Origin of the sequence: Thalassospira australica (assembly GCF_000763295.1) — a bacterium.
Taxonomy (GTDB): Bacteria; Pseudomonadota; Alphaproteobacteria; order Rhodospirillales; family Thalassospiraceae; genus Thalassospira; species Thalassospira australica.
Genome location: NZ_JRJE01000031.1, coordinates 1 through 230686, shown reverse-complemented (window position 1 = coordinate 230686; position 230686 = coordinate 1). Strand labels below are relative to the sequence as shown.

Sequence of the window (230686 nt, the reverse complement as noted above, 5' to 3'; positions counted from 1 at the left end):
GAACGCTGAAACATCAATCCCCCAGTTTTCCAGAATGATAACGCCGCCAATAACGACTATCAGTGTCTTCACACCACGAATAAAGAACTGGCGCAGATCATCACCCAGTCCAGCGCCAAAACGGCCAACCAGACGGTTAAGCGATACACCCAACGGCTCAACGGCCCTAAATAGCGCCCAGAAAACACAAAAAGCTGCGGCTACAGAAATTGCCTCGACTGCAACAACTTCGAATTCTTGGGGCAGCGACAGAACTTCAGTCGCGAAATAAGCGCCAAGCAGCATAAACAGCGCTTGCAGCGGCAGCGCAAAGGCGTCCAGCACATTCGCCATCATGCTTTCCGAGCGCTGCTGTGCGATGCGGCGCAATACGCCAAGGGCGCCTCGCACCAAAACACGCTTGAAGATAAAGAAGACAAGCAACACCAAGAGTGCGCCGATCAGTCTTCCCATCTCCCCGCCACCAAGCATGTCGACCCACGAATTCATGTGGCCGATGACCTCATCATTCAGGTTGTCCAGTTCGGTCGTAATTTCATCCATGGCTAGTAAGCTGTTCTGATGTTAAGGTTATTAAGACTTAATGACTGGAACGGACGCGTAACACCTCGTTCACTGGCCTTTGTATAACAACTAAATTGGCTCAGGCATATGCCATCATTTACGTCAGGATACCTACACGTTATTGGCGGCGGTCTTGCCGGGGCGGCTCTTGCCACGCGCATGGCAGAAGACGGATATAACGTAACGCTCTATGACGAGGGCGAGCCATTCGAAAGCCGCTGGACGCGTGGCATGCAAACAGCGCCCGAAAGTCATAAGACTGCAGAACCCGAAATATTTTATGACCCATTGGGTCAGGTCGCGGATTATTTCGCGCGCTACCCTGAGGTTCCCCAAAAACTGATCAGACCAGCCCATTGCGTGATGGGGTTAAAACGCGGGCGCAGAAAACCGGCAATCGTTTCGCTTGATCACGGCATTTCCAGAACCCTGATATCACGCAGGATCGGCGTTATTGCACGTGCCTACACGGCCCTTTCTTTGTGGCAACAACGGTATGCCAGCGAGGAAAATCGTGTTGAAAGCACCTTGTCATCAAACGCATTCGACTCCGATGACAAAGCATATCAACCTGGCACCTATCACCGTGATGCCCTGTCGGTTTTGGCAGAAGTGCTTTTCTCCATGCCTGCACACCGCTGTTCCAAAGCATTGTTGGGACGCATACTTGTGCCCAAGTTACGCAGCATACTGGCCAAAAATCACGAACCCGTCTTTTCTGCCATTGATCCCATCATTCTAAACGACATCGCCTTACCCGCCCTGCGCGAGCGATTTGTCGCAGCGGGCGGCGTCATCAAAGCGCACACCAGACTGGGCGACATTGACAGCACTTCTGAATATGCGACCGACCTTTTGTTTGAAGATGACAGTCAAGTGATCCTGAAACCCAATGATGCGGTTGTACTGGCGTTGCACCCCAAACCCTTGTGTGATGCCGTTCCTGACTTGGGCATCATGCCTGCCCCGGCACGTCGGCGGACCATGGCATTTGAATTGCGCCGACCATTTGCAGAGCCGCGCGCCCTTCTCGTAAGCGATGATATTGTGCGTGCCATCTATTGTAACCGACGGCACCTGCAGGTCAGTCTCAATAATGGTTTACATGTCCCTGATGACAGGGAAGCAGATCAGTTCGCCCACCTAGTTTGGCAGCGTTGTGTCTGGCTCTGCGACCAATACCTGAACCTTGATCTTGAAGCGCGGGCCGAAAATGCAACTGCCACGCAGCACCCCAAACATCTGTTTGTCGATGCAGAAGCCCCGTTCCCGGAACTCACCCCGGGACAGGCAGCGATCCGTCAACATCTAAGTCCGCCCTGGAAAAACCTGTTTCTCTGTGGGGATTCTTTCCCGCAAGATCAGGCACCTGGGCCTGCGGCCTTGTTTTTAAGCGTGCAGGATACCCGCCGCCAACTGCACAGCTTTTTTACCTAGGTTCAGGCATCGTGAATGCGCGTCAGACCGCGATCATTGCGGCCGCAACACGCCGCGCCTCAGCGACCAAAACATTGTAGGTCCGGCAAGCTGCGCCCGTATCCATCGGTTCGATGACAATGCCATGCTCTTTCAGGGCCTGCCGCCATGCCAGAGGCACCGGCGTTAATTGCGACCCCATTCCCAGCAGAAGGATATCAATCTCTTCGGCATTCTCGATGATGCGGGAAAAAGATTGCGGGGTGATATCCTCGGTCGAGGTCACACCCCATGAATACACTGCTTCTGGAAACAACAGGATCGATCCGGTTACGGTTTCTTCGCCAAAGCGAAATAACCCATCGCCATAACTCGTAACCAGTTTGCGGCCTTCGGCAACAAGTGGGCTGACTTCTAGCGACATCTCGGACCTCGTATCGACTGAAATAAAAAAGGCCGGGGCGTTTTCGCACATCCCCGGCCTTCTTGCAATTTCTGTTCGCGATTAAGCCGCTCAGGCGTTGGCTTCCTGGCCTTCTTCGGCTTCGGGAATTTTACGCTTGAGACGCAATACAACCAGCAGCGGTGATGCAACACAGATCGACGAATACGTCCCGATCACGACACCAAAGATCAACGCCATGGTGAACCCGCGTATGGCTTCGCCACCAAATACGAACAAGGCGATCAAGGCCAGCAAAGTGGTCAAGGACGTCATGGTCGTACGCGAAAGGGTCGAATTGATCGACAGATCAAGCAAGTCCGGAATTTCCATCTTGCGGAACTTGCGCAGGTATTCTCGGATACGGTCAAAGACAACAACCGTGTCGTTGATTGAATAACCCGCAACTGTCAAAACGGCCGCCAAAGTCGCCAGATCAAACTGAACGCCCGTGATCACGAAGAAACCAATCGTAATCAGAACGTCATGGAGCAATGCGGCAACAGATGCCACGGCGAACTGCCATTCGAACCGAATCCAGATATAAACCATGATCAGGAACAACGAGATCACGACCGAATAGAACCCGGCTTCTTTCAGTTCTCCGCCAACTTTTGGCCCGACAAGCTCGCTACGACGGATCGTGACATTTTCACCGAGTGCCTCGGTTACAGTCGCCAATGCGGTCATCTGAGCCTGTTCATCGCCATCCTGACGTTGCAACTGGATCAGAACATCATCTGGTGCGCCAAATTCCTGGATGGAAACATCACCAAGACCAAGACTTCCCAGATTGTCACGCAAGACGTTGATATCCGCCGGACCATCGGTTTTGATTTCAACCAGAATCCCGCCACGAAAATCGATGCCGAAATTCAGGCCCTTGGTGAAGAACATGCCAACTGACGCCAGCACCATCACCAAGGAAATGATATAAAAGACTTTCCGGAATTTGAGGAACGGGACGTTCACGTCATCCGGGATAAGATGTAAAGGTTTCATATCTTCCCTGTTCCCTTCCTCAAAGTACCAGCTCAGTCGGACGACTGCGCTTGACCCAGGTTGCAATCAACAAACGGGTCAACCAGATCGCCGAGAACATCGACGTGATAATCCCGATTGCCAGTGTAACGGCAAAGCCCTTGATCGGGCCGGAGCCGAAGCTAAACAGCACAAGGGCTGCAATCAATGTCGTGATGTTGGCATCAAGAATGGTCGACATTGCACTGCGATACCCGGCATCAATCGCATTGATGATTGATCGCCCGTTCCGTCTTTCCTCGCGGATACGTTCAAAGATCAGCACGTTGGCATCGACGGCCATGCCAACCGTTAGAACGATACCGGCAATCCCCGGAAGCGTCAGCGTCGCCTGCAAGACAGACATCACCGCCAGAACGAGGATCAGGTTCATCATCAGCGCAACGTCGGCATATACGCCAAACCGCCCATAACTGATCGCCATAAAGGCAATAACAAAAACCAGGCCAAGGATGGCGGCAAATTCACCTGCCTCGACCGAGTCCTGTCCAAGACCGGGACCAACAGAACGTTCTTCAAGGATCTGCATCGGCGCGGGCAAGGCACCTGCACGCAGAAGCAGGGAAAGATCGTTGGCTTCCTGAACGCTGAACTGGCCGGTAATGATGCCATTACCACCAAGGATCGGTTCATTGATACGCGGGGCTGAAATCACCTCGCCATCAAGCACAATCGCAAGACCACGTCCGGCATTTTTACTGGTGATGTCGCCAAAACGTGCGCCCCCTGCCGCATCAAAGCGGAACGAAACGACTGGGCGACCGTCACTGAAGGTCGGCTGGGAATCAACAAGATTATCGCCCGACACCACAATGCGACGGTCGATCAGATATTCACGAATACCCGCAGCCTGATCTTCTGCATCAGCCGACGGCAGGATCATGGTTCCCGGCGGAAGGCCGGATGAACGTGCCTCGGCAGCCGTCTTTTCAGTGTTTACGAGGTGGAAATTCATCTTCGCGGTACGGCCAAGAATGGCACGCAAACGCGATGGATCATCAAGGCCCGGAACCTGAACAACAATACGGTTTTCACCCTGTCGCTGAATAGATGGTTCTGTTGTACCCAGTTCATCCACACGACGGCGAACAACTTCAAGGGACTGCGCAATGGCGCGGTCAATCAATTCTTTAAGAGCCAGTTCGTTATAGGAAACAACAATGTTGTTCCCCTCGCCGGCAAGCTCGGTATTCGGCTCAGCGGTGCGGGCGATTTCCCGGGCCTTTTCCAAGTCTTCTGCACGAAGGATGGTAATCTCGGCACCGTTCTCGGTTGCTTCGCGCGGGCGATTGCGGATCTGTTCCTGACGTAGTTCTGTACGGATCGCATCAGCCAGGGCGTCATAGCGTTCGCGCAAGACACTGTCGGTGTCGACTTCAAGCAACATGTGCGAGCCGCCGCGAAGGTCAAGGCCGAGGTTGATTTGCTTGCCCGGCAAATAGCTGGTTTCGTTCGGGAGCATGCCCGACGGCAGGAAGTTCGGCGTAGCGTAGATTACGCCCAAAGCACACACCAGAAGGACCAGTGCCGCTTTCCATTTGGTAAAATAAAGCATGTGTTTGTGACCGGATCTGTCAGGGTCAAACCTTGGTCTGGTTCCAAGGCTCTTGGAACAACGGGTATTTTGTACCGCTTCAGGCCACCGGCAAAAAACAAGAAGGCGGAGCCAATTGCCCCGCCTTGCTTGATACGAAGAGATTAGTCTTTCTTGGTCTCTTCAGCTTTTTCTTCTTTTTCTTCTTTGTCGTCGCCTTTGGCCGGTTCAGTTTTCGAAAGAACCGTCGAAACCATGCCACGTGCAACTTTGACTTTTACGCCATCAGCGATCTCGACTGACAGTTCATCGTCGCCAACAACCTTGGCAACGGTACCAATCAGGCCACCGGCGGTAACAATTTTATCGCCGCGACGGATGGCCCCGAGCATTGCTTTATGCTCTTTCTGCTTTTTCTGCTGAGGACGAATAAGCAGGAAATAGAAAACAACAAAAATCAGGATAAGCGGCGCGAATTGCATCAGTGCACCAGCACCACCTGCATCACCAGCGGCCTGAGCGTAAGCCGTCGAAATAAACATCAGGAACTCCTAATTCCTCAGAACAAAAAATATCAACTGCCGGAATATAACGGCGTGTTGCGCCAAAGCAAGGAAGAACCGGTTTTTAACCGGTAAAATCAGCACTTGTGTGGTTTTGTTCACCTTGCGTTGCCAGGAAATAGCCACACAAAAACTTCCATTACCGCGCTGATATGCTAGCTTGCCTGCCAACAATAAACGTCACCACATAAAGAAACACCCAAGAGGCCCCGATGAGTAGCGATTTCGACCAGCTTTTGCCGACCCTTGACAGAATTGCAACAGCGCTGGAGCGCTTGGCTCCCCCTGCACGATCCGAAAGCGACCTTAGTGCGGCCGATGCCTTCGTCTGGCAGGCGCAAAGCGGTTATCTGCAACCTGTGCGCAACGTGAACCGGGTCGATATCAAACTGCTTCAGGGCATCGGCCAGCAAAAAGAAATCCTTTATAACAACACCAAGCGGTTTGCTGATGGTTTGCCCGCCAATAATGCGCTGCTTTGGGGCGCACGCGGAACGGGGAAAAGCTCCATCGTTAAAGCAATGCATGCCCAAATCAACGCTGAAAATCCTGCATCACTTGCATTGGTTGAAATCCATCGTGAAGATATACCGACCCTGCCCGACCTGCTGCATATTCTGAAAAATAGCGGTCGTTACACTGTGCTGTTCTGTGATGACCTGTCCTTTGACATGCATGATGAAAGCTACAAATCGCTCAAGGCGGTTCTTGATGGCGGGATCGAAGGTCGTCCAAAGAATGTGATTTTTTATGCCACCTCCAACCGTCGTCATCTGATGGCGCGTGACATGATCGAGAACGAACGATCAACGGCGATCAACCCATCCGAAGCGGTTGAGGAAAAAGTATCACTGTCGGATCGCTTTGGCTTGTGGCTTGGCTTCCACAATATTTCGCAAGACGTCTACTTCGAAATCATCGAGGGATATGCCAAGGAATTCAATCTGGACATTCCACGTGACGAGCTTCACGCACGTGCCAAGGAATGGACAGTCACGCGCGGAAGTCGATCCGGTCGTGTGGCATGGCAATTCATTCAGGAAGTTGCTGGTGAACTTGGCAAGTCGATAGACTAACAACACAAAATTTGGCTGATCGCGCGCAGTACCCGGACAATTGTCTGGGTACTTTTTAGCGCGATACCATCACACTGGGCAGGAACTTCATCGGATCAGATGATTTCCGTCCGCGGCGCACTTCAAAATGAAGTTGCGGGAAGGTCACAGCCCCAGTGGTGCCGACACTCGAGATTTTTTGCCCCCGTGTCACGACATCGCCGCGCGCGACCAACGGATTTTCCGTATGGGCATAGGCTGTCACGAAGTTATCTGCATGCTTGATCAGGATAAGATTGCCAAACCCGCGCAGCTCATTGCCAACATAGGTTACAACACCATTTTCAGCGGCTAAAATAGGTGTCCCACGGTCGGCCTGAATGTTGATGCCATCATTAAACAGCCCACCTGTACTTGCACCGTATTTCAGAACCACCTTGCCCTGAACCGGCCATATAAAGCCTTTGCGCGCAGTAGGTTCTGACAGAACCACATCCTGGCGAACATTGCTGCCCTGCCCGGCAACCGGTGTTGATTTACTGTCGGATTTCCAACTGCGTGATGACGCCATTTTACGTTCAGCGGCCGCGGCGTAATCACGCGGCTTGATGCCCGGTGTCGGGATGGAGCCACCATTGCGTGGAATTACACGCGCGACCGTGGTGCTTGGGCGATTGGCCGAAGGCGTTGTTGTCTTTTGAATTGGAAGGCTTACAACCTGACGCTTGCCACCAATCGTGACGGATTTCGTCTTGGTCGATGTGCTAGCCGTTGCAACGGCATCTGGTGGCATGCTGTCGTAATTCGGGCTCCAGGGTGGTAAAACAAGCCGCTGCCCCGGATAAATCACATAGGGTTTACGAAGATCATTGCGCTTTGTGAACTCGGTGAAATCCATATGATAGCGCACTGCCAGTTGCGAGACGGTATCGCCCGGCGCAACCGTGATAACCCGTTCACCGTTTTTGAGCTTGGGCATACTGTACGGGCTGTAGCTTGCCCCGTCGCCATACACCACCGGCACCGGAACAGAATTAAGCAAACAGCCGCCAAGGACCGCACTTGCCGCGCAGACAACCAGCAGTCGTTTTCCTTGATAAACAGCGCGTTTGACACAATTTTCCATCATGATTTCGATTGTCAACGATCAGCCGTTAACAATCGGTAAGCGATCCGTCGCTTCTGATGGATTTTTTAGGTAGCCCGATGATCAGAATTCTTCGGTACCTGGCAGCATCGGCACAAAACGAACAGGCATCAATTCAGTCACTTCGACACCGCTTGGCGTACGCAGGACCCGCAGCAACAATTGCGTGTGAGACACTTCCCCCACAGGCACGACCATGATCCCGCCAACCGCAAGCTGATCGACAAGAACCGGTGGCACATCCTGTGCGGCAGCAGTAACGATGATGCGATCAAATGGTGCTTGCGCTTTCCACCCCAAGCCACCATCCCCATGCAGGGTTGAAATCGTATGCAGGCCAAGTTCGCGGAACTTTTCCTCGGCTTCACGTAGCAGTGGCTTGTGCCGCTCAAGCGTGTAAACACGACGCGCAAGCTTGGCCAGGATCGCCGCCTGATAACCAGATCCCGTACCAACTTCAAGGACCTTCATCCGGTCGTTGAGTTCCAGCGCCTGCGTCATAAGCGCCACGATGTAAGGCTGCGAAATCGTCTGCCCCTTACTAATGGGCAAGGCGACATTTTCCCATGCACGGTTAACAAACGGCTCGGCAACAAATGATTCCCGCGGAATATCTGCCAATGCACTCAGAACCGCCTCGTCATGAATACCATCATCACGAAGGATTTGAAGCAGATTGGCTATGTCGGTATCACGCGTAATCACCGGCTCGTTCACGGAAAGGCCTTCGTCAGTTTGTCAAACGTTTCGTAATGGGTGAAATCAAGGCTGATCGGCGTGACAGAGATATTCCCCTGCTCAATCACCCTAAGATCCGCCCGTTTATCATCAGGAAGTTCCGACAGGATCGCCCCAACCCAGTAATATGGTTCACCACGCAGATCAAGACGCTCTGCGACATGGTCGCCAATTTTGCGCTGTCCCTGTTTGGAGATTTGCACTTGCGCGCCGCCAGTGGCTTCATGATCAGGGAAATTGACGTTGATCAGAACCCCTTTGGGCCAGGTTGTCGTCACCAAAGTCGACAAGACATCCTTCAGGTATTTTTCAGCGATTGTCCAATCGATCATATCGCCGGAGAAATACTGAGAAAAGGCAACAGCAGGCACGTTAAGAAGCGTTGCTTCCATTGCCGCAGCGACGGTGCCTGAATAGGTAACATCTTCGCCAAGGTTGCCGCCACGGTTGATGCCCGACAAAACAATATCCGGCGGAGCGTCGCGCATAACTTGCTGCAGTCCCAGCAAGACACAGTCGGTTGGTGTACCATCGACTGCAAAATGACGTTCGTCACGTTTGTGGATGCGCAATGGCCGGCGCAGGGTCAATGAATGCCCTGCCCCGCTTTGTTCCATTGAAGGGGCAATGACCCAGACATCATCGGAAAACTCACGTGCAAGCTGCTCAAGCAACTTGATCCCCGGCGCGTCAATGCCGTCATCATTACTGATCAGGATGCGTGCGTTGGAGAGATCAATCATGCCTGTTCTTGGTCCTAGCGCGCCGAGATAACCTCAAGCCCACCCATATAGGGTTTGAGCACGTCCGGGACACGGATCGAACCATCAGCTTTCTGATAGTTTTCCATCACCGCAATCAGACAACGTCCAACGGCAAGGCCGGACCCGTTAAGAGTATGAACAAAATGGGTCTTTTTCTCGCCTGCGGCACGATATCGTGCATTCATCCGCCGTGCCTGGAAATCACGCGTGTTCGAGCAGGAAGAAATTTCACGATACTTGCCCTGACCCGGTAACCAGACCTCGATGTCATAGGTTTTTGCGGCCGAGAACCCGATATCACCAGTGCAAAGGATGACCGTACGATACGGCAAACCAAGACGTTCAAGGATGGTTTCAGCACAGCGGGTTTTGCGCGTTAGTTCCTCGTCAGATTTTTCGGCTTCAACGACCGAGACCATCTCAACCTTGGAAAACTGATGCTGACGGATCATGCCGCGTGTGTCGCGTCCGGCTGACCCCGCTTCTGATCGGAAGCATTGTGTCAGCGCGGTGTAGCGCAGCGGAAGCTTTGCCTGATCAACGATGTCGCCCGCAACCTGATTGGTCAGGGTTACTTCCGACGTCGGGATCAACCAGTAATCATTGGTGGTTTTAAACGAATCTTCGGCGAATTTCGGCAACTGGCCGGTACCGTACATGGCATCATCACGCACCAGCATCGGAGTGATGGTTTCTTCGTAGCCATGTTCATTGGTGTGGGTATCAAGCATGAACTGCGCAAGTGCGCGTTCAAGCTTTGCCAAACCACCACGCAGAACCACAAAACGCGACCCCGAAAGCTTGGCCGCCGTTTCAAAGTCCATCATGCCGAGCTTTTCACCGATCTCGAAATGTTCAAGCGGCGTAAAGTCATACTCGCCCGGTGTTCCCCAGCGATTAACTTCGACATTGTCGTTTTCGTCTTCGCCAACAGGGACTTCGGGATCAATAATATTCGGGAACGAAGACAACAACAGATCAAGCTGATCATTCAAGGATGCTTGACCGTCTTCAGCCTCCTTGATCTTGTCCTTGAGCTGGCCCATTTCGGCCATCAAGTCGTCTGCGTTTTCGCCGTTTTTGCGCAGTTTCCCGATTTCACCAGAAATCGTCTTGCGACGGGCAAGCATCTCCTGATGCTCCGTCATCAATTTCCGGCGTTCAACATCGATATCGATCAGACGCTGTGCGGTTACGTCCTGTTTGCGCGCAGTCATTGCTGCGTCAAAAGCCTCGGGATTATCCCGAATCCATTTAATGTCGTGCATCGAACAGCACCCTGTCAGTCTAACTATTTGTGGCTTTATACGATGGGGTGGACACAAGGTCCACCCCATCAAATCGGACGGTTTCAGTCAGGGATTTCAATCAACGGGCGTTGTTGAAATCATCCTCGCCATCATCGTTATTCGACGGTCCGGAAAGCTTCGGCGCGTCATCCTCATCCGTTGATCGCGTCAAAGACGTCTGACCATCATCGTAGGACGCAGCAGCGGCTCCCTGTTCGTCCACGTTGTCATCAGTTGTAGCAACGCTTGATCCGACTTCGGCTTCTTCATCTTCTGAATCATCTTCATCATCACTTTCAGCGGCCTGTTTTGCACGCTTGCGCTCAGACAGGCGCGCCATGATGATAGAAATTTCATAAAGAATGATGATTGGAATGCCCAAGCCAACCTGAGAAATCAAATCAGGCGGAGTCAGGACGGCGGCAAAGCCAAAGGCAATGACAATCGCGTACTTACGGCGACGGGCAAGACCATCTGCTGTGACAATACCCGCACGTGCCATTAGCGTCAGCAAAACCGGTAGCTGGAAACACAGACCGAAGGCAAAGATCAGCTTCATCACCAGCGACAGATACTCGCCAACCTTGGCTTCAAGCTGGATCGCCAGATTGGCTGCCCCGCCTGCCTGCTCAAAGCTCAGGAAAAACTTCCAGGCCAACGGCATGATCAGGTAGTAAACCAGCGCGCCCCCCATCAGAAACAGGATCGGGGTCGCACACAGGAACGGCATGAAGGCCGAACGTTCATTCTTGTAAAGACCCGGGGCGACGAACGCCCAAAGCTGTCCAAGGAACACCGGGGCTGACACAAAGCAGGCCGCAAAGAACGAAACCTTGACGTAGGTGAAGAATACCTCGGTCAAGGCGGTATAGATCATGCGGCGATCCGGTCCCATGATGTCGGCCAGCGGTCGCACGAGGAACCCATAGATATCCTCGACGAAATAATAACAGACAGCGAAAGTAATAAACAGAGCAAGAACCGCCCAGGTCAGGCGGTTTCTCAGCTCTATCAGATGCTCCATGATGGGCATCTGCCTGTCATGCGATTGCATGTTCACGCCTGGCTCTCCGGGTGGTCTTTCTTTTTGCTCTCAGCAGCGGATGCGCCAGTCTTTGCTTTTTCCGATTTCACCGTCTTTTCCGCCTTGTCTGCGGGCTTTTCGGTGCTCGGTTTGGGCTCGGCTTTTGCGTCGTCGCTTTTCGGGCTTGTGATCTTGTTTTCTACAAACTCGGTCGGGTTGCTGTGCGCACTGCTGACCTGCTTGCGCAAATCATTCAGTTCCGCTTCGCGGATGATGTCATCAATTCCGCTTTGGAACTCGCGCGCCATTCCGCGCACTTTTTTCCAATACCCCGCCAACTTGTAAAGCAGATGCGGCAACTCTTTGGGGCCGACGACAAAAAGTGCGACGACGGCCACAAGAGCCAATTCGGTCCAGCCGATATCAAACATATGACACGCCTATCTGAAGGAAATCCGACAGACGATCAGGATTTCACAGAATCCTTCTCATTGTCTTTGCTTTCGGAAGAAACCGATGCAGAGGTCGTGCTTTCGATGGTTTTGGCCGAAGCAGCTGCATCCTGTTCTTCTTTTTCGTTGATACCCGCTTTGAAGCTCTTGATGCCTTTGCCCATGTCACCCATCACTTTCGGCAGCTTACCTGCACCAAAGATGATCAGGACAATCGCAAGAATCAGAACGATTTGCCAAACGCCAATACCCATAACTTCAATCTCCAAAGATCCATTCTGCCTTCCGGCAACGTGCCCGGATAATGGCAGAAAGCCCCCTACTGTGCAATGCGACGTTGGTTAATACTCACCGCCTGCAAGACACCTGTTAATCATGCGTAGTTTGCAACGATAATCGCGACCGAAATCAGACTGTTGCACTACATTAGGATATAGGAAACACGAAGGTCATCTCGGGATCAAGCGTAATAGCAACTGATTGCCGATTATTCGCTGAAAAGCGCCGTGGTACACGTGCGTGGATATGAGAGCCCGACTCAAGCGTTAAATGAAGGAGGTTAACTTCGCCCAAAACGCGAACTGCATCGACATGGGCAAGAATATCATGTCCGTTAACGGCGTCACCAATATGAAGACCTTCCGGGCGAATCAAAACTTCAACCGCAGTCCCGTTTTCAAGCCCGGTCTCCTTGATATCGCCAACCGGGGTCACGACCCGGCCATTGTCAACCGTCCCCGAGAAACGGTTCACCTCACCAAAGAACGACGCTACAAATCGATTGTCCGGCTTGAAATAAAGGGTTTCCGGGGTGCCATCCTGCATGATCTGACCTTCATTCATGATGATGATCCGATCAGCCATATACATCGCTTCTTGCGGATCGTGCGTCACCATAACGGTTGCGATCCCTGCGTCCTTCAGCACATGCAACGTCGTATCGCGCAGATCAGCACGACGGGCCACATCAAGACCGGAAAACGGCTCGTCGAGCAACATGATCCGTGGCTTTGGCGCCAATGCACGCGCAAGTGCAATTCGTTGCTGCTGACCACCAGAAAGTTCATGCGGATACGCATTCAGGTACTCAAGCATCCCAACTTGTTTGAGTGCCGCCTTGATGGCGTCATCACGGTCACGTTCCTGAAAATGGCGCAGCCCGAACCCGATATTTTTCGCAACATTCAGATGCGGAAACAACGCATAGTCCTGAAAAACCATGCCAACGCCGCGCTTTTCCGGTTCGACATATCCCCCCGGCTGCGCGACGATCATGTCATTGACCGAAATTTCGCCAATCTGCAATTTTTCCAAGCCGGCTGCCAGACGCAGCGCAGTGGTCTTGCCACAACCCGATGGCCCCAACAAACACACCAGTTCACCCGGTGCGACATCGAAGCTGATATCGCACAAAACACGGTTTTCACCGAACATATGCGATACGTGCGACATCTTGAGGCCGTCGGTCATCGATAAACTCTTCTCACAACAGGGATCACGCACATGAAGGTGCGACTGATTGGCGATATCTTTCGTGGAACTTAAGGTCCCGGCAGCTCCGATGCAAGAAGATGGATCAACTCATTTGTTCATCGGCACTGGATGAATTGGCCTCTTGCGCGCCATCGGGGTTCTTGTCCTTGCCATCGTCAAGGTTGGGGTTGTCTGAATAGATGGTTTCGTCAAGATCTTCGAGGTTGCGCGTGGTTAATGCCTCTTCGACCACAGAATCGGCCACCTCGCCATCATCAACAAGATCAGGCAATGCTTCGTCATCTGAATTCGCGCCATAACGCCCCATGCCCGGACGGCTATCAAGTAGTCCAGCAGCTTTAAGGTCAGCAAGTCCCGGCAGGTCATCACGGCTTTCAAGGCCGAAATGATCAAGGAAGTCATCTGTGGTGGCCCAAAGAACAGGTCGCCCAGGTACCCGTTTGCGCCCGCGTGGCCTGATCCACTTGGCTTCCAGTAGGATATCAAGCGTTCCTTTTGAAAGCGCCACACCACGGATTTCCTCGACTTCCGAGCGCGTAACGGGCTCGTGGTAGGCAATGATGGCAAGCGTCTCAAGCGTTGCCTTGGTCAACTTCTTGGCTTTTTCGACTTCGATATGAAGATCACCAGCCAAATCAACGGCGGTTCTGAATGCCCATTTTTCGCCAACCCGGTTCAAGTTCACCCCGCGTGGCGCATAAGTTTCGGCAAGGGCAGCCATAATGGCGCCGATATCGGTGCCTTCGGGCAGGCGCGCGGCAATAACCCGTTCACTGACAGGCTCCGCAGAGGCAAACAGCACAGCTTCCACGATGCGAATATGCTGAAAATCGATATTCGGGGCGGATTCGACGCCTTCCATTTCAAGCTGCGAGTCTTTGCTCATTGGTTCCCCCTGCCCACCTTATTCATCGAACGAACCCGCGTCGTATGCTTGGTCGCGCGGTGTATCCCCGGTCCGCAGCGTTTGCGGCGACCGCAACATAATTGGTCCAAACGTTTCTTCCTGCGAGATTTCAAGTTCTCCGTCACGGCACATTTCAAGGCTTGCGACAAAATGTGCGGCCAAGGCGGATCGGGCCTTTAATGGTGTGCCAAGACCGCGCGGCATGAATTCAAGAAGCTTGGTCCATGTTGGAACAACGCGACGGCCAAACAGATCACGTAAACGCTGGATGGCATCGTCCATGGCGTACAGGTCAAATGCCTCGATCTCAAGCGTCTTGCTTTCAGATGTCAGCATGATCTGTGCGTATGATTTCAAAAGATCATAAAGTGATGCGTCGTAAACGGACGCGGTTGTCACCCGAACTTCTTCCGGATCCCCGCGACCAAAGAAATCGCGCCCCAGATTTGGCCGTTCAAGAAGCTTGTCGCCAGCTGCCTTCATCGCCTCAAGACGCTTAAGCTGGAAGGCAAGCATTTCTGCCATTTCCTCAGCGCTGAGCTCTTCTTCGTCGTTTTCCTGCTTGGGCAACAAGAGGCGCGACTTCAAATAGGCAAGCCACGCGGCCATCACCAAATAATCCGCGGCAAGCTCCAGACGCAAGCCCTGAGCGGTGCTAATAAATTCCAGGTACTGCTCAGACAGATCAAGAATGGATATCTTGATGATATCGACCTTTTGATCCCGCGCGAGTTCAAGCAGAACATCAAGCGGGCCTTCGAACCCGTCAAGATCCAGGATCAAACGTTCGGCAAGGCTCGGTTCGTCATCGACCGGCTTTTTGTCAAACACCTCGTCTGGAATCTCGAATTCGAATTGATCTGCCATCTATCCCTGACTTCCCCCATCGCCTGTCGACATTCAGGCAAAGATATCTGCCAGAAGCCGCACCAGTGCATTCGCCGGTTCAAGAACCAACCACTGGAAGATCGGCAAGTCTATTCCAAGTTGCGTCGTGACATATGGCAACAGAAAAACCAAACCGATCAATATGATCATGCCGGTTTTTTCCATACGCGCCAAGACCCGTGCAATCGGCAAAGGTGAAATAGCCGTCAGGACACGCCCACCATCAAGCGGCGGGATTGGCAGCATGTTAAACACCGCAAGAATGCAATTCAGCCAGATCGACTGATTAAGCATGGTTCCAAGCCAGTCATTCACCGCCGGCGAAAAGCTTGGCAGCCAGACAAAAAGCAGAATCGAAGCAATCGCGAGTGCAACATTTGTTGCAGGCCCGGCAACAGCAACGCCAATAACGCCAAGGCGCTGAGGATGCAATCGATGAAAGGCAACCGGAACCGGTTTTGCATAGCCAAACAGAAATGGCGCGCCCGTGACCAATAACAGCCCAGGGATCAGGACCGTCCCTACCGGATCAACATGACGGATCGGGTTCAAGCTCAGACGCCCAAGACGTTGAGCCGTGTCATCGCCAAACAGCTTGGCGGCAAAGCCATGTGCAGCTTCATGCAAGGTGACCGCCAACAGAACCGGAATGACCCAGGTCGATGCCGAAACAATCAGATCAAGGATGTCGCTCACTTCGGCGGTTCCTCCGCCGACCAAACCGGTGCAAGCAACTCGGAAAGGCGCGATTGCCAATCTGCCAACTGGCTGGCATTCGGCGCATCGGTCTTGAATGTCGCGATCTGGTTGCTGAAATTCTGGGACCGTAGCAAGGCACTTCCCGTCAGAAGGGGCGCCATTGAAACCACTTCTTCCATTTCGGTGCGTTTGCCGTTGCAATGCAGGGCGATATCGCACCCGGCATACAGGCATTCATGCGTTCGGCTGGCGATTGATCCCCCCAATGCTTCCATTGACAGATCGTCGCTAATCAAAAGGTTATCGAAACCGATTTCACCACGAATTATATCCTGAATGACGACAGGTGACACGGTACCGGGCCGCTGATCATCAATCGCAGTAAACAGCAAGTGTGCTGACATCGCCGCCAGAACATCTTTCATCTGTGCGAATGGTGCGAAATCAAGCTCGGACAGCTCTGCATGCGGCACGGTTACAACCGGCAAGTCCTTGTGGCTGTCAACCGTTGCACGACCATGGCCCGGAATATGCTTGATGATCGGTGCAATGCCGCCATCAAGAAAACCGGCAGCAACGGCACTGGCCAGCATCACAACCTTGCCAATCTCAGCGCCATAGGACCGGTCACCTATAACGTCGCTCATGCCCGGCATTCGCAAATCAAGAACCGGTGCGCACGTGGTGTTAAACCCGGCTTCACGCAGGTCCACGGCCATCAGACGGGCATTGGTATATGCTGCTTCACGGGCATCATCGGCGTTGCGGTCAAACAGATCGCCAAAGACACCAGCCGCAGGAATTTTTCGCCAATGCGGCGGTTTCAGGCGCATGACACGCCCACCTTCCTGATCAACCAGGATGGGAACATTGCTGTTGCCAACCGCGTCTCGCAACGAATTGGTCAGGGTACGCACCTGTTCGCGGTTTTCGACGTTGCGCGCAAACAAAATGAACCCAAACGGATCAGATTCCCGAAAGAACCCCTTTTCCCAATTGCTAAGTTCCGTACCGCCAACACCCAGAATACAGGCACGTGGCTTTTTAACTTCAAGGCCGGACAATGAGGCACCCCACACTGCGTTCTTTCAAATCGGCACAAAGCTTTTCTGCCACGCCCGCATCAGCAAGTGGCCCTGCCTGCAAGCGATAGAATATGCCTTTGCCGTCGATCTCGATACGCTGCACAAACATTTGAAGATTATCAAGCAAGTCTTTGTTTTTTGAAGATAACCTTTTCCATTCAGACGCCGCACCACTTTCGTCACGTACCGATGCGAGTTGAATCCGATAGTCATTTTGCGAAACGGTTTTGCTATCGCTCTTTACTGCGGGTGCAGTCTTGGTTTCTTCGGGACTCTGTTCAACCACGGTGTCATTGGCACGATTCTGTGCCGCCTCGACAGCCTTTTGGGCATCGGTTAGCTCAGGCGCGCTAATTTCGGGTGCCTCGACCGTGGCCTCTGGTTTTGGCGCCGGTGTCAGCGCAGTATCTGCATCCGTTTGTTTTTCTCCGGGCGCGATTTCTGCATCAGAATTCTGAGTTTCTGCTTGGTCCGCGGCAGGTTGTTCGCTTTCGGATATTACTGGCGCAGCAGTTACTTCAGGTGCCCGCGGCATATCGGGCAGTTCCTGAAGAACGACGTTGGCGTCCGGGTCAACGTCGCTTAGCTGGTCATAAACGGTTGTTTCGCGATGAGGGACTTCCATTCCACCGGGATCTTCCGGGCGGATTTTAATCGGTGACGGGTCCGGCAGCAGGATCGGCAAATTGCCATCGTCCTGAATTGGTTGTCCCTGATTATAAAACCAGTACCCCGCCCCGCCGAGTGCACCACCAATCACGGCAAGCCCGAAGAACACAGTGATAACCCCTTTGAACATGCTTTTGTTGGCGGGTTTTTCTGATCCGTAGTGGTCAGCACGCTCTGCATGAAGGTCGGAACCGTGTTCTTCGTTCATATTTTACATCTCCTCGACAGGCTCAACGCCCAGCACCTCAAGACCGGAAGCAATAACCGTTGCGACCGCGCGAATCATCGCAAGACGCGCCATTGTCGCAGCAAGATCATCGGCAATAATGAAACGCAGCGCGGTATTGTCACGTCCCTTGTTCCACAATGCATGGAATTCTGCGGCAATTTCTGTCAGGAAAAAGGCAATTCGATGAGGTTCATGCGCAGTTGCGGCCTGCTCGACAATACGTGGCCATTCCGCCATGCGACGCACCAGAAGCTTTTCTTCTTCCGTTCCAAGCAAGGACAAATCCGCATCGGCAAGCGCCTGTTGCGACAAGTCCTGATCCGGGAATGCTTCGGCAGCCTGACGGAACACGGAATTGACGCGTGCGTGGGCGTACTGAACGTAAAATACCGGATTGTCCTTGGACTGTTCGGTTACCTTGGCAAAATCGAACTCAAGCGACGCATCGTTTTTGCGCGTCAGCATGATGAAACGCACAACATCCTTGCCAACACGTTCGACCACGTCGCGCAGTGTTACAAACGTACCTGCCCGCTTGGACATCTTCACCGGTTCGCCGTTGTCAAACAGACTGACGAGCTGGCAAAGCTTAACGTCAAGGTCCCCTTCACCGCCGGTGATGGCCTTGGTCGCCGCTTTCATTCGCTTGACATAACCCCCGTGATCGGCACCAAAGATATCAATCATCAGATTGAATCCGCGCTCATACTTGTCAAAGTGATAGGCGATGTCGGATGCAAAATAAGTCCATGTGCCATCGGACTTTTTCAGCGGACGGTCAACATCATCGCCAAAATCGGTCGCCCGGAAAAGCGTCTGTGGCCGCGGCTCCCAATCATCGGGCTTTTTGCCTTTTGGCGGTTCCAGAACGCCAACATAGATATCACCCTTTTTCTCAAGGTGATCAAAGGCCGCCTGCACCTTACCTGCCTTGACCAAGCCATCTTCAGACGTAAACACATCGTGTGAAACGCCCAAAAGACGAAGATCTTCCTTGATCAGCGCCATCATTTCTACAATCGCAAAACCACGGAACTCCGAAAGCCATTCGTCTTCCGGGGCATTTTGCCATTTGTCCCCGTCCCGCTCGGCCATTTTTTTGCCCGGCTCAACAAGGTAGTCACCCGGATACAGGCCCTGGGGAATTTCACCAATATCTTCGCCAAGCGCTTCGCGATAACGCATGTGAAGCGACCGGGCAAGAACGTCAACCTGTGCACCGGCGTCGTTGGTGTAATATTCCTTGGTGACGGCGTAGCCTGCCTTTGCCAGCAGATTGGCTAGAACATCACCAACCACGGCACCACGGCAATGACCGACATGCATCGGGCCGGTTGGGTTCGCCGACACATATTCGACGTTGATGTTCGCACCTTTGCCAAGATCACTGTTGCCATAGTCGGTACCGACCTCAAGCACCTTGGCGACCTGTGACAACCAGAATTGATCTGCCATCCGCAGATTAATGAATCCGGGTCCGGCTATCTCGACATGTTCAATATGGTCAAGTTCGCGCAGTTTTTCGGCCAGTTTTTCGGCCAGATCGCGCGGTTTCATACCTGCGGCCTTTGAAAGCAACATGGCCGCATTGGTTGCAGCATCCCCATGAGACGAATCACGTGGCGGCTCAACCGTCACACGCGTCGTGTCACTTCCGGCAGGAAGAACACCATCTTTTTCAAGGGCGAGAATCTGGTTCTCGATATCGCTTTTCAACAGGCTGAAAACATTCATGACTTGGAACTTTGCATTTTCTGGTTCTGGCCGGGACGGCCAATAGACTGGCGCATGTTTTGAGCCATTTCACATCAAAACGCAAGTCACCCTTGATGGAGTTCGGCCCCTGGACTGATTACAGGTTTTGACATTTCAGCCATGCACGCTAAATAGTGACTTAAATACTGCGTTCCGAACATGCTATTATGCATTCATGGATCGTAACGACACCTGCCAGCCGTCTGGCAGGTTTGGGATCAAGGAGTGTTGGATGACCGAATCTTCTCGGCAAGTTCAAATGACTGAAAGTGCTGCGAAACGCATTCAGGAGCTAATCACAATCGAAGGTGCCGCAAACACGATGCTGCGTCTTCAGGTCTCTGGTGGCGGATGCAGCGGGTTCCAATACGAGTTCTCACTGGACTCAGACACCACAGACGAAGACCTGGTCTTTGAAAATCACGGTGCGAAAATGGTCATTGATGAAGTATCACTGGACCTTCTTGGCGGTGCCGAAATCGACTTCGTACGTGAAATGGTTGGTTCCGCGTTTCGCGTGAACAATCCGAATGCAACCTCTTCATGTGGTTGCGGGTCAAGTTTCTCAATTTGATCCGGATTGACAAACCGATTTATAAAACGGGGTTCGTAAAATGCGAACCCCGTTTTATTTTATCAATTATTCCCAAAAGCCGAGGCCTGAATGAAAATCGCCACCTGGAATGTCAACTCGATCAAGGCGCGTCTGCCAAACATTCTTGACTGGCTGCAGGAAGGGAAACCTGATGTGGTCCTTTTGCAAGAAACCAAAACGGTTGATGATGCGTTTCCAGCAATGGAAATCGAGGATCTTGGCTACAACATCGCCGTTCACGGACAAAAGACCTATAACGGTGTTGCGATCCTGTCGAAATTTCCCATTGAAGATGTTGAACGCGGCCTTCCGGGCAATGATGACGATGAACAGGCCCGTTACATCGAAGGCACCATCAGTTCCCCTCACCCGGTTCGCGTTGCTTCTATTTACGTTCCGATGGGCACGGCCGTCGGCGACCCGAAGTTTGACTACAAACTGAACTTCCTTGATCGCCTGATTACGCGCTTTGAAAAAATCCGTGCCCGTGGCGAGGCAGCGGTCATGGGCGGCGATTACAATATCGCGCCAGATGACATGGACGTTTACGACCCGGCTAAACTCCACGAAACCGTCCTGTGCACCACAACCGAACGTAAACGCCTGCGCACCATGATGAATATGGGCTACACCGATGCCTTCCGGACCTTTAACCCCAAGGGCCATCAATATAGCTGGTGGGACTATCGTGCAGGTGCATGGAACAAGGATAATGGGCTTCGCATCGACCATCTTTTGCTAACACCGGCAGCGGCAGATCGCCTTAGTGCTTCAGATACCGACCGCGATCCGCGCGGCAAGGAAAAGGCGTCTGACCATACTCCGGTGTGGTGCATGATTGACGATTGATCTGTTCTGGTCACGAAAATAGAAAAAGGGCCACATCCTGGCAGGTGTGGCCCTTTTTGTGTTCATAAGGCCGGCCGATGCTTATTCGGCCGCCTGCTGCATCGCGCTACGATAAGCGACGATATCCTCGATGCTGATCACAACCAGATCATGGGCGTGCGCATATTCGATCAGTTCCGGCAATCGTGCCATGGTGCCATCCGAATTTGTGACTTCGCACAGCACACCAGCAGGTTTGAAACCGGCAAGACGCATCAAATCCACCGTGCCTTCTGTATGGCCACGACGTTCAAGAACACCGCCCGGGCGGGCACGTAATGGGAACACATGACCAGGACGTGCCAGATCAGATGGCCTGGTTTCATCAGAAATGGCCGTTTTCACCGTGGTTACACGGTCTGCCGCAGACACGCCGGTCGTAACACCAACCTTTGCCTCAATCGTAACGGTAAAACCGGTTCCCATGCTTGATGAGTTGTCAGTCACCATCGGTGGCAGATCAAGCTCGTTGGCTTTTTCGTCAGTTAAACAAAGGCAGACAATTCCGCTACAATCGCGGATCAGCATTGCCATTTGTTCATTGGTCAGGTTTTCTGCGGAAAAGATCAGATCGCCTTCGTTTTCGCGATCTTCATCGTCAACAACCAGAACGCCTTTACCTTTGCGCAAATCGGCAAGTGCACGTTCCATACGCGCATGCGGATCGCCAAAGATCGACAGATCGGATTGTGGTTCAATACTCTGATTCATAACCGTCCTCTACGGATGGGGCTTACGAACCAGGGCAACAAAGAAAGGCCCGCTTGGTGACAAGTTTGTCACTTCGCGGTCGTAGGCAGACAGTAATACAGTCCCGCAATTGCGGCCCTGCCAATCCTGTCACGCTTTATCCTCTCCCATCCGGACTATTACCGTCGGCTCCGGATTTACACCGGATCTGCTGACCCCAAAAGACATAAGATAAACATATGGCTCTTGGGCGCTCGCGGGCTTTCCGAATTTCTCCGGATTACCGCCGGTCAGGAATTACACCCTGCCCTGAGAATAAGCGCCGTGTTTCAACGACAAACACTGATCACGATTGATCAGCCGGCGCACTTTAAAAAAGCGCATCTGCGTTGTCAAACACCTTAGCGGCCTGCCCCTAAAAGCACTGGAAGTTTACGGCTTAAATTTCGGCAAGAAGCTTGCCTGCACGAAAATGGAATTCACACCCATTTTTACGTGCCTCACGCGGTGCCCATTGGCAAACGGCACATCTTCTGTCTGATGAACGGCGCTTTGATTTGCATTCCCGGTGCAGATACGGCCCCATCATCGCGTCAATGTAGCTTCCTTCGAATATGTCGACACCCAGACTACGCCCCATCCGCAATGCCGTGCGACTGTCACACCGTGTCATGATCAGGCTATGGTCTGAAAACACGCTGGCAAATTCGCGTAAACGTTCTGCCACTTCAGAACGTCGTGATCCAATGATATTGGGATCCCAAACGACCTTGATGAAATCAACGTTCAGTTTACGTGGGGACAGGAATTGCAAGGCTGGCAACGTGATGCGGTCAAGGCCCGCCTTGATACCCAATGTATGGAGAAATTCGCACGCATCCTCAAACTCCCACCAATTGGCAATCGCGTTCTCCATCGAAAATTCAATAGCCATATTTTCAATCAGCTTGCCATCCAACTGCTCAACAAATTCACTAAACTTTTCGCTTTGAACTGTTTGGACCTGCATATTCAGATGCAGCTTGTCTGGCAGAAGTGAGGATCCGATTGACGCAGTGACCTCCATGACTTTCTCATCGAGGATACGTGACAAAATCTCGATCTCGCCGGGACCTTCAAGAAGGAAGCTCGCAAGATGGTTCTGGCGCAGGTAATCCAGTGAACAATAGATTTCATGACCGACAATCTCGCGACGGCTGTCGTCAAAACAGACCATGGCCTGGCGTCGGCAAGAATCAAAGATTGCATCGGTGGTGATGGCCCCTCGAAGCATCTCGGACATGTCAAAGCGTTCCCACACCTCACCGGACAGTCCATCGGTCAGTGAGATATCCAGCAAACGACCAAGTTTTTCCTGATCTTCAGGCCATTGAAACCGATGCCAAAGATCGTCCGGGATGTGCCCCAGGCCATTTCGGTCAATCACCTCGCTGAGGATTTCGCGGATATGTTCGACAAAGGTACTGTCATCATTGCTCCACGCACCACCACGGACAAAAGCAACCATGCCATTCTCAAGGCGATGAACTCGGGTGTTGTCCGGAAGGTTGTGAAACGCGTCACGCGTAATCGCCTGATAATCCTCAGCCCCCAGCCGAAGGTTGGCCGGAATGTTCAAAATGCCCAAGGAAGGCTTTTTCCCGTTCGCAGCGTTCTTGCGCAGGCTTTGGACAAATCGGTTTATGGTTAAGGCGGGTTTGGTGGTCTGGGCAGCCATGAGCATTCCTGTATGAAGTCAGCCGCCAACTATGCCAGAAATATCGTTAATTTACACTAAATACCTATACCATTGCATAGCGACAACTCCACCGTTTGAGCAAGTTTATTAAAGAAGGTTTTCGCCGGTACACCCACGACATAACCGTCAATCCGGTCAACCACGCGCAACCCTTGAAGCGCATTGGCGGTAAATACCGCGTCGAATTCTCTCAACTCTTCGGGAGTTTTGGGATCAACGCTGATCTCAAGTTCGGATTCTTCTGCCCATTGCAACACGCTGTCGCGCGCCAAACCGCAGAGTATCCCGGTATCCTCATCAGGTGTCCACAAGGTATCACCTTGAATGCCAAAGATGTTCGCGACACTGGTTTCGGCAACAGTTCCCTCTGCTGACAAGATGATCGCGTCATCTGCACCGATTTTCTGCACTTCCTGTTTAGCTGCAATATTATCAAGATAATTGGTGCTTTTAATCCCGCCAGCGACTGAATGCGGGTTGCGACGAACCTTCTGCGACGTCGCCAGTTTCAAGCCAATATTCGGATCAACAGGATCAAACGGGGCAGCCGTGATCAGGATGGTTGGGTCAGGCGTTTCAGGCGGCAGCAAACCCCGGTCGCCAGTGCCACGAGAAACTGTCAATCGCACAACGGCATCCTTGCGGTGCACCTGCTCAAACAGGGTTGCGACAACGCTTTCGACCTCTTCCGTCTCAGGCAACAGATCAAGCGGGAATTCGATCAGCTCTGCATGATAGTCAAGGCGTTCCATATGTGCATCAAGCCAGGCAATCTTGCCTTCATGGGCACGCATGGTTTCAAAAAAACCGTCGCCAAGAAGAAAACCACGATCCGTTACCGGAATGGATGCTTCGTCAAGATCACAAAACCTGCCATTCATCCAAACCTGCATAATCCCGTCCCTCTTAGGCTGTTTTGGCCTCCTGTGCAGAAGCCAGTTTTAGAAAATTCGCCAACAACGCGTGGCCTTGCTCTGTCAGAACAGCTTCCGGATGGAACTGTACCCCATAAATTGGCAGGTCCCTATGGGCGAATGCCATGACTTCGCCGTCCGGGCCGGTAGCTGTTTCAACCAAGCTGCCATCATTTGGCAAATCAACGATTAACGAGTGATAGCGCGTTACTTGCAAAGGATTGCTTAAACCGGCGAACACCCCTTTTTCGTTATGTCGGATCCGGGATGTCATGCCATGAACTGGCCTTGCCGCGCGTTTGACTGTCCCGCCAAACGCCTGCGCGATTGATTGATGACCAAGGCACACTCCAAGCATCGGGAATTCTGATTTCAATGCATCAATTGCCGCAAGACTGATACCCGCGTCATCGGGGCCGCATGGGCCTGGCGAAAACACAATTGCTTCAGGTGCAAGGTCGCGAATCTCATCAACAGAAATCCGGTCGTTACGAACAACCTTCACATCGCGGCCAAGTTCCTTAAGGTAACGCGCCAGGTTGAAGACAAACGAGTCATAGTTATCGATGAGCAGGATCATGCCAATTCCTCGACATCTATCCCGAAAAGCTCAAACATCTTGGCCGCCTTGACCAATGTTTCGTCATATTCCATGGCTGGATCGCTATCTGCGACAATACCGCCCCCCACATTAAAGGCCATTTTCCCCGCATTCACGCACAAGGTTCGGATCGCGATGTTTGTATCCATCGTCCCATCAAACCCGATATAGCCGATGGCACCGCAATATGCGCCGCGCGTGGTATTCTCCAGTTCGGTTATGATTTCCATGGCACGAATTTTGGGTGCACCTGTGATTGATCCGCCCGGGAAACACGCCCGCAAGGCATCAATCGGGGTTTTGCCGTCCATAAGTTCACCCGTCACAGTCGACACCAGGTGATGAACGTTGGCATAGCTTTCAAGCGCACAGATCGCGGGCGTCTGCACAGTGTGAGCTTTACTCACTTTTGAGATGTCATTTCGCAAAAGATCAACAATCATAATGTTTTCTGAGCGATCTTTTGCAGATAACATTAATTCTTGAGCCAGTTCGGCATCGCTTAATGGTGTCTCGCCGCGTGGTCTTGTACCTTTGATCGGTTTTGTCTCAATGTGAGAATTACTCACTTTCAGGAACCGTTCAGGCGAATTTGATAACACCGCGACGTTGCCAAAGTTCAGGAATGCCCCGAATGGTGCCGGGCTGATATCGCGCAAACGCCGATACAACCCAAAGCGTTCGGGTATTGAATCGTTTCGATATTCCGCCCGAAATCGCTGAGACAAATTGGCCTGAAAAATATCCCCGGCATAGATGTAGTCGATGACTTTCTGCACAGACTCTTCATAGCCCGCCCGATCAAAATTTGATTTCCATCCAGCCACCTCAGGCCGATGCGGCGCATTCGGAAAATCTGTAAGTGGACGCGCAAGGCGCAGGTATTTTTTAACCAGAGCAAGGCGATCTTGCGCACGCTGTTTACGTGCAGGTCCGGTTTTCTCAGGCAATCCCGTCGATACCAACCACATGCGTCGTTCTTGCTGATCAAAGGCAATCACCAGATCATAGATCCCCACAGCCATATCAGGCATCGACAACCAGTCGTTGTCTGCACGTGGTAATTCTTCGGTTTGATGCGCCAGCTCATAACCAAAATATCCCACTGCCCCGCCCTGAAATGGTGGCAGATCACTATGGGTTTCCTGCACATAACGCGCCATTAGATCGGCCAGAACAGCAAACGGATTTCCCGGCACGGCAAACCCGTCGAGTTCAACCTGACCATTTTTTGCTGTCAGCTTATGAAAAGGTGACACGACGATATAGGAAAACCGATCCCGATCACCGGAATCAAGAAAATGGCTGTCAGCAAATGACGCAAATGCACCATAGGCATCAACAGGTTCAATATAGGGGCATTCTTCGATCAACATTGGGCAGGCGCATTCTTGCGAGAAATTCGGGTCAGAGCCACCAAACAGGTTCGCTTTGCTTGCCCCGCATCAGCGGGCGTCGCCAATCTAAGCGATTCTGTTGTAATCTGGCGAAGGTTTTTATCGCTTATTTCTTATCCATCCTGCGAAAAAGAAAAGGCCAACCGAAAACGGTTGGCCTTTGGTTCGTGGCTTTATGAAAAGCGCAAATTACATCGCAGCGATGCGTTCGAACGCTTCATTAAGCTTTGAAAGCGTATCACGCGCTTCTTCAAGCTTTGCCTTCTCGGCGGTGACAATGTGTTCAGGTGCGCGGCTAACGAACTTTTCGTTCGAAAGCTTGCCTTCCTGTGCCTTGATATATTTGGTCTTGTCCTGAATTTCCTTTTCAAGACGCGCCTTTTCCGCCGCAACATCAATGAAGTCTGCAACAGAAACAAAGACCGTTACACCATCTACCACAGTCTGGATTGCACCTTTGGCGATCGCCTCAATGTCGGCCTGTTCCTTGAAGGCAACATCAGCGACACGAGCCAGACGTTTGACCTGTGCTTCCTGTGCGGAAACGGCCGCTTTCATTGCATCCGTAGCATCAACCAGATAGATCGGGACTTCAGCGCCCGGCGGCACATTCATTTCTGAACGCACACCACGGATATTGCCAATCAAACGAATAGCCAGATCAACCTCGGCCTCGGCGGCACGATCAATCAACGCTTCGTCAAATTTCGGGTAACCTTCTGAAATCAGCATTTTGGCGCGGCTGTCAGAAGTCTTTTCCCATAGTTCCTCGGTGATAAACGGCATCACCGGATGCAGGATCAGAAGAATCTGGTCGAGAACCCAAGCGGTTACAGCACGGATTTCAGCCTTTTCTTCTTCATCGTCCCCCATCAGAACCGGTTTGGCCAATTCCAGATACCAGTCGCAGAACGCCCCCCAAACGAATTGATAGGCGCTGCTTGCTGCCTCGTTAAAGCGATAGGATTCGATGCCATCGCCGACCGACTTGGCTGCTTCGACCGTCTTGCCAACGATCCAGCGGCCAAGCGTCGATTTAACATTCGCCGGATCAAAGCCATCGACAGGCTTGCATTCATTCATTTCTGCAAAGCGCGCCGCATTCCAAAGCTTGGTCGCAAAGTTGCGATAACCTTCGACGCGTGAGGCGGCAAGCTTGATATCGCGTCCCTGTGCCGCAAGTGCCGTCAGGGTGAAACGCAGTGCGTCACAGCCATACTCGTCAATGATTTCGAGCGGATCGATTACATTGCCTTTGGATTTCGACATTTTCTGGCCGTTTTCGTCACGCACCAGCGCATGGATATAGACATCCCTGAACGGTACTTTTCCGTCCATGAAATACATGCTCATCATAATCATCCGGGCAACCCAGAAGAAGATGATGTCAAAACCGGTGACCAGAACATCACCCGGATAATACTTATCAAGCTCCGGCGTTTTATCTGGCCAGCCAAGGGTGGAATACGGCCAAAGGCCCGACGAGAACCAGGTATCCAGAACATCGGTTTCCTGGGTTAGTTCAACATCCTTGCCGTAATGGGCCTTGGCTGCAGCTTTGGCTTCTTCTTCGGTTTCTTCGACAAAGAATTCACCGTCCGGGCCAAACCATGCCGGAATACGATGCCCCCACCAAAGTTGGCGAGAAATACACCACGGCTGGATGTTACGCATCCATTCAAAATAGGTGTTCTCCCAGTTTTTCGGCACAAACCGGATGCGACCATCTTCGACCGCCTCGGTAGCAGGTTTGGCAAGAACTTCTGCGTTCACGAACCACTGATCGGTCAGGTACGGTTCGATGACAACGTTCGATCGGTCGCCATAAGGCACCATATGAACGGTATCTTCGATCTTCTCGAGCAGACCCAGCTCGTCCATCTTGGCGACGATCTGCTTGCGGGCCTCAAAGCGGTCCAGACCACGATATTCCTCGGGTGCATTTTCATTAATGCATGCGTGGTCATCGATGATGTTGATTTTCTCAAGGCCTGCACGTTTGCCAACTTCAAAGTCATTGAAGTCATGTGCCGGTGTGATCTTGACGGCACCCGATCCTTTTTCCGGATCGGCATATTCATCCGCAACAATTTTAATGCGGCGTCCGACAATCGGCAGGATGCAATATTTGCCAACCAGGTCCTTATAGCGTTCATCATCGGGATGAACCGCAACACCTGTATCCCCCAGCATGGTTTCCGGACGTGTCGTTGCCACCGTGATGAATTCGCCATCACGGCCTTCGATCGGGTATTTGAAGTGCCAGTAATGGCCTTTAACTTCTTTTTGAACGACTTCAAGATCGGAAATCGCAGTCAGAAGTTTCGGATCCCAGTTTACCAGACGTTTGTCGCGATAAATCAGTCCATCCTTGTGCAACTTGACGAACACTTTGCGCACAGCAGCAGACAGACCGTCGTCCATGGTGAAACGTTCACGCGGCCAATCCGGCGACGCGCCAAGACGACGCAGTTGGTTGGTGATCGTACCGCCGGACTTTTCTTTCCATTCCCAAACCTTTTCGACGAACTTTTCGCGTCCAAGGTCATGGCGGGTCACATTCTGTTCGCCAAGCTGGCGTTCAACGACCATTTGGGTCGCGATGCCGGCATGGTCCGTACCGGGTTGCCACAGGGTGTCTTTACCCTGCATACGGTTATAGCGGACAAGGATGTCCTGAAGGGTAAAGGTCAGCGCATGCCCCATATGGAGGCTGCCGGTCACGTTGGGCGGCGGCATCATAATGACATAGGGGTCAGCACTTGATGCCGGATCAGCGGCAAATGTCCCTGACTTTTCCCATTTATCGTAAAGTCTGCCTTCAACATCGGCCGGGTTGTAGGTCTTCTCCAACATGGTCTTTTGATCCGCTGCGGGTTTCATCATTCATACAAAGAAAAAGCGGCGCACCGTTGGCGCGCCGCTCAAATGTCAATTTCGGCTCGCCTACAGGTCTTCGGCGCGGTCTACAATCCGCTCGATTTCCTTTTTCACAAGGCGTTCGATCATATAGGGAAGGTTTTCGTCAAGCCATTCCTTAAGCAACGGGCGCAGCATATCGCGCACCAAATCCTCAAGAGTGGCATGACCGGCATTCACACCAAGTGCAACTGCGCGTTTCTTTGCAACGGCTTGCGCCAATTCCGAGATGGTGCCCGTCGCTGTCGATTCCGTCATATTCGAAATCAGCGGCTCGTCATCTTCATCGTCGTCATATAGCGCAGGCATCGCCGGTTCTGGTTCCGGCTCGTCAAATTCTTCTTCAAGCGGTGCCGGATCTTCTTCGAGCGGGGTCTCGTCGAAGTCGAGCATATCGTCGAGATCAAGTTCTTCCGCTTCTTCCGGCTCGTCAAGTTCGAGCTCTTCTGGTTCTTCGTCGAATTCCAGTTCTTCCGGTTCTTCGTCGAGAACAAGTTCGTCGATTTCTTCTTCGGGTTCGGGTTCCGGCTCAGGTGCCGGTTCGGGCTCCGGCTCGGGTTCTGGCTCTGGTTCCGGCGTCGGTTCGGGTTCAGGAGCAGCTTCCTGTTTTTCTTCATCCCCCTCATCAGCAAGAATCTTGCGGATGGACTGGAGGATATCCTCCATGGAAGGTTCTTGTTGCCCGTCACTCATAATTAAACTTCCGCACTAGTGTCATCTAACCAGACCGATCCGAACCAAAGTCAAAGGCAGGGGTTTGCACCCTGCCCTGACGGTCAGCAAATCAATCCGTTCCCCACCACTGGTCCTTGACTTTGTTATAATTGGACTCAGTATCATAAACTTCGACTGGCAGACCAAGAACCTGCGCACTCAACGCACCCATGGCTGCCTTAACCTGGAATTCTGCAACGGCGGCATCACGACGCGACCCGACAAGATCCACACGTGCCTGCAGCAGTTCCTGTTCCTGATCAAGCACGTCAAGAACCGTACGCGACCCGACAGATGCTTCACGCTGCACACCATCAAGGGCAACCTCAGCTGAGGAAACCTGTGCTTGCTGCGATTCGATGCTTGCGCGCGCGGTTACAAGAGTTTCCCAAGCACTGGTCGCGTTTTCAATCACAGCACGACGGGCTTCATCAATTTGAATGCGGGCCTGTCCGGCGGTCTGTTTTGCAGAACGCACACCAGAGAACACCGCACCTTGCTGATAAAGCGGGATCGAAACAGATGCGATAATGTCGGCACTATCGGCGGTGAAATCCTCGGTCGAGGCTTCATGCGCCCGTTCAACACCGGCAGACAGATTTACTTCCGGATACAAGGAACCTTCGCTCAGACGGATGTCTGATTGCGCAGCTTCCTCAGTATAAACAGCCTGCAAAACGTCGGGATGTTGTCCCTGAGCAATCGACAAGACATCGGAAATGCTGGTTGGCAAACCGGCAAGCGGGTTTGGAATTTCAAGATCGCTGGGAGGATTACCAACAAGACGCTCGTACTGAGCACGCGTGTTGGCCAAGGCACCTTGTGCGGAAATCAGGTCTGCTTTTGAACCAGCAAGACGGGCTTCTGCCTGAGATACGTCCGTACGGGTGACTTCACCAACGGCAAAACGATCCCGGGTCGCTTCAAGCTGACGTTCAAGCACACGGACGTTGTTCTGATTAAGCTCCACAACCGCAGTATCTCGCAACACATTAAAATATGCGGTTGCGACCTGAAGCATGACATCTTGCTCTGTCGAACGCAGCGACGCACGTGCTGCCTTGATTCGCGCTTCGGCACGCTCCGTTTCTGCGGTGGTCCGACCACCACGATAAAGCGGCTGGGTCAAATCCAGACCAACTGTGTATGGCGTCAGGCTGCTGTCAGTCGTCGTTCCACTGACTTCACTTTCATAGTCACGAACGCCCGCACTTCCCGAGAGGCTGACACTTGGTCGCCAGTTGGACAGTGCAGTAGAAATTTCTTCATCTGTCGAGCGCAGCGATGCGCGCCCGGCTTCGAGTGTCGGGTTGCTCTGATATGCCTTGATGAGAGCGTCCTCAAGACTTTCTGCAGATGCTTCACCAGCGATGATACCGCCAGTGGCCAGAATACTGCAGGTCAGCAAGAACCGTTTTATCATTTATCTACCCTTGTAAAATCCTACACCAAGTCCCGACCCCGGCGCAGTTTCACGTATGGTAACGACGTAAAGAAAATTTTCCAAGAAAAGAGGCAGTTGGAATGAAAAAAAGTCTCTTGCCCCGTCTCCCCCGTCATTTACACCATCAATCGTAGCGGTTCATATCAGGCTGTATTTCTACCGCCCATACATCTATACCGCCGCGAACATTAAAAACCTCTTTAAATCCACGTTCCTCAAGGAACATGCCAGCATGGCGACTGCGCACACCATGATGGCATATGATCGCAAGCGGCATGTCGGGCGACAGTTCATCAACCCTGCCCGGCAATTCCGAAAGCGGAATATGCCAGGAGCCCGAGATCATGCAAATCTCAACTTCCCAATCTTCACGCACGTCAAGCAAAGCTAGCGCCTGCGGGCCCTCAAGGCGTTTTTGCAGTTCGTTGCAATTGATATCCTGCACTCTTAAACCTCGCCTGTTTGACGTGGCAAAAATTCCGATACCAACGGCAAATCAACCGCGCTGTCGCAGATCAAAAGACAAAGCTTTCGGCCGGCTCAAACCCCGGAAGATAAGGAATATTCGCATCAAACAGGTCACGGTGCCCAACAACGCCGTTTTCACGTTCATAAAGACGTGCGACACCAACTTTCCCGGGTTCACGCACAACCGCAAGCAAGCGACCGCCTTCGGACACCTGATCAAGAATTGCGCTCGGAACCTCGGCAACGGCACCATCGAAAACGATGACGTTATAAGGCGCCTGTTTGGCATATCCTGCTGCCAGGTCACCTTCGACGACGATGACGTTGTCATAGTTCTGTTGCTGGAAGGTGGCTTCTGCAGCAGCAGCCATATCCTTATCGCTTTCAACCGACACAACGGTTTCTGCAACCCGTGACATCAATGCACTTGAGTAGCCATAGCCCGCACCGATCACCAGTGCGATATCGGTTTCAGCGATTTCGGCACATTGCATAAGACGCGCAATGACCATCGGCTCCATCGCAAAACGACCGCCGCCAACTGCTATATCTTCATCGGTATAGGCAACACCACGCATGCCTTCTGGCAGGAACAGTTCACGCGGAACCCCCTCCATCGCAGCAATGACCAGCGGATCGGTAACCTTGTTGGTCCGAACCTGATTTTCAACCATGTTATGGCGCGCGACTTGGTAATCCATGATTATCTGACCTGAAAATTCTCGCGAGAAACAGACCGCAACCGGCTTTATTGTCCCCAAAACCGATTTCGGTATTTGCCTGTTTATAGTCAGCACATAAGCAACTGACAACATCGGATCAATGTATGGGCCTGATTTTAACGTGCTGAGCGCATTAAAAGTTTGATCGACGTGCCCCTCTTTACATTGCTGGTTCTGATATTGCCGAAGACTGCAAGGGAAGGACTTCAGCGAAAGTATTTCCGAACTCCCAAAAATCCTGTTCGGATCAAAACAGCTTAACAACGGACTCTTTTGCGTTATCGGATATAACATTCCACACATGCAGCAGCCGTTTTCGTAAGGCTTTTCGTTATAAAAACTCCGTCGTTCGAAAAATGTAAAATTGGGTGCTTGACGGGTTATGTTTGTTGAGGCTATACACCGCTCCAGCCAACGCGAAGGCGCGATGGCGGAGTGGTTACGCAGAGGACTGCAAATCCTTGCACGCCGGTTCGATTCCGGCTCGCGCCTCCACTGATCCGGCATAGCTCAGTTGGTAGAGCAAATGACTGTTAATCATTGGGTCGCAGGTTCGAGTCCTGCTGCCGGAGCCATAAACCCCTGGAACGCTGTTCCGGGGGTTTTTGCTTTTACGGCCCCTGTCCTGCGCCAGCCGAAGCAATTAGCAAATACCGATGATTTTTCCGTCAATTCAACCCCGTCGGGAGTTGCCTTCGCCCGGAGGCTACCCCTGCGGCAATCTGTGTTCGCGACTTTGAAAAAAGAGACATTTTTGGTCAAAATTTCGCAAAAAGGTCTTGCGGCACTCAGGCTGTTTGATTATACACCTGCCACGCGCATCGAAAGACGCGCCACGCCTGATCCGGCATAGCTCAGTTGGTAGAGCAAATGACTGTTAATCATTGGGTCGCAGGTTCGAGTCCTGCTGCCGGAGCCAATTAAAAAGGGGCCGAACGTAATGTTCGGTCCCTTTTGCTTTTGCGTCTCAAAAAATAGATGATAAAGCCATGAAAACAGTCAAAATAGATCTGCGTGAAGTCAACCTTGCAACGCTTTCCGGGTCAACCCGGGGATGGCTCATCATCGGTGAAGATGGCGCCATTCACGGAATGGTTCATCCGATTGATGGCGAGCTGTTTACAATCTCGTCAACGACCGACCCCCGCATTCAGGCCTTTGGCTGGTGCCCGATGTTTGACAGCCTTGCTCATGTTCAGGGCGATCTTGAAATTGCACTTGGAATGTCATCACAGGCAGAAGTCGAAGCATGGCTTGAAGAATCCGAGCGTTTTGACGATGGCAATGATCACGGACACTTACATTAACCCCCACCCTGGCCACCCTGTATTGGTGCGTCGACCCTGCCCTACAACGCCATGCCATAAAAAGTTCGTTCCCGCAGTGCTTTATTGATTCACAGCAAATCAATATACTGTTTCCGGTCATAGACTACCGCATCGCATCATCGACGATGTGTTGTCGGAACATTGCACGCTCCCGACACCCGGAATGACCCACAGCACAAGGCGAAACCTGGCGATGAGCACCATCAATCTCGATCATCTGTTCAAACCTAAATCGGTCGCTGTTATCGGTGCCTCCAACCGCCCGCACTCGGTCGGTAGTGTCCTGATGAAAAACCTGCTTGCCGGTGGTTTTGACGGACCGATTATGCCGGTTAACCCGCGCAGTCAGTCGATTGGCGGGGTTTTGGCCTATCCTGATGTCGAAAGCCTGCCTGTTGTTCCTGAACTCGCCGTGATCTGCGTCCCGCCCAAGGGGGTTGTCGCGGTAATGGAAAGCCTTGCCGAAAAAGGCTGCCTTGCGGCAATCGTTCTCACGGCAGGCCTGGGCTCCGAACAACATGATGAGAAACGCACAATCAAGCAGGCAATGCTTGACATCGCCGCGACGAAAAAAGTTCGCCTTCTTGGGCCGAATTGCCTTGGCCTGATGGTGCCGGGCATTGGCTTGAACGCCAGTTTCAGCCACCAAAGTATTGGCAGCGGCAAGATTGCCTTCGTTTCACAGTCCGGCGCCCTTTGCACCGCTGTTCTTGATTGGGCCGTCGCACGTGGCATCGGGTTTTCGCACTTTGTATCACTTGGCGAATGCGATGATGTCGATTTTGGCGATGTTATCGACTACCTCGGCTCTGATCCCGAAACGCGTGCGATCATGCTTTATATTGAATCTATCCATGAACGCAGAAGCTTTATTTCCGCCGCACGTGCCGCGTCACGCAACAAACCGATACTATGCATTAAATCGGGCCGTTTTGCCGAAGGTGCAGCAGCCGCAGCATCGCATACTGGTGCGCTTGCCGGGGCAGATGACGTCTTTGACGCCGCGATCAAACGTGCAGGCGTTTTGCGCGTCTATACCGTCAGCGAGATGTTCTCGGCAGCTGAGACGTTATCGCGGATGCGCCCCTTCCGCGGCGACAAGCTTGGAATCGTAACCAATGGTGGCGGGATCGGGGTTTTGGCGGTTGATGCCCTGATCGAACGCAAGGGACACCTCGCACAGCTTGAAGACACAACCATCACAGCACTGGATTCTGTCTTGCCGCCAACCTGGTCGCATGCCAACCCGGTCGACATTATCGGTGACGCGCCCGGTGAACGCTACGCCAAGACGATTGATGCCGTCCTTAAGGACAAAAACATCGACAGTCTCCTGGTGATGCACGCACCAACGGCGATTACCGATCCGGTCGAAGTCGCGCAAGGCGTGATCGATACCATCAAGGGCAGCAAGAAAAACATCCTGACCAACTGGGTTGGTGAAGCAACGGTGGCTGAAGCACGCAATATGTTCTATGCGGCAGGTATTCCCACCTATCGCACGCCGGAAAACGCCGTTGCAGCCTTTCAGCACATGGTGAATTTCCGCAAGCTGCAAGAACTTTTGATGGAAACCCCACCATCTGTTCCCCACGATTTCACACCCGATACAGACAAGGCACGTAGCATCATTCATGCCGCAATTCATGCCGGACGTGACATGCTGACCGAACCGGAAGCGAAATCCGTTCTCGAGTGTTTTGGCATCAATACGGTCAAAACCTTTGCCGCCCCCAATACCGAGGACGCGGTCACCAAAGCCGAGGAGATCGGACGTCCTGTGGCGTTAAAAATTCTGTCAGACGATATCAGCCACAAATCCGATGTCGGCGGCGTTGTCCTGAACCTTGAAAACGGTGTGGAGGTTCGGGCTGCTGCGGAAAAAATGCAGCGCATCATCAGCCAAAAGTTTCCGGATGCCCGCTTGCGGGGCTTTACCGTGCAGGAAATGGTCAAAAGAGCTGGTGCCAAAGAATTGATTGTTGGCATGACCACCGATCCGATCTTTGGGCCCGTTATTCTGTTTGGTCATGGCGGCGTTGAGGTCGAAGTCGTCCGTGATCGTGCGATGGCCTTGCCGCCCCTGAACATGAAGCTGGCGCGCGAACTGGTGGAAGGAACGCGCATTCACAAACTTCTGCAGGGCTATCGCGATGTGCCTGCAGTCAATCTTGAAGAGCTGTATATGACGCTTGTGCGTCTGTCGCAGTTGGTTGTGCAGTTGGGCGAAGTTGTCGAACTTGATATGAACCCGCTCCTGGCCGACCGTGAAGGCGTGATTGCGCTTGATGCCCGCATCAAGGTGACCCCAAAAGTCGCAAGCGACGAGAACCGCTTGGCCATTCATCCCTACCCGCGCCATCTGAAGCAGAACGTTACAATGGATGATGGCACAGTTTATCTGTTGCGTCCGATCAAGCCTGAAGACGAACCCGCACACTATGAGTTCATGTCACGCCTAACCCCGGAAGACATCCACTTCAGGTTCTTTGGTTCTGTACGCGAACTGCCTCATTCCGAGATGGCCCGTCAGACCCAACTTGATTACGACCGCGACATGGCATTTTTGGCAATTGTTCCTGACGGGGACGGCGAAGGTGAAATTCACGGCATTGTTCAGGTCGTGATTGACCCAAACAATGAAACCGCCGAATACGCCATTATGGTGCGCTCAGACATCAAGGGCCGCGGCCTTGGCCGTATCCTGATGGAACAAATGATCGAATTTTGCCGCCGCAAGGGCACTGAAACCTTTATTGGTCAGGTTCTGCCAAACAACCGCAGAATGCTTACGCTATGCGAGAACCTTGGTTTTAGCCGCAAGTTCATCGCCGAAGAGGAAGTATTTGAGGTCACCCTGCCCTTGCAGCGCCCCTCCGAATAACACAGACCACCAAAAAACGAACAAAAGCCCGGCACTTTGCTGGCCGGGCTTTTGATTGTTCTGGCAGTTAATCGCACATGCTTCAGGCAGTTTCGGCCATCAGCTTGGCCTTGATCTCTGCAACTGCCTTTTCCGGATCTATGCCCTTTTCACGCAAGCTATCAACCGCCTCATTTTCAATAACGCGAAGTTCCTGCAGCGTGGTTTGGACGTCTTCCAGTTGCTGTTCAAGTTCCTCAATCCGGCGACGCCCGACCAGCATCAAATGGGCAAGCTGCTCCGTGCGGCTACGATCTGCATCGTAAAGATCAATATATTCCTTAATGTCTTCGAGCGAAAATCCAAGACGCTTGCCACGTAGAACAAGCATCAGTCGGGCCCGGTCACGATAGTTATAAACACGGGTTGCCCCGGCGCGCTGAGGTGCGAGCAATTTTTTCGTTTCGTAAAAACGGATTGCACGCGGGGTAATGTCAAACTCTTCAGCCAGCTCGGTAATACTATAAAGCTTGTCGTTCATGATTTTTCTTGTTTGTTAAAAGCAATACGGCACCATCGCAACAATCTGACAAGCCAGTCAACATAATTACGCATACGTAATCAGAAAACACCGGGTGTGGTGCATTACGATGACGTCGCCTTAACCCTCGCCCTTCGCCTTGGGTATAGGCAATGATCGGATATAGGCAAGATCGACCGGAACATACTCAGGACCGGAAAACAGTTTTGTATCGGTCATTGCGCCGGGCCAGAAACCACCATCGCATAACCACGTATCGCCATCGGGCATCGGTATTTCAAACGGTGCCTCATAGCCGTCTTGATATTCTGCCCGAAGATCAAAGCATCCACCCAGTCCATCTTCGAACAAGGCATGATCGGCGGGGCGTGGGTCACTTAAAACCCCATCGTAAGGATCAAACACCGCCGGATATGTCGGGTGGTTTGCCAAATCACCGGAAAAGCTGACCGGCAACGGACCAACGCCTGAAAATGTCAGTTTGTCGGCCGGGCCAAAGAAGGTCTGATCCAATGGCATCAAATCAACAGGAAGCTTTGTCGGGTCCGCATGTTCAATGGCGTTTCGGGCATTAATCAAACCGCGGGTCGTTCCCTTTTTGATGTATTTCTGGCGCAGAAAGAAGCTGTTATGGAAACATGCCGAAACGTAATCGGGTTGCGCAACCGACCCGCCCTTGCCCAGCTTGAACACAGCGCCCCCATTGTTTTCGTCGCCCTCAGGTCCGGGCCGGCTGTCAAACCAGCAAATATTGCCGAAATAGTACCAGAACCCGCCGCGAACACCGTCCTGTGAAAACAGTTTGTGGCAATTGTAAAACCGGTTGCGACCAATCCACCAGCCAACAGCCGTGGCTTCCGGTTCGATCGGGTTATCGCGAATATATCTGAACTGATTATCAAAAATCCGAACATCGCGGTTGAATCTCCCGACAGGGGCATCAAGGTTCTCGTTCGAAACATCCATCCGAATGCCGTTGTAACAGTCACAGATATCGTTTCGGCTGATCTCAACGTCACCGGCAATATCATCGGCACCAAAGAAAGCCCCGTTCAGATAACGGTATGCGACCTCGATCACATTGCCGTTCGCATCCTTGCCGTCGTGAATTTCATCCCAGCGGATTTGCCGCCAGATGTCCGGGTCCTGCACCCAGCGACAATTCGTGATCGAAATCGCCTTGGTGTGCGGTCCATTGGCATAAAACGCATATGTACCATCGCAGATATCAAGACTGCGAAAGGCAAGGTTGTGACTGTTTTCGATATAGACCGTACTTGGCCAGGCCTCTTTTACGGTGAAAAGCTCCAAACGGATATGGGCGACCTCGATAAACTGAAAAACCGCATACCCTTCCCGACCGGGATTGCTGGCCGATACCGACCGGTCCGGGCACCTGCCGGCATTGATCACCGCACCGGGCTCGCCGCGGACAATGATTGGTTGTTTCGCCGTCCCGCTATGGGGAAAACGCAAGGGTTCGTTAAAGCAATAATCACCGGCAATCATCCGGATCAACTGCCCAGGCTGACTTTGCGCAATCGCCTGATCAAGGGTTATGGTCGGACGTAATTTCGCATCAATCCAATGGGTACATCCGTCATCTGATACATAAACAACCTGCATATCCCACCCCCATAAAAAAAGATTGCAAAACCATAATACAAAACAACCTTTGCTGAAATTAGTTGTTTTTCTCCTGAGATGCCAATGCGTTTGATGGGTGGGTAGATTTTGAAGTTCATACCTTTTGATTTTTTGTATGAATTGTTTTAAATCATAATGATGTCGCCGATCTTTCCGGCGGTTATTTAAACAATCACCCACCAAAGGACCATTTCATGTCCCTCGCTTCCGGCCTGTTTTCCAAGCTGTCCCTGTCATTGGTCATCGCATCTGCAAGCACTGGTGTGGCGCATGCGCACTTCCAGAAGATGATACCGTCAACCAATGTGGTTGATCAGGAAACCGGTCGCACGGTCACATTCGATCTGACCTTCACCCACCCGATGACCAACGGCCCCGCAATGGAAATGCAAAAGCCGCTGCAATTCGGGATGCAACTCAAGGGCAACAAGACCGATATGCGCGACAGCCTGACAGCAAAGAACGTGGATGGCATGACCGCCTTTGATGCTGAGGCCCAGATAAAAGCCCCGGGGGGATATGCCTTTTATCTTGAACCGGTTCCATATTACGAACCGGCCGAAGGCAAGTTCATTGTTCAGTATACAAAAACGATCATTGATGCCTATGACGCGGGCGAAGACTGGGACCAGATGGTCGGTTTTCCGGTCGAGATCGAACCACTGACCCGCCCCTATGGCATTTGGACCGGCAATGTCTTTTCCGGCATGGTTCGCCACAATGGCGAACCCGTCCCCTTTGCCGAGGTCGAAGTCGAATATGCCAATGATGGCAGTATCGATCTGCCCAACGCGACTTTCGCAACCCAGGTGATCAAGACCGATGCCAACGGCGTATTTCACTATGCCATGCCCAAAGATGGCTGGTGGGTGTTCGCCGCCCTGATCGAAGATGGTACCATGGCTGCCCCCGACAGCGACCAGCAGGTCCCGGTCGAACGTGGTGGCGTCCTTTGGGTCAAAACGGACGCAATGGATTGATTTTCTTCGGGCAGGTGACCTTCACCGTCACCTGCCAGTTTTCGTGAAACATCCCAACGTTTACATGGGTTTGAATATGACACTCCTTCGCCGCCTGTTCTTGTTGATCCTGTTTGCATTAGCTGTGCCGTTTGGCACTGCACAGGCACATAACCTGAATGTGTTTGCCATAAGCACCGGCGACACCATCGAAGGATATGTTTATTTTACCGGCGGCACACGCGCACAACAGGCCCAGATTGAACTGCGCGACGCGGCAAAGAACGTTCTGTTCACCACAACAACCGATCATGAAGGCAGTTTCGCCTTACAGGTCAGCCATCGCAGTGAGTACACGATTTTGACCAATACCGGTGACGGCCATGTCGCCACTTTTGATCTGTATGCCGATGAATTTGCGCAACATCTGCCTGTTGCCTCGGAAAAGGTCAATGTGATCGTGCGCAATATCCGCGCGTCTCTAACTGCTGACTCAGCGGACAAACGCGGTGATCCCGGGAACAAACCCGAATATGAGCAATCCTCACATTCTGCAGCATCCGGTCTGAGCGCCCTGTCCCATGATGAACTTGGCCTTCTGATCAATCAGGCAGTTGCCCGCCAGATCGGCCCGCTCCGCGCAGAGGTCAATGCCTATCGTAATGATGTGCGCCTGTCTGATATTCTGGGCGGCATTGGGGTGATTATCGGTATTTTCGGGGTATCGGCCTGGGGGATGGCACGTTACCAAACCCGAAAGTGAGGTTTCCTCATTTTCGGTGAAGTTCCGGCAAGGCCTAGACCCGATCGCCGCTTTCCATCGGCCATCTTGTATGATGGCTGTCGATTACAAAGCGATGTTTGTGCGTGACCGGCGGGTGATAGTGTCGATGGCGGTGCTTTTCGCCATCGGCGGCGGCATCATGAACATGGACGTGATGCGGATCGTTATGATCGTGCGGATGTTCATGCCAGAAACCGGGATGACTGTGGCGGATTTCCAGCCGGTCTTCCTTTGGCCACAGAAGGATCGCGGCAATGGTTGCGGAAAAGGCCAAGCCGCCAGAGGCCAGAAACGCGACAGACAGATCAGTCAAACTTCCAAGCCATCCAATGATGCCATAGGCAAACAGCCACCCGCCATGTGAAAGCGCGAAATTGGCAGCAAAGAACGCTGACCGATCCCCGTCAGCAGCGGACCGCTGGACCAACCGACCACCGGGTGTTTGCGCAAATGTAGTCCCGGCCCCGGCAATCCCCCACAAAACAGCAAACGCGATAACGTACGCACCACCGGCAATCATCAAAGCGCCACCAAGCAGCATTGCAATTGCCGCACCGACAATGCCTGAAAGCATCAAGCCACGTTCCCCCAGCCGCTCGATCAAACTGGGGATCAAAAAGGCCGCCATCATGGATCCGCCGCCGGCACAGGCAAGAAAACCAGTGGTAAGGATTTCGCTCCCGCCAAGGGCACCACGGGTTAGCACCACCGTATTGACGATGATCATCGCGCCGATTGATGAAACAGCAAAGTAAACCGCCAAGAGGCCGCGCAAACGCGGTGTTTTCAAATAGGCCGTAATCCCGAAAATCGTATTGGCGTAAATGCCGCCGGTCCGATCCGTTGCCGCGGCTTGTGGAATGTGGGTTGTCATGATCAACAATGCGGAGATCGCAAATGTCAGGCTATTGGCCATGAACAGGCTGTCAAAGGACCAGATCACCAAAAGTGCGGCGGCCAATGCCGGACTTGCCAGATTTTCAAGATCATAGGCCAGCCGGGCATAAGACAGCCCTTTGGTGTATGCCTTTTCATCGGGAAGGATTTCCGGAATGATGGCCTGAAACACCGGGGTAAAGGCGGCAGAAGCCGCATTGACCACAAACACCAGGACAAAAATCTGCCAGACCTGATCAACAAAGGGCAGACATAGCACAATCACCGCGCGCAGAATATCAAGCCCGACCAGCCAGTAGCGACGTGGCAACACGTGCGCCATCCCGCCCGCAATCGGGGCGATGACAAGATACGCCACCATCTTTAGAACCAAGATGGAACCAAGTACGCGCCCCGCATCATCCCCGGCAAGATCATAGGCCAACAGCGACAGCGCTACCGTCGTCAACCCCGTTCCGATCAGGGATGTAATCTGGGCGGCGAACAGATGACGAAAGGCCGGTTGGGAAAACGGGGATATACGTGACGTCATGGCAATCCTTTATTAGGGCGTCTTCAGGATGCGTTTTCTGCCTGTTGGGCGCGTTGACCGGCCGTGCATTTCTTTTCCGGCAGATTAAGCGAATTGCCGGTTCGCACATCGATAATCCGGGTGGCAAGTTTACGCCGGAAATGCGGATCATGCGATACAAGGATCATCGCTTGGGGCAGATCCAGCAGGATTTCTTCAAGCCGGCGCATGTTTTCTTCATCAAGCGCGTTGGTTGGTTCATCAAGGAGCAATACATCAGGCTTCATCGCCAACACCGCCGCCACCGATACCAGCCGCTTTTCCCCGCCGGAAAGCTCGTGGGTGATCCGTTCACGCAAGTGTTTAAGATGCAATTGGTCAAGGACTTCGTCGACGATCGCAAGGGCTTCGTCGCGGCTGGCACCAAGGTTTAGCGGACCAAAGGCGATATCCTCGATCACGGTGGGGCAAAAAAGCTGATCATCGGGGTCCTGAACGATAAAACCGACGCGGCAGCGCAAATCGTGGAATTCCCCATCGGTGACACGCGGGGTGCCAAAGGCGCGAATTTCGCCCCCGTGCGGTTTGATCAGCCCGACAAGGATACGCAACAGCGTGCTTTTACCTGCCCCGTTTGGTCCGGTAAGAAACAGACGCTCGCCCGCATCAAGGGTGAGGCTCACACGATCCAGAACGTTCTGGCCGGCACGGTAGCCAAAGGAAATATCGTTCAGTTCAATAAGCGAAGACATACATTCGATCCAAAAGCACCAAGGCGGAAATCATGACAAGGAACAAAACGGCAAATATGCCATCGCGCCGCCGAAACGCCATATCGTCAATCATCGGGAAATGACCACTAAACCCCCGACATTTCATGGCTTCAAGCACGCGTTCAGCCCGTTCGAGTGACCGCACCACCAACATGCCAAACAGATACCCGAAAGACCGGTATGTGTGGGCATTGTTACGGGCCTTGAACCCGCGCAATTTCATCGCCATCCGCAGACGGTGATATTCGTCATGCAAGACCGAGATATAGCGCACCGTGAACATCATCAGATGCACAAGCACCGGCGGGCATTTCAAACGATACAGCGTGTGGCCCAATGCGACCGGCGTCATGCCCGAGAGCAGGCTTAGCATCATCAAGACAACCGCATTGGCCCGAATTCCAACCAGGATGGCATGCATCAGGCCTTCTTTGCTGGCCTCGGCCCCAAGGACGGAGAACATCGGCGTTCCGGGCGTAGTGAAAGGCAACATCACCAACATGACAATGATGAAACCATCCATTGCTGCCATGCGTTTCAAGGTCACCCGCAAGGGCAAGTCGGTCAGGCCCATGGTGATGGCAGCAAGAGCCAGCGCGCCCAGCGCAAATTCGATCTGTTGCAGGGCAACAACGACAATCGCAAAAAGGCAGGCCGCGACCACCCGCACCCTCGGATCAAACATTCCAACGAATGAGGGTGTTTTCCCGCCATCCGCCTGAACGTTCAAGGGTTGGTCATGTCCGAAAAGGTGGCTCATGCTTTATGCTTTTGCCCTTAGTCGTCGCGCTGCGATGTAATAAATGATCCCGAAGGCACCGAATATATAGCCAATCCCTCCGAGAATCGATTGAAGATCGTTCTTTTCCTTATAAGCCGTGATTTCGCGGCGCAAGGGGCGCAACTCATCGCGCACGATGGTGGCGATAATCTGTTCCTGTTCCGGGGTAATTGCAGGCGTATCTGACCGTGAACCCACATCCACAGCAACAGGTTGTGACAAGGCTGCTCGCGTGTTCGCCTCCATCAACCCCGAAAGATCGGCAATATCAAATGTCGCTTCTGCGATATGCCCTGCGCCAAGGTCGGCTCTGAAACGCAAATCAACGTTTTTCTGCGGGGTATAGACGAAGAAACCATCAGCATCGGTTTTGATTTCGTCTATTTTCTCGCCCTGCAAATCAAAGACTTCAACGATGGTATCGGCTGCCATATCACCGTTGGAAAATCCGATTTCCCCTTCAATTTCCGATCCACTCGGAAAGACCGACGCGATCACCTTATGTGCATGCGCCGGTGAAAACATTGTAACGATCATTATAAATGTCGCGGCAAACAAGGTGACGCACCTACCCATTTTGCACCTCACGCGCCTGTTTGGTGCGCTGGGCAGCTACCTGCATACGAAGTGCCGTTTCTTCATGATCAGATTGCAGTAAAGCGGGCTTGACCTTGGAAATCAGGTACACGGCCGCAGCAGACACGAAGCCTTCAATCGCCATGATCGGAATATGGGCGAAGAAAACAAGCTTGGCCGCAGGGACAAAACCCTCGCCACTTAAGCCAAGCGAAATGGCGACAAATATCGTGGTCAGTGCAATGGACAACGCACCGGCAAATCCGCCCCAAATCGCGGCACCAACTGGATTACTGCGCGCGATGACAGCGCGGAACATCAGACCAGCCACCACAGCGGGAAACGCGATATTGACCGTATTTACACCCAGTACGGTAAGCCCGCCGAACCCAAAAAAGACTGCCTGGAGCAAAAGACCGACAAAAAGCGCAGGAAACGCGGTCCAGCCAAGAACAATCCCGGCAAGACCGCTCATGATCAGATGCACACTCGATGGGCCGACTGGCACATGAATAAGCGACGCAACAAAGAATGTTGCCGACAGCACCCCGGTCGCAGGAATTTTGTCGATTGGCAGTTTGCGCAAGCCAAGGGCAAGCCCCGACACGGCAAGAATGCCGCCACCAATCAAAACTTCAGGTGCCAACGCACCATCAACGATATGCATCTAATCTGTCCCCTCGCCTATTTCACATCATAGGCGCGAACCCACAGGACTGCATCCTGTGAAAGCTCTTTACCCTGAAATTCTTTTTCAGGACCACTGCCGAGTGCTGCAAAGCCCCAAAAACCGGACTTGGGAATTCCAAAGGTGAAGTACCCGTTTTCGTCAGAAATTGCCACGATTGCGCCACCAGGCATCGGTGATGCGGTTGGCGCCTTTGGCGAATTGGTCGCCATGTCCGGCTCTGCCGCCATATATTCGATTTCGACTTCAACGCCTGGAACCGGTTTGCCTTCGCTAAGAACCCGCCCGGTGAACGTCGAACCGGCCACGACATTGGTCGGGCGGTTAAGTGGCAGAATTTCCGTTGCCAGCCCTTGCGGCTCCGTCCAATCGGTTGGGATTTCATTACGGTTCACATAGGATTTTGTGAGCTGCTGAATATAGATGTCTTCGCTTTCTTCATAGTACGGCTCTGGCACCACAACCATGACGTAATCACCGCTGCGTTTAAGCAGGAGGGAACCATCATAGGCCACTGCAGAGTTCGCAGTCCCCGCGAAGGAAAACTCAGAAAGCGTTGATTTCAAATCAATATTCTCACCACGATGCATCACATAAAATTCGCGCGGTGTGCCCATATCCATTACATGGCCGTTCTCGAACGGATGCCAGAATATAAGCTTCACGGGAATTTCGCCCGCCTTGGTGATGTTTACATCAGGGGTATACACCAATTGAAAATGCGCCTGTGCCGGCATGGACGCGGCAACAAGGCAGGAACTTGCAAACGCAAGTTTACGGAGGGTCTTCAACATATAATCGTCTCTTTCGCAAACAATGCACGCAGGAAAAAAGCCCAACGCACAGGGTTAGGATAAAGAACGATAGGATGGCTGGAAGCAAGATTGCGGCATCATCAAGAGACCGTATGTACCCCTGCAACCTGACGCTCACCCCGGCGTCCAACAGTTTCAATACCAAGCAAAACGCACTTGGCAGTCAAAGGCAGGTCTCCTGGCTCGCGGTTTTAAAAGCACTACGCCTTCCCGGTTTTCACCAGTGGCATATGTAGTGCCCGGACCGCTTACAGTTGCGGGGGCAGCCGTGGCTTGATCGTACTTGACGCACCACGTTCCCTTTTAAGCCGATTCATTTAAATCGACACCCAAGACGACTTCATATTCCATGCGCCACCATTCCCTGTCAACTATTTGACCGGATGGCTGACGATTATCTTTTCGGGCGATTGCTTGACCTGCGCACAAAGCACAGCAAAGATGATCGGCAAGTTTACCGACAGGCAACAACACATCATTTCAGATGGGCGGAAACATTATGACACCAGAAACCGTACTTGTGTTTTGGTTTAAGGAACTCGAGCAAAAACAGTGGTTTATCAAAGATACCACCCTTGACCGGCACATTACCGAACGTTTTTCTGATTTCCATGCAGCAGCATCTGCGGGTGAACTTTATATGTGGCGTAAAACTGCCCACGGGCGCTTGGCCGAGATCATTGTTCTCGATCAGTTTTCCCGCAACATGTATCGCGATATGCCGCAGTCATTTGCAAGTGACACTATGGCCCTTGTACTTGCACAGGAAGCGGTGTCATTGGGTATGGACAAAAAACTGGTCACCCCCCAGGAACAAGCGTTTCTTTATATGCCCTACATGCATTCCGAGTCAGAGATCATCCACGAAATTGCCGTTGATCTGTTTGCTCAGCCCGGGCTTGATCATAACTACGAATTCGAACTCAAACACAAAAAGATCATAGACCGGTTTGGTCGCTACCCTCACCGCAATGATATTGTGGGTCGCCAATCCACACCCGACGAAATCGCGTTTCTCAAAGAACCCGGATCGTCATTTTAAACATAAAAAAAGGGACGAATTTGCGTCCCTTTTTAAATACATGATCACGATCAAATTGATGGCCTAACCGACATCACGGTCGCGATTTTCCCACCAACCTTCAACCAGACTTTCTGCCTCGTCGATATAATCGGCTTTGCCTGCAAGGAAGGCTGCCATGGCAGCGCTGCCCTTGATCTTGGCTTCGCCAAGCGCGTCTTCGGCCTCCCCGCGCCAAACGGCAAGGAAATGCTTAAGTGTCACTGGACTTTGGTCTTCAAGGTCCTTTTCGCCTTTGGACAACAGAGCCGGCCAACGAACATCATTAAGTTCCCCGTCATCAAGCATGCGTAAGTCCACATGTTTGAACGGGGTTCTTTCCGCTTCGCCGCCACCGCCCTTGATGACGCCAATACGCGGCAGTTCAAGCAATTTGCCGGTTTCTCGATGGACATCAAGAAACGCCGGATGAAATACACCCAAAAAGGCTGCCCGCGCCTGTAGCGGATTAAGCAAGCGCAGCAACGTATTAACCGGACTGCGCAATCCCAAAAGCGGACGCAAACCGATCAGTTCCTGAAGTTTGGGGTGCATATGCCGCAGCGGCAGATAGGCAAATCCCTTTGCCGCGATGTCGGATCTGGCTTCTTCTGCAGACATGGCGATTGGCAACTTTAGCGCCTTGATCGCTGTTTCAGTGCCAACACCGTTCACAAGATGGGAATTATAGCCATGCATCAAGACCGGCACGTCGTTCTGAGACAACAAAAGTGCAGACAGCACAAACCACGGCAACCCGCGTGTTCGACCTGCGGCATAGGATGGCCAGTCAAGCATCGGCCGCCCATCTGTTTCTGCCTCCGAATCCTCTTCAGGTTCAAGACGCGCTGCCTTGCGAACAGCCTCTATCATGCCAGCCAGTTCTTCCGGGGTTTCGGCCCGATAGCGCAACATCAGGAGGAAAGCCCCAAGTTGGATTGGCTCCACCTCATCGCGCAAGATCATGGAGAAGGCATCAAAAGCTTCTTCACGCGTCAAACTGCGCGAACGGCCCGGTCCACGAAAGAACGTGCGCAAATACCCCGAAAACGGATGCGCTTCGGGTAGGATATTCTCTTCCTCGAGCTGTTCAAGATGCTCGTCGGTCATAGAGTTCACCGAAATTGTTATCGTTACTGGTCGTGAACGCGAGTGAACACCCACTCGGTCTCGGTCGACAGGTCGCTCTGATAGTTGTACCCGTCGATATTGAATTTCTTGAGGTCTTGCGGGTCTTCGAGGCGATTGTCAATCATGTAACGTGCCATCATGCCACGTGCACGCTTCGCAGAAAAGCCAACAACCTTCGCCGCCCCGCCTTTGACTTCCTTAAAGATCGGTGTAACCACCGGGCCATCCAGCAGCTTGGTTTGTACCGATTTGAAATACTCGTTTGACGCAAGATTGATCAGGCTACGGTCTTTGTGGCCATCGGTGATTGTGTTGATTTCATTAGAGATTTTGTCACCCCAGAACGCATAAAGATCCTTGCCCCGCGGATTGGCAAGCCGGGTGCCCATTTCAAGACGATAAGGCTGCATCAGATCACGCGGTCTTAGCAACCCGTAAAGGCCCGACAACATCCGGAAATGATTTTCGGCCCAATCAATGTCATCTGCCTTCATGGTATCGGCATCAAGGCCGACATAGGTGTCGCCACGAAATGCAAAAACTGCAGGCTTGGCATTGGATCGGTCAAATGGCTGTGAGAAATGCTGAAAACGTTGGTAGTTCAAATCGGCCAGATTTTCACTGATCCCCATTAGCTTCATCAAATCGCTGCGGCTTTTTTTCCGCGCAACTTCAATAAGTTCTTTGGTGTCTTCCAGAAATGCAGGTTGAGAAACGGCCATTTCTGGCGCGTCCGTTTCAAAATCCAGTTTCTTGGCCGGGGACACAACAGCAAGCATCAATCTGCCTCTTCTCTTTCATCTCGGATCATTTTGTCGTAACAAGCCACAAGGCATGGACAATGTCTAGGGCCCAAGCCCATGTACAGGAGTATACGTCTGTACATGGGTTTGGACCCTTGGCGTTACCCATAAACTTCCAATCTTGCAGAAAATCCGTCACGCGCAAGTGCTGACGGAGGAAAGGACCAGTAATGAGTGAACAAGTTCGCGCATCGCACATTCTTCTGATGTATGCCGGTTCGGCACGTTCGACCGCCACCCGTACCAAAGAAGAAGCTTTGACTGAAATCAATGCCCTGAAAGAACAGGTCGCAAACGGTTCCGATTTCGCAGAACTGGCAAAAGCCAACTCTGATTGCCCGTCGGGCCAGCAGGGCGGCGATCTTGGATTCTTTGGCCGTGGCATGATGGTTCCGGAATTTGATGCTGCTGCGTTCAACATGGACGTCGGGGCGACCTCTGACGTGGTTGAGACCGATTTCGGTTACCACCTGCTGCAGCGCACCGCGTAATCTGACGCTCGCGCATACCGCAGACGATTAAAGGCTGGCACATTGTTGCCAGCCTTTTTCTTTGCGAGCGTTGTTATAAGAATCGTCTAAAAATCGACAACCGGTGCATCAAGCTCATACTGGGATTTATGGTCTTCGATCTCCAGTACCCAGACATCGGGATCAAACCCGACCTGTTTTCGCCAGTATTCATCACAGGCAAATTCGGTTTCCCGGCCGCCATCCGCCCCCCCTGCAACAAGCATCCAGCCAAGATCTCCATCAAGGGTCGTTACGCGGGAATAGACAAAACATCCCGCGCCAAACCGGTTGAGCTTCAATAGAACGGCCCCCGCATCTTCATTACCCTTGTGCGCGACCATTGCCGTGATCAGATTGGACTGGCAGATGGCAATCTGCCCACGCACCCACAGACCAGCTTTCAAGCGAGGTTGCATTCAGCCCCCTTTCCGACTTGCGGCGACATTTTCTGGCATTTGCAGGATCAGGTTCGGGTCAGGACAGATGCTTGTCCAGATATCCCACTCAGACGGTTTTGCTGCCCCGAAATAGTCCCCTTCTCTGCCCAGCATGTCGAAAATGATCTGGAAATGCAGATGCGGGATCCAATCACCGTTGATTGGGAAATCGCCAAACTGACACAGTAAATCACCGGCTTTGACCTCTTTGCCCTTATATAGGTTATCCAGCGACTGGCGGCTCAGATGACCATATAACGTGAAGAAGCGAATATTGGGTGCCGGATCATGCTGCAAAATGATCGTCGGTCCGTAATCCAGATGAAGGTTGTTGTCAGCAAAGCTATGAACCACACCGTCAAGCGGCGCAAATACCGGCGTATATGCCGGGGCAAACAGATCAATGCCAAGATGCTGGCTTCTGGCTTCACCATCATTCTTGAATTGATCAGACTGATAGCAAACACGGTCTTCGCGATATCGACCAACCCCGACCGGGGCATTAGCGTCTGCCAACTGCTGCCACATGATTTCCGTCTGTCGTGCCGGATCACTGGTGCCGCCAATAACGACATCGCCATCGGCTGAAAAGTCATAAACGATCTTTGGACATGTCTTTAGATCGCATTCCATAACCGATTTAAAGCTATCTGCATAATCAGTGAGCCATTGACGAAGAGCGATTGCCTGTTCCACCGGCTCAAGCCCCTGTTGATGGCGTTCATGGTAGGTCTGAAGTCGTTTGATCGCATTGGTTGGCATCATGGCAGTCACGGCGCTGGCTCCGAAACAGAAAAAGGCAGGGATCAATAACCCTGCCTTTTACCTAAATGATATTCTGCACGATCGGCAAGCTTTGGCTTACCAGTTGGTGACTTCGTACTCGCACGACACATCGTTATCATCGGTATCGGTCAATGCGACCGTAAGACGGCGCATCTGCGGGTTGAAGCGTTTGATGAAGTTCAAAAGCAGAAGCGCTTCTTCGGAAAGTTCGCCTGCATCGTCGTCATCTTCATCAAGTTCGCACAGCTCAACCAGCTCAAGGAACAGCGCGCCAAGTGCACGTTTGACGTCTTCGCCACCTTTGAGGCCGCCGGTCAGCTCGCCAAGTGGACCAAGATCAATTTCTATCTTGCGCAGGTTTGCGCTCATTTGGTCAATGGCGTCTTCATCCAGGACCATTTCGGCAGCAATCATGTGGGTGCCGACTTCATTGAGGTTCATGAAACCAATGAACTCGAACAGATCGTCTTTGGTCCGACCCTCCGCCAGTAGTTTTTCAGTGTGCGCTTCGAATTCTGCGAAATCGATATCTTCGCCGAGATCGTTCTCTAGATCGCTCATGTCGCTCTCCAATCAAAATTTGCGCTGCTGATACTCTGGATTTCGGGAAAACTCAACCCGGACTGCTAACATGGCCATCTGCTATGCATACACAACATCACCAAAACGCACCTAACCAAAGAAGATTGCGAAGCATAGTGCAATGTCACTAGGATTAGAAGAATACAGCACAACCGGCTTTGGATGGATCAGTTATGCCCGCCTTTTCGCTTCTTGATGTTACTGCAATTTGTTGGGCGTTTGCCTGGTGGGTTGGTTATACGCTGTTTGCCGATGCCAGTTCACGGCGGCGTAATTCCATTTCCGCCCATATGGCGCGCAATCGTCATCGCTGGATGGAACAGATGCTTAAACGTGACATTCGGATGGTCGATACTGCCATCGCCGGCAACCTGATTACCGGGATCAGTTTCTTTTCATCGACCACCATACTGGTGCTGATCGGTCTGGTGGCGCTTTTGGGATATACCGACAAGGCAATTGAAACCGTCGCAACCCTGCCCTTTGCCGCCGTGACCACAGCGGGTGTGTGGGAATGCAAGGTCGTATTGTTGATCGTGATCTTTATTTATGCGTTCTTTAAATTCACATGGGCCTTCAGGTTGTCAAATTATTGTTCGATCCTGATCGGTGCTGCACCAGAAGCAACTGCACCAGAGGCCGCCCGCGCAGCCGCCCGCGCGTCGCGTATGAGCATGATGTCGGCACATAATTTCAACCGCGGCATTCGGGCCTATTTCTTCGCGCTGTCAGCATTGGCATGGTTCTATCACCCGGTTGCATTCATCATCTGCGCAACCTGGGTGACGCTGGTTCTTTACAATCGGGAATTCAGATCACACGCTCTGGATATTCTGAGCGGTCATCATTGATCTGAATTAACTTCGAAACACAAAAAGGGCCGCAGAATCGGCCCTTTTTCGATATCAGTGCTACTGTGTACGATCAGGCGGCCAATGTTCTGCGGCGAATTGCGAACGTCGCAACAATCAGCAACACCAGGGCAACTGGTAATGCTGCACTGTAAAGCAATATCTCCCAGCCCGAGCCAGCATAGATCGTACCTGCCGAAAGTGACGCCATCGCAACCGTACCAAAGACCGCGAACTCATTAATCGCCTGCACGCGGGCCTGCTCGGAAGAACGGTAGTTTTCCGTCAGAAACGTCGTTGCGCCAACGAACATGAAGTTCCAGCCAACACCCAGCAAGACCAGCGACACCCAGAAGTTCCCCATAAGGTCCTGCCCGGATAGCCCAACAGCAAGGCAGACAAAGTTCAACAAGGCCCCTGCTTGAATGATTTTAAGAGCGCCAAAACGCTTGATCAGATTGCCGGTAAAGAACCCTGGCGCATACATGCCGACCACATGCCACTGGATGATGAAGGCAGCATCGCCAAACGCGTAATCACAATCAAGAATTGCCAAGGGGGTTGCCGTCATCACAAAGCTCATGACTGCATATCCAAGCGCCCCGGCAATGATTGCAACAATCACAGCAGGCTGACCCATTACTGTTTTTAGCGGGCGCGCGGGTTCTGCGTGTTTGTGCCCGCGCATGTCAGGCAAGCGGAGCTGACCAATTGCAATGATCAACAAGACCTGCAAGCCAATCAGCGCAACGAAGGTTCCAAGGAACGGCACCGTTTCAAACCAGTCACGGGCAAAACTTGCCAAATTGGGACCGATAAAGGCCGAGGCCAGACCACCAAGCATTGTGTAGGAAATCGCACGTGCACGAAATTCCGGTGGTGCAGCCTCTGCCGCAGCAAAGCGGTACTGCATGGCAATGGCATTGCCCGCCCCGATACAGGCGCAAGCAGCACACAGAAGCCAGAAATTGCTGTAATACACCGCACCCATGCCCGACACCGCCCCCATCATCGCGATGCAGGCACCCGTCCAGAATCCGAATTTCCGGCCCATTTTCGCCATGATAAGCGCCGAAGGTGCCGTCATCGCCATCATGGCAATCATCATGCAGGCAACAGGTAGTGTTGAGAGAGACTTATCAACTGCCAACGAATAGCCGATCACGGCGGCGACCGTAAAAATCAAGGACATAGCACTTGCAGAAAGTGCGACGCACAGGCTTAAGAACATTATGTTCCGGCGGACTTCCGGACTGGACATGTGGGGCTCCCGTAAGATGGCGGTGGTGGCGCCGAATTGATTTGGGCTTGTATCTTGCTCTACAAGTTTCTCTTGTTATATTGGTTGTTCACATATCGGGATAGTATCAATGCACGGCATTGCCGACAAAATGTTGAATATCACACAGGTCGCTGCGCGCTCGAACAGCAGCGCGGGCAAATGTGCTGTCCCGAAAGTCGCTTTTTTCAAAGAGCGAACTTGACCTCATCCTGAAATTCCTTTTCTTGTGCATTTACCCCGCGTAAACATGCGGGTCTTATATGTGCATTACCGAATTGTGCCCGCAGTTAAAGCAGAGTTGAACCAACCATGATTGCCCTGACCCTTCCCGATGGCGCCGTACGCGAATTCGACGGCCCCGTATCGGGTTTCGATGTCGCCAAAAGCATCAGTTCTTCGCTGGCAAAGAAATCCTTTGCCATCATCGTCAACGGTGAAGTGCGCGACCTTGCGCGTGAAATTGACACTGACGCGACTATCGAAATCGTGACAAAGGGCCATCAAGAGGTTCTGCCGCTGATCCGTCACGACTGCGCACACGTCATGGCAGAAGCCGTGCAAGAGCTTTATCCCGATACGCAGGTCACGATTGGCCCGTCGATCGAAAACGGCTTCTATTATGACTTTGCCCGTGAAACGCCGTTCACGCCGGACGATCTGGTCAAGATCGAAAAGCAGATGCACAAGATCATCGAACGCAACGAACCGATTGTGCGCGAAGTCTGGGATCGCAACGAAGCCATCAAGTTCTTCCTTGAGAAGGGCGAAAAATACAAAGCTGAGATCATCGAAGACCTGCCGGAAACGGAAACCATCACCTGCTATCGCCAGGGCGATTTCATTGACCTGTGCCGTGGCCCGCATGCGCCGTCCACCGGCAAGATTGGCAAGGCCTTTAAATTGATGAAGGTGGCTGGTGCCTATTGGCGCGGCAATTCCGACAATGAGATGCTGCAGCGGATTTATGGCACGTGCTGGGAGAACAAGGACGACCTTGATGCCTATCTGCATATGCTTGAAGAAGCAGAAAAGCGTGATCACCGTCGCCTCGGCCGTGAAATGGACCTGTTCCACATGCAGGAAGAGGCCCAAGGGTCGGTCTTCTGGCATGACAAGGGCCTGAAGCTGTATCGCAAGGTTGAGACCTATATCCGTGATCGTTTGGATGATGCCGGGTATCAGGAAGTCCGCACGCCACAGCTTGTGGACCGTGTACTTTGGGAAAAATCGGGTCACTGGGAAAAGTTCCGCGAGAACATGTTCACCACCACCCCGGATGACGACGATCCGGAAAAGGTTCTGGCCCTTAAGCCGATGAACTGTCCGTGTCACGTGCAGATTTTCCGTCTCGGCAGCAAATCATACCGTGATCTGCCGCTTCGTATGGCCGAATTTGGCTGCTGTCACCGCAATGAACCGTCGGGTGGTTTACATGGCATCATGCGTGTCCGTCAGTTCATTCAGGATGATGCGCATATCTTCTGCACCGAAGACCAGATCGTTTCGGAAACCAAGATTTTCTGCGATCTTTTGAAATCGGTTTATAAGGACTTTGGCTTCACCGACATCCTTGTCAAATTCTCCGACCGCCCGGAAGTCCGAGCCGGATCGGATGAGATTTGGGACAAAGCTGAAACCGCGCTTCGCGAAGCCGCCGAAGAAGCTGGTCTCGCACTGGAAGTCAATCCGGGTGAAGGGGCATTCTATGGCCCGAAACTTGAATTCGTTTTGCGTGACGCGATTGGCCGTGACTGGCAGTGTGGTACGCTTCAGGCCGACTTTGTTCTGCCGGAACGTCTGGATGCGTCCTATATGGGTGAAGACGGCGAAAAGCATCGCCCGGTTATGCTGCACCGTGCGATCCTTGGATCACTGGAACGTTTCATCGGCATTCTGATTGAAAACTATGCTGGCCGCCTGCCGCTTTGGCTGTCGCCTGTTCATGCGGTCGTCTGCACGATCACCAATGAGGCCGACGATTACGCCAAAGAGGTCAAGGCCGCGCTGGAAGCCAAAGGCCTGACGGTTGAGCTTGATACCCGTAACGAGAAAATCAACTACAAGGTCCGAGAACATAGCCACGCCAAGGTTCCGATGATCCTTGCCCTTGGCAAACGCGAAGCCGAAGAAAAAACCGCTTCTGTGCGCCGCATCGGCTTCAAGCATCAGAAAACCTTTGGCATCGAAGAACTCGGCGACGCAATGGTCACCGAGATCCGTGATCGGGTGATCGAAGCAGACTTCTGATCAATTCGACACCTCACCAAACGGCCAAAGCCCGCAAGTCAAATGCTTGCGGGCTTTGGCTTTTGTGCGTTTAACGCGGAGGCAACTTGGGATCACTTCCTGGCAAAGAGGATTGCTGATCCACCCCGCTTAAACTGATTTTGTCAGTATTGCTGCCCCGGGTCGGGTCATAACCCGCCCCTTGATAGGCTTTGGCCTGCCCATAGGCCGCCGCCGGATGACGGGCATTGCCAAACACCTGCCCGATAAAACGCCAGATTTTGGGCACCAGCCACACCAACAACAGAATAAAGAGCGCAAACAGCACGAAAAACACCACCGGATGAAACACGACAGTGTAAAGCGCACCAAAGACAGCCACATCCTCTGCCACGGAAGCAATGCTGTTGGTGACGGGTTCTGGTGATGTATTGATCGCAGCACGGCTTCCGGCCTTGGTGAAATGACTGCCCGCAGCAATTGTCCCTCCAACAAGCAATCCGATTGCCGTTTGAACTTCGTCGCCCAACCCGGCATCAAGGCCACCCATTGCGCCCGCTGCAAGCAATGCGCCTGCAGGAATGCGGATGAATGTGTGAATGCCATCCCAAATGCTGTCGACGATGGGAATTTTGTCCGCAACGAATTCGATCAAATACAAAAACATTGCCAGTGCAAGCACCCACCAACTGGTAAGTATTTGAAGTTCTGGTGGTAAATCCAGCAGGCCAAAATTGTCCATCATGCCAAGAATAACCACGGTACCATAAAGGTTTACCCCGCTGGCCCAGGCACCGCCCATCCCCAATGCAAGTGTCTCGATTACTCCCAAGGAAAATGCCCTTTCATTGACATGTTTTTCACCAACAAGTGACTAGGAAAACCTTTCAGTTGTGATAAATCACACATTCAGATTTTCCCAACGCACGTACTATTGGCATGTGACGATCAAGGAAAGGTACGACGATGACCCTCACTGGTGAAACCCCAAAATTGATCAAGGCTTTCGCAGTCCTGATGTTTCTTGCCAGCCCTATGGTTGCGACCAATGCGCTGGCAATGGGAAGTTCAGATACCTGGAGTTCCGATGGCACCGACCTTTCCGCCGTATCCGAACTGGTTGATACCGGCATGTATGACATGGCGATCGACAAGGTCGAAAACATGCTGAAAGACGATCCAGACAATGCGGATCTCTATAACTATCTTGCCTATAGCCAACGGAAACTTGGCGATTTTGACAGTGCCGCACAGAACTATGAACGCGCGTTGATGATCAATCCGGAACATTTGGGGGCGCTGGAGTATCAGGGTGAACTGTTCCTCCAAACCGGCAAACCGGAAATGGCCCGGGAAAATCTGGCGCGATTGGCGCAGGTATGTGGCACCGACTGTGACGAGTACAAAGAACTTTCAGGTAAAATCACCAACTGACTCCTCAGCGAACCAAACAGCATAGAAAAATATTCGTCAGAATAGGTTTTCAAATTCGCACAATAGCGCCATATGTCTGCGGCAGGTAATTTGGAACTGGGATGAGTTATGTCTGACGCGATCATGAAAAAGAGCTACACCGTGATGTGTGTACGCTCCACCGGTCAGCAAATGGAACTGGAAACGGTGTCGGACTATGCCGCCGCTGTTAATTCCGCGAAAGAGGCTCTTACCAACGCCAAGAACACCGAAATCCGGGTGATCGAAAACAAATATGATCAGGCAACCCGCAAAGACAAAAAGCAGGTTGTCAAAATCCTTACCCGTGAAAGCACGCAAGGCGCGTCTGGTAGCGGTAGCAGTGGTGCACGCCGTGGCCCCAAAAAACCGGCGGTGACACGTGAAGTTGCAAATCAGGCAACCAAAGGCATTATCAACATTGTTATTGCGATCACCGTGCTGGTTCTTCTGGCGGGGATTATGGTCCCGTTGATCATGCGCTAATCCCGGGTTGCGTCGCCCAAACGCCCGCCGTGCGAGTTCCGCCAAACAGTCCCCGGTTTGCTTATCTCTCTGATATTTGAGTGTGCTTGACAGTATCCCAACTGCTTGCAACAGTTGTTTTTGTGTCTTGGCGCAGATATAACTTCCGCTTAAATAACGATAATCAGGTGAAGCGTGAAAATCAGGTTTGCGACAACCAAAAGAAACCCCCGATCCAAACGGGTATGGTTAACTGCCGCAGCTATCCTGCCGCTTCTTACGGCCTGTAGCACGGATGATTTGTCGGGTCTCTGGTTTGGAAATTCATCAGGCGCGCAAGAACCCACTTCCGTTGCCAATACCGCACAAAGTGCCGCCGACAAGGCTAATTTTGACAAAGCAGCGTGTGGACTGTTTTTCGGACAACACAGCCAGTATTCAGAGGACAACAAACAGTCCGGCGATACACCTGTTGATGCGATTTCGTTAGAAGGAACGCCGCAGGAAAACTTACTTCAAGCCATTACGTATGACATGAACGGCGACTACGCTCATGCGCGCAAACTTTATGTATGGCTTACGGCAACACCACCGGACTTAAAGATTAACCTTGATTGCGGACAAGGTGTGAAATTATCGGGCAGTATCAATAGCTTGGCCCAACGCCGCCTTGTCGCGCTTGATACCGCCTCACCTGAATTTGCACGATCCGCCGAAATCGACAGCGTTGTCGCGTCAGCGACCGTCGCACCCGGTCCTGAATTACCAGACCCGCCGCAAGTTGAACGTGATCGTCGTTTTTATGAATCTGGCGGCGTGGTAGAGGCTGACCCTGAAGACAGTACAAGTCCAATTGTCCGCATGGAAATGGAAGTCAGCGAGAATACCGCAACACTCACAAGCGTTGATCGCCGCACGGTCGCTACCGGGACTGCTGCAACGGCTGCGGCATCGCAACCTTCTGCCCGCCAAAAAGACAACGCTCTGTTACCAAACACCGCTTCGGTGCCTGACGAAGCCCCTGCACCTGTCCCAGTCCCACACGCGGAGCCGACACGTCCGGCTCTGACGGCAGAAGTTGCGACCATTTCAGGTGATTCTGCCTCGTCTGAACATAGTGGTACGATTGTAGATGCAAACTCACGGCCCATTGAACAGGGCAACCTGGACATCAAGGACCCTGCCCCTACGCAGCCCATGATCGAGTTACCGATTACATCCACGTCGGGTGCTTCCAACCCGACCACACCTAAACCCGCAAATTCAATGCCAGCACCACCAGTTGCCGAGACGTCACCATCGGCCCAAACAGGCGCACCCTATTATGCGGTGCAACTTGCCGCATACCGCTCACGCGGACGCGCAGAAGGTGCATGGGGAAAGTTCCAGTCTGCTTCTGGCGGAATACTGGATTCCGCCTCTCACGAAGTGGTCAGCATTGCGATTGAAGGAAAGGGTCTGTTCTTCCGCCTACTGACGGGGAACTATGGTTCGTCTGCTGAGGCAACCCGGGCCTGCAATGCGCTGAAAGCGGCTGGCACAGATTGTTTGGTCCGACGCGTTACCCCTTAAGCCGGTTTCTGTTCGATGTCGCCATTTTGTGCGAACGCATCAATCCTTCCGGACGTGTTTTTTGCCCATGCCGGCGCACGAACCCGGGCATCTTTGCCAAAAGGTATTCTATTCTGGCGTTGTGACGATAATAGCGCCAACGCAGATGCTGAATGAAGCGCCGCGTTCTTTTTGATCCTGCCGCAAGCAGCGGGACGCCAATTGCGATAAACACCATTCCAAAGAATGGCGGCGGCAACGGCAAGAACATCAATCCAACGAGCAGACAGATTGCCCCTGACACCATCAGCATGATTGATTTCAAATGCCTTAGCTTGCGCAACGCCATGCCTATTGACCGGTTAAACCGAACTTTGATGCCAATTATCCGGTGTCCTTTCGGCGCTGCCAAAAGAATGTTCAAAGACATTTGATCAACACGGGAATTGATATTGTGCGTGTCTGGAGTACATTGCACTCAAGAACACAACATATCGCAGGAATTACCCATGTTCTCCGTGCTGAAATCCGACAAACCAAAGATGCCGACAGCAGACACCGCCCTCCCCGGACGGGATGAAGCGATTCCCGTTGCTGATGTCAATATCGTGACCGGTAATCCCATGACCGGCCCCTTCCCTGAAAATCTGGAAGTTGCCGTGTTTGGCATGGGATGTTTTTGGGGGGCAGAACGCCTGTTCTGGCAAGCAAACGGCGTCTACACCACTGCTGTTGGCTATGCTGGCGGACACACCAAGAACCCGACTTATCGTGAGGTTTGCAGTGGCATGACCGGCCATGCCGAAGTCGTTCTGGTCGTTTATGATCCGAAAGTAACTACCTATTCGGCACTATTGAAGCTGTTTTGGGAAAGTCACGACCCGACCCAGGGCATGCGTCAGGGCAATGATGTCGGCACTCAATACCGGTCGGCCATCTACACCTATGACACCCAGCAGCTTGAAACGGCGACCAAATCACGCGATGAATATAATGCCGCGCTGAAAGCCGCTGGTCAGGGTGACGTAACGACCACAATCACTGAAGCACCAACCTTCTTTTATGCTGAAGATTTCCATCAGCAGTATTTGCACAAAAATCCCGACGGATATTGTGGCTTGGGCGGTACTGGTGTTTCCTGCCCGGGAATGTAAGGCCTTTGTGATCAGCGTGACCAAGACACGCTGATCACCCGAATACCCGAGCACATTATCATACAGGCTTGCCGCCATATTCACGGCTAAGATCGGCACAGACCCGACGCACTTTTAGGCCAAGCTGTTCAATCTGATCATTTGGAATGCGTGCAGCCGGCCCCGAAAGGGACAAAGCCGCAATGGGCGCGCCTGTTTCATCACGCACAACACCCGCAACACATCGCAAACCAACGGCATGCTCTTCATCGTCAAGGGCATAACCGCGTTGGCGTGATCGTTCCAGATCCTTTGACAGTGCATTTTCGGTTGTCAGCGTACGATCCGTTATCTTTGGCAGTCCATGCTGCGTTACGACGGAATGCAATTCTTCTTCTGGCAAAAACGCCAGTAACGCCTTGCCAACACCGGAACAATGCATCAAGGCCCGACGTCCCGGTGTAACCAATGCACGCATCATCTTGCGGCATTCGACCTGTGACAGGAAAATCACTTCCCCGCCGTCTGCAACAGCCAGATTAACCGTTTCACCACTGTCTTCCATCAGTGCGCGCATATAGGGACGCGCAATCTGACTGAGGTTACGATTTTTGGTAAAGGCGTTTCCGACGCTAAATGCCTGCACACCGACGAACCAAAGAGTGCGTTCGCCGTCAAACGAGACATAGCGTTCATGTTGCATGGTGGTCAGCAACCTGTGCGCCGTCGATGGCGGCAATTTCACCTGTTGGGAAATTTCGGTCAGAGTCATCCCGTCGTCGCTTTCGGCGAGTGCGTTCAGAATGCTAAGAGCCCTGACCAGTGACTGGACTTGCTGCATGCAGCTACTTCTCCCTGAAGATGGTCAACGTGGTCGACCATTATGTTCTGTTGTAACTGAATGTTAGGAGATCAACCGTCTGCTTGCACGGACTTTTGGCGCATCCAGACCAAAGTGGAATAACTGACCAGATAAACAGTTGCGGCCCCAAAGGCACAAAGCGTCCCCCAACCAAGGCCAAGAACGGGATAACCAAGGGTCACTGCAAGTATGTAAACCCATAATGCCCCCATCCCGCGTGGAAAGTTTCTGATCAGGGTGTGAACAGGTTCTGCCCCGTAGGTGAAATGCAAGATCAGCATCATCGGATACAGCGTGACTGGGAAACCAGATAGCAGCCCCGACCAGCGTGGACCGATCCAGGCAGCCAAACCACTAATGACTAGAACAATGACCGCAGCAAGGGCAGCACGCAGCATTACCACCCACTTGGTCAGCCGCACACGGTTAAGAATGCGCACATTCTCGATTTTACGAAACAGAACAAGTGCTACAAAAATCGCGATCAACAAAACGACTGCTGCTATCGGCAAACTTAAGGCAGCCAGCTGGAACACCCAGGATACAGCCAAAAACCCGGTAAATGCGCCGCATGAGCTCAGAATGATTTGAACAAGAACCGGCAAACTGACGGATATTTTCGACACCAGAAAATAGACGTACAAAAATGTAAGCGTCGCGATCAATCCCGGAAGCGCGTATACCGCGCTCTCGCTGGCAAAGGTGATGCCCTGCTCGATCGCGATGAAATACAGCAAGATGGCGGTCCCCAGAGGATATCCCGACAACACCCCGGCTACACGTGGTCCTGCGCGCTCGGCCAAGACCGAAAGCCCCAACACTGTCGCGATAGAGACGGCAATCTTCGCGAGTATCAATTCCATCCAGCCAGCCTCCCCAAGCAAACGCCACACACAATGACATTTTACCAACAAAATGATTGCACAACTAAAGGGTTTACAATGAATGGACAAGCACGAACCACCTTGCAGTGGTTCACATAAGCAGAACGGGCACCGTTGCGGTGCCCGTTACGTTTGCGATCTTGTATTGTGTCTGAATACTATACAGCAACCCTTTGTCGCTGAAACAGGTCTTCGGCCCGCTGAACAGTCGCCCGATTGCCGACATTTGCAAGACGTGATGCAGGTTTTTGAATGATTACACCGCGCCAGCCTAGCCCGGCATATGTTTCGTAGCCAGGGGTGAGTGCATGGGCAACGATTGTCTCATCTTCCAGAAGATAAGCGCCCTTTTCCTCTTTGTCATGACGAAGCGCCATATATTCCCCCAAACGTACCATGCGATCCGATGAAGCAATAATCTTGAAGTCACGATCGACGATCATAATCGTTGTCCGTTCGCGCTCTTCGGGCGGCAGGCTGATGGAGTTAACCACGGACTCTGCCTGATCTTCCCAATCAAAGAAGATCCCCATCGCCCCGACGATCTCGCCGTCCTCTTCCCCACCGGCCCGTACCGCCGTGGCATAGGTCGCAACCGACTTTCCGCCCAAAGCATCATTGATTTCGATATCCGCGACGGCATATTCGCCACCGTTTCGAGTTGCCATTGCCTGACGGAACCATTCCTTTTGGCTGACATCTGAACCAATTGCGCTGTAACGGTCCGGACGGCCATTGGCAATAACTCGACCGTTCTTGTCAGCCACCCAAAGGTCGAGATAAACGGTGTAGGAATCAAGTATCACGCCAAGGCGTTTGCACGCAAAGTTACGTGCCGTTTCGTCAGCAAGCGCATCACAGCCCTGCACGACCGCACTATCTGTCGCCCACCAGCGAACATCACAACTTCGCTCATAGAGGTTACGGTCGATCAACTCGATGACATATAAAGCAAGATCAGAAAGCCTTGAGCCGCGTACAGTTTGTGCTGTTGTGCGAAGCTCGGCCACTTCATCAACAAACAGGTCCTGCAGTTCGTTGGCAATTGATGTGATTTTCTGGGAAATATTGGTGACTTCATTTGCAACGACGGCGAAACCCCGTCCTGCCTCCCCGGCGCGCGAGGCTTCAATCAAGGCGTTCATTGCAAGCATTTTGGCGGTTTTGGTAACATTCTGAATTTCGTTAACTTTGGCTGTCGTTAAGTCCGACATGTTCGTAGCAGCGTTCAGAATTCTCTCAGGCATGTTGGCTGTCCTCTTTTTTTATCCCTCAGCCAAATCGTGGTCGCCTGCCCGCCTTAAATCATTAGTTATTTTTAATGAACATACATATTAGTGTTATATTAAATGACAAAGAAACCAATACGTTAGGTTAGTTTATCGAAATAGAATAGGTATTATTCCAGAATAGAACAAATCTCTTAAGTAGAACAACTTACTACTTTAGTTCAGTTCGTCACACCCTTTTGTATATATACTGCGTATATTAGACGCCGACTTAAATCATTTCTTCTCGAAAATATTTTCTGGAAAACAGAATATTATGCGATTCGAAGCCGCAATTTCCGGGTCGCCGGTTCTGTTTTGTCGATTTTCGGCACGTATTTTGGCAGATTATTCGCCTGACCCCGAACACGCTGTTTGCGCATCAACCAGTGACAAACAATGTGACTGCATCAAACAACAGCTTAACCCCGGTTATAAATAGAAGCACATAACATACCCGGTAGAACCAGGCTTCACTGACCTTGTCATGGGCCCACAAACCAAGCCACGTGCCAAACAGCGCAAGCGGAACGAACAACAGCGATGTTCCAAGATTTGATGCATCAAACTGCCCAAGCATCGCATAAGGGATCAGTTTGACGTAATTTACGACAATGAAAAACATGACAGTCGTTCCAACAAAGATCGACTTGTCTAATTTCTGCGGCAGCAAATACACGGAAACCGGTGGCCCCCCGGCATGCGCCACAAAGCTGGTGAAACCTGCCAAAGCACCAAGCACTGTTCCCTTGCCTATTTTTCCCGGCCCAGGATCACCGGCCGCCTTTCGGCCACGCAGCCAATGGTCGAGGGTGAATATGATCGCGATCAAGGCAATGATCAGTTTCACGGCTGCTTCATTAAGGTAACTAAACGAAACCGTTCCCACCAGAATGCCAAGCAAGGCAGCAGGAACCAGGATTTTCATGTTTCGACGATCCCAGCGTTTGCGATACGCCCAAACATTTGCAATATCCATCAGGCAAAGGATCGGCAACATGATCGCCGCTGCCGCCTGCGGCGAAACGGCCAATGCCATCAACGGGACAGCAACGACACCTAGTCCGCCACCAAAACCGCTTTTTGATACCCCGGCAATCAGTACAGCCGGAATGGCAACAGCATAGAAAAACGGATCCGAAATAAACTCCATCGGATTTTCTTATCCTTTTAGACGAGGGACAGGGTTGGGCGGATCGAACCGGACGCGTGAAGTCAGGTTTCAAGAAGCCGTGGCATCAGTTCGACAAAATTGCACGGACGATGACGAATATCGAGTTGATATTGCAGGATTTCATCCCAGGCATCCTTGCACGCACCTGTCGAGCCGGGAAGCGCAAACATATAGGTTCCCTGACACACACCTGCTGTCGCACGTGACTGAACAGTAGATGTGCCGATTTTCTCATACGAGATCCACCGGAACAATTCCCCAAAACCGGGAATTTCCTTTTCATAAAGCATGCGGTGTGCCTCAACCGTCACGTCGCGCCCGGTGACACCTGTTCCGCCTGTGGTAATGATCACGTCGACATTTGGATCGGCACACCATGCCCCGAGCTGTTTGCGCAGGGCGGCCTGGTCATCAGGAAGGATTTGTCGTTCAAAAACCCGGTGGCCCTTCTCAACGATCCGTTCGGCAAGAACCTCACCAGAGGTATCATTATGCATATCACGGGTGTCACTTACGGTCAGGACCGCAATGTTGATTGCGACAAACGGCTTGCTTTCATCAATCCCCGCCAAGACGGCCTCCAGATCATTTCAAGGTGATGCAACAAACTAGTATGGCTTCAAGAAGGTGCAAGCGTTTAATATGTTTTGCGGTATTAACCACGGACAATCCGAATCATGAACAATCAAAAACTGGACCATTTTTGATATTTTATTAGCAGAAACCTCTAGCAACAGCCTTCACAAACCCAATAATTTTTTCTCATATCCGTTACCAATTTTATCACTATAAAACAGTATATTACATTTGTTATTTAAACTTATTTGGAAATAAATTTTGCTCAATTGGTATTACCAATAATGCACTTCACCGTCTCTTCACTTGCCGGTGTTTATTTTTGCCCTTAGAAAAATGGTAGAGAAATACCAAATTGGCACCCGCGCAAATGAGGTGCTGGCTCTGATCATTACATTTGGCAGGAAACGAAGGACCCATCATGAGCGACTTGCTTTGGCAACCGACGAAGGAACGTGTTGAAAATGCAAATGTCACCCGCTTTCGCGAGTGGGTAAACGCAAAGTACAGCCTGAACCTTCAGAGCTTTACGGCGCTCTATGACTGGTCTGTTTCAGACATTGAACGCTTTTGGCCAGCAATCATCGAATATACCGATCTGAAAGCAGAAACCTGGGGAGATCGCGTACTTGTCGATGGCACGAAAATGCCAGGTGCTCAGTTCTTTCCCGACGCCCGCCTGAACTTTGCGGAAAACCTGTTGGTTCGCGATGATGATTCTGATGCCCTCATCTTCTGGGGCGAGGACAAGGTCAAGAACCGTCTTTCGTGGGCAGAGCTAAACATCGCAGTTTCCAAGTTCTCGCAAGCGCTGCGCGCCGAAGGCGTTGGCAAAGGTGACCGGGTATGTGGCTACATGCCTAATATGAACGAAACCGTCATCGCGATGCTTGCCACGGCGGCAATTGGGGCGGCCTGGTCTTCCGCCTCCCCCGACTTTGGCGTTCAGGGCGTTGTCGATCGCTTTGGGCAGATTGAACCGTCGGTCATGATTACGGTCGACGGATATCACTACAATGGCAAACAACATGACATCCGTGAAAAAGTCCGTGATGTCGTTGAGCGTATCGATAGCCTCAAAAGGGTTGTGATCGTCAAATATGCCTTTGACGGGGCAAACACTACCGACATCAGAAACGCGGTAGGATATGACGATTTCCTTACCCCGTTCCGGACCGAAAAAATTGCCTTCGAGCAGGTCGAATTCAATCACCCGCTTTATGTGATGTTTTCGTCGGGAACGACTGGCAAACCGAAATGCATCGTTCACGGTACTGGCGGGACGTTACTTAAACAGGTTTCAGAGCACGTTCTGCATTGTGACGTCGCCCACGGCGATAGAGTATTTTACTTCACCACCTGTGGCTGGATGATGTGGAATTGGCTGATGGCCGGGTTGGCGACAGGCGCGACCCTGATGCTTTATGACGGATCCCCGTTCTATCCCAATGGCAACATCCTGTTTGATTACGCCGATGCCGAAGGCATGACCCTGTTTGGGACATCCGCAAAATATATCGATGCCTTGGCGAAAGCTGAACTCAAACCGCGCGAAACTCACAACCTGTCAACGGTCCGTGCGATGACCTCGACCGGATCACCATTGGCGCCGGAAAGCTTTGATTACGTCTATCGTGACATTAAGGAAGACATCCATCTGGCATCAATTTCCGGTGGGACCGATATCCTTGGGTGTTTTGTTTTGGCATCCCCTGTTCTGCCGGTTAAACGTGGCGTCATCCAGACCCGCGCCCTTGGCGTTGCTGTTGACGTTTTTGATGACGACGGCAACCCTGTGCGCAACGAGAAAGGCGAGCTGGTTTGCACCAAGCCCTTCCCGTCCATGCCTGTTGGGTTCTGGAATGACCCTGACGGATCCCGATACCACAGCGCCTACTTCGATCGGTTCGATAACATCTGGTGCCATGGTGATTATGTTGAGCTTGATGATGACGGCGGCATGGTGATCTATGGCCGATCAGACGCAACGCTTAACCCGGGTGGTGTGCGCATCGGCACGGCAGAGATTTACCGACAAGTTGAAAAACTGCCCGAAATTCAGGAATCGATTGTTATTGGTCAGGACTGGGATAATGACGTCCGGGTGATCCTGTTTGTTGTGCTACGCGAAAATTACACATTGGATACCGCGCTTGTCGACAAGATCAAGAAGCAGATCAGAAGCAACTGCACCCCGCGCCATGTGCCGGCAAAAGTCATTGCGGTTGCCGATATCCCACGCACCAAATCTGGTAAAATCACCGAACTCGCCGTCCGAGACGTTGTACATGACCGACCTGTTAAAAATCAGGAAGCACTTGCGAACCCGACGGCACTTGAACTCTTTTCCAACCTTGCCGAACTGAAAAGCTGATCTTTGAATACCCCGCCTGAACTGGCGGGGTATTTGTTTTGATGCGCGCCCATCACGATAGATTGCGATGAACCGATTCCGAACAGCGATTCCGATTCCGCATTGCAGCGATGATTGAATTTTGCACAGTGCAAACATATGCATATTTTTTCACCACACAGCCAGTTTAGGCGAAAAAAAGTTCGTGCAAACTCAAACCTCAAACCTGCTCGGCAAAGGAATACCGGTACCCAATTGAATATAAACAATAAAACTCACATTGTATAAAATATTTAAGTGCCGATTTGATGGCTATAAACTTAGAAAAAAGCTTAATTTTCTGCCGATTTGACCTGCACGGGCATTGCCCAAAATTTTTCACACTTGACACATGGTGGCCTAAAATTTCTTAATTTGACGGTCCGATCTCGGTTGGACGAAATAGATATGCGTGTGTGCATATCTAGGGTGGCACAAAAGCTAAAAACAATGCTTTGCTAATAAGGGAGCTCATCTTATGAAAATCCAAACGATCCTTGCCGCTGGCGCAATGACGGTTGCTGCCGTTGCCGCACAGAACGCACAGGCTGGTGCTGTGCTTGACGGCATCAAGGCCAAAGGTTTCGTTCAGTGTGGTGTGAACACCGGTCTTCCGGGTTTCTCTGCAGCCAATGCAGAAGGCCAGTGGGAAGGTATTGACGTTGATGTTTGCCGTGCGACTGCTGCTGCACTGCTCGGCGACGCAAACAGCGTTCAGTACACCCCGTTGACCGCCGCACAGCGCTTCACGGCCCTGCAGTCAGGTGAAATCGACATTCTGTCGCGTAACACCACTGCAACCACCACCCGTGACGCAAAACTCGGTCTGACTTTCGTTGGCATCAACTATTATGACGGTCAGGGCTTCCTGATCCCGAAAGCTTTGGGCGTTTCCAGCGCAACCGAGCTTGACGGTGCGACCGTTTGCGTTGAGCCGGGCACCACGACCGAGCTGAACCTTGCTGATTACTTCCGCGCCAAAGGCATGTCCTTCGAGCCGGTCGTTATCGAAAACATCAACGAAGCAACTGCCGCCTTCTTCTCTGGCCGTTGTGACGTGTACACCACCGATGCTTCGGGTCTTGCTTCCATCCGTACGCAGATGGCTGAAAACCCGGATGACTATGCAATTCTGCCGGAAATCATTTCCAAAGAGCCGCTTGGCCCGGTTGTCGCCCAGGGTGACGAGCAGTGGTCGGACGTTGTTCGTTGGGCTTTCACCGCGATGATTGAAGCAGAAGAGTATGGCGTCACCATGGAAAATGTTGACGACATGAAAGCAAACAGCACCAACCCGGGCATCCAGCGTTTGCTGGGCGTAACCCCGGGCATGGGCGAAGCGCTTGGTCTCGATGAAGCTTGGGCATACAACATCATCAAGCAGGTTGGTAACTATGGCGAAAGCTATGAGAAAAACGTTACCGCAAAGCTGGGCCTTGAGCGTGGTCTGAACGCTCTGTGGACCGATGGTGGCCTGCAGTATGCATGGCCGGTTCGCTAATCACTAGCTAGCCGATAGCCAAAACCTACGAAGCTCCGCCCCACTGCCTGAACGCATGGGCGGAGCTTTTCGTTAGGTGCTTGCTGATTTTGGATACAATCTACACCTGAGGGTCATATGAGTAAGCCTCAAAATGTCCCGGGGAATGTTCGTTCCAAGGGCCTCGTCGATTACCTGAATGACGAAAATGTTCGTGCGGTACTTTACCAAATTGTCGCGATCGGACTGATCATTCTTGCGGGCTGGTACCTGGTGTCCAACACCTTGTACAACCTTGAACAACAGAACATTTCTACCGGTTACGGTTTCCTCGATCTCGAAGCTTCTTTCGAGATTAGTGAAACCATGATCGACTACAGTGCCAAGAGCGATTACGCCACGGCACTTTTGGTTGGTCTCCTGAACACTGTGAAGGTGTCCTTCCTTGGTATCGTCCTTTGTACGATTATCGGGATCATTTTCGGCATCGCACGCCTGTCGTCGAACTGGATCGTTCGTAAACTGGCCACTGTTTATGTCGAAACCTTCCGTAACATTCCGGTTCTTCTGCAGCTATTCTTCTGGTACGCGCTGATTCCCGGAGCATTTCCGCATCCACGTGACGCGCTTGAACCGTTGCCTGGTGTATTGCTGACATCGCGCGGCATGTACCTTCCCGTTCCAATGGCTGATACTGCTTTCACCATGATGGGGATTGCTGCAGTCATCGCCTGCGTTGTAATCTATTTCGTCAAGAAATGGGCCAAGAAACGTCAGGATGCGACAGGCCAGCCTTTCCCGATGTTCCTTGCCGGGCTTGGCATTTTCGTTGGTTTGGTCTTGCTGGCGTATCTTGCTGGTGGCGCCCCGACCGACATGAGCATGCCGGAACTCAAGGGCTTCAACATTCGTGGTGGCTATAACATCTCGCCAGAGTTCATGGCCGTTCTTATCGGCCTTACGGTTTATACCTCGACCTATGTTGCCGAGGTTGTTCGTTCTGGTATTCAGGCTGTTCCAAATGGCCAGTGGGAAGCTGCAGACAGCCTTGGCATCCGGCGCACGGTTGCACTTCGCAAGGTTATCCTGCCGCAATCGATGCGCGTTGCAATTCCGCCACTCACCAACCAGTACCTTAATCTGACCAAAAACAGCTCGCTTGCAGTTGCGGTCGGCTATCCGGATCTGGTTTCTGTTTCCAACACAACCATGAACCAGACAGGTCAGGCGATTGAGGCGATCTCGATCTTCATGTCGATCTATCTTGGTTTGTCCTTGTTGACCTCGCTCTTTATGAATTGGTTCAACAAGAAAATGGCATTGGTGGAGAGGTAACATGTCAGAAAACGCAAAATCACCTCCTCTTCCAACCGGCACCTTTATGGAACGTGCCGTCACCTGGTCGAAAAAGAACCTGTTTGACGGATGGTTCAATACCATCCTGACGCTTGGTTCAATCGCGTTCATCCTTTGGCTGGTGCCGCCGCTGGTTGAATGGGGCATCGTGAATGCGACGCTTGCACCATCCATCGAAAGCTGTAAAGAGGCCACAGGCGCATGCTGGGGCTTTGTAAATGCCAATTTGCGGCTGATCCTGTTTGGGACCTATCCGTTTGATGAACAGTGGCGTCCGCTTCTGGCCATGATCATTCTGATGGGCATCATTTGCGGCAGTCTTGGCGGCGTTAAATACGCCGGCGTGCGTAAATGGATCATCCCGATGTGGGTCATCGGTGTTCCGATTATCTGTATCTTGATGTGGGGCGGTATTTTTGGTCTTACCTATGTGCAGAACAGCTATTGGGGCGGTCTTCCGCTGACGCTGATCCTGTCTTCTATCGGTGTGATCTTTGCCTTCCCGTTCGGGTTGCTTCTTGCCCTTGGTCGTCAGTCCAACATGCCGGCAATTAAAACCGTCTCGGTGGTTTACATCGAAGTTATCCGTGGTGTTCCGCTGATTACGGTTCTGTTCATGGCATCTGTGATGTTCCCGCTGTTCCTGCCGGATGGCGTGACCATTGATAAACTGTTGCGTGCACAGATCGGCATCATCCTGTTTACAGCTGCTTACCTTGCCGAGGTATTCCGTGGCGGTCTTCAGGCAGTACCACGTGGTCAGTTTGAAGCAGGCGACAGCCTTGCACTGTCTTATTGGCAGTCAATGCGGCTGATCGTTCTGCCACAAGCACTGCGCCTAGTGATTCCGCCAACTGTGAACAGCTTTATCTCCATGTTCAAGGACACCACGCTGGTCGTTATTATCGGCCTGTTTGACTTCCTTGGCACGGTGAAGCTGGCACTTCGTAGTGACCCGGCCTGGACCAAGTATTATGTCGAGGGCTATGCCTTCGCCGCGGCAATATTCTTCCTGATCTGTTTCTCGATGGCGAAATACTCCGCCTATCTGGAAAAAGAGCTTCGCAAAGGCGAACAAAGGTAAGGAGTGAGGATTTACAATGACTGTAGCAACTGAAACCACTACCGGCGCTGTGCCCTCTCCTTCCGAGGAAGACGTCATCGTCGTTAACAAGATGAACAAATGGTACGGCAATTTTCATGTCCTTCAGGACATTGATCTTACTGTACGCAAAGGTGAACGGATCGTGATTTGTGGCCCGTCAGGCTCTGGCAAATCGACCTTGATCCGTACGCTCAATCGCCTTGAAACCTATCAAAGTGGTGAAATCACCGTAAATGACATCCTGCTTGGCGATGATATTAAGAATATCGAAGCCGTTCGCCGCGATGTCTGCATGGTGTTCCAGCACTTTAACCTGTTCCCGCACATGACTGTGCTTGAAAACCTGACTTTGGCGCCGATCTGGGTTCGCAAGATGCCCAAGAAAGAAGCCAAGGATCTGGCTATGCACTATCTTGAACGTGTGCGGATTGCGGAACAGGCCCTCAAGTTCCCCGGCCAGCTTTCCGGTGGTCAGCAGCAGCGTGTGGCAATTGCCCGCTCGCTCTGCATGCAGCCGAAAATCATGCTGTTCGATGAGCCGACCTCGGCACTTGACCCGGAAATGGTCAAGGAAGTTCTCGACGTGATGGTCGAACTTGCCAAGGAAGGCATGACAATGCTTTGCGTAACCCACGAAATGGGCTTCGCCAAAGAGGTTGCTGACCGCGTGATCTTCATGGATGCAGGTCAGATCGTCGAGATGGCAGGTCCGCAGGAATTCTTTGATAACCCGAAAAGCGACCGTACAAAGCTGTTCCTCAGCCAGATTCTGTCGCACTAAACGATTATCAATCTATCAGACTTGTGCAAAACGGCCCCATTTACGGGGCCGTTTTCTTTTTTGTGAAAATGATCCTTGCCCCGGATCAATCAATTGCCGAAACTCAGCCAAACCCGCTTATAAACCGGAATGCAAATGACCGCGCCCTTATCCCGTTCTGATACCCACCCCGCCTTTATTTCTGTTGAGAACCTCAGCAAACGGTTTGGTGACAAATACGTCCTTGAGGACGTCAACCTGCACCTGCCCAAGGGTGAGACTATGGCAATTATCGGCCCCTCGGCCGCCGGGAAAAGTGTTCTGATGAAATGTCTGGTCGGGATTTATGGTGCGGATTCCGGGCACATATTCCTTGAGGGTGACGATGTCAGTCAAACCAACGCACCTAAAAGGTTCGAATGGGCCGAACGTATTGGCATGCTGTTTCAACATAATGCGCTGTTTGACAGCCTCAAGGTTTGGGAGAATATCTGTTTTCGCCAAATTGAGCTTGGCACCATGTCGCGTAAAGCAGCCAAGGAACACGCAATTGATTTACTCGGTCTTGTTGGATTAGCAACGGAAAGTGCCGACCTTACGCCCAATGACCTTTCTGGCGGGATGCAAAAACGCGTTGGGGTGGCACGGGCGATCTCGACCGATCCATCTGTTCTGTTGCTGGACAATCCAACAGCAGGCTTGGACCCGGTGCTTTCCAACCATATCGAACGCATAATCGGCAAAATTGCTGAGCAGCGCGGAACCACCGTCATTTCGATCACCAATGACATGCAGATCGCCAGAACCCGTTATCAAAATCTGATGATGATGCATGACGGCAAGGTATATTGGTCAGGAAAAACGGCAGATATTGATGAAACGCACAACGCACATCTGACGCAGATGCTAAATGGTTCTTCGCACGGTCCAATTACGATGCGAACCGGCAAACGCGAAGACCACGTCTATAGCTAGAACGCAGTCGGGTCACCCCCTGCCCCTATCCAATCTTGAGGCCGCTTAGTTGGCGGTATAGACCGAGACGTCCGCATCGCGAATAACATCTGACCATACCGGACCTGGATGACGATCGGTAAACAGGGCATCGATTTCAGAAAGATGACCAAGGCGCACCATCGCCCGGCGGCCGAATTTCGACGCATCCGTACACAGGAAGGTTTGGCGCGCATTGGAAATGATCGCGCGCGCAACACGGACTTCGCGATAATCGAAATCCATCAGACTGCCATCTTCATCCACCCCGGAAATCCCGACAATCGCATAATCAACCTTGAACTGGTTGATGAAATCGATGGTTGCTTCGCCAATCACGCCAAAGTCGCGCTGTCGGACGACACCCCCGGCAATGATGACTTCAAACCCCTGATTTGCGGCACAAATTTCGGCGACATGCAGGTTGTTTGTGATGATCTTCAGGCTTTTATGCCCCAACAGAGCGTGGGCAACTTCCTCATTGGTGGTGCCGATATTGATAAAAAGGGATGCGCCTTCGGGAATATGTTCTGCAACCAGTTTTGCGATCTCGCGCTTACTGCCAAGGTTTAAAACCTGACGGTCGGTATAGGCGGTGTTTTCAGTGGTCGAAACACTGGCTGCGCCACCGTGATAGCGGGCAATCAGCCCCTCTTCGGCCATTTCATTGATATCGCGTCGAATGGTTTGCGGCGTTACAGAAAAATGTTCGGCAAGGGTATCGATGGTCATAAAGCTGTTGGACGCCACAAGTTCCAAAATCTCGCGACGGCGTCGATCCAGTTTACCCATGCCTCTCTCCTTCTGCGGTCTATTTTCATCTTGTCTAAAAAATTTTCATTACCGATCAAAATGCTTTCTATTGGTTCGTTTGGCAACCCTTGTCCAAAGAAATAACCACCGTCATCATCACAATCATCAAGGTGGCCGTTTAAAAAGCAAAAAGCCGGGAAATCCCGGCTTTTTAGTTTAGTGACTGTTGGTGCATACGTGATCAGGCCTTACCTGCCACCACCCGTTCGCGAACGGCCGGCTCTGTTCCGGTTGGCTCAACATCGCCATCTCCAATCACAATGGCGTCGCGCAGCAAGGTGGTAACTTCGTCAAGTTGTGCCTGGTCGCGGGTATGGGCCATACAAAGCGGTGTTTCCGCCGAAACCGGCTGTCCCACCTTGATGAAATCAGTGAAGCCAACGGCAAAGTCGATCTTTTGATCGGCACGTGTACGCCCCCCCTTAAGCGAGACCAGCGCCAAGCCAACCTTACGAGCATCCATAGAAAGCACACGCCCCGTCTTTGCTGCCGAAACCGCGTTCGTCATTGGCGCCGCTTCAAGATAGTCCGCGTTCTTTTCTACGAAATCGCTCGGGCCACCAAGGCTTGAAACCATTTTGGCAAAGACTTCCGCAGCCTTGCCGCTATCAAGGGCCTCTGTTGCCATACGCAAACCATCCGAGACATCCGCAGCAACGCCGCTGACTGCGAGCATTTCAGCAGCCAGTGCCATGGTGACGTCATAGACTCGTTGTTCCTGATGTTTGCCTGCCAGGAAATCAATCGCTTCCTGCATCTCAAGCGCATTCCCGACCGTGTCGCCAAGAACCTGTTCCATATCCGTCAAAAGTGCGACAGTCGGCACGCCATTACGTGTTGCCACTTCTGTGATGCTTTCGGCAAGTTCGCGGGCGCGTTCATATTCGCTCATGAAGGCACCGGAACCGAATTTCACATCCATCACAAGTGAATCCAGCCCTGCTGCTAATTTCTTCGAAAGAATCGATGCCGTAATCAGTGGAATGCTTTCAACCGTCGCTGTGACATCACGAATGCCATAGAAACGCTTGTCCGCAGGAGCCAGGTCAGATGTTTGTCCAATGATTGCACATCCGACATCACGGGTGACTTTGGCAAATTCCTCAAGCGTCGGTGTGGTGCGATAGCCCGGAATAGAGTCAAATTTATCAAGCGTTCCGCCTGTATGACCAAGGCCGCGCCCAGAAATCATCGGCACGAATGCGCCACAAGCGCCAACAATCGGGCCCAGCATGAGGCTGACTTTATCGCCAACACCACCCGTAGAGTGTTTATCGACAATTGGTCCATCAAGGCCAAGCGCCTTCCAATCCAGAACAGTGCCGCTATCGCGCATATTGCGCGTCAAGGCCGCCCGCTCGTCCATTGTCATCCCATTGAAGAAGACAGACATCGCAAGGGCTGCGACCTGCCCCTCGCTGATGGTGTTATCAGTGATGCCCTTAACGAAAAAGGCAATCTCTGCATCGGTGAGTACTTCGCCTTCGCGTTTGCGGCGAATGATTTCTTGGGGCAGCATATGCTGTCTCCTGAGCGCTAGTCGTTTAACTTAATCTGGTGGAAATGGCTTTTCCGGCCTCAGGCAGAACCTGAAAAATACTGCAGCAATATCTTGATAAGATTGGCAGAACCGGTTTTTGACATTTCAAGTGTCTGTTCGTGGCTAAGCGGTGTTGCGCTCATCCCTGCAGCCAGATTGGTAATATTCGAAACGGCGGCAACCTTAAATCCAAGACGCCGCGCAAGAATGTTTTCCGGCACCGTTGACATCCCGACAGCATCAGCGCCCAAAGTCTTCAGTGCACGGATTTCCGCAGGTGTTTCAAAGCTCGGCCCGGTACACCAGCAATAGGTGCCCTCAAACAGTTTGATCCCGAGTTTGGCTGCCGTATCATGAAGTCCCGATCCAATATCAGGATCATATGGCACGTCCATGCCAACAAATCGGTCTTCGCCGTGATATCCGATCAAGGGGTTGGGACCAAACAGGCTCATGTGATCGGTAATCAGCATCAGGCTGCCGGGGACGGCATCTGGCATAAGCGATCCTGCCGCATTTGTCAGGATCAGGCGTTCGGCCCCCAACGCATGCAGAGTTTCCAATGGCTCTGCCATGAGATCGGAGCGGCCATGTTCATAATAATGCGCACGCCCCTGCATTACCGCGACCGATACACCACCGATGCGCCCAAGAACAAGCGTGCCGCCATGCCCGACCACGGTCGGCTTTGGGAACCCCGGCAGGTCTTCATAGGAAATGCTGATCGCGTCGCTAACAGCTTCAACCACACCTCCAAGACCGCTGCCCAAAACCATCGCGACTTCGGCCTTAAAGCCCGGTGCCTTGGCTTCAAGGATATCGAGCGCTGCTTTTACATTGCTCATTTCAAATTCTCCGGCCCAAAGGAATGCGGAATAAGTTCTTCACGCGACAAGGTCAGCAACGTTTCGCCGGACTCATTGATGATGTAGATGGTCGCGTCCGGCCCGGTAAATTCACGGATTTTCTGACGGCACCCACCACAAGGCGTGCAGGCCACATCCCCAAGTCCGACCACGGCAATCTCGTCAAACTTCGTTTCACCAGACAAAACCATAGATGATATTGCGCCTGCCTCGGCGCAAACACCTTCAGGATATGCCGCGTTTTCGACATTACACCCCGAAATGACCTTGCCCCCGGCCGTCCGCAGAGCCGCACCAACAAAGAAGTTCGAGTACGGCGCATACGCCTTGTCACGCGCCATCAATGCCGCATCAATGAGATCGCGCGGGGCTTGTTTACCAACAACCATATCTGGATCCTGTTTCGATTACCTATCGCGCCTGTTAACACACAGACGAGGGGAAATTTGTGGTTCGGGCCGGAGCAAATGATGCGCCCAAGACCCGAACCATCGATCAATCAGCGTTCCTTGACGTAGGCACGACCAAGCGCCTTTGGCGGGATCGCCCGACCAATAAATCCGGCAAGGAGAATGACTGTCAAAATATATGGCAATGCCTGAACCAATTGCACCGGCACTTCGCCAATACCAGGCAGAACAACGCCCTGCAACCGTGTGGCGGCAGCATCAAGGAAGCCAAACAAAAGACATGCGGCCAATGCCGGAAACGGACGCCATTTGCCAAACACCATCGCGGCAAGCGCGATATAGCCTTTGCCGGCCGTCATGTCCTGCAGGAATGATGCGCCCTGCGCTGTTGAAAGATATGCACCAGACATCCCGACAAGAACGCCGCTGCAGATCACGGCACGGTAACGCATGGCAACAACGCCAATCCCCGCCGTATCAACCGCACCCGGATTTTCCCCGACGGCACGCAAACGCAGGCCAAAGCGGGTCCGATACATCACCCACCATGCAGCCGGAACGGCAAGGAACGCGATATAGACCAGAATGTTATGGCCGCTCAGCAATTCGGAATAGATCGGGCCAAGCACCGGCACGTCGCGGAAAGATTCTGCGCCCGGAAAAGTAATCGGCTGGAAACGCGATGCCTTGTCAAGGGCGGGCGTTTTACCGCCCTGCGCAAACAGGGCAATACCAACGAGGGCAGTCAAGCCAGACATCAGGATATTAATCGCCATGCCCGAGACAACCTGATTGCCCTTATGGGTAATACAGGCAAAGCCGTGCAACAACGAAAGACCGATCGTGGTCGCAATTGCAGCCAAAAGGCCAACCCATGGGCTACCGACATAAAATGCAACCGCAGCGGCCGAAAACGCCCCGCCCAACATCATGCCTTCAAGTGCAAGGTTTATGGTGCCGGATCGCTCGGAAAACATACCCGCAAGGGCAGCAAGAATAAGCGGCGTTGAGGTCCGCAGCGTTGCATCAAGCAACAGAATGATCAGCTCAAAATTTTCCATCACACTGCCTCCTGCGCATCACGGCGCAAGCGCCAAGCGGTGTAAATCTTCGTCGCACGTGGTCGGAACATATGTTCCATCGCACCAGTAAACAAAATGACGAGGCCCTGAATAACCACAACCATATCATTTGAAATGGTTGGGATTTCAAAGGAAAGCTCTGCCCCACCCTGATACAGCATGCCAAACAGCAATGCAGCCAGGAATATCCCAAACGGATGATTGCGGCCCATCAGCGCCACAGCAATGCCGACAAAGCCATAACCTGCGGTGAAGTCAATCAACAGGCGGTGCTGAACACCCATGACTTCATTTAGCGCCATAAACGATGACAGCGCGCCGGAAATCATCATCGCAATAATGATGAACCTGCCTGGTTCAAGTCCTGCATATGTCGCGGCAACTGCATTGGCGCCAACCGTACGAATGGCGTAGCCCCAACGCGTATGCCAGATGAACAGCCAGATCATGACACTGATAACAATCGCATAGACGAACGAAAGATTAAGCGGGCTTGAAGCCATCTCAATCCCAAGTGCGCCTGCAATGTCATGGATGAAAGGCAAACGCAGATGTTCAGCGATCTGTTCACTTTCCGGGGTCATTGATCCTTGCGGGCGCAGAACATTCACCAGCAAATACACCATCAACGACGATGCAATAAAGTTGAACATGATCGTTGTAATCACGACGTGAGAGCCGCGACGCGCCTGCAGATAGGCCGGAATATATGCCCAAGCCGCACCAAAAATCATCGCCGCCAACATTGACACAACCAGCATGATCGGGAACGGCAGGAAGTCGAGGTAAAGTGCGGCCAGCGTTACGCCAAGGCCACCAACATAGGCCTGTCCCTCTGCGCCGATGTTAAACAGCCCGCAATGAAACGCCACGGCAAAGGCAAGACCGGTGAAAATGAAGTTGGTGGTGTAATAAAGCGTATAGCCCCACGCTTCTTCGTAGCCAAAAGCACCAAACAGCAGGATTTCAACAACTTCGACCGGGTTTTCCCCAATTGCCAGAACCAAAAGTGCTGAAACAACGAGCGCAAGCAACAGGTTCAAAAGCGGCAATACGCCGACATCAATCCAGCGAGGGAGTTCGACAGCCTTGCTCATGCTTGCCCCTCCACTGCCTTGGCTTCCTTCGGATCAACACCTGCCATCATCAGACCAAGTACACGTTCATTGGCCTCTGCAGCAGAAACTTCACCGATGATGGAACCATCGCACATCACAAGAATTCGGTCGGCAAGCGACATAATTTCGTCAAGCTCCACTGACACCAACAGGACAGCCTTACCAGCATCCCGCATGGCGACAATACGTTTATGAATGAACTCGATGGCACCGATATCGACGCCACGCGTTGGTTGACCGACCAGAAGCAGTTCCGGGTCACGCATGATTTCACGTGCCAATACAAGTTTCTGCTGGTTCCCGCCCGAAAAGTTTGCCGCTTTCAAATCAGGGTTATTCGGACGCACGTCGAATTCCGCCATCATATTGGCTGTGGCCTTTGAAATCGCGTCCCAGTCCAGAAGCGCGCCTTTCTGGTAGGTATTGTCATCCTCATACCCAAGGATCGCTGCCTCTTTTGCCGTAAAGGCAGTGACCATTGCCATGCGATGGCGGTCTTCCGGCACGTGTGCAACGCCCCGTCGGCGCAGTTCTGCGGCATCAACACCCTTGCCGGGCGTCACATCTTGTCCGCTCAGTTCAACCGACCCTTCGGCTGCGGATCGAATTCCACCCAGCGCTTCAAGCAATTCACTTTGGCCGTTGCCGGAAACACCGGCAACACCAACAATTTCACCCGCACGCACCGTGAATGTCGCATTCTTGACCTTACGCACACCCTGGGCGTTATCGACACAAAGGTTATCGACTTTCAAAACGGTGTCAGCCGGATTTGCTTTGCCTTTTTCCAGGCGCAACAACACTTTACGACCAACCATTAACTCGGAAAGTTCTTCCGGGCTGGTTTCGGCTGTTTTGCGATGCGCCACCATTTCGCCTTGGCGCATGACAGACACATTGTCCGTTGCAGCCATGATCTCGCGCAATTTGTGGGTAATCAGAACAACCGTTTTCCCCTGTTCCTTGAGCGTCTCAAGGATACGGAAAAGATGATCAGCCTCCTGCGGCGTCAAAACACCGGTTGGCTCATCCAGAATAAGGATTTCTGCACCACGATAGAGTGCTTTCAGGATTTCGACACGTTGTTGAAGTCCGACCGAAAGGTCGCCGACAATCGCATCCGGATCGATATTGAGCGAATATTCGCGCTCCAGACGTTCCAGTTCTTCGCGGGCTTTGGAAACCCCATCGCGCAGAACCGCTCCGCCTTCGACACCAAGGATAACGTTTTCAAGCACCGAGAATGTCTCAACCAGCATGAAGTGCTGATGCACCATACCAATGCCGACCGAGATCGCGTCGTCTGATCCTTTGATATCGCAGAGCTCGCCATCAACGTGGATGGTCCCCCCATCGGCTTGATAAAAGCCGTACAGGATGCTCATCAGGGTCGACTTACCAGCCCCATTCTCCCCCACGATCCCATGAATCGTGCCTTTGTCGACTTTTAGGTCGATTTCTTTGTTCGCGTGTACCGCTCCGAACCGCTTGTCAATTCCACGCAGTTCGATAGCGGGGTGCACGGCACCGTTTTCCCCGGTGCCGTGCATTTGATGCATCGTATCCGACACGACAAATCCCCGTTTTGCTAAACGACTGCCTTACATCGGGCAGGCGCTGTCGCTCATGTAATCGTGTACTTCAAGGTTGCCGGAAATGATTTCTTCCTTGGCCTTGGCAACGGCTGCTTTCATTTCTGCGGTGATCAGGCTTTCGTTGTTCTCGTCAAGAGCCCAATCAACACCGCCCTCGGCAAGACCAAGTACGGTCAGGCCCGGTGCCCAAGTGTCATTTGCAGCAGCATCGAATGCTTCGTAAACAGCAACGTCAACGCGCTTGAGCATGGAGGTCAGAACCGAGCCCGGGTGCATCCCGTTCTGGTTTGAGTCAACACCAATACCCAGTTTACCCGCATCAGCAGCGGCCTGAAGCACACCAACACCTGTACCACCAGCAGCGTGGTAGACAACATCGGCGCCACGGTCAAACTGCGATTTCGCAAGTTCACCGCCCTTGACCGGGTCATTCCATGCCGACGGCGTGGTACCCGTCATATTCTGGAAGATTTCCGCATCGCTGTTGGCATATTTAACGCCCTGTGCATAGCCACAGGAGAATTTGCTGATGAGCGGAATATCCATACCACCGATGAAGCCAACTTTGCCGGTTTCAGAAGCCATTGCCGCAAGGACACCAACCAGGAAAGAGCCTTCGTGCTCTTTAAACACGACCGACTGAACGTTCGGCAGGTCAACAACCATGTCAACAATGGTGAACTTGGTGTCGGGGAATTCTTTGGCAACTTTCTCAAGTGCGGACGCCTGGTTGAAACCAATTGCAACGATCGGGTTCATGCCACGGCGTGCAAAGTTGCGCATTGCCTGCTCACGCTGTGAGTCGTTCTGAATTTCGAAGTCACGATAGGAAGTACCGGTATCTTCCTTGTACTTCTCAGCGCCGGTATAAGCCGCCTGGTTAAAGGAACGGTCGAAACGCCCGCCCATATCATAAATTACTGCCGGTTTGATTTCTGCAGCCGAAGCAACACCTGCATAGCAGGCGACAGCCGCGACCACCGAGGTCAGAAGCTTTTTCATTCCGATGCCCTTCATTGTTTGAATTCTGATTATTCTACCCACCGATGCACTTTGTCGGCGGGGCTCCCTCATCGAAAACATGCGTTCCGCGTAATCTCATGCGTCCGGTCCCTCAACCGGAGAAGCAATTTGATCAGCGTGTGAACGTCAATGGTAACTACAAAATATAGTGCCCTGTAAATAGCCGAACACGCAAGGAGTTCTCTAAACCTGTCCATTCGGTCAGAAATACATCTGCGATCTGCAGATACCTTGAGGTGGATCAGACTTTGATTTCTCTTGGTTTGGCGGTGTTTTGCGGCGTATGCGTGCAAAACGCAATGCAAAAAACTTTCCAGATAAACTTGATAATGATTCAATTGGCATTTCAGGGTCGAGTTCCGCTTTTACGTATGCCAATGGACAACCCGATTCTTAAAACTGCATCAAAAATCACTTTAAACAGATGAAACCTCATCAACAGGTGGTCGCCATGGTCACCAACCGTAAGAGCCACGCTGGTGGCTTTCGATGCGAACATCTTTCAGGGGACATTTTTCCACGTCTGTGGGAACAGAATGGCGATGAAAACCGACCTGTTGGAAATTTAGGCCGCAAGAAGGAAGCATATCGGGCGACCGCACTTTTTGTTTTACTTGCCTTGCAATAGTAACGGGGATTATGAACCTCGTTTAACAAAGCGCTGCGCGCGACACCTTTAACGCCCCACCACAAAGAGCATTTATCCGTGATTACGCCCTCTGCGAACATTCTCTGCTTTGGCGCTGCCCATTTCGACCGGACCCTGCAATGCACCGAGGATTTCGTTCCCGCTGCATCCAATCCGGTTCGAACACTTCATCGCAAGCCCGGCGGAGTCAGCCGCAACATCGCTGTTCATCTGCGTCTGTTGGGCAACACTGTCGCGATGCTTGGTGCGGTTGGTGACGATGGTGATGGCGACCAGGTGATTGAGGCGCTATCAAACGTCGGGATTGATACGCGCCTCCTGATGAAACTTTCTGGCATGACCACTGCGGGATACACCGCCCTTCTTGATGAAACGGGCGAACTCGCACTGGGGATGATGAATGCCGAAGTTTATGACCAGTTGACCATTGCACGGCTTGAACCGGCATTGACCAGTCTTCAGGCATGGCCGTGGTGGCTGATTGATGCAAATTTGCCATCAGATACAATTTCATGGCTGGCTGAAAACAAGGGCCAAACCAAATTTTGTGCCGCAACCGTTTCGCCAAGCAAAGCGGCCCGATTTGCCCCTGCATTGGATAAAATTGATCTTTTAATCGCAAACCGCGCCGAGACCCGGGTTTTGACAGGTATTGAAGTCAACGAACTCGACCAGGCAAAAACCGCGATTGAAATTCTGCGGGCAAAAGGCATCCCCGACGTGGTTATTACGCTGGGTGCGCAAGGTGTTGTTTCCTCGTCGAAAACAGGCACAGCATTCTGGCAACCGCTTCCGACCCGCTTAAAAGACGTCAATGGTGCGGGTGATGCGTTCTATGCAGGTTTTCTTTCGACCTATTCACAGCCAGGAACAAGCTTTGACGATGCCATGGCATCGGGCCTTGCACTGGCAAGCCTGACGGCAGAAACCGACGGGACGACAGTTTGGGATTTAACGCAGAAAGCAGTTAATGACCGCGCTGCTCAAGCCAAGTCCAGCCTGCTTTAACATCCAGTGATGAGCGCAATCATGCTTGACGATTGCAAGCCTGATCCAAGGCAGGTAGCCTGTCATGAATTCAACTTCAAACCGGAGCCATTCCGATGCATCCATTTTTCATCTTTGTAAAATGTGAACTGGGCAAAGCCTACGACGTAGCAGCCGACCTCGTTGAAGAAGTCGAAGGTGTGTCGGAAGTGTACTCGATCTCAGGCCCGTTTGAGCTGCTAGTCAAGGTGTATGTCGAAGACGAACAGGATATCGGGCGCTATGTGAACGAACAGATTCACAAGTTGCCAAATATCAAGGACACACAGACCATCATTACATTCAACGCCTTCACCTGATCTGTATTACCAGTCAAAATGCAAAAACGCGGCCTTCAACAAGTGCCGCGTTTTTCTTTGTCATAGACTCCAAAAGAAAAAAGCACCCTTTTGGGGTGCTTTGATCAATGGCGGGCAAGGAGGGATTCGAACCCTCGATAGGGCTTGTCACCCTATACTCCCTTAGCAGGGGAGCGCCTTCAGCCACTCGGCCACTTGCCCTCTATGTCCTTGGTGTTCCCTGCGGAACGACGCCTTTCTTAAACATCGCCATGGCCCATGTCAATGCCCGAAACCGGCGTTAAGGAGGTTTTCTTTTTAACAGTCCTGCCAAATAAAACCAGCAGCTTTTTCTGTGCTTGCCTCATCACATTTTCCAGTTGAACGACAAAAGAGTCTTCAAACCATCACACAGCTGTCATCGCATCGAAAAAAACACCTGTCATAAAGCGATTGTCGATTGGTTTTTAACCGTCAAATGACGTAATTGCTGGTTGGAGAAAGATGCGTACGATCTATCAGAGCACCGACGATTTCGGTCACACCCTTCGCGCCCTGAAACTGACCAAGGAAGGTCATAACGACCCGGTTTATATGGGATTGGTTATTCAGGACCGCGAAGTCCTGTTTCGCACCCGTGAAAACAACTCACGCGATTTCGTGTTGCAAAAGATCAAGGAATTCGTCGCGGGTAACGCGACGGCGTTGGCATCCCAACCGGCCTGATGGCCGGTTTTTTTATTGCCCGAACATAAGTCCGGAAATCAGCGGACTTTATCTGGCAGGGAATATGGTTTTCAAAATCGCGCCGGGCGACACTCCCCGTTTCGCCCAGCAACTTCACCGCCGGTCAGACTGACCGGCGGTTTCTTTTATCATGCTTTGGCTTCGACCTGTGTTGCGACATATCCCCGCCACATCAAAAACATCGCGCCCATCACAACCGGCACCACCCCATAGTTCACCAAGTTCCACCCTGCCCCGGCGATCAGGACCCCGCTCAGCGCAGATGCCACAGCTGCGGTGATACTGTTGCCCAGTTCCATTAAACTTTGCGCATGGCCACGCTCGGCATCATCATGTCCTTCTCCCAGCAATGTCGTGCCTGCCAGCAACATCATATTCCAACCGATCCCCAGTAGAAATGAACTGACCAGAAATGCACTGATGGATATCCCGGTAACAGCAACACACACACTTGCGATCAAAATCACACCGCCAACCAGGGCGATACGTCGTGGACCAAAATGATCAATCAATGGACCAGCGACAAAAGCAGGTAAAAACATCCCAACCAGATGCCAGCGAATGACGTTGGCCGACACATCCACATCATACCCGCAATATTTCATGGCAAGTGGTGTTGCTGTCATTACCAGGATCATGATCCCCTGCCCAGCTGCACTGATGGCAACCGCCCCACGGATCGCTGGCCGGCGTAAAAGATTGACCATAACAGCCCGCCCCGTCTCACCACGGAGCGGAATGGTGCCATCTGGCAACATTGCCATCAAAAGTGCACCAACGGCTGCCAACCCGGCCAGCGCAATATAAGCTCCTCCAAACGGAACAGGTAGCATATCCCGGCTGGTGGATGCTATTTCCGGTGCGACCAATGCCGCGAGAACCCCACCACCAACAACCAATGCCGATGCCCGGCCCTTTTGCGTCGCATCAACCGCTTCAAGCGCGGCATAGCGATAATACATCGCCGATGCCTGATAGGAGCCAATCATTGCCGGTGCCACGACAACAAGCCAGAATTGTCCAATATAAATCCCCGCCGCCAAGCCCCCCCCACCGGCCACACCAAAAAGCGCACCGATAAACAGCCCGGCACGCCGGCCGCGCCGCTGCATCAACATTGCCAGTGGATGCACCGATATCAAATTGCCAAGCATCAAGACCCCTAGTGGCAAAGTTGCCAGTGCCGGTGTTGGCGCCAACGACACACCAATGATTGATGTCAGGGTGATCCCGATCAGTGAACAGGACCAATACAACGCTTGTGCGACAAATAGCAGACGCACTGATCCATTGGTCAGTAACAACATGTTCCCAACTCCGACATTTAAAAACTGTAATGAGGTATCTTGTTATGCGTCAGCCGACGCTTGCGGCACCTTTACGGCAAAACGTTCGGCATATTCCTGAGGACTAACTGACAGGTGGCGTTGAAAAGCACGCCGCAGTGTTTCCGGGTGACGAAATCCGCAAATCGCCGCCACACGAGAAATCGGAAGACTGTTATCCTGAAGCAGGGCGCGTGCTGCTTCGACCCGCACACGTTCGATGTAGCGTGCCGGGCTCATGCCAAGATCACGGGTAAACACACGTGAAAATGTGCGCGCAGACATGCCTGCACGGTCTGCAAGCCGTTCAAGCGAAAGATCAGCATCAAGGTTTTCTGGCAACCATTCCAGAAGACGCGACAGCCTTTCTGTCGAACCATATTCAGGGGTTAGATACGCACTAAATTGCGCCTGCCCGCCGGGACGCTTAAGAAACATCACCAAACGCCGCGCCACGGACAATGCCAAGGTTCGGCCAAGGTCCGCCTCGACAATCGCCAGTGCCAGATCAATGCCTGCAGTCACCCCGGCCGAGGTAAAAACACGCGGGTCTCCATCCTGCCCACTTGGGTCATAGCTGTGCAGGCGGTCACCCATCATATGAACTGCGGGAAACTCACGCTCCATCTGTGCGCAGCGTGACCAGTGGGTTGTTGCCATGCGCCCATCAAGGACCCCTGCCTCTGCCAGCAGCAGTGCGCCGGAGCATACAGAACCAAGGCGGGCGACATGTTGTTCAGCAGATTTGATCCAATTGATCAGTTTGGTGTTTTTACGTAACTCACAAATCCCATCTCCGCCGGGAACCAGCAAAGTATCAACGACACCAAAATCCAGATCACTTGCAGCAACATCTGCATATAACCGAACACCACAGGATGTCTGGATCGGTCCTTGCATTTCTGCAACGACAACCACGTCATAAGCTTTGGGGCGTCCCATTCTGACCAGTTCGTCATTGGCGGATGCAAAGACCTGCAGGGGGCCAACAATGTCGAGGCTCATCACCCCTTCATAGGCATAACAGGCGATCAATTTCTGATCTGGTACAAATTTGGACATGACAACGGCTCCTTGCGATTTCGACAGGATGCCGCAGTCGGGTTTTGGCTACAATGACAAACACCCCACGAATTTTGCCATATGGCTTCGCGGGGTGCATGCAATCTTCGAATGTTAAAAAGCTGGTCTTTAGAAACCGCTTCGCTGTAGCAGCGCATAAAAGTCGCGGATCGTACCTTCCTTGGTGGTCATGTCCTTAATGTCATCGACCAATTTGTCGGTAAAGTTCGGCTGTTTGAGGTAACCCACCACCCTTTTTCGGGCCATGGCCGCCGATTTTCCTTCGATCAGGACGCCGCTTGAGCAGAACTGAACAAGCATATAGGCGCGCTTGCGCAGATGGAGTGCCGGGTTATCGATCCGTTCAATGACTTTTTCGCGCACAAGATATTCCGCCAAACCGTCATCAAGCTTTTCAGCAATTTCGGCCTTTTCTTGTTCCGGCAATGAGGATTGACCAAGCATATCGCTCATCTGCTTAACCGTTGCCATCTTATCGCGTGGTTTTGATTCCGGATCACAGAACGCACGCAATGCACGCATGTCCTTAACCGCATCTCGCATCATATCGAGAAGCTCATCCTCGAAATCTTCGACGACGCCACTATTGGCAACGGCAATCAACCAGGTCAATTTTCGATAGTTTGGAATAAGACGGGCGTTGATTTCCGATACGCCTTCAATCAAGGCACGCGGTCCGCCAACATTACGTAAACGTGCGCCGCGTTCTGCGATGGCTTCCACCATCGGACGTCCATAAATCACCCCTTGTTCGGTAATCAGGCGTTCAAGAATTCCAACAAGCGGATCCGGATCACTTTCATGGCGGGTCAAACTGTTTGCGCTGCGCAATTCGCGGGTGATGTAATCGAACATCGCTTCCTGGCTGTTGGCCAGCAAACCAGATCCAAACAGCGGGTTCAGAAGCTCAAGGATATCATCGGCAGCACCACGGTTACCCTTTGCCCGGCCAAGCGCAAGATCAATATGCATTGTGACCGCTTCACCGAAGCTTCGCGAACTTCCCAAAAGTTCTTTCAAGGCAACCGGTGACCCAAGAATGTCGGCGATCACATCGTCAATCATCTTGCGGGCGGCTTCGTCTTTTTCATCCCCCTTGACCTTTAGCGCAAGGTCAAGTTTGCCGACCCAGTTGCGCGTTGAAGACAACACCCGCGTTAGCGCAACCATGGTCAGGAAGTCTGTGTCTTCGGCAAGATTGAGGCGGCGAATTTCGTCGCGCACTTCTGAAATTGTGGCGTCTTCAAATGCCGGGAGATCAACCTTTTCCACTTCGCGGGCGCGCGCAGACAATTGCTCAATTGCGCCATGAAGGTTGTTCATCGCCTCGATATGATCGCCTTCGGTAGCCTTGGCATGCAGCCCGGCAACCTTGTCGACAGCAGTCGGCATCAAGGTGTCATGAAACATCAGCTTGCGAAGGTTCTGGTAATTATACATTACCTCGCAAGGTGTCAGAATTTCCTGTTCAAAATATTTGCGCAGCAATCGGTTGATGGTCGCGCGGCTTTCCTTCTGCAAAAGATCATTGTCATTTTCGCACAACGGTGCGTCGTCGATGGCAGAAACGCGAACGTCTTCTTCCTCGTTATCGCCGGCACCTTCTTTTTCCAGAAGTACTTTTTCGATATGTCGACCGTCGCCGCGTTCCCAGTTGCGGACAACGCGTACGGCAGTGATTTTGGTTTTCACAAGCTTTTCAGCTTCTGAAACCGCTTCCTTTTCGACATCGAACGTCGAATGGATAATCCAGCGATCCCCACGCTGGACCATAACTTCAAATGTCGTATCCGACATAACGCGCTCTGGCTCCCTAACTTCCTGTTTGGGCGGCAAATGTTTGCCATCTACTCAGTCAGGCGCGTGTCCCAAATTTTATATTTATACTTCTTTATATGACCAAATGGGGCATGAAACAATAGCTGGATTGCCCTATTCATACAACTTTCGACTGTTCTTCAAGTTTCCTGCACCATTTTTCTCAGCTCAACTCTGCAGAGATTACCGGCCACCATGAATCAATCAAACGCAGAGTGCGGCGCATCCGCTCAGCGGACTTGGATCGCAATTTCAGACGTCAAATCCGCTAGCAAGGTGCTCATGGCGACAACCGTATTTTCAATCGTTCCATCAACCGGTGTGCTGACCTTGCTGTATTTGGCTGCTTTTGCAATTTTGCCACTTTCAAAAGAGACAAGTTTCCAGCGCGCCGTCAGAATGACTTTGCCATCGGCCTGGCGTTCAAAGCGGTCGATATCGAGAACAATTTGCCAATCAACCTGATCACGCGATGTCCACGGGAACACCTCAAGCCGGGACGCGATACCGGTCTGATCCAGATTATCCATCAGAACCCGATTGATATTCTCGCCCAATGGTTCCGCCCATCGATGCCCGGAATTGACGACGGGACGATTTGCACTGCTGCGTGTAACAATGGTGGAACGGTCGAGATAACTTGGAATGCTCACGGGCCCCACCCCGACGACCGGCTGCGCAGAAGTCGGGTTTCCCGATGCCTGAACGATGGGTGAAAGCAAATAGTAACTGTCGGGCACAGAGGGTGATGCACATGCCACCAAAAGGAACGAAACCGTCAGCAAGGCGCTTTTAAGGAAAAGCTTTCGGATATTGTATCGCATTATTCGTTCTCCTGCGGACCGCTTTTGCCAAGAATCAGGGCATTAGGGTTCTGTTCAAGGAACTCGGTTAATTCCCGCAACGAACGTGCTGTTGCACTTAGTTCCTTTAAGGCCTGTTCAAGATTGTAACGCACAGGCGAGGTTGCCGACGTGACATCGCGGACGCCTCCCAAGGCTTCACGCGCAGCATCCAATGCCGTCTGGGTTGCCGGTAGCACGCTGGCATCAAGATTGGTTACAAGCGAACTAATTCCGGCCGCCGCCTGTTGCAAGCTCACCATCCCGTCGTTCAGTGCAGGTGATGTCACAATATTTTCCATGCCTTCGACAGTTCCCAACAAACGAATGCCAATTTCTTCAAGCGGGAAGGTTTCGACCTTTTCAAGCAGGCTGGTCAGCGAATTTGCAATTTCATCAAGTTTCTGCGGCAACGTCGGCAATTCCGGGATATTTCCCTGCCCGTTCCCCAAATACCGGGCGGGTGACACCGGCTGCATGGACAGGTCAACAAACAACTGACCTGTGATAAAACTTCCGGTCTTCAAACGTGCCCGAAGGCCATTATCAACCAGGGTTTCTATGGTTTCAGTGGGATCAACGTCGCCAAGACGGCCACCAACAAGCTGAACTCTTTCAGGTTCAAGTGTCACTTCGACCGGAACACGGAACGATCGCTGATTTACAACATATTCAAGGTCAACGCTATCAACGGTGCCAACACGAATACCGTTGAACTCGACCGGGGCTCCGCGTGACAGGCCGCGCACCGAGGAGTCAAAATAAAGGATAAACTGCTGGCTATGGCCCTCGGTGAGAAGCTCTGCCTTTTCAAGACTTTCATGGAGCCGAAATACGGTATCGGCTTCGGCCATATCTTCGTCTTCATGTCCATCTGGCGTATAGAAATTTATACCACCGGCAAGAACGGAACGCACTGACTGAGCCCGCACCGAAAACCCCTGTGCATTCAGGTCAAGAGCAATGCCACTGGAATCCCAGAACCGCGTTTCGCGTTTAACAAGCGTATCAAACGGTTTGCGTACGAATATCGGAATTGAAACGCCGTCAGCGCTTTCCTTGAGCTCGGTTTCAAGAACTTCACCCACCTCAATGCCACGCAGCAAAACCGGTGTTCCCTCCCCAAGTGATCCAACTTCGGAGGCATTCAGAACGAACCGTGTTCCGTCTTCTTCGCTGGGAATGAATTGCGGCTCTTCTTCGCCAACAAACGTGTTTACACGAGCACCTGAATTATTAGGTGATACTTCAATATAGGCGCCGGAAACAATTGTTTCCAAACCAGAAATCCCCCTTGCACTAACCCTTGGACGAACGACCCAAAACTGGGAGCGATCTGTCAGGTATTCCTTGAAATTCGCGTTCATCCGAATAGTGAGCTGAACATGACCAAGGTCTTGTGCAAGGTTAATTTCGGTTACCTGACCAACATCGACGTCACGATAACGCACGGCGGTTTTACCCGCGGTCAGACCTTCGGCCGATTCAAAGGTTACTGTGATCTCTGGGCCTTTGGAAACGATGTCGCGCCAAAGCAACCAACCGCCGACGATCAATGCCACCAGTGGTACCAGCCAGATGATGGAAAAGCGTCCCCAACCTTTTCTGACGGTCGGCGTTTCCGGTTGCGGATCGGATGAAGAACTTCGTTCGTCAATCATGACGTAGCCCCCTGACTTCCAACTTGGTCTTGGCGATTGTTTGCGGGTTCTTGTGTTCTGGATTTCCGCAGCCCTGCGCGATCCCAAATCAAGCGCGGATCAAACGCCATTGCAGACAACATGGTCAGGATAACAACCCCACAAAATGCAACTGCGCCAAAGCCCGGTTGAATCGAGGCAATGTTGCCAAGCTTCACCAAAGCCGCAAGGATTGACACCATAAACACATCAACCATTGACCAACGCCCCACCAGTTCGGTGACGCGATACACCAGTGTCCGTTCACGCAGCGGGCCAGAAAGCTCCAATTGCGTTGCTAAATACACCCAGCTCAAAAGAACGATTTTTATGATTGGAACCAAAATGCTTGCCGCGAAAACCACGATTGCAATCGGCCATTCCCCGGCATGCACCAGCGCACTTACCCCCGACAGGATCGTATCTGCTTGTGTCCGACCCAGATATGTCACAGTCATAATTGGAAATACATTGGCAGGCACATACAAGATGATTGCAGCCAACAACAGTGCCCATGCACGTGACAGGCTTCTTGGTTTGCGGTGATGCACTTTATCACCACAACGCGGGCATCGAAGATGGTCACGCCCATCCCCTGCCACAACCATATGACAGGTGTGGCACGTCAGAAATTCATGCCCAAGGCTATCGCTGTTATGCGGCCCCACGATATCTGCGGAAGTTGGATAGACCAGATTTGAAGGCGCCAATCTTCGCCAAACATATCCTGGATCAAGCGTGACATTCATCAACAGAACAATCGGGATTAAACAACAGATGGCGAAGAACGCCGGTCCGGCAATGACTTCGGCGACTTCTGTCAGTTTGGTCAATGCAACCAACAAGCCAATCAGAAAGACATCAAGCATCGACCATGGCCGGACAACGGCCAGCACCCGCCAAACTTGCTGCATTCCCGGAACCTGCAGATTGAACGTGATCGGAAGCAACACATAGATATGAGCCACAATCAAACACAAAGGCGCGATCACCGATGTCAGCGCGACCATAATTGCAAGGAACGGAAATCCTTCTTGCCAAAATGTCAAAACGCCACTGGCCAATGTGTTGGTTTCAACGCGGCCTTCCATCGCAAACGTCAAAACCGGAAAACTGTTGGCTATCATGAACAAGACAAGTGCAGTCACGGCAAAGGCCAACGGCTTGTCAAAGCGCACCTGAGCAGCACCATACAACAGTGATCCACAGCGAACACAATATGCAACGTTCCCTGTCGGAATCTCTTTCTCGACATGGAGATAATCACAATGCTCACAGGCGATCAGTCGATGTGACATGGTTATCCTGCTTTAACAAACCGTTATCCGCAGAGGTTCGCGTTCCGAAGTAAGCGATACTTTTGCCTGCAAGTCAAATTACACGGGGTTTCTTGGTCCAGAGCACGGACCGCTTGGGCAAGATACACCATGTCGTCAATCGTGTACCCCGGTCGGTATTTCCGGTAGATGACGTCGTGCTTCGGACAGCACAATCTCGTTAACCAGATCAAGCAATCGGCTGTTGATCGTTTTATGATGCCAATAAAGCGGGCGATCAATCTCAAACGGACAAGGACGAACCAGCTTACCAGACTGCAGCCCCTCTTCTGCCTGATGTTGTTCGACAACGGCATAGGCAATGCCCTGCTCGGCCAGGGTCACGAAACCTTGCGAGCTTGGAACGGTATGAGCGGGAAATTCACCAGGATTCAAACCAAAATATTGATGCAGGAACTGGTTTTGCAATTCGTCATGTTCAGAAAAATTCACCGCCGGACAGGCCCGCAATGCATCCGCCGTAACGCCATCTTTAAAATAACGCGCGTTAAATGCCGGTGACACCACCATGCAATATCGCATCACCCCCAAGGGGCGCACGCGGCACCCTTGAATGGGACTGTTCCGCAGACTGACCGCGCCAAGCGCATTTCCTTCTTGCAGGGTGTTATGATTAAGCGATTCATCCTCGACCATCAAATGCACCAACACCCCCAACCGTTCAAACAAAAGCTTTGGGACGTCAACGAACCAGGTCGCAAGACTATCGGCATTAACCGCAAGCGTAACCTGCCCAAAACCACCGTCAGGTTGCAGTTCCGGTAGTTCATGCCCAAGATCCTGCTCAAGCAGGCGCACACTTTGATAGTGCGACAGCAACCTTTGGCCAGCCGATGTGGCGAAAATCGGTTTTGCCCGCACAATAAGTGGCTGACCCAAACGCTCCTCAAGCAGTTTCACACGCTGCGACACGGCCGATTGGGTCAGGCCCAGCGCCCGTGCAGCCTTTTCAAAGCTGCCATAGTGAATGACTTCTGCGCAGGCCTGAACCAGTTTGTAATCTAACATGAACAATCATCAATTTTTCTAATGATGATTAAGTATAATTCTATTTTTTTAATCAATAAAGCTGATATCACTGGCGAACCTAAACCACAGGAACGTCAGAGAATGCTGTTAACCTTTGCAACCGGATTTGGCCTTGGCGGCGGATTGATTATTGCGATTGGGGCGCAAAACGCCTTTGTTCTGGGCCAAGGATTGCGCCGCAATCATCCCATCATGGTGGCTTTTGTCTGTGCCCTGTGTGATGCGATTTTGATTGCTGCGGGCGTTGCAGGCTTGGGCACGTTGATTGCCGCCTACCCACTTCTGACGAAGATCGCAGCCTGGGGCGGTTCCGCATTTCTGATCTGGTATGGCTTGGGTGCACTTCGACGAGTGTTTGACACCGAAACATTGTCGGAAGACGCAATATCAAAAACGGGATGGAAAGCGGTTCTGACCACCACCCTGGCGGTCACACTTTTAAATCCGCATGTCTATCTTGATACGGTCGTCATGCTTGGCGGTATTGGCGGCCAATACCCGGCAGATTCGCGGCTTACATTTGCGTTGGGCGCAATGACGGCCAGTTTTGTCTGGTTCTTTGGCATCGCTCTTGGGGCAGCATGGCTGGCACCATATGTCGCACGTCCGATCACATGGAAGATCGTTGACGGAGTGACCTGTGCTGTCATGTTGTTGGTGGCCTACAGCCTGATTGCGCCTGAAATTGCCGCACTCATGAATTAAGCTGAGGACGGAACGCCTTATTCGCCCATCGCATCCTTGAAATGACGGCGGCAGACCGGGACATACCGGTCGTTGCCACCGATTTCAACCTGGGCACCTTCAAGGACAGGATCGCCGTTTTCATCGACACGCAGTACCATGCCTGCCTTGCGCCCACAGTGACAGATGGTTTTAAGCTCATTTAGCTTGTCAGCCCAGGCAAGAAGCCATTTGGATCCTTCGAAAAGCTCGCCCTGAAAATCGGTTCGAATACCATAACACAGCACCGGTATCCCGTGTTTATCGGCAATATCGGAAAGTTGCCAGACCTGCTGTTTTGACAGGAATTGCGCCTCATCAATCAGAACGCAATCCACTTTGCCCTTTTCAACTTGTGCAAGGATCAGGGCGCACATATCGGTTTTGGCATCAAACAGAAGTGCCGGGGCTTCGAGACCAATGCGCGACGCAATTTTGCCCTCACCAAAGCGGTCATCAAACGCAACCGTCAACAGAAGCGTTTCCATACCGCGTTCACGGTAATTAAAGCTCGCCTGAAGCAGCGTGGTTGACTTACCCGCATTCATCGATGAGTAGTAAAAGAACAGATTGGCCATGGATCCCCCGAAAGACGTCAAAAGGGGAATAGCCGATCAATCACGTTTGATCAATATTGCTATCGCCATCCAAGCCGTCATTTCGGGAAATATCGATACCGCGCAAATCATGGCGCATGTATTCCAACAATGATTTTATTTTTGCACTGCGTGACACCCCGGCAGCAAAAACAGCATATATTTCAAGGTCATTCAGACGGTAATCTGGCAAAACCCGGATAAGCTCACCCGATTGCAATTCCCCCTGAACGTCGCACAAGGGAACGACCGCCAAACCGTGGCCGCCACGCAAAAACTGCAAACGTGCAGTTGCATTGTCGACCCGCACATTGCCCGAAACCCGAACCTGCTTTTCCTGACCGTTGCAGACAAGCTTGAGCGTTTCGGGCACACGGCTATACATCACCCAATCATGGTCAACGAGGTCTTCTGGTGTTGTCGGTTGATCAACGCGGTTGAAATATCCGGAACTGGCAACGATGACGCGATGCGTTTGATAAAGTTTCAGACTTTTCAGTTCAGAATCTTTGAGTGGTCCTGAGCGAATAGCAATATCAATGCCTTGCCCGATGACATCAACAACTTCGTCTGTCAAATGCACATCAAGCGCAATATTCGGGTAAGCCTGTCGAAAACGATCAAGGATTGGCACAATCCGTAAATTACCCAGATGGATTGAACAAGTCACCGACACCCTGCCTACAGGTTCGTCACGCAACTCTTCAACCCGTTTGCGCGCGGCTTCTGCCTCAATCGCGATTGTACGGCAACTGTCATAGTACCGCGTGCCTGCATCAGTAAGGCTGAAGTTCCGTGTACTCCTGCGCAACAAGGGAACGCCAAGTTTTGCTTCAAGCTGTCTGATTTGATGTGAAATGGCAGCCCGGCTTAGCCCCATCGTACGTGCCGCGGCTGAAAACCCACCTTCTTCGACCACACGGGCGAACACCATCATTGCCCTGACTTCATCCAATGCCGACATGTGTTCCGCTCAATTAATTTGACAAACTGTTTCTTTATTCGATCTTTCGCAAATTTTGTCAGCCAATTACGTTTAATTCAAATGAAATCAACGCAGGAGGATCTAATGCGCATTCTGATGATTGTGACGTCCCATGACGAGATGGGTGACACCGGCCATAAAACCGGCATTTGGCTCGAAGAATTTGCAGCCCCTTATTATCGTTTTCTTGATGCGGGCGCAGAGATAACCATCGCATCCCCCAAAGGCGGACAACCGCCGCTAGACCCGAACAGTCAGGTACCAGATGCCCTGACCGATGCGACCAAACGCTTTGAAAAAGATACCGATGCGCAAAAGGCATTTGCCAATACGGTCACGCTTGATGGTCTTAAGTCCGATGACTTTGACGCCCTGTTCTATCCGGGTGGTCATGGCCCGCTTTGGGATCTTGCCACCGATGCAAAATCCATTGCCCTGATCGAAGCGTTCACAGCACAGGATAAGCCAGTTGCAGCTGTTTGCCATGGTCCGGCAGCCCTTGTAAGCGCGAAAGACATCAACGGCAAACCGCTGGTGTCTGGCAAAAAGGTCACGAGCTTCACCAACACCGAAGAAAAGGCTGTTGGGCTTGAAAACGTCGTTCCATTGTCGATTGAAGATGAATTCGAGAAGCACGGCGCACACTTCGAGCGCGGTGACGACTGGGCTTCATTTGCCGTCGTCGATGACAAGCTCGTCACCGGGCAAAACCCGGCTTCCAGCGAACAAACGGCCGACGCAGTATTAAAACTACTGTCAGCCTGAATATAAGAAAGCCGCCCGTTAATTTTTAACGGGCGGCTTTTTCTTTGATCAGATAACGACACTTATCCGAGGATTTTGTCGCGCAGGAGCTTGTTGACCATGCCAGGGTTGGCTTTGCCGCCTGTACCCTTCATGACCTGACCAACAAACCAGCCCAGCATCTTTTCCTTACCATCGCGGATTTCCTGAACCTTGTCCGGGTTCGCGGCAATCACTTCGTCGATGGCACTTTCGATTGCGCCGGTATCGGTAATCTGCTTCAGACCTTTTTCCTCGACGATTTTCTCCGGGTCACCACCGGTTTCAATCATGATTTCGAAGACATCCTTGGCAATACGGCCAGAAATGGTGTCATTGGAAATAAGGTCGATCAGCTTGCCAAGGTTTTCGGCTGATACCGGGCTATCGGCAATGCCGACTTCTGCCTTGTTTAGCGCGCCAAACAGATTGGTGATCACCCAATTCGCTGCCAGTTTGCCATCACGGCCCTTGGCAACGACTTCGTAGTAATCAGCCTTTTCCTTTTCCGCGACAAGAACACCGGCATCATATGCCGACAGACCGTTTTCACGCATGAAACGAGCTTTTTTCTCGTCCGGAAGTTCCGGCAGGGTCTTTTCGATTTCCGATACAAAGGCGTCATCGAACACCAGTGGAAGCAGATCCGGATCCGGGAAATAGCGATAATCGTGTGCCATTTCCTTAGAACGCATCGCACGGGTTTCCCCAAGACGCTGATCAAACAGACGGGTCTGCTGAATAATTTCGCCGCCACCTTCGATGACTTCGACCTGGCGTTTTGCTTCGATCTCGATTGCCTGCATCACGAAACGAATGGAGTTGACGTTCTTGATCTCGCAACGCGTGCCAAACGGCTCACCCGGACGACGCACAGATACGTTGGCATCACACCGCATGGAACCTTCGTTCATGTTGCCATCGCACGTCCCAAGATAACGTACAATCGCACGCAATTTGGTCAGATAGGCGCCGGCTTCTTCCGGAGAGCGAATGTCAGGGTCCGAAACGATTTCCATCAGGGCAACACCCGAACGGTTCAAATCGATATGGGAGTATTTCGGGTCCTGATCGTGCATTGATTTACCCGCATCCTGTTCAAGGTGCAGGCGTTCAATACCAACCGACTTGGTCGAACCATCCGGCATATCAAGGATGATCGTTCCCTTGCCGACAATTGGCTTGTCGAACTGGGAAATCTGATATCCCTGCGGCAAATCGGCGTAGAAATAGTTCTTACGCGAAAAGACGCTTTCCTTGTTGATCTTGGCCTTAAGGCCCAGACCCGTTTTAACCGCCTGACGGACGCATTCTTCGTTAATTACCGGCAACATGCCCGGCATGGCGGCATCAACGAGACTGACATTGCTGTTGGCTTCGTTACCGAACGTGGTTGATGCACCCGAAAACAGTTTGGAATTGGAAACCACCTGACAGTGGACTTCCAGACCAACAACGATTTCCCACGGGCCGGTTGAACCTTCAATCACATAAGTCATGGATTACCCCTCCTGCCCGGCCGGTTTTGCGGTAAAGTTGGCTGCACTTTCAAGTACACCGCCAACGCGCAGAACGGTTTCTTCATCGAACGGCTTGCCAATCAACTGCAAACCAAGCGGAAGCCCTTCGGACGAAAGGCCGGTCGGAAGCGAAAGCCCCGGAAGACCTGCAAGGCTAGCTGGCACCGTAAAGACGTCATTGAGATACATCTTCACCGGATCGCCTTCGTTTTCGCCAATCGCAAAAGCAGCTGACGGTGCGGTCGGTGCCAAAATTGCATCAACCGTCCCAAACGCGGTTGCGAAATCTTCATAGATGCGGCGACGCACTTTGAGCGCCTTGTTGTAATAAGCGTCATAGTAGCCAGCCGACAGCACGTAAGTTCCGATCATGATGCGGCGCTGAACTTCCTTGCCAAAGCCTGCAGCACGTGACTTCATATACATGTCATCAAGGCTGTCGCCTTCATCCATGACGCGCTGGCCATATCGCAAACCGTCGTATCGTGCGAGGTTCGAAGATGCCTCTGCCGGTGCAACAATGTAATAGGTTCCAAGCGCGTATTTGGTATGCGGCAGGGTCACATCGACCACTTCTGCACCTGCATCACGCAGCATGGCGACACCTTCATCCCAAAGCTTGCTGATTTCTTCCGGCATACCATCGACACGGTATTCTTTTGGAATACCGATTTTCATGCCACGAATATCACCACTCAGCGCCGCCTCGAAGTCAGGAACGGCCATCGGTGCTGATGTGCTGTCTTTGGCATCATGCCCAGCCATCGAACCCAGCATGATGGCCGCGTCGCGAACGGTTTTGGTCATCGGACCAGCCTGATCAAGCGAGCTTGCAAAGGCAACAATGCCCCAGCGTGAGCAACGACCATAGGTCGGTTTCATACCAACAATACCGCAATAGGATGCGGGCTGACGGATCGATCCGCCGGTATCAGTACCAGTGGCTGCAAGTGCCATGTTTGCAGCAACAGCCGCAGCCGAACCACCAGATGAACCACCCGGAACCAGATCCTTGCCGGTTTTATCTTTCCACGGGTTGATCACGTTGCCGTAATACGAAGACGTATTCGACGATCCCATGGCGAATTCATCAAGGTTCGCCTTACCCAGCATCACTGCACCATTATCAAACAGTTTGCTGGTGACCGTGGATTCATATTCCGGCTTGAAACCTTCGAGGATGTGCGATGCTGCCGTTGTCTGCACGCCTTCGGTGCAGAACAGGTCTTTGACCGCAATCGGCAAGCCTTCCATCTTGCCAGCTTCGCCCTTGGCGCGCTTGGCATCGGAGGCCTTGGCCATTTCAATGGCCTTTTCCGGGGTTTCGGTGATGTACGCATTCAGGTTGCGATGTGCGTCCATCGATTTCAGGTGCGCTTCGGTCAGCTCGACCGAGGTATAGTCACCTTTCGCAAGCCCATCGCGGGCTTCTGCAAGAGTAAGCTTTGTCAGATCAGTCATTATTCAACCACCTTGGGCACAACAAAACAGCCAGCATCGGTCATCGGCGCGTTTGACAGCACTTTTTGCTGGATGTTGCCATCGGTGACTTCGTCCTTGCGCAGCGGCAGGGTCAGATCGGCAACAGACGTCAACGGCTCGCAGCCTTCGACATCAACTTCTTGCAGTTCCTCGACGAAATCGAGGATACGGGTCAGATCTCCCGCCAGTTCGGAAAGGCCTTCTTCGGACACGTTGATACGTGAAAGATGAGCGATACGGCGAACTGTTTCCTTATCCAAAGACGACATGGATGAAAGTCTCTCTTAAGGAATGACAAAAACCCGGCAGATATGCATCTGCCGGAACGTGAATTACAGCGCGGAAACTAGCACCCCGGTGCCCCCGCCGCAAGACTTGGAAATGACGTTATCCGCACGACGCCCCTCTGCTTTACATTTTGTGGATCACTGCATCCTGTCGCACAAGATGACAATCGCCCAAAGAAGCAAACAGGCCGGTCGCAAATAAATGCGACCGGCCTGTTTTGTGTCTTGCCCTCCCCATATCTAACGGAGGGCTTATACCGTTAAGTTAGCTTGGGCTCATACCGCGCAGACGTTCAGAACGACGACGCAATAGCTCTACAGTCAGGAGCAACAGGATCGAGACAGAAACCAGGATCGTTGCCGCCGCCAGAATGGTCGGAGAAATCTGCTCACGCAGGCCGGTATACATCTGCCATGGCAAGGTTTGCTGTCGCGCAGAGCCGACAAACAGAACCACAACCACTTCATCAAACGATGTGATGAAAGCAAACAAACCACCCGAAATCACGCCCGGCAGGATCAGAGGCATCTGAACCTTAAAGAACGTGGTGACCGGATTGGCCCCCATGTTCGCCGCAGCACGGGTCAAGGACTTGTCAAAGCCGACCAGGGTGGCGGTTACGGTAATGATCACAAACGGAATGCCAAGCACGGCATGGGCCAGGATCACTTTTACATATCCAACGAAGGCCTGATTGAGCCCCAGATTGACTTCAAGCCAGTTGCCAAGCGGTGCATAGAAGAAGAACATGCCGGTCGCTGAAATGATCAGCGGCACGATCATCGGTGAGATCAGAACGGCCATCATGGCCTGACGTCCCGGAACGTGCGACTGGCTAAGGCCAATTGCCGCAAGAGTTCCGAGCGAGACCGAAATGAGCGTCGCAATCGGTGCGATGATCAACGAGTTCTTCAACGGCACCATCCATTCATCAGTACCCAGAAAATCACGATAGTGCTTAAGGCTGTAACCTTCTGCCTTAAAGCTCAGCATTTCCGGGGTAAAGGTAAAGAAGTTCTCGGCATTGAAGCTGAGCCACACAACCGGAAGCAATGGTGCGATCAAGAAGAACAACACGAACGCACAGATAAACAGGAACGTGTTGTGCCAAAGCACCTGACCGGAGGTGTAATAGATCGGCACGCCGGCGCGGTATTTTCCACTACCGATCCAGTTACCGAACCAGCCCATCGAAACACCGATGATTGCACCGCCGAAAAGCCCACCAAGACCACCGAAGACAAAGCCAACCGCGCCAAAAATGACGGCAGAAGCTAAAATCTTCTTTTTTGATTTGATGGTGGTCACTTTGGACAGGATGCCTGCAACAGCAGCACCGATAATGGCCCCGGCAACGAAGCCGATCCACGGGCTGCCATAGATGTTTCCGGTTATAAACCCGAACATTGCCCCCAAAACAGCCACGACAGGCATCGTGAAGGTAATCAGGTCGGGTCGTTTGGTATGTACGATCACTTCATTCATGCTCTTAGCCCCCCAACTTCACGTTATCGATGCCCACAATCTTGTCGTAGCACCAGTACAGGCCAAGAACGACGACCAGAAGGATGGACCCGAGTGCGGCCGCAAGGCCCCAGTTGAGTGAACTTGAAATGTGATAGGCAATTCGGTTGGAAATAAAGACACCATCCGTACCACCAACAATTTCCGGCGTGATGTAGTAACCGATCGCAAGAATAAACACGAGGATCGACCCGGCACCAATGCCCGGAACGGACTGCGGGAAATAGACGCGCCAGAAGGCTGTCCAATTCGTCGCACCAAGCGACTTTGCCGCACGCTGATAACTTGGCGGAATGGTTTTCATCACCGAATAAAGCGGCAGAACCATGAACGGCAACAGAATATGCGTCATGGCAATAACGGTACCGGTCGCATTATTCATCAGAATAAGGCGGTCAGCGTCATTCACAAAACCAAGCCAGACAAGAATTTCGTTGATCACGCCTTGCTGCTGCAAAAGCACCTTCCAGGCAGATGTACGAACAAGAAGCGATGTCCAGAACGGCAGCAAAACAAGGATCATCAGCAGACTTGACGTACGCATCGGCAAGTTGGACAGAAGCCACGCAACCGGATATCCAAGCACGATACAGCTTGCCGTGATGATCAAAGCCATCACCAGTGTACGAATGAAAAGCTTGGTATAAATCTGCTCGTTGGCCGGTTTGGTTTCAATCCCTTCCGGCGTAAGCTGAAGATCGACCGAATTCAGGAAGTAACCCGGTGTCATGTTCGGAGAATAAAGCTTGATGGTCCCCCAAATGTCAGAAGAACCCCAGTCATCGTCTTCCGCGACAAAGGCTTCTCGGAAACCTTCTTGTGGTAGCTGATCAATATTTTCTGCAGCGGCCTTAAGCGCATTTGCCCCCGGGCCGCCGTAGCTATTGATGGCAGAAATTGTTTCCGGGTTGGTCAAATCCATCCCGAGTGCGCCATATACGGACTCCCACGGATCTTCTTCAGATACCGTGTCCTTGTCCTGAATTGCCGCCCAGATTGCGAAATCGGTATAGGCACGCGCCGTCCATGGCAGCATCTCGACAATTTGCTGCGACGGTACGAAACCGACATCGCCAGTCATCTCTTCGCCAGACATGGCCGCCATAAGGCCGCGACGCTGTTCCAGCAGGCCTTCGCCACCGGATCCAGACATCATTTCATACCAGAAGGCACCATCTTCGAACGCAGGGTCAATATCCTCAAGCGGGTCCTGCCAAAGTTCACCAATGCCGTCCAGAGAACGCCCGGTGGTACGGAACAACGACGACAATCCGGACTGCTCATAATTCAGGCGAGACCCAAGGCGGGTATGCTGCTTGGCTTCTTCGGCCTTGAACAAGTCAATGAAAAGATTTCGGTAAACGTCTTCGTGCGGCGGTTCACCGGTTGAACCATCCCATTCGGAAAGTTCAATGACCGTCCCCGGAATCGTGTTTGCCACGATATCGTTTTCAACGGACCGGAAAAGCATCGACAGGATCGGCACAATAAATGTGACGATCACAAAGATCAGAAGTGGCGCAACCAGCATGACCGCGCGCATTTTCTGCCGCATCAATGCCCGTCGCAAACTTTGTTTTAGCGGTCTGCCATCAGCAGCCAGCACAACTTCTTGTGTTGAATCACCCATTACGCCCCCGTAAGCCTGCCCAGATGTTTTCGGTCTATTATGTGTATTGGTAACTTATTCTGAACCAAATCAGTCGGCAAAAGGGGGCCGTGAACGGCCCCCTTCCCTTAGCTCTTATTGAGCCAACCAAGCCTGGAACTTGGCATCGATATCATCACGGTAATCAGCCCAGAACTCGTAGTTATACAGGAACGTGTTCTTGGCGTTTTCCGGGTCGGTCGGCATGTGCGGAGCCATGTCGACGCCCAGTTCAGCGTGTTTACCAACCATCGGTGCGGAAGACGCTCGTGCCGGGCCATACGAGATGTATTTAGCCTGGTCTGCAAGACGCTGGGTATCGGTCGCGAACTTGACGAAGTCTTTCACACGCGCAAGACGCTCTTCCGGAAGACCTGCCGGAATAATCCAGCCGTCAAGGTCAAACACCTGTGCATCCCAAAGCATGGAAATCGGCTGATCCTGTTCAACAATTGCGGAGAACAGACGACCGTTGTAGGTCGAGCCCATGAAGACTTCACCGTCAGCCAGAAGCTGCGGGGTGTCTGCACCAGCACTCCACCAAATCACACTGTCTTTGATGGTTGCCAGCTTATCAAGCGCCTGCTGCTGACCTTCCGGAGTTTCCAGAACGTCGTAAACGTCGCCCTTGGCAACACCGTCGCAGAGCAGAGCCCATTCCATGTTGTTGATCGGACGTTTTTCAAGTGAACGCATGCCCGGATAGGTTTCGGTATCGAACAGCGCACAGATGTCGGTCGGCTCCGGGGTTCCATCAGGAACCATGTCGTTACGATAGCCGAAGGTGGTCGAGTAAACGATCTGCGGAATGAAGCAATCGCTTACGAGCAGATCACCGAAGTCGTCTTCAGCAGAGGTGCCATCCGGCGCTGCTGCAAGATCTTCGTCGGCGTCGATTTCCATGGCGAGGCCTTCATCGCAAAGGCGCATCGCATCAGCTGCGACAACGTCAACCAGGTCCCAGGTAACGTTGTTGGCTTCATTCATGGCACGCAGTTTTGCAACCGCTTCAGCCGAACTTTCATCCCAGGTGATCGAAACACCCGGATTGTTTGCAACATAAGGCTCTGCGTAAGCTTTGACCTGACTGTTCTGATAAGCACCACCCCAGCTGACCAGTGTCATGTCTGACGCCATGTGATCATCAGCAAAAGCTGCACCACTTGCAACTACGAGCAAAGCTGTAGAAGCTGTAAGGGTTTTAATGAGTTGCATTAATAGACTCCCTGATTGTTTCCCGGACTATTCGCTGAGGACCTGCACCCGGGCGTACCTGTCCTATCTCTATTTGACATCAAGACCGGATTTTTACGCGTCAAGCGCGCGGCAATCCTCTGCAAGCCAACCGATTTCAATCTGTTGGCCCGGCTTCAGGCGCACCTGATCAGGTGCATTCCTCGTCTTGATGACAAATTCGTCGTTGCCTGCAACACGTAGACGAGTGCGGAAAATATCACCCATATAGATGAATTCCAGCACCTCAGCCTTGAGCGTGTGCGCGTCTTCATGCAGACGTTCGCGGTTATATTCGACACGTTCCGGACGGATCGAAACGCGGGTGCGCTCGCCGACTTGGCTTACGTTGACCGGCACGGCATCAATCACTTCGCCATCATCAAGCTGAACAACACATGTGTTGCCCTTGATTTCCTTGATGACACCTTCAAGCGTATTGTTTTCACCAATGAACTGGGCAACAAAACTGTTTTCCGGCGCTTCATAAAGCTGGTCCGGTGCCGCAAGCTGCTGAATACGGCCATCGTCAAACACGGCAACCCTGTCTGACATGGTCAGTGCCTCGGTCTGATCGTGCGTCACGTAAACAGTCGTAATGCCAAGCTGGTGAGCAAGATACGTGATCTCGAACTGCATCTTTTCACGCAACTGTTTATCAAGTGCACCAAGCGGTTCATCCATAAGAACCAGTTCCGGCTCAAACACCAAAGCGCGCGCCAAAGCCACACGTTGCTGCTGACCACCGGAAAGCTGTGCCGGACGTCGACCACCAAAACTTCCCATTTCGACCATGTCGAGTGCGCGCTTAACCTTTTCTTCCTGTTCCGCTTTGCCCATTTTACGAACTTCAAGCGGGAAAGCGAGGTTTTCGGCAATCGTCATGTGCGGGAAAAGTGCGTAATTCTGGAACACCATACCAATACCACGCTTGTGCGGCGGGATATCGTTGATCGAAACACCCCCCAGACGAATATCGCCATGGGTTGCCGTCTCAAAACCAGCAAGCATCATAAGGCAAGTCGTCTTGCCCGACCCGGACGGTCCAAGCATGGTCAGAAACTCGCCTTTTGGCATGGTTAGATTGAGGTCTTTGACAACGAGTGATTCGCCATCATAACTCTTTTGTACGCGCTCAAACTCAACGAACGCCTCATTCGATGCACCGTCTGCCAAACCCTATACCCCCTGATATGTCATTGTTTGTTCAGTGTTTTCGCTTTTGGTGATTTTTGTATGCGTTAATTCACCGGACCCTACCCAGTATGTAGGGCCCAGAACCAGAAGTATAGTAGCATTGCGACACCATTGCGCAATAGGTGCGCATCGAGCGCTCTTGTCTTCTTTCCGGGTATTTTACGCATCCAGTTTGGTTCATTTGCCCTGCATTTTCGATTTCTCTTAAATTCTGCAGTGCGTCATTAAAACAAACATGATCAAGCACTTCAACCCCACGGCCCCATAAAGATGATTTCCCTCATTTTTTGGATAATCACCGAACAATCTGCGCATTTGACTGCCTGAAATGCCTAAATACACACGGAGCCATGCAGTCAAAGACCGCCCCCATGACGCCTTTGCACTGGAACTTTTTGATCAACAAACCTATAAGGTCGCCATGATTTGCAATGATACACAGGAATTGCTGCGGTTCTTGGCACCGGCAGCACGTGTTTTGGGGCTGGACCTTGGCACCAAGACTATTGGCGTGGCCCTTTCAGATGTCGGGCTGCAGATTGCTTCACCTTACGAGTTGATCTCGCGCAAGAAGTTTAGCCGCGACATGACACAGCTTTCATCCATCATCGACAAGCAAAATGTCGGCGGGATTATTATCGGCTTCCCGCGTGAGCTTGACGGTTCGATTGGCAAGGCTTGCCATCGCGTTTATGCCTTCATCGATGAAATGGAAAAGCACATAGACCTACCGGTCCTGATGTGGGATGAACGCCTGTCGACCAACGCAGTCGAACGTATTCTGATTGAAGAAGTTGACATGACGCGTAAACGGCGCGCTGAAGTCGTCGATAAAACGGCTGCTGCCTATATTCTTCAGGGGGCACTTGATCACCTTAATCGTCATACCGATCCCGGCGAGAATGCCGCGCCGGATGAAAACGATATGGATGATGAAGAAGCCTAAGCCATTTGGGCAATCAAATGGTCTGTGATGATCTATCTAAAGCTGCCTGATGTTTCAGGCGGCTTTTTTATTTGGGTTTGATCACAACCATCACGCCAAAGAACCTCGATGGTGGCAAAATCAGATAACCGTTGCAGTCAACAGCACCCAAAGATTTTGCAGCCCCGGAAATCTTTTCCATATCATCAACGATCAGTTCAAAGCCTGCAAACCCGTCAGACGGAAATGCCGAATCTTCAAGACCGTACTGATTGACCAATTCGTCGCCATGCAGCGCATCTACGATACCATCCACACCGATTGCTTCGTAAAAGTCCCGTACCGCATCCGCGGCCCAATGATCAATCAACACCTTACCAAGTGTGAGTGCACCGTTTGCATGGGTCTGATAGGCCGGGAAGTAGAAGTTCTGCACCGGATGGCGATGCTGACACACAAATGTTACCGCGTGACGCAATAATGGGTGATTGGCATAAGCCAATGAAAACGCAACACCAACTTTATCGCCATCAGGCGTCATGGCGTCCCGCTCGAAATGAAATACCGGCGGCACGGCTGCGCCTGCGGCCGCAAAATCTAGTCGGTCTTGCTCCGCATCATCTGATTGCAGGGCAAGCATGGACATGCCTTCGCGATGACGCAGATAATCACGATTGTAAATCGGAAACGAAAACGGTTGTGCCAGATCGGATTCAGGAATCTTGTCAGAATCAACCACGGCAAGCAATTCGATATACATGCCATCAAGCTGAATAAGCGCATTTCCGGTCCCAAAGGGATGCTCGGCACGTGGGGTAACCGTGAAGCCCAGACGGGAATAGGCCGAGATCGCCGCATCAAGATCATTCACACACAAGACAAGATGATCAATCGCGCGTGGCATAGCGTCCCTTTTTTCCTGAATACGCGTCAATGCGGACAACTTTAACTTGCCGTTAGTCTATCGACACCATGAAGCATTGGCTGTGCTGGTTATCACATCGCCAACATCAGGGTAAAGAACTACCCTCCGATAACTGAATTTTAGTCATCAAATTCGCCTTCTGCACGCCGAACGTGTTTTCGCAGAAAGACAATGGTGCTAACACTATTGCCTGCCCCGTTGCAGATCATGTCCCACCGTTAGACGCCAGCCGCTGAAAGCCGCACGATGATTGCCATTCTTTCCGCTTTGCTTCCGACATTTGCCTTGATTGTTCTGGGGTATATTTTACGTCAGCGGAAATTCCTGCCCGATACCTTTTGGCCCGGTGCCGAGAAGCTTACCTATTTCGTCACATTCCCGGCCCTGTTGTTTTCCAATACTGCCAAGGCAGACCTTGGCGACCTCCCACTCATTGGTATTGCATCGGCAATGCTGGGAACAATTGGCATCTGCACGGCCCTGATCATTGCAATCAAACCGATCCTGAAACAGTCACCTGCGACATTTTCATCCCTTGTGCAGGGTGCCATACGCCCGAACACCTATATCGGCCTTGCGGTTGCCGCAGCCCTTCTTGGTCCCCAAGGTGTCACGGTGACGGCACTTTGCGTGGCTTTGGTTGTCCCCACAGTCAATGTCATATCGGTTCTGGCCTGCATCCATTGGGGGGACAATGACCGCAAACCCGGATTAGTATCGCTGCTGCGCGATGTTCTTAAAAACCCGCTTCTCATGGCATGCGTGTTGGGCATCCTGTTTAACGTTTCTGACATTGGATTACCGCCGATTGCGGGCCCGTTCCTTGAGGTGCTTGGTCGTGCAGCCTTGCCGATTGGTCTGCTTGCCGTCGGAGCAGGCCTTGATTTAACTGCTGCGCGGCGCGCTGGTTTGCCAGTCGGGGTTTCAAGTTTTGGCAAATTGGTCATAAGTCCGGCGGTTGCAGCAGGTCTGTGCCTTGCTCTGGGGCTGCCCAGCATTGAGTTCGCAGCGGTCGTTTTGTATGCCGCACTCCCCTGTTCTGCCAGTGCCTATGTTCTAGCGCGCCTGATGGGGGGCGATGCGCAGATGATGGCAAGCGTGATCACGGTTCATACGCTTCTTGCCATTATTGTCATGCCGATCATTGCCATTCTAATACATGCAGTTTGACAGCACGCTGGCGACCTTTAGCCATCTTGAAACCTGACCGACTGGTCAGAAAAACATGTTTCATTGCAAAGGTATTGCCCCAACGGTTCAGCCAAACATTTAACTTTTCGTGACAGGGGCAATTCGTTATGCTCCGCGCGAATTTATCAAAGACTACACCAAGGGAATTGTGCAACGCCATGAGCGTCATGGGACCAGCGGCGGATCACTATCCGCACCCACACCTCCTCGGTATTGAGGGTTTAACCCCCGGGGAAATCACCCTTATTCTTGATCGGGCCCAGCATTACGCGGAAAAAAACCGCTCTGCGGACAAAACCAGCAATATTCTGTCCGGTGCCACGGTCGTTAATCTGTTTTACGAGAATTCCACCCGTACGCTGACATCGTTCGAACTTGCGGCAAAACGCCTGGGGGCCGATGTCATCAACATGACGGTCGGGACAAGTTCGGTCAAAAAAGGCGAAACCCTGATTGATACGGCGATGACGCTTAATGCCATGAACCCGGATGCCCTGGTTGTTCGTCATGGTGACAGCGGCGCGGTCAAACTGCTCAGCGAAAAGGTCAATTGCGCGGTTTTGAATGCCGGCGATGGACGCCACGAGCACCCGACACAGGCGTTGCTTGACGCGTTAACCATCCGTCGACACAAAGGCCGCCTACACCGCCTTACCGTGGCGATTTGCGGTGATATCGCCCATTCACGTGTGGCGCGCTCAAACATCCTGCTTTTGAACACAATGGGGTCACGTGTGCGCCTTGTCGCGCCGCCAACCCTGATCCCGTCAAAGATCGACCGCATGGGTGTCGAGATTTTCCACGACATGGAAGAAGGCCTTAAGGATTGCGACATTGTCATGATGCTCCGCCTGCAGCTTGAGCGCATGGAAGGCAGCTTTATTCCGTCTGTCCGCGAATACTTCCACTTTCATGGCCTGGACCGCGCCAAGCTTGCCAACGCCAAGCCGGACGCCTTGATCATGCATCCCGGCCCAATGAACCGTGGCGTTGAGATCGACAGTGAAGTCGCCGATGACGTTGAACGTTCCGTTATCCGCGAACAGGTCGAAATGGGAGTTGCTGTACGCATGGCCGCACTTGAATTGCTCGTGCAAAACCACAGGAAGACGGGAGGTCAGCCATGAGCCCCGCCATCCGCGCCAAGGGTGCAGGCAAAAAAGCCTTCATCAATGCCCGCTTGCTTGATCCGGTCAAACAGACCGATAAAACCGGTGGCCTTCTGATTGAAGACGACACCATTATAAAAAGCGGCGCAGACGTAACAGAAATGTCCGTCCCTGAGGGTTTTGAAATCACCGACCTGAATGGCGCCTGTCTTGCCCCGGGGCTTGTCGACATGCGTGCCCAACTCCGTGAGCCTGGTTTTGAGCATCAGGAAACTATTGAAACGGCAGGTAAATCCGCAGCCATTGGCGGTGTTACAACCATCATTGCCCTGCCCAACACAGATCCTGTGATTGACGATGTAGCAGGCGTCGAGTTCATTGCACGACGCGCCCGCAAAGTAGGCTTAGCCAAGGTGTTTGTTTACGGCGCTGTTTCCAAAGGCATCGAAGGCCGCGAAATCACAGAAATGGGTCTGTTGCATCAGGCTGGTGCTGTTGCCTTCTGTGATGGTGTCAAAACCATTTCAAGTGCGCGGCTTTTGCGCCAGGCGCTTTCGTACTCTGCGTTCTTTGATGGCATGATTGTTCAGCATCCCGAAGAGCCCGAACTTTCAAAGGGCGCCTCGATGAACAGTGGCGAGCTTGCCACGCGCCTCGGACTGTCCGGCGTTTCACCGCTGGCAGAAGTGATCCAGATTGAACGTGACCTGCGTCTTGTTGAAATGACCGGTGGGCGCCTGCATTTTGCCCACATCTCGACCGGGGAATCGGTTGAAGTCATCCGCAAGGCCAAAAAACGTGGATTGAAAGTCACCTGCGATACTGCACCGCCCTATTTCGCACTCAATGAAAATGCGGTCTCGGATTATCGTACATTTGCCAAACTGTCGCCGCCGCTTCGATCCGAAGATGATCGACAGGCAATTGTCGCAGGCCTCGCCGACGGAACGATTGACGCAATTGCGTCAGACCATAATCCACAGGATGCGGATTCAAAACGCCTGCCCTTTGCCCAAGCGGCTGCCGGTGCTGTCGGCTTTGAAACGCTTTTGCCGATTGCGCTGGAACTTTATCATAATGAACATATGTCTTTGCTTGAGGTCATCACCAAATTGACGCGCACGCCAGCCGAGCTTCTGCGTTTCAAGGGTGCGGGCACCCTCAATGAGGGGACTGCGGCAGATATTGTGATTTTCGATCCGGATCGTCCGTGGAAAATTGATCCTTACCAATTCCATTCGAAATCCAAGAACTCTCCCTTTGATGGCCGCCTGACACAGGGGCGCGTGCTGCGCACCCTGATTGACGGTCGCGAAATCTTTACGGAAGGTGCCTGATATGGAGCTTGATGAAGGCTATAAAGCAATGCTGATGTCCCTGCAGATTGCGACAGTCTGCGGGTACTTGCTGGGCTCTATTCCGTTTGGTCTTGTCTTGACTCGCATGGCAGGCCTTGGTGATATCCGCAAGATCGGTTCAGGTAACATCGGCGCGACGAACGTTTTACGCACCGGTCGTAAAGGCCTTGCGTTCCTCACCCTGATTGGCGACGCGGGCAAAGGAGCATTTGCCGCCCTGCTGTTAACCCATTTGTCTGGCGCTGAAGCCGGCATTTTTGCCGGTGGCGCGGCCGTGATCGGGCATATGTTCCCCATCTGGCTGCGATTTAAGGGGGGCAAGGGCGTTGCAACCACACTTGGTACCTTGGCAGCGGTAAATTGGATCATGGGGCTATGTGCCGCCCTGACATGGCTTGTCATGGCATTGATATTCCGCATTTCTTCGCTTTCGGCGCTGATCGCCATGATCGCCGCCCCGCTTGGGGCATTTTTCATTGCCAATGATGCGGGTGCAGGTTGGCTGGGGGTATTTCTTGCCGTCATTGTTTGGCTTGCCCATCACGCCAATATTGGTCGTCTGCTGCGCGGTGAGGAACCAAGGATCGGCCAAAAGAAAAAACAGGCAAAAGAAGAAACACCGGCACCGTAAGGACGATCTGCTCCTTCGAATAGCTTGACGAATTAACGCCCGGATGACCACAATCCGGGCGTTATGCATTTAAACACCCGGCAACCACAGCGATTAACACAGTCAGAACGTCTGGCGCGTATGCGACTGGCGCGAAGCAGCAATATTGGCCCTGTTACCTTTCGCAAAATGCTAGATCGCTTCGGCTCTGCCCGCGCCGCGATTGAAGCGCTTCCTGACATCATCGCGCATAGCAAAGCAACGCGAAAAATCATTCTCGCAAACCGCGAAGATACTGTGGCTGAAATCGAAACCGCCAAAGCCTGCAATGCAAAACCGATAATCTTTGGCGATCCTGAGTATCCCCATTTACTGGCCCGCATCGAAGACGCACCACCCTATTTTTACGCTATTGGTAAAACAGAACTGCTGGGCAAGACATCTATCGGAATTGTCGGTGCACGCAATGCATCGGCAAACGGATGTGGGTTTGCACGAAAACTTAGTCACGAGATCACTTCTGCCGGCTATGTCGTCGTGTCCGGCATGGCCCGTGGCATTGATGGTGCGGCCCATAGCGCAGCTATACAAGGAACGTCGCTGAACGCCGGAGGCACGATTGCAGTTTTAGGAGGCGGCGTGGATGTTATTTATCCGCGTGAACATCAGGAACTATACGAACAGCTATGTGACCAAGGCTGCGTTATTTCGGAAATGCCGCCCGGCCTGAAACCACAGGCAAGACACTTTCCGCGCCGAAACCGCATTATTTCAGGCCTGTCTTTGGGCACTGTCGTTATTGAGGCCGGCCGCAATTCCGGATCCCTGATCACGGCGCGGTTTGCCGCAGAACAAGGCCGTGATGTTTTTGCAGTTCCCGGTTCCCCAACCGATCCCCGCGCGGCTGGCCCCAACAGCTTGATCCGCGATGGCGCTATTTTGTGCGACTCTGCCGACGTCATTCTTGATGCCATTCGCTCCGCAGAACAAAATGCGCAGCTTTTTGAAGAATTTCATCCATTCAACACAAACGCCCGAAAATCGAGTGCGGACACCACACTTTCCCCCTATGACGAGATATTCGCATCACTTGATCAAGATGCTGCCATCCGTAACGATAAAAATAACACACAACTCGTTGAAAAAAATGAACTATCACAGAAAATCTCAGAGCCTGACCTCGCCTTGAAAACCACCGAAAGATTGTATGAATTACTGTCGTCTTCCCCACTGCTTATTGATGAACTTATCCGTACGTCGGACTTGCCTGCCGAGCAGGTTTCGACAATTTTGATTGAACTAGAACTTGCAGGAAGGGTTGAACGTCACCCCGGAAATAGGGTATCGCGTATCGCCAAATGAGAGTCGCGTCACATTCAGGCGTGACAAATATTGTTGTGATTTGCGGCAATTTGCGCAATCTGATCTGAAATACAGACACACTATATATATGTGTGCCGCTCATTCGGGTTATACGAAGCACAGCATAATAACCGCCCTTGGGCGCAAGAACCGGACACGAAAAACGTAATGAATCTTGTCATCGTCGAATCCCCGGCCAAAGCCAAGACGATCAACAAATATCTCGGTGACGACTATAAGGTGCTGGCCTCATTCGGTCACATCCGCGACCTCCCATCCAAGGATGGCTCGGTCGATACCGACAACGACTTTTCGATGATCTGGGAAACGGACGGACGATCTGAAAAACAGATCCGTGAAATCGCGTCCGCAGCCCGAGACTCCGACACCATCTACCTCGCGACTGACCCGGATCGCGAAGGAGAAGCCATTTCTTGGCACATTCTTGAAGTTCTCGAGCAGAAAAAACTGCTCCGCGGTCGCGATGTTCATCGCGTCGTGTTCCACGAGATTACCAAGAAGGCCGTTACCGAAGCCATCGCCAACCCGCGTGAACTTAATCAGGAACTGGTTGATGCCTATCTGGCACGCCGTGCACTGGACTATCTTGTTGGCTTTAACCTGTCGCCGGTTTTGTGGCGCAAACTTCCCGGTTCGCGCTCTGCAGGTCGCGTGCAGTCTGTGGCCCTTCGCCTGATTTGCGAGCGTGAAATTGAGATCGAGGCCTTTAATCCTGATGAATACTGGTCGCTTGAGGCCGGATTCGCAGTCCCGGAGGGCAAGTTTTCTGCACGTCTGACACATCTTAATGGTGAAAAGCTTGATAAACTGGCACTGGGCAACGAAGACGCTGGCAAAGTTGCTAAGGAAAAGGTTGAAAGCAGAAGTTACACGGTCTCAAAGGTTGAGCGCAAAGACGTCAAGCGACGTCCGCAGCCACCTTTCACCACGTCAACCCTGCAGCAGGAAGCATCGCGTAAGCTTGGCTTTGGTGCAAAGCGCACCATGCAGCTTGCCCAGCGCTTGTATGAAGGTATCGACATTGGTGGCGAGACTGTCGGTTTGATCACCTATATGCGTACGGATGCCGTGGTTTTGTCACAAGAAGCATTGGCAGCAGCACGCCGGCTAATTGGCAAGGATTACGGTGAAAACTATCTTCCGGCCAATGCGCGAAGCTTTGCCAACAAGGCCAAAAACGCACAGGAAGCCCACGAAGCCGTCCGTCCGACCGATCTGTTCCGTCGCCCGGATCAGGTTTCACGTCATCTTGATAAAGACCAGCTCGCGCTTTACACGCTGATCTGGAAGCGTACGGTTGCCTGTCAGATGGAAGACGCACGCTTTGATCAGGTGGCCGTTGATCTGTCCTCGAATGACAATCATGTTGTTTTGCGCGCCAATGGTTCGGTCGTGAAGTTTGATGGCTTCCTGAAACTGTATCAGGAAGGCAAGGATGACGATTCTGATGACGAAAAAGATCGTCGCCTGCCGCCTTTGAAAGAAGGCCAGAAACCCGATCTCGGCACCGTCAGTATTGATCAACACTTCACCCAGCCCCCGCCCCGCTATACCGAGGCGAGTCTGGTCAAGAAGATGGAAGAACTCGGTATTGGCCGTCCGTCAACCTATGCATCAATCATTTCGGTTCTTCAGGATCGCAACTATGTCCTGCTTGAGCGCCGCCGTTTTGTTGCACAGGATCGCGGGCGCCTTGTAACGGCTTTCCTGTCGAAGTTCTTTGAACGTTATGTCCAATACAACTTCACAGCCGATCTGGAAAACCAGCTTGATGAAATCTCGATGGGTAAACTGGCTTGGAAAGAGGTTCTCAAGGATTTCTGGAAGTCGTTCAAAGGCAATGTCGACGAAGCCAAGGAACTGAAAATCACCGATGTGCTGGATGCACTTCAGGTGATGCTTGAAAACTATCTGTTCCCGACCCGCGAAGACGGGACAGACCCGCATAAATGCCCGAAATGCACCGATGGTCAGCTCAGCCTGAAGCTTGGCAAGTTTGGGGCATTCCTTGGCTGTTCAAACTACCCGGAATGTAATTTCACCCGTCCGTTGGTCGCCAACGAAAATGGTGCGGATTCCGAACTTGATGCTGGACCAAAGGTTCTTGGCATCGATAAGGAAACCGGTAAGGAAATCACGCTTCGCAAGGGCCCGTACGGTGTTTACGTTCAGCTAGGCGAAGAAGAGGAAGTCGAAGGCAAAAACGGCAAGCCCAAAAAGGTGAAGCCAAAACGCACCTCCCTTCCAAAAGGACTGGAACCATCGGTTGTTGACCTGTCGAAAGCAGAAGAACTTCTGACATTGCCCCGTCTGGTCGGGATTTACCCGGAAACCGGCGAGGAAATGAAAGCCAACATTGGCCGGTTTGGTCCTTATGTTCAGGCCGGAAGCATCTTTGCATCGCTTAAAGCTGATGACGACGTTCTGACCATTGGTGAAAATCGTGCCATTACGCTGATCGCGGATAAGCGCGAAAAAGCAGGCAAGGAAATTGGCAAACACCCGGATGACAATGAACCGATCTTTGTAGCGGTTGGTCGCTGGGGGCCGTTTGTGAAACACAAGAAAACCATTGCCAACATCCGCGACGTCGAACGTGATGATATCACGCTGGAAATGGCCATAAAGGCGATCAAGGACAAGGAAGCCAAGTCGGGCAAAACATCCAAAGCCACGACGAAGAAAACGGCGACCAAAAATACAGCGGCGAAAAAAGCTCCCGCAAAGAATAAAACGGCTGCAAAGAAACCTGCAGCGAAGAAGACAACCAAGAAAAAGGCGGCGGCAGATTAACTGCCGCCTTCCTTTTCTATGGAATACCCATGAAAGGACGCCGCAACGTTGGCGAACGACACAGAAGACAAAAAACACTTCCCCACCAAGGAAGAGATTATCGAGTTCATCGATATGAGCCCCACCCCTGTAGGCAAACGCGAAATCGCTCGTGCCTTTAACATCAAGGGTGCGGCCAAGATCGAACTTAAAAAGATCCTGAAAGACCTTAAAATTGGCGGCGATGTCGTCAAGGGGCGCAAGCGGTTTGACAAACCGGACCGCCTGCCCCCGGTTGAGGTTCTTGAGATTACCGGCATTGACGATGACGGCGAAGTTCTTGCCAAACCAAATGTTTGGAAACATGACTACGATCCACCGTTGATCGTAGTGAAATCGATCCGTCGTGGCGGCCCGAGTGCGCCAGGCATCGGCGACAAGATTTTAGCCAAGCTGCGCTACACCGGTAAGCAGACCTACGAAGCCAGCATCATGAAGGTCCTTGGAAGCGGCCCACAGCGCGTTCTGGGCCTTTACCGCCCCAATGAACGCGAAGGCCGCGTTGTGCCCACCGACCGCAAGGATAGCGGCGAGATCGCCGTCCCGCTTGATGATCATCCCGATCTTGAAAGCGGCGCATTGGTGCTGACCGAGATTCTGCCGGGTAAACATTTCGGGTTGCGCAAAGGCCGAATTACCGAAGTTCTTGGCAACATCAACGAACCAAAATCGATCAGCCTGGTGTCGATCCACGCGCGCGGTATTCCGTTTGAATTCCCCCCGGAAGTCGAACTGCAGGCACGTGAGTCCAAGGCAACTCCAATGGGCAAGCGAACTGATCTGCGCGATATCCCACTGGTCACGATTGATGGCGCGGATGCGCGTGACTTTGATGACGCGGTTTGGGCAGAACCAGATCCGGACCCGGAAAATGAAGGCGGCTGGCACCTCATGGTGGCGATTGCCGATGTTTCTTGGTATGTGCGACCGGGCGATGCCCTTGATCGCGAAGCGGTAAAGCGTGGCAACAGCTGCTATTTCCCGGATCGCGTCGTACCGATGCTGCCGTTTGAGCTGTCAAACGGTTGGTGTTCGCTTGTGCCACACGAAGACCGTGGCTGTATGGCCGTTGAAATGTGGCTTGATAAGCATGGACACAAACTGCGTCACAAGTTCTGTCGTGGTATGATGCGATCTGCTGCGCGCCTGACTTATGATCAGGTACAGCGCGCGATGGATGGTCATCCGGATGAGACCACCGGCCCTCTGGTCGATACGATCATCAAACCGCTCTATGGCGCGTTTGGCGCATTCCTTGAGGCACGCAAGAAACGTGGCGTGCTTGAGCTGGACGTACCTGAACGCAAGATTGAGCTTAACGAACAGGGCCAGATTGTCGCCATCGCAGCGCGTGCGCGCTTTGATAGTCACAAACTGATCGAAGAATTCATGATTGCGGCCAACGTTTGTGCCGCCGAGGAACTGGAACGTATCAAGCAGCCCTGCATGTATCGTATTCACGATGCACCAAGCGAGGAAAAGCTTGAAGCACTCCGCGAGTTTCTTGAAGGCGCTGGATACAAGCTTAATAAAGCGGCTGTCCTGCGTCCGCGTGATTTCAACCATATCCTTGAAATGGCCAAGGACACCGCAGAGGCCGAACTGATCAATACGGTCGTTCTGCGCAGTCAGTCTCAGGCAATGTATAGCCCGGACAATATTGGTCACTTTGGCCTCGCGCTTAAGAAATACGGTCATTTCACGTCGCCGATCCGCCGTTATGCCGACCTTTTGGTCCATCGCGCGTTGATCGCTGGCCTGAAGTTGGGCGAAGGCGGCCTGCCCCCCGAAGAAGGTGAACGGTTCGAACAAATTGGTGAAGATATCTCCGGTACCGAACGGCGCGCGGCCATGGCTGAACGCGATGCGGTTGACCGCTATGTCGCGGCCTATATGTCAGACAAGGTCGGTGCCGAGTTCCCGGGCAAGATTTCAGGTGTGACCCACTTCGGGCTGTTTGTATCGCTAAATGAAACCGGTGCAGACGGTCTTGTACCGATTTCCACCCTGCCTGATGACTATTACGTCCATGATGCGGCAAGCCATGCGCTTGTCGGGCAGAACCGGGGCAAGAAATTCCAACTGGGTGACACGGTTGTTGTTCGTATTGCCGACGCGGATGCTGCAACTGGATCTTTGGCACTGCGTCTGGCCGAACATGCTGATATTACCGCACGTGATCTGGTCGAACGTCCTCGCGGACGTCGTGGCCAGAACAAACGACGGGGCGGCAGCCCGGGCGATCGTAGCCATCGTCACGGCAGCAAGCCCGGTTTCCGATCCGGCCCGAAGGCCGGAAAAGGACCTGACGGCACGTCTGCAACCAAGTCCAAGAGTAAAGCAGGCGGCAAAAAGAAAACAACACCGAAAAAACAACGCAAACTGGTCGCATCCAACCGCGCATCGCGCACTGCGGCCAAAGGTGGTTCCAAACCGCAATAGCCCATCTTTCCCAGCCGAACATCAAAGGCGGCCAAACATGGCCGCCTTTTCCTTTGAAGCCCGGGTGGAAGACACTTTGATTAGATCATGGTTTCGATGAACTGTTTCAGATGTTCAGACGTCTGCTTACCCCGGTTGCTGATGATTGCGACATTTGCGGGTAACCCTTCAAGGTCAGGGTGAGACGCATCAAAACTTGTCAGCAAACCAAGCTTTTTATCTTCAAGGGTTTTCATTGCTGCCAACGCACGAACGAGTTCAATACCGCTCAGCCCATCCAGGACAGCTGCAGTAATAACGGCATCGGGGCGCGACTGAACGACTGTTTCAAATGCTTCTACTGCGGTGCGCGCCGTGATGGTCCGAAATCCTTTTTCGCGCAGTTCACGCTGCAAAAAATGCGCCTGAACGGCCGTTGCCGTGACCAGAAGGATTTCTTTGTCCTGTGCAACGGAAAGCTGTGATTTCTCATCCTTCTCGTCAACCTTGGCACTGCGTGTTGGCAAGGAGCGGAGGATACGGGTTTCTTCTTCGGCTGGCGGGTTGGTACCACTTTCTATGATCTCGCGCGTCCAACTGGTGAAATCGACCAGCGATGCCGCTTCAAGATCATCGATCTCGGTCAAGTCGGCGATATAATCTTCCAGACGGTGGGCAATAGCCCCTACCAGCGGGAAACCAAAAGAACCGGCAAGGCCTTTTACAGTGTGGGCTTCGCGCCGAAGTTCAGCAATACCTGCTGACGCCTCATCCATCCCCCCGGCAACACGATCAATCGTCGTTTCGATACGATCAATCCGTTCCAGTGTGTCCTCAATGAAGTCTTGTTTCAGACCAGCGACTATCGCGTCTGCATTGCCCATTGGGTCACTCCTTTGTCGGCTGTGCGATCAAACAAACATACTTCAATGTATCCGTATGCGCCCCAGAGGTGAATTGGGTGGGTCGATTTTGCTTGCTCAGGCGATCGAACATGTTGATGATGCTTCACCGTCTCAATGCCCGTTTTCGCCCCCTGAATCAAGTGCGCGCTGAGACGTTACAGGAGAATAGCTTTCTATGAACGCCCCACAAAATGTTTCCCCAGAAATACAGCCTGACAGCTCGAAAAGTACCGGAAACAAGCTTTTGACCGGATTGCGTCGCGGGTTCTGCCGCAAATGCCCTAACTGTGGGCATGGTTTTGCATTTGGCGGTTACCTTAAGCTGCGCCACGAATGTGATGTCTGCAGCCATCCGATCGGCGAGTATCGTTGCGATGATGCTCCACCCTATTTCACAATCTTCCTTGTGGGACATATCGTTGTTCCCGGCGCCTTGATGATGGAACAAAACCTGAGCCCGTCGCTTACGCTACAACTTGCGATCTGGCTGCCGGCCACTGTGGCTTTGTGCCTGAGCTTCTTGCCCTTTATCAAGGGCGCTGTTCTTGGCACCCAATGGGCGATGGGTATCAAAGGATAACCATTGTCTAAACGCTGATTTTTGCATTAGAATTTGCGCGTTACTACCCAGTGTTAAACGGATTGTTTCGTTGGTCGCATTAGGCGTCTCCATTGTCAGCTATCAAAATCCGGATCGCAATTTGCGTGGTTTGCGGCGTATCTTGGCTGCGGTCGGACTTTGTGCTTTGCAAGCCGCCTGCACGACGTCCAATAGTGTCGGGATTACTTCGCCTGATGATCTCCGCACCCGCGACCTGATGACCCAAACAATTGAATTGGTCGCAACCCGTTATATTGATCCGATCAGCCGGGAACAAATTTTGGTCAACACGCTTGATGGTTTGTCATCGATTGATGAAGACATCCGCGTAGATATCACGCCAGACAATCTGGTCTTGCAATATCGCGATCAGAATATCGACACCATCCCATTCCCTGCTTTGTCCGACGACGATACCGGTTCAGACAATATGCAGGTTTGGGCGGAAATGACGCTTCATGGCCTGGCTAGCTATCGTGTGTATTCGTGGAAGTTGCGAAACAGCTCGACCAAAGATGTGGAATCGGCACTGATCAGCGGTGCCATCCGAAATCTGGACCGCTATAGCCGTTATGAAAGCCCCGAACGCGCTGAAAACGCGCGCAACCGCCGTGATGGATATATCGGGGTCGGTGTTCGGGTTGTTGGTGGCACTGGCTACCCCGTCATCAAGATTGTTCATCCGGAAAGCCCTGCGTTCAAGGCGGGATTGCACCCGGGCGATCAAATACTAACGGTCGATGGCGAAGACATGTATGGCAAAGCCAGCCGCTATACCGCCGATCTGTTGCATGGCGAAGAAGGCAGTTCTGTCATGGTTGAAATTAACCCTGCCGGCAGTAAAGCCATCACCCCGGTCGAAATCATGCGGGAGCGTGTTATTGACCGCACCGTTTTCACCGAAATCCGCGATAATGTTCTGATTGCCCGAATTAGCAGCTTCAATTCTGCAACGGCAACGACACTTGCCGACAGCATCCGCAAGGCAAAACTGTTTGATGGCGGCCTGCAGGGCGTCATTCTGGATCTTCGTGGCAATCGCGGTGGATTGCTGCAACAAGGTGTCTCGGTTGCTGACCTGTTTTTGGCCAATGGGCCAATCGGCAAGACCTATTCACGTGTGATCGTTGCCCGTCATACCTTCAAGGCCGAAACAAAAGATCTAAGTGAAGGTGCCCCGCTTGTAATCCTGATTGACGGCCGCACAGCGTCTTCAGCAGAGTTGGTGGCTGCTGCCCTTCAGGATCGCAATCGTGCGGTGTTGATCGGATCTACGAGCTTCGGCAAAGGGTCCGTACAGGCCATCAACGACCTGCCCAATGACGGTACGCTGACATTTACCTGGTCACGCCTGACCGCCCCTTCGGGATATACGTTTGACAGAATTGGGCTTTTCCCAGCCATCTGCACGCAGCCAAACACCAATACCAGCGCAGTCCATCAAGTCGCACAGGCGCTATCAGAGCGTGATCAAATCGCGTCTGTCATGATGAAATGGCGTAGCCTTGATTATCAGGACGAAAAAAGCCGCCGGGAACTTCGGAATGTCTGCCCGGCACAGCCAAACGACGAAAAAATCGACATTGAAATTGCGTTGGAACTTATAAAAAACCGCAGTGAATACAAGAATCTCGCCTATGCCGGACAAGAGGAAATCGCCGATACTTTTGCAGGGCAATAATTTTGCATTCTTTTTCGTCAAAATGGCTTGACAGTCTGCTGATAACCTTTATGTTCCGCGGCCTGAGATACACCTGAACACAGGATGCAGAGACATGGCGAAGCCCGCTTCGATCCTCGTAAAGTTGGTAAGCACCGCAGATACCGGTTACTTCTATGTTGTTAAGAAGAACCCGCGGAATACCACCGAGAAATTCCAGTTTCGCAAGTACGACCCGGTCGTGCGTAAGCACGTCGTGTTCAAAGAAGCGAAAATGAAGTAATTCGGTTTTTCGGAACCTTATTGCAAAAGATACAAAAAAGATGTGTCCTTCGGGGCACGTCTTTTTTGTTATTTATCTGTCTTTAGCCAACCGCGCCGCCATCAGCCAAATCGGCGAAACCCCGCTGCTGCCAGCAACAGCCAACCACCGATGAATGCGAACCCGCCAACAGGTGCGACAGCCCCCAGTACCGATGCACCGCCAAACGCAATGGCATACAAAGACCCGCAAAAGAAAAAAATACCCGCAAGCATGGCATAGGCCGCAATGCGCAAAATCTTTTCATCAGGCACGTGATGCACAAGAGCGGCAATCACACCAAGGGCAACGGCATGTACCAACTGGTAATGAGCGCCCTTTTCCACCAGGCCACGGGCATAGTCCATCTCACTGCCCGACATGCCATGTGCAGCGAACGCACCAAGACCAACCGCCATTGCCCCATTAAGGCCTGCCATAACCACAGAAATACGCATCGGATCTCCTTGCTGTGCGATTGGGTGAGATAGAAGAACACACTCGCATTAAGTTCACCATGCTTTAGCCAGCCACGCCCCCAATTGCCATACGAAAACGCAAAAAAAATGGCCGTACATAAATGTACGGCCAGTAACTCTCTTGGGGGAGATGTGCCGGACCATCTAAATGTCCGTCACACCCATATGAATACCCACTGTTTGCGCCCTACTCTGTGACAGCCATCACATAAGAGCACAATTTTATTCAAATATTGTCTAGTGAATTGATTCACTTAGAAATTCTTCAAGTTTTCGAACATCCGGTACAAACAGCCCACTGTCCACCTTGGTCACCAGGTTTCTGCGTCCCAAACTGCCCATAACGCGTGCGACTGTTTCACGCGACGTGCTGACGCGGCCGGCAACTTCGGAATGCACAGGCACGGGCGACAACAAAGCCGCACCATTTTCATCACACACATTGGTCGCACGACGTAAAATTTCGGCAATGACGCGTTCATTCGCGCCAAGAGTGCTGACATCGACAATTCGACGGGTCGAAGTCCGAACAATTCTGGCAAGTTCACCGATGACATTCCAGGCAACCGAAGGGTGGCGTTTAACTACCTTTTCGAAGTTTGTCGGGCTTAGGATGCCGACATTGGTGTCATCAACCGCTATCACGCAGGCCGAACGTGGTTCGCCGTCAATGGCCGACAATTGGCCAACACAGCCTCCTGCCCCAATTTCCTCAAGCGTAATTTCACGACCAGAAAGCGAATAGTTCACAATGCGCACGCGCCCTGAAAGGATCAGATAGACATCCGAACTGTCAGACTCTGGTTCGATAATTTGCGAACCGGCCGTAAAAGTTTTCCGGTTTATGTGGCGTTCGACATCCGCTATCGCGCTCTCGTCGAGATCCGCGAAAATGCCAACCACAGATAATTTGACCATATCCCCCAAGCTTTTCAACAAGGTGTTGTTTTTATCAGGACAGCAGGGTTTCTGCGTCCTGTCACATATTTCCTTTGTCCCTTGAGGCAATCATAAGCAAACAACACCGGACTGACAATCATTGCTAGAGCAAAGCCGGGTTCCTACATGACAATGGACAAAAACATGCTGCATATGCGAACATGGTTCACACCATTTCAACCATGGCATTAAATCGCATTTATCCCGCTTCGCGAGGAGATCGGACATGAGCCAGGAACTTGAAATCTTTCGCCGCAGCCCCGTCGGCAAGCCCAAAAGCAAACACCCGCTTGTTTTTGTCCATGGTGCTTACACCGGGGCCTGGTGCTGGAACGAACATTTCTTGACATGGTTTGCCGATCGCGGCTTTGAAACAGTGGCCTTTTCCCTGCGCGGACATGGCGGAAGTGGTGGTCGCGAACTTCGTAGCCTCGCATCTATTGATGACTACGTAGAGGACCTTGAGGAAGTTGTTGAAACCCTCGGCAAAAAACCTGTTCTGATCGGCCATTCAATGGGAGGGTACATCGTTCAGAAATATCTTGAACGCCATACCGCCGAGGCCGCTGTTCTGATGGCATCAGTTCCCCCCGAAGGGCTTATTGCCAGCAACACCATGATGGCTCTTGCCCAGCCCGATTTGTATTTCCAGTTGTTCTGGCTTCAGGCCATCGGCCCGCATACGATGCTTCGCGAACGCCTTGGCCGGGCGATGCTGTCGCCTGATATCGCCGAAGATGAAGGCATGATCTATTTCGGCCGACTTGAAACCGAAAGTCAGCGCGCGATTACCGATATGATGGGCAGCAATCCCGTTTTCCTGACCAAAGACAATGTCCCACCGATGTTGGTGATGGGGGCACGCGATGATGAAATCATCCAAAGTGAGCTTACCCGCCATACAGCCAATCGATATGGTGCAGACTATGCTTTGATCGACGACATCCATCACGCCATGATGCTTGATAAAAACTGGGTAGAGGTAGCGGAAACGATGTTGGCATGGCTTGAGGTCAATCTTGTCACCCAACAGCGTAAAAAAGGGAACAAAACGGCAGCCTGACCTTTATGAGCAATCAACGATTGCTTTCATTTGTCAGAAATTTCTGGAACCATGGCCAACCCGAACCCAAATGCGAGGTTGGTAGCATGTCCCACAAGGTCACGATTTCCCGAAATTTTGTAGCATTTGCCACCCTTGCGGTTTCAGGCATCATTGCGATCACCGCCGGTTCCGCCAACGCACAACAAGCAGCCGATACATTTGCCCCTGAAAGCGGTGTATCAAGCGCCGGTCACGGTCAGTCGGTTACAGCAAAAAACTGGATAATCTCTGCTGCCAATCCCCACGCCGCCAAGGCCGGGGCAGATGTTTTGCGTCAAGGGGGCAATGCAATTGATGCAATGGTTGCCGTCCAAGCGATGCTTGGCCTGGTCGAGCCGCAATCTTCGGGCCTTGGTGGCGGTGCCTTCCTTGTTTATTACGACGCACGCACGGGCCAACTGACCACCCTTGATGGTCGTGAAACAACGCCGATGGCAGCAACCCCGACCCTTTTTCAAGACGAGAACGGCGAACCGTTGAAATTCTATGATGCCGTAGTCGGCGGGCGATCCGTCGGAACACCCGGCACACCGGCACTTTTGAAAACTGCCCATGAAAAATGGGGTCAGCTGGAATGGCCGGCCCTCCTTGCCGCGGCAACAAACACGGCCGATCATGGCTTTGAGGTTTCCGAACGTCTTGCGTCACTGATTGCTGCTGATCAGGAAAACCTGTTGCGTGACCCGGTCGCCAAAAACTATTTCCTTGATCCTAATGGCGCACCGCTTTCATCGGGCACGTTGCTTCAAAACCCGGAATATGCGGCAACACTGCGCGACTTGGCTCAAAATGGAACTGAAAACTTTTATTTCGGGACCATTGCCCGTGATATCGTCGAGAAAGTCCAGTCCGCGTCGTGGAACCCAGGGGTTCTGACGTTGCGTGACTTTGCCAATTACGAAGTCAAAGAACGCGCCCCTGTTTGTGCAGAATATCGCGGATATGATGTCTGTGGGATGGGGCCACCATCATCAGGCGGACTTACCGTCGGGCAGATTCTGGGAATGGTTGAACCGTTTGATCTTTCCAGCCTTGGTCCGGATGCGCCTGAAACCTGGCGCCTGATCGGGGATGCATCACGTCTGGCTTTTGCCGATCGCGGGCGTTACATGGCCGACACAGATTATGTACCGATGCCCATAAACGGATTGCTTGATCAAGACTATCTGGCCAGCCGGGCAAAGATCCTTGAACGTGATGACGCGCTTGATGAAGTATCCCCCGGGCATCCATCCTTTAGCCACGCCATGCATCTTGCAGATGACGACGCCATCGAATTCCCAAGCACCAGTCATTTTTCAATTGTCGACAGCTTTGGTAATGTCGTGTCGATGACCACGACCATTGAAAATGGTTTCGGTTCACGTCTGATGGTGAATGGCTTTTTGTTAAATAACGAACTGACCGATTTTTCGTTCCGAACACACAAGGACGGGGTCCCGATTGCCAACCGTTTGGAACCGGGCAAACGTCCGCGTTCTTCAATGGCCCCGACCATTGTCATGAAGGATAACAAGCCTTTTATTGCCACAGGATCACCAGGCGGTTCGCGCATTATCGGGTATGTTGCTCAATCCATTATCGCGATGATTGACTGGCAAAAACACCCGCAGGCCGCAATCGACATGCCCCATCTGGTCAATCGGTTTGGAACCTATGACATTGAAGCCAACACATCGGCAGAGGCACTGAGCGTCCCGCTTGAGGCGCTTGGTTTTAAAACCAACATCCGTGATCTCAATTCCGGCATTCATGCGATCATGGTGACCGATGACGGCTTGATTGGTGGCGCGGATGCGCGTCGTGAAGGCATCGTGATCGGTGAATAACCTTAACTGGCACAAAAAACGGGGCCAGCTGCAACAGTGACCCGTTTTTTGAACTCCGGCATAAACCGTTCAGACCTATAGCCAGCTTTCCAAAAGCCCCAGCAAATCCTTGTGGTCCTGTGCAATATAATGTGCCCCGGCATCCCGCAGAAGTTCTTCTGGCGTGATATCAACAAGGCCTATGGTCGTTGCCCCGGATGCAACACCGGCGCGCACGCCACTTTGGCTGTCATCAATCACCACGCATTGATTGATTGGCACGTCAATTTTTCCGGCAGCAAGCAAGTAAACATCCGGATGGGGTTTGGGGTTTTCAACATCATGCGCCGAACAAATCCGGCCCTGGAAACGGTCACGCAAGCCGACCTTGGCCAATGATACATCCATCTTTTCATGCGGGCCATTACTGCCGATCGCCATGGGAATGGCATGACGGTCAAGCAGATCAAGTATCTGATCAAGATCATCAAAGGGTTTCAGATCGTTTCGGAATGCCTCGAAAGTGCGCTGATAACATTCCTCAATCCAGTTATCAGGCAAGGTCACACCAAACTTTTGCGCCATCGTGGGCCCGACGGATGCAAGCGTTCCACCAATGAAGAAATCATGGGTTTGTTTGGAATCCATCGCACAACCGTAATCGCACAACAAATCCGTCAGGACTTCATTGGCAAGGCTTTCGGAATCAACCAACACGCCATCGCAATCAAAGATGACGCCGTGAACAACAGGTTTTGTCATAAATACTGTCCCTAAACGCCTGCCAGTTCCGACCAACGTGTCTCGTCATAGGCAACTATTCGGGTTGATCCGAAATCAACAACCGGTCGCTTGATCACAGTCGGGTTGGTTGCCAGAACTTCAGAGGCCTTAGGCCCGCCCTGTTCAAGCGTTGCCTTGTCCTCGTCGCTCAGGTTGCGATAGCTTGGCCCGCGTTTGTTGATCAGAGTTTTACCACCAACCTCGTGAAGCCAGCCTTCGATTGTCTTGGCATCGATCCCGTCTGCACGAAAATCATGAAGTTTGTTTTCAATGCCTTTGGCATCAAACCATTTCAGTGTTTTTCGGACCGTATCGCAGTTCTTGATGCCGTAAATCGTAACCATATCAAATCCTGTGCTTTCATGTCATCGGGATGCAGCCATGCATCACGCAAACGGTTTTGACCCTAAATCCCGGAACCTATATAAAGACCGCGCTTGTAATACAGCAACCCTCTTCACCCCGCTTTGATAAGAAACGGTAGGCAAATGACTGTTAATCGGCGTATTTCCGTCGCCCCGATGATGGATTGGACGGACCGGCATGATCGCTACTTCCTGCGGCAGATCAGTCGCCATACGTTGCTTTATACCGAAATGGTCACAACCGGTGCCATCATTCATGGCGGGGTTGACCGGCATCTGCGTTATAATGATGCGGAACATCCGGTCGCACTTCAACTTGGAGGTAGCGATCCGGATGATTTGGCGCGTGCCTGTGACATTGCCAATGAATACGACTATGACGAGATCAACCTGAACTGTGGTTGCCCGTCTGACCGGGTGCAAAACGGCGCATTTGGCGCGTGCCTGATGGCGACACCTGATATCGTTGCGACTTGCGTGAAATCGATGATTTCGGCCAGCGACGCCCCGGTCACGGTTAAAAACCGCATCGGCATTGATGACCAGGAAGACTACCCTTCGCTTAAACACTTTACCGAAACGGTTGCCGAGGCCGGCTGCAAAACCTTTATCGTCCATGCCCGCAAGGCATGGCTCAAGGGCCTGTCGCCAAAGGAAAACCGCGAAGTTCCCCCTTTGGAATACGAGCTGGTCTATCAGCTCAAACAGGAATTCCCGGAACTTGAAATCCTGATCAACGGCGGCATCAAGACACTTGATGAAACCGAACAACATCTTGCACATGTTGACGGTGTGATGATCGGGCGCGAGGCCTATCAGAATCCCTACATCCTTGCTGATGTCGACCGCCGGTTCTATGGCGATGATACAAGGCCACGCACCCGCCATCAGGTCGTTGAGGCCATGTTGCCCTATATTGAACAACACCTGAACGAGGAACATGGAACCATTGGCCATGTCACCCGTCATATGTTGGGCATTTTCCAACAAATGCGTGGTGCCAAACAATGGCGCAGATATCTTAGCGAGAACGCACATCGCAAGGGTGCCGGGATTGAGGTCGTCCGCGAAGCATTGGCGCTTGTCCCGGAACAGGATAACGAGGCCCTGTCTGCATGACAGCAGAGCAAAGCCAAAACACGCCATCCAAAAAACAACAAAAACCCGGTGCGATCATCTGGCACGATGGCGATGTGCCATACTCCCCGCATTTTGGCGATGTTTACTACAACCCAAAAGATGGTCTTGCAGAAACACGCTATGTGTTTCTTGATGGCAACAACCTGCCTGATGCATGGCAAACAGTCGAAAATTTCACCATTGGCGAAACAGGATTTGGCACCGGATTGAACTTTCTCGCAGCATGGCAATGTTGGGACAATGACCCAAATCGTTCGCATCGCTTGCATTTTGTTTCGGTCGAAAAATTTCCCCTCTCACGCGATGAAATAATCCGTGCTCATCAAAGTTGGCCGGAACTAGCCGACTATTCCATCCAACTTGCTGATGTTTGGCCGCATGAGACCATGTTGCCCGGCGTGCATCGCTTTTCACTGGCAGACGGCGCCATCACCCTCACCCTTTTGATCGGTGATGCCATTGAATGCTGGTCGGAATATGCAGGCAATATTGACTGTTGGTTTCTTGATGGATTTGCCCCGTCCCGAAATCCGGATATGTGGCACGCATCCCTGTTTCAGGCACTTGCCAGGGCCTCCGCCCCCAGCGGGGCAAGCCTTGCAACATTTACCGCTGCACGTATTGCCCGTGATGGTTTGGAAAGTGCCGGTTTTGAAATCAGCAAGCGCAAAGGGTTTGGCTACAAACGTGACATGATCACAGCGACCCTGCCCGCCAGCACACAATTAACGGATGAACCACGCAAATTTACGCTGACCGATGCACCTTGGTTTAACCTGCCAAAAGCAGGCAACGTAAAATCGGTCGCAATCATTGGGGGCGGTCTTGCCGGTGCTTCCTGTGCAGAGGCACTAAAAAAACGCGGATGCAGCACAACCATTTTCGAAAAGGCTGATCAGCTTGCAAACGCAGCATCGGGCAATCCGGTTGGAATGCTTGAACCTTACCTAACGGCTGATAACGCCATCATGGGGCGATTTTACGAGGCTGGATATCGATTTAGCCATCGCAAAATCAAACGCCTTGCCGATACCGGGCAAGTAGACGCCGCATTTTGCGGTGTCATTGATCTTGCCACCAGCGCACGCAAACGCGGACGACTTGATGGTCTGATCGCGCGCCTTGCCGACAAATCCGACATTGCCGAACCTTTAACTGCACAGCAGGCCTCAAAACGGTTCGGGCTGCCCTTGTCGTTTGGCGGTGTGTTTTATCCCTCTGCCGGGTGGGTCAATCCGCCATCGCTGGTGAGAGCGCTTTCAACGGGCATTGAGACCCGACTGTCGACGTCAATCAAAAGCATCCTCGAGACACAGGACGGCAATATCCTGACGGACGACGATGACAAACAATATGGCCCGTTTGACGCGGTAATTGTTGCTGGTGCCTATGAGTCCCGATTACTTGAACAAACCCGCTGGCTTTCAGATCATCTTTGTCCCGTGCGCGGCCAAATCAGTTACATACCTGAAAACGTAATCGCAGAACCGGGCGACGGCGCGACAATATCATGCGTGCTTAGTCACAAGGGTTACATCGCACCGGCCCGAAATGGCGTGCATATATTTGGGGCAACTTTCGAGCGCGGTGACGAGAAGACGGATGTTCGCGAAGGTGATCACGCGTTAAATATTGCCCAATTAGCACGTGCCCTGCCCGATGTTGCTGCCAAGCTTAAACCTGCCGTGCTTGAAGGTCGTGCGTCGCTACGCACGACAACCACAGATCACTTGCCACTAATCGGACCCGCACCGAATTTTGAACGATATCTTGCAGCTTATCACGACATAGACAAGGGGAAGAAAGGTGCGCGATATATCGGTGCGCCTTGCCATAAAGGCGTGTATATCTGTACCGGATTTGGGGCCCGCGGATTGATCGCCACCCCAATCGCGGCCGAAATCCTTGCCAGTGAGATTTGCGATATGCCCCTGCCTTTGGAACAAACGCTATTGCATGCCATCCACCCGGCGCGGTTCCTTGTTCGTGGTCTTAAACGTCGACAGGTTACGGCATGAATACAACAATCCCCACACCATCCCCAATCAAAGATCCCGACCGAATGAGAACTGCGACCATTCTGGCGCTGTTTTTTTCAGGGCTGTTTTTGATCCAGGGCGTATTCCTGCCCTATTGGCCGGTTTGGCTTAAGGCACAGGGGTTGTCTGCAGCGGAAATCGGAATCCTGTTGTCATTGCCAAACTGGGTGCGGGTTTTTGCCGATCCACTGATCGCCCAACGGGCGGATCGCACAGGCAACCGTAAAACGCCGATGCTGTGGTTTGCCGGGATATATGTCCTGTCGATCCTCGCCTTCCCGGTTTCCAGCAACTTTTGGTGGCTTGCCGGGCTTTCGGTGGTCATTGGATTTACCTTCTCGCCGTTATTGCCGCTTGGCACCACCATCACGATCCATGAATGCAAGGCACGTGAACTTGATTACGGGCGGGTTCGGCTTTGGGGGTCCCTTGCCTTTATATTGGCATCCTATGGTGCGGGTTGGGTTTTGGACGGGACGTCCACCGAATGGATCGTCTGGATGTTGTTCATTGCAGGAATTGTGAACTTCGCCATCACCACCCGCATGCCGGACCCACAAACGGATCGGCCATTGCGGTCAGGTTCTTCGCTGGTGTATCTGCTGCGCAAACCGGTTTTCCTGATTTATTTGGCCTGCATCGGATTTGCCCAGGGTGCCCACGGCACTTATTACGCCTTTGCGTCGGTACACTGGGAATCGGTTGGTTATTCCCATGAGATGATCGGTGTTTTCTGGTCTATTGGCGTGATCGCCGAAATCGCATTGTTTGCCGTTGCGGGACGGTTTGTACGCGGAAGACATCCGGGAATGTTGTTCGCACTTGGTGCCATATGCGGCGTTATCCGCTGGATTGTCTTAGGGACCAGCGACAATTTGTGGCTGATTATTCTGGTGCAACCGCTTCATGCAATGACCTTTGGCATCACTCACCTTGCGGCTGTCAGCTTCATTGCCCGGGCCATACCGCAACAATTGGCAACATCTGCGCAAAGCTTGATGGCGACACTGTCGATGGGTGTCTTTTTGGGCACCAGCATTTGGATATCCGGGCCGCTTTATGATCAATTCGGCGCACAAACCTATTACCTGATGGCACTGTTCTCGTTGATTGCCTTGATGTTTGCTATTTGGCTGATCCGCCGTTGGCGTGGCGAAGATCAGACCTTCTGCGACTGATGGCATGAACAATGAAAAAGATTGCGAAAGCAAAACCTAACTCAAAGGGGCCGTAATATGACCTCCATGCCGTTCTCTCGCAGAATGCGCCGTTGGAAATTTGGTTTGAAAACATTGTTCGGCAGTTCCCCCGCCGGATATTTCATCCCCTACCGCTATGCCAGCGAGACAGCGACCGCCGTAGGACGCCCAAAGTACCCGGCGATCGAAACCATGATGGATCATGCCGCGCCAACAATGAAGGCGTGGTTGACCAAGGCCGGCCAGTATCCGGAAGCATTTGCAAGTTTTGGCAATGCCACCCCGCCCGATCCGCGCTGGCAACAAAGCTGGTTTCCACGTCTGGATGGCATGATGGCCTATGTCTTCACCCGTGAATTTCGCCCAGACAAGATTATCGAAATCGGATCAGGCCATTCGACACGTTTCTATTACCGGGCGATCAAGGATGCTGAACTGAACACAGCCTTTCATGCAATTGATCCGGCTCCGCGTGCAGATATCGCCAAGCTCCCGATTACGGTTGAACGCACCATCGTCCAAAAGGCCGATCCATTGGTTTTTGCCCACCTAACAGGCGGGGATATCCTGTCGATCGATTCAAGCCACATCCTGATGCCGGGCACCGATGTTGACCTGCTGTTTTCATCCGTGATCCCCACCCTGCCAAGCGGGACGATCCTTCATATCCATGACATCACCCTGCCTGATGACTACCCGGAAATCTGGCAATGGCGCGGATATAATGAACAACAAGGTGTAGCGGCGCTTCTGGCCAGTGGCGGGTTCGAGATTTTGTGGTCAAGCGCCTATGCTACAACACGCATGATCGATGAAGTTGAACAATCAATTGCCAACGGCATCCACTTGCCCAACGGTGCGCATGAAACAAGTCTGTGGCTGCGTAAGAAGTAACTCGCGTCAGGCCACGGGATGGCGGAAAACAAGATCATCCGAGTCAGGCCGCAATGCACCGTGATCCAGCACAGCACCTAGGCGCTGTGCCAGTTTGATTGACCGTTCGTTTGCCGGAGAAATGTAACTGACCAATGTTTCCAGGCCCCGCACATTGAATGCCCAATCACGCGTAGTCATGGCGGCCTCGTACGCGATCCCCTTGCCTTCGGCCGCCTCATACAACATCCAGCCCAATTCGTACTCGGGGAACAATGGTCCGGAATTGATACCGACCTGTCCGACGCACAGGCCCGTGGATTTTTCATCAATCATCAATGAGCCCAAACCAAACAAACTCCACTGGGCGATATCGCGGCAAAAAAGACTCCACGCATCAGCCGTATCGAATGGCCCTCCCATATGCTTTGCGCGACTTGAAGAAAGCATTATGACATAATCCGGCCAGTCATCCATCGACATGGAGCGAAGAACAAGGTGCTCAGTCTCGATCCTTGGGGCCTTATACGACATTACAGCCTCAGTTCTTGTAGGGATCTGCCGCATCACGCAGACCATCGCCAAGGAAGTTAAACGCAAGCACGACAATCACCACAGGCACGACAGGCAGCATTAGCCAGGGATAGACTGCGACTGCATTGATGTTTTGTGCCTCGTTTAGCAAAACACCCCAGCTTGTCACCGGCGCACGTAGACCAAGCCCAAGGAAACTGAGTGCTGTTTCCCCAAGGATCATATTCGGGATCGAAAGTGTAACGGACGCTATCAGGTGGCTGGCGAAGTTTGGCAGTAAGTGGCGACCGATAATGCGTTTTGGCTTCGCCCCCATCAGACGGGCCGCAAGTGCATAATCCTCTTCACGCAGGGCCAGAAGTTTTGATCGCACGGCACGGGCAAGCCCGGTCCAGTCAATCAGACCCAGAATAATCGTGATACCGAAATAAATCAGTATTGGGCTCCAGGTCACCGGTAAGGCCGCCGACAGCGCCATCCAAAGCGGAATTTCCGGCAAAGACCGGATGACTTCAATTGCGCGCTGTGCTGTTGAATCTACCCAACCGCCGTAATACCCGGCCGCCCCCCCGATCAGAATGCCCAACAGGAAGCTAACGGAAATCCCGACCAGACCAATGGTCAAAGAAACCCGTGCGCCATAAATAATGCGCGAGAACATATCGCGCCCAAGCCGGTCGGTGCCAAACAGGAACAAGGTACCGTTTTCTGGCGGACAGACGAAATGGAAATCCATTCCAACCATGCCCCAGAATTCATATTCATCGCCGGAACAGAAGAACCGCAATGGTTCCACCCGATCCGGGTTCACCGTATAGATCGGCTTTAGCGTTTCCATATCCACAGAGAATTCAGTGCCATAGGTAAACGGCCCGACAAACGCGCCCTCATGGAACAGGTGTACGCCTTGGGGCGGGTGATGGATGAATTCGGAGTTCCGCGTTTCCTGTGCATAAGGTGCGATGAATTCAACAATAAAGACCGATGCATACATGATCGCCAGAATGATCAGCGAAAAATATGCAAGCCTGTGACGTTTCAAACGCCACCACATCAATTGCCACTGAGACGCCAGAAAGTACTTTTCCTGTTCTGGCGTCAGTTCTTCCCGATCCCATGGATCAAATGGAGCGGTATCGACAAAATGTTCGTTGCGCTTATCGCGTTCAATGCTCATTGACCGACCCCTCCCTGCAGACGAATTCGGGGATCAAGCCAAGCCAGCAACACATCGGAAACGAACATGCCGACCACTGTCAGCAATGCGAGGAACATCAGGAATGACCCTGCAAGATACATATCCTGACTTTGCAGTGCCGTAAGCAGCATAGGACCTGTTGTAGGCAACGACATCACAACAGACACCAGAACAGACCCAGATACGACTTGGGGCAGGATGTTACCGATATCGGCGATAAACGGGTTAAGCGCCATGCGCAGCGGATATTTAAACAGCACCTTCTTGGGTGAAAGCCCCTTGGCATGTGCAGTTACGACATATTGCTTGCTGAGTTCATCAAGCAGGTTGGCGCGCAGACGCCGGATCATGGATGCAGTCCCCGATGTCCCGATTACAAGAACCGGGGCCCAAAGGTGCTCGACAACTGACATCACCTTGCCAAATGACCATCCCTGATTGATGTATTCCGGGTCCATCAGGCCACCGATTGACGTCCCAAACACAACGTTCGCGTAATACAAAAGGATCAGCGCGAACAAGAAGTTCGGCATGGCAAGCCCAAGGAAACCAACAAAAGTAAAACCGTAGTCCCCCCAGCTGTACTGGCGGGTAGCAGAATAAATTCCGATCGGGAAGCTTACAATATAAATGAACAATACCGTGCTGAAGTTCAGCACCAGTGACAGCCAAAGCCGATCTCCGACCACTTCCCTCACAGGAAGGTTGTATTCGAACGAGAACCCAAGATCCCCGTGCAGCAAGCCCCACGCCCACTCGGCGTATTGAACATATATCGGTTGATCCAGACCATATTGCTGCTTGAGAAATTCAATCTTGGCCGGATCGACGGCCTCACCCTGCGCCTGAAGTTCATTCAGATAGGTGGTCAGAAAATCCCCAGGGGGAAGCTGGATGATCACGAAAACCAGCACGCTGATCATGATCAACGTGGGTACCATCACAAAAAGCCGTCTTGCCAGATAGGTTAGCATCGGCGCTATCGCTCCCCCGAGGTTGTTTCATCACCTTCCCTCGTGGCAATGAAACAACACGTTTTATCGTTTAAGTGTTTATCTGTCCCACCAGAAAGTATCAGGGCGGTATATCCCAAAGAATGCCCCGGGCTCCCAGCTATGAATGCCTTTTTCCGGCACGTTGCGCAGGTCTTTGTCGACCACAACCGGTTGCGGTACATTCCCGATCAAACCGATCGAGAACATGTTTTCCGAATTGATATCCAGAATTTCCTGCCAGGCTTCTTTGCGGCCTGTTTCGTTACTGGATTGCCATTTGTCGTACAAATCCATCAATTTCTCGGCTGCTGGCATATCCGGCGCTTCACCAGCCTCACCATCGGTTTGATAGTATTGGCCCCATTTCGGCCACTGCAGGCTGTCTTGCTGAACCGGGACGAATTCGGATGGCACAGAATTCGGTGTCGCCAACCCATTGTCGACACCGTTGAAGATCGACATGATGGTCTCACCGGCATAGGCGCGGCTGCGCATTACTTCACGCTGCAGACCTTTGACGAACATCTTGATGCCCGCCTGACGCCAGCTGTCACCAATCAGTTCAAGCATATCGTCATGTTCAGGGTTTTCACCGGACGTCTCGACAATGATCTCCATCGTGCGACCATCCGGCAACAGGCGGATACCATCGCTATTGCGCTCATCAAGCCCCATTTCATCAAGCAACCTGTTTGCGACCTTGATGTCGAAATCAGTATAGCTATCGCGATATTCCGATTTGAAAAGCGGGCTTTTCGGCAAGACCGTATTGTTTGTCGGCTTTGCCAAACCAAAGAACAGCACCCGATTAATTTCCGTACGGTTAATGGCCAAGGATAACGCGCGACGGAACCGCACATCGCGAATGACATCGCGCCAGACCGGATCACTCGCGGTCAGGTTGGGATAAATGGCTGCGTAAGACCCCGCACCAACGTCCCACAGGCGCACCTGATAGTTTTGCTTGGCTTCAGACTGCTTTAAGAACGTGTAATCCTTAAGTGTCAAAATCCGGCTTTGCAAATCGACTTCGCCCGCACCGACTTTGGCCGGAACAAGTTTGGCGTTTGAGATATTGAAAATCATCCGGTCGATATAGGGAAGCTGATTACCTTCCGGGTCGACGCGGTGATAATATGGGTTGCGTACATAAACGAACCGGTCAGATGGTTCTTCGGTGGTAATCAGCCATGGTTCAAGCGACGGACGTTGAATATTGGACAGTTTATAGGGGCGGTCCATATCCGTGTGTAAAACCGCCCAATTGCGAAGTCCCCGTTCGCTGACCATCGCATCAAGTTCTGCCGGGTCGCGGTAGTCTTCGTGAAACTGTTTCAGGTAATGCGCTGGTCGATAAATAAATGGTGGGCGCGTTCCCGCCAATTCGGTCAGGAAGAACGGGTTTGGCCGCGACCAACTGTAACGCACTGTATATTCATCAAGGATTTCAAAAGTTGCCGGCTCATCTCCGACAAACAGGAAACGTGGCGGGCCAACCGGGAACAATTCATCGTTATTGACGATGTCTTCCCAGTAATAGCGAAAATCCTCAGCGGTGAACGGGGTTCCATCAGACCATTTGTGTCCTTTGCGGATATGCAACGTAAACACGTTGCCTTCCTCGTTAACATCAAGGGCTTCAAGAATATCGGCCTGAAGGTTCAGATCCTGATCGTAGCCAATCAAGCGCGCATAACCATATACAACCGCCATGCGGATGTCTTTTGACCGACCCATAATGGTGACAAATTCACCACCGTATTTACCAATCGCTTTGCCTTCCGCCCCAAAGTCAATCACATGCGGGTGTTCGGGCAATCTTTCGTTCATTGTCGGCAAGGTTCCCTTTGCAACAGCATCTGCAAAATAGGGAACCTCTGCGTGCCCCGTCGTCGGGCTTATGCCTGCCCACAGGACCCCGGTCGACAGCAAACACCCGCCAATCACGCGACACATATACGATACTCTGGGATGCGAGAGGCTGATCATATTGCGACCTCCGTAAAATCGGCACGCTCAGCACGAACAAAATGATCCTCGGCAAACTGCATCATCTTAGGTGCACTGTTCTGATTGATTGTAAAGGGTGCAGGCCAGCGCGTTGGATCTGATGCCTTGCCATCAACAATTTTGTCGAAATCAAGCAAGTGATCAAGATCAGCAAACGGCACCGCATGCAGCAAGGCCTGCGTATAGGGATGCACCGGATTTCTAAACAACTGTTCACGCGGCGCAGATTCCACAATACGTCCGGCACACATCACGGCAATCCGGTCTGCAACATAATCGACGACGGCCAAATTGTGCGAAATAAACAGATACGTCAAATTAAGGTTGCGCTGTAAATCCTTCAAAAGATTTAGAATTTGCGCCTGAACCGATACATCAAGCGCAGATGTCGGCTCATCAAAAATCAACAGATCAGGTTTTAGTCCAAGCGCACGCGCGATGCCAATACGCTGACGCTGCCCACCAGAAAAACTATGTGGGTATCGATTTAGAAAACGCGGATCAAGCCCGACCAAATCCATCAGTTCAAGTACCATTTTACGCCGATATTCCCCATCCCCAACCCCATGAATAAGCATTGGTTCAGCAACAATATCCTGCACCGTCATTCTTGGGTTCAAAGATCCGAAAGGATCCTGAAAAACGAATTGTATCCGTTTTCGATATGGATTTAGCTGATCTTCATCAAGTCCGACCAATTCGGTCATCTGTCCGCTTTCGCCGCGAAACAGAATGGAACCATCGTCCGGGTTCATGGCACGCATGATCAGTTTGGAAAGTGTCGTTTTCCCACACCCACTTTCGCCGACCAGCCCAACGCATTCGCCGCGATTAACTGTGAGCGACACGTCGGAAACTGCCGGAATGCGCTGTTCTTCGGATTTGAACCAGTTACCCTTACGCGTGCTGAAACTTTTGCTGATGTGTCGGACTGCCAAAACCGGTTCACTTGCCATGGTCGGATGCAGCGCAAGAGACGCTGGGACTTCAGTGTTCTCGCGCTGGGCTTCGGCGTTGCCTACCTCGGCAAGCAAGCTTCCTGTCTTTGGCTTGATTTCTCGCAATGGACGTAAACGTTCATCTGGCCCCATATTAAAATGCGGAACCGCCGCCAAAAGAGACCGCGTATAGGCATGGCCGGGATTTATGAAAACCTCTTGGGTTTGGCCTGCCTCGACAACGCGGCCATCATAAACCACAACCATCCGGTCAGCCATGTTTGCCACCACGCCAAGATCATGCGTGATCAGCAACAAAGACATCTGCAGTTCGGACTGAACCTCCCGGATCAGGCGCAGGATTTGCGCCTGAATTGTAACATCAAGTGCTGTTGTTGGTTCATCTGCAACCAACAGTGCCGGACGGCAAACAAGCGCCATGGCGATCATGGCGCGTTGACGAAGCCCGCCGGAAAGCTCGAACGGATATGTTTTCAGCGCCCTTTTGGGTTGAGGAAAACCAACAAGCGTCAACATTTCCACAGCAAGTTCGCGCGCTTCACGCCCCCTCACCTTACGGTGCAGACGAACGGCTTCGCAAATCTGATCCCCAATCGTGTGAAGCGGTGACAAGGAACTCATAGGTTCCTGAAAAATCATCGAAATGCGCCCACCACGGATGGCGCGCATTTCCTTTCCCGCGCGGTCAAGCATTGAAATATCAACGCGGGTTCCGGGCTTTTTCGGGTCGGCAAAGATGATTGATCCATTGGTAATCTGAGCCGATTTGGGCAACAGCCCCATAATCGCTTGAGAAATCGTACTTTTGCCAGATCCGGACTCACCAACCAGGGCGACGGTTTCCTGCGCACCGATACGAAAGCTTACATTCTCGACGGCCTTAACACGCATGTGCGGCAAGACGAATTCAACTTTCAGATTCTTGATGCGCAGAATATCGGTCATTTCTAGCTGCTACCACCCTGTATGCGCTCTGATGCGGCGGCCTTAACCAAAGTTTGGGCCTCATCCATGCGCATCAAGTTCGTTCGTGTGACGTCATCCACAAGCAATTGGTTATCTTTCGCCCAATCACGAGAAATTTCAAGGAGATCATCAAATCCGTCCAGTGTTGATTCTGCGACAATTTTTGCGTCACCAGCATGCAACGTAAGTTCGAACCATCCCTTGTTCCCATCACGCTTGGTACTGAAGTAACGTAAACGGAATTTGGAAAGTTCCGGCCATGCGAAGGCTGTACCACCGCGGATACTGGAAAGACGAATGCCGTATTCAGATACAAAGATCTTTGATTGGAACCGTATGATGGTACGTGCAAAATAAAACACAAACAGCAACGCCAAACCTGCGGCGGTCCATTGGATGATTTCAAGCATGTCCGGGATCAGCGCCATCACACCGCAAATCAACAACCCAACAACCGATTTTGCCAAATCCGGGGCCATCAGTTTTGCCGGATAGGCCATCGTCTGGACTTCACTATCACCGACACCCACTGGCTTCACCGGGTCTGGCGCACCTGGTGCACTTGGCGACCCGGTCATTTCTTCCGGTTCCAGATGTTCTTTCGGACTTACTGCCATGGAAATACTCCGGGAATTCTCAGCCAGTTCAAAGCTGAATGATCCATAGAAAACAAATTATCCAGAAACTTCGTCGTTCCTGCATCATGTACTAGATGATGGGTCAAAATGCCGGTGGGTTCATCGGAGTCAACCTGACCTGTCCTGCGTGCAGCAAGATGTGCAACCATCGCCCCCAATACCGCATCTTCGCCCGCAAAGCCGCGCGTTCCTCGCCAGTCAATAACGTCCACGTGCGTATTGACCTGTACCAGCCCTTGATATGGCTCTGCCATTTTGCGCGGATTAAACGTGCTGATCCCGTAAAACCCCAACGAACTCAATGCAGCAACAACATCGTCTGCCACCCGGTTCCACGGCGGCACAAGAACTGGCAAGAAACGGTTTCCAAACCGTGCTTGCATAACTGAAAAGCCCTTGCGCAAATCAGTGATCACATCTCCGATATCGCGAACGTCATCAAGTTCCTGCTTCTTGCGCCCGTCCGGCATGTGATTTTGGTGCGACCATCCGTGCTGAAGCACACGGGTATCAAGGGTTTCCACCAAACGCTCCGGAAGATCATCCTGCAAGCATGCCGGAATGACCGCAAGGGCCAGCGGAACTTTATAGTCTTGTTCAAAGGAAAGGATCGTTTCGAGTGCTGGCGTCACCGTGACCGCGTCATCATCGCGCCACCAGGCTGTGGCAATCCGGTTTTCGGACTGCCACAGATCAAGTTCCGTGCGCAAATGATCCCAACTGCTCATGCCGTACCCTTAATCTTGTCTGCGATGATTTCCGCAGTTTTTATTGCGCCATCCAGTGCAATTTGGATCCTTTGCGGCTGTCTGGCATTATCTATTTGTTTTGCTAATGATTGCGCAGACAGGCCATCAAGATCAAGCAGTGATATAACACCTTCTTCTGAAAGAATTTCTGCCCGCTCTGTTTGTTCGCTTTCACCGCCTTCGGCAAAGGGCACCATGACCGCAGGTGTCCCGGTGGCAAGAACGTCCATTAAGGTGTTGTAACCCGCCTGCGATACGGAAACTGCCGCATGGGACATCCTGTCACGGAAATCGGGCAAAAAACGATGTAAAACAATATCATCGGTCGGAATTTGATGACGCAGACTTTCATACTGATCATCGGGAAAATGCGGCCCAGCAACGATATCCCAGATTGCGTCTTTGTATTTCTCCGAATAACGACGGGCTTTGATTGCAAGTTTGATCAACGTTGCCCCAACGGCACCACCACCCGCTGAAACCAGCACCCCTTGGCGATGCAAATTGTCCGGTTTGACCGTTCGATCCACATCGGGCGCAACATACCCCGTATGAACAATCAGATCGGAAAGGTCATTGGCAAATTCAAAGCTGTGATCAAACCCAAACAGGTTCGGGTCACCATGCACCAAAACACAATCAAGGTATTTGCGCGCTGTATCGCGCATCCATTCGGTTTTTCGAATGTCTGTTTTGCGCACCAGAAGGTCTCTTACGGAACAGACGATTGGGATGCCTGCTTCTTTGGCCGCATCAAACAATGGGATCAGTTCAAACCGAAACCCACGTCGACCAAATGGAAACATTTCGATCAAAAGCAGCTTTGGCGACATTGCCTGAAAAGCGGCAAGCAGTTCCTTCTTGCGCGTTTCCTTCCAATCATCACCCAACGTTTTTCCGTTAGGATCAACGAGTGCTGAAAAATCGCTGTCTGCCGTCTTGCATGGGGATAACTGAAACACGTGGTCTGCTGCGAAATCAAGATTGGCATCCGGGATGCCGCCACTTGCAACAGCAACCGTCATTCCCTTATCGCGTAGCGCCTGATTGATCAGGGCCATGCGGCGCACATGCCCGATCCCCAGCAAATGCTGCACATAGACCATGACGTCTGTCATCACCCGTCCTCCCCAGCAACAACCAACGGCACATTCAACCTTTCAATTGCTAATCCATCATCGTGAGACCAATTGAAGATGTGCAAACATTCCCAATCCAGTTTGTCCGGGATTTTGCCCATCATATCCCAACCACGCGCAGCAGCATAAACCGCACGAATAACACCCTTATGGGTCACGCCGCCAAATTCTGCGATATCACATCGTTCCAGGAACGCTGTCACGCGCCCGAGAACTTCGCGCGGGCTTTCCCCACCATCCGGACGCAAATCCCATCCACGATCTTCATTTTCCTGTATGGCGCTGCCAAATTCAGCCCGAAGATCAGGAAGTGTTTTACCTTCCCATGTGCCCCAGTCCATCTCGACAAGGGCTGGAACAGATGTGATCGGCGAAATCCCCAGGGCACCTGCTGTCTCGCGCGTTCGGGACAAGGGGGAATAAAGCCAAGGCACGTCACGCCAATCATCAGGGAGACAAAGGCGGCGGTACTGTGCGACAGTCGCGGCACTTAGCGAAATATCTGTCCGGCCTTGAATGCGTTTCTCGGCATTCCAATCCGTCACACCATGACGCAACAATGCAAAGCGGATGTTACTCATGTACGCCCCTATCTTGCGCGTCAGGAGCAGGAGCATGACCATGGTCGGCAACAAGCTTGCTTAATGTTCCAGATAACACCTTGGCGGCAGCCTCAACTGTGTGATGTTGCTTAGTTTTCGATGCGGCGGCACGTCCTATGCCCCTTAGCATGTCAACATCAGACTGAACACAATGTGACAAACGATCTGTAAAGGCATCAACATCACCAACCGGCACAAGCCAGCCTGTCACGCCGGGTGAAACAATTCCGGAAACCCCGCCTGTGTCTCCGGCCAGAACCGGAAGTCCCGCTGCCTGTGCTTCAAGCAATGCCATGCCAAATGCTTCGTTGATGGCAGGCCAAACAAAAAGGTCCGAACTTGCAAGAATATCCTTGGTTTGTTCGGGCAAGGTAAGCCCGGCGAACGATACTACACTTCCTCTGATACCGTGTGCTTGAAACAGTTTTTCGACCTTTTGGCGCGCTGGACCATCCCCAATCACGGTTAGATGCCAATTATCAACGCCACGGTGGATCAATCTTCCCAATGATTCCACCAAAAGCCCATAGGATTTCAGTTTGTCACCATCGCGCATCATGGCTGTCGTCACCAATCGGACACAATCAGACTCGATCTCTTTGCGGTTCGTTACCATCCAGTCGGAAATGCGGGTGAAGGGTGGTAGAAAATGTAGACGATCCTTCGCACACACGTCTGCCAAACATTCCATATCAACCCGGTTCAGGGAAAAAACCGCATCGGCTGCACGCAAGGCCGTTTCAACAGCCTTGTGGCTTTGAGCCCATGGCCCAGTCGCACGCTTTGGCGCAAAAGACGCTTCTGCAACGACATAGGGAATATCAAGCGCACTGGCGACAATCGGGCCAATCCAATCAGGTGCCTTGTAATACAGGTGATAGGTGAACCAGACATCCGGTTTGGGACGAACCCCGGATTTGTATTGTCGCAGCAATCGCCCCGCAAGCTTGGTTCCCAGCGCTGCCAATTGAGCCTGTCTTAAGATATTACCGTCCGCAACCCGACTGCGAAGCCGCGCAGCGATATCAACATTCATACCCGCAGCCTGCATTGCTTCACACAGCATCCGGGCAATCAACCGGTCACCGGATGGTACCGGATGGTCGATGGGCTTTAAGGGGGCGTAAAAGGCAACCTGCAAAAGTGTGCCTCCTACTCAGCGGCAGATTGTTGAGCCGTGCTATTTTCTTCTGCGTTTGGCGACGAAGGAGCGCCGAAACGCACTGCCAAATCTTTCATGCCACGATGGAACGAAAAGTCACGGCGCACAATTTCATTCCCTTTGCGTCCCATTTCATTGCGGACCTTGGGATTAGAAATCATCGTTTCGAGGGCAGCGGAAAGTGCCGCGGGATCACGTTCCGGTACAAGCTTGCCATTCACCCCGTCTTCGATCAGCTCAGGAATAGCTGAAATCGCAGTCGAAACCGCCGACAGGCCACAAAGCTGGGCTTCCATCAGGACATTTGGCAAACCATCACGGTCACCATCCTTCTCGATGCGGCTGGCCAGAACGAAAAAATCTGATGACTGGCAGGCTGCGATCACTTCTTTCTGATCCCGCGCACCTTGCCAATCACAGCGATCTTCAATGCCAAGATCAGCAGCAAGTTTTCGATATTTTTCGCCGTTTCCACCGCCGATATGAACAAAACGCCAGTGCAACCGATCTGGCAATTTTGCCAAGGCACGCAATAAATCGTCATAGCCCTTCTTGCCAACCAAACGTCCGACCGAAAGAATGGTTACGGGATTGCTTGCGTCGCTACCATCTCTAAGGGGACGGTCCGGAAGCTCTTCGGGAAAACGCGAAAAATCCAACCCATGATACAGCAAGTAGACCTTATCCGGATCCTCGGCCAGTGTTTGCAGATAATCGACGTTGGCCTTGGTGCAGGTCACCAGCCAGTCCATATCACGCAACTTCTCGCGCATATCCCAGTCCTGACTGGTATAGATATCCTTGGCGTGTGCAGAACACGACCACGGCAGCCCGCGAATAAGCGCGCAATATCGCGCAACCGAGGCCGGGGTATGCAGGAAATGGGCATAGATACGGGTTATATCCTCAGGAAGTTCGGCTGCCATCACCAATGCCTGGGCAAAACGCCGGGCACGATTTGAAGTCCGGTCACGACGATAGTCCTGCCACCAGATATTGAAGGCCCGACGATAGCCGGGAAACGTGCGCGCCTTAAACCACCCGCACAGCACGCGAAGTGGTTCCTGATAGACGTATTCCGGAAGATAATCGACAGAGCCTGTAATGCGTTCGTTGATTGGGTGGCGTTTTTTATCTGTTGGATGACGAAGCGACACAATGCGATAGGGAATGCCTGTTTGCTGAATTCCCAGAATTTCCTGCGCTATAAAGGTTTCCGACAATCGCGGATACCCCTTGACCACGATTGCCAGATTGTCGCGTGTCATCAATGTTATTCCCGATGCGTTTATTCTGCAGCCATTTGCGGCGGAAGCCAGCGATCAACAAGTTCGCCAACCCGATCCAGCCCGCCCATCAAATTGGGTACCGTCACATGTGACGGTTTTGGCTGATCAATCAAACCATGAAGCACATTTGCCATTTCGCGCGGATCGCGCCCACCATCTTCGGTCAGCATCTTGATCAGACCAAGCTTTTCCGCCGCTGCTGCACGGACATATTGCTCAAGGCGCGGCACCGTGCGCGGTACAATCACAGCAGGCTTATCGAAAGACAGGATTTCACAAAACGTATTATACCCACCCATGCCGATAACCCCGGCAGAGTTATGCATCAGCATCTCAACATTGGCGTCAAACGTAATGACCGAGACTTTATCAAGCTTTTCAGCCCGTTTCATAAAAGCGTTCTGTTGGGCTGGCCCCATGAACGGCCCAAGCACAATAAGCGACGGAACAGGAATGTCCGGGTCGGCTTCATAGGCACTGATTACCCAATCAACCAGATTAACGCCGTCGCCACCGCCCCCCGTCGTAACAAGATAATACGGTTCTTCAAGACCAAGTGCGCCATGTTCCGGTGCCGGACGTCGCGTCGCGGTACGTGGCAAATATCCCGTGTAAGACATCTTGTTTTCAACACCCGGCGGCAAATCAATGCCTTCCAACGGATTGCAGATTTCCTGAAGACCATACACCCAGATTTCGTCATACAAATCTGCAAGTGCCGGCACGCACTTTTTGCGATCCCATTCTTCGCGCAGGTTTACCGGATCATCCATCACATCGCGAAGGCCCATCACAAGTCGTGTACGCCGATGGCGCAACATCCGAAGCGTGGACTCGACCTCGCCGCGCAAACCAAGCGGCTCCTTGTCGACAATAAACATGTCCGGATTAAAAACATCAGCCGTATGCTGAATGATGGATTCCCGCATTGCCAAAATCTGATCGACATCGATATTAAGGTTCAGCGACGTATATTCGCCGTTCGACAGCTTGATGACGCCCGGAATACGAACGAAATCTACCCTTGACCTGAATTCAAAACTACCAATGATTGGCGATCCGGACAGGATCAGAACTGACACATCATCACGTTGCGAGACCAACGCATGCGCAATCGTCCGGCAACGGCGCAAATGCCCGAGCCCAAATGTATCATGGCTGTAAATAAGAACCCGATATCCGGTGTTCCCTACGATTGACATATGTTCGCCCGTCTGCGTAGTGATCCCATGAGCCTGCACAACCTACTATCAGGTTGACAGGTTCTCGTGCTTTGGCAAGTAAATCCGTGACGCCTTGTTATAGCCTATTTTGGCCGCCGGGTAATTGCTCTCACACTGGACCGATATTGCGCAAGACTTTTTCGAGCAACTCCTGCCTTTCGCCTGCAGTTTTCAGAGAACGCAGCTTTTCCGAAAGTGATGTCACTGTTTGCGCATAGAGATTGTGCCAGTCCTCGCGCGACAATTCCTCCCCCGAAAGCCGCGCTTGCAATGCTTCGGGTTTCGTCTTTCCTTTCACCAATGTCACGGTATCATCAAGCATCGGCATGGCTATCAATTTTGCGTCAATTCCCTGCCCGATCAAAACTTCACGAAATGCCGCCCGTGCCCCTTCTTCACCATGGGTAAGAAAAATGCGATGTGATACGGGTAGTCTATCCTGCGTCCAGCGAAGCAGCATGTCCTGATCAGCATGGCCGGAATACACATCCAGGGTTCGGATACGTGCCCGCACTTCAATTTCTTCTCCATGAATACGGACATGTTTGGCGCCCCTCTGCAGAACACGGCCAAACGATCCCGCCGCCTGGAACCCCACCAGAAGCACCGTGCTGTTTGACTTCCACAGATTGTTTTTCAGGTGATGACGAATACGCCCGGCATCACACATGCCACTGGCTGAAATAATGATCGCCCCGCTGCTTACCTGGGCAAGTTGCTTGCTGGCCTGAACGTCAGGAACCATGTGAAATTTTGGATGAGCAAGGGCCTGAGCATCATGACGATCGAGGTGTCTTGCAAAAACATCGGTCGCGCGCTGGGCCAACGGGCTATCGACAAACACATTTGCTGGCGGCAGTTCCCCGCGATTAAACAAATGCGCCAAATCGACAAGAAGTTCCTGTGTCCGCGCAACGGCAAAGCTTGGAATAACAAGGTTGCCACCGGCTTTGAGGGCTTCACGCACTTCTGTCGCCAACAATGCCCGCCGTTCTTCATCATCAATATCGCGTCGAATACGGTCACCGTAAGTCGTTTCAACAAACAGATAATCAATATCCTTGGGGGCCTCAGGTGCTGCATTGAACACAGCTTCTCCTGTGCCGACATCACCGGAGAAAAGCAAACGCGTCGGTTTGCCTTGTTGGGCCGCATCGTCAACTTCAATCTCAATCGATGCAGATCCCAGCAAATGTCCTGCATCCCAGAAACGCGCACGCACGCCGTCAAACACATTGATCCAATGGTGATATTCCACCTTCTTTAGCTGCAGAAGTGTGTTTTCAGCATCTTCGCGGGTATAGATCGGTGTTACTTCTGGTCGACCGCGACGCGCATTGCGGCGGTTCAGACGTTCAACTTCGCTTTCCTGAATATATCCGGAGTCCGGCAACATATAGGTCAGGAGATCGCATGTCGGCTCTGTGGCATAGACCGGGCCGCCATAGCCTGCCTTAACCAGTTTGGGGACAAGGCCGGTATGATCAATATGCGCATGGGTCAGCAGAACGGCAGAAATACGCCCAACATCGAACGGGAATGGGTTGTAGTTAAGTTCGCGAACGGTCTTGCTGCCCTGAAACATCCCGCAATCGACAAGGAAGTTTCCCGTGTCGGACTGAATTAAATAGCAGGATCCTGTAACCCCGCCTGCCGCACCACAAAACGTCACCGATATCGTCATTGGGCACCCTCGCACGAATTGGAACGGCTCTAACAATTCGTCAAAACGACTTTCCGCGCAATGATCCAGATCAGTATCAACGGGTTTTATTGCAGCCCACGAAGGGGCAGATACAGCACTTCATCGCCCCTTTTGACCTGTCCGCAATTTTCCGGCAGCTCGATCAACCCATCCGCCCAAACCATCGAAGACAGCATTCCCGAACTTGTCGATGCAAAGGCAATCGCTTCAAACGCGCCGTCATCGTTCTGGACCAGCCGTGCACGCAGCCATTCACGACGCCCGGTCATACGCGTAAAATCAAATCCGGCGCGTACCGGCATACGCGTCGGTTCAAGCTGCGCATGATTTGCCCCCATGGCATGACGCAACAGTGGCGCTACATACAATAATCCCGATACCAATACCGAAACCGGATTTCCAGGCAGACCGATCACAAGACAATCGCCAATCTTGCCACGCATCAATGGCTTGCCCGGTTTGATGGCAAGCTTCCATGCGGTGATCTCGCCCAACTGTTCTACAACCGGTTTTAACACGTCCGCTTTACCGACAGAAACACCACCCGATGTCATTAACACGTCATGATCTTTTGCCGCAGATGCCAAGGCGTTTTGCAAAACATCAAAATCATCAGCCAACAGTCCAAGATCGGTTACGGAGCATCCGATATCGCGCAGCATCCCAATCATCGCAAAACGGTTGGAATCATATATTCCGCCTGGTGGCAACGGATCCCCAGGCTTGGACAATTCATCCCCGGTCGAAAAAACTGCAACCCTTAGCGGTTTTGCAACCTTAAGCGTGCCGCGCCCCTGCCCGGCAACAACGGCAATGTCCTGCGGGCGCAAGACCGTCCCTGCTCGCAAAACAACGTCACCTGTTTTGATGTCTTCGCCAGCCCAGCGGATGTTTTGGTATACTGCAGTTCGATCAAGCACATCCTGTTTGATCACAATTACCGTTTCATCACTGTTTACCGTTACATTTTCCTGAATAACCACGCAGTCAGCGCCTTCGGGGATTGCGGCCCCCGTCGCAATCCGCACCGCCGCCCCTTTGGGAAGCGTGCCTGCATATGGATGCCCCGCAAGTGACACGCCCACAACCGGCACTGATCTGTCAAGCGATCCAAGATCGCTATGACGCAGGGCATAGCCATCCATGGCCGAATTATCAACCGATGGCACAGCAACCCCGGCGACAACGTCTTCGCGCAAGACCGCGCCGAAACAATCACTTATCAGTCGTTCTTCTGTTTTGGCCATGATGGCGACATCCGAAAACGCGATGGCCAATGCATCAGAAAGCGTTGTCAGTCCCGGTTTGATATTTTGCATCTGTTGAACTGCCTGCCTGCGTTGGGTTGTGACCGTACCGGATGATGTGTCATGAGCTTAGCCTGAACATCACCCTCGATCATCAGGATTGTCCACTATGTCCCGGACGGGATTTTGATATCGCACGGCTAAGCATGACAACCGGAATGACGCCGACCAAAACAATCGTCAGTGCACCAAGTGCGGCCTGTTCGATCATCTCATCCTTGGCGAATTGATAGACATGGGTCGCCAGCGTATCAAAATTGAAGGGGCGCAGAATCAGTGTTGCCGGAAGTTCCTTCATGCCATCGACAAACACCAGAACCGATGCCGCAAGAATGCCACCACGAACCATCGGGAAATGAATACGTTTTAGTGTGCCCCACGGGCTTTCACCAAGGGTACGCGCTGCATCATCCATGCTTGGCCGCACCTTACCCAGGGCGGCCTCAATCGAGCCATATGACACCGCCATGAACCGCACGGCATAGGCAAACACCAGCGCAAACACCGTCCCGCTTAAAAGCAGCCCCGTCGATATGCCAAACGTTTCGCGCATTACCGCATCAAGTGCATTGTCAAAACGTGCAAACGGGATCAGCACCCCAATCGCAAGCACGGCACCGGGCACGGCATAGCCAACCGATGATAAACGTACACACACCTTCAAAAGCGGTTGTGGAAACAGGCGCAGTGCATAAGCCATAAAGATCGCACAGCCCACGGCAACCAATGTTGCCAACCCCGACACCAAAAGGCTGTTGCCCGCAAATTCAAAGAAGTCCGCTGTCCAGCTTTGATCAAAATAACCAATGGAATAATAAATCAAAACCAACGACGGAATCATAAATCCCAGTGCAATCGGCAAAATGCAGACCGCAAGCGCCCCGATCTTTGCCAATGGCGCCAGATCATAGCCCGGCAACTCCTGAAAACGGCTGGTGGTGTCGTGGAAACGTTGGCGGCGACGTGAATAGCGCTCGATCACCATGAGCGCAATCACAACAGCCAGCATCGTCAGCGCTATCTGTGCGGCCCCGCCAGCATTCCCCATGCCGAGCCAGACGTTGAAAATGCCCGCCGTCAGGGTATGTACTGCAAAGAAATCAATGGTGCCAAAGTCATTTAACGTTTCCATCAGCGCAATCACAACGCCAACCACGATGGCCGGGCGCGCCAACGGCAAGGCCACAGTCGCAAACGAACTCCAGGCACTGCGCCCAAGAATGCGGGCCGCTTCAATGGCGCAGATCGATTGCGACAGAAACGCAGCACGGGCCAGCATATAAACATAGGGATAAAGCGTAAGGCTGAGCACGATAATCGCCCCGCCCTTGGTGCGGATATCAGGAAACCAGTAGTCGGCCGCCGATTGCCAGCCAAATATATCACGCAGCACGCCCTGAACCGGACCGGCATATTCCAGAAGATCGGTATAAACGTAAGCCACGATATAAGCTGGAACCGCCATCGGCAGCAGCATCGCCCATTCAAAGAACCGCTTGGCCGGCAAACGGCACATGGTCACCACCCACGCCGACGATACCCCGATCAGGGTCACGCCAACCCCGACGCCAAACATCAGGATGCCAGTATTTTTGAGGTATCTTGGCAACATGGTCGATGCCAAATGCGGCCAGATATTTTCTGTTGGAAACAGGGCAATCCAAGCTACGGCAACTATCGGGGCCGCAACCATCAAGGCGACAATAAATGCGCCAATCAGCCAGAACGCAGTCTGCCCGCGCGGCAACCAACGCATCGCCATGCGCCCCCTGGGCGCACGCATCGGATCAAGGGCTTCTGTAATGGCGGCCGGACGAATGTCATCATCCTTTGGCGTCTGACAAGCGTTGTTCAAGCTGGTATCCGTTTTCAGTCGTCGAAGCCCACGTCGTCAAGAAGGCGTCTTGCATGGTCCTGATAGCCTGCAATAACGGTCAAAGGCAAATATTCATGCTCTAGTTTCCCCAATAGCCCAGCAATCCCGGCCAAAGCCCCTATTCGTTAAATCCGACTTCATCAATCAGACGAATTGCAGCAACACGATTGGCCGCAACAACGTTGAGGGCCAATTCATCATGGGTGAACCGGCCCCAGGACCGCACCCGATCAGACCAGGCAACTCCGGGTTTGACAGGATATTCGAAATTGATGTCAGCATACATATGCTGCGCTTCATCCCCTGACAGGAACTCGATCAATTTGATCGCGTTGGCTTTATTTGGTGCATGCTTCATCAGCGCCACACCGGAAATATTAACATGTGTGCCACGGTCGCCCTGATTGGGAAAGACAATGCGCACCTGCTTGGCTGCGGGGGCCTTATTCGGGTCATCAAGCATTTTGCCGTAATAGTAGGAATTGCCAATCGCAACATCACACACGCCCTGTGACACCGCTTCGATCTGATCGGTATCCCCGCCTTGCGGTTTGCGCGCAAGATTGTCTTTCACAGCTGTCAGCCATGTTTTGGTGTATTCTTCACCATGATGGGCAATCATCGAGGCAATCAATGCAATGTTATAAACATGCATGGCCGAACGGACACAAATGCGCCCTTCCCACTTTGGGTCTGCCAAACTTTCATAGGTCGTAATCGCGTCCGGCGCGACACGATCAAACGACGTATAAAGCACACGCGCACGCGTGGTCATACCAACCCAAAGCTTGTTCTCATCACGGAATTGGGCCGGGATATTGGCCTCAAGAACAGCACTTTCGATCGGCTGGGCAATATCAGCATCCACCGCATCCTGAATACGCCCGATATCGACGGTAAGCAGAAGGTCCGCAGGGGTATTGCGGCCTTCGTGCTTTATGCGTTCTACCAAACCATTTTGTGAGAACAGCGTATTGACGCGAATGCCGGTTTCCTCGGTAAAGCGCTTGAACATCGGTTCGATCAGATAAGACTGGCGCAGCGAGTAGACATTGACCTCCTCTGCAGCCTGCGCAGACGTTAGGGCCGAAAGCCCGATCGCCGCGACAACAACACCGAAGACTGTTTTGCGCAGAGAAACCATGAATACCCCATTGGTAAAAATTAACTGTGTGGTAGCACAGCAATTAGGAATGATTTGTATTTGCCATTGGGGAAATTAAAGGTCTCTGCGCTTGGATTGCAAGCCAGAAAACCACTTATAGTCCTCATTCTCGCGATGATGTGACAGTAAGTCCGTGTTTTTGTGGATGTGACATCCCCACCGCCACAACGAAAAAGGGATGGCGCATTGCCATCCCTTCGAAAAGTCCACGTGATGTTAGAGCGTTTGGTTACTCATTATAACCAATCTCATCGACCATCTTGATTGCATCCGGGCTAAGCCGTGCAATTTCCGCCAGCGAGAGATTATCGGCCTTGAACGTGCCCCAAGCCTTGATGTTTTCGGCGAACTCAACACCCGGCTTGACCGGATATTCATAATTCACATCGGCATAGATGCTTTGGGCTTCGTCGCTGGTCAGGAATTCCATCAGCTTGATGGCATTGTCACGATTCGGCGCATCGGCAATCAGGCTCATGCCCGAAATATTCATCGACATGCCACGGCCATCCTGGTTCGGGAAAACAAGGTTCACAGCGTCGGCCCAAGCGCGCTGGTCCGGATTATCGAGCATCTTGCCATAATAGTAGGTGTTACCGATCGACAGATCGCAAACGCCTTCCTTGATCGCCTTAACCTGTGCGCGATCATTGCCCTGCGGCTTGCGTGCGAGGTTGTTCTTAAGACCCTGGAGCCATTCCTTGGCTTTTTCTTCACCATGAACGGAAATCATCGAGGCAAAAAGAGCGACGTTATAAACATGCGTACCCGAGCGGGTGCAAATGCGGCCTTCCCATTTCGGGTCGGCAAGGTCTTCATATGACGTGATCTCGCCTTCTGCCACACGGTCCTTGGAAGCATAAATCGCACGACCACGCTGGGTCAGGGCAAACCAGTGCCCTTCGGGATCGCGCAGATGGGATGGGATATTTTCAGCAAGGGTACCGTTGGAAACGGCTTCGGTCACACCGGCATCGACGGCCTGCTGAATGCGGCTGATATCCACGGTCATCAAAATGTCGGCCGGGCTGTTGGCCCCTTCCTGCTTGATACGTTCCACCAAGCCTTTTTCCGCAAAGATCACATTGACGTCGATCCCGGTTTCGGCAGTGAATTTTTCAAACAGTGGTTCGACCAGAAAAGCCTGACGCAGTGAATAGACATTCACTTCTTGCGCGCTGGCAGCGGTTGCGGCGAATGCCGTCGCGCCAAACACAGCACCACCGACAAGTTTTTTGATATCCATTTGAACGATCCCTGTTGAACTTTAAATGCGTTTAATGCTCATGACTGTGCAACTCAGTTGCATCTACCCATGCAATTAAGATCAACTCGCATTTAATTCAATAAGGATTCACCAAAACAAGTCGGAAAGTGTGATCAACTTCACTTATGTAGTTGTCGTTTCACCCCAATGCTTCCGCGCTCAAAGCACGTTAAACGACCCGTCACTGGAAACCCGCCAGGCATCCAGAAATTCCTGATAAGCCGGAATGTCGGCTGCCCGTTCTTCCAGCCAGCCGACCGTCAGGTTGATCGCATGGTTATAGCTATCGTGATCGGTCAATCCGGTATGAAGCGCATGGCGCAAATACAGCAAATAGGTATTCAGAACATCTGTCTCGCAATAGCGGCGAATGCCGTCAATCTCGCCATTGTCATACATGTCGGAAACCTTGCTGCCATCGACCCCGGTCTTACCCGGCAGATCAAGGGCCGCACAGACCTCGTTCATCTTGGTCCGGGCCGATGCGCCGTAGTCAGACAGGACTTCCGCCAGATCACAGTGCCAATGCGGTGCATAGCGCGCGGTGTAGTTTTCCCATTTGTTGGAGGCCTGATGCAGCCAGCGGGCCGAAACCCCGTGCTTCATCGCGCGGTATTTCAGAACCGGCAGATCAAAACCACGTCCATTGAAACTAACCAGTCTTGGATAAAGCTTACCGCAATAGGCAAAGAAGCCATTCACAAGGTCCTTCTCATCGGATGACAGCTCACCACCCGATCGCAGTTCATCAATCTCATACATTTCAAGATCACCGTCACGCTGAATGGTGGCGCGCAGGAAACTGATCGCCACAACCTTGTGAAATGGTTGGCGCGGGAACCCATTACGGCCATTGGTGATTTCAAGATGATAGTCTTCAAGCATCTTGCGCCCGGTTTCCGGATCAGGCGCGGTTTCATCGGTCAATTGCGGCAAGACATCAATATCGGGCACGGTTTCGATATCAAAAACGAACAGACTGGAATGCATCATGGCGGCCCCCGGTTTTGCGTTGCCCAATGTTTTGTTTGCCCAACATAACGCCAAGTACCGACAAATTCACGAACGGATTGGCAGCGTCTTATAGGGCACCTTCAAATCACATTACCTGACATCTCCTGCCAGCCCTGTCAGGAGCATTCTGCAATTATAGCAGCATCCAAACGACATCACGTCGCCGTTATAATCCATACCCGGGGTTGCGCCCATTCAACTGCCATGTCTAGAATTGGCGCACCTGTATCAGGGGCACGGTCATGTTCACCAAAGGATCAAGTCTGATCCGAACCGTTGCGGCACTTGCTGCAAAGACCATGCATTTGATGCGATTCCGGACCGCAACAACGAAGGGACAGAAGGATGAAAACCCTGCCTACCGGAGCCGCAATGCTGATGGCCGCTGGCCTCGCATTTACCCAAATTCCGTCAAGTGCAAACGCGCAAGACGCATCCTGCGAGATTGATCGTCCGGTGATGTTTGCCGGGCTCAATTACGACAGCGCACTTTTCCATAACGCAGTAGCGCGTTTCATCATTGAAAAGGGTTATGGCTGTCAAACCGATGCCCTGCCCGGTGATGTCATTCCGCTTCTGACCGGCACTGGCAAGGGTGACATCGATGTCGTGATGGAAATCTGGCGCGACAATGTTGCCGAAGCCTGGACCAAGGCCGAAGAGGCCGGCAATGTCAGCCAGATCGGGGTTAACTTTGATGACGCTGTCGAAGGCTGGTTCGTGCCAAGCTTTGTTATCGAAGGCGATGCAGATCGCGGGATCGAACCGATGGCGCCTGATCTGAAATCGGTGGATGATCTGGCAAAATATACCGAACTATTCGAAGACCCGGAAGAACCCGGCAAGGGCCGCTTCTATAACTGCCCGTCAGGTTGGGTCTGCGAAAAGGTTAATTCGGCTAAACTTGGCGCCTATGGGCTTGATGACAGCTTCACCAACTTCCGCCCCGGCACCGGTGCGGCCCTTTCGGCTGCCATCGCATCGGCGCATAAACGCGGAAAACCGGCCCTTTATTACTATTGGGGTCCGACATGGGTGATGGGTCTTTACGACAGCACGCGTCTTGAAGAACCCGCCTATGACAAGACGATCTTTGATGCGCTTAAAACCGATGAAAACCCGACCAAGGCAACCGCCTACCCACAAAGTACGATCACGATTGGTGTGAATAACGAGTTTAAAGCCGCCGCACCAACCCTGATCACCTTCCTGACCAATTATGAAACCAGTAACGCATTGGTTTCGGAAATGCTGGCCTACATGCAGGAAAACAACGAAAAGCCCGACGGGGCCGCTATGCATTTCCTCAAGCAAAAGCCGGGCATCTGGAAATCCTGGGTATCGGATGAGGTCGCCGCACGGGTTGAAAGCGCGCTGTAACCTCGACACGACAATCTAATGCAAAAACCCCGCAGGAGGTATCTTGCGGGGTGTTCTTTTAGTCTAGGATACAACTTCGATAGCAACCAGCCCAACCTATCGTTCAATCTCAAGCGTCCTGCTATGCTCCACGCGTTGACGCAAGCTGGCAATGGGTAAGACGCTTAAAACGCCACTTCCCAAATGCCCGATACACAACATGTGCGATCTGGTGGATGATGGGCAATGCGACGATGGCACCCAGAAGGCGCCATCGCCTAAGTTGACGCCATATTAAAATGAAGGCATCAACGCCGACATGCAGCTGACCACTGGCATCTTTGGCATGCAATTGCTGCAGCCCATCAGCAACGGATACGCCCTGTTTTTCAAGGTCATTTGCGTGTTCTGTCACATCCCGCCAGTCAAAGATGCCTTCAGATGCGATCTTTCTGTAATGATTGATTTCGCGCGAACATAGTCCGCATTTTCCATCATAGAACACCGTGATCATCGAACCCTCGCAAACGGTAGCGTTTCAATTTTCAATACGATGTCCCCTGCCCTTCAGATTAGAATCCAAATGGGTCGGATCATGTGCGATTAACGGTCGCGCGCGGGAAGTGATCTTGTTAGGCTGTTACGCTCATTGATTTTTTGAGCAGATCGGGCCAATCGCGCCATGTTTCCAGAACAGTTGAATGTGCCTTTGGGCAAGTGGGTCAATCAGTTTGTTGATTGGCTGGTGATCAATTATGGCGCGGCGTTTGAGGCCTTTGCCGACAGTTTGCTGACGGTTCTGGTCGCGCTGGAGCAGGTTTTGCGTGGTGCACCCTGGTGGGTGGTCCTGATCGCCATTGCAGCCATCACCTGGCATGCCAGCAAGAACTGGAAGCTTGTGGTCGGGCTGGTCGTGGCGATGTTTATCATTGGCACGCTGGGCCTGTGGGACAAGGCGATGCAGACCTTGGCCCTGATGATTGTTGCCACATCGCTTTCGGTTCTGATCGGCATTCCGGTCGGCATTGCCATGGCGATGTCCAATCGCCTGCGGGCCATCATGTTGCCGATCCTTGATACCATGCAGACCATGCCAAGTTTCGTCTATCTGATCCCTGCCCTGATGCTGTTTGGCTTGGGCAAGGTTCCGGCAATCTTGGCCACGGTGATTTATGCCGCCCCGCCCGTTATGCGATTGACCGATCTTGGCATCCGGCTTGTTGATCAGGAAGTGCTTGAGGCATCGCGGTCGTTTGGGGCCAGCCGCAAGCAAATCCTGTTTGGCGTGCAGTTGCCACTGGCGCTTCCCAACATCATGGCCGGGATCAACCAGACGACGATGATGTCAATCTCGATGGTGGTGATTGCCTCCATGATTGGCGCGCGCGGGCTTGGTGAGCAGGTCCTGATGGGCATTCAACGTCTGGACGTTGGGGCTGGCATGGAAGCCGGCATTGCGATTGTCCTTTTGGCTGTGGTGTTTGACCGGATCGGTCAGGCCTATGGCAAGCGATCCCAGCGCAAGCCCCATGCGGAGGACGCGTGATGAGCTATATCGAAATCCGCAATATTTTCAAAATCTTCGGCCCCGATCCAAAGTCTGCACTTGAACTGGCAAAGGGTGGCGCGGACAAGGATGAAATCCTGGCCAAAACCGGAAACACGGTCGGCCTGCATGATGTATCCCTGTCGATTGAACAGGGTGAAACCTTTGTGGTTATGGGGCTTTCGGGATCGGGGAAGTCAACCCTGATCCGACACCTTAATCGCCTGATCGATCCGACCGCAGGCAGCATTTCGTTTGGCGGTGAAGACATTCTTGCAATGGATATCCAGACCCTGAATGCCTTTCGCCGCAAGCGGCTTGGCATGGTGTTTCAACGCTTTGGCCTGCTGCCCCATCGCAATGTGATGGATAACGTGGCCTATGGACTGGAAATCCAGGGCACGGCACGCAAGGAGCGCGAAGCCGCCGCATCGAAATGGATCGAGCGGGTTGGTCTTGCCGGGTATGAAACCAAATTCCCCGATCAGCTATCGGGTGGCATGCAGCAGCGCGTCGGCCTTGCCCGCGCATTGACGACCGATCCAGAAGTTCTTTTGATGGACGAGGCGTTCTCGGCCCTTGATCCGCTGATCCGGTCTGACATGCAGGATGAACTGATGAAGCTTCAGGCGGAGCTTCACAAGACGATTGTCTTCATCACCCATGATCTGGACGAGGCCCTAAAGATCGGGGACCGGATCGCAATCCTGAAAGACGGCAAGCTTGTGCAGGTTGGTCGACCGGAAGAAATCGTACTTAAGCCTGCTGATGATTATGTTCAGGCATTCACCCGCGATGTTAACCGCGCACGTGTTTTACGTGCACGTTCCATAATGCAAGACCCTGCCAACCAAAAAATAATCGATCAGGAACACCCCGTCGTATCCGATGACACAAGACTTGAGGACATTCTTCCGATTATACTTGCCACAGGAAAAGACATCTCAGTAATTGACGAGCGTGAAAACTTGGTTGGCATTATAACCAAAGAACAAATTGTCCAATCTCTGTCCTTGTAACAGGATCAAGTTAAACCAACTGATAAATTAGACGACTCTTTTTTGCCCAAGACCTGCCCCACTTCAACACAGACGTGAACCGTGACAGAACACCAGAACAACATAATCCACATCCTGTATGATGGCGAAAGCCCGGGACGTTTTCCGACGGCATTGATGGGCTTTGCCGTCAGGATTCTTGATCCCAAAAAACCAATCCCTGCCGACATCATGCTTTTGATGGTCGATGTTGATTTACGTGATCCTGATATGATTTCCCGCCTGCAGGCATTTCGCAAGGTATCGCAACGTGGTGCCGAACAAATCTTCGCGATCGGCAAAAATGATCTGCAGGATGAATTACAGGCAACGGCACTGGGCGCGCGTAAAACAATCATCAAGCCTCTTACGGAAAAGGCAGTTGCACAGTACATCCTAGAATGCCGTGAAACACTTGGAATACATGGGGAAACGGCCGTTAAATCCGTTCAGGGCGGCGCAGACGCCATTCAAAACAGTCTCGACAGACTTCAAGATGGTCTTCCTGTTGATATCGACAAGATCGCAGAGGCCGGAAGTAATATAGCCACCTCGATTGCTGATCTTGGAATCGCCGAATGGCTTAGCACAGTCAGAGTTTATCACCAGTCGACATTTCAGCATATCCTGCTGGTTACCGGTATTGCCTGTGCATTTGGGCAACATACCGGAATGAGCAAAGCAGATATTGCCAAACTGACGCAGGCCGGACTGTTGCATGACATCGGCAAGGTATGGATTTCCGACGCTATTCTCGATAAACCGGGAAAACTCAGTGACGAGGAATTCACCATCATCAAAAGGCATCCCGTTGACGGCTTTAACAAGCTCATGGAACAGGGAAATGTCAGTCCAGATATCCTTCACGGGGTTAAACACCACCATGAATACCTTGATGGCAGTGGCTACCCCGATGGCCTAATGGCACAGGATATCCCCGACCTAACCCGCATACTGACGATCTGCGATATCATGGGCGCACTGCTTGAAGAACGCTCCTACAAGCCGCCATTTAGCGCCGAAAAGTCGATATCCATTCTCAAGGGTATGGGCAAGGAAGGGAAAATTGAACTGGCTCTTGTACTGGCGCTTGAGTCAATGATGAAGCATCAGGTTCCCAAGGCACATGTGCCATCAACGCCACCACAAAGCCAAAGCGCCTAGGGGTCAGGACGCATCACTGACCAGCTTGCACTTGCGGAAATAACGCGCAACTGCGCCTTGTGTCTCTTCCTGATCCTGGTGGCGGTGAATGGCGCGATACATCCCGCTTGCAAGCGCACCGGAATGAGCCGTTGCGATAACCAACCACAAAAACCCGTCTTCATCAGCCCGTTCGCAATCCTTGGGCGATGGCAGGGCCTTGCCATTGGGATGTGAATGAAAACACCCCACGACCAGCTCGCCCCTCTCACGGGCGGAACGGTGGGTATTGATCAGGGTTTGCGGATCAATTTCGAACGTTGTCTGTGGGTGTTCTGAAATGTTTTTGGCAAATACAACCCGGAGGATCCGGTTTGGGTTCAGTTGATCAGCAACAAGCAGGCCACAGGCTTCCTCGGGCCATTGCAAGGCAGCAAAGTCGCAAATCTCCGTATGCAGATCATCAGCAAGCATGACATGGGCAACTTCCCCAGAGGCCGAAGTTGATGTGTGCCCCCGTCGCTGCCCATTCTCCATGATCGGTATTTCCCTCAAAGGATCAATTTTATTGGTTTGCGTGTTTAAGGATAATGCGCCCAAGGACTGTTTTTTTGCCAAGAGAAACAATAATCAGACGCGCACCATTTCCGTTCGCACCTTCGATGTGCAAGGTTACCTGATCCCCCTGCACTGTATATCCGACCAACCGTTCATCATCTTTAACGTCAAGGACGATATCACCAAATTCAGCCAGGGTGTCATATTCATCAGCGTTTGCTGAACCGGAAACAGGCACAGACGGCTTGGTAACATTGGGGGCTGTTTCTGTATCCGTTGCGTTCTTGTCCAGCGACAGACCATAGGCAACAAGCCCAATGCCCACCACGATCAAAACGCCCATAAACGCAACCAAAGCCTTAACTACACGCATCGTATTTCCAACTGACAAAGCTTGATGAAACCCGCATGCTCGCCCAAGAGCGATCACACAAAACACTCTCCAACGCCATAGCGACAAGCACGATCAAATGCAAGGTAACAACACATCACACCGCGGTTTGACCACAGGTATGAAATGAACCATTGTCGCAATTCGTTGCAATCGCCGGTCAAAACGCTAAAAACTGCCAACACACAGCGCAATTTCCGAATTCACAGTGACCAATATAGAAAAGACACCAACAGCGGCCAATGTCTGACAGTCTGACCTACAAAGCGACAAACGATGATGAAGGAGCCCGCCTTGACAAGGTGCTGGCGGGCGCCTGGCCCGATCAGTCGCGCTCACGCATCAAGGCATTGATTGAAGACGGGCAACTAACGCTTAACGGGCTGCCAGCGCGCAAGATGTCGGCAAAGGTACGGGAAGGCGATATTTTTCACCTAATCGTCCCCCCACCCGAAGAAGCCGAACCAACCCCGGAAGACATCAAGCTTGATGTGCTCTACGAGGATGACGACCTTCTTGTGATCAACAAGCCTGCCGGCATGGTTGTTCATCCCGCCGCAGGCAATGAAAGCGGAACACTGGTGAATGCGCTTCTGGCCCATTGTGGTAGCAGCCTGTCGGGCATTGGTGGTGTGAAACGCCCGGGAATTGTCCATCGGCTTGATAAGGATACCAGTGGCGCCATGGTGGTTGCCAAGAATGACACCGCCCATCGTGCCCTTTCAAATCTGTTTTCCGAGGATAAGGAAAATATTGATCGTGCATACCTTGCGGTTGTGTGGGGAACCCCGCGCCCCCTTGTCGGTGATATTGAGGGAAATATCGGCCGCAGCCCAAGCAACCGCAAGAAGATGACAGTTCTAAAAAATACCGGAAAATACGCACTAACCCACTATAAAACACTCAAGACTCGCGACGACTCGTTGGCATCTCTTGTCGAATGTCGCCTTGCAACCGGCAGGACGCACCAAATCCGCGTTCATATGCACCATATCGGCCATTCAATTGTGTGTGATCCAGTTTACGGTCGCAATAAAGCTGTCCTAAAGTGCAACCATAAGGCGCAAGCAGTTTTGAATGAATTCACCAAACAGGCGCTACATGCCAGAACTCTGGGTTTTTTACACCCTCGCACGGGTGCATACATATCGACCGAGGCACCGATTCCAGATGACCTGGCTGAGGTCATAAGCGCCCTAAACCTATACCTATGAATAGTTAACACTAGACATATAGTATACTTTTTCATTGACGACCTCTAATACCCCCGTATAAGATTTTTGAAAGTGCAAGGGGATACATGCACTTTTTGAAAGCAATACGGGAGGCTTCAATGAAACAGGGAAATGCTCTTCCAGTCATCTCCAAAGATGGTTTAACTGTGTACCTTCAGCGTATACGCCGTTACCCGATGCTTACCCCCGAACAAGAAGTCCAATATGCCTGTGACTTCCGGGACAAGGATTGTGACAAATCTGCCGAGAAACTGATTACCAGCCATTTGCGTCTGGTTGCCAAGATCGCGATGAGCTACCGCGGTTATGGTCTGCCCATTAATGAACTGATTTCCGAGGGCAATGTCGGCCTGCTGCAGTCTGTTAAACGATTTGACCCCGACAAGGGCTTCCGGCTTGCCACATACGCCATGTGGTGGATCCGTGCCGCCATCCAGGAATATATCCTTCATTCCTGGTCACTCGTGAAAATGGGCACAACGGCAGCTCAGAAAAAGCTTTTCTTTAACCTTCGCAAACTCAAAAGCCAGATGCAGGCGATTGACGAAGGTGACCTGCAGCCAGAACAGGTCGAACTGATCGCAACCAAGCTTAACGTCTCCGAAGACGACGTGATCATGATGAACCGCCGTCTTGCAGGCCCGGACCATTCGCTCAATGCCCCTGTGCGCGTTGACGGCGATGGCGAATGGGTAGACTGGCTTGAAAGCGACGAAGAAGATCAGGAATCACTGTTTGGCAAACGCGAAGAATTCCTGCAGCGGATGGGTATGTTGAAGAATGCGATGTCGCACCTAAATGAGCGCGAGCGCGACATTCTCACACAGCGCCGCCTGCTTGAAAGCCCGGTGACACTTGAAAATCTTAGTGTTGCCTATGGCATCTCACGCGAACGTATTCGTCAGATTGAAGTTCGCGCCTTTGAGAAAGTCCGGAAATCCATTCACACGGATCTTCCCCATTAACCAGAACACTGTCGTCTTTTTCCCCCTTTGTAACGACTAACGGCGGACATTTGTCCGCCGCTTTTTTTTTGATTTCGTTGTAAATTAAAATCGGATCGGAACCCTGTTCAGTTGCCCGAACGGTCGACTTCCTTGATCAGACTATCGCCCCAGGTTTTTATCAAACCACGCTGTTTCTTGCGCAGTTCACTTACGCGGCGCTGTGCCGACAGGTTCAGCACATTTGCAACAATCGGTGGCATCGCAAGATACAGCAACCAGCCAAGCCCCGCTGCGCCATACATGATCGACAATGCAAGGGGTTGGAAAATTTGCTGGGTTGCGCTGCCAACCGTTTGAGACGGCACCTGCCATAACTCAAGAATATAGGGCGCCACACCGGAAAAGTTCAGACCAAACACACAGCGTGCCATCGTTCTGCCCGGGCTTCGATCAAAGATGAAGGCCGCCATAGATGGCAACAGCCCGACCGTCAGCGTAATGAAGGTGGGTAATGCGACCATAAACAACAGCACAGCGGATGCGACAACCGACAAACCGGAAAATGCGCTGCGACCGCCTTTTGCACCTTTACCCTTACCTTTTGCCATGCTGATACCTTAAAAAATATACATCAAGAACAGTGCTGAAACCGTCAGCAACGCAATCATGGTCGATGCGAATGCTGCCGCCTGCTGGCCGACTTTTTCTGCCATTTCAAGGCGTGCAGGTCCTGACGATTCCAAATCAAACACTTCGCTTTCGGCTTCGGAATATTCTGCAACAGCGTCAACAAATTCCGATTGGTCCTTGCGACGTTCCTGTTCGTCATTGATCAGGTTGTACAGCTCAACCAGATTGCCGCGTTTCGCCAATTTGGGAATTTCTGTCTCAACCCGCTCTCGGCGCGCTTTGCTGTGAAACACCTTGATCGCCGGCTCCATTAGGCGCGACACCCAGTGCGACAGGTTTTGCAGATTATCCGGCCCATGACGCCATTGAACGATGGCCAACATACTGATGATGGCGCGGCTATATTCCACTTCATCTGACGGATTTTGCATCGCCATCAGTTGGCCTTCAACGTCGTCTTCCAGACGGGTTGCAATGAAGGCCGCGATATGGCGGTCCACCGGCCAGCTTTCTTCCGATGCTGTTTCTGCCGCTTTTTCCAGCGCGGGCATTAGTTCGCCAATATCCACAACATATTCCTGCTCCACGAGCGGGCTCAGGCAATGCTGGTTGCGCACAGTTGCATAAAGACAGCGTTCGTAACCATAACCGGCGCTTTGTTGCTGAATGTAATAGCGTAAATTTTTGTAGAGTTGCTGATGCTTTTGAACTTCTGGGCTGTACCCTTCCTGCCGGGCGAACCAGAAGGACGGAATATCGCGCACGATAACATCGGCAAAACGTTGCGGCCCGCGACCATGCTGAACATCATAGGACAGCATAAAGCCAAGGCCGTCGATCATCGCCGAAAAGCCCTTGAACCGAATCGGTCCCGACGGGTCCAAAATCAGAATGGACCGGGCAATCAAAACATCTTCGGCTGATCTCTTGTCGGTTCCCGCCCACTGTAGTTGTCGCATGGCATCAGACATGGCCTTTGCCCGATCATTGTCACCCAGCCCGCGACGCAGCCAAATTTCGACCGTACTGTCACGCAAGGGCACAAGGGCTGTGACCCAGTTCGTGGCGATGCCCTGTGCCAGCGCACGTACCGTGTAATAATCCCGCCCGGCCAGGTTCTGCGAACGTGCCGCACGTTTTTCCGTATTAGCCTGCACGGGCTTGGTTCGCCGTCCATCAAGCCAGGCATTCAGTTCGGCCAAACCCCAACGTTCTTCAGGGTCATCACACAATAGCCCCCTTACCGGCTCGATCAGAACAAGTGGTAACTTTTCCTGCGAGGCAATGGCCTGAAACGATCCCTTGGACAGCTTCAGGTCCATGACCTCCTGATCGCTCAGTTTCTTGAGCGGCAGTCGGCCAATTCCCAATTCCGCAAGTGTCATACCCAGCGCATAGAAGTCATCTTCTGTCGTGCCCGACCCGCGACCTGCGGGTTCTGCGCTCATGCGGGCTGTCGTTTCATAGACAAGTGGCTGGTCATAACCGGGCGGACCACTGGCGCAATCACCAAGAACGACCTTCTCGCGCGATGCATCAGCAAAGAACAGGTTGTCTGCCCGGATGTTTCGGTGTGCCAGCCCCTTTTCACCAAAGGCCTGAATAACACTCATCAACGGTTCAACCACAACGGTCGCGATGTCGTGCTCATCAATGGGAAGCTTCTTATTGTCCTTGGCGGATACTTTTCCACCTGCAGGCTTCTCATAGAACAGCACCATGGTTCGGCGACCAAATGGCGGCCAATAGGCGATCTCATAGTCAAGAAGATCAATCTGACCCGCCATATGCATGCCGGTCAGGAAATTGATATGGTCCTGGCGGGTTGGCAAAACCGGATCAGACACAATCGCAAAGGCACTGCCCTCGTCGCGGCGCAGGTTATCAGCAGAATAGGCTTTGCAATGCCCCATATCGAATTCGGGCATCCGCAAGTCCATGAAAACACGGAAATTGCCGATCTCGACACTTTTTCCGCCAGTACTGACCTCAACCTCTTCTTCAGATGGTACTTCAGATTCTGCAGGCGCAGGTGCGCCGCCGCCCGGTGCATCCATCACCGATTCTGTCGCAGCACCGTTCGAAACGTCCTGTTCCTGATCTTCAGCTTGCTCTGCCATGATCCTGATATTTCTTTATGCGTTATCATCCCTGAGTGACGCGTGATCAATCTGATCGACAGTCCTCCTGACATATCAATCCGTACGCTATCCTCCAAAGGTTGATAAAACGATACTTGCGATGCCCCTCAGGGGCAAGCGGTTATCCGCCCCGAGCAGTTTCACACACCGGACAAACCATTCATTTGAAACTAAAAAAGCCACCGGTCGGAACCGGTGGCTTTTGAAATCACGCATATGGATGGCCTTTAGCCGCTGAACGGGTCATGAACCAGAATGGTGTCATCACGTTCCGGACTGGTCGAAAGCAGCGCAACCGGTGCTTCGATCAGTTCTTCAATACGGCGCACATATTTGATGGCAGCAGCCGGAAGATCGGCCCAGCTGCGTGCGCCCATTGTCGTGTCCGACCATCCTTCGATGGTTTCATAAACCGGCTTGGCTTTGGCCTGAAGACGCTGGTTTGCCGGCAGGTGGTCATAAACTTCACCGTCGATGTCATAACCGGTGCAAATTTTGATTTCATCAAACCCATCAAGGACATCAAGCTTGGTCAGCGCAATACCGGTAATGCCGTTGACCTTTACGGACTGGCGAACAAGAGCGGCATCGAACCAGCCACAGCGGCGCTTACGCCCAGTGACAACACCGAATTCATGACCGCGTTCACCAAGTCGGGTGCCATCTTCGTCAAACAGTTCGGACGGGAACGGGCCTTCGCCAACGCGCGTGGTGTAGGCCTTGGTGATGCCCAGAACATAACCGACACCCGACGGGCCCATACCGGAACCGGCAGCGGCCTGTCCCGATACGGTGTTCGAGGATGTCACAAACGGGTATGTGCCATGATCGATATCAAGCATCGTGCCCTGCGCACCTTCAAACAGGATACGCTTGCCAGCTTCCTTGAACTGATTAAGCGACTTCCAAACCGTATCGGAAAACGGCAGGATTTTCGGTGCGATTTCCTTGAGCTGCGCAAGAAGCTCAGAACCTTCGACTTCAGGCTGTCCAAGGCCGCGCAGCAGCGCGTTATGATGGGTCAGAAGGTTTTCGACTTTGGCTTCGAGAAGATCGGTATCGGCAAGATCACCAACACGGATCGCACGGCGACCAACGCGGTCCTCATAGGCCGGGCCGATACCACGACCGGTGGTGCCAATCTTGTTGTCACCAGATGCTGCGGCTTCGCGTGCACGGTCAAGGTTGCCATGCAGCGGAAGGATAAGGCAGGCATTTTCGGCCAGACGCAGGTTTTCCGGCGTGATGTTCACCCCCTGCTCTTTCAGGCGGTCAATCTCGGCCAGCAGCGCCCACGGATCAACAACAACGCCGTTGCCGATAACCGAAAGTTTATTCTGGCGCACGATGCCTGATGGCAGCAGGCTCAGCTTATAAGTCGTCCCGTCGATCACCAAAGTATGACCGGCATTATGACCACCCTGGAAACGTACAACGACGTCTGCCCGTTCGGACAGCCAGTCAACGATCTTGCCTTTACCTTCGTCCCCCCACTGGGAACCGATCACGGCAACATTGGTCATCGCAAAACTCCTTGCGCGATAGAAATTACGTTTGATTACGCGCTCAGCGGTACAACCTGACCGCCAAGGTAAATATGATTGCAGCCCATGCTGCGTGCTTCAACGCGCGCGGCCGCTTCGGTTTTGGCTTCCGCCGCACCTTCAAGTGCGGCAACCGTGTAATGGCCTTCTGCACGCAACTGTCGTGCTTCACGCTGTGGTGTGCCAAGCGGAAGGTAAACACGGTCAAGCACCTCTGCCCCCGGAAGTCCGCGCAAAATGCTATCCATATAAAGTGACATGCCTGTTGCGGCTTCACCTGATGCACCACCGGCACGATAACGCCCTCCACGGCCAATCTCGCCACGGACATTACGCGCAAACAGCGTAAAGCTGACGCCCGTTTGATAGCGGAAACCAGCCATTTCAACAGGATCAATCGTCAGGGCGGCATCAAGGCCTGATGCCAAAACGCGCTCTGCCACATCAATCAGGCGATATAATTCTTCAGATGCGCCCAGCGGCAGCTCAAGCTTTTTGAGTTTCGGCAGCGCGGTTTGTGCTGGTCCGGCAGCTTCAAGCAGTGCAACCAGAACACCCGTGACCTTGCCGTCGGCAGCACGAATGGCCGCGACATCGCGGCGTTCAAGCGCCTCGGTCAGGGCTTCGCGTTCATCGCCCGACACACCAAAGGCATCAAACAGGCGCACCGGAAGGGTCGGCAAATTAAGATCAACAGAAACGTCGGCCAACCCGATGCTATCAAGCGCTTCAAGCGCAAGCAGGACAATTTCGGTATCTGCAGCGGCACTGGAAACACCGATCAACTCGGCACCGACCTGGGCAAACTGGCGTTCCGGGCGCAAATGCGATCCCTTGATGCGCAGAACGTCACCGGAATAGGAAAGACGCAAGGGGCGCGGCGCATCAACCAATCGGGTTGCAGCAATTCGGCCGACCTGCGGGGTCATATCCGAACGCAATCCCATCATGCGGCGCGATTCAGGGTCCATCAGACGAAATGTCTGAGTCGCCAATTCGGGGGCCGCCCCTTCAAGCAGGCTTTCTTCAAACTCGACCAAAGGCGTTTTCACGCGGTCATAGCCTGCATGTGCCAGACTGGCCATCAGCTTTTCACGGATTTCAGCTTCCCGTGCGGCGGTTCCTGGCAGGACATCCTGCAGGCCGGCGGGCAATAGAGCTTTCCTGGCGAGTTCGGTCATTATGTGTGCTTTCCCGGACGAGGCGCGCGAATTCAAATTGATAATTTCCTGAGTCTGGCTCAGGGCTCACTATCCGGTAGCGGTTACTACCGTGTTGTGCCGGACAGGGCAACGGGGAAAACCCCTAAAACGCAAATAATACGTAAGAAATACGCGTTATCCAGCGTCAAATTCCGCTTTTACCGTCGCATAAGCCCAATCCAGCCACGGCAATAGCGCCTTGATATCACTGGGTTCCACGGTTGCACCGCCCCAAATTCTCAGGCCCGCAGGCGCATCGCGATATCCATTGATATCAAGTGCAACATTTTCAGCTTCAAGAAGCTGGGAAATCTTTTTCGGTAGTGCGGCCTGCTGATCCGCACTCAATGCCAGTGCCCATGGGTCAATGATCTTGATGCACATTGACGTGTTTGATGCCGTTGCAGGATCTTCGGCAAGATCAGCCGCCCAGTCACTTTTGGCAAGCCACGCATCAAGATGAGCCCGGCTTGCACGCGTCCGTTTGAGCAAACCTTCAAGACCGCCAATGTCCTCGGCCCATTTCAGTGTATCAATCGCATCTTCGACCACCAGCATGGACGGGGTATTGATGGTTTCACCACGGAAAATACCATCAATTAACTTTCCGCCCTTGGTCATGCGGAAGATTTTTGGCAGCGGCCAAGTTGGCGTATAGCTTTCAAGACGCTCGACCGCGCGCGGGCTCAGGATGATGACGCCATGACCGCCCTCGCCGCCCAGAACTTTCTGCCAGCTATAAGTCACCACATCGAGTTTTTCCCATGGCAATTCCATGGCAAAAATCGCCGAGGTGGCATCGCAAACGGTAAGGCCCTTGCGATCATCGGCAATCCAGTCGCCATTAGGCACCCGTACACCGGCGGTTGTCCCGTTCCAGGTAAAGACAACGTCGCGATCAAAATCAACCGCACCCAGATCAGGAAGTTTTCCATAATCGCCTTCAAGGGTACGCACGTCGTCAAGTTTAAGTTGCTTGATCACATCCGTGACCCACGTCGCACCGAAGCTTTCCCACGCCAGCATATCAACACCGCGTGCGCCCAGCATCGACCAAAGCGCCATTTCCACCGCACCGGTATCAGAAGCCGGAACAACACCCAGCAGATAATCATCGGGAAGGTTTAGAATGGCGCGCGAGCGGTCAATCACCTCCTCCAGGCGCTGTTTACCCAGTTTTGATCTATGCGAACGACCAAGGACTTCCGTCTGCAATGCTTCTGCTGACCACCCCGGGCGTTTTTTGCACGGGCCCGACGAGAAATTCGGGCTGGCTGGACGAAGTGTCGGCTTGGCAAGTGTGGCAGTCTGTGCCATCGGCATATTCCTGAGCAAAAAGAAAGACCCCCGCGGGTCATTCAAGATCAATTTAGGGAGCTGATCCTATTGTGAGCAAGGCAAAAGTCAAACGCCTTCCACACAAACGCGCCAGCCAAATTTGCATGGCTGAATTGGTGGGTTATTCCCATGTTTCAATTGGGGTTTAACCAGATCAAAACGGGATATCGTAATACCATGGCGCGAACAGGCTAAACGCAATCCAGAGCACAATAATCAAAGGCGTTCCCGCCTTCAGGAAGTCAATAAAGCGATAATGCCCCGGCCCCATGACAAGAAGGTTGGTTTGATAGCCCACAGGCGACGCAAACGAACAGTTTGCCGCCATCACCACCGCTATTGCAAAGACATGCGGCTCGACACCAAGTTGCTGTGCCATGCCGATCCCGATTGGCGTGAAAAGAACCGCACAGGCATTGTTTGACAGAACATTGGTAAATCCGGCCACAATCAGGAAGAACAACGACAGGATTACCGGTGCTGGCGCGCCATCCGTCACAGCAAGCAACTGATCAGCTACGAACTCTGCCCCACCGGTTAACTGCAGGGCGTTACCCAATGCAAGTGCGGCCGCAACCAGCAGGACAATCTTGCGATCAATAGCACGCGATGCCTGGCGCAAGTTAAGCGCGCCAGACGCAATCATTAAACCAGCGCCGATAAAGCTTGATACCACAATCGGCACAACACCGGTGGCTGCCAACGCGATGACACCAAGGAAAATTGCCGCCGCCCGACGCGCATGGAACGGTCGGGGCAAAGTACGTGTTGACCATTCCAGCAACACCACATCACGAATAGTCCGAAGCGCTTCGACATCTTCAGAACGCCCCTGCACCAGCAACACATCCCCGGCTTCAAGCCGGATTTCTGTCATCTGGGTGCGGATCATCCGTGATCGGCGCTGGATACCCAAAACCAGGCATTTGTACTGATATCGGAAACCGATCTGCTCAAGATTAAACCCAATCAGACGAGATCCCGGCGGCAACATGACCTCTGCCAGAAGCTGTGTTGATTTCTGCGGAACTTCGTCCCCGTCGGTCACTGCTGCGGCATCCGAATGCAGCAATCCGGGATCTTTCTGCAAGGCCTCAGTAAGCGCCTTTCGGGTTGCGGCCACAACAAGGACATCGCCCGCCTGAATTTCCATATCATCTTCAAAGGGCGGCAGTTCGGCATGTTCGCGCCGGACAATCATCTGAATGGTGATGTTTGGCAAATTCTTGAAGAAACCGGCAACCGGTTTGGTGCCGATCATGTTGGCTGCCGGACCAACTGTGATCTGGGCGATGAATTGTTTGCCACTGCTATCGGGGTTCGCAAGCTTGCTGCGCATGGATGCAAGTGCCGGAAGAAAACGCGGCGCAATCAGCAAAACATATACAAACCCCGTAAGCGCAAGCACACTGCCAATTGTTGTGAACTCAAAAAACTCAAGTCCCGGCATGCCAAGCTCGATCAACGAGCTTGAAACCAAAAGGTTGGTCGAGGACCCTATCAACGTCGTCATCCCGCCAAGAATCGCCGCGTAGGAAAGCGGGATCATCAGGGATGATGGGGATCGTTCAATACGTTCGGCAAGCGCCTGAATAATAGGGATAAAAATAACAACGACCGGCGTGTTGTTCAGGAAGGCAGACATCACCATCACAACAAACAGGCCGATGAAAATCGCAACAGATGGTTTCTTGCCGCCGTGTTCGGTAATCAGACCAGCGATATAACTGACACCACCTGTCAGAACCATTCCCTGCCCGACAACCAGTAACGACAGAACCGTCAACAATGCCGGATTGGCAAAGCCGGACATGATTGTCCCAGCACCCAGAAGGTTATCGCCATCCGCATCAAGCAGCGGGAAGAACTCAAAGAACAGCAAAAGGGTCGCGATCAGCGCCATGCTGGTCAGCTCAAGAGAAATGCGCTCCAGCCCATACAAGATGAGCGATCCGGCAACGAGTGCAAGAACCACCCACATCTGCATCGGCGTCGCAGAACTGGCGACAACACTTTCGAGCACGATCAATCTACCCCTGTGAAACCTTCATTATTGCGGTTAACGCCACTTTTGCGTAAGCGCGACGTGCCCACAATCTTTGTATTTTGCCTTTTACTTAGACGAAAGCCCCGTAGCCCGGTCAATAAAAAAAACAAAGCAAATCAGCATCAATGCGGATTAATGGGTAGACGCCGTCACCCCATCCAAGGGCCTTTTAAGACTAAAATGGCGGGCAACTGTGATGCTGCCCGCCAAAAATATCAAAACCAAAAACATGCGGCACATGGTTACAAAGGGGTCGTAATTTCACCCTTCAGATACAGGATTACCTTGCCTTTCAGATGGACACGACCCCCATCGATTTTGCACGCGACCACACCACCGCGTGCGGAGGCCTGATAGCCAACAACCTCACTCTGCCCCAGTTTTTCCGCCCAATAGGGCGCGACTACGCAATGCATGTAACCTGTCACCGGATCTTCATCGATGCCAAGAGCTGGCAGGAAATAACGCGACACCATATCAAGTCCGGTTTTATCCCCCGGCGCACTCACGATCACACCGCGCCCAGAAAGTTTGCCAAGGGCAGACATATCAGGGCGCATAGCCCGAACGATACTGGCATCACGATAAATCGCAACGATGTCAGTATCACGACTGACAACGCCAAAGGTTTCAATTGGCGCCTCCCCCCCAAGGGCATCGACGACTTTCTGGTCAATGGGATCTGGTTTGATCGGCTGTCTGGGGAAATTCAGAACGATCGCATCACCGTCACGCACCGCACTGAGGATGCCGCTTTTGCTCTGCAACCTGATCATTTCGCCATCAAATCCAAGATGATTGAAAATGACAAACGCGCTGGCAAGCGTCGCATGCCCGCAAAGCGGCACCTCGACCGTTGGCGTAAACCAGCGAATATGGAAGTCGACATCATCATCTGCGGCGCAGGGGACAAAAAACGCCGTTTCAGACAGATTGTTTTCCATCGCGATCTTTTGCAGCACATCATCGGGCAACCATTGTACCAGCGGAACAACAGCAGCCGGGTTACCGGCAAACAATACATCGGTGAACGCATCGACTTGGTAGATCGGCAGCGTATTTGACAGACTATGAGGCGTCATTACGGTTCCTTGAAGTCAGCATATTTTCAAAGTGCGCTTAAGTTAGCTTTGCAGACATGTTTCTTATCGGTGATTGATCCCGATTTCTAAAGGGCGGCTTCAATGGCCTGCTTGATGACCACAAGATCATCCGTGCAGGTCCGCCAATTGCTAAATGCAGCGCGAAACCCAAATCGCCCACCATAGATCGTTGGGGTCAAAAACACTTTCCCGGTGGCGTTGATCCGATCAAGCAGCGCCCGATTGTCATCGTCACTGCCACGCGACGCAAACATCGTCACATTGAGTTTAGGTTCACGCAAAAGGTAAAGTTTTTCATCACCTCGCACCCACTCTGCAAGATCAGCAGCCTGATCGCAATTTGTCCGGATGATTGATGCAAAACCATCCCGGCCATAGGCCTTCAATGCCATCCAAAGCGGCAGCGCGCGAAACCGTCGGGAATTTTCAACCCCGCGGTTGATGTAACTATTCCCGTCTGCCTTGGTGTCAAGGTATGGCGCAAAGGCCCGGCAACAGGTTTCAAGTACCGACACATGGCGGGTAAAGAATATGCCACAATCATAAGGAACATTTAGCCACTTATGACCATCGGATGTAATGGAGTCCGCGCGTTCAATCCCCTTAAGGAAATGCGCGCGACGATCATCAAGTGCGGCAAACAACCCAAACGCTGCATCAACATGCAACCATGCACCATAAGCTGCACACAGATCTGCAATCGCTTCAAGGTTATCGAAATCCGTCGCATTGACGGTCCCTGCCGATGCGATGACGATCTTGCCCCGTGCATCACTGGCATCAAGTTTGGATTTCAAATCATCAACATCGGTTTCTTCCGATCCCGGCAACGTTGCGACCTTGGTAAAGGCACTTCGACCAATCCCGGCAATCGACAAGTCCTTGACCATGCTGGCATGTGGACTTGCAGCAAAAATCGCAAGATCAGGCAACACACCTGCACCATCAAGATCAACATTTACCCCGATCCGTTCACCGCACCATTGCCGGCCTGTAACCAGACCAAGCAAGTTTGAAACGGTGGCACCGGTGGTCAGAACACCGTCAAAGCGATCAGATGGCAATCCACCGAAATCGCAAAGCCAGTTGATCACCTGTTCTTCAACAGCCGCATTGACTGATCCTTCGGGGCCGGTTGCATTTTGGTCAACAGCACTTGCCAACCAATCCCCCACAAGGGCTGCCGGTGTCGTTCCACCGGTCACAAATCCGAGATACCGTGGGCCGATTGATGCGGCGAGCAGCGGCAGAATTTCCTCCTTCGCTGCCCGCAACGCATCAAGTGTACCGCTTCCCTGCCCTGATAAGGGGCGCGAGGGGTCAAAGGCAGAGATATCGCGGCAAGTTACATCCATGTCATCTGCGCCCTGAATAAAGCCATGTGCGACATCCCCTGTTTCGACAAGGATACGCCCAAGCTTTTCAAGGTCATCAAACATGAGATGACGTCCATCAACAGTGGGGCTGTCAGACGAACGATTTGAAACCCGGTTCATTTATTTTCTCCTGAAAGGATGCAGGCATAATCAGTTCGATCAGTATTTGCGCCGGTCAGGATCAGGGCAACTTTCTTGCCGATATTGCTTTCACGCTGCGCAATTGCCGCCGCCAAAGGCACAGCCCCTGCACCTTCGGCAAGGGCATGGCAAGAACTGAAATACAAGCGCATGGCGTCTTTGATTTGATCATCGCTGACCGCAACAATATCGGTGGCACCGCGTTTGATGATATCAAAGGCAGCCGGATCGGGGCTTCGACATGCCACACCATCGGCAAAGGTATCAGCCGTTGGTGCGCAGACCACCTCGCCGGTCAGGAACGACTGACGGACCGCATCCGCGCCGCTTGCCACCACACCAACAATTTCTGTCTTTAAACCAAGCGCATCCCGCGCTGTGATCAGCGAACAAATCCCCGATCCCATGCCAACCGGTACATAAACCCGATCAAGCCCGAGAATAGCATCAAACAGCTCAAGCCCATAACTGGCCACACCACGCACAATTTCGCGATGAAATGCGGGCACCATGACAAGGTCTTCTTGGGCGGCAAGCGCCTTGGCGTGTTCAGCGGCCTCCTGAAAATCGTGACCATGTTCGATCACCTCGGCGCCCCAGGCACGCATGGCGGCATTCTTTTCAACGGAATTCCCATATGGGACAATAATGGTTGCGGACATTCCGAACCGACTGGCCGCATGCGCAAGGCTTTGTCCGTGATTTCCCCGCGTTGCCGAGATAATGCCACGGTTCACATCAACCGATTTCGCAACATATCGACAAAAGGTCACACCTCCCCTGATCTTGAACGCACCAAGCCGGGTATGGTTTTCATGCTTCACATGCAGGGACAAGCCCGTTGCGCGGTCTAGCAGCGGCCATTGAATGGTCGGGGTCGGCGCAACATATTGATGCACAAAATCAGCCGCCTCGCGCAATTCGGTCAGATTGAACATTGTAATTGTATCCCTGATGGCCTGAAAATTGTGACAATAAACAATTGAAGGATCCCTCCACCGAACGGAGGCACAATGGGAGCAAAGTGCCTCCGTCATACGCGGCGGTGGCTAGCCGCGTCGGGGGAAGTCCGACAGGAACGGCTTTGCCAATTCCTGATCAATATCAGCACGCGTCACACCGATATCCCGAAGAGCCCGATCATCAAGCATTTTCAATGCAGACCGATCACGCGCACGGGCTTGAAGCAACGCAAGATGCTCAACCGCAGAGATCACCACACCAGCAATCGCCGCACGCCAGGTCACAGGTTTTTTACCCTGTGCACCGTTCATTACTGCGCGATCATTGACACGGATGCCCGGAATCTGGATTGTATCGTTACAATTCACCATTTCCATCTCCTTTTGGTTAATTGTCTCGATATTGTTTTGTCATTGACATCGTCATTGTGTCAATTTAAACATTGTCACCATGACAATATGGTTTCCAAAACTCGACGACGCTGGCGGACCTGTTTATAGACAGATCGCCCAAGCCATTCGCACCGCAGTCAAAGACGGTTCTCTTAAACCAGGAGACCGACTGCCAACTCACCGTGACCTTGCCTACCAACTTGGTGTGACGGTGGGGACTATCACGCGTTCATACCGCGAGGCAGAACGACTGGGACTTGTTGCCGGTGAAGTCGGACGTGGGACCTATGTTCTTGATAATATTCAGTCCGAACTGGATATGGCGGCCACCGCCCCCATCCCGCTTGCCTTTACCAACAATCTGAGCCAGATGGGGCGCCCGCCTGCGCGCGCACCTTCAACACCAGAAGGCAGCGACGGTGACGACACCGGCCCGATTAATTTTCGAATGAATTGCCCATTACCCCCGAAGGAAGGGCAAATTCGTCAAACCCTGCTTGATATCGCGCGCACCATGTCCGTCGATGATATGGTGTCCTATAAATCGGAATATGGTGTTGCCCACCAAAGAGAAGCACTGGCAAGTGCCGCAGGGCGACTGGGTCTGGATGACAATCCTGAACGGGTTTTACCAACCGCTGGCGTTCAGCACGGCATGACTGTTTCCCTGCTTGCAACCGTGCGCCCCGGTGATCTTGTTCTATGTGAAGAACTTACCTACCCAAACCTTCGCAGCCTTGCCAATCTTTTGCAGTTTCGCTTGCGCGGTATCACCATGGATGACGAGGGCATTATTCCTGACGCACTGGAAAACATGTGCCGGACACAAAGCCCACGCGCCATTTACCTGATGCCAACACTGCATAATCCGCTCTGCACGACCATGAGCCAGCAACGCCGCATCGAAATCGCTGAAATCCTGCGCAAGTACGATCTGACATTGATCGAAGACGGCATTTACCATTTCCTTGACCCGGATGCCCCGCCCCCCTTGTCCTGCTTTGCGCCAGAACGCAGCATTTATCTTGATGGGGTCTCCAAAAGCATCGGCGGTGGTTTGCGTGTCGGCTATATTCATGCCCCTGGTGAAATGATCGGCAAACTTGCCAGCGCCATCCGATCCACCTGCTGGATGGTATCAACCATCAACCTCGAACTCGTCACCCGCATGATCAACGACGGCAGCCTCGGGCAATACGAAGCATGGCACCGCGAAGAAGCAGCCCAGCGACTGGCTATTATTCTGGGCACACTTAAGGGATATGACGTTCGCTTCCATCCGACCAACTATCACGTTTGGCTGGAACTGCCCGATCATATTGATACTGGCGAACTTGTCATGAATGCAGCCAATAGCGGTGTTCTTTTGACAGCTGCACAGCAGTTCTCGGTTGGGCCTGTGCCGCGCGGGCTTCGCCTTTGCTTCGGCGCAGAACGGTCCATTGAACGTCTGCGCCGTGGCGTGCAAACGGTGGATCGCCTTCTAAAAAGCAGTGATTTCGGTGATGCTGTTGTCATGTAAGGCGGCAAATTCGCCGGTTCCCTGCATGTTATAAATCACGCAGGAAAGCTTGCTTCTTATTGGCATTTCAATAATTTCCGCAAGCAACGCTTGACCCCATGATTGCGTTGCTTCCAAGATATGCTGCAGGGGCAAAATCCCCTGTGTGATTTCTTCATCTTGGGCAGCAGAAAGTCATCAGATGCCAGTTTCCCGCCTTGACGCAGAAGATTGCGGCTTCCCGCATTTCCGTATTCGCAGCCCTCAAAAAGACCAACAGCCGAAGATCTTTGATTTTTCTTCACATTACCGCGCGGCAGAGGCCCTCAAATTCGGGCTTTCGATGTCCGAGCCGGGCTTCAATATCTTTGTTTTGGGTCTGGATCGCGCCGGTCGGATGACCGCGACGCTTGACTATCTGAACAAGGCCATGGAAGAGCGCGACGCACCAGACGACTGGGTGTATCTGAATAATTTCTCACGCACCAACCGGCCACGTCCATATGCCCTGCCCGCAGGTCAGGGCCACAAGCTGATGTCGGCAATGGAAACGCTGATCACGCACCTGCGTGAGGCTTTTGCATCCGCCTTCAACGCCCCTGCACATCTGACCGAAACCCAAACCCAGACCGAAGAAGCCCGCGCCCAGCTGCGGGAAAAGTTCGATGCCCTTCGTGAATATGCACGCGAAAAGGGACTGGACGTTCAGGAAAACGAAAAAGGCGTCATGATCGTTGCAATTAACGATGAGGGCGAACCGGTATCACTTGACGAAATCCCCAAGGAACGCCGCAATGAGGCAGAAGATGCCTTTGAAGATGTTGCCGAAGAAGCCCGTAAAACGCTTCTTTCAACACGCGACCTTGAAGAACAGATTGCCGATACGCTTGATAGCCTGCGTCGCGGAGCCGCCAAGGTTGTTCTGAAGCCACGCATCAAGAAACTGCGCGACAAATTCACAAGCCCCGGCCTTAAAGCCTGGTTCGACGCGCTCGAAAAAGACATTCTCGACAACATTGACGCGTTCGAGGAAGCAAGCGACCAACCCGCCATCGAAAGTGGTGATGGCAAAATTCCGGAAACCGTTGATGACCGCTATGCTGTCAATCTGTTGATTGATCATTCCCGTGACAATCATCCGGATGTCGTGCTGGAACCAAGCCCAAGTTACGACAATCTGTTCGGGCAAATTCAGTACCGACCAATTGGGGGCGGCATGCATCCGCATTTCAGCCTGATCAAGCCGGGGGCACTTCACCGTGCCAATGGCGGGGTATTGGTTTTGCGTGCAGAATCGCTGCTGGAACATGAAGAATGCTGGGGCTACCTGAAGGCCGCCTTGCGGGACCGCGAAATTCGCATCGAGGAAACCCACAAGGGCGGAGCGCCAACCGCTGGCGCGCCGGAGCCCCGCCCGATTCCGCTTGACCTTAAGGTCGTGATCGTTGGTGCGCCAAAGTTCTACTACACGTTCTTTTCGCTCGACGTTGATTTCCGCAATCACTTCCGCGTAAAGGCGGACATTGATGCCGACATGCCCGCACAAGGCCGCAATATTTCAATCTATACCGGCCTGCTGCGCGCGTCCGCCCTGTCACGATCGGGCATCCCGGTTGATAATGGTGCGATCCGTCAGCTGCTTGGTCAGGCGGCGCGCTGGGCCGGGGAACGTGACAAACTGACCGCCCAGATCGAACGCGTTGAAGACGTCGCAATCGAAGCCGGTGCACTCAGCAAGGCTGACGGTCGCGAAAACATCCGGGCTGCTGATGTCAGGCGCGCCATCGAGGAACGCCGTCATCGCAACTCCCGCCTTGAAGACAAATCCCACGAACGGGTTCAACGGCGTGAAATCCTGATCGACAGCTTTGGTGCCGTCGTTGGGCAGGTAAACGCCCTAACCGTTCTTGATTACGGCGATCATGCCTTTGGCTTGCCTGCGCGTGTCTCGGCGCGATCCTATGTTGGCAGCCTTGGGGTTCTGAACATTGAACGCATGGTCGATATGTCTGGCCCCTTGCAGCAAAAGTCGGTCATGATCATCGAAGGCTTTTTGAAATCACGTTTTGCGCAGGATTTTCCGCTTTCATTCGCCTGTAATGTCACGTTTGAACAGAACTATGGCGGGATCGAAGGGGATTCGGCATCGATGGCGGAACTCTGCGCAATCATTTCAGCAGTTGCCAATATCCCGATGCGTCAAAATGTTGGCGTTACCGGGTCAATGAACCAGTTCGGTCAGGCGCAACCGGTTGGCGGCATATCGCACAAAATCGAAGGATTCTATCGCATTTGCGCAGACCAGGGCTTTACTGGCGACCAGGGGGTAATTATCCCGCAGGCCAACGCTGAAAACGTTGTTCTGCGCGAAGAAGTCGTTCAGGCGATCCGTCAAGGAAAGTTCAACATCTGGACGGTTGAGCACGTGAATGACGCCATTGAACTGCTCACGACCATGCCGACCGGTGATCGCGCGGATGGCCAATATCCCACTGACAGCGTCTACGGCAAGGCGATGGAACGCCTGCGCAACAATGATCAGATCTTGCGCGAACGTCACGCCTATCTTCCGCGGACGGAGATGTAAGAATGTTTCGGCCACCTCGTGATCGCCAACAATGTCCGACGGTATCGTCGCCATTCGTAAGCGCATCAATCAAACGGGGTGGTCGCTTCTTTTTTGTTGTTACGGCATTTGCCATCGCGTCGGTTTTACCAAACCACGCCACACCCCAAACAGCAAACGGGCCCATCCCCACCGGCACGGCGATCATTCCAACAGACCTGCCCGCCCGCGCATCAACAGCGCAAACTGGCAATGGCCCTGTCAGCCTGCTACCCGGTACAATTCCGGCAAGAGATACAATCGGCGAAGAACCCGAAATACCATCGCTTGCAACACAATATCACCAGACTTTGACCGGCGCCCCTGTGCGCCCCCGGCCAACCAAACCGGCACCAGCAGCTCCGCAAGGCCTGCCAACAACAAACGACTTGTCTGCAACCGTGGTCGTCACTTCGAAACCGAAACCTGCGGCCAAAATGACCGCACCTGTCGAGACCGCATTACCAGCCACATCGGGCCACCATTTAATTCAACTCGGTGCATTTCGTGATGTGATTACGGCGGAGACTTACTGGGCCAGTTTCCGCATTCGTTATCCCGAACTTGCCAAGTCCTATGAAAAGAAGATCATCGCTGCCGACCTTGGCAGCCAAGGCATTTATCACCGTCTTCAACTCACTGGCTTTGTCAGCCCCGATATCGCCAAACAACAATGCCGCCAGCTTCAAGCTGACGGCACCGATTGTTTTGCTGCAAATTAACGCAAATAGGGCTTTTCGTTACTTCCCCGGCGCAAGCAGCGCAATCTTGTCAACGATCAGGGTTGTTGCCTCTGTGCAGGTCGTCATCAACGCCAGATGACCGGTTATACGCACCGTATCACCAGGACGGAAACGACTTGCCTTGCTGGCCAACGCATAAAGCGTCCCGTCATCGGCACGGAAGGTCACACATTCCTGCCCGTGATCTGTAATTTTTCCGTCAACCGTGAAGCTCTCCTTTTGCAGGAATGAACAGCCAGCCAGCGCAAAGACAACGCCAACAATTGCAATTTTCTGCGTTATTCCAACCATATAACAGTTTTTCATTGGTCGTTCTCCTTTGCGTGAACGATTCTATTCTGACACAAACTCTTTCGTGCCACGTTAAGGTTCTTGTAACGCGATGGACGGTACAAGATTACGTATCCTTTTAAGGGTTCCACCATCTGATGTCATTGATTACAAGACACGACATGGAAAAGACGCAAATCGATTTACTCATGAAACTTGCTGCTGAATTTCAGCAGCATACGGCGATCAACAATCGCGCCACTGAGGAAACCGAACAGCGTAATGCATTGTCAACACTGGTTGATCTGGCCCGTGACATGCAATCCCGTCTTGATCAGCAACAAAACCGTATCCGCCAACTTGAACTCATGGTCGAAACCGATGAGTTAACCGGCCTTTACAATCGCCGCGGATTCATGCGCCGAACACGTGAGGCAATCGCGCGTTCCGCACGCACGGAAGAGGCAGGCTTGCTGGTCATTGCCGATCTTGATGGCTTCAAACAAATTAATGACAAACATGGCCATGCCGCAGGGGATGCCGTTCTGCGTCACTTTGGGCAGAACCTTCGCACACATACCCGTTCAGATGATTTTGTTGCCCGCTTTGGCGGGGACGAATTTGCCATCTTGATGAGCGGCAGCGCCCCGGATGCCGCTGAAAAACGGATACTACAGCTACAAAAAGCCATCGCCCGCTTTCCGCTGATCTGGCAGGGCAAGGCATTGGCAATCAAGGCAAGCTTTGGTCACACGATCTATGACGCCAAATGTGATATTGCCGATCTGATTCGGAGCGCTGACGAAGAAATGTATGCGCAAAAACATGCCAAGCGAAACGTCAGTGAAAACAAAACAAAAGATCACGACGCTGCCTGAGCTTAAATCAAAAGCGTATTGGCCTAACTTTCTTCATCGATAATAAATTCCGCAGCCCGCAGGCCCGTCATATAGGCGCCATGCGTTGTTCCTGCGTAATCGAAAATCGTATGTTCACCAGCAAGAATTAGCCGACCATCAATCGGGTCGCCCAAATCATCGAAATCCGATTTGCTATTTCCCGGCTGCGGGAAGGAATAGGCACCAAGCGTTTCCGGATCTGTCGCCCAATGCGTTGCCTGTATCTGAATGGGTTCTCCCACCTCATCTTCCCAGACATTCCACAGGACGTCCAAGGCATCTTCGACCATTTCCTCATCCGACATACGGTCGGCTTTGAGCGCATAGTCGCCAACACTTAGGCCCAACAGAATGTTCTCGTCGGAAAATGTTCGATAATTCAGCCAGTAGTTCCACCGCCCTTTCGGCTCTGTCGTGATCCCGAAATATTGGGTCTCGATATCCCAAAACGGCTCGTCGAATTTTAGCGCCAGTTTTGTCACACTGCCAAATCCAAGCGCTTCTATCGCGTTGCGATAGTCTTTTGGAAGTTCGGGGCTGAACTTGATCTTGTTCGCCTTAAGCACACCAAGAGGAACCGAACAAATACAGTAATCACCCGTAAATGTGCCTTTGTCTGTCGTGACAACAACACCTTCTTTGGCGCTGTAATCTATCGATAAAACAGTTTGGGAAAGCTTGATATCCAGCCCGTCGGCAAGGGGTTTAAGTATTTCGTCATACCCCGATGTGACAACAACGTCCGCCCCTTCAAAGGCATCGTCCCAGTTAAACAACGGCGCAGAAAGTTTCTCAATCGCGCCCCCCTTTGAAAACTCGGTAAAGGCAGAAAACGCCCACATGATCCCCGGATCATTTAAATATGCCGGACGGTAATCCTTGATGGCCTGAAGCAGACTACGGGGGTCATTCACTTCATAAGTGTTGTCGATATGATCCAGAACACCTTCCCAAGCATCGATAATCCGCTCGACCTCATCTTCGTCATATTCGTAACCTTCAACATCAAAATAAACCGCGTTTTCGTCATCGGTTACAGCATATTTGGCACCGACAGCCTCTGCGAGTTGCTTTGTCGGGTTGTCAGAAGATGGTCCATGGATCCAACCTGCCCCGACCTCAAAAGGGGCCCCCATTGACCAATCGGTTAATAATCTTCCGCCAATATGCGGTTTGGCTTCCACAACAGTTACGCTTGCGCCTTGTTTGCCCAATAGATTGGCGGCCCCAAGCCCTGCAATCCCGGCACCAACGATCACGACCGATGTGCCCTCCAAAGCATGTGCATTTGTCACGCCCAAACGGGTGGCCACAGCCACAACGCCGCTGGTCAAAAGAACTGACTTGATAAATCGACGGCGGTTGATGTTTCGATTGAGCACAGCGGCCTCGTGAAGTTTGTGATTTCAACGGGAATCAGGTGGATGGCCCAACGAACAAGAACCAACCCAAAGTTGATCGTGAAACCACAACAACATCAAGCTTTATTAACACATCACCCCATCGCCCTATCGCGCACCTGTTTGTCCAGAAGCCCGCAAAAAGCATCATCTGATGCGTGTTTCAAAAGCCGCTTGATCGAATTGACCCAGTGCAAATCCATCACGAGCCCGTGTCGAACAGGCATGGCATTTTATTTTTTGGCATATGAAGTGCAAATCCTTCATATCCTTAGTAAGATCGCTATTTAATGTAGACTGCGCGACCAACAGCGCATCAATATCAGGCGGCTATGATGACGGTTCGCATATGACAGATAATAACGATTACTCTGCGGAAACAAACGATCAGGATCTTTTGGCGGCAATGGCCTTCTGCTGGGCGGATATGCTCCTTGAGGTCGATGAAAACGGCTATATCCTGTTTGTTGCCGGGGCTACAGAGAGTCTGTTGGGCTGCATGCCGGATCGTCTGATCGGTGAAGCATTCGAAAAAATTGTCGTGAAATCCGAACGCCCATTGCTGCGCGCCTATCTTCACAGTGGAAGCGGCCTTAAACGCCTTGAAGAGCTCGATCTTGATTTTCAGCTTTGCGATTCTGACGGAACCCCGGTACAGGAATCCGTGCCGCTCTCACTAAGCGGTTACATGCTTTCAGATCCGTCCAGCCGCTATTACATCGCAGCACGTCATCGCGCTATTCGTCCACGTGCCCGGTCGGGCATTGATCGTATCATTCTGCAAAATGCCGTCATCCGCCAGAATATCAGCGCGGAAACACACAATAGCGCGGCACTCAACGAGATTTCGACGCAGAGCTACCATAGCGAAGCGCTGGTCGTGCTTGAAAATCTAGCGGCATCGCGGTCGCAAGCTGAAACAGCGGCAACAAATGAACTGGCCCGTCTGATCGGAATTGGTGCGAAACAGTTTAGCTCTTCAGCGCCCAAAGACGCGCCTGCCCCCGAAAAGACGAGCAAAATCCATCCTGTTGACGAACCAATGATCGAACTGGAACGCAGGATTGTTGCTTATGCCAGTGCCTTGCGGGCCGATCTCGAAGACATCAAGGCCCCCACACCAATTGATGGCATTGATAGTCTGGTATCCCTGACAAATGGTCCCGACACCGACGATAAATCGGCAAAACCTTCAAAGACAGCCGACCTGTTTGGCAATGACTACGAAAGTGCGCGCAACATCCATCACTTTGACAATGAGACGGATGACAATGACCGCGACACGAATCTGACGCGCGCCGTCGCCTATGCCCTGAACCGCATGCAGCGTAAAGCTCAGAACGATGTCAGCGCCGCCCGCCTTTCTGCCAGCCTTCCGCACCTGATCAATGAAACGCTGAAATCGGTACGCGCCTTCCGAGAGATCGTTGAAAACGGTTCGTTTGCCGTCGCACTGCAACCGATTGTTCAGCTTGGCAGCCAGGAAATGCACCATTTTGAAGCACTTGCGCGCTTTAACATCGGTGAAAGCCCGCTGGCTGTTGATCAAATCATTCACTTTGCCGAAGGCACAGGCCTTATCACTGAATTCGATCTGGCGATGTGCAGCAAGGTTCTGGATCACCTGCGCGACAATCCCGATAGCATCCCCTATCCCGTTGCAGTTAACCTTTCAGGGCATTCACTTGAACAGGCCGGTTTTATGCCGGCCCTGATCGCGCTGCTCGACAACTATGACATCGCATCACATCACATTTTGTTTGAGGTGACCGAAACATCACGTATCCGCGGTTTGGCAGACGTAAACAATGGGTTGCAGATGCTGCGCGAACGCGGCCATGAAATTTGTCTGGACGATTTTGGCGCGGGCGCTGCGAACTTTGAATACCTCAGCGCGCTTGATGTCGATATTATCAAGTTTGACGGTGGCGCAATGCGCACGGCCCTTGCCAATCCCAAAGGGCGCGCTTTTCTTAAGGCAACCGCGCTTTTGTGCCGCGACCTTGGCATTCATACCATTGCTGAAATGATCCATGATCAGGCCAGTTACGAACTCGTGCGTGATCTCGGAATTGATTACGGTCAGGGCTATCATCTGGGGCCACCGGTAACGATTGGCAGCGAAGACGCCTATCACCGAACCAACATTGCATCCCCCAACGGGACCGAAACCAATGACCAAAATGCGTCAACCATCACAGGAGGACGCGTATGACTTCCCGTCCACCGGCAAATACCCGCGAGCATAATGCCGACATGATTGATGATCTGACAAATTACGACGCAGATGTCTTTACGCTTGACCCCAAAGTCATGGCTGAGGCAGAGGCCCCTGTTATCGTGATGGATGCCCATGGCATGCCGCTGTTTGCCAACAAGAATGCAATCGGGTTTGCAAGTGGCATCCGCGATGGTCTGTTTCCCGAAATTTATCAACTGATCCGCCGCGCTCTGACCACACCGGGCGGTGTTGTTGAAATGATGACCTTTGAAGTGCAGCGCGGGACCGCAACGCTGGAACTCACAGCCCTGCCAACCACGAAAAATCAGGTCATGATCCTGCCGCGTGATGTCAGCATGGACCGTAACCTGCGCGAAGCGTTAATTGATTCGCGCCAACGTTACCGCGATATCGTTGAAGTCTCGTCTGCCTTTGCTTGGGAAACCGACGCAAACGGCAAATTCATCTTTGTCTCGCCGCGCGGTGCACTTGGATATCGTGCAGATGACATTGTCGGCCGTGCGCCGGGAAGCTTCCTGCTTGATACCGCAGATCAGGATAGCGAACATGTTTTTCGAAGCCAAAAAGCTGTACGCGATGTGCCGATCTGGTTCCGTCGTTCGAACGGGCGCGATGCATGTCTTTCTGTCTCCTCTACACCGGTTTATTCGCGTGACGGTACCTGGGTTGGGACCCGTGGTCTTGCCCATGACATCACCGAACAGCGTCGCCGCGAAAGCGAAGTCGCCACGGCACGAAACCGTGACCGGTTGATGACCTATATCGTGCGTTCCATGCGTGATGAAATTAATCCGTTGAAGGTACTTAAGGGCGCATCAGAAGCAAGTACGCGTGCGCTGGCCTGTTCTCATTGCATTATCTTTAAACGCAATGACGAAACCGACGCGCTGGAATTGGCTGCTGGCAACGATGACGAACAGGCAAACGATGTAGCACAACAGGCACTTGATCGTTTGCAGACTACAGAGGAAACCTTCGAAGCCCAGATTGGACAACATCGCGTTCTGGCTCTGCGCTGCCATTACCATCAGCGCAACAATGGTGCGGTGGTTTTCGTGTTTGATGCCGATCACCCGGCACCAACGGATGGCGAACGCGCCATCATGTCCGAAGTCTCTGATCAGGTTGGCATCGCCATCGAACAAGCCATCCAGCACGAACGTATTCTGACCTTGTCACGTACCGATGGCATGACCGGGCTTTTGAACCGCCGGGCATTCTTTGAGGAACTAAAACGCCGTCATAGTCGCCTGCGCCGTGAAAATGCACCCGCTGCATTGATGTATGTCGATATGGACAACTTCAAACTGGTCAATGATATCCACGGCCATCAGGCCGGTGATGACGCCATTCTTGCTCTGACCCAGGTATTGCAGGAAAACGTTCGCCCGGCCGATCTGGTTGCGCGCCTTGGCGGTGATGAATTTGTGCTGTGGCTGGAAGGTGCAGATATTTCAGCAGCCTCGGGACGCGCCAAGACGCTGATGAAGGAAAGCGCGGTTCTAGGCAAGTATTCCGGTGATGCAGATCATCCGTTGGGCATCTCTGTTGGCATCGCGGTTCACGAACCCGATTCACAAGAAACGCTTGAACAACTTGTACAACGAGCAGATCAGACCATGTATCAGGTCAAGAAACTCGGCAAAGGCCGTTTTGGCATCGCTGCCGCACCCGGATCGAAAGATTCGGCAAAGATAGAAAATTAGGAGGAATACCCGATGAAGGGTTTTTTGCAGCGGGTATTTACCAAGCGAAGCGAAACACCAATCACCTATGACGAAGCCAAGCAAATGGCGGCCAGCCCGGATGCCAACGTCCGGGGGAAGCTTGCGCAACGTCACGACACCAAGCCCGAAATCCTGTATTTCCTGGCGACCGATCAGGACTCATCGGTGCGCCGGCACATTGCAGCCAACGAAGCAACGCCGGTTCAGGCCGATGTTCTTCTGACCGATGATGCCGATGACGGTGTACGTGGCAGTCTGGCCGAAAAAATCGCAAACCTTTCTGCTGGTCTGACCGCCAACGAAACAGACAAGTTGCGTCGCATGACCTTTGAGGCGCTTGATAAACTCGCGCGCGATCAGGCCGTGCATGTACGTCAGGTAATTTCCGAAACTCTCAAGGATATCGCTGACGCCCCGCAACCGATCATTCAGCAACTCGCACGTGATACCGAAAGTGTCGTTTGTGGTCCGGTTCTGCAATATTCGCCGGTTCTGAACGAAGATGACTTGCTTGAAATAATTGAAAGCAGTTCTGGTCGCGGCGCGCTGAGCTTCGTTTCCCGACGCCGAAATGTTGGCGAAAAACTTGCCGATGCCATTGCCGCAAGCAGCGACAAGGATGCAATTTCCCATCTGCTTGGCAACAAATCAGCACAGATTCGCGAAGAGACACTCGATCAGTTGATCGACCGTGCCCCGGATTATCCGGAATGGCACGAATCACTGGTCGAACGCCCACAACTGCCACCAACAGCAGCAGGAAAACTTGCACGCTTTGTCGCTGAAAACCTGATCAGCGTACTTGAGCGACGCAAGGACCTTAAAAAAGATCAGCTCGACGCGGTCCGCGAAGTCGTCCAACGCCGGATCGCGTCGGGTGAATTTGAAAAGCGCGACGAAGTTGCCACTGACGCCAAAACGATCAAGGGCGAAAAGGACAAGAAGAAAGCCGCCAAACCAGACGAAAAAGCCGAACCGAAACCCGGTGCCCAGGGGATTGTTGGCGAAGAGGAAGAAGAGGAAGGCGAGTCCGCCTTTGAAAAGGCACTTGCCCTGCATGCCAAAAAGAAACTGACGGCCAAGGAAGTCGCAAAGGCACTTGCCGCCAATGATGTGAAATTTGCGCGCGCCTCGCTTGCAGTTCTTTCGGGCATTGCGCCGGACGCTGTGTCAAAGGTTCTCAACACCCATTCCGCCAAGGGTGTCGTCTCTTTAACGTGGAAAGCAGGGCTTCCGGCTGATTTGGCTGTTAAAATTCAGGTCAAACTCGGGCATGTCCCCCCAAGCCAAACCCTGAACCCACGCAATGGAAACCAATATCCACTGAGCGAAGATGACATGAATTGGCAGCTTGAATTCTTCACAGGCATGACGACAAACGGCCCACGTTAACGGGGCCATTTGTCGTTATCCGGCCCGGTTATGCCGGTCGTTCCATGCTGATATGGGGAATTCCGTCTTCTTCATACTCATCCCCAAACTGCACAAACCCAAGGCTTTCATAAAAACTGCGAAGATACAGCTGTGCATTGAGGTAAATCGGTTTCCCAGCGAACTGGTGCCCGCAAGACTCGATTGCCCGGATCATCAGTTTTCGGCCAATCCCCTGCCCGCGCAATTTTTCGCTCGTAACGACACGCCCGATTGCAGGCCTGTCACCCTGTTCCAGGTGATTAGGGTCAATTCCGGGTGCCACAATGCGCACTGCGGCCAGAACATCGTCATCATCACATGTCAAAATGTGCTGACATACCGGGTCAAGCCCGTCGATATCCGGATAGATACAATCCTGTTCTATGATGAATATCTGTTGGCGCAGCTTGAACAGGCCATGTACTTGGCACGGCGACAGCTCGTCAAACCGGCACTCAATCCAGGTCAAATTGCGTGGGGCATCCGCCATTTGGGGGGCTTTCATTCTAGGGGCAGGACGTAAGCAGGTTTGTTTCCGGGGCCGTGCTTATGTAGCAGTTTTTTCGATATGATAAACGAAAACATCCCCGTCTTGATCTGATAAAATCAGGCGGTTTCCTGTCATTTCGCAGAAAGATTTCATATCTGCAACCGAGCCCGGATCCGTTGCCAACACCTTAAGGGTTCCGCCATCAGGCACATTACGCAGCGCCTTTTTCGCCTTGAGAACCGGCATCGGACAAATCAGTCCACGTGCATCAAGAAGTGCATCATAAATATCGCTTGAAGAAGACGTCATCAGAACCCTTGTTTAAAAAAGCTGGTAGCCACCCTATATAGCGGTAATTGGCGATTGTTGCATTTGCACAATATGTTAGACTGAAGAACAACAATCAATCAAACGCTGTTAGCCCACCCACGATGCAAATCTATCTCCCGATTGCCGAGATATCGGTAAATATATTCCTTATTCTGGGACTGGGCGGCGGGGTCGGCTTTTTGTCTGGCCTGTTTGGCGTCGGTGGGGGCTTTCTGATTACCCCGCTTTTGATTTTTTACGGTATTCCCCCGGCAGTATCGGTGGCGACAGCAGCCAACCAGATCGTTGCATCATCGGTATCTGGAGTCTTTGCCCATTGGAAACGTGGCAATGTCGATCTCAAGATGGGCCTTGTTCTGTTGGGTGGCGGTATTGTTGGCTCCACGGTTGGTGTTTGGGTCTTTGCCTGGTTACGGTCCCTTGGTCAGATCGATCTTGTGATTTCGCTATGCTATGTGATCTTTCTTGGAATCATTGGCGGCATGATGCTGTTTGAGGCGACCCGGGCGATTTTCCGCACCCGGCGCAGAGGTGGCCCGATCCGCCGGTCAAAGAAACATCAACACAGCTTCATTCACGGCCTGCCATTCAAGATGCGTTTTTATCGCTCCGGGCTTTACATCAGCGCGCTGCTTCCCCTTGCCATCGGGTTCTTCGTTGGCATGTTGACCGCCCTGATGGGGGTTGGCGGCGGATTTGTTATGGTTCCTGCCATGATTTATTTGCTGGGCATGCCAACCGGTGTCGTGATTGGGACGTCGCTGTTTCAAATCATCTTTGTTACAGCCAACGTCACCTTCCTTCAATCGGTGCAAACGCAAACCGTTGATGTGGCTCTTGCTATCCTGTTGCTTATCGGCGGGGTAATCGGTGCGCAGTTTGGCGCACAATTTGGCTCCCGACTTAAGGCGGAACATCTGCGTGCTCTGCTGGGCCTCTTGGTCCTGTCTGTGTGCTTGAAGCTGTTGTTTGATTTGGTGATTGAACCCAAAGACCTTTACTCGATCATGCCGGGGGACCTGTGATGTCGGTTTCCATGCGCATTCTTATGGCACCCATCCTGCTTGTCGCCCTGACTTTGGCCTTGCCGATTCTTGCATTGGGCATCACCGCAAAAAAGGCATCGGCCGACCCACTTGTTGTCGACCTGTCAAATCATCTGGTGGCCATCACCACGGGGTTTACCGGCACGAAGGTGTTGCTGTTTGGTGCAGTTGAAAACGAAGGCGACGTTATTGTCACCGTTCGCGGGCCGGATCAGGACATGGTCGTACGCCGCAAAGAGCGCAAAATCGGCATCTGGGTCAACAGCGAAAGTGCGCGTTACAAAAATGTCCCGTCCTATTATGCCAGTGCGTCAAACCGTCCAATTGACACAATTGCGCCGCAAGACGTCTTGATCGACTATCGCATCGGACTGCAGAACCAGCGCTTCGTCGCCGAAAGCGACCTCACCGACGACGATCATAACGTCTATCGTGAGGCACTGGTACGCAACATGCAGACAGCGGGATTGTTTGGCGAACGTCCGGCAAAAATCAGCTTTCTTTCCAATCAGTTATTTCGAACCGACATCCACTTTCCGGCCAACACACCAACCGGCACATACACCATCAATGTGTATCTTGTGCGCTCTGGGAAAATTGTTGGTGTGAAAACCACGCCACTGGTGGTTTCCAAAACCGGCATCAGCGCAGAAGTCTATGAATTCGCCCATCGTTACTCGGCGTTGTATGGGATAATTGCCGTCATTATTGCGGTGATTGCAGGCTGGATTGCCAGCGTCGCATTCCGCAAACGCTAACAGCGCTTTACACCGGTTTCCTCTCACCGAGCGGCCTTTTGGTCCTTGTGATTTCGCAAATGCGGCATTATTTCCTGACAGTGTGCAACGGATAAATCTCTGCCGTTTCAGGAAAAATGGCTTGGAAACGGGCATTGAGTTGCGGCACACTTTAACGGTCCGCTCGTAACAACAGTCCCACATCTGTTCAGTATCGTAGCGGTTTCGTGAAACTGTTCAGAGAACCCATATGCCTTCATACGATGCCGATCAGGAACTCCGCGCCTCTTCCAACAGAACATTTCTTGTTGTCGTTGATGACAGCGATGAAATGACAAAAGCGCTCCGCTATGCCTGCCGTCGTGCACAACATACCGGTGGTCGCGTGGCCCTTCTGAGCGTCATTGAACCTGCTGAATTCCAGCACTGGATGGCCGTTGGTGACCTAATGCAGGAAGAAGCCCGCGATGAGGCTGAATCCCGCGTGCACGAACTTGCCGCATACGTCCACGAACAAACCGGCAGCATGCCACTTCTTTTCATTCGCGAAGGTCGACTTAAGGATGAACTGTTAACCCTGCTTGATGAAGAAGAACAAATCTCGATCCTTGTTCTTGCCGCAGGTACCACAACCGAAGGCCCCGGCCCCCTGATTACAGCCCTGACCAAAAGCGATACGGTTGGTCAGCTCCGCCTGCCGTTAACCATCGTTCCGGCCGCCTTGTCCGACGCTGATATTGACGCGCTTAGCTGATCAACGCGACGTTCGCAGAAGATCACATCACCTTGTCTGCGGGTACGGAGATGCAGTTTTCAAGAAACTGCATATAGGCATCAAAGGATGACTTCTGTCCGAACAGAATATGTGAACGGCTTTTAATCGCGTGGGACACCACAGATCGACGGCGCTTGTCTGTTGCCAAAGTAAGAGCTGTATCGACAAAATCGGCAGAATGATACGCAACACAATCAAAGACTGAAATCTGGCGATAACAGGTATGACTGCGCCGCGATCTTGCGGCATTCCCCGGCAACGTCACAAGCGGCACACCAAGCCCAAGGCAATCAAATGCCAACATCGCATCATTCCAGGCCGGGCTTTCAAGCACCACATCCACAGCACATAGCAGCGACAGCAAATCTGCGCGGTTGCGCACGTTAACAAACCGCATCCGACCTGCGACATCAGCATGATTAACGGCAAACCGCCGTCCCCACGCAGCATCCCAACTGTCACGTTCCGGTGCAATCAGCAGAAGTTCCGCTGTTTCATCCAGGCGCAGGATTTCGGCGATCAATGGATCAAATTCCGCGGTCAGCACATCCAGCGGCTGCGGACACAAATATGTATTGCGATCCTGCGCCAGTCGCCAGCGGCGTTGCAAATCTGTCGCCGACATCTCTACGGCTTCTGGCGGGCTTGCATTTACAAACAGCCCCGGAAGACGGATGAGCTTCTCGCTAAAGCGTTTTTCACCGCCTGCGGTTTCCCAATCTTCGGCAATGAAATGATAGTCGATATTGGAAAGTCCGCTGGTTGCTGCGATCCCGCCACCGGAAACCTGAAGCGGTGCCAAGCGCCAGCTTGCCAGCAACATGGTATAGGCATCCGCCTGCGGGTCGATGTAATGCAACACATCAAGGCCAAGGCCCGAAATCACGCGCGCAGAATGCAATGGATCAAGCGGCAGAGGCACGACAAGATCGGCATGTTGATCAATGCGCACGGTAATATCATCTTCGCCTGTTGGCGGGCGGATGACGGTGATATCAAACCGGTCACGATCAATCGCCTCAGCAAGGCCAACAATCCATCGGCCAATGCCGTTGTCGCACATATTGGCCGACACAATACCGATCCGGATCTTGCCACCATTGCGTGATGGTTCGGAACTGACTTCAGGCACGTCATAGCCCGACACCAGCCGTTCCCAGTAATGCCCGACCGCGCGCAACTGCTTGTCGCCTTCCGGGCGCAAGGCCGCGCGCCACACCGGCGGGAAACGCGTTAGCACAATCGGGTCAATCGGTTCGGTACCAACAAATTCCAGATCAGGCTCCAACGCATCGTCATCAAGCGTATCATCAAGAAGGTCGCGTACGACTTCATCGTTCTGGGCTGCCAGATCTGTCGGAACCGGTGCAAACAGCAACCTGCGCGCTGTTCTGAACAGGATGGTATTTTCGCCCGAGGCAATCTTGCGATCGATACCGTTCTGCAGCACCGATTGCGCGGAACCTGTGTCACCTTCTTCGGCCAATTCAACAGCAAGGCGGAAAACAGCGTCATCACCGCCACCCGCCCCGATGGCTGCGCCAAATCGCTCAACGGCTTCGCTGTGACGACCAACAAGACTAAGCGCCTCACCCATCATCAGAAGCAATTGCGGATCATCGGGATTTTCCGCCACAAGCGGTTCTAACGCACCGATGGCCTCTGTGCCCTGCCCAACCCGCAAATTAAGCAACGCAAGTGTTCGGCGTGCCTTGGCATCATCGGGATCAAGCGCCAGAACCTGACGCAAACAGTGTTGCGCCCCGGCGAACTGACCAAGCCGGAAAAGCGCATCGCCATAGGCGGTCAATGCCCGTGGGTTCCCCGGCTCGATTGAAAGGGCACGACGCAGCGGCTCGCTGGCGGACACGGTGCGTCCCTGGTCAAGACGAATAAGACCAATCAACACCAGCGCATTGACGATATCGTCCTGTAACTTAAGAGCCGTCAAACAGGATTTTTCCGCACCAGAAATATCCCCCATCGCATATTGGCAAGCTGCGAAATTGGCATGGATCTCGGCGATATCAGGGGCCAGTTCCAGCGCCTGTTTATAGTTCTGATGCGCGTTTTCAAGGTCATCAAGCTGGCGATAGGTGTTGGCAATATTGCAATAAAGTGCCGGTGCGTCCGGACACAAACGAATGGCCCGTTTGAAGGCACCAATGGCGTCGCGTAATTTGCCAATCGCCTTTAGTGCCTGTGCGTGATCGTGTTGAATTTCAGCACTGTTGGCATCAGCAATTGCTGCCCTGCCCATCCGTTCTGCCGCCAGCCCCTGATTGCCATGACGCATGGCGACAAGGCCTGCCAGATGCATGGCTTCAGCCGCCTGCGGAAATGAACGGATGATCCGCTGGCAGGATTCTTCTGCTTCCGTGTAACGGCCTGTCTCATACAGGTTCAAAGCAGAACGGTAGATGTCAGCAAAATCAGACAAGAAATACCTATTACCCAAGAGGAACCTATGATCTGACCATAAAGTTCAAGCGTTAACAAACCACGTCTTTGCCATAATTTTTTGGCAAAAACCAACTCATCTTGCACATGATCTAAATTATAAAACACGACCTCCCCCAAGCTTCACAAACAACACCAAAAATCAACGACAACCAATTGAATAAAATGAAAACCCCTCAGATTTCTCCAAGGGGTTTTGCTTCGTCGCGACAGCCAATTACTGCCGTGCAAGCGTTCCGGGGTCAGGTTTCCTGCCCGAAATAGCGCCCAAACCGGTTGGCCAGAAACGCGTCCAACGGGATTTCTTCCTGTCGGACATAACCTTTGGTGGGCAGCTTACCGGTCATCACCATATCCATCGCCGCGCACAGCCCGGCCGATGTCGTAATCTGAATTGCAGACCAGTCCTGACCACCGACACTGGCGCCATGTACCTTGCGAATGACGCTTTCTTCGCACAGCTCGCCCCGTCGTGTACCAACGGCAGCGGCAAAAATTACGATAACATCCTGCTTGGTCAGAGGCAGTGCGTTTTCAAAAATTTCCTTCATCATTTCGGGGCGTTCGCCAAGCTTGAGATCCTCAATCAGGATTTTCAGAATTTCCTGATGTCCCGGATAACGCACTGTTTTGTAATCAAGGTTATCCACCTTGCCTTCAAGCATGTCACACAACGCACCGACACCACCGGATGTATTGAATGCTTCATATTCCGTTCCATCGATCGTGAAACGCTCATAACCTTCAAGCGGCAACACCTCGACACGTTTACCATTCAGGATGGCTTCGCACGGGTTCAGATATTCGTTGATCAAACCATCGGTCGACCAGGTCAGATTATATTTCAAACGGTTGGTGGGGTTTTGCGGCAAGGCACCAACGCGCAGACGCAATTTATTTACGTGGTCAAACCGTTTAAACAGATCATGTGCCGCAACAGAGATGAACCCCGGCGCCAAACCGCATTGGGGCACAAACGCCCCATCGGCATCCTTGGAAATCTCGCGAATGGCGCGCGTGGTTTCAACATCTTCGGTAACGTCGAAATAGGATGCACCGACCGCACGTGCCACACGGGCAATCGCAACATTAAGGAAAAATGGGCAGGTCGAAATGATCGCATCATGCCCCTTGGCCACATCCATCAATGCGTCTTTATCGGAAACATCAACCCGAACAAGGGTCCCTGCGTCATCCGGGGCGCACAACTCCAGCATTTCCCCACTGGAATCGGCCAAGGTCACTGCATAGTCGCCGCTTTCATTTAGCATTACCGCAGCAATTCGACCGATTTTCCCAGCACCAAGCACCAAGATCTTTTTCATTTTTGTAGCTCCCATTTAGTCAGACAAGATCACAGTGAACCGTGAACGCCTGTCCGCCCTGATAGTGTTTTGATATTACCTGTTTATCGTCCGCCGCTGGACTCACGCTTGCAACCCGGCGATACTGTCAAAAGGAAATAAAAACCCATCATTTTAATGGGTAGAACCGATGAAACGTCAGCTTGATGAAATTGATCGCTGCCTGATTGCGCGATTGCTTGAAAATGCCCGAATTCCGACCGCCGCGCTTGCGCGCGATGTGGGCCTGTCTCGCAGCGCCGTTCAGGAACGTTTGGAAAGACTTGAGAAATCCCACATCATCAAGGGTTACACCGTTCAATTGGGTGACGATGCCCGCCCGGTTCTGGTGGCCGAAGTGATGATCCAGCTCGAACAAAAGCAATCAGCCGGTGTTGTCGGGGCCCTGCAAAAAATCCCGCACTGCATTCGCTGTTTGGCCGTCTCGGGGGAATATGATCTGATTGCCGAAGTTGCCGCCAACACGCCCGAGGAACTTGACGGCGTTCTTGACCGTATCGGGGAAATGACCGGCATAAAACGAACATCAAGTTCAATCATCCTTTCAACCAAGTTCGATCGCCGCTAAGATGTTCTCGAGGTTGGGGGGAACCTCTTTTTTTCTGGAAGAATCCCGAGTGACATCAAAACGCAGATATTCTGTTCTTTCTGTCCTGCTTGCCGGCTTCATTGCGACCAGCTCTTTTGGAGTGGGTCTTTCATTATATGTCGGCCTTGGCACCGCCTATGAAAACACCCGCAATCTTTGGGTCATGCTGGCCGATATCGACCTGACATCGGTGCAACGCACCATGAGCGAGCGCATGCTTGAGGTCGAACAGCGTTCAGACTGGGTGTCTGAGCAGGTGTCCAGTGGCGCGCTGGACCCTAGCTTTCAGTACGGCTGGACGAACGCAATGCGCGCTCTTGCAGCAGCAGATATGGATGTCATGGCTTATGGCCTTGTCACTGACGAACGCCAGTTTATTGGCTTCAACCCGGAAGATATGAGCTCGATCCGCCGAACCCTTCCCATTGATGACATCCTGTTTTCCGAACTGGCCCATATTAGGGGGCCGATCAAAAATGACACCACCTATCCGCGTTGGGACCCACATTTTAACCGCACAGTTCTGACGAATTGGGTGCCACTGTTTTATGAGGGTCGCTATCTGGGAACCTTTGTCCAGTACCTGTCGCTTTCCAGCCTGTCGGAAAGCCTGATACGCGGACGCGAAGATCTTCCGGGCACGCCCTTCATTCTGATCGGTGGCAATCGTGTTATGGCCCATCCACGTTTACGTGACTGGGGGGAAACAAAGGCAAATGCGCTTGTAAACGGCGCAAACATCGCGCGCAGCCCCATACCACTTCCGACCATTCATGATATTGGCGACCCCATACTGGCCAACCTTGGCAAATCCGAAAACATACAGCTTGATCCGAATGACGAGCGCCAAAGCAGCGGCATCAAACTGGCAGGCCTTGACCTTGACGACCAATATCACCTGATTGTCACACGTCAGGTTCTGGACGCCGCGATTTCGCCGGTCATCATTGGCATGCATTTCGACGAAGAGCTTTTTGACGATGAATGGAACCGACTTGTTCTGGCATCCATTCTGGGTGGCGGGGTTTTCGTTCTGTCGGTCATCGTTGCAGTTATTCTGTCCCGACAGTTCACCAAACCCATTCGTCGGTTTGCCAGCGCAGCACGCGCCTTTGAGGACGAAGACATCGCATCGATTGATGTCCCGCAGCTCGAAGGCAGCCTGATTAGGGAATATGACGATGCTGCGCGGTCATTTAATCACATGATGATGGCGGTTCACGACCGCGAACGTATCACCAGTCTGTTTGGTAAATTCGTTCCGCAATCCATCGCCAAGAAGCTTCTGGCATCAGGAAATGATTCCGGAGTCCTTCCACCACAACAGTCCGAGGCCACGGTACTGTTTGTCGATATCGCCGGCTTCACATCCATGTGCGAGGCCCTTGATCCGGAACAGATCATCGCAATGCTCAATGACTATTTCGATTGTGCAACCCACATTATTGAAAGCAGCGGCGGAATCATCACACAATTCCAGGGCGACGCAATCCTTGCGGTTTATAACGTGTTCAACGACCTGGACAATCATGCCGACGCGGCACTTGACAGTGCCATTGCCTTGCAACAACAAGTCAAAAACAGAACATTCCAGGGACTTGACCTGAAAGTTCGCTGCGGGGTCAACACCGGTTCAATGGTTGCCGGGAACGTCGGGGCAAAGGCACGCCTGTCCTTTACTGTCCATGGGGATGCCGTCAATACGGCGTCGCGTCTGGAACAGGAAAACAAGGTCCTTGGCACCGACATCCTGATTTCTGAAAGCACACGTAACCTGTTGACAACCCCGGATAGAGCGACGAAAGCAGGCGAAGTACTCTTGCGCGGTCGTCACGTATCGACCGCACTTTATACGGTTCCACCAGAACTTAGGGGCAGGACCTAAAGTCAAAACAGACAGAAACACCGAAATTCTTTCAACGAACAGTTTCATCCAATAGGCTGCAACACGGTGGTGTTTCGATATGCACTGCCAAATTGACGCATACTTGGATTTTAGAAAGACATTAGATGCAAAGAAGCAGTCAGCGCTTTTCCATTTTTGTCGTTTTGCTCGCCGGTTTGATCATAACCAGCGTGTCGGGTGTTGGGGTGGCTGTTTATTTTGGCCTGAAAACAGCCCAGGATAACACACTCGACCTTTGGATATCGATGAGCCGCGACGACCTTGCCGATGCCCAGCGCGCGGTTGACACGCGCATGAACAGACTGGCACAGCGCAACAACCACATTATCGAGAAAGTCGCAAAGAACCAGCTTGATCTTCGTGATGCACGGTTTTGGCAAAACGATGCAACAGCATATATCGCCGGTGAAAGTGATATCGCAGCAATTGGGTTTGCATCGCCCGAAGGCACCTTTTTGGGGTACAATCCACAAACAAAAAAGCTGATAAAAGGCCCTGCGGACCTTATAGAAACACGTCTGGTGGAACAGCTACCGCTCGCAGGGCCCGCAACTAGTCAGGCCATTTTCCCCTTCTGGCATAATCAGCTCAAACAGGTTGTGATCGGCGAAGCATCCCCGGTTTATCAAAATGGCCAGTATCTTGGCTTACTGATGCAGTACCTGACTTTGCCCGGACTTTCGCACGAACTCGACACCCGCAATACCGGCGACGGCCGCACAGGATTCATCATGATTGGTGACCGGCTTATCGCCCACCCGGGGCTGATTGCCTGGCAAAACACCCGGACAGGTAACGACAGCCCCCCGTTTGTCGCCAAAACCCTTGAAGAGGCACTCAGCGCCCTGCCAAGCGCAAGCGACATAAATGATCCTGTTCTTGCCAAGTTAGACCTATGGAATGAAATTGATTTTGGCCGGGAAATGCAAAGCCCGGACGACCGGCCGATTGTCATTCATCACGTTAAAGTCGACGACCGGGATCATTTCATCATTACGCAGCCAGCAGACAAGTTTGCAAGCACCCCCATCACCATGGGCATGCATTTTTCGCCGTCGATCTTTGCCGACGGAATTCAACGATTGGATCAGCTTGGGGTCATTGGAATAGTTGTTCTGATCAGCGCGATCATCGCAGCGGCTGTCATTGCCCTTCTCTTCTCCCGGCCACTAAAACGAATATCGCGAGCCAACCGCCAACTCGGAACCGAAGACATCAATGACCTGCCGTCTCTTCCCGGCAACCTGATCCGCGAATTCGATGACGCATCAAACTCGTTCAATCAAATGGTTGCAACCATAAAGGACCGCGAACGTATCGGGCGTCTATTTGGCAAGTTTCTGCCAACGCCCATCGCCCAGACACTTTTGCAATCAACTGATGACACAGGCGCCATTCCATCGCGCAAATGCATCGCCAGCATTCTGTTTGTTGATTTGCAGGGCTTCACCAGCATGTGCGAGAACGCCGACCCGCAAAACGTCGTGGATGTTTTGAATGCCTATTTCGCCAAGACAACCGCGATCATCGAAACGAACAAAGGCATCATCACCCAATTTCAGGGTGATGCTGTTCTTGCTGTCTTTAACGCCGTCGATGATCAGCCGAACCACGCGGACCTTGCCGTAAAGTCCGCCATAGAGATTCAGCAACTTGCACATAGCCAGACGTTTCTTGGCCAGTCTCTGACGTGCCGCTGTGGTGTGAACACGGGCGAATTGGTTGCTGGCAATGTTGGCGCACCAGATCGCCTCACATTCACGGTGAATGGTGACGCTGTTAACAGTGCCGCCCGCCTTGAGGCGATGAACAAGGAACTGGGTACCAAAATCCTCATCGGGGAAACCACCCGCGAACAGATGTCAAATCCCGAGGAAACCATTCTGGTCAAGGAAGTCATGCTGCGTGGCCGCAGCACGCCGTCATCGGTTTACACCGTTCCCATTGATGGCGTGGAGCTTAACCTGCCAAAACCCGCAGACCAGGCCTAATAGAGCGCGTCGCGCTCTAAAGCAAAACGCCGCATTGGGTGAACCAATGCGGCGTTTTGTAAACCTTTGAGAACAAGGTACCGGGAATTAACCCTGGCGCGCCTTGAAACGCGGGTTCTTTTTATTGATCACGTATACGCGGCCACGGCGGCGCACGATACGGCAGCCTTTTTCCCGCAGCTTCGCGGATTTCAATGAGTTCCGGATCTTCATAATCTTAAACCTTAGAAACTTGGCCCCTTCGAGGAAGCCGGAAAATAGAAGTACGACATGCCCCTGTCAACACCTAAAACAGGTTGCGGCGACAGAAATTGGAACAAACCTCTTCCACCTCGCCCGCAGCAGTCTGAAACTTGAGCAATCAGTTGATTGTTGCGTAGAACCGATAAAAGGCTAGCGATCCATTTTCAAGCATTTTCACACGATTCATCCACATTTCCATCTCTGGAACCAGATAATCCATGATATCGGGGTCCAAACCGGACTTCTGAATGTCCGAAAGCAGAGTCATCCAAGACAATTTGATATGTTTCAGATGCGTTTCCGACTCATCTTTGGCAATGCGGATATCAAATTTAAGCTGCCCCAGATGCGTTTTGTATTCCTGTGCCGTCCAAGGATGAAGATCCTCGTCTTCAAGTTTGGACCATGCCGCTATTTCATTTTCATCAAGATCGCGCGTCAGAACATAATCGGTTAGCAAAATCTGCCCATGTTCTCGCAAGGTACCTGCCAACGCCTCAAGAAAGGCTTCTTTGCCAGGGACTTTGAACAGCTCCCCGAACGAATAGACGACATTGAAATATCCCTTGCGAAGGTCTGGCTGCGCGGGATCAAATGTCTGTACAGGGACTTTCTTTTGAGCACCTGCCTGTACCGACCGCTCCATCCCCAGAAGTGCCAATTCCCCATCAGCTTCATAGGCCGTAACCCAAACGCCCAGCCGGTCAGCCAAAACGCGTGCTACCCCCCCTAGTCGTGCACCGATTTCAAGACAACTGAGCGTTTCGTCCAGCGCAAGCGGCTTGGCCAGTTCAAGCGCATACTCATGTCCGCCCGGGATCATGATGCCGTGATCAAACAGCTTGTCGTAAAGGCGAATACGTTCGGGCGGCCATCGCCCGATCTCATCATCAAGATCAAGTTCGCCAAGTTCCGGTTCCACCGGACGGGCCAACCAAAGACGCATTTTGCGCAGCCAATCGGCATAGGCATCGATTTCAAGCTGAAGCAGATAATACTCGACGGGGTCGTCATACCCTTCCCACTTGGCACGCAACCGTGTCCCCAGGCTCAGATGATGGCCGGGCGGCATTTGGAATTCCGGGGCCTCTTCTTCGGACACGCCAGCGGACATGTCGTCCTCTTCGGACATTTCATCGACCGCATCGGACTTACGTTGCCAAAATTTGAGTTTCAATCCGTCTACCCGTCTGTTCGCAATTCGCGCCAAGTGATCCTTGCAAAATATGGCAATTAGTCAAAAGTGACAACGTGTTAAGATTTCAATCATATGATTGCCTTGTTAATTGCCAGTGATAAAACCGATATATGCCTGTTTCCCGCGCCGGGAAGCATGTCTTGACAGGAATTTTCTTTACTCATGAGTACCGACCGCCTCGGCGTTTATTATCGCATGCTGAACATTGCGCCGGGTGCAAGCGCAAAGGAGATCAAACTCGCCTACCGCAAACTGGCATTTGAACATCATCCTGATCGCAATACGGACCCGGACTCGGAAGACAAATTCAAGGACATTACCGAGGCCTATGAAATCCTGATCGGTGAACGCAAACCACCTCCACAGGCTGGTGGCGGTGCGACCAACAACAAAGCACGCAACAATGATGGCACAGCCCGGTCAACCGCCAAGGGCTATGGCCACAATGCGGCGGGGGCCCAAAATGCCAACCGCACCAAACAGGGCTTCGCAGGATCTGGACGCAAACAGGAAAAGGCAAAGGAAAGCCCCGAGGAAAAAGTTGCCCGCGCCAATCAGGCCTATCGCGAGCAACAGGCAAAAAACAACGCGCGCAAAAGCAACATCCCCCCGGGTGCACGCCGTCATCATCACAAAAAAACCGAACCCAATGCCCAAGGATTCATACAATGCGCCGTCACCGGCGTTGTTTCCGCCCAACCCCGACAAGTTGAATTCAAAATAGTCCGTGGCTTTTTGAACAAATGCCGCACTGAAACCGTCACGGCCAATCTTGCGCCCAAAGGGGCCAAAAGGATGGCACTTCGGGCCAGTTTCAAAACCTGGCTTCGGGGATTTTGGGGCTGGAAAAGTTTCATTCCGGCCTGGAAAGCCATTCTTGGCAATATGCGCGGCGGCACCTTCCCGCCTGAAGGCAACTCAAGGATGCTGTTTCATCAGGCGAATGCTTTTGAGCGCTCCGGCAACAAACCACTCGCACGTGCGGTCTTGATGCAGGCCCTTGATTTTGTTGGCGCCAATCGATCCGCTCTTGCCGAACAAATTCGTGCGAACCTGCGCCGACTGGACGACGGCACCCAACCACGGCGCGTTCGCGACGAATGGAAACGTGCGGGAATGCTGGATGCATTGATGCATCTAAGCCCGCTTTTCGTCCTGATTTTTGCTGCCCTTGTTGCCTTTGGTCCCGGACAGGGCTTTGTCACCCGCGACATCCCCGATATTGTTGCCCGTCAGGGCAGTGAAATCACCCGTCAGGTCAAGGATTTGATCGGCGAGGAACGCGATCCCTATTATGTGGACCGGGAACTTTTGAACCTGCGCGACGGCCCGAGTGTCAATGACACCATCATTCGCCGCCTGACACGGTTTGAAACCGTATATGTCGCCGGTGACAGTCAGGGCTTCTGGATCGAGATAGAAACCAGCATAGGTGAAAACGGGTTTGTGAACCTTGATGCACTTGTTCCCGGCAATGGTGCAGAAGCCCGCGATGCCTGGTGCGCCCAAAACAAATGCGACTGACCAAAATAATCGGTCAGTCGCACATATCACGTCTTACGATTGAACTTTCCGGATTTAACCCTTGGTCGGAATCGCCTTAAGCGCCGCCAGAAGATAATCCCAGAAACGCGCAACACTTGGCACATGAACACATTCATCCGGGCTATGTGCACGTTTGATGGTCGGGCCAAATGACACCATATCCCAATGCGGATATTTTGATCCCAGAACGCCGCATTCAAGACCGGCGTGAATCACGCGAATTTCCGGCTCCTTGCCAAATATCTCGCGGTGAACGGACTTCATCAGTTCAACCACTTCGCTGTTGGCATCGGGTTTCCACCCAGGATAGGCATCCCCCCACGCGACCGATGCACCGATATTTTCAAACACGGCGGTTGCTGCTTCTCGGATGGTATCTCGCGCAGAATTGATCGAACTGCGTGCCGACAGCGTAACGTCCGCCTTGCCGTTAGCAAGTTTGATAATTGCAAGGTTGATGGATGTTTCGACAACACCTTCGACCGAGGTGCTCATGGCCTGGACACCGTTTGGCGCACCAACACATGCATTGTTGAAATCCCTGGAATCCTTACTGCTCATAGCTGTTGCCGGAACATCAATGGCTTTGGCGCTGATCGCAAAGTTCGGTTCAATCGCACCGATTTCGCCTTTGACGTCTTTGGAAAACGCTGCAAGTGCCTCATCAAATCCTGCGACCTTTCCTTCCGGCAGAACCACAGTGGCAAAGGATTCTCGCGGAATGGCATTACGTGCCGTACCTGCATTGATCGTGACAATACGCGCATCAAAATCGCGCACGGCCGTGCGCAGGAAGCGTGCCATCAGTTTGTTGGCATTACCAAGACCAAGGATGATGTCGATGCCCGAATGACCACCCTTAAGGCCGGTCAGTGCAATTTCGCGGGCAGTCTGCCCGGCACCGACATCCTCCGGATTGTAGTTAAAGGTCGCAACAAGATCACCACCACCTGCACACCCGACGCACAGTTCGTATTCATCTTCGGTATCAAGGTTCAGCAGGATTTCACCCTGCAGGCGTCCCGGCTCAAGGTTCATTGCTCCCGTCAGGCCGCGTTCTTCATCAACCGTAAACAGAAGCTCCAGCGGCCCATGCTCAAGCCCCTCTTCGGTCATGAAACCCATCATGGCAGCAGCGCCAATGCCGTTATCGGCGCCAAGGGTGGTGTTATCAGCCGTGATCCATTCACCGTCCATAACCATGCGGATGGGGTCGGTGTCAAAATTGTGGGTCGAACCGGAATTGGCCTGCGTCACCATATCGACATGCGCCTGCAGGATCGTCATTTTACGATCCTCAAAACCAGGCGTTGCCGGAACGGTAATCACAAGGTTTTCGCCGCTATCGCGGAAATGCGCAAAGCCCTTGTCATCCGCCATTTCCTCCAGAAGCTTAAGAACAGCTTCCTCCTTGTTCGACGGACGTGGGGTATCGCAAAGTTTCTGGAAATTTTCCCAAATGGCGACGGGGGCGATTTTGCTAATTTCGTTCACGGTGGGGCTCTCCTGCTGATGATTTTTATCTGCGGCTTGTCTGTGCTCAGGACCTGTTAATTACCTTATTGCAGGACGAATTTAAAGCGCATCTAAGTGTTTTTACGTAAAGCACGGATAAATACGAATTTGCTGCGCAATCCTTGCACCCACCCGCTCAAATGGGAACGAATACGCAAGAATCTGCCACGCTACTCAACACCAACAACAGTGCTACGGCGCTGTAAAAGCATCACATCACGCCATTGTCCTGCCAAGGGCCCATATGTCATGCGGCCAAGCCCGCGCTTTCGCCCAACAGTTTCAAAGCCAAGACTATGATGCAGGGCAATACTGGCCTCGTTTTCGGGGAAGATACCGGCTTCCAACGACCAGATGCCGCTTTCCTCACTCGTCTTGATCAATTCGGCAAGCAGCATTTTGCCAATCCCCTGACCTTGACAGTCGGGGTCGACATAAACCGATATTTCAGCAATTCCACTATAGACGCAACGGTTGGAGACACCGGATAATCCGGCCCAACCGACAACCCGACCATCCCCGTCACACGCAACCAAGCGACACTCCGCCAGATGCCCTGCATCCCAGCTTTCCCATGTTCCCGGTTCGCTTTGGAATGTCGCATGGCCGGAGGTCATGGCACGTCCATAAATATCAATAACACGCGCGGCGTCGTCCACAGTCATGGGGCGGATGATCATTTGAATGCCTCACCATAAAACGGGTATCTCCAGCAGCCAATGCTGTCAGGAAATCGGAAATATGTCAGGTAGAATAATGGAAAAGCTGCCAATCAGCTATTGGCTTCGGGATCGCCAACCATGAAAATCATCTGATCACGTCCGGCCTCTTTTGCGGCATACATTGCCGCGTCGGCAATTTTCATCGCTTCTGAAAGTTCGATGAACTTTTGGCGTCCTTCACCCCCGACCGTCGCACCGAAGCTTGCAGTAATCTTGACGTTTTCCTTGCCTGACTTGTCTGTCGGCACTTCGATATCGCGGATCATATTGGCCAACCGTTCACCAATGCGTTTGGTCACAGACGCCGTTGCCGAGGGCAGTAAAACAGCAAATTCCTCGCCGCCAAGACGCACCACAAGATCATCGTCACGCAATGCCTGACGCAATGTATCGGCAACCTTTTCAAGAACCCTGTCCCCGATCGCATGACCATAGGTGTCATTGACCGTCTTGAAATGATCAAGATCAAGAACAATCAGACCAAAGATCCAGCTTTTATCCTTAAGATGGCGAATTTCGCGAAGCCTGCTAACCGCACTTTCAAAGCCGCGCCGATTTAAGGCACGGGTTAGTGCATCCGTAGATGCAAGGGTATCAAGCAGTTGTTCCTTGTTTTTGTGGTCGGTAATGTCACTTGCTGACACCATGACACCACCACCTTCCATCATATTCATGCGAATATCAGCCATCCGGCCCGAAGGTGTTTTCATTTCATCAAGCGTGGCATGGCCGTGACCATTCATTTTCATTGTCTCACAGCACTCTTGAAGTGCCGAGATATCAAATGTCTGCTCTCCATCATCGGATTTTCCATCCCCGAAAAGGCGCGCAAACTCATGATTGTAATGAATAACGTCAAGATCGCCATCAAGCATCGCAACCGCAGAGGGCACCATCCTGATCACTTCAGTTACAGCCTGCTCAAGACTGGCTTTCGCACTGACCAGTTGCTGGTTCATTTCGACTTCATCACGCACGTCATGTGCCGTTGTCAAAATTGCTGGTTTGCCATCATGCCAAAGAATGCGCTCGTCGGTCAGGTCGCGCCAGACTGAGCTTCCATCATCTAAAATATCGCGTACCCGATGGCGGTCTCCCCGGCGCTCCCCACTCAGGATCGCTGCGACATGCCTGATCGCCCTAGGACGGCTCTCCTCGGGGATAAAGCGCAAAATATTGGGGTTTTCCATGAACGCGCTGGCACCTTCCGCCCCCATCAGCCTTGCGAAACTTTCATTGACATAAAGGGCAGACATATTGCGATGAACCATCACGCCGATGAATGACCGGCCAAGCATATGGTCGACCTGCATCGCCGTTGTACCGTTATCGATCACCTGGGCCGTAGTCAGAACAGCATTGCCATCTTGCCATTCAACTGTTTCATCGCTGATTTCCATCCAGACAGGAGTACCGTCTGTTCGGATGTTATAAACCTTCTTCCAGCCATGAAAACCGCTGGATTTCTGATAGTTTTGGGAAAGCTTGGCTGCCTCGTGGTGAAAGCTTGGCGGAATGTATTGATGCATGTCAGGATAACTCATGAAATCCTTCACATCACGACGTCCAACCATCTTCGCATAGGCATCATTGACATACACGGCTTCCAAATCCTTGTGTACGACAACTCCTACGCGTGACCGCCCATACAGACGTGCGATTTCCGTTGGCTCAAACCGCATCAACGTCCCGCATCCCCCAAGACACCAGCTCCATGAACAACGCTTAACTGTAGGCTACTTTTGTAAGCGTTTTCATGTCCAAAAGTTTACAACAGTTTCGTTACGATTGAAACCTAACGATCATAAATCCACCGATGCCAGAGAACCCACGCAGCAACGCCAAACGACTTTTATCGACCGAAAGATTTGAACGATCTTACATAAGTATTATAAGATATTCTGATTAACAAGCACCCAACACAACAGAAACCCAAATGCCATTCTAGAACGCGAAATTCCTGAGCCTGGTCACCTTTTCGCTGTTCTGCCCGATGAACCAATTTGCGATGAATCTGTCCTAATTGCATAATTTCGTCCCATGACCATATCGGTAAAAGGCCGAAGTCCGAACACATCGGTCTAGGTAACGTGGATGCGACAAATGCGGATGACACGACACACACCGTCTTACAGAGAAAGGTGAAAATATTCGCATCCTTTTGCTGCCAGTGCAGAGTTGCTTTGCCATGTTGCAAAAAAGACAAGTCTGCAATGCAATCACCAAACGTGCCGCATGAGGCTTGATGCTTAATCGCGATCGAATTCGGCGGAATTCAGGCTCTTAGCCCACTTCATGTTGAAGTGCCGAGAACCGATAATCACACAAACTTTACGTGATATATTTTAAACTGCCTTGACTTTTGTGTGCAAACCGATCAATCAACAACCAATCAAATTTTAAATTCACCATGTTTGGAGTCTGTCATGGACATTCGCAATGGCACGATCGAAGCCATTGGCCGCACCCCGCTTGTGAAGCTTAAAAAGGTTTCCGAACTGACGGGCTGCACCATTCTTGGCAAGGCGGAATACGCAAACCCGGGCGGGTCGGTCAAGGACCGTGCTGCGCTTGCCATCATTCGTGACGCCGAGGCACGCGGCCTTCTTAAACCCGGCGGCGTGATTGTCGAAGGGACCGCAGGCAACACCGGCATTGGTCTTGCCACTGTCGGCAACGCGCTTGGCTACCGTACCGTAATTGTCATTCCGGAAACTCAAAGTCAGGAAAAGAAAGACCTTCTGCGTCTTCTCGGGGCTGATTTGCGTGAAGTGCCGGCTGTGCCCTATCGCAATGAAAACAACTATGTGCACGTTTCACGCCGTCTGGCCGAAGAACTGGCACAAAGCGAACCGAATGGTGCCATTTGGGCCAATCAGTTTGACAATGTTGCCAACCGTCAGGGCCACATTGACACCACCGCCCCGGAAATCTGGGAACAGACCGACGGCAAGGTTGACGGCTTTATCTGTGCTGTTGGCACTGGCGGCACGCTTGCCGGTGTGTCCCTCGCCCTTAAGGAACGCAATAAAGACATCCAGATTGGTCTTGCCGATCCGATGGGGGCTGCCCTTTACAGCCACTATAAATTCGGCGAACTGAAATCCGAAGGCAGCTCGATCTCCGAAGGCATTGGCCAGGGCCGCATCACGGCCAATCTCGAAGGTGTGGAAATCGACCATCCGTTCCAGATTTCGGACGAAGAAATGCTGCCGATCGTCTTTGACCTGCTTAAGGAAGAGGGCCTGTGCATGGGCGGCTCAACCGGGATTAACATTGCCGGTGCCGTTCGCCTTGCGCGCGAACTGGGACCGGGCAAAACCATCGTCACCATCCTCTGTGACCTTGGCACCCGTTATCAGAGCAAGCTCTGGAACCCGGAATTCCTGAAAGAAAAAGGTCTTCCGACGCCAGATTGGCTCTAAACCAAACAGATCACTCAATCCCCAAAACCCCTGTCAGATTCTGGCGGGGGTTTTGCTTTATGTGCTTGACGTTACCCCCAGCCAAACGCTCTGAAATGCCAAACGGATCACAGTCGGGACTGGCATGGTTCTGATTTCAGGCTAAATTGATCTCAACTGTGAAATCCAGCGCCCCGTCAATCTCTGAACGACGCGATGTGCGCGCCAATCCGAAAGTCTGGCTATGTCCCGATACTCTCTTCTTGATCTTTGCCCGGTAAATGCGGGCGAACATCCATCTGATGCGTTGCGCAACACACTTAATCTTGCCCAGCATGCCGAAAAACTCGGTTTTCATCGCTACTGGCTTGCCGAACACCACAACATGCCCGGTATTGCCAGTGCGGCAACGTCCGTTGTCATGGCCCATGTGGCGGCCGGAACAAAGACCATTCGGGTTGGGTCCGGGGGCGTCATGCTGCCCAACCACGCCCCGCTTGTGATTGCCGAACAGTTCGGCACACTTGAAGCCCTTCATCCCGGTCGCATTGATCTTGGGATCGGTCGCGCGCCGGGAACAGACCAACGCACCGCCGCTGCGCTCCGCCGTGACATGCATGGCTCCGAAGAACGCTTTATCCAGGATGTGCTGCAGGTTCAGGCCTTCCTTGCCCCGCTTGAGGGAAACCCGCCGATCCGTGCCGTTCCGGGCTATGGGGCACAGGTGCCGATGTGGCTTTTGGGCAGCAGCCTGTTTTCAGCCGACCTTGCCGCAAGACTGGGCCTGCCCTTTGCCTTTGCTTCCCATTTCGCCCCGGACATGCTGATGGATGCGCTTTCGCTTTATCGCAGCCGGTTTGAACCAAGCGAACAACTGGATAAACCCTATGCGATTGCCGCGATGGGCTTCTTTGCCGCCGACACCGACGAAGAAGGTGAATATCTGGCAACCTCGATGCAGCAGCAGTTTCTTAATCTGCGGCGCGGGACGCCGGGACAACTGCCCAAACCGGTCAAGGATATGGACACGATCTGGAACCGGGTCGAAAAGGCCGGGGTCGATCACGCCATGCGCTATGCCGCCGTTGGCGGCCGTGACACTGTTCGTAAAAAGCTGCGTGAATTTGCCTATATGACCAAGGCAGACGAAATCATGATAACGGCCAATATCTATGATCAGGATGCGCGCCTGAAATCCTTTAAAATTGCCGCCGAGCTGTTTGCCGAAATGAACGAAAAGTCTGCTGACAAAGACTGCGCATAAGCTACGGGCCTAGCCTAATTAATCGGTTCTGACCCTTGGCAAACAACACGTTTTTCACAAATGCCGGGTTCTTCGTGAACCCGGCATTTGCATTTCATCATACGAAATACCAAAACACACCACTTGCGCTTGTATCTTCGGTCGGACAATATTCGCCCTGCGTTGAATTCTTCAACATTAGCCCCACGTTTCAAAAGGTTATGGTGCCACCTTCATGACCGACTTCCTGCTGGCAGCAGTGCCAATCGCAACCATTCTGTTTTTGATGATCAAAGCCAATTGGGGCGCTGCGCGTGCCGGTGCCGCCGCATGGTTCGTCACCGTTATCATCGCGGTATTTTTCTTTGGCGCACCGACCGACATGCTGATCATCGCCCAGGCCAAGGGCGTGATGCTGGCCCTTTATATTCTGTATATCGTCTGGGCCGCCTTGATCCTGTATTTCGCTGCCGAAGAAGCCGGCGCGATCAAAACCATCGGGCGTGCCATTCGTTCGCTGACCGATGACCGCCCGCTGCAGCTTCTTATTCTTGGTTACGTCTTTGCCAGCTTCCTTCAGGGTGTGGCCGGTTTCGGCGTCCCGATTGCCGTGGTCGCGCCGATCTTGCTTGGCATGGGGTTCTCGCCGGTTCTGGCGGTTGCAGCCCCGATGATCGGGCATAGCTGGTCAGTTCTGTTTGGCAATATGGCGACCTCGTTTGAAGCCCTGATCGGTGTGACCGGCATTCCCGGCACTGAACTGACCCACTATTCCGCGATCCTTTTGGGGCTGTCCGGCTTTATGTGCGGGGCTGCAGTCCTTTGGCTTGATGGCGGGCTTCGCACCATTCGCCGCCGCATTGTACCACTGGTTCTGATTTCGGGCGTAATGGGTGTTACTCAATACTGCATGGCAAATTACGGCGTCTGGACCCTGGGCGGTCTGACTGCAGGGATTGCCGGATTGGCGACATCCATCATCGTCACCCGGTTCTGGCAACCCCACCCCGATGACGTTGCCCCACAGGAAACTGAAGACCATCCCCACATGCCGCTCCTTGAAGCGCTGACGCCCTATTTGGTGTTCATTGTTCTGGTGACATTGGCGACCTTTGTTCCCGCAATCGAGATGCTGTTGAACAAGGTCCGCTTCACGCTTGATTTCCCGGAAACGGCAACCGCAACCGGCTGGGTGATCGAAGCTGAAAACGCGAAAGCCATCGCCATCTTTGGTCATCCGGGGGCATTGTTACTTTATACGTCTGCCATCAGTTTTGCCTTCTTCAAACTGCGTGGTCACTATGATGACGGGATTGGCAAACGTATCTGGCAACGCACGCTTAAAAGCGGCCTTCCGACCAGTATTGGTATGGTGCCCGTGATTGGCCTTGCCATCATCATGGATCATGCCGGCATGACCTATGCCCTTGCCGAAGGGGGGGCTGCTGTCTTTTCCGGTGCCTTTGCCGTTGCCTATCCGGTGATTTCACCAGCAATTGGCGCACTGGGGGCCTTTATGACCGGCAGTACAAATAATTCCAACGTTGTGTTTGGCATGTTCCAGCGTCACACAGCGGAGCTTTCCGGTCTTTCGACCGCGCTTATTCTTGCCGCACAGGCCACGGGTGCATCCCTTGGCAGCATGCTGGCCCCGTCAAAAATTCTGGTGGGCTGTTCGACCGTTGGCCTGTCGGGCAAGGAAGGCCCAGTTTTGTCCGTTGTTCTGAAAACCGGTGTAATCCTGACGGCACTTTGTGGCCTTATGGCACTGGGCATATTGCTGATCATGACCATTAACGGAAGCGCGTAAGATGAAACAGAAACTGTTTAATCCGGTGTTTCTGGTTCTGGCATCGATCATCCTGCCAATTGCCGCGTTCGAGGCATTTGTCACAGGCAACATCGCAATAAGCGACATTCTGTTTGCCCTGTTTTGCGCTACAATGGTGCTGATTGTTGTGCGCAAATAACCAAACGCCGTGCGACAATCGCACGGCATTTTCAAACCTTGCGGAAACCACCCCTTATGGGCGGAGTGCTGCCAGTTTGATACCAAAGGCAATAAAGACGGCCCCCGTCGTTGCCTTAAGCACACGCTGGAAACGCCCGCTTCCGGCAAATCGCGTCAAACGCGCCAACAACATGATCATCGCGGCAAACCAAAGCGCGTTGATCAGGGCGTGCAGACAGATCAGCATAAAGGCAGATGTTACCGCCCCCTCACCCACGGGGATGAATTGCGGGAATGCTGCCAGATAAAAAAGCGAAACTTTCGGGTTAAGAGCATTGGTTAAAAGCCCCTCGCCATAGGCAACAAGCAATGTGCGCTTGCGCTTTGCCGGGTTGACTTCCGTAACGGTTTTCACCCCGCGCCAGGCATCACGCAATGCCTTGAAGCCAATCCAGCACAGATATGCCGCCCCCAGAAACTTCACGACCGTAAAAGCCTGCGCGGACTGCACAAGGATTACGGAAATGCCAAGAACCGAAAGCGCACCGTGCAGGTAAAACGCCGTGATAAAACCAGCGACATTGGCAATTCCGGCCGCGCGACCAGATGTCGGCACAGTCTTGGCAATCAGGATACCATTTGGTCCCGGCGACATCACCAGCAGCGACGCTACCAGCGCAAAACTCAAAACCTGTGTCCAGTCCATCGGCTGCCCTTTCTGGCTTTTGCACCGCTCATATCATCTGAACTATAGGTTGCCCGGGCTTTTCGGCAAGAAAACAATTGTACCGATACACTTGCATGTCCGGAACCACATCGCACGCCTTTCCGCGTGCGCGGAAAATGATAACTTCCGCCAAAATGATAAGGAATAGAAGTAGCTGCAAGCACCCGGCGGCATTACGATTTTGGCAAATAACACACTGAAGTGACGGAAAAGTCACTCAGTACCGGGGCACAAATCCCCCACGCGCAAACAAAACCAGAATCCATGTCCAACACCTCGGCAATCCGTTGTTGGGCGACCAACACTGCTGACCGGATTTATTATGCCCATCACCCAAACCAGCCGACTTGTTCAGGTCATCGTTTCCGTTGGCGCGCTTCTTTGCACGTCAAACCATGCGCGCGCTGAAGCGTCGTCACAGCCTGAAAAATGGACCGGTCATATCGACCTTGAAGGCAAGGCCGGAACGGACAGAAACCTTGGCGAGACGGATTTGTTCATCCCCCTTTGGCAGGATGACGACACGCTGACCTTTACCAGCCTGCGTGCGCGAATGGATGACAATAACAGTCACGAAGGCAATTTTGGCCTTGGCATCCGCCAGATGCTTGACAATGGGTGGAACATTGGTGGCTATGGATATTTTGACCGTCGCCACAGTCCTTATGGCAATAAATTCAATCAGATCACCGTCGGGGTCGAGGCCCTGTCTATGAATTGGGACCTGCGTGCCAATGGCAATGTTCCAATTGGCACCACCAACTATGTGGAAGACAACCTTAGTAGCGTTGATTTCTCGGGCACGTCGATCATGTACTCCCAAGGCGAGGAACGCGCACTTCGCGGTTTTGATGGTGAAATTGGCTGGCGTGTTCCGCTGTTTGATACCGATGCCGGACAACAGCTACGTGCCTATGCCGGTGGATATCGCTTCACTGGCAGCAACGCCGATACTGTGCAAGGTCCGCGCGGGCGCATTGACCTGACCTTTGATGAAATCCCCTTCCTGTGGGCAGGATCTCGTTTTTCGTTGGGCGCAGAAATCCAGCATGACGACCCACGCGGCAGCCAGGGTTTTGCCAGTTTCCGCCTGCGTATTCCGTTACAGGGGCTTGGTGACACCCCAAAACCCAAACTGACTGCGATGGAACGGCGTATGACCGACCCGATCATCCGCGACATTGATATCGTCAATCAGGCTGGTACTTTTACCACCGCCGAGGAAATCACCGAAACCGCCGATGGTAAAACCATCACCCTGCTTAATAGCGACACAACAACCGGTGCGAATTTGGCAACCGCGATTGCCAATGCCGGGGTCAACTCCACCATTGTGCTGAATGGAGACTATACCGGCGTCAACAGTGTTGCGACCGTTCAGGACGGACAGACGATCATTGGTGGCGGCGCACTGGACATCAAAACCCCATCCGGGCGTTCTATCGCCGTTGCCATCCCGAATGCCTCCCTTTCCGGGTCAGGCAGTAACGGCGGCGGAGGTTCCAGTCGATTTTTTGACATGGCTGACAACAGTAGCCTGATTGGCGTAACGGCTTCCATCACAAGTACACTCAGTGCCACCATCGCCAAAATTGACGGCAAACAGAATGTTACCATCAAAGACAGCCCCCTCAAGGTAACATCCAACTCCACCGCATCCGGTATTCAGATTTCTGGCAGCAGCGATGTAAAGATCGATAACAACAATATAACCGTCGTTTCCAATGGCGCGAACAGTCAGTTCGCAACATTCCAGGGTACGAATGCCAATATCGCCATAGATGACAACACAGTTTCAATGACTGCTGCCACCAGTAATTACTATCTCTTGTTTGCTGGCGGGGCCGAGGTCAGCAACTTTTCGGGCACCGGAAACACATCCAATGACACATCATGCCATGACGGCTCTGCCGGCCCGATTACCGGATCGGTCACAACAAACGGCATCACATGCCCTTGATATAGGAATAGCTTAAATCTGGCCTTAGTGTATTTCGCTTGAATGTTCTTCTTTTGTTCTATACTTTGAACATATGCAAAACATCATCGAACCATCACTCGATCCAACAGAGCATACATTAACTGGCGAAAGCCGGACCAACCCGGGTTTTGATCCGGACCTGCTGCCTGCACGCAAACAAAAGGGCCGCGGGGCCGTATCAAATGTTGATGGCCGGTTTGAACGCCATATCCATCAGGCTGTTGATGACGGATGGATCAATCAACTCCTTGACGACGAACCGCCACGCGTCAAAACCACACTGGGCATTGATGGTGCACGCAGTGTCATCACCCGCAATCAAAGCCCGGACGTCCCGTTTGATCGATCAATCAACCCCTATCGCGGTTGCGAGCATGGCTGTGTCTATTGCTTCGCACGCCCGACACATGCCTATCTTGGTCTGTCGCCGGGGCTTGACTTTGAAACAAGGTTGTTCTGGAAACCCGATGCCGCACGCCTTTTGCGCAAACAACTGTCGAGTAAATCATACACCCCTGCCCCGATTGTGATCGGCACCAGCACCGACCCGTATCAGTCCGTGGATCGGGACAAACAACTGACCCGATCCATCATAAAGGTCCTGTCTGATTGTCAGCACCCCTTTTCGCTGATTACCAAAAGCGCGCTTGTAACCCGCGACATTGACCTGATTGCACCAATGGCGGCACAAAACCGGGCGTCGGCTGCGGTATCCGTCACAAGTCTCGATCACAGGCTTTCCAACCTTCTCGAACCACGTGCATCCGCCCCGCACCGCCGCCTTGATGCTATTCGCAAACTTTCTGATGCAGGCATTCCTGTCACTGTATTGTGTGCGCCTATCATTCCGGGCCTCAATGACATGGAAATAGAAAAGATCGTCGCCGCCTGCAAAGACGCCGGTGCAAGATCAATCAGCCATATCGTACTTCGGCTGCCGCTTGAAATCGCTGATCTGTTTGAAGAATGGCTTGAAGCGCACTACCCAAATCGCAAAGCCAAGATCATGTCGCTGATCCGCCAAATGCGCGACGGTGCAACTTACCAGTCACAATTTGGCACCCGCATGCGCGGCACCGGCCCGATTGCCGATTTGATTGCAACACGGTTCAAGGCAGCACGCAAAAAGCACAATCTGATCCCTCGTTCGCTTGATCTGGATTGTAGCGGCTTTAAACGGCCCAGCGCGAACGGGCAGATGTCGCTTTTTTAGCAGTGCCCGACGTGACCTGACACTGCTTAAAAGCGCCAATCGCACTTCTATCCGCCTAATCAGCACGGCGGATCAAAAGTGTGCTTTGCCCACCAACAGTCAACCTCAGAACTTCGCCATCATCGAATGCATAGCTTAGAATATGATGTTCGGGATCGTTGATCTGTTTGTCATCGATGCGAACCGCACCGCTTTGAACAAGATCACTGGCGGCAACACTGGTTTCAGCAAAGCCCGCCATCAGAATAAGCGACACCACCCCAACCCCGTCCTTTAGGGCATTGGGCGCGAAATCAAGTGTCGGCATACGATCAGCAATGGAGATATGGGTCATTTCCGGTTTCCTTCGTTGGTGAGGCCACCTCGGGCAAACCGGTTTATGGAAAAAACAAAGGCCGCCCTGGGGCAGCCGGTCTTGGTTCAAATCATAAACACATCAACAGGCGCCGCGCTATGTGCACGACGTAAAATAGGCGTTGAAATGTACAATCATGTTTTCCATGCCTTTTTGGATATGGCGAATTTTCACATCCGTCAAGCCTCTTTGCGCATCCATCTTTTCAAAAACCGAAAACATCCTGAACAAACGATCCCTCAAACACAAGAAGGCACCCGATGCAATTCGCAACGGATACCTTTGATTTTTAACGCAACAAGCTTTGCAGCAGCGCAAGGATCTAGCTTACCACGCGATAGCGTGCATGCGGGGCTGGCTCAGTGATCATTGCCGGGTCGATTACGGCATCGTCCCCCTCCAGGGGCTCAATGGCAGCAAGGCCTTCGCAGTTTTTCACGCTTAGATTACCGTTTTCCGAAAGCGCCGTGACACGCGCGTTTTCAAAGAAGCGCAGACCGCGTTTTTCCATCACATACAGGGTTTCACCGCCCCATTCCCCGGTCCAAACCAAACCGCCAAGGCCGTCCATTTCTTTTTCGATACGGGTTGGTGAAATCGGCATACCAAGGCAGGTCGTCAAAAGGAAGGAAAGCTCGGCCGCAGTCACGCCGTCTTCGCAGCATTCCTCTGCCAGAACGGACATGACAGCCATGGTTACAACCCGAAGCGAAACCTTGTCTGTCTCAAGCCCCGGGAAGCGGTTTTGCTGAAGTTCAACAATATCATTGGCGATGCGATCCACATCCCCCCGGATCACATAACGCCCACGCCATACACGGCAACTGGTTCTGACTTCCCATTCTTTCATGAATTTGTCCCCACCCGCTTGTTGTTTGTCCCTACTGAAGAACGATACATCATACATACATATCGTCAATCAATTTTTTGACTTTTTGTACTATTTTATACATTCCATCTGGAGCCACTGATAGCCAAGCGAAGACACCGCATATCCGCTGTCCTCTTCCACGGCCTCCAGATAGCCCCGTTCAACTGCTGTATGGAAATCACGGCTGAAATTACGCGGCATGCGCAGATGATCCTGCCGACGCAAAAGACGTCGAATATCATCACGGGTGACAAAGCTTCTGGCATCGCGATACTGCAACCAAACCGCTGCCAACAGGATCATTTCGGCAAATCCGCGCGGCTGCAAACGCCCGACCAAATCCCCAAAATCGCCGACAAAGGCTGTGATGAACATACCCGGATCGACAGAAGGTGAACCAACTGCATCTCCACCAGGTGCACCACCGCCCGCAGGATCGTCAGAAGGATTGCAAAGGTGATCATGGTCGATATGGTTGCGACCGGCTTGCTGCCCGGCGGCAACACCTTTTGCGCCCGCCACCCCTGTCATCCCCGGAACCGGTTGCACCTGACCAAACAGGGCGGCCATGACCACAGGCAAACGTGCCGGCGGAATGGCACATTCAAGATCGACAGGACCGAAGTCCCCTTCGCCTGACAGTTTGACATGGATTATGGCTGGCACGGTTGCTTTTCCCTGAATCACGCAGCACAAATACCATACATTTTGTATTTTTTTCAACACTATTTTACAATTTATGTACACCAATATACAAACCATATATTTCATGCGTTGAAATTTTGCCCTCGACAACACGCATGATCCCGCCACACGATAATGCCAAAAACAAAAGCCTCTCACCCGGTCGAAAACTGTCCGCCCGGCGTAAGCCACCCCAATGCTTGCAATACAGAGGACAAACCAAAAGAACGCCACCAACAGGAAGGACCAACAAGATGACACGCCTTTTGTTTCGCGAAGACGCATACGCCAAAACCTGCAGCGCAACGGTGACAGCCATCTCCGAGCGCGGTGTAGAACTGGATCAAACAGTGTTTTACCCAACCGCAGGCGGCCAGTCGGGTGATATCGGTACATTGACGATGGCCAATGGCACTGCCCTTCCGGTTGCCACCACTGTGAAGGACCGCGAAACAGGCCGCACCCTGCATATAATCGCCGAAGACCATCCGCTTCCGACCATTGGCGACAGCGTTACAGCCGAACTTGACTGGGACAATCGCCACAAACTGATGCGCTTTCACACCTGCCTGCATCTTCTGTGCGCGGTGATTGAGGGCGATGTAACTGGCGGCAACATCGCAGCCCACAAGGCACGGCTTGATTTCAATCTGCCGGACGCGGTCCTTGATAAAGATGAAATCAGCGACAAGCTCAACGCCCTGATCGAACGGAACGCCGATGTCTATGACGGCGAAATCACGGTGGCAGAACTCAAAGCAAACCCGGAACTGGTTCGCACCATGTCCGTGCAGCCGCCGATGGATGGTCATTCCATCCGCACCGTGACCATCGAAGGCATTGATTTTCAGCCCTGTGGCGGCACCCATGTGCAAAAAACCGGCGAGATCGGCAAGGTCATGGTTTCCAAAATCGAAAAGAAGGGCCGCCAGAACCGCCGGATCAACATCGTGTTTGCCGACTAAGCCAGCCCTTCTCAACCGGGCTGGCAGACCACGTCACAATTTGAACAGGAAACCCCACCTCTTGTATTCACTGCTGGTTGCCAGTCCAGGGCTGTACCGTTACAAATTCTATAAACATCAGGATCACCACATAAAGAGCCCGGAGCCAACCGGGATCACGCAATACCCACCATTGCCAATCGGAGCTTGTCCATGACCAACCCACTTTCCGACGCCCTTGTTTCCACCGAGTGGCTGGCGGACCATATTGACGCACCGGACGTACGCGTCGTCGATGCAAGCTGGTATATGCCCGCTGACAACAAAAATGCCCGCGAAATTTATGATGCAGAACACATCCCGGGTGCCGTGTTTTTCGACATTGACGACATCGCAGCAGACAACAGTGCGCCCCTGCCGCACATGATGCCTGATGCGATCAAGTTTTCTGCCAAGGTTCGCAAACTTGGTTTGGGCGACGGCGTTCGGATCGTGGTTTATGGCCAAACCGGCTCGGCCCTTGCTGCCTGCCGTGCGTGGTGGATGCTTCGCCACTTTGGCCACAATGATGTCGTGGTCCTTGATGGCGGCTTGCCCAAATGGCGTGCAGAAAACCGCCCGGTGACCGATGCGCCGACGCCACCGCGCGAACGCCATTTCACGGCGCGTGCCAACAGCTTCCTGCTGCGCGAATTTGATCAGGTTCTTTCAAACGTTAAAACCAAACGCGAACAGCTTGTCGACGCCCGTGCAGGTGAACGCTTCCGCGGCGAAGTTGATGATCCCTGGGGCAAGTCCGGCCACGTTCCGGGTTCCTATAACCTGCCCTTTACCGAACTGCTCAATTCAGATGGCACCTTCAAGACAGCCGATGAAATCAAAACCGCGTTTAACACTGCAGGTCTTGACCTGCACAAACCGATTGTCGCCAGTTGCGGCTCGGGGGTGACTGCCTGCGTTCTGGCAATGGGTGCCTATATTTCCGGCCATAAACAAGTCGCGGTTTATGACGGCTCCTGGGCGGAGTGGGCAACAACCAAGGACAGCCCCGTCGATACCGGCCCCGCCTGAAACGTCGCCTAACGAAAAAATCAGCCCACAAGTGAGCATCCCAATGCCCGTTCCATCCCCTTTTGGTTCCGACAAGACCAACGGTGACGCCGATGGGGCGGGCATTGTGCTTGAACAGTTAAAACAGCCTTCAGCCGAAGATATCACCGCAATCACCCGACTGTGGATTTCCACCGGATTGATCCCCGCCATTCGCGATGCCCGGCAGGATATCGAAAATTGTATCTCGGCCCAACATGGCAGCCTGATTATCGCCCGCCACCCCGGTGATGATCAGATCGTCGCAACCATGATGACCGGGCATGATGATATATTTGGCTGGATCCACTATTTGGCCATCGCCGAACATGCGCAGGGCATGGGCATTGGTCGCGAACTGGTAAGACTGGCCGAAGATATCCTGCGGACCTCAGGGTTACGCGAAATCCGGATCACCGTTGAAAATGCGACAGCGGGTGATTTTTACGCCAATCTGGGCTATGAGCGGGTTGGAAGCGCCCCCGATCAGACACCGCCTGAGTCGCACCAGAACACATTAATGTGCAAGAGTTTAATCCAATGACCCCATCCAATCCGCGCAAACTGGAAGTTGTCGTCAGCTTCCTTGAAATGCAAAGCCCGCCGGATCGCGTTCCGGCCATCGTCCCACCGGGAAAGGTTGCGATCATTCGCGCCGAAGACCCGACTTTGTCATTCTATCGCTACTTATATAATACGGTTGGCGAACCATGGCTTTGGTGGCAGCGTCGCCTGATGGGTGATGATGAACTGGCCCCGATCCTGGCAAAACCTGAGACACATGTTTATGTGCTTTATGTTGCCGGTGTCCCGGCAGGCTTTGCCGAACTGGACCTTTCGGACCTTGAATCTGATCGCGTGATTGACCTGCATTACATGGGCTTGATACCGGAATTCATCGGCAAGGGCTTTGGCAAATACCTGCTGAACTGGGCGATTGACACCGCCTGGAGCTTTAAGCCAACCCGTGTAACGGTAAATACCTGCACTTTGGACCATCCAAGTGCATTGGGGGCTTACCAAAAGGCAGGCTTTGCTATATATGATCAGCGAACGGACATTGTTGATGATCCGCGCGACACCGGGCTGATCCCCCATATTGATCATCATGTTGATCATGATGGCCATGCGGGCGGCAACGTCCCGGAACGCGAAAGTGGGAAGGAAAATGCAAATAATGCAGATTCCGACACTTTGATCGTTGACTTTCCCGACCGCGCACGGTAACAAGCGCGCCTGAGTTTACCCAAGCCAGAGGATGATGACCCATGGCAGTGCCAAAGAAAAAAGTGACCAAGTCCCGTCAGGGCATGCGTCGCTCGCATGACAAGCTCGCCAAGGGCTCGTACCGCGAAGACAAAGAAACCGGCGAACTGCATCGCCCGCACCACATTGATCCGAACACCGGTATGTACCGTGGTCGTCAGGTGGTCGAGCCGAAGATGTAATTCCGCTCCGGAGGGCTTTGGCTCTTTGGCGGTTTGCGACGCTATATAATTCCGCGCCAGTCCAATTGGGCTGGCGTCTGGTTTAAAAAGGGATGAAACCGTTTGGTTTCATCCCTTTTTATTTGCCCCCACACAGGCCAGACCCAAACAAACAAAAAGAGGGCCAAGCCCCCTTTTCATTCATCACCATACGTTTTGCCAGACCAGATAACTCCTTACTGGATACCGTCGGTTCCCGTACCACAGATAATCACGCCAACCCGGCCGGGATCAGTGACACCAAGGCGATCGGTCATGATGGCAGCAATCCCGGCTGCGGCCGATAGCTCGACCGAAATTCCAAGTTCCTTCCAAAGCCAGCTTGCCGCCTTTTTCATTTCTTCATCGCCAACAAGTGCAATACGATCAACATTCTTGCCAATCAGATCGACATTAAGAGCCGATGATTGACGCGGCGCCAAACTTGTCGCGGCTGTATTCACACTTGGCAGCGTCACAACTTCATTTGCCTTAAGGCTTTCAAACAGGGTCGCGGCCCCGGTGGGCTCAACACCAATCACCCGGATCGACGGGCGCAACAGGCGGGCTGCGGTTGCCACACCCGATATCAGCCCGCCACCACCAATGGCGACAACCAGCGTATCAAGGTCGGGTTGCTGCTCAAGCAGCTCAAGCGCAATGGTGCCCTGCCCGGCAATCACCTTGGGATCGGCAAAGGGATGAATGTAGGCCATGCCGCTTTCACGTGCATGTTCCATGGCTGCCCTATTGGCGTCATCCCACACAGCCCCGATCAACGCAACATCAACACCCTGCACACGCAACTTTTCGACCTTTGGCTTTGGCGTATTTGTCGGCAAAAAGATTTTGACCGGCACACCAAGGGTCCGCGCGGCATAAATAACCCCCATGCCATGATTGCCCCCCGATGCTGTGCACAACCCGGCAGTGCGCTTGTCTTCATCAAGCGCAAGGGCAGCATTCATGGCACCACGCGCCTTGAACGATCCGGTAACCTGCATGTTTTCAAGCTTAAGATACATTTCCGGAATGCTATTAAGGGCCGCAAACCCCGACAAGTCATTCAGGTTGCTGGCTTTGATCACCGGCGTCTGGCGCATATGGTTTGAAATGGCGCGACGCGCGGTTCGGAAATCCTGAAGTTCGATCACAAGGCCCCCTTGATATGATTGGTCAGTGTTGGCACCCGATAGAAATAACCTGATGATATAAATTCACAATGGCTTTTACGCAAAAACTCTTGAATGCCTGCCGCCAAGGTGGTTTGTCTTTGAGATGGAATACGTTGCGCCAAGGAGAACTGCCAGATATGTCGCCCAAAAGCCCCAAACACACCGAAACCAGACTGGTTCATGCCGGTCGTCGCTCCAGCCAGTATCACGGCGTGGTCAACCCGCCGGTTTTTCACGCCTCGACCATCCTGTTTGACAGTCTGGCCGAACTTGAAAAAGCAGGTGCATCCAAACCCGGCAAGGTGACCTATGGCCGCCACGGAACGCCGACACGCTTTTTGCTTGAAGAAGCCGTTGCCGACCTTGAAGGCGGTTACGGAACCCTTTGTGTGTCGTCTGGCGCGGCCGCGATCACCAATGCGATCCTGGCTTATGTCAAACCGGGCGATCATATTCTGGTGACCGACAGCACCTATTTCCCGACCCGCAACCTGTGCAATACCTTCCTTAAGAAGTTCGGGATCGAGACGGAATACTACGATCCAACCATTGGTGGCGACATCGCCGGTCTGATCCGCGATAACACTGCCCTTGTCTGGTGTGAAAGTCCGGGCTCGCTGACCTTTGAAATGCAGGATATCCCGGCAATTTCCAATGCCGCTCATGCGCGCGGGGTCAAGGTTTTGCTTGATAACACCTGGGCCTCTCCGATCCTGTGCCGTCCGTTTGAACTGGGTGTGGATGTATCGGTACAGGCGGGCACCAAATATATTGTTGGTCACTCCGATGTCATGCTGGGTTCCATCACAACCAAGACCGAAGAAGACCTTCTGACCGTCAAAAAACAAATCCTGATTGCCGGGGATGCGGTTGGCCCTGATGATTGCTACCTTGCCCAGCGCGGGATGCGCACCCTTGCCGTCCGGCTAAAACAGCATCATGAAAGCGGCCTTAAGGTCGCAAACTGGCTTCTGACCCGTCCGGAAGTCAAACGCGTTCTTCATCCTGCCCTGCCCGATGATCCGGGTCATGCGATCTGGAAACGCGACTTTTCCGGTGCGAGCGGCCTGTTCTCCTTTGTCATGGAGCCGGTCGAAAAACCGCAACTCGCCAACATGCTAGATAACATGGAACTGTTTGGCATGGGCTTTAGCTGGGGCGGCTTTGAAAGCCTGATCCTGCCATCCGATCCAACCAAAATCCGCACCGCCACCAAATGGGACGAAAACGGCATTTTGATCCGCCTTCATATTGGCCTTGAGGATCCTGACGACCTGATTGCCGATCTTGACGCGGGGTTTGAGCGTCTGAAAACCGCTTAGCTTGCCCACAATCGATGTGCACAACAACAAAGGGGTGTTCTTGATTGGGCGCCCCTTTCGCTTGAACGGCTATCTTTGCCCCTATAACCAGGAAAATAACAGCGATGCGACGACAATCGAAGTCAGGATCACGCGCAGATTGCCATACCAACCCGGGAAGTGGCTGGCGCGAACCGCATTCAGGTCAATCATCAACATCCCGGCAAAGCTTGCAGCCAGTGCCGGCAAGGCAACATTGCTGGACACCAAAAGCCCGAACCAGCCAATCAGCGACGGCACGACACTGACACCAAGGGCCATCCAGAGCCCGGTGCGTCTGCCCGGATCATTAAGCCATTCGGTGATGGCCCGCCCCCAATGCACCCCGCCCAGAAACGACAAGATCACCGCCCCATAGGCCACCAGCACATAATGGGCATAGGATTGATGATCGAGCGACATAAACGCACTGCCGACGCCAAGCCCCAAAAATGGTATCGCCCCGGTCAGGCCAAACCATCGCGCAGCAAGCGGTATGTCGGCGAAAAACCGACCGCCACCGGCGTTGCCGGCGGTACCTTGATCAGAACCTGAGACTGGGTGCTCGGACATGGCCATCTTCCCTGTGATAAAACATGTTTGACGTACGAATTGTCACGCCCAGCTGATCACTTGGCCGACACACGCTATCCAGGTAACGGACAGCGAAATTTAAAACAGCATCCATCCCCCTAGAACGCCGCCTTCAGAACAATCCACGGCACCAGATTAAAAAAGATAATCAGAAGTTTGTACTGCGCGATAAACCCGACATAGCGCGGCATAAGTTCATCGGACGAAACACCAAACAACGCACCATGAAGGCGTAATATCGGTGCGCGAAATACCGTCAGGAAGACTAAGCTGAACATCAACAAACCGATATTGATCAGCGTCGACCAGCCCAGAAAAACAGTGATCTGTTCCATAGCACGCACCTTTGATGGATAGTGTTTCCCCAGCAAAAGGATACCACAGCACACTATCCAGCGCGCTTAAATACCGGTGACAATCCTGCTGTCAGAACAAACAGTCCGGCCGCCGAAATCACGATACTCGGCCCCGCTGGCGTATCAACATGCCAGGACAGCGCAATTCCCGCCAAAACCGATGCAGCGCCAAACAATCCGGCACCAATCGCCATTTGTTCGGGCGTTCTGGCAAAAAACCGCGCGCTGGCTGCAGGCACGATCAAAAGGGCCGTGATCAAAAGAACCCCGACAATCTTGATCGCCATGCCGATCACAAGTGCCATCAGCAACATGAAGATCAGGCGCAAACGCTCTACCGGAATATTTTCCGCTGCGGCAATCTCGGGACTGACGGTAAGCGCCAACAGCGGTCGCCACATCCAGACCAGAACCGCAATGGCAAAGGTACCTCCCCCGGCCAGAAGCCAGATATCGCCCATGGTGACTGCAAGAATATCGCCAAACAGATACGCCATGATATCGACCGCCACACCCTGCACAAAGGCCAGTGCCACCATGCCAAGGGCCAGTGTGGAATGGGCCAGCATCCCCAAAACCGTATCATTGCCAATCCGCGATTGCCGCTGCCCAAAGGCAAGGATCAGGGCGGCAGCCAAGCAAGTCGCAATCATGCCAATGCGAACATCAACCCCGATCAAAAGACCAAGTGCAACCCCCAGCAAAGCGGAATGCGACAACATGTCACCGAAGAACGCCATACGCCGCCAAACGATGAATGCCCCGAACGGCCCGCAAACAAGCGCCAGCAACACCCCGCCCAGCACTGCCCGCATCAGGAAATCATCGATCATTTATCGGCTCCCGCAACGGCATTGGTGGTGTGTTCGTAATTGTTGCTGTGTGTATGGTGATGATGGCCGTCATGGTCATGGGAATGATCATGCCCACAGCCCCCGACAACATGGCCGGAAAGATCATGTTCATGATCATGTTCGTGGGTGTAAATGCCAATCGCGTCTGCCTCACGCACGCCAAACAAGGATCGGTATTCGGGATGCTGGCGCACGGTTTCGGGCTGTCCCGAACAACACACATGACGGTTAAAACATACCACCTTGTTGGTCTTTGCCATCACCAGATGCAAATCATGTGAAATCATCAGAACCGCACAATTCAGTTCGCCGCGAATGTTATCAATCAGGCGATAAAGTTCCGCCTGCCCGCTGACATCCACCCCCTGCGTCGGCTCATCAAGCACAAGTAGATTGGGGCGTAGCAAAAGCGCGCGCGCAAGCATGACGCGCTGTGTTTCACCACCTGAAAGCTGCCCCATCTGGGCATCAATGACATGGGCTGCCCCAACCTCGGTCAAGACATGAGCACACTCTGACCGCCTGGCCGAACGCGTCAGCGTCAAAAACCGCTTTACCGTCATCGGCAAGACCTGATCAATTGCCAATTTCTGGGGTACGTACCCGATGCGAAGTCCGCTTTTGCGTACAACGTTACCGCTATCTGGCTTTTGCAATCCCAGAAGCGTTTTAACAAGCGTCGATTTACCCGCCCCATTCGGCCCGATCAGGGTGATGATTTCACCGGCACGGATGGAAATGGAAACCTGATCAAGCACACGCTCGCTGCCAAATGACAAGATCAGGTCACGGCCCTCAATGAGTGGCGCAGTCATGGCACAGCCCCTTGATCTCGACCGTGGTCGCCTGAATGGTAAATCCAACACTGCGTGCAGCCTTGCGCACCGCATTGCTCATATCTTCATTAACGGCTTCTGCAACACGACCGCAATCGGTGCAGATAAAATACTGCCCCAGATGTTCGCAATCGGGGCGATCACACCCGAAATAGGCATTCAGCGACTCAACCCGGTGTACCAGACCAAGTTCCGTCAGGAATTCCAAGGCACGATACACCGTGGGAGGCTGCACGCGCAGCCCGTCGGCGGTCAGCGCATCCAGCAATTCATAGGCCGTCACCGCCTTGTGCGATTGCCAAATCAGGGTAAAGACCTTGCGGCGCATATCGGTAAAGCGCGCATTTTCGACGTCACAGACTTTCTCTGCTTGCGCAAGTGCGCTATGCACACATCTGTCGTGATCGTGACCCTTTTGTGGGAATAAATCGCTCATGATTGTCTGTCTCATATCACCGGTTTGCGAGATCGGACGCACCGATTTTCAAAAAGCCGTGGCATCTGATGAAATGTTATAATATATCATTTTCTGACGCGCCGAACCTGAAAAGTCAACCACCATCGACCGGAGTTCTCCCATGACGGGCTCAAACACACTGATTGCCGACAAACTGAAATTCAATCAAGACGGCCTGATACCGGCAATCGCGCAACAACATGACAGCGGCGAAGTCCTGATGATGGCGTGGATGAATCGCGACGCGGTGCTTGAAACCCTTGAAACCGGTCGTGTGTGCTATTTTTCACGCTCACGTGCGAAGCTCTGGCGTAAGGGTGAAAGCTCCGGCCAGGTGCAGAAACTGGTCGATTTCCGTTATGACTGCGATATGGATACCATTCTGGTTGAGGTCGATCAGACCGGAGTTGCCTGCCACACCGGACGACGCAACTGTTTCTATTTCGCTGCCCGTGATGGTCAGGAAGTCGTGATTTCCGATCCGGAAATCTCCGTAACAGACCTATATGGCAAGAAATAAGACACCCGATCATGTCGCTTACCAACGAACAATTTGAACGCATTGCAACCACCGTCATCACCGGCTTTCTTGGCAGTGGCAAGACAACACTGTTGAACGGCCTTCTGACGCAGGATGGCATGGATAAGACCGCTGTACTCATCAACGAGTTTGGTGAAATCGGTCTTGATCATTTGTTGGTGCGTGAAGTTTCCGAAGATGTGGTGTTGCTGAATGCAGGCTGCATCTGTTGTTCGGTGCGCGGCGATCTGATTTCGGGCCTGCGTGATCTGTTTGTCAAACGTACGCGTGGTGAAATCCCCGAATTTGACCGGGTGACCATTGAAACCACCGGCCTTGCCGACCCCGCACCGATCCTGCACACGCTCATGACCGACCCGTTGCTGACCACCAAGTTCCGCCTTGATAGCGTGGTAACCACAGTGGATGCACTGCATGGGGCCAGCCAGCTTGATCACCACCCCGAAAGCGTCAAACAGGCCGCCGTTGCCGACCGTATCCTGATGACCAAAGCCGATCTGACAGATGACATTACCCGCGAAACACTTGAAGGCAGATTGCGCGCCCTTAATCCCGCCGCGCCGATATATCCGGTGGTGAATGGCGATATTGCGGTTTCGAACCTGTTTAATGCCGGGCTGTATGATCCAACGACCAAAAGCATGGATGTACAAAAATGGCTGCAGACCGAGGCCTATGACCAACATGGCGATGATGGCGACCCCGCTCATCCCCATAATCACGATCACCACAGCCACAGCCACAATCATGACCATCATCATGAACACGACGGTCACGACCACGCCAATGACGTAAACCGCCATGATGATCACATTCGGTCATTTTGCATAACCTTTGACGAACCGTTGCACTGGGATGCCTTTGTCACCTGGGCGGATATCTTTACCCAGATGCGCGGCGAGAACCTTTTGCGTGTCAAAGGTATCCTCAATCTTGTCGGCGAAGACGCGCCGGTGGCCATTCATGCCGTGCAGCATGTGTTTCATCCGCCGGCCTCCCTGCCAGCTTGGCCAAGTGATGATCACCGATCAAAAATCGTTTTTATCACCAAGGATCTTGGCCCACAGGTCATCCGTGAATCGCTCTATCACCTGAATGCGGCCGTGAGTGAAACCAACGAAAACGGCACGGTTTGAGCCACATCAAGGATGCCGCCTTCCATTGGGTGCAGTATCTTATCTGGCTTGATACAGCCTCACTCCGGGGCACGGCCCCAAATCCTGAACTTCGGGCGGCCCGTTTATGACGGTCGCCCTTTTTTTTCAGTACCAAAACCCCTTTTGACACAACTGGTTTGGCTCCGCGTCTTTCTCCCTACGAACAGCGCTCTTCATCCAACCGTACAGGTTGCACATCACTTGATGCGGACTAAATCTGGCGCAGGTTGGGTAAACTGACATCTGATCGTCATTTGATCATGATCGAAACAGCACCCAAAATGACAACAATGAAACAAAAAGGGGGTAAACCATCATGATTTACCGGAACTGGCAGGGCACCGACATTCCCGCACTTGGCTTTGGGACCTACGAGCTGAACAACGAAGACGCGGCCAATATGGTCGTAGAGGCGGCAAAAATCGGCTACCGCCACTTTGACACCGCCCAGATGTATCATAACGAGGAAGGTGTTGGCCGCGGGCTCAAGAAGTCCGGCCTTGCACGAGACGACTATTTCCTTACGACCAAGGTCTGGTTCGACCAGTTCCAAAGCGGTGATTTACAGACATCGGTAATGGAATCCCTGCGCAAGCTTGATCATGAATTTGTTGATCTGTTGCTGCTGCACTGGCCAAACGATGACGTGCCGCTCGAAGAAACCATTGCTGCATTGAACGAGGTCAAGAACCTTGGCATGACGCGTCTGATCGGGATTTCAAACTTCCCGACGGCCCTGATCGAGCAGGCCGTATCACTTACCAACATCCCGCTTACCGTCAATCAGGTCGAATATCACCCCTATCTTGATCAATCCAAGGTGCTTGAAAGCCTGCGTGAACGCGACATGCTGCTGACTGCCTATTGCCCAATCGCACGCGGGTCGGTGATGAAAGACCCGATACTGAAAGATATCGCCGCCAAATACGGGAAATCGCCCGTTCAGGTCACATTGCGCTGGCTGCTGCAGCAAGACAGCGTCATGGCGATCCCGAAATCAGGCTCGCCCAAAAATGCTGCGGCCAATTTCGACATCTTTGATTTCGAGCTGTCCGACGGCGACATGGCTGCGATCAAGGGTCTTGCAAACCCGGACGGTCGCCTGATCGATCCATCCTTTGCCCCGGAATGGGACAAGGCCGCCTGATCTTTGGCCACAAACACCGCCATTCAAACGCATAAAATTACCAAGGCCGGCCTGATTTGGGCCGGTCTATTGCGTTGGGCAGCAATGCCTGGTCAAGAACCGGCAAATTTCAGCCCATGCCCGCATCCAACTTGTTTCGCACCTGCGAAAAGCGTATTTTTATGGCGATTGATCAACCATTTGGCAGCACCGCACATATGTCCACGCAAACCAAAACACCCAGTCCGACCGAAACCGAACCGGCAAAAAAGGACGATATCTCCCATCGCCTGTATGAGGATGTTCTGGCCCTATTGCTCGGCACCATGGTGGTTTCGCTTGGCGTGACGCTCTATAGCGAAAGCGTGCTTGTCACCGGCAGTACCGCGGGGGCCGCCCTTTTAATCGAACATGCCACGGGCCTGTCTTTTGGCGTTATCTTCTTTCTGATTAATCTGCCGTTTTACTGGCTGGCATTTAAACGTATGGGCATGGCCTTTACGGTCAAAACCTTCATTGCCGTTGCGCTTGTCTCGGGCTTTTCAAAACTGACCCCGATGCTGGTGGATTTTCAAATGCTCAACCCGATATATGCCGCGATTGCGGGTGGTGCACTGATGGGCATTGGCCTGCTCATGCTGTTCCGCCACCGTGCTGGCCTTGGCGGGGTTAACATCCTGGCCCTCTACCTGCAGGAAAACTTCAATATCCGTGCGGGATATTTCCAGCTTGCGGTCGATATGGTGATCCTCATCTGCGCCTTCCTGACCCTGCCCTTTGACAAGGTCCTGCTCTCGATCCTCGGCGCAGTCGTGCTCAACCTGATCATCGCGCTCAACCACCGTCCGGGGCGGTATTTGGCTGCACGTTAGTTCACCAATTGCCTGCCTAGCAGCATCACACCTTTGTTTACGCTGGGCTTTGGCGCCTTCACGCCATCCCTTAGTGAGCTTGACCAATGACCTGATTATTCCGTGGTGGGGTATTCACCTGCTACAAAATTACCCGTTGGGCGAGTTGAGGTTGGTTGAATTTGTTGCGCGAGCAATCTGCACAAACCATATGTAGAACAAAGCTCTGCTTCAGCATGAGAACAAAGCACGCCCGGTTCTTTTAACACTGTTTAATATCCGTATTTTAACTGGACCTCTCGACTATTTCTGGTCGCCTGCTCCAGAAACGGTCGATTGCCCCAAACGCAAAAAGCCGCCCCAAAAGACGGCTTTTCGTTTTCATGCGGATGCTGTGTCGCGCTGCAATCAGGCAATATCAGCAGGCAGGACATCCGTCGGGATGTTCTGATAGCATACCGGACGCAGGAAGCGGCGGATGGCCATCGTGCCGACCGAAGTCGCACCAAAGTTCGTCGATGCCGGGTAC

General features: G+C 52.5%; 214 protein-coding genes, 4 tRNA genes and 2 riboswitches (1 of these 220 cut by a window edge). Of the genes, 86 read left to right on the top strand and 132 right to left on the bottom strand.

The window, feature by feature from the left end:
- Positions 1-543 carry the beginning of a mechanosensitive ion channel family protein gene (locus tag JF44_RS0114225; RefSeq protein WP_033069635.1) on the bottom strand. 630 nt of this gene lie to the left of the window's left edge, so the window shows 543 of its 1173 coding nt (coding positions 1-543); it begins with the start codon at positions 541-543; its stop codon lies beyond the left edge, outside the window.
- A gap of 108 nt (positions 544-651) precedes the next feature.
- Between JF44_RS0114225 and JF44_RS0114220 the strand changes: the two genes are divergently transcribed.
- A complete protein-coding gene (locus JF44_RS0114220; protein ID WP_033069634.1) occupies positions 652-2001 on the top strand; it encodes an NAD(P)-binding protein in 1350 nt (449 codons plus the stop codon).
- Between the two features lie 22 nt (positions 2002-2023).
- On the opposite strand, the gene JF44_RS0114215 is transcribed toward JF44_RS0114220, so the two are convergent.
- The 4 genes from JF44_RS0114215 to yajC all read right to left on the bottom strand — a co-directional run bounded on the left by JF44_RS0114215 (position 2024) and on the right by yajC (position 5539).
- Positions 2024-2404, bottom strand: coding sequence for an Mth938-like domain-containing protein (locus JF44_RS0114215; RefSeq protein WP_033069967.1), 381 nt, complete (start codon positions 2402-2404; stop codon positions 2024-2026).
- A 90-nt stretch (positions 2405-2494) separates the two neighbouring features.
- Positions 2495-3424: a protein translocase subunit SecF gene (gene secF / locus JF44_RS0114210; RefSeq protein WP_033069633.1), complete on the bottom strand. Its 930-nt coding sequence runs from the start codon at positions 3422-3424 to the stop codon at positions 2495-2497.
- 19 nt (positions 3425-3443) lie between these two features.
- Positions 3444-5018, bottom strand: coding sequence for a protein translocase subunit SecD (gene secD, locus JF44_RS0114205; RefSeq protein WP_033069632.1), 1575 nt, complete (start codon positions 5016-5018; stop codon positions 3444-3446).
- Between the two features lie 143 nt (positions 5019-5161).
- Complete coding sequence (gene yajC, locus JF44_RS0114200) at positions 5162-5539, bottom strand: preprotein translocase subunit YajC (RefSeq protein ID WP_033069631.1); 378 nt, start codon at positions 5537-5539, stop codon at positions 5162-5164.
- 233 nt (positions 5540-5772) lie between these two features.
- Here yajC and JF44_RS0114195 point away from each other — a divergent pair, with 233 nt between their 5' ends.
- Complete coding sequence (locus JF44_RS0114195) at positions 5773-6636, top strand: ATP-binding protein (protein ID WP_033069630.1); 864 nt, start codon at positions 5773-5775, stop codon at positions 6634-6636.
- Positions 6637-6691: 55 nt separating this feature from the next.
- On the opposite strand, the gene JF44_RS0114190 is transcribed toward JF44_RS0114195, so the two are convergent.
- The 14 genes from JF44_RS0114190 to argS form a co-directional block, all read right to left on the bottom strand.
- Positions 6692-7741, bottom strand: coding sequence for a peptidoglycan DD-metalloendopeptidase family protein (locus JF44_RS0114190; protein WP_033069966.1), 1050 nt, complete (start codon positions 7739-7741; stop codon positions 6692-6694).
- Positions 7742-7825: 84 nt separating this feature from the next.
- Positions 7826-8479: a protein-L-isoaspartate(D-aspartate) O-methyltransferase gene (locus JF44_RS0114185; RefSeq protein WP_033069629.1), complete on the bottom strand. Its 654-nt coding sequence runs from the start codon at positions 8477-8479 to the stop codon at positions 7826-7828.
- Positions 8476-9243 carry a 5'/3'-nucleotidase SurE gene (gene surE / locus JF44_RS0114180; protein WP_033069628.1) on the bottom strand — a complete coding sequence of 256 codons (768 nt, stop codon included), beginning with the start codon at positions 9241-9243 and terminating at the stop codon, positions 8476-8478. Before surE ends, JF44_RS0114185 begins: the two co-directional genes overlap by 4 nt.
- A 14-nt stretch (positions 9244-9257) precedes the next feature.
- Positions 9258-10532, bottom strand: a complete 1275-nt coding sequence (gene serS, locus JF44_RS0114175; RefSeq protein ID WP_033069627.1) for a serine--tRNA ligase — start codon at positions 10530-10532, stop codon at positions 9258-9260.
- Positions 10533-10632: 100 nt separating this feature from the next.
- The gene (gene tatC / locus JF44_RS0114170) at positions 10633-11607 is read right to left on the bottom strand and encodes a twin-arginine translocase subunit TatC (protein WP_337587909.1); all 975 of its coding nucleotides are present in this window, start codon (positions 11605-11607) and stop codon (positions 10633-10635) included.
- Between the two features lie 2 nt (positions 11608-11609).
- Positions 11610-12008: a Sec-independent protein translocase protein TatB gene (gene tatB, locus JF44_RS0114165; RefSeq protein WP_033069626.1), complete on the bottom strand. Its 399-nt coding sequence runs from the start codon at positions 12006-12008 to the stop codon at positions 11610-11612.
- Positions 12009-12043: 35 nt separating this feature from the next.
- Complete coding sequence (gene tatA / locus JF44_RS0114160) at positions 12044-12283, bottom strand: twin-arginine translocase TatA/TatE family subunit (protein ID WP_033069625.1); 240 nt, start codon at positions 12281-12283, stop codon at positions 12044-12046.
- Between the two features lie 172 nt (positions 12284-12455).
- Positions 12456-13499, bottom strand: a complete 1044-nt coding sequence (locus tag JF44_RS0114155; protein WP_033069624.1) for an ABC transporter ATP-binding protein — start codon at positions 13497-13499, stop codon at positions 12456-12458.
- A gap of 106 nt (positions 13500-13605) precedes the next feature.
- A complete protein-coding gene (gene scpB / locus JF44_RS0114150) occupies positions 13606-14409 on the bottom strand; it encodes an SMC-Scp complex subunit ScpB (RefSeq protein WP_052065924.1) in 804 nt (267 codons plus the stop codon).
- Positions 14410-14427: 18 nt separating this feature from the next.
- Positions 14428-15297 carry a segregation and condensation protein A gene (locus JF44_RS0114145; protein ID WP_033069623.1) on the bottom strand — a complete coding sequence of 290 codons (870 nt, stop codon included), beginning with the start codon at positions 15295-15297 and terminating at the stop codon, positions 14428-14430.
- Positions 15298-15330: 33 nt separating this feature from the next.
- Positions 15331-16014, bottom strand: a complete 684-nt coding sequence (locus JF44_RS0114140) for a site-2 protease family protein (RefSeq protein ID WP_052065922.1) — start codon at positions 16012-16014, stop codon at positions 15331-15333.
- Positions 16011-17081, bottom strand: coding sequence for a beta-N-acetylhexosaminidase (gene nagZ, locus JF44_RS0114135; protein WP_033069622.1), 1071 nt, complete (start codon positions 17079-17081; stop codon positions 16011-16013). The genes JF44_RS0114140 and nagZ overlap by 4 nt, the downstream gene beginning before the upstream one ends.
- A complete protein-coding gene (locus JF44_RS0114130; protein ID WP_033069621.1) occupies positions 17068-17979 on the bottom strand; it encodes an SPOR domain-containing protein in 912 nt (303 codons plus the stop codon). The genes nagZ and JF44_RS0114130 overlap by 14 nt, the downstream gene beginning before the upstream one ends.
- Positions 17980-17982: 3 nt before the next feature.
- Entirely contained in the window at positions 17983-19734 is a 1752-nt protein-coding gene (argS, locus tag JF44_RS0114125) for an arginine--tRNA ligase (protein WP_033069620.1), read from the bottom strand.
- A gap of 253 nt (positions 19735-19987) precedes the next feature.
- Here argS and erpA point away from each other — a divergent pair, with 253 nt between their 5' ends.
- Complete coding sequence (gene erpA, locus JF44_RS0114120; RefSeq protein ID WP_033069619.1) at positions 19988-20329, top strand: iron-sulfur cluster insertion protein ErpA; 342 nt, start codon at positions 19988-19990, stop codon at positions 20327-20329.
- Between the two features lie 90 nt (positions 20330-20419).
- Positions 20420-21199: an exodeoxyribonuclease III gene (gene xth, locus JF44_RS0114115; protein ID WP_033069618.1), complete on the top strand. Its 780-nt coding sequence runs from the start codon at positions 20420-20422 to the stop codon at positions 21197-21199.
- Positions 21200-21280: 81 nt separating this feature from the next.
- Here the strand turns inward: xth and ribB are convergent, their stop codons facing one another.
- The 10 genes from ribB to JF44_RS0114065 form a co-directional block, all read right to left on the bottom strand.
- Positions 21281-21949 (bottom strand): 3,4-dihydroxy-2-butanone-4-phosphate synthase, encoded by a 669-nt coding sequence (ribB, locus tag JF44_RS0114110; RefSeq protein ID WP_033069617.1) that lies wholly within the window; start codon positions 21947-21949, stop codon positions 21281-21283.
- 134 nt (positions 21950-22083) lie between these two features.
- Positions 22084-22249: riboswitch (FMN riboswitch) on the bottom strand.
- 118 nt (positions 22250-22367) lie between these two features.
- Complete coding sequence (locus JF44_RS0114105) at positions 22368-23645, bottom strand: EAL domain-containing protein (protein ID WP_033069616.1); 1278 nt, start codon at positions 23643-23645, stop codon at positions 22368-22370.
- A gap of 56 nt (positions 23646-23701) precedes the next feature.
- A complete protein-coding gene (locus JF44_RS0114100; RefSeq protein WP_033069615.1) occupies positions 23702-24559 on the bottom strand; it encodes an aminotransferase class IV in 858 nt (285 codons plus the stop codon).
- A gap of 13 nt (positions 24560-24572) precedes the next feature.
- Positions 24573-25160, bottom strand: coding sequence for an anthranilate synthase component II (locus tag JF44_RS0114095; protein WP_033069614.1), 588 nt, complete (start codon positions 25158-25160; stop codon positions 24573-24575).
- The gene (gene pabB / locus JF44_RS0114090; RefSeq protein ID WP_033069613.1) at positions 25157-26557 is read right to left on the bottom strand and encodes an aminodeoxychorismate synthase component I; all 1401 of its coding nucleotides are present in this window, start codon (positions 26555-26557) and stop codon (positions 25157-25159) included. The genes JF44_RS0114095 and pabB overlap by 4 nt, the downstream gene beginning before the upstream one ends.
- 210 nt (positions 26558-26767) lie before the next feature.
- Positions 26768-29434, bottom strand: coding sequence for a valine--tRNA ligase (locus tag JF44_RS0114085; protein ID WP_033069962.1), 2667 nt, complete (start codon positions 29432-29434; stop codon positions 26768-26770).
- Between the two features lie 90 nt (positions 29435-29524).
- Complete coding sequence (locus JF44_RS0114080; protein ID WP_033069612.1) at positions 29525-30163, bottom strand: DUF2497 domain-containing protein; 639 nt, start codon at positions 30161-30163, stop codon at positions 29525-29527.
- A 118-nt stretch (positions 30164-30281) separates the two neighbouring features.
- Positions 30282-31634 carry a TolC family outer membrane protein gene (locus JF44_RS0114075; RefSeq protein ID WP_033069611.1) on the bottom strand — a complete coding sequence of 451 codons (1353 nt, stop codon included), beginning with the start codon at positions 31632-31634 and terminating at the stop codon, positions 30282-30284.
- A gap of 145 nt (positions 31635-31779) precedes the next feature.
- Positions 31780-32100: a rhodanese-like domain-containing protein gene (locus tag JF44_RS0114070; protein ID WP_033069610.1), complete on the bottom strand. Its 321-nt coding sequence runs from the start codon at positions 32098-32100 to the stop codon at positions 31780-31782.
- 70 nt (positions 32101-32170) lie between these two features.
- Complete coding sequence (locus JF44_RS0114065; RefSeq protein WP_033069609.1) at positions 32171-32824, bottom strand: protein-L-isoaspartate O-methyltransferase family protein; 654 nt, start codon at positions 32822-32824, stop codon at positions 32171-32173.
- A 442-nt stretch (positions 32825-33266) separates the two neighbouring features.
- Here JF44_RS0114065 and JF44_RS0114060 point away from each other — a divergent pair.
- The 5 genes from JF44_RS0114060 (at position 33267) to JF44_RS0114040 (ending at position 37057) form a co-directional block, all read left to right on the top strand.
- A tRNA-Cys gene (locus tag JF44_RS0114060) sits at positions 33267-33340 on the top strand.
- A 4-nt stretch (positions 33341-33344) separates the two neighbouring features.
- Positions 33345-33420 (top strand) — tRNA-Asn (locus JF44_RS0114055).
- Positions 33421-33688: 268 nt separating this feature from the next.
- Positions 33689-33764 (top strand) — tRNA-Asn (locus JF44_RS0114050).
- Between the two features lie 70 nt (positions 33765-33834).
- Positions 33835-34152: a hypothetical protein gene (locus tag JF44_RS0114045; protein ID WP_033069608.1), complete on the top strand. Its 318-nt coding sequence runs from the start codon at positions 33835-33837 to the stop codon at positions 34150-34152.
- Between the two features lie 214 nt (positions 34153-34366).
- Positions 34367-37057, top strand: a complete 2691-nt coding sequence (locus JF44_RS0114040; RefSeq protein WP_033069607.1) for a bifunctional acetate--CoA ligase family protein/GNAT family N-acetyltransferase — start codon at positions 34367-34369, stop codon at positions 37055-37057.
- 82 nt (positions 37058-37139) lie between these two features.
- On the opposite strand, the gene JF44_RS0114035 is transcribed toward JF44_RS0114040, so the two are convergent.
- Both JF44_RS0114035 and JF44_RS0114030 read right to left on the bottom strand, forming a co-directional pair.
- A complete protein-coding gene (locus JF44_RS0114035) occupies positions 37140-37577 on the bottom strand; it encodes a MerR family transcriptional regulator (protein WP_033069606.1) in 438 nt (145 codons plus the stop codon).
- 120 nt (positions 37578-37697) lie between these two features.
- Positions 37698-39203 carry a right-handed parallel beta-helix repeat-containing protein gene (locus tag JF44_RS0114030; protein ID WP_033069605.1) on the bottom strand — a complete coding sequence of 502 codons (1506 nt, stop codon included), beginning with the start codon at positions 39201-39203 and terminating at the stop codon, positions 37698-37700.
- Positions 39204-39418: 215 nt separating this feature from the next.
- Between JF44_RS0114030 and JF44_RS0114025 the strand changes: the two genes are divergently transcribed.
- The gene (locus tag JF44_RS0114025; protein WP_033069604.1) at positions 39419-40204 is read left to right on the top strand and encodes a DUF4198 domain-containing protein; all 786 of its coding nucleotides are present in this window, start codon (positions 39419-39421) and stop codon (positions 40202-40204) included.
- A 76-nt stretch (positions 40205-40280) separates the two neighbouring features.
- Entirely contained in the window at positions 40281-40946 is a 666-nt protein-coding gene (locus JF44_RS0114020; protein WP_156111698.1) for a hypothetical protein, read from the top strand.
- Positions 40947-40980: 34 nt separating this feature from the next.
- Here the strand turns inward: JF44_RS0114020 and JF44_RS0114015 are convergent, their stop codons facing one another.
- The 6 genes from JF44_RS0114015 to JF44_RS0113990 are packed head-to-tail and all read right to left on the bottom strand — an operon-like array spanning position 40981 to position 45987.
- Positions 40981-42396 carry an MFS transporter gene (locus JF44_RS0114015; protein ID WP_052065915.1) on the bottom strand — a complete coding sequence of 472 codons (1416 nt, stop codon included), beginning with the start codon at positions 42394-42396 and terminating at the stop codon, positions 40981-40983.
- A gap of 23 nt (positions 42397-42419) precedes the next feature.
- Positions 42420-43127, bottom strand: a complete 708-nt coding sequence (locus JF44_RS0114010; RefSeq protein WP_033069602.1) for an energy-coupling factor ABC transporter ATP-binding protein — start codon at positions 43125-43127, stop codon at positions 42420-42422.
- Positions 43111-43908, bottom strand: coding sequence for a cobalt ECF transporter T component CbiQ (gene cbiQ / locus JF44_RS0114005; RefSeq protein ID WP_033069601.1), 798 nt, complete (start codon positions 43906-43908; stop codon positions 43111-43113). The genes JF44_RS0114010 and cbiQ overlap by 17 nt, the downstream gene beginning before the upstream one ends.
- A 3-nt stretch (positions 43909-43911) precedes the next feature.
- Positions 43912-44466: a hypothetical protein gene (locus JF44_RS0114000; RefSeq protein WP_033069600.1), complete on the bottom strand. Its 555-nt coding sequence runs from the start codon at positions 44464-44466 to the stop codon at positions 43912-43914.
- 31 nt (positions 44467-44497) lie between these two features.
- The gene (gene cbiM / locus JF44_RS0113995; protein ID WP_033069599.1) at positions 44498-45172 is read right to left on the bottom strand and encodes a cobalt transporter CbiM; all 675 of its coding nucleotides are present in this window, start codon (positions 45170-45172) and stop codon (positions 44498-44500) included.
- A gap of 17 nt (positions 45173-45189) precedes the next feature.
- The gene (locus JF44_RS0113990; RefSeq protein ID WP_033069598.1) at positions 45190-45987 is read right to left on the bottom strand and encodes a DUF4198 domain-containing protein; all 798 of its coding nucleotides are present in this window, start codon (positions 45985-45987) and stop codon (positions 45190-45192) included.
- Between the two features lie 172 nt (positions 45988-46159).
- Positions 46160-46356: riboswitch (cobalamin riboswitch) on the bottom strand.
- A 151-nt stretch (positions 46357-46507) separates the two neighbouring features.
- Between JF44_RS0113990 and JF44_RS0113985 the strand changes: the two genes are divergently transcribed.
- Entirely contained in the window at positions 46508-47050 is a 543-nt protein-coding gene (locus JF44_RS0113985) for a DUF924 family protein (RefSeq protein ID WP_033069960.1), read from the top strand.
- Between the two features lie 63 nt (positions 47051-47113).
- Here JF44_RS0113985 and JF44_RS0113980 read toward each other — a convergent pair whose 3' ends face one another.
- Both JF44_RS0113980 and yaaA read right to left on the bottom strand, forming a co-directional pair.
- Positions 47114-48178 carry a glycosyl transferase family protein gene (locus tag JF44_RS0113980; RefSeq protein WP_033069597.1) on the bottom strand — a complete coding sequence of 355 codons (1065 nt, stop codon included), beginning with the start codon at positions 48176-48178 and terminating at the stop codon, positions 47114-47116.
- 23 nt (positions 48179-48201) lie between these two features.
- The gene (gene yaaA / locus JF44_RS0113975) at positions 48202-48978 is read right to left on the bottom strand and encodes a peroxide stress protein YaaA (RefSeq protein WP_033069596.1); all 777 of its coding nucleotides are present in this window, start codon (positions 48976-48978) and stop codon (positions 48202-48204) included.
- A 194-nt stretch (positions 48979-49172) separates the two neighbouring features.
- On the opposite strand from yaaA, the gene JF44_RS0113970 reads away from it, so the two are divergent.
- Positions 49173-49493 (top strand): peptidylprolyl isomerase, encoded by a 321-nt coding sequence (locus JF44_RS0113970; protein WP_033069595.1) that lies wholly within the window; start codon positions 49173-49175, stop codon positions 49491-49493.
- Between the two features lie 86 nt (positions 49494-49579).
- On the opposite strand, the gene JF44_RS0113965 is transcribed toward JF44_RS0113970, so the two are convergent.
- The 3 genes from JF44_RS0113965 to JF44_RS0113955 all read right to left on the bottom strand — a co-directional run bounded on the left by JF44_RS0113965 (position 49580) and on the right by JF44_RS0113955 (position 51298).
- Positions 49580-49930 (bottom strand): DUF1491 family protein, encoded by a 351-nt coding sequence (locus JF44_RS0113965; protein WP_033069594.1) that lies wholly within the window; start codon positions 49928-49930, stop codon positions 49580-49582.
- Positions 49931-50716 (bottom strand): peptidoglycan DD-metalloendopeptidase family protein, encoded by a 786-nt coding sequence (locus tag JF44_RS0113960; protein WP_238318475.1) that lies wholly within the window; start codon positions 50714-50716, stop codon positions 49931-49933. It lies immediately after the preceding gene.
- A 96-nt stretch (positions 50717-50812) separates the two neighbouring features.
- Positions 50813-51298 carry a hypothetical protein gene (locus JF44_RS0113955; protein ID WP_033069592.1) on the bottom strand — a complete coding sequence of 162 codons (486 nt, stop codon included), beginning with the start codon at positions 51296-51298 and terminating at the stop codon, positions 50813-50815.
- Positions 51299-51492: 194 nt separating this feature from the next.
- Between JF44_RS0113955 and JF44_RS0113950 the strand changes: the two genes are divergently transcribed.
- Complete coding sequence (locus JF44_RS0113950; protein ID WP_033069591.1) at positions 51493-52170, top strand: DUF599 domain-containing protein; 678 nt, start codon at positions 51493-51495, stop codon at positions 52168-52170.
- Positions 52171-52243: 73 nt separating this feature from the next.
- On the opposite strand, the gene JF44_RS0113945 is transcribed toward JF44_RS0113950, so the two are convergent.
- On the bottom strand, positions 52244-53431 hold the full coding sequence (locus tag JF44_RS0113945) for an MFS transporter (protein ID WP_033069590.1): 1188 nt from the start codon (positions 53429-53431) through the stop codon (positions 52244-52246).
- A 330-nt stretch (positions 53432-53761) separates the two neighbouring features.
- Between JF44_RS0113945 and thrS the strand changes: the two genes are divergently transcribed.
- Positions 53762-55699: a threonine--tRNA ligase gene (gene thrS, locus JF44_RS0113940; RefSeq protein WP_033069589.1), complete on the top strand. Its 1938-nt coding sequence runs from the start codon at positions 53762-53764 to the stop codon at positions 55697-55699.
- 70 nt (positions 55700-55769) lie between these two features.
- Here thrS and JF44_RS0113935 read toward each other — a convergent pair whose 3' ends face one another.
- Positions 55770-56510: a DUF4126 domain-containing protein gene (locus JF44_RS0113935; RefSeq protein WP_033069588.1), complete on the bottom strand. Its 741-nt coding sequence runs from the start codon at positions 56508-56510 to the stop codon at positions 55770-55772.
- A 134-nt stretch (positions 56511-56644) separates the two neighbouring features.
- Between JF44_RS0113935 and JF44_RS0113930 the strand changes: the two genes are divergently transcribed.
- The 5 genes from JF44_RS0113930 (at position 56645) to msrA (ending at position 60300) form a co-directional block, all read left to right on the top strand.
- Positions 56645-57112 (top strand): tetratricopeptide repeat protein, encoded by a 468-nt coding sequence (locus tag JF44_RS0113930; RefSeq protein ID WP_033069587.1) that lies wholly within the window; start codon positions 56645-56647, stop codon positions 57110-57112.
- Between the two features lie 108 nt (positions 57113-57220).
- Positions 57221-57616 (top strand): hypothetical protein, encoded by a 396-nt coding sequence (locus tag JF44_RS0113925; protein WP_033069586.1) that lies wholly within the window; start codon positions 57221-57223, stop codon positions 57614-57616.
- 513 nt (positions 57617-58129) lie between these two features.
- Entirely contained in the window at positions 58130-59167 is a 1038-nt protein-coding gene (locus JF44_RS0113920; protein ID WP_156111697.1) for an SPOR domain-containing protein, read from the top strand.
- A gap of 152 nt (positions 59168-59319) precedes the next feature.
- Positions 59320-59580 carry a hypothetical protein gene (locus JF44_RS20490; protein ID WP_162181414.1) on the top strand — a complete coding sequence of 87 codons (261 nt, stop codon included), beginning with the start codon at positions 59320-59322 and terminating at the stop codon, positions 59578-59580.
- A 75-nt stretch (positions 59581-59655) separates the two neighbouring features.
- Positions 59656-60300: a peptide-methionine (S)-S-oxide reductase MsrA gene (msrA, locus tag JF44_RS0113910; RefSeq protein WP_033069583.1), complete on the top strand. Its 645-nt coding sequence runs from the start codon at positions 59656-59658 to the stop codon at positions 60298-60300.
- 58 nt (positions 60301-60358) lie between these two features.
- On the opposite strand, the gene JF44_RS0113905 is transcribed toward msrA, so the two are convergent.
- The 5 genes from JF44_RS0113905 to moaB all read right to left on the bottom strand — a co-directional run bounded on the left by JF44_RS0113905 (position 60359) and on the right by moaB (position 65039).
- A complete protein-coding gene (locus tag JF44_RS0113905) occupies positions 60359-61120 on the bottom strand; it encodes an IclR family transcriptional regulator (protein ID WP_033069582.1) in 762 nt (253 codons plus the stop codon).
- A gap of 71 nt (positions 61121-61191) precedes the next feature.
- Positions 61192-62004: a hypothetical protein gene (locus JF44_RS0113900; protein ID WP_033069581.1), complete on the bottom strand. Its 813-nt coding sequence runs from the start codon at positions 62002-62004 to the stop codon at positions 61192-61194.
- 179 nt (positions 62005-62183) lie between these two features.
- Positions 62184-63272: a methyl-accepting chemotaxis protein gene (locus tag JF44_RS0113895; protein ID WP_081944453.1), complete on the bottom strand. Its 1089-nt coding sequence runs from the start codon at positions 63270-63272 to the stop codon at positions 62184-62186.
- 403 nt (positions 63273-63675) lie between these two features.
- On the bottom strand, positions 63676-64446 hold the full coding sequence (locus JF44_RS0113890; RefSeq protein ID WP_033069580.1) for a sulfite exporter TauE/SafE family protein: 771 nt from the start codon (positions 64444-64446) through the stop codon (positions 63676-63678).
- Positions 64447-64508: 62 nt separating this feature from the next.
- Entirely contained in the window at positions 64509-65039 is a 531-nt protein-coding gene (gene moaB, locus JF44_RS0113885) for a molybdenum cofactor biosynthesis protein B (RefSeq protein WP_033069579.1), read from the bottom strand.
- A 425-nt stretch (positions 65040-65464) separates the two neighbouring features.
- Here moaB and JF44_RS0113880 point away from each other — a divergent pair, with 425 nt between their 5' ends.
- The 6 genes from JF44_RS0113880 to JF44_RS0113855 all read left to right on the top strand — a co-directional run bounded on the left by JF44_RS0113880 (position 65465) and on the right by JF44_RS0113855 (position 73111).
- A complete protein-coding gene (locus tag JF44_RS0113880; protein ID WP_033069578.1) occupies positions 65465-67417 on the top strand; it encodes an acetoacetate--CoA ligase in 1953 nt (650 codons plus the stop codon).
- 496 nt (positions 67418-67913) lie between these two features.
- Positions 67914-68936 (top strand): amino acid ABC transporter substrate-binding protein, encoded by a 1023-nt coding sequence (locus JF44_RS0113875; RefSeq protein ID WP_033069577.1) that lies wholly within the window; start codon positions 67914-67916, stop codon positions 68934-68936.
- 117 nt (positions 68937-69053) lie between these two features.
- A complete protein-coding gene (locus tag JF44_RS0113870) occupies positions 69054-70250 on the top strand; it encodes an amino acid ABC transporter permease (RefSeq protein WP_033069576.1) in 1197 nt (398 codons plus the stop codon).
- Between the two features lies 1 nt (position 70251).
- Positions 70252-71355, top strand: a complete 1104-nt coding sequence (locus JF44_RS0113865) for an amino acid ABC transporter permease (protein ID WP_033069575.1) — start codon at positions 70252-70254, stop codon at positions 71353-71355.
- A gap of 16 nt (positions 71356-71371) precedes the next feature.
- Positions 71372-72157: an amino acid ABC transporter ATP-binding protein gene (locus JF44_RS0113860; protein ID WP_033069574.1), complete on the top strand. Its 786-nt coding sequence runs from the start codon at positions 71372-71374 to the stop codon at positions 72155-72157.
- A 135-nt stretch (positions 72158-72292) separates the two neighbouring features.
- On the top strand, positions 72293-73111 hold the full coding sequence (locus tag JF44_RS0113855; protein WP_052065984.1) for an ABC transporter ATP-binding protein: 819 nt from the start codon (positions 72293-72295) through the stop codon (positions 73109-73111).
- Positions 73112-73156: 45 nt separating this feature from the next.
- Here JF44_RS0113855 and JF44_RS0113850 read toward each other — a convergent pair whose 3' ends face one another.
- The 8 genes from JF44_RS0113850 to JF44_RS0113815 form a co-directional block, all read right to left on the bottom strand.
- On the bottom strand, positions 73157-73921 hold the full coding sequence (locus JF44_RS0113850) for a DeoR/GlpR family DNA-binding transcription regulator (RefSeq protein WP_033069573.1): 765 nt from the start codon (positions 73919-73921) through the stop codon (positions 73157-73159).
- A 202-nt stretch (positions 73922-74123) separates the two neighbouring features.
- Positions 74124-75461, bottom strand: a complete 1338-nt coding sequence (gene deoA, locus JF44_RS0113845) for a thymidine phosphorylase (RefSeq protein ID WP_033069572.1) — start codon at positions 75459-75461, stop codon at positions 74124-74126.
- A gap of 59 nt (positions 75462-75520) precedes the next feature.
- The gene (locus JF44_RS0113840) at positions 75521-76327 is read right to left on the bottom strand and encodes a purine-nucleoside phosphorylase (protein ID WP_033069571.1); all 807 of its coding nucleotides are present in this window, start codon (positions 76325-76327) and stop codon (positions 75521-75523) included.
- Positions 76324-76737, bottom strand: a complete 414-nt coding sequence (gene cdd, locus JF44_RS0113835; protein WP_033069570.1) for a cytidine deaminase — start codon at positions 76735-76737, stop codon at positions 76324-76326. Before cdd ends, JF44_RS0113840 begins: the two co-directional genes overlap by 4 nt.
- Positions 76738-76847: 110 nt before the next feature.
- Positions 76848-77819, bottom strand: coding sequence for an ABC transporter permease (locus tag JF44_RS0113830; protein WP_033069569.1), 972 nt, complete (start codon positions 77817-77819; stop codon positions 76848-76850).
- Positions 77819-78937: an ABC transporter permease gene (locus tag JF44_RS0113825; protein ID WP_033069568.1), complete on the bottom strand. Its 1119-nt coding sequence runs from the start codon at positions 78935-78937 to the stop codon at positions 77819-77821. The genes JF44_RS0113830 and JF44_RS0113825 overlap by 1 nt, the downstream gene beginning before the upstream one ends.
- Positions 78934-80517 carry an ABC transporter ATP-binding protein gene (locus tag JF44_RS0113820; protein ID WP_156111706.1) on the bottom strand — a complete coding sequence of 528 codons (1584 nt, stop codon included), beginning with the start codon at positions 80515-80517 and terminating at the stop codon, positions 78934-78936. The genes JF44_RS0113825 and JF44_RS0113820 overlap by 4 nt, the downstream gene beginning before the upstream one ends.
- A 42-nt stretch (positions 80518-80559) precedes the next feature.
- Positions 80560-81555, bottom strand: a complete 996-nt coding sequence (locus JF44_RS0113815) for a BMP family lipoprotein (RefSeq protein WP_033069956.1) — start codon at positions 81553-81555, stop codon at positions 80560-80562.
- Between the two features lie 472 nt (positions 81556-82027).
- Here JF44_RS0113815 and JF44_RS0113810 point away from each other — a divergent pair, with 472 nt between their 5' ends.
- From JF44_RS0113810 to JF44_RS0113800, 3 genes are all read left to right on the top strand, one after another.
- On the top strand, positions 82028-82204 hold the full coding sequence (locus tag JF44_RS0113810; protein ID WP_156111695.1) for a hypothetical protein: 177 nt from the start codon (positions 82028-82030) through the stop codon (positions 82202-82204).
- Between the two features lie 78 nt (positions 82205-82282).
- Positions 82283-83233: a carbohydrate kinase family protein gene (locus tag JF44_RS0113805; protein ID WP_238318459.1), complete on the top strand. Its 951-nt coding sequence runs from the start codon at positions 82283-82285 to the stop codon at positions 83231-83233.
- 95 nt (positions 83234-83328) lie between these two features.
- Entirely contained in the window at positions 83329-83571 is a 243-nt protein-coding gene (locus tag JF44_RS0113800; RefSeq protein WP_033069566.1) for an Lrp/AsnC ligand binding domain-containing protein, read from the top strand.
- Positions 83572-83679: 108 nt separating this feature from the next.
- Here JF44_RS0113800 and JF44_RS0113795 read toward each other — a convergent pair.
- Positions 83680-83772, bottom strand: a tRNA-Ser gene (locus JF44_RS0113795).
- 282 nt (positions 83773-84054) lie between these two features.
- Between JF44_RS0113795 and JF44_RS0113790 the strand changes: the two genes are divergently transcribed.
- Entirely contained in the window at positions 84055-84276 is a 222-nt protein-coding gene (locus JF44_RS0113790; protein ID WP_033069565.1) for a hypothetical protein, read from the top strand.
- Positions 84277-84425: 149 nt separating this feature from the next.
- Here the strand turns inward: JF44_RS0113790 and JF44_RS0113785 are convergent, their stop codons facing one another.
- The 7 genes from JF44_RS0113785 to JF44_RS0113755 form a co-directional block, all read right to left on the bottom strand.
- Positions 84426-85604 (bottom strand): MFS transporter, encoded by a 1179-nt coding sequence (locus JF44_RS0113785; protein WP_033069564.1) that lies wholly within the window; start codon positions 85602-85604, stop codon positions 84426-84428.
- A 42-nt stretch (positions 85605-85646) separates the two neighbouring features.
- Positions 85647-86684: a GlxA family transcriptional regulator gene (locus JF44_RS0113780; RefSeq protein WP_033069563.1), complete on the bottom strand. Its 1038-nt coding sequence runs from the start codon at positions 86682-86684 to the stop codon at positions 85647-85649.
- A gap of 129 nt (positions 86685-86813) precedes the next feature.
- Positions 86814-88502 carry a hypothetical protein gene (locus tag JF44_RS0113775; RefSeq protein WP_033069562.1) on the bottom strand — a complete coding sequence of 563 codons (1689 nt, stop codon included), beginning with the start codon at positions 88500-88502 and terminating at the stop codon, positions 86814-86816.
- 251 nt (positions 88503-88753) lie between these two features.
- Positions 88754-89347, bottom strand: coding sequence for a PqiC family protein (locus tag JF44_RS20030; RefSeq protein ID WP_052065911.1), 594 nt, complete (start codon positions 89345-89347; stop codon positions 88754-88756).
- A complete protein-coding gene (locus JF44_RS0113765; protein ID WP_033069561.1) occupies positions 89347-91026 on the bottom strand; it encodes a PqiB family protein in 1680 nt (559 codons plus the stop codon). Before JF44_RS0113765 ends, JF44_RS20030 begins: the two co-directional genes overlap by 1 nt.
- A complete protein-coding gene (locus JF44_RS0113760; protein WP_033069560.1) occupies positions 91023-92342 on the bottom strand; it encodes a paraquat-inducible protein A in 1320 nt (439 codons plus the stop codon). Before JF44_RS0113760 ends, JF44_RS0113765 begins: the two co-directional genes overlap by 4 nt.
- A gap of 135 nt (positions 92343-92477) precedes the next feature.
- Complete coding sequence (locus tag JF44_RS0113755) at positions 92478-93389, bottom strand: LysR family transcriptional regulator ArgP (RefSeq protein ID WP_033069559.1); 912 nt, start codon at positions 93387-93389, stop codon at positions 92478-92480.
- Positions 93390-93491: 102 nt separating this feature from the next.
- Between JF44_RS0113755 and JF44_RS0113750 the strand changes: the two genes are divergently transcribed.
- Positions 93492-94115, top strand: coding sequence for a LysE/ArgO family amino acid transporter (locus tag JF44_RS0113750; protein WP_033069558.1), 624 nt, complete (start codon positions 93492-93494; stop codon positions 94113-94115).
- Positions 94116-94132: 17 nt separating this feature from the next.
- Here the strand turns inward: JF44_RS0113750 and JF44_RS0113745 are convergent, their stop codons facing one another.
- Positions 94133-94711: a thymidine kinase gene (locus JF44_RS0113745; RefSeq protein ID WP_033069557.1), complete on the bottom strand. Its 579-nt coding sequence runs from the start codon at positions 94709-94711 to the stop codon at positions 94133-94135.
- Between the two features lie 40 nt (positions 94712-94751).
- Positions 94752-95693, bottom strand: coding sequence for a LysR family transcriptional regulator (locus JF44_RS0113740; protein ID WP_033069556.1), 942 nt, complete (start codon positions 95691-95693; stop codon positions 94752-94754).
- 105 nt (positions 95694-95798) lie between these two features.
- Here JF44_RS0113740 and JF44_RS0113735 point away from each other — a divergent pair, with 105 nt between their 5' ends.
- Positions 95799-96479: a type 1 glutamine amidotransferase domain-containing protein gene (locus tag JF44_RS0113735; protein ID WP_033069953.1), complete on the top strand. Its 681-nt coding sequence runs from the start codon at positions 95799-95801 to the stop codon at positions 96477-96479.
- 62 nt (positions 96480-96541) lie between these two features.
- On the opposite strand, the gene gatB is transcribed toward JF44_RS0113735, so the two are convergent.
- The 7 genes from gatB to JF44_RS0113700 form a co-directional block, all read right to left on the bottom strand.
- Positions 96542-97996, bottom strand: a complete 1455-nt coding sequence (gatB, locus tag JF44_RS0113730) for an Asp-tRNA(Asn)/Glu-tRNA(Gln) amidotransferase subunit GatB (protein WP_033069555.1) — start codon at positions 97994-97996, stop codon at positions 96542-96544.
- 3 nt (positions 97997-97999) lie between these two features.
- Complete coding sequence (gatA, locus tag JF44_RS0113725; RefSeq protein WP_033069554.1) at positions 98000-99478, bottom strand: Asp-tRNA(Asn)/Glu-tRNA(Gln) amidotransferase subunit GatA; 1479 nt, start codon at positions 99476-99478, stop codon at positions 98000-98002.
- A complete protein-coding gene (gene gatC / locus JF44_RS0113720; RefSeq protein ID WP_033069553.1) occupies positions 99478-99768 on the bottom strand; it encodes an Asp-tRNA(Asn)/Glu-tRNA(Gln) amidotransferase subunit GatC in 291 nt (96 codons plus the stop codon). Before gatC ends, gatA begins: the two co-directional genes overlap by 1 nt.
- A gap of 283 nt (positions 99769-100051) precedes the next feature.
- The gene (locus JF44_RS0113715; RefSeq protein WP_033069552.1) at positions 100052-101272 is read right to left on the bottom strand and encodes an ABC transporter permease; all 1221 of its coding nucleotides are present in this window, start codon (positions 101270-101272) and stop codon (positions 100052-100054) included.
- A gap of 4 nt (positions 101273-101276) precedes the next feature.
- On the bottom strand, positions 101277-102941 hold the full coding sequence (locus tag JF44_RS0113710; RefSeq protein WP_033069551.1) for an ABC transporter permease: 1665 nt from the start codon (positions 102939-102941) through the stop codon (positions 101277-101279).
- 114 nt (positions 102942-103055) lie between these two features.
- Positions 103056-104174, bottom strand: a complete 1119-nt coding sequence (locus JF44_RS0113705; protein WP_033069550.1) for an extracellular solute-binding protein — start codon at positions 104172-104174, stop codon at positions 103056-103058.
- Positions 104175-104267: 93 nt separating this feature from the next.
- Positions 104268-105368, bottom strand: a complete 1101-nt coding sequence (locus JF44_RS0113700; RefSeq protein WP_033069549.1) for an ABC transporter ATP-binding protein — start codon at positions 105366-105368, stop codon at positions 104268-104270.
- 442 nt (positions 105369-105810) lie between these two features.
- On the opposite strand from JF44_RS0113700, the gene ruvX reads away from it, so the two are divergent.
- Positions 105811-106335, top strand: a complete 525-nt coding sequence (ruvX, locus tag JF44_RS0113695; RefSeq protein WP_052065983.1) for a Holliday junction resolvase RuvX — start codon at positions 105811-105813, stop codon at positions 106333-106335.
- Between the two features lie 67 nt (positions 106336-106402).
- Here the strand turns inward: ruvX and JF44_RS0113690 are convergent, their stop codons facing one another.
- Positions 106403-107218, bottom strand: coding sequence for a VOC family protein (locus JF44_RS0113690; protein WP_033069548.1), 816 nt, complete (start codon positions 107216-107218; stop codon positions 106403-106405).
- Between the two features lie 267 nt (positions 107219-107485).
- On the opposite strand from JF44_RS0113690, the gene JF44_RS0113685 reads away from it, so the two are divergent.
- The 7 genes from JF44_RS0113685 (at position 107486) to rnr (ending at position 118164) form a co-directional block, all read left to right on the top strand.
- Entirely contained in the window at positions 107486-108409 is a 924-nt protein-coding gene (locus tag JF44_RS0113685) for an AEC family transporter (RefSeq protein ID WP_033069547.1), read from the top strand.
- A gap of 188 nt (positions 108410-108597) precedes the next feature.
- Positions 108598-109557: an aspartate carbamoyltransferase catalytic subunit gene (locus JF44_RS0113680; RefSeq protein WP_202901520.1), complete on the top strand. Its 960-nt coding sequence runs from the start codon at positions 108598-108600 to the stop codon at positions 109555-109557.
- Positions 109554-110876, top strand: a complete 1323-nt coding sequence (locus tag JF44_RS0113675) for a dihydroorotase (RefSeq protein WP_033069545.1) — start codon at positions 109554-109556, stop codon at positions 110874-110876. The genes JF44_RS0113680 and JF44_RS0113675 overlap by 4 nt, the downstream gene beginning before the upstream one ends.
- 1 nt (position 110877) lies before the next feature.
- On the top strand, positions 110878-111528 hold the full coding sequence (plsY, locus tag JF44_RS0113670) for a glycerol-3-phosphate 1-O-acyltransferase PlsY (RefSeq protein ID WP_081944452.1): 651 nt from the start codon (positions 110878-110880) through the stop codon (positions 111526-111528).
- 120 nt (positions 111529-111648) lie between these two features.
- Entirely contained in the window at positions 111649-112869 is a 1221-nt protein-coding gene (gene dprA / locus JF44_RS0113665) for a DNA-processing protein DprA (RefSeq protein WP_033069544.1), read from the top strand.
- A 168-nt stretch (positions 112870-113037) separates the two neighbouring features.
- Entirely contained in the window at positions 113038-115683 is a 2646-nt protein-coding gene (gene topA, locus JF44_RS0113660) for a type I DNA topoisomerase (protein ID WP_033069543.1), read from the top strand.
- Positions 115684-115731: 48 nt separating this feature from the next.
- Complete coding sequence (gene rnr / locus JF44_RS0113655; protein ID WP_033069542.1) at positions 115732-118164, top strand: ribonuclease R; 2433 nt, start codon at positions 115732-115734, stop codon at positions 118162-118164.
- Between the two features lie 80 nt (positions 118165-118244).
- Here rnr and JF44_RS0113650 read toward each other — a convergent pair whose 3' ends face one another.
- A complete protein-coding gene (locus JF44_RS0113650) occupies positions 118245-119027 on the bottom strand; it encodes an Hpt domain-containing protein (protein ID WP_033069541.1) in 783 nt (260 codons plus the stop codon).
- Positions 119028-119223: 196 nt separating this feature from the next.
- Here JF44_RS0113650 and JF44_RS0113645 point away from each other — a divergent pair, with 196 nt between their 5' ends.
- From JF44_RS0113645 to rpmG, 3 genes are all read left to right on the top strand, one after another.
- The gene (locus JF44_RS0113645) at positions 119224-119628 is read left to right on the top strand and encodes a DUF983 domain-containing protein (protein ID WP_033069540.1); all 405 of its coding nucleotides are present in this window, start codon (positions 119224-119226) and stop codon (positions 119626-119628) included.
- A 70-nt stretch (positions 119629-119698) separates the two neighbouring features.
- Positions 119699-121330 carry a S41 family peptidase gene (locus JF44_RS0113640; RefSeq protein WP_238318457.1) on the top strand — a complete coding sequence of 544 codons (1632 nt, stop codon included), beginning with the start codon at positions 119699-119701 and terminating at the stop codon, positions 121328-121330.
- Between the two features lie 94 nt (positions 121331-121424).
- Positions 121425-121592 (top strand): 50S ribosomal protein L33, encoded by a 168-nt coding sequence (gene rpmG / locus JF44_RS0113635; protein WP_008890790.1) that lies wholly within the window; start codon positions 121425-121427, stop codon positions 121590-121592.
- Between the two features lie 101 nt (positions 121593-121693).
- Here rpmG and JF44_RS0113630 read toward each other — a convergent pair whose 3' ends face one another.
- Positions 121694-122068: a DUF423 domain-containing protein gene (locus JF44_RS0113630; protein WP_033069539.1), complete on the bottom strand. Its 375-nt coding sequence runs from the start codon at positions 122066-122068 to the stop codon at positions 121694-121696.
- A 258-nt stretch (positions 122069-122326) separates the two neighbouring features.
- Positions 122327-123007 (bottom strand): Crp/Fnr family transcriptional regulator, encoded by a 681-nt coding sequence (locus tag JF44_RS0113625; protein ID WP_033069538.1) that lies wholly within the window; start codon positions 123005-123007, stop codon positions 122327-122329.
- Positions 123008-123254: 247 nt separating this feature from the next.
- Between JF44_RS0113625 and JF44_RS0113620 the strand changes: the two genes are divergently transcribed.
- Positions 123255-124091 (top strand): alpha/beta hydrolase, encoded by an 837-nt coding sequence (locus JF44_RS0113620; RefSeq protein WP_033069537.1) that lies wholly within the window; start codon positions 123255-123257, stop codon positions 124089-124091.
- An 86-nt stretch (positions 124092-124177) separates the two neighbouring features.
- Complete coding sequence (gene ggt, locus JF44_RS0113615; protein ID WP_052065909.1) at positions 124178-125962, top strand: gamma-glutamyltransferase; 1785 nt, start codon at positions 124178-124180, stop codon at positions 125960-125962.
- A 75-nt stretch (positions 125963-126037) separates the two neighbouring features.
- Here ggt and JF44_RS0113610 read toward each other — a convergent pair whose 3' ends face one another.
- Together JF44_RS0113610 and JF44_RS0113605 are read right to left on the bottom strand one after the other, a co-directional pair.
- Positions 126038-126703, bottom strand: coding sequence for an HAD family hydrolase (locus JF44_RS0113610; protein ID WP_033069536.1), 666 nt, complete (start codon positions 126701-126703; stop codon positions 126038-126040).
- An 11-nt stretch (positions 126704-126714) separates the two neighbouring features.
- A complete protein-coding gene (locus JF44_RS0113605) occupies positions 126715-127068 on the bottom strand; it encodes an ArsC/Spx/MgsR family protein (RefSeq protein WP_033069535.1) in 354 nt (117 codons plus the stop codon).
- A gap of 144 nt (positions 127069-127212) precedes the next feature.
- Here JF44_RS0113605 and dusA point away from each other — a divergent pair, with 144 nt between their 5' ends.
- The 4 genes from dusA (at position 127213) to JF44_RS0113585 (ending at position 132361) form a co-directional block, all read left to right on the top strand.
- Positions 127213-128208, top strand: a complete 996-nt coding sequence (gene dusA / locus JF44_RS0113600) for a tRNA dihydrouridine(20/20a) synthase DusA (protein ID WP_033069534.1) — start codon at positions 127213-127215, stop codon at positions 128206-128208.
- Positions 128205-130247: a bifunctional tRNA (5-methylaminomethyl-2-thiouridine)(34)-methyltransferase MnmC2/FAD-dependent 5-carboxymethylaminomethyl-2-thiouridine(34) oxidoreductase MnmC1 gene (mnmC, locus tag JF44_RS0113595; RefSeq protein WP_052065907.1), complete on the top strand. Its 2043-nt coding sequence runs from the start codon at positions 128205-128207 to the stop codon at positions 130245-130247. The genes dusA and mnmC overlap by 4 nt, the downstream gene beginning before the upstream one ends.
- 44 nt (positions 130248-130291) lie before the next feature.
- Complete coding sequence (locus JF44_RS0113590) at positions 130292-131446, top strand: 3-phenylpropionate MFS transporter (RefSeq protein ID WP_238318456.1); 1155 nt, start codon at positions 130292-130294, stop codon at positions 131444-131446.
- Positions 131447-131551: 105 nt separating this feature from the next.
- A complete protein-coding gene (locus JF44_RS0113585) occupies positions 131552-132361 on the top strand; it encodes a class I SAM-dependent methyltransferase (protein WP_238318455.1) in 810 nt (269 codons plus the stop codon).
- 6 nt (positions 132362-132367) lie between these two features.
- Here the strand turns inward: JF44_RS0113585 and JF44_RS0113580 are convergent, their stop codons facing one another.
- The 18 genes from JF44_RS0113580 to JF44_RS0113495 all read right to left on the bottom strand — a co-directional run bounded on the left by JF44_RS0113580 (position 132368) and on the right by JF44_RS0113495 (position 154117).
- A complete protein-coding gene (locus JF44_RS0113580; RefSeq protein ID WP_081944451.1) occupies positions 132368-132874 on the bottom strand; it encodes a GNAT family N-acetyltransferase in 507 nt (168 codons plus the stop codon).
- Positions 132875-132881: 7 nt separating this feature from the next.
- The gene (locus tag JF44_RS0113575; RefSeq protein ID WP_033069530.1) at positions 132882-134051 is read right to left on the bottom strand and encodes an ABC transporter permease; all 1170 of its coding nucleotides are present in this window, start codon (positions 134049-134051) and stop codon (positions 132882-132884) included.
- The gene (locus tag JF44_RS0113570; RefSeq protein ID WP_033069529.1) at positions 134048-135046 is read right to left on the bottom strand and encodes an ABC transporter permease; all 999 of its coding nucleotides are present in this window, start codon (positions 135044-135046) and stop codon (positions 134048-134050) included. Before JF44_RS0113570 ends, JF44_RS0113575 begins: the two co-directional genes overlap by 4 nt.
- A gap of 78 nt (positions 135047-135124) precedes the next feature.
- Positions 135125-136897, bottom strand: a complete 1773-nt coding sequence (locus JF44_RS0113565; RefSeq protein WP_238318454.1) for an ABC transporter substrate-binding protein — start codon at positions 136895-136897, stop codon at positions 135125-135127.
- Positions 136898-137052: 155 nt separating this feature from the next.
- On the bottom strand, positions 137053-138981 hold the full coding sequence (locus JF44_RS0113560) for an ABC transporter ATP-binding protein (RefSeq protein WP_033069527.1): 1929 nt from the start codon (positions 138979-138981) through the stop codon (positions 137053-137055).
- A 2-nt stretch (positions 138982-138983) separates the two neighbouring features.
- Positions 138984-139619, bottom strand: a complete 636-nt coding sequence (locus tag JF44_RS0113555; RefSeq protein ID WP_033069526.1) for a hypothetical protein — start codon at positions 139617-139619, stop codon at positions 138984-138986.
- Positions 139610-140368, bottom strand: a complete 759-nt coding sequence (locus JF44_RS0113550) for a polysaccharide deacetylase family protein (RefSeq protein WP_033069525.1) — start codon at positions 140366-140368, stop codon at positions 139610-139612. Before JF44_RS0113550 ends, JF44_RS0113555 begins: the two co-directional genes overlap by 10 nt.
- A complete protein-coding gene (locus JF44_RS0113545) occupies positions 140365-141507 on the bottom strand; it encodes a glycosyltransferase family protein (protein ID WP_033069524.1) in 1143 nt (380 codons plus the stop codon). Before JF44_RS0113545 ends, JF44_RS0113550 begins: the two co-directional genes overlap by 4 nt.
- Positions 141507-142109 carry a histidine phosphatase family protein gene (locus JF44_RS0113540; RefSeq protein ID WP_033069523.1) on the bottom strand — a complete coding sequence of 201 codons (603 nt, stop codon included), beginning with the start codon at positions 142107-142109 and terminating at the stop codon, positions 141507-141509. The genes JF44_RS0113545 and JF44_RS0113540 overlap by 1 nt, the downstream gene beginning before the upstream one ends.
- Positions 142102-143271, bottom strand: coding sequence for a glycosyltransferase family 4 protein (locus tag JF44_RS0113535; RefSeq protein WP_052065905.1), 1170 nt, complete (start codon positions 143269-143271; stop codon positions 142102-142104). The genes JF44_RS0113540 and JF44_RS0113535 overlap by 8 nt, the downstream gene beginning before the upstream one ends.
- An 11-nt stretch (positions 143272-143282) precedes the next feature.
- Positions 143283-144560, bottom strand: coding sequence for a glycosyltransferase family 4 protein (locus tag JF44_RS0113530; RefSeq protein WP_033069522.1), 1278 nt, complete (start codon positions 144558-144560; stop codon positions 143283-143285).
- A 20-nt stretch (positions 144561-144580) separates the two neighbouring features.
- Entirely contained in the window at positions 144581-145783 is a 1203-nt protein-coding gene (locus JF44_RS0113525; RefSeq protein ID WP_033069521.1) for a glycosyltransferase family protein, read from the bottom strand.
- Positions 145784-145913: 130 nt separating this feature from the next.
- Positions 145914-147488 (bottom strand): MBL fold metallo-hydrolase, encoded by a 1575-nt coding sequence (locus JF44_RS0113520; protein WP_033069520.1) that lies wholly within the window; start codon positions 147486-147488, stop codon positions 145914-145916.
- Between the two features lie 86 nt (positions 147489-147574).
- Complete coding sequence (locus JF44_RS0113515) at positions 147575-148828, bottom strand: molybdopterin molybdotransferase MoeA (protein WP_033069519.1); 1254 nt, start codon at positions 148826-148828, stop codon at positions 147575-147577.
- 82 nt (positions 148829-148910) lie between these two features.
- Positions 148911-150671, bottom strand: coding sequence for an ABC transporter permease (locus JF44_RS0113510; protein WP_238318453.1), 1761 nt, complete (start codon positions 150669-150671; stop codon positions 148911-148913).
- Positions 150672-150810: 139 nt separating this feature from the next.
- Entirely contained in the window at positions 150811-151836 is a 1026-nt protein-coding gene (locus JF44_RS0113505; protein WP_081944450.1) for a Fe(3+) ABC transporter substrate-binding protein, read from the bottom strand.
- A gap of 250 nt (positions 151837-152086) precedes the next feature.
- Complete coding sequence (locus tag JF44_RS0113500) at positions 152087-153103, bottom strand: Fe(3+) ABC transporter substrate-binding protein (protein WP_052065903.1); 1017 nt, start codon at positions 153101-153103, stop codon at positions 152087-152089.
- A 180-nt stretch (positions 153104-153283) separates the two neighbouring features.
- Positions 153284-154117, bottom strand: a complete 834-nt coding sequence (locus JF44_RS0113495) for a 3'-5' exonuclease (RefSeq protein ID WP_202901515.1) — start codon at positions 154115-154117, stop codon at positions 153284-153286.
- 366 nt (positions 154118-154483) lie between these two features.
- Between JF44_RS0113495 and JF44_RS0113490 the strand changes: the two genes are divergently transcribed.
- On the top strand, positions 154484-155518 hold the full coding sequence (locus JF44_RS0113490) for an ABC transporter substrate-binding protein (RefSeq protein WP_052065901.1): 1035 nt from the start codon (positions 154484-154486) through the stop codon (positions 155516-155518).
- Between the two features lie 121 nt (positions 155519-155639).
- Here the strand turns inward: JF44_RS0113490 and JF44_RS0113485 are convergent, their stop codons facing one another.
- Positions 155640-156011, bottom strand: a complete 372-nt coding sequence (locus JF44_RS0113485; RefSeq protein WP_033069518.1) for a thiol-disulfide oxidoreductase DCC family protein — start codon at positions 156009-156011, stop codon at positions 155640-155642.
- Between the two features lie 168 nt (positions 156012-156179).
- On the opposite strand from JF44_RS0113485, the gene JF44_RS0113480 reads away from it, so the two are divergent.
- From JF44_RS0113480 to JF44_RS0113470, 3 genes are all read left to right on the top strand, one after another.
- Positions 156180-157043, top strand: coding sequence for an ABC transporter permease (locus JF44_RS0113480; RefSeq protein WP_033069517.1), 864 nt, complete (start codon positions 156180-156182; stop codon positions 157041-157043).
- Positions 157043-158062 (top strand): quaternary amine ABC transporter ATP-binding protein, encoded by a 1020-nt coding sequence (locus JF44_RS0113475; protein ID WP_033069516.1) that lies wholly within the window; start codon positions 157043-157045, stop codon positions 158060-158062. Before JF44_RS0113480 ends, JF44_RS0113475 begins: the two co-directional genes overlap by 1 nt.
- Positions 158063-158143: 81 nt before the next feature.
- Entirely contained in the window at positions 158144-159244 is a 1101-nt protein-coding gene (locus JF44_RS0113470; RefSeq protein WP_052065899.1) for an HD-GYP domain-containing protein, read from the top strand.
- 3 nt (positions 159245-159247) lie between these two features.
- On the opposite strand, the gene JF44_RS0113465 is transcribed toward JF44_RS0113470, so the two are convergent.
- A complete protein-coding gene (locus tag JF44_RS0113465; RefSeq protein WP_052065890.1) occupies positions 159248-159697 on the bottom strand; it encodes a M67 family metallopeptidase in 450 nt (149 codons plus the stop codon).
- Positions 159698-159788: 91 nt separating this feature from the next.
- A complete protein-coding gene (locus tag JF44_RS0113460) occupies positions 159789-160154 on the bottom strand; it encodes a hypothetical protein (protein WP_033069515.1) in 366 nt (121 codons plus the stop codon).
- 260 nt (positions 160155-160414) lie between these two features.
- On the opposite strand from JF44_RS0113460, the gene JF44_RS0113455 reads away from it, so the two are divergent.
- On the top strand, positions 160415-161386 hold the full coding sequence (locus tag JF44_RS0113455; protein ID WP_033069514.1) for an RluA family pseudouridine synthase: 972 nt from the start codon (positions 160415-160417) through the stop codon (positions 161384-161386).
- A gap of 119 nt (positions 161387-161505) precedes the next feature.
- On the top strand, positions 161506-162372 hold the full coding sequence (gene rpoH / locus JF44_RS0113450; RefSeq protein ID WP_033069513.1) for an RNA polymerase sigma factor RpoH: 867 nt from the start codon (positions 161506-161508) through the stop codon (positions 162370-162372).
- A 107-nt stretch (positions 162373-162479) separates the two neighbouring features.
- Here the strand turns inward: rpoH and JF44_RS0113445 are convergent, their stop codons facing one another.
- From JF44_RS0113445 to JF44_RS0113400, 10 genes are all read right to left on the bottom strand, one after another.
- Positions 162480-162962, bottom strand: coding sequence for a hypothetical protein (locus JF44_RS0113445; RefSeq protein WP_033069512.1), 483 nt, complete (start codon positions 162960-162962; stop codon positions 162480-162482).
- A 9-nt stretch (positions 162963-162971) separates the two neighbouring features.
- The gene (locus JF44_RS0113440) at positions 162972-165104 is read right to left on the bottom strand and encodes a serine/threonine-protein kinase (RefSeq protein WP_033069511.1); all 2133 of its coding nucleotides are present in this window, start codon (positions 165102-165104) and stop codon (positions 162972-162974) included.
- A 248-nt stretch (positions 165105-165352) separates the two neighbouring features.
- Positions 165353-166648, bottom strand: coding sequence for an adenylosuccinate synthase (locus JF44_RS0113435; protein WP_033069510.1), 1296 nt, complete (start codon positions 166646-166648; stop codon positions 165353-165355).
- A 35-nt stretch (positions 166649-166683) separates the two neighbouring features.
- The gene (locus tag JF44_RS0113430; RefSeq protein ID WP_033069509.1) at positions 166684-167850 is read right to left on the bottom strand and encodes an ATP phosphoribosyltransferase regulatory subunit; all 1167 of its coding nucleotides are present in this window, start codon (positions 167848-167850) and stop codon (positions 166684-166686) included.
- A 156-nt stretch (positions 167851-168006) separates the two neighbouring features.
- Positions 168007-169188 carry a phosphoserine transaminase gene (locus JF44_RS0113425; protein WP_033069939.1) on the bottom strand — a complete coding sequence of 394 codons (1182 nt, stop codon included), beginning with the start codon at positions 169186-169188 and terminating at the stop codon, positions 168007-168009.
- Positions 169189-169363: 175 nt separating this feature from the next.
- Positions 169364-171232, bottom strand: a complete 1869-nt coding sequence (locus tag JF44_RS0113420) for an SLC13 family permease (RefSeq protein ID WP_033069938.1) — start codon at positions 171230-171232, stop codon at positions 169364-169366.
- Positions 171233-171498: 266 nt separating this feature from the next.
- Positions 171499-172338 (bottom strand): PhzF family phenazine biosynthesis protein, encoded by an 840-nt coding sequence (locus tag JF44_RS0113415; RefSeq protein WP_033069508.1) that lies wholly within the window; start codon positions 172336-172338, stop codon positions 171499-171501.
- 86 nt (positions 172339-172424) lie between these two features.
- Complete coding sequence (locus JF44_RS0113410) at positions 172425-173855, bottom strand: pyridoxal phosphate-dependent decarboxylase family protein (protein ID WP_052065888.1); 1431 nt, start codon at positions 173853-173855, stop codon at positions 172425-172427.
- Complete coding sequence (locus tag JF44_RS0113405; protein WP_033069507.1) at positions 173852-174814, bottom strand: threonine dehydratase; 963 nt, start codon at positions 174812-174814, stop codon at positions 173852-173854. Before JF44_RS0113405 ends, JF44_RS0113410 begins: the two co-directional genes overlap by 4 nt.
- A 111-nt stretch (positions 174815-174925) precedes the next feature.
- Positions 174926-175210 (bottom strand): DUF1127 domain-containing protein, encoded by a 285-nt coding sequence (locus JF44_RS0113400; protein WP_033069936.1) that lies wholly within the window; start codon positions 175208-175210, stop codon positions 174926-174928.
- Positions 175211-175289: 79 nt separating this feature from the next.
- Here JF44_RS0113400 and JF44_RS0113395 point away from each other — a divergent pair, with 79 nt between their 5' ends.
- The 3 genes from JF44_RS0113395 (at position 175290) to JF44_RS0113385 (ending at position 180059) form a co-directional block, all read left to right on the top strand.
- A complete protein-coding gene (locus tag JF44_RS0113395) occupies positions 175290-176753 on the top strand; it encodes an aminotransferase-like domain-containing protein (RefSeq protein ID WP_033069506.1) in 1464 nt (487 codons plus the stop codon).
- 181 nt (positions 176754-176934) lie between these two features.
- Complete coding sequence (locus JF44_RS0113390; RefSeq protein WP_033069505.1) at positions 176935-179319, top strand: Lon protease family protein; 2385 nt, start codon at positions 176935-176937, stop codon at positions 179317-179319.
- 2 nt (positions 179320-179321) lie between these two features.
- Complete coding sequence (locus tag JF44_RS0113385) at positions 179322-180059, top strand: SPOR domain-containing protein (RefSeq protein WP_033069504.1); 738 nt, start codon at positions 179322-179324, stop codon at positions 180057-180059.
- Positions 180060-180077: 18 nt separating this feature from the next.
- On the opposite strand, the gene JF44_RS0113380 is transcribed toward JF44_RS0113385, so the two are convergent.
- On the bottom strand, positions 180078-180386 hold the full coding sequence (locus JF44_RS0113380; protein WP_033069503.1) for a DUF5818 domain-containing protein: 309 nt from the start codon (positions 180384-180386) through the stop codon (positions 180078-180080).
- Positions 180387-180532: 146 nt separating this feature from the next.
- On the opposite strand from JF44_RS0113380, the gene JF44_RS0113375 reads away from it, so the two are divergent.
- Positions 180533-181228 (top strand): GGDEF domain-containing protein, encoded by a 696-nt coding sequence (locus JF44_RS0113375; protein WP_033069502.1) that lies wholly within the window; start codon positions 180533-180535, stop codon positions 181226-181228.
- Positions 181229-181251: 23 nt separating this feature from the next.
- Here the strand turns inward: JF44_RS0113375 and JF44_RS0113370 are convergent, their stop codons facing one another.
- A complete protein-coding gene (locus tag JF44_RS0113370; protein WP_238318452.1) occupies positions 181252-182631 on the bottom strand; it encodes a flavin monoamine oxidase family protein in 1380 nt (459 codons plus the stop codon).
- 367 nt (positions 182632-182998) lie between these two features.
- Here JF44_RS0113370 and JF44_RS0113365 point away from each other — a divergent pair, with 367 nt between their 5' ends.
- From JF44_RS0113365 to JF44_RS0113355, 3 genes are read left to right on the top strand one after another with little or no spacing between them, the layout of a single operon-like run.
- Positions 182999-184864, top strand: coding sequence for an EAL domain-containing protein (locus tag JF44_RS0113365; RefSeq protein ID WP_033069501.1), 1866 nt, complete (start codon positions 182999-183001; stop codon positions 184862-184864).
- Complete coding sequence (locus JF44_RS0113360; RefSeq protein WP_033069500.1) at positions 184861-186597, top strand: sensor domain-containing diguanylate cyclase; 1737 nt, start codon at positions 184861-184863, stop codon at positions 186595-186597. The genes JF44_RS0113365 and JF44_RS0113360 overlap by 4 nt, the downstream gene beginning before the upstream one ends.
- 12 nt (positions 186598-186609) lie before the next feature.
- A complete protein-coding gene (locus JF44_RS0113355; RefSeq protein ID WP_033069499.1) occupies positions 186610-188010 on the top strand; it encodes a DUF2336 domain-containing protein in 1401 nt (466 codons plus the stop codon).
- 28 nt (positions 188011-188038) lie between these two features.
- Here JF44_RS0113355 and JF44_RS0113350 read toward each other — a convergent pair whose 3' ends face one another.
- Both JF44_RS0113350 and JF44_RS0113345 read right to left on the bottom strand, forming a co-directional pair.
- Positions 188039-188521, bottom strand: coding sequence for a GNAT family N-acetyltransferase (locus tag JF44_RS0113350; RefSeq protein ID WP_033069498.1), 483 nt, complete (start codon positions 188519-188521; stop codon positions 188039-188041).
- Between the two features lie 57 nt (positions 188522-188578).
- A complete protein-coding gene (locus JF44_RS0113345) occupies positions 188579-188830 on the bottom strand; it encodes a sulfurtransferase TusA family protein (RefSeq protein WP_033069497.1) in 252 nt (83 codons plus the stop codon).
- A gap of 122 nt (positions 188831-188952) precedes the next feature.
- Between JF44_RS0113345 and JF44_RS0113340 the strand changes: the two genes are divergently transcribed.
- The 3 genes from JF44_RS0113340 to JF44_RS0113330 all read left to right on the top strand — a co-directional run bounded on the left by JF44_RS0113340 (position 188953) and on the right by JF44_RS0113330 (position 191388).
- Complete coding sequence (locus JF44_RS0113340) at positions 188953-189876, top strand: sulfite exporter TauE/SafE family protein (protein WP_033069496.1); 924 nt, start codon at positions 188953-188955, stop codon at positions 189874-189876.
- Positions 189876-190655, top strand: a complete 780-nt coding sequence (locus JF44_RS0113335; RefSeq protein WP_052065887.1) for a TIGR02186 family protein — start codon at positions 189876-189878, stop codon at positions 190653-190655. Before JF44_RS0113340 ends, JF44_RS0113335 begins: the two co-directional genes overlap by 1 nt.
- A 229-nt stretch (positions 190656-190884) precedes the next feature.
- Positions 190885-191388 (top strand): universal stress protein, encoded by a 504-nt coding sequence (locus JF44_RS0113330; RefSeq protein WP_033069495.1) that lies wholly within the window; start codon positions 190885-190887, stop codon positions 191386-191388.
- 22 nt (positions 191389-191410) lie between these two features.
- On the opposite strand, the gene JF44_RS0113325 is transcribed toward JF44_RS0113330, so the two are convergent.
- Both JF44_RS0113325 and JF44_RS0113320 read right to left on the bottom strand, forming a co-directional pair.
- The gene (locus JF44_RS0113325; RefSeq protein ID WP_081944448.1) at positions 191411-193849 is read right to left on the bottom strand and encodes a tetratricopeptide repeat protein; all 2439 of its coding nucleotides are present in this window, start codon (positions 193847-193849) and stop codon (positions 191411-191413) included.
- Between the two features lie 262 nt (positions 193850-194111).
- A complete protein-coding gene (locus JF44_RS0113320) occupies positions 194112-195194 on the bottom strand; it encodes a saccharopine dehydrogenase family protein (RefSeq protein ID WP_033069494.1) in 1083 nt (360 codons plus the stop codon).
- A gap of 169 nt (positions 195195-195363) precedes the next feature.
- Here JF44_RS0113320 and JF44_RS0113315 point away from each other — a divergent pair, with 169 nt between their 5' ends.
- From JF44_RS0113315 to JF44_RS0113305, 3 genes are all read left to right on the top strand, one after another.
- Entirely contained in the window at positions 195364-195801 is a 438-nt protein-coding gene (locus JF44_RS0113315; protein WP_033069493.1) for an Lrp/AsnC family transcriptional regulator, read from the top strand.
- Positions 195802-195922: 121 nt separating this feature from the next.
- Complete coding sequence (locus JF44_RS0113310) at positions 195923-197707, top strand: adenylate/guanylate cyclase domain-containing protein (protein WP_238318451.1); 1785 nt, start codon at positions 195923-195925, stop codon at positions 197705-197707.
- Positions 197708-197832: 125 nt separating this feature from the next.
- Positions 197833-199719, top strand: coding sequence for an adenylate/guanylate cyclase domain-containing protein (locus JF44_RS0113305; protein WP_052065886.1), 1887 nt, complete (start codon positions 197833-197835; stop codon positions 199717-199719).
- 87 nt (positions 199720-199806) lie between these two features.
- Here the strand turns inward: JF44_RS0113305 and ykgO are convergent, their stop codons facing one another.
- Together ykgO and JF44_RS0113295 are read right to left on the bottom strand one after the other, a co-directional pair.
- Entirely contained in the window at positions 199807-199932 is a 126-nt protein-coding gene (gene ykgO, locus JF44_RS0113300) for a type B 50S ribosomal protein L36 (protein ID WP_007090004.1), read from the bottom strand.
- 148 nt (positions 199933-200080) lie between these two features.
- Positions 200081-201139 (bottom strand): methyltransferase domain-containing protein, encoded by a 1059-nt coding sequence (locus tag JF44_RS0113295; RefSeq protein WP_033069492.1) that lies wholly within the window; start codon positions 201137-201139, stop codon positions 200081-200083.
- Between the two features lie 183 nt (positions 201140-201322).
- On the opposite strand from JF44_RS0113295, the gene JF44_RS0113290 reads away from it, so the two are divergent.
- Positions 201323-202684 (top strand): DnaJ domain-containing protein, encoded by a 1362-nt coding sequence (locus JF44_RS0113290; protein WP_033069491.1) that lies wholly within the window; start codon positions 201323-201325, stop codon positions 202682-202684.
- A 54-nt stretch (positions 202685-202738) separates the two neighbouring features.
- Here the strand turns inward: JF44_RS0113290 and JF44_RS0113285 are convergent, their stop codons facing one another.
- The 3 genes from JF44_RS0113285 to JF44_RS0113275 form a co-directional block, all read right to left on the bottom strand.
- Entirely contained in the window at positions 202739-204199 is a 1461-nt protein-coding gene (locus tag JF44_RS0113285; RefSeq protein WP_033069490.1) for an aminoacyl-histidine dipeptidase, read from the bottom strand.
- Between the two features lie 191 nt (positions 204200-204390).
- Entirely contained in the window at positions 204391-204900 is a 510-nt protein-coding gene (locus JF44_RS0113280; RefSeq protein ID WP_156111694.1) for a GNAT family N-acetyltransferase, read from the bottom strand.
- 92 nt (positions 204901-204992) lie between these two features.
- Positions 204993-206624 carry a sensor domain-containing diguanylate cyclase gene (locus JF44_RS0113275; RefSeq protein WP_033069488.1) on the bottom strand — a complete coding sequence of 544 codons (1632 nt, stop codon included), beginning with the start codon at positions 206622-206624 and terminating at the stop codon, positions 204993-204995.
- A gap of 744 nt (positions 206625-207368) precedes the next feature.
- Between JF44_RS0113275 and JF44_RS0113270 the strand changes: the two genes are divergently transcribed.
- From JF44_RS0113270 to JF44_RS20370, 4 genes are all read left to right on the top strand, one after another.
- Positions 207369-208367 carry a cysteine synthase A gene (locus tag JF44_RS0113270; RefSeq protein WP_033069487.1) on the top strand — a complete coding sequence of 333 codons (999 nt, stop codon included), beginning with the start codon at positions 207369-207371 and terminating at the stop codon, positions 208365-208367.
- Between the two features lie 223 nt (positions 208368-208590).
- Positions 208591-209610, top strand: a complete 1020-nt coding sequence (locus JF44_RS0113265; RefSeq protein ID WP_033069486.1) for an LLM class flavin-dependent oxidoreductase — start codon at positions 208591-208593, stop codon at positions 209608-209610.
- Positions 209611-209824: 214 nt separating this feature from the next.
- Entirely contained in the window at positions 209825-211399 is a 1575-nt protein-coding gene (locus JF44_RS0113260) for an L-lactate permease (protein WP_033069485.1), read from the top strand.
- A gap of 1 nt (position 211400) precedes the next feature.
- Positions 211401-211559 (top strand): hypothetical protein, encoded by a 159-nt coding sequence (locus JF44_RS20370; protein WP_156111693.1) that lies wholly within the window; start codon positions 211401-211403, stop codon positions 211557-211559.
- 54 nt (positions 211560-211613) lie between these two features.
- Here the strand turns inward: JF44_RS20370 and JF44_RS0113255 are convergent, their stop codons facing one another.
- Positions 211614-212246: a LysE family translocator gene (locus tag JF44_RS0113255; RefSeq protein ID WP_033069484.1), complete on the bottom strand. Its 633-nt coding sequence runs from the start codon at positions 212244-212246 to the stop codon at positions 211614-211616.
- 343 nt (positions 212247-212589) lie between these two features.
- Here JF44_RS0113255 and JF44_RS0113250 point away from each other — a divergent pair, with 343 nt between their 5' ends.
- Both JF44_RS0113250 and JF44_RS0113245 read left to right on the top strand, forming a co-directional pair.
- Entirely contained in the window at positions 212590-214227 is a 1638-nt protein-coding gene (locus tag JF44_RS0113250) for an inverse autotransporter beta domain-containing protein (RefSeq protein WP_033069483.1), read from the top strand.
- A gap of 73 nt (positions 214228-214300) precedes the next feature.
- A complete protein-coding gene (locus JF44_RS0113245) occupies positions 214301-215461 on the top strand; it encodes a PA0069 family radical SAM protein (protein WP_033069482.1) in 1161 nt (386 codons plus the stop codon).
- A 55-nt stretch (positions 215462-215516) separates the two neighbouring features.
- Here JF44_RS0113245 and JF44_RS0113240 read toward each other — a convergent pair whose 3' ends face one another.
- Positions 215517-215795, bottom strand: a complete 279-nt coding sequence (locus JF44_RS0113240; RefSeq protein ID WP_033069481.1) for a S4 domain-containing protein — start codon at positions 215793-215795, stop codon at positions 215517-215519.
- Positions 215796-215840: 45 nt separating this feature from the next.
- Between JF44_RS0113240 and JF44_RS20365 the strand changes: the two genes are divergently transcribed.
- Positions 215841-216182 (top strand): hypothetical protein, encoded by a 342-nt coding sequence (locus JF44_RS20365; RefSeq protein ID WP_156111692.1) that lies wholly within the window; start codon positions 215841-215843, stop codon positions 216180-216182.
- Here JF44_RS20365 and JF44_RS0113235 read toward each other — a convergent pair.
- A complete protein-coding gene (locus JF44_RS0113235; RefSeq protein WP_156111691.1) occupies positions 216139-216666 on the bottom strand; it encodes a hypothetical protein in 528 nt (175 codons plus the stop codon). The two genes, JF44_RS20365 and JF44_RS0113235, sit on opposite strands and share 44 nt — an antisense overlap.
- A gap of 90 nt (positions 216667-216756) precedes the next feature.
- Complete coding sequence (locus tag JF44_RS0113230; RefSeq protein ID WP_156111690.1) at positions 216757-217353, bottom strand: hypothetical protein; 597 nt, start codon at positions 217351-217353, stop codon at positions 216757-216759.
- 272 nt (positions 217354-217625) lie between these two features.
- Here JF44_RS0113230 and JF44_RS0113225 point away from each other — a divergent pair, with 272 nt between their 5' ends.
- The 5 genes from JF44_RS0113225 to rpmF all read left to right on the top strand — a co-directional run bounded on the left by JF44_RS0113225 (position 217626) and on the right by rpmF (position 220852).
- Positions 217626-218336 carry an alanyl-tRNA editing protein gene (locus JF44_RS0113225; protein WP_033069478.1) on the top strand — a complete coding sequence of 237 codons (711 nt, stop codon included), beginning with the start codon at positions 217626-217628 and terminating at the stop codon, positions 218334-218336.
- A 192-nt stretch (positions 218337-218528) separates the two neighbouring features.
- Positions 218529-219386: a 3-mercaptopyruvate sulfurtransferase gene (gene sseA, locus JF44_RS0113220; RefSeq protein ID WP_033069477.1), complete on the top strand. Its 858-nt coding sequence runs from the start codon at positions 218529-218531 to the stop codon at positions 219384-219386.
- A gap of 43 nt (positions 219387-219429) precedes the next feature.
- Positions 219430-219948 (top strand): GNAT family N-acetyltransferase, encoded by a 519-nt coding sequence (locus JF44_RS20025; protein WP_052065885.1) that lies wholly within the window; start codon positions 219430-219432, stop codon positions 219946-219948.
- On the top strand, positions 219945-220631 hold the full coding sequence (locus tag JF44_RS0113210) for a GNAT family N-acetyltransferase (protein WP_033069476.1): 687 nt from the start codon (positions 219945-219947) through the stop codon (positions 220629-220631). Before JF44_RS20025 ends, JF44_RS0113210 begins: the two co-directional genes overlap by 4 nt.
- 41 nt (positions 220632-220672) lie before the next feature.
- Entirely contained in the window at positions 220673-220852 is a 180-nt protein-coding gene (rpmF, locus tag JF44_RS0113205) for a 50S ribosomal protein L32 (RefSeq protein ID WP_007090029.1), read from the top strand.
- A 215-nt stretch (positions 220853-221067) separates the two neighbouring features.
- On the opposite strand, the gene JF44_RS0113200 is transcribed toward rpmF, so the two are convergent.
- On the bottom strand, positions 221068-222024 hold the full coding sequence (locus JF44_RS0113200) for a threonine ammonia-lyase (RefSeq protein WP_033069475.1): 957 nt from the start codon (positions 222022-222024) through the stop codon (positions 221068-221070).
- A gap of 158 nt (positions 222025-222182) precedes the next feature.
- Here JF44_RS0113200 and metC point away from each other — a divergent pair, with 158 nt between their 5' ends.
- Complete coding sequence (metC, locus tag JF44_RS0113195; RefSeq protein WP_033069474.1) at positions 222183-223367, top strand: cystathionine beta-lyase; 1185 nt, start codon at positions 222183-222185, stop codon at positions 223365-223367.
- An 81-nt stretch (positions 223368-223448) separates the two neighbouring features.
- Here the strand turns inward: metC and JF44_RS0113190 are convergent, their stop codons facing one another.
- The 5 genes from JF44_RS0113190 to JF44_RS0113170 form a co-directional block, all read right to left on the bottom strand.
- Positions 223449-223958, bottom strand: a complete 510-nt coding sequence (locus JF44_RS0113190; RefSeq protein ID WP_033069929.1) for a DUF3429 domain-containing protein — start codon at positions 223956-223958, stop codon at positions 223449-223451.
- Positions 223959-224077: 119 nt separating this feature from the next.
- Entirely contained in the window at positions 224078-224314 is a 237-nt protein-coding gene (locus JF44_RS0113185) for a DUF6868 family protein (RefSeq protein ID WP_033069473.1), read from the bottom strand.
- A gap of 53 nt (positions 224315-224367) precedes the next feature.
- Entirely contained in the window at positions 224368-225168 is an 801-nt protein-coding gene (locus JF44_RS0113180) for an iron chelate uptake ABC transporter family permease subunit (RefSeq protein ID WP_202901514.1), read from the bottom strand.
- A complete protein-coding gene (znuC, locus tag JF44_RS0113175) occupies positions 225165-226004 on the bottom strand; it encodes a zinc ABC transporter ATP-binding protein ZnuC (RefSeq protein ID WP_033069472.1) in 840 nt (279 codons plus the stop codon). The genes JF44_RS0113180 and znuC overlap by 4 nt, the downstream gene beginning before the upstream one ends.
- Positions 225985-226461 (bottom strand): Fur family transcriptional regulator, encoded by a 477-nt coding sequence (locus JF44_RS0113170; RefSeq protein WP_033069471.1) that lies wholly within the window; start codon positions 226459-226461, stop codon positions 225985-225987. Before JF44_RS0113170 ends, znuC begins: the two co-directional genes overlap by 20 nt.
- Before the next feature lie 142 nt (positions 226462-226603).
- Here JF44_RS0113170 and hisI point away from each other — a divergent pair, with 142 nt between their 5' ends.
- The 4 genes from hisI to JF44_RS0113150 all read left to right on the top strand — a co-directional run bounded on the left by hisI (position 226604) and on the right by JF44_RS0113150 (position 230178).
- On the top strand, positions 226604-227002 hold the full coding sequence (hisI, locus tag JF44_RS0113165) for a phosphoribosyl-AMP cyclohydrolase (RefSeq protein ID WP_033069470.1): 399 nt from the start codon (positions 226604-226606) through the stop codon (positions 227000-227002).
- A gap of 11 nt (positions 227003-227013) precedes the next feature.
- Positions 227014-228159 carry a CobW family GTP-binding protein gene (locus tag JF44_RS0113160; RefSeq protein WP_052065884.1) on the top strand — a complete coding sequence of 382 codons (1146 nt, stop codon included), beginning with the start codon at positions 227014-227016 and terminating at the stop codon, positions 228157-228159.
- A 337-nt stretch (positions 228160-228496) separates the two neighbouring features.
- Positions 228497-229327 (top strand): aldo/keto reductase, encoded by an 831-nt coding sequence (locus JF44_RS0113155; protein WP_033069469.1) that lies wholly within the window; start codon positions 228497-228499, stop codon positions 229325-229327.
- Between the two features lie 197 nt (positions 229328-229524).
- The gene (locus tag JF44_RS0113150; RefSeq protein ID WP_052065980.1) at positions 229525-230178 is read left to right on the top strand and encodes a YitT family protein; all 654 of its coding nucleotides are present in this window, start codon (positions 229525-229527) and stop codon (positions 230176-230178) included.
- Positions 230179-230686 lie beyond the last annotated feature (508 nt).

Bases quoted from the DNA above. Each gene is read 5' to 3' on its own strand.
- JF44_RS0114220 (WP_033069634.1), top strand. From the start codon at position 652: ATGCCATCATTTACGTCAGGATACCTACACGTTATTGGCGGCGGTCTT.
- JF44_RS0114215 (WP_033069967.1), bottom strand. From the start codon at position 2,404: ATGTCGCTAGAAGTCAGCCCACTTGTTGCCGAAGGCCGCAAACTGGTT.
- secF (WP_033069633.1), bottom strand. From the start codon at position 3,424: ATGAAACCTTTACATCTTATCCCGGATGACGTGAACGTCCCGTTCCTC.
- secD (WP_033069632.1), bottom strand. From the start codon at position 5,018: ATGCTTTATTTTACCAAATGGAAAGCGGCACTGGTCCTTCTGGTGTGT.
- yajC (WP_033069631.1), bottom strand. From the start codon at position 5,539: ATGTTTATTTCGACGGCTTACGCTCAGGCCGCTGGTGATGCAGGTGGT.
- JF44_RS0114195 (WP_033069630.1), top strand. From the start codon at position 5,773: ATGAGTAGCGATTTCGACCAGCTTTTGCCGACCCTTGACAGAATTGCA.
- JF44_RS0114190 (WP_033069966.1), bottom strand. From the start codon at position 7,741: ATGGAAAATTGTGTCAAACGCGCTGTTTATCAAGGAAAACGACTGCTG.
- surE (WP_033069628.1), bottom strand. From the start codon at position 9,243: ATGATTGATCTCTCCAACGCACGCATCCTGATCAGTAATGATGACGGC.
- serS (WP_033069627.1), bottom strand. From the start codon at position 10,532: ATGCACGACATTAAATGGATTCGGGATAATCCCGAGGCTTTTGACGCA.
- tatC (WP_337587909.1), bottom strand. From the start codon at position 11,607: ATGCAATCGCATGACAGGCAGATGCCCATCATGGAGCATCTGATAGAG.
- tatB (WP_033069626.1), bottom strand. From the start codon at position 12,008: ATGTTTGATATCGGCTGGACCGAATTGGCTCTTGTGGCCGTCGTCGCA.
- tatA (WP_033069625.1), bottom strand. From the start codon at position 12,283: ATGGGTATTGGCGTTTGGCAAATCGTTCTGATTCTTGCGATTGTCCTG.
- JF44_RS0114155 (WP_033069624.1), bottom strand. From the start codon at position 13,499: ATGACCGACGGCCTCAAGATGTCGCACGTATCGCATATGTTCGGTGAA.
- scpB (WP_052065924.1), bottom strand. From the start codon at position 14,409: ATGAGCAAAGACTCGCAGCTTGAAATGGAAGGCGTCGAATCCGCCCCG.
- JF44_RS0114145 (WP_033069623.1), bottom strand. From the start codon at position 15,297: ATGGCAGATCAATTCGAATTCGAGATTCCAGACGAGGTGTTTGACAAA.
- JF44_RS0114130 (WP_033069621.1), bottom strand. From the start codon at position 17,979: ATGAACGAAGAACACGGTTCCGACCTTCATGCAGAGCGTGCTGACCAC.
- argS (WP_033069620.1), bottom strand. From the start codon at position 19,734: ATGAATGTTTTCAGCCTGTTGAAAAGCGATATCGAGAACCAGATTCTC.
- erpA (WP_033069619.1), top strand. From the start codon at position 19,988: ATGACCGAATCTTCTCGGCAAGTTCAAATGACTGAAAGTGCTGCGAAA.
- xth (WP_033069618.1), top strand. From the start codon at position 20,420: ATGAAAATCGCCACCTGGAATGTCAACTCGATCAAGGCGCGTCTGCCA.
- ribB (WP_033069617.1), bottom strand. From the start codon at position 21,949: ATGAATCAGAGTATTGAACCACAATCCGATCTGTCGATCTTTGGCGAT.
- JF44_RS0114105 (WP_033069616.1), bottom strand. From the start codon at position 23,645: ATGGCTGCCCAGACCACCAAACCCGCCTTAACCATAAACCGATTTGTC.
- JF44_RS0114100 (WP_033069615.1), bottom strand. From the start codon at position 24,559: ATGCAGGTTTGGATGAATGGCAGGTTTTGTGATCTTGACGAAGCATCC.
- JF44_RS0114095 (WP_033069614.1), bottom strand. From the start codon at position 25,160: ATGATCCTGCTCATCGATAACTATGACTCGTTTGTCTTCAACCTGGCG.
- pabB (WP_033069613.1), bottom strand. From the start codon at position 26,557: ATGTTGATCGAAGAATGCCCCTATATTGAACCTGTTGATGCCTATGGT.
- JF44_RS0114085 (WP_033069962.1), bottom strand. From the start codon at position 29,434: ATGTTGGAGAAGACCTACAACCCGGCCGATGTTGAAGGCAGACTTTAC.
- JF44_RS0114080 (WP_033069612.1), bottom strand. From the start codon at position 30,163: ATGGAGGATATCCTCCAGTCCATCCGCAAGATTCTTGCTGATGAGGGG.
- JF44_RS0114075 (WP_033069611.1), bottom strand. From the start codon at position 31,634: ATGATAAAACGGTTCTTGCTGACCTGCAGTATTCTGGCCACTGGCGGT.
- JF44_RS0114065 (WP_033069609.1), bottom strand. From the start codon at position 32,824: ATGGATTACCAAGTCGCGCGCCATAACATGGTTGAAAATCAGGTTCGG.
- JF44_RS0114045 (WP_033069608.1), top strand. From the start codon at position 33,835: ATGAAAACAGTCAAAATAGATCTGCGTGAAGTCAACCTTGCAACGCTT.
- JF44_RS0114040 (WP_033069607.1), top strand. From the start codon at position 34,367: ATGAGCACCATCAATCTCGATCATCTGTTCAAACCTAAATCGGTCGCT.
- JF44_RS0114035 (WP_033069606.1), bottom strand. From the start codon at position 37,577: ATGAACGACAAGCTTTATAGTATTACCGAGCTGGCTGAAGAGTTTGAC.
- JF44_RS0114030 (WP_033069605.1), bottom strand. From the start codon at position 39,203: ATGCAGGTTGTTTATGTATCAGATGACGGATGTACCCATTGGATTGAT.
- JF44_RS0114025 (WP_033069604.1), top strand. From the start codon at position 39,419: ATGTCCCTCGCTTCCGGCCTGTTTTCCAAGCTGTCCCTGTCATTGGTC.
- JF44_RS0114020 (WP_156111698.1), top strand. From the start codon at position 40,281: ATGACACTCCTTCGCCGCCTGTTCTTGTTGATCCTGTTTGCATTAGCT.
- JF44_RS0114015 (WP_052065915.1), bottom strand. From the start codon at position 42,396: ATGACGTCACGTATATCCCCGTTTTCCCAACCGGCCTTTCGTCATCTG.
- JF44_RS0114010 (WP_033069602.1), bottom strand. From the start codon at position 43,127: ATGTCTTCGCTTATTGAACTGAACGATATTTCCTTTGGCTACCGTGCC.
- cbiQ (WP_033069601.1), bottom strand. From the start codon at position 43,908: ATGAGCCACCTTTTCGGACATGACCAACCCTTGAACGTTCAGGCGGAT.
- JF44_RS0114000 (WP_033069600.1), bottom strand. From the start codon at position 44,466: ATGATCGTTACAATGTTTTCACCGGCGCATGCACATAAGGTGATCGCG.
- cbiM (WP_033069599.1), bottom strand. From the start codon at position 45,172: ATGCATATCGTTGATGGTGCGTTGGCACCTGAAGTTTTGATTGGTGGC.
- JF44_RS0113990 (WP_033069598.1), bottom strand. From the start codon at position 45,987: ATGTTGAAGACCCTCCGTAAACTTGCGTTTGCAAGTTCCTGCCTTGTT.
- JF44_RS0113985 (WP_033069960.1), top strand. From the start codon at position 46,508: ATGACACCAGAAACCGTACTTGTGTTTTGGTTTAAGGAACTCGAGCAA.
- JF44_RS0113980 (WP_033069597.1), bottom strand. From the start codon at position 48,178: ATGACCGACGAGCATCTTGAACAGCTCGAGGAAGAGAATATCCTACCC.
- yaaA (WP_033069596.1), bottom strand. From the start codon at position 48,978: ATGCTTGCTGTTGTGTCCCCGGCCAAGAAACTGGATTTTGAAACGGAC.
- JF44_RS0113970 (WP_033069595.1), top strand. From the start codon at position 49,173: ATGAGTGAACAAGTTCGCGCATCGCACATTCTTCTGATGTATGCCGGT.
- JF44_RS0113965 (WP_033069594.1), bottom strand. From the start codon at position 49,930: ATGCAACCTCGCTTGAAAGCTGGTCTGTGGGTGCGTGGGCAGATTGCC.
- JF44_RS0113960 (WP_238318475.1), bottom strand. From the start codon at position 50,716: ATGATGCCAACCAATGCGATCAAACGACTTCAGACCTACCATGAACGC.
- JF44_RS0113955 (WP_033069592.1), bottom strand. From the start codon at position 51,298: ATGAGCGATCTAGAGAACGATCTCGGCGAAGATATCGATTTCGCAGAA.
- JF44_RS0113950 (WP_033069591.1), top strand. From the start codon at position 51,493: ATGCCCGCCTTTTCGCTTCTTGATGTTACTGCAATTTGTTGGGCGTTT.
- JF44_RS0113945 (WP_033069590.1), bottom strand. From the start codon at position 53,431: ATGTCCAGTCCGGAAGTCCGCCGGAACATAATGTTCTTAAGCCTGTGC.
- thrS (WP_033069589.1), top strand. From the start codon at position 53,762: ATGATTGCCCTGACCCTTCCCGATGGCGCCGTACGCGAATTCGACGGC.
- JF44_RS0113930 (WP_033069587.1), top strand. From the start codon at position 56,645: ATGACCCTCACTGGTGAAACCCCAAAATTGATCAAGGCTTTCGCAGTC.
- JF44_RS0113925 (WP_033069586.1), top strand. From the start codon at position 57,221: ATGTCTGACGCGATCATGAAAAAGAGCTACACCGTGATGTGTGTACGC.
- JF44_RS0113920 (WP_156111697.1), top strand. From the start codon at position 58,130: ATGAACGGCGACTACGCTCATGCGCGCAAACTTTATGTATGGCTTACG.
- JF44_RS20490 (WP_162181414.1), top strand. From the start codon at position 59,320: ATGAAGCGCCGCGTTCTTTTTGATCCTGCCGCAAGCAGCGGGACGCCA.
- msrA (WP_033069583.1), top strand. From the start codon at position 59,656: ATGTTCTCCGTGCTGAAATCCGACAAACCAAAGATGCCGACAGCAGAC.
- JF44_RS0113905 (WP_033069582.1), bottom strand. From the start codon at position 61,120: ATGCAGCAAGTCCAGTCACTGGTCAGGGCTCTTAGCATTCTGAACGCA.
- JF44_RS0113900 (WP_033069581.1), bottom strand. From the start codon at position 62,004: ATGGAATTGATACTCGCGAAGATTGCCGTCTCTATCGCGACAGTGTTG.
- JF44_RS0113895 (WP_081944453.1), bottom strand. From the start codon at position 63,272: ATGCCTGAGAGAATTCTGAACGCTGCTACGAACATGTCGGACTTAACG.
- JF44_RS0113890 (WP_033069580.1), bottom strand. From the start codon at position 64,446: ATGGAGTTTATTTCGGATCCGTTTTTCTATGCTGTTGCCATTCCGGCT.
- JF44_RS0113880 (WP_033069578.1), top strand. From the start codon at position 65,465: ATGAGCGACTTGCTTTGGCAACCGACGAAGGAACGTGTTGAAAATGCA.
- JF44_RS0113875 (WP_033069577.1), top strand. From the start codon at position 67,914: ATGAAAATCCAAACGATCCTTGCCGCTGGCGCAATGACGGTTGCTGCC.
- JF44_RS0113870 (WP_033069576.1), top strand. From the start codon at position 69,054: ATGAGTAAGCCTCAAAATGTCCCGGGGAATGTTCGTTCCAAGGGCCTC.
- JF44_RS0113865 (WP_033069575.1), top strand. From the start codon at position 70,252: ATGTCAGAAAACGCAAAATCACCTCCTCTTCCAACCGGCACCTTTATG.
- JF44_RS0113860 (WP_033069574.1), top strand. From the start codon at position 71,372: ATGACTGTAGCAACTGAAACCACTACCGGCGCTGTGCCCTCTCCTTCC.
- JF44_RS0113855 (WP_052065984.1), top strand. From the start codon at position 72,293: ATGACCGCGCCCTTATCCCGTTCTGATACCCACCCCGCCTTTATTTCT.
- JF44_RS0113850 (WP_033069573.1), bottom strand. From the start codon at position 73,921: ATGGGTAAACTGGATCGACGCCGTCGCGAGATTTTGGAACTTGTGGCG.
- deoA (WP_033069572.1), bottom strand. From the start codon at position 75,461: ATGCTGCCCCAAGAAATCATTCGCCGCAAACGCGAAGGCGAAGTACTC.
- JF44_RS0113840 (WP_033069571.1), bottom strand. From the start codon at position 76,327: ATGAGCAATGTAAAAGCAGCGCTCGATATCCTTGAAGCCAAGGCACCG.
- cdd (WP_033069570.1), bottom strand. From the start codon at position 76,737: ATGGTTGTTGGTAAACAAGCCCCGCGCGATCTCATTGATGCGGCATTG.
- JF44_RS0113830 (WP_033069569.1), bottom strand. From the start codon at position 77,819: ATGGAAAATTTTGAGCTGATCATTCTGTTGCTTGATGCAACGCTGCGG.
- JF44_RS0113825 (WP_033069568.1), bottom strand. From the start codon at position 78,937: ATGAGCAAGGCTGTCGAACTCCCTCGCTGGATTGATGTCGGCGTATTG.
- JF44_RS0113820 (WP_156111706.1), bottom strand. From the start codon at position 80,517: ATGCATCAAATGCACGGCACCGGGGAAAACGGTGCCGTGCACCCCGCT.
- JF44_RS0113815 (WP_033069956.1), bottom strand. From the start codon at position 81,555: ATGAAAAAGCTTCTGACCTCGGTGGTCGCGGCTGTCGCCTGCTATGCA.
- JF44_RS0113810 (WP_156111695.1), top strand. From the start codon at position 82,028: ATGGTCACCAACCGTAAGAGCCACGCTGGTGGCTTTCGATGCGAACAT.
- JF44_RS0113800 (WP_033069566.1), top strand. From the start codon at position 83,329: ATGCATCCATTTTTCATCTTTGTAAAATGTGAACTGGGCAAAGCCTAC.
- JF44_RS0113790 (WP_033069565.1), top strand. From the start codon at position 84,055: ATGCGTACGATCTATCAGAGCACCGACGATTTCGGTCACACCCTTCGC.
- JF44_RS0113785 (WP_033069564.1), bottom strand. From the start codon at position 85,604: ATGTTGTTACTGACCAATGGATCAGTGCGTCTGCTATTTGTCGCACAA.
- JF44_RS0113780 (WP_033069563.1), bottom strand. From the start codon at position 86,684: ATGTCCAAATTTGTACCAGATCAGAAATTGATCGCCTGTTATGCCTAT.
- JF44_RS0113775 (WP_033069562.1), bottom strand. From the start codon at position 88,502: ATGTCGGATACGACATTTGAAGTTATGGTCCAGCGTGGGGATCGCTGG.
- JF44_RS20030 (WP_052065911.1), bottom strand. From the start codon at position 89,347: ATGCGATACAATATCCGAAAGCTTTTCCTTAAAAGCGCCTTGCTGACG.
- JF44_RS0113765 (WP_033069561.1), bottom strand. From the start codon at position 91,026: ATGATTGACGAACGAAGTTCTTCATCCGATCCGCAACCGGAAACGCCG.
- JF44_RS0113760 (WP_033069560.1), bottom strand. From the start codon at position 92,342: ATGTCACATCGACTGATCGCCTGTGAGCATTGTGATTATCTCCATGTC.
- JF44_RS0113755 (WP_033069559.1), bottom strand. From the start codon at position 93,389: ATGTTAGATTACAAACTGGTTCAGGCCTGCGCAGAAGTCATTCACTAT.
- JF44_RS0113750 (WP_033069558.1), top strand. From the start codon at position 93,492: ATGCTGTTAACCTTTGCAACCGGATTTGGCCTTGGCGGCGGATTGATT.
- JF44_RS0113745 (WP_033069557.1), bottom strand. From the start codon at position 94,711: ATGGCCAATCTGTTCTTTTACTACTCATCGATGAATGCGGGTAAGTCA.
- JF44_RS0113740 (WP_033069556.1), bottom strand. From the start codon at position 95,693: ATGTCGGCATTGGATGAAGTCAGGGCAATGATGGTGTTCGCCCGTGTG.
- JF44_RS0113735 (WP_033069953.1), top strand. From the start codon at position 95,799: ATGCGCATTCTGATGATTGTGACGTCCCATGACGAGATGGGTGACACC.
- gatB (WP_033069555.1), bottom strand. From the start codon at position 97,996: ATGACTTATGTGATTGAAGGTTCAACCGGCCCGTGGGAAATCGTTGTT.
- gatA (WP_033069554.1), bottom strand. From the start codon at position 99,478: ATGACTGATCTGACAAAGCTTACTCTTGCAGAAGCCCGCGATGGGCTT.
- gatC (WP_033069553.1), bottom strand. From the start codon at position 99,768: ATGTCGTCTTTGGATAAGGAAACAGTTCGCCGTATCGCTCATCTTTCA.
- JF44_RS0113715 (WP_033069552.1), bottom strand. From the start codon at position 101,272: ATGAATGAAGTGATCGTACATACCAAACGACCCGACCTGATTACCTTC.
- JF44_RS0113710 (WP_033069551.1), bottom strand. From the start codon at position 102,941: ATGGGTGATTCAACACAAGAAGTTGTGCTGGCTGCTGATGGCAGACCG.
- JF44_RS0113705 (WP_033069550.1), bottom strand. From the start codon at position 104,174: ATGCAACTCATTAAAACCCTTACAGCTTCTACAGCTTTGCTCGTAGTT.
- ruvX (WP_052065983.1), top strand. From the start codon at position 105,811: ATGATTTGCAATGATACACAGGAATTGCTGCGGTTCTTGGCACCGGCA.
- JF44_RS0113690 (WP_033069548.1), bottom strand. From the start codon at position 107,218: ATGCCACGCGCGATTGATCATCTTGTCTTGTGTGTGAATGATCTTGAT.
- JF44_RS0113685 (WP_033069547.1), top strand. From the start codon at position 107,486: ATGATTGCCATTCTTTCCGCTTTGCTTCCGACATTTGCCTTGATTGTT.
- JF44_RS0113680 (WP_202901520.1), top strand. From the start codon at position 108,598: ATGGGACCAGCGGCGGATCACTATCCGCACCCACACCTCCTCGGTATT.
- JF44_RS0113675 (WP_033069545.1), top strand. From the start codon at position 109,554: ATGAGCCCCGCCATCCGCGCCAAGGGTGCAGGCAAAAAAGCCTTCATC.
- plsY (WP_081944452.1), top strand. From the start codon at position 110,878: ATGGAGCTTGATGAAGGCTATAAAGCAATGCTGATGTCCCTGCAGATT.
- dprA (WP_033069544.1), top strand. From the start codon at position 111,649: ATGCGACTGGCGCGAAGCAGCAATATTGGCCCTGTTACCTTTCGCAAA.
- topA (WP_033069543.1), top strand. From the start codon at position 113,038: ATGAATCTTGTCATCGTCGAATCCCCGGCCAAAGCCAAGACGATCAAC.
- JF44_RS0113650 (WP_033069541.1), bottom strand. From the start codon at position 119,027: ATGGGCAATGCAGACGCGATAGTCGCTGGTCTGAAACAAGACTTCATT.
- JF44_RS0113645 (WP_033069540.1), top strand. From the start codon at position 119,224: ATGAACGCCCCACAAAATGTTTCCCCAGAAATACAGCCTGACAGCTCG.
- rpmG (WP_008890790.1), top strand. From the start codon at position 121,425: ATGGCGAAGCCCGCTTCGATCCTCGTAAAGTTGGTAAGCACCGCAGAT.
- JF44_RS0113630 (WP_033069539.1), bottom strand. From the start codon at position 122,068: ATGCGTATTTCTGTGGTTATGGCAGGCCTTAATGGGGCAATGGCGGTT.
- JF44_RS0113625 (WP_033069538.1), bottom strand. From the start codon at position 123,007: ATGGTCAAATTATCTGTGGTTGGCATTTTCGCGGATCTCGACGAGAGC.
- JF44_RS0113620 (WP_033069537.1), top strand. From the start codon at position 123,255: ATGAGCCAGGAACTTGAAATCTTTCGCCGCAGCCCCGTCGGCAAGCCC.
- ggt (WP_052065909.1), top strand. From the start codon at position 124,178: ATGTCCCACAAGGTCACGATTTCCCGAAATTTTGTAGCATTTGCCACC.
- JF44_RS0113610 (WP_033069536.1), bottom strand. From the start codon at position 126,703: ATGACAAAACCTGTTGTTCACGGCGTCATCTTTGATTGCGATGGCGTG.
- JF44_RS0113605 (WP_033069535.1), bottom strand. From the start codon at position 127,068: ATGGTTACGATTTACGGCATCAAGAACTGCGATACGGTCCGAAAAACA.
- dusA (WP_033069534.1), top strand. From the start codon at position 127,213: ATGACTGTTAATCGGCGTATTTCCGTCGCCCCGATGATGGATTGGACG.
- mnmC (WP_052065907.1), top strand. From the start codon at position 128,205: ATGACAGCAGAGCAAAGCCAAAACACGCCATCCAAAAAACAACAAAAA.
- JF44_RS0113590 (WP_238318456.1), top strand. From the start codon at position 130,292: ATGAGAACTGCGACCATTCTGGCGCTGTTTTTTTCAGGGCTGTTTTTG.
- JF44_RS0113580 (WP_081944451.1), bottom strand. From the start codon at position 132,874: ATGTCGTATAAGGCCCCAAGGATCGAGACTGAGCACCTTGTTCTTCGC.
- JF44_RS0113575 (WP_033069530.1), bottom strand. From the start codon at position 134,051: ATGAGCATTGAACGCGATAAGCGCAACGAACATTTTGTCGATACCGCT.
- JF44_RS0113570 (WP_033069529.1), bottom strand. From the start codon at position 135,046: ATGCTAACCTATCTGGCAAGACGGCTTTTTGTGATGGTACCCACGTTG.
- JF44_RS0113565 (WP_238318454.1), bottom strand. From the start codon at position 136,897: ATGAACGAAAGATTGCCCGAACACCCGCATGTGATTGACTTTGGGGCG.
- JF44_RS0113560 (WP_033069527.1), bottom strand. From the start codon at position 138,981: ATGACCGATATTCTGCGCATCAAGAATCTGAAAGTTGAATTCGTCTTG.
- JF44_RS0113555 (WP_033069526.1), bottom strand. From the start codon at position 139,619: ATGGCAGTAAGTCCGAAAGAACATCTGGAACCGGAAGAAATGACCGGG.
- JF44_RS0113550 (WP_033069525.1), bottom strand. From the start codon at position 140,368: ATGAGCAGTTGGGATCATTTGCGCACGGAACTTGATCTGTGGCAGTCC.
- JF44_RS0113545 (WP_033069524.1), bottom strand. From the start codon at position 141,507: ATGACAGACGTCATGGTCTATGTGCAGCATTTGCTGGGGATCGGGCAT.
- JF44_RS0113540 (WP_033069523.1), bottom strand. From the start codon at position 142,109: ATGAGTAACATCCGCTTTGCATTGTTGCGTCATGGTGTGACGGATTGG.
- JF44_RS0113530 (WP_033069522.1), bottom strand. From the start codon at position 144,560: ATGACACGCGACAATCTGGCAATCGTGGTCAAGGGGTATCCGCGATTG.
- JF44_RS0113525 (WP_033069521.1), bottom strand. From the start codon at position 145,783: ATGTCAATCGTAGGGAACACCGGATATCGGGTTCTTATTTACAGCCAT.
- JF44_RS0113520 (WP_033069520.1), bottom strand. From the start codon at position 147,488: ATGACGATATCGGTGACGTTTTGTGGTGCGGCAGGCGGGGTTACAGGA.
- JF44_RS0113515 (WP_033069519.1), bottom strand. From the start codon at position 148,828: ATGCAAAATATCAAACCGGGACTGACAACGCTTTCTGATGCATTGGCC.
- JF44_RS0113505 (WP_081944450.1), bottom strand. From the start codon at position 151,836: ATGGTTTCTCTGCGCAAAACAGTCTTCGGTGTTGTTGTCGCGGCGATC.
- JF44_RS0113500 (WP_052065903.1), bottom strand. From the start codon at position 153,103: ATGGATATCAAAAAACTTGTCGGTGGTGCTGTGTTTGGCGCGACGGCA.
- JF44_RS0113495 (WP_202901515.1), bottom strand. From the start codon at position 154,117: ATGATGCATTCCAGTCTGTTCGTTTTTGATATCGAAACCGTGCCCGAT.
- JF44_RS0113490 (WP_052065901.1), top strand. From the start codon at position 154,484: ATGAAAACCCTGCCTACCGGAGCCGCAATGCTGATGGCCGCTGGCCTC.
- JF44_RS0113485 (WP_033069518.1), bottom strand. From the start codon at position 156,011: ATGATCACGGTGTTCTATGATGGAAAATGCGGACTATGTTCGCGCGAA.
- JF44_RS0113480 (WP_033069517.1), top strand. From the start codon at position 156,180: ATGTTTCCAGAACAGTTGAATGTGCCTTTGGGCAAGTGGGTCAATCAG.
- JF44_RS0113475 (WP_033069516.1), top strand. From the start codon at position 157,043: ATGAGCTATATCGAAATCCGCAATATTTTCAAAATCTTCGGCCCCGAT.
- JF44_RS0113465 (WP_052065890.1), bottom strand. From the start codon at position 159,697: ATGCTTGCTGATGATCTGCATACGGAGATTTGCGACTTTGCTGCCTTG.
- JF44_RS0113460 (WP_033069515.1), bottom strand. From the start codon at position 160,154: ATGCGTGTAGTTAAGGCTTTGGTTGCGTTTATGGGCGTTTTGATCGTG.
- JF44_RS0113455 (WP_033069514.1), top strand. From the start codon at position 160,415: ATGTCTGACAGTCTGACCTACAAAGCGACAAACGATGATGAAGGAGCC.
- rpoH (WP_033069513.1), top strand. From the start codon at position 161,506: ATGAAACAGGGAAATGCTCTTCCAGTCATCTCCAAAGATGGTTTAACT.
- JF44_RS0113445 (WP_033069512.1), bottom strand. From the start codon at position 162,962: ATGGCAAAAGGTAAGGGTAAAGGTGCAAAAGGCGGTCGCAGCGCATTT.
- JF44_RS0113440 (WP_033069511.1), bottom strand. From the start codon at position 165,104: ATGGCAGAGCAAGCTGAAGATCAGGAACAGGACGTTTCGAACGGTGCT.
- JF44_RS0113435 (WP_033069510.1), bottom strand. From the start codon at position 166,648: ATGACCAATGTTGCCGTGATCGGTTCCCAGTGGGGGGACGAAGGTAAA.
- JF44_RS0113430 (WP_033069509.1), bottom strand. From the start codon at position 167,850: ATGACCGAACTCGCCAGGAAAGCTCTATTGCCCGCCGGCCTGCAGGAT.
- JF44_RS0113425 (WP_033069939.1), bottom strand. From the start codon at position 169,188: ATGGCACAGACTGCCACACTTGCCAAGCCGACACTTCGTCCAGCCAGC.
- JF44_RS0113415 (WP_033069508.1), bottom strand. From the start codon at position 172,338: ATGACGCCTCATAGTCTGTCAAATACGCTGCCGATCTACCAAGTCGAT.
- JF44_RS0113410 (WP_052065888.1), bottom strand. From the start codon at position 173,855: ATGAACCGGGTTTCAAATCGTTCGTCTGACAGCCCCACTGTTGATGGA.
- JF44_RS0113405 (WP_033069507.1), bottom strand. From the start codon at position 174,814: ATGTTCAATCTGACCGAATTGCGCGAGGCGGCTGATTTTGTGCATCAA.
- JF44_RS0113400 (WP_033069936.1), bottom strand. From the start codon at position 175,210: ATGGTGAATTGTAACGATACAATCCAGATTCCGGGCATCCGTGTCAAT.
- JF44_RS0113395 (WP_033069506.1), top strand. From the start codon at position 175,290: ATGACAATATGGTTTCCAAAACTCGACGACGCTGGCGGACCTGTTTAT.
- JF44_RS0113390 (WP_033069505.1), top strand. From the start codon at position 176,935: ATGCCAGTTTCCCGCCTTGACGCAGAAGATTGCGGCTTCCCGCATTTC.
- JF44_RS0113385 (WP_033069504.1), top strand. From the start codon at position 179,322: ATGTTTCGGCCACCTCGTGATCGCCAACAATGTCCGACGGTATCGTCG.
- JF44_RS0113380 (WP_033069503.1), bottom strand. From the start codon at position 180,386: ATGAAAAACTGTTATATGGTTGGAATAACGCAGAAAATTGCAATTGTT.
- JF44_RS0113375 (WP_033069502.1), top strand. From the start codon at position 180,533: ATGGAAAAGACGCAAATCGATTTACTCATGAAACTTGCTGCTGAATTT.
- JF44_RS0113365 (WP_033069501.1), top strand. From the start codon at position 182,999: ATGACAGATAATAACGATTACTCTGCGGAAACAAACGATCAGGATCTT.
- JF44_RS0113360 (WP_033069500.1), top strand. From the start codon at position 184,861: ATGACTTCCCGTCCACCGGCAAATACCCGCGAGCATAATGCCGACATG.
- JF44_RS0113355 (WP_033069499.1), top strand. From the start codon at position 186,610: ATGAAGGGTTTTTTGCAGCGGGTATTTACCAAGCGAAGCGAAACACCA.
- JF44_RS0113350 (WP_033069498.1), bottom strand. From the start codon at position 188,521: ATGGCGGATGCCCCACGCAATTTGACCTGGATTGAGTGCCGGTTTGAC.
- JF44_RS0113345 (WP_033069497.1), bottom strand. From the start codon at position 188,830: ATGACGTCTTCTTCAAGCGATATTTATGATGCACTTCTTGATGCACGT.
- JF44_RS0113340 (WP_033069496.1), top strand. From the start codon at position 188,953: ATGCAAATCTATCTCCCGATTGCCGAGATATCGGTAAATATATTCCTT.
- JF44_RS0113335 (WP_052065887.1), top strand. From the start codon at position 189,876: ATGTCGGTTTCCATGCGCATTCTTATGGCACCCATCCTGCTTGTCGCC.
- JF44_RS0113330 (WP_033069495.1), top strand. From the start codon at position 190,885: ATGCCTTCATACGATGCCGATCAGGAACTCCGCGCCTCTTCCAACAGA.
- JF44_RS0113320 (WP_033069494.1), bottom strand. From the start codon at position 195,194: ATGAAAAAGATCTTGGTGCTTGGTGCTGGGAAAATCGGTCGAATTGCT.
- JF44_RS0113315 (WP_033069493.1), top strand. From the start codon at position 195,364: ATGAAACGTCAGCTTGATGAAATTGATCGCTGCCTGATTGCGCGATTG.
- JF44_RS0113305 (WP_052065886.1), top strand. From the start codon at position 197,833: ATGCAAAGAAGCAGTCAGCGCTTTTCCATTTTTGTCGTTTTGCTCGCC.
- ykgO (WP_007090004.1), bottom strand. From the start codon at position 199,932: ATGAAGATCCGGAACTCATTGAAATCCGCGAAGCTGCGGGAAAAAGGC.
- JF44_RS0113290 (WP_033069491.1), top strand. From the start codon at position 201,323: ATGAGTACCGACCGCCTCGGCGTTTATTATCGCATGCTGAACATTGCG.
- JF44_RS0113280 (WP_156111694.1), bottom strand. From the start codon at position 204,900: ATGATCATCCGCCCCATGACTGTGGACGACGCCGCGCGTGTTATTGAT.
- JF44_RS0113275 (WP_033069488.1), bottom strand. From the start codon at position 206,624: ATGCGGTTTGAGCCAACGGAAATCGCACGTCTGTATGGGCGGTCACGC.
- JF44_RS0113270 (WP_033069487.1), top strand. From the start codon at position 207,369: ATGGACATTCGCAATGGCACGATCGAAGCCATTGGCCGCACCCCGCTT.
- JF44_RS0113265 (WP_033069486.1), top strand. From the start codon at position 208,591: ATGTCCCGATACTCTCTTCTTGATCTTTGCCCGGTAAATGCGGGCGAA.
- JF44_RS0113260 (WP_033069485.1), top strand. From the start codon at position 209,825: ATGACCGACTTCCTGCTGGCAGCAGTGCCAATCGCAACCATTCTGTTT.
- JF44_RS20370 (WP_156111693.1), top strand. From the start codon at position 211,401: ATGAAACAGAAACTGTTTAATCCGGTGTTTCTGGTTCTGGCATCGATC.
- JF44_RS0113255 (WP_033069484.1), bottom strand. From the start codon at position 212,246: ATGGACTGGACACAGGTTTTGAGTTTTGCGCTGGTAGCGTCGCTGCTG.
- JF44_RS0113250 (WP_033069483.1), top strand. From the start codon at position 212,590: ATGCCCATCACCCAAACCAGCCGACTTGTTCAGGTCATCGTTTCCGTT.
- JF44_RS0113245 (WP_033069482.1), top strand. From the start codon at position 214,301: ATGCAAAACATCATCGAACCATCACTCGATCCAACAGAGCATACATTA.
- JF44_RS0113240 (WP_033069481.1), bottom strand. From the start codon at position 215,795: ATGACCCATATCTCCATTGCTGATCGTATGCCGACACTTGATTTCGCG.
- JF44_RS20365 (WP_156111692.1), top strand. From the start codon at position 215,841: ATGGAAAAAACAAAGGCCGCCCTGGGGCAGCCGGTCTTGGTTCAAATC.
- JF44_RS0113235 (WP_156111691.1), bottom strand. From the start codon at position 216,666: ATGAAAGAATGGGAAGTCAGAACCAGTTGCCGTGTATGGCGTGGGCGT.
- JF44_RS0113225 (WP_033069478.1), top strand. From the start codon at position 217,626: ATGACACGCCTTTTGTTTCGCGAAGACGCATACGCCAAAACCTGCAGC.
- sseA (WP_033069477.1), top strand. From the start codon at position 218,529: ATGACCAACCCACTTTCCGACGCCCTTGTTTCCACCGAGTGGCTGGCG.
- JF44_RS20025 (WP_052065885.1), top strand. From the start codon at position 219,430: ATGCCCGTTCCATCCCCTTTTGGTTCCGACAAGACCAACGGTGACGCC.
- JF44_RS0113210 (WP_033069476.1), top strand. From the start codon at position 219,945: ATGACCCCATCCAATCCGCGCAAACTGGAAGTTGTCGTCAGCTTCCTT.
- rpmF (WP_007090029.1), top strand. From the start codon at position 220,673: ATGGCAGTGCCAAAGAAAAAAGTGACCAAGTCCCGTCAGGGCATGCGT.
- metC (WP_033069474.1), top strand. From the start codon at position 222,183: ATGTCGCCCAAAAGCCCCAAACACACCGAAACCAGACTGGTTCATGCC.
- JF44_RS0113190 (WP_033069929.1), bottom strand. From the start codon at position 223,958: ATGTCCGAGCACCCAGTCTCAGGTTCTGATCAAGGTACCGCCGGCAAC.
- JF44_RS0113185 (WP_033069473.1), bottom strand. From the start codon at position 224,314: ATGGAACAGATCACTGTTTTTCTGGGCTGGTCGACGCTGATCAATATC.
- JF44_RS0113180 (WP_202901514.1), bottom strand. From the start codon at position 225,168: ATGATCGATGATTTCCTGATGCGGGCAGTGCTGGGCGGGGTGTTGCTG.
- znuC (WP_033069472.1), bottom strand. From the start codon at position 226,004: ATGACTGCGCCACTCATTGAGGGCCGTGACCTGATCTTGTCATTTGGC.
- JF44_RS0113170 (WP_033069471.1), bottom strand. From the start codon at position 226,461: ATGAGCGATTTATTCCCACAAAAGGGTCACGATCACGACAGATGTGTG.
- hisI (WP_033069470.1), top strand. From the start codon at position 226,604: ATGACGGGCTCAAACACACTGATTGCCGACAAACTGAAATTCAATCAA.
- JF44_RS0113160 (WP_052065884.1), top strand. From the start codon at position 227,014: ATGTCGCTTACCAACGAACAATTTGAACGCATTGCAACCACCGTCATC.
- JF44_RS0113155 (WP_033069469.1), top strand. From the start codon at position 228,497: ATGATTTACCGGAACTGGCAGGGCACCGACATTCCCGCACTTGGCTTT.
- JF44_RS0113150 (WP_052065980.1), top strand. From the start codon at position 229,525: ATGTCCACGCAAACCAAAACACCCAGTCCGACCGAAACCGAACCGGCA.